The sequence below is a fragment of the Rhizobium sp. B21/90 genome, assembly GCF_019355815.1.
Classification (GTDB): domain Bacteria; phylum Pseudomonadota; class Alphaproteobacteria; order Rhizobiales; family Rhizobiaceae; genus Rhizobium; species Rhizobium rhododendri.
Genome location: NZ_CP072162.1, coordinates 2,316,632 through 2,541,808, shown reverse-complemented (window position 1 = coordinate 2,541,808; position 225,177 = coordinate 2,316,632). Strand labels below are relative to the sequence as shown.

230 protein-coding genes and 7 tRNA genes (1 of these 237 running past the window's edge) are annotated in these 225,177 nt (G+C 60.2%); 151 read left to right on the top strand and 86 right to left on the bottom strand.

The window, feature by feature from the left end:
- Nucleotides 1-207: 207 nt before the first annotated feature.
- Nucleotides 208-975, bottom strand: a complete 768-nt coding sequence (locus tag J5278_RS12165) for a DsbA family protein (protein WP_209183578.1) — start codon at nt 973-975, stop codon at nt 208-210.
- A gap of 209 nt (nt 976-1,184) precedes the next feature.
- Here J5278_RS12165 and J5278_RS12160 point away from each other — a divergent pair, with 209 nt between their 5' ends.
- Both J5278_RS12160 and J5278_RS12155 read left to right on the top strand, forming a co-directional pair.
- Entirely contained in the window at nt 1,185-2,342 is a 1,158-nt protein-coding gene (locus J5278_RS12160) for a pyridoxal phosphate-dependent aminotransferase (RefSeq protein WP_209183579.1), read from the top strand.
- Between the two features lie 487 nt (nt 2,343-2,829).
- A complete protein-coding gene (locus J5278_RS12155; RefSeq protein ID WP_209183580.1) occupies nt 2,830-3,603 on the top strand; it encodes a phosphotransferase enzyme family protein in 774 nt (257 codons plus the stop codon).
- A gap of 135 nt (nt 3,604-3,738) precedes the next feature.
- On the opposite strand, the gene J5278_RS12150 is transcribed toward J5278_RS12155, so the two are convergent.
- Entirely contained in the window at nt 3,739-6,702 is a 2,964-nt protein-coding gene (locus J5278_RS12150) for a ribonuclease E/G (protein WP_209187392.1), read from the bottom strand.
- Nucleotides 6,703-7,425: 723 nt separating this feature from the next.
- On the opposite strand from J5278_RS12150, the gene J5278_RS12145 reads away from it, so the two are divergent.
- Both J5278_RS12145 and J5278_RS12140 read left to right on the top strand, forming a co-directional pair.
- Nucleotides 7,426-8,622 (top strand): N-acetylmuramoyl-L-alanine amidase, encoded by a 1,197-nt coding sequence (locus J5278_RS12145; protein ID WP_247749071.1) that lies wholly within the window; start codon nt 7,426-7,428, stop codon nt 8,620-8,622.
- A 246-nt stretch (nt 8,623-8,868) separates the two neighbouring features.
- Nucleotides 8,869-11,337 carry a penicillin-binding protein 1A gene (locus J5278_RS12140; protein ID WP_142828924.1) on the top strand — a complete coding sequence of 823 codons (2,469 nt, stop codon included), beginning with the start codon at nt 8,869-8,871 and terminating at the stop codon, nt 11,335-11,337.
- Between the two features lie 58 nt (nt 11,338-11,395).
- Here the strand turns inward: J5278_RS12140 and J5278_RS12135 are convergent, their stop codons facing one another.
- The 3 genes from J5278_RS12135 to J5278_RS12125 all read right to left on the bottom strand — a co-directional run bounded on the left by J5278_RS12135 (nt 11,396) and on the right by J5278_RS12125 (nt 13,611).
- On the bottom strand, nt 11,396-11,968 hold the full coding sequence (locus J5278_RS12135; protein WP_209183582.1) for a pyridoxamine 5'-phosphate oxidase family protein: 573 nt from the start codon (nt 11,966-11,968) through the stop codon (nt 11,396-11,398).
- Nucleotides 11,969-12,063: 95 nt separating this feature from the next.
- Complete coding sequence (gene greA, locus J5278_RS12130; RefSeq protein ID WP_209187393.1) at nt 12,064-12,546, bottom strand: transcription elongation factor GreA; 483 nt, start codon at nt 12,544-12,546, stop codon at nt 12,064-12,066.
- Between the two features lie 108 nt (nt 12,547-12,654).
- Nucleotides 12,655-13,611 (bottom strand): MYG1 family protein, encoded by a 957-nt coding sequence (locus J5278_RS12125; RefSeq protein WP_209183584.1) that lies wholly within the window; start codon nt 13,609-13,611, stop codon nt 12,655-12,657.
- Nucleotides 13,612-13,797: 186 nt separating this feature from the next.
- Between J5278_RS12125 and J5278_RS12120 the strand changes: the two genes are divergently transcribed.
- The 7 genes from J5278_RS12120 (at nt 13,798) to J5278_RS12090 (ending at nt 18,886) form a co-directional block, all read left to right on the top strand.
- Nucleotides 13,798-14,148 (top strand): helix-turn-helix transcriptional regulator, encoded by a 351-nt coding sequence (locus J5278_RS12120; RefSeq protein WP_142828916.1) that lies wholly within the window; start codon nt 13,798-13,800, stop codon nt 14,146-14,148.
- 88 nt (nt 14,149-14,236) lie between these two features.
- Nucleotides 14,237-15,295: an ACR3 family arsenite efflux transporter gene (gene arsB, locus J5278_RS12115; protein ID WP_209184102.1), complete on the top strand. Its 1,059-nt coding sequence runs from the start codon at nt 14,237-14,239 to the stop codon at nt 15,293-15,295.
- Nucleotides 15,292-15,720, top strand: coding sequence for an arsenate reductase (glutaredoxin) (arsC, locus tag J5278_RS12110; RefSeq protein ID WP_142822248.1), 429 nt, complete (start codon nt 15,292-15,294; stop codon nt 15,718-15,720). Before arsB ends, arsC begins: the two co-directional genes overlap by 4 nt.
- A 31-nt stretch (nt 15,721-15,751) precedes the next feature.
- A complete protein-coding gene (gene arsH, locus J5278_RS12105; RefSeq protein WP_244615225.1) occupies nt 15,752-16,420 on the top strand; it encodes an arsenical resistance protein ArsH in 669 nt (222 codons plus the stop codon).
- Nucleotides 16,417-17,631 (top strand): arsenite efflux MFS transporter ArsK, encoded by a 1,215-nt coding sequence (gene arsK, locus J5278_RS12100; RefSeq protein ID WP_142822250.1) that lies wholly within the window; start codon nt 16,417-16,419, stop codon nt 17,629-17,631. The genes arsH and arsK overlap by 4 nt, the downstream gene beginning before the upstream one ends.
- Nucleotides 17,632-17,769: 138 nt before the next feature.
- Nucleotides 17,770-18,282 carry a hypothetical protein gene (locus J5278_RS12095; RefSeq protein WP_209183585.1) on the top strand — a complete coding sequence of 171 codons (513 nt, stop codon included), beginning with the start codon at nt 17,770-17,772 and terminating at the stop codon, nt 18,280-18,282.
- Nucleotides 18,283-18,367: 85 nt separating this feature from the next.
- A complete protein-coding gene (locus J5278_RS12090; protein ID WP_209183586.1) occupies nt 18,368-18,886 on the top strand; it encodes a hypothetical protein in 519 nt (172 codons plus the stop codon).
- 31 nt (nt 18,887-18,917) lie between these two features.
- Here J5278_RS12090 and J5278_RS12085 read toward each other — a convergent pair whose 3' ends face one another.
- On the bottom strand, nt 18,918-19,643 hold the full coding sequence (locus J5278_RS12085) for an SDR family oxidoreductase (RefSeq protein ID WP_209183587.1): 726 nt from the start codon (nt 19,641-19,643) through the stop codon (nt 18,918-18,920).
- Nucleotides 19,644-19,829: 186 nt separating this feature from the next.
- Here J5278_RS12085 and J5278_RS12080 point away from each other — a divergent pair, with 186 nt between their 5' ends.
- The 3 genes from J5278_RS12080 (at nt 19,830) to prfB (ending at nt 22,949) form a co-directional block, all read left to right on the top strand.
- Nucleotides 19,830-20,777 (top strand): LysR family transcriptional regulator, encoded by a 948-nt coding sequence (locus tag J5278_RS12080; RefSeq protein WP_209183588.1) that lies wholly within the window; start codon nt 19,830-19,832, stop codon nt 20,775-20,777.
- A gap of 124 nt (nt 20,778-20,901) precedes the next feature.
- Nucleotides 20,902-21,684, top strand: a complete 783-nt coding sequence (locus tag J5278_RS12075) for a TIM barrel protein (RefSeq protein ID WP_209183589.1) — start codon at nt 20,902-20,904, stop codon at nt 21,682-21,684.
- 133 nt (nt 21,685-21,817) lie between these two features.
- Nucleotides 21,818-22,949 (top strand): peptide chain release factor 2 gene (gene prfB, locus J5278_RS12070; RefSeq protein ID WP_209183590.1). Its coding sequence is split into 2 segments (ribosomal slippage): nt 21,818-21,886 and nt 21,888-22,949, totalling 1,131 coding nucleotides; the frame shifts between segments, so codons are not numbered across the junction.
- A gap of 78 nt (nt 22,950-23,027) precedes the next feature.
- Here the strand turns inward: prfB and J5278_RS12065 are convergent.
- Together J5278_RS12065 and J5278_RS12060 are read right to left on the bottom strand one after the other, a co-directional pair.
- On the bottom strand, nt 23,028-23,540 hold the full coding sequence (locus J5278_RS12065; protein WP_257623364.1) for a hypothetical protein: 513 nt from the start codon (nt 23,538-23,540) through the stop codon (nt 23,028-23,030).
- A 40-nt stretch (nt 23,541-23,580) separates the two neighbouring features.
- Entirely contained in the window at nt 23,581-24,354 is a 774-nt protein-coding gene (locus tag J5278_RS12060; RefSeq protein ID WP_142822257.1) for an NAD kinase, read from the bottom strand.
- A gap of 211 nt (nt 24,355-24,565) precedes the next feature.
- Between J5278_RS12060 and J5278_RS12055 the strand changes: the two genes are divergently transcribed.
- Complete coding sequence (locus tag J5278_RS12055) at nt 24,566-25,189, top strand: YigZ family protein (protein ID WP_209184104.1); 624 nt, start codon at nt 24,566-24,568, stop codon at nt 25,187-25,189.
- Between the two features lie 132 nt (nt 25,190-25,321).
- The gene (locus J5278_RS12050; RefSeq protein WP_257623363.1) at nt 25,322-26,371 is read left to right on the top strand and encodes a 3-deoxy-7-phosphoheptulonate synthase; all 1,050 of its coding nucleotides are present in this window, start codon (nt 25,322-25,324) and stop codon (nt 26,369-26,371) included.
- 53 nt (nt 26,372-26,424) lie between these two features.
- Here J5278_RS12050 and J5278_RS12045 read toward each other — a convergent pair whose 3' ends face one another.
- The 4 genes from J5278_RS12045 to J5278_RS12030 form a co-directional block, all read right to left on the bottom strand.
- Complete coding sequence (locus tag J5278_RS12045) at nt 26,425-26,592, bottom strand: hypothetical protein (protein WP_209183592.1); 168 nt, start codon at nt 26,590-26,592, stop codon at nt 26,425-26,427.
- 93 nt (nt 26,593-26,685) lie between these two features.
- A complete protein-coding gene (locus tag J5278_RS12040) occupies nt 26,686-26,898 on the bottom strand; it encodes a hypothetical protein (protein ID WP_209183593.1) in 213 nt (70 codons plus the stop codon).
- A gap of 234 nt (nt 26,899-27,132) precedes the next feature.
- On the bottom strand, nt 27,133-27,387 hold the full coding sequence (locus tag J5278_RS12035) for a hypothetical protein (protein WP_219258275.1): 255 nt from the start codon (nt 27,385-27,387) through the stop codon (nt 27,133-27,135).
- A 110-nt stretch (nt 27,388-27,497) separates the two neighbouring features.
- A complete protein-coding gene (locus J5278_RS12030) occupies nt 27,498-27,749 on the bottom strand; it encodes a hypothetical protein (protein WP_209183595.1) in 252 nt (83 codons plus the stop codon).
- A 170-nt stretch (nt 27,750-27,919) separates the two neighbouring features.
- Here J5278_RS12030 and J5278_RS12025 point away from each other — a divergent pair, with 170 nt between their 5' ends.
- On the top strand, nt 27,920-28,072 hold the full coding sequence (locus tag J5278_RS12025) for a hypothetical protein (RefSeq protein WP_209183596.1): 153 nt from the start codon (nt 27,920-27,922) through the stop codon (nt 28,070-28,072).
- Nucleotides 28,073-28,150: 78 nt separating this feature from the next.
- Here J5278_RS12025 and J5278_RS12020 read toward each other — a convergent pair.
- The 3 genes from J5278_RS12020 to J5278_RS12010 form a co-directional block, all read right to left on the bottom strand.
- Nucleotides 28,151-28,226, bottom strand: a tRNA-Thr gene (locus tag J5278_RS12020).
- 361 nt (nt 28,227-28,587) lie between these two features.
- Nucleotides 28,588-29,280: an AprI/Inh family metalloprotease inhibitor gene (locus J5278_RS12015; protein ID WP_209183597.1), complete on the bottom strand. Its 693-nt coding sequence runs from the start codon at nt 29,278-29,280 to the stop codon at nt 28,588-28,590.
- 38 nt (nt 29,281-29,318) lie between these two features.
- The gene (locus J5278_RS12010) at nt 29,319-30,227 is read right to left on the bottom strand and encodes an RNA methyltransferase (protein ID WP_209183598.1); all 909 of its coding nucleotides are present in this window, start codon (nt 30,225-30,227) and stop codon (nt 29,319-29,321) included.
- A 211-nt stretch (nt 30,228-30,438) separates the two neighbouring features.
- On the opposite strand from J5278_RS12010, the gene J5278_RS12005 reads away from it, so the two are divergent.
- The 3 genes from J5278_RS12005 to tuf (J5278_RS11995) all read left to right on the top strand — a co-directional run bounded on the left by J5278_RS12005 (nt 30,439) and on the right by tuf (J5278_RS11995) (nt 32,049).
- Nucleotides 30,439-30,523, top strand: a tRNA-Tyr gene (locus J5278_RS12005).
- A gap of 23 nt (nt 30,524-30,546) precedes the next feature.
- Nucleotides 30,547-30,620: transfer RNA gene (locus J5278_RS12000), tRNA-Gly, on the top strand.
- Between the two features lie 253 nt (nt 30,621-30,873).
- Nucleotides 30,874-32,049, top strand: a complete 1,176-nt coding sequence (gene tuf, locus J5278_RS11995) for an elongation factor Tu (protein ID WP_142822264.1) — start codon at nt 30,874-30,876, stop codon at nt 32,047-32,049.
- Nucleotides 32,050-32,148: 99 nt separating this feature from the next.
- Here the strand turns inward: tuf (J5278_RS11995) and J5278_RS11990 are convergent, their stop codons facing one another.
- Nucleotides 32,149-32,697 carry a histidine phosphatase family protein gene (locus J5278_RS11990; RefSeq protein WP_247749753.1) on the bottom strand — a complete coding sequence of 183 codons (549 nt, stop codon included), beginning with the start codon at nt 32,695-32,697 and terminating at the stop codon, nt 32,149-32,151.
- 432 nt (nt 32,698-33,129) lie between these two features.
- Here J5278_RS11990 and J5278_RS11985 point away from each other — a divergent pair.
- From J5278_RS11985 to J5278_RS11965, 5 genes are all read left to right on the top strand, one after another.
- A tRNA-Trp gene (locus tag J5278_RS11985) sits at nt 33,130-33,205 on the top strand.
- Nucleotides 33,206-33,520: 315 nt separating this feature from the next.
- On the top strand, nt 33,521-34,297 hold the full coding sequence (locus J5278_RS11980; RefSeq protein WP_247749754.1) for a 3'-5' exonuclease: 777 nt from the start codon (nt 33,521-33,523) through the stop codon (nt 34,295-34,297).
- 131 nt (nt 34,298-34,428) lie between these two features.
- Nucleotides 34,429-34,851 carry a hypothetical protein gene (locus tag J5278_RS11975; protein ID WP_209183060.1) on the top strand — a complete coding sequence of 141 codons (423 nt, stop codon included), beginning with the start codon at nt 34,429-34,431 and terminating at the stop codon, nt 34,849-34,851.
- Nucleotides 34,852-35,162: 311 nt separating this feature from the next.
- Complete coding sequence (locus J5278_RS11970; protein ID WP_111220660.1) at nt 35,163-35,372, top strand: cold-shock protein; 210 nt, start codon at nt 35,163-35,165, stop codon at nt 35,370-35,372.
- Nucleotides 35,373-35,494: 122 nt separating this feature from the next.
- Complete coding sequence (locus J5278_RS11965; RefSeq protein ID WP_111220661.1) at nt 35,495-35,719, top strand: hypothetical protein; 225 nt, start codon at nt 35,495-35,497, stop codon at nt 35,717-35,719.
- 292 nt (nt 35,720-36,011) lie between these two features.
- On the opposite strand, the gene J5278_RS11960 is transcribed toward J5278_RS11965, so the two are convergent.
- The 4 genes from J5278_RS11960 to J5278_RS11945 all read right to left on the bottom strand — a co-directional run bounded on the left by J5278_RS11960 (nt 36,012) and on the right by J5278_RS11945 (nt 40,014).
- A complete protein-coding gene (locus tag J5278_RS11960) occupies nt 36,012-36,347 on the bottom strand; it encodes a hypothetical protein (RefSeq protein WP_209183061.1) in 336 nt (111 codons plus the stop codon).
- A gap of 33 nt (nt 36,348-36,380) precedes the next feature.
- On the bottom strand, nt 36,381-36,899 hold the full coding sequence (locus tag J5278_RS11955; protein WP_209183062.1) for a YidB family protein: 519 nt from the start codon (nt 36,897-36,899) through the stop codon (nt 36,381-36,383).
- 187 nt (nt 36,900-37,086) lie between these two features.
- Nucleotides 37,087-38,571 carry an alpha-amylase gene (gene amyA / locus J5278_RS11950; RefSeq protein ID WP_209183063.1) on the bottom strand — a complete coding sequence of 495 codons (1,485 nt, stop codon included), beginning with the start codon at nt 38,569-38,571 and terminating at the stop codon, nt 37,087-37,089.
- Nucleotides 38,572-38,673: 102 nt separating this feature from the next.
- Nucleotides 38,674-40,014 (bottom strand): MFS transporter, encoded by a 1,341-nt coding sequence (locus J5278_RS11945; RefSeq protein WP_209183064.1) that lies wholly within the window; start codon nt 40,012-40,014, stop codon nt 38,674-38,676.
- A 491-nt stretch (nt 40,015-40,505) separates the two neighbouring features.
- Between J5278_RS11945 and secE the strand changes: the two genes are divergently transcribed.
- The 8 genes from secE to rpoC all read left to right on the top strand — a co-directional run bounded on the left by secE (nt 40,506) and on the right by rpoC (nt 52,652).
- On the top strand, nt 40,506-40,706 hold the full coding sequence (secE, locus tag J5278_RS11940; RefSeq protein ID WP_111220666.1) for a preprotein translocase subunit SecE: 201 nt from the start codon (nt 40,506-40,508) through the stop codon (nt 40,704-40,706).
- Between the two features lie 18 nt (nt 40,707-40,724).
- Nucleotides 40,725-41,255 carry a transcription termination/antitermination protein NusG gene (gene nusG, locus J5278_RS11935; RefSeq protein WP_142822272.1) on the top strand — a complete coding sequence of 177 codons (531 nt, stop codon included), beginning with the start codon at nt 40,725-40,727 and terminating at the stop codon, nt 41,253-41,255.
- Between the two features lie 177 nt (nt 41,256-41,432).
- Nucleotides 41,433-41,861 (top strand): 50S ribosomal protein L11, encoded by a 429-nt coding sequence (rplK, locus tag J5278_RS11930; RefSeq protein ID WP_111220668.1) that lies wholly within the window; start codon nt 41,433-41,435, stop codon nt 41,859-41,861.
- Between the two features lie 4 nt (nt 41,862-41,865).
- Nucleotides 41,866-42,561 carry a 50S ribosomal protein L1 gene (gene rplA / locus J5278_RS11925; protein WP_219258274.1) on the top strand — a complete coding sequence of 232 codons (696 nt, stop codon included), beginning with the start codon at nt 41,866-41,868 and terminating at the stop codon, nt 42,559-42,561.
- 335 nt (nt 42,562-42,896) lie between these two features.
- Complete coding sequence (gene rplJ, locus J5278_RS11920; protein WP_142822274.1) at nt 42,897-43,418, top strand: 50S ribosomal protein L10; 522 nt, start codon at nt 42,897-42,899, stop codon at nt 43,416-43,418.
- Nucleotides 43,419-43,476: 58 nt separating this feature from the next.
- Complete coding sequence (rplL, locus tag J5278_RS11915) at nt 43,477-43,854, top strand: 50S ribosomal protein L7/L12 (RefSeq protein WP_142822275.1); 378 nt, start codon at nt 43,477-43,479, stop codon at nt 43,852-43,854.
- A 260-nt stretch (nt 43,855-44,114) separates the two neighbouring features.
- Nucleotides 44,115-48,254, top strand: a complete 4,140-nt coding sequence (rpoB, locus tag J5278_RS11910; protein WP_142822276.1) for a DNA-directed RNA polymerase subunit beta — start codon at nt 44,115-44,117, stop codon at nt 48,252-48,254.
- 189 nt (nt 48,255-48,443) lie between these two features.
- Nucleotides 48,444-52,652 (top strand): DNA-directed RNA polymerase subunit beta', encoded by a 4,209-nt coding sequence (rpoC, locus tag J5278_RS11905; protein WP_142822277.1) that lies wholly within the window; start codon nt 48,444-48,446, stop codon nt 52,650-52,652.
- A gap of 276 nt (nt 52,653-52,928) precedes the next feature.
- Here rpoC and J5278_RS11900 read toward each other — a convergent pair whose 3' ends face one another.
- The 3 genes from J5278_RS11900 to J5278_RS11890 all read right to left on the bottom strand — a co-directional run bounded on the left by J5278_RS11900 (nt 52,929) and on the right by J5278_RS11890 (nt 54,507).
- Nucleotides 52,929-53,639 carry a phosphatase PAP2 family protein gene (locus J5278_RS11900; protein ID WP_209183065.1) on the bottom strand — a complete coding sequence of 237 codons (711 nt, stop codon included), beginning with the start codon at nt 53,637-53,639 and terminating at the stop codon, nt 52,929-52,931.
- Nucleotides 53,640-53,767: 128 nt separating this feature from the next.
- Nucleotides 53,768-54,208: an NUDIX domain-containing protein gene (locus J5278_RS11895; RefSeq protein WP_209183066.1), complete on the bottom strand. Its 441-nt coding sequence runs from the start codon at nt 54,206-54,208 to the stop codon at nt 53,768-53,770.
- 5 nt (nt 54,209-54,213) lie between these two features.
- Nucleotides 54,214-54,507 carry a transcriptional regulator gene (locus tag J5278_RS11890; protein WP_111220675.1) on the bottom strand — a complete coding sequence of 98 codons (294 nt, stop codon included), beginning with the start codon at nt 54,505-54,507 and terminating at the stop codon, nt 54,214-54,216.
- A gap of 506 nt (nt 54,508-55,013) precedes the next feature.
- On the opposite strand from J5278_RS11890, the gene rpsL reads away from it, so the two are divergent.
- The 31 genes from rpsL to rplQ all read left to right on the top strand — a co-directional run bounded on the left by rpsL (nt 55,014) and on the right by rplQ (nt 74,476).
- Nucleotides 55,014-55,385: a 30S ribosomal protein S12 gene (rpsL, locus tag J5278_RS11885; protein ID WP_003507760.1), complete on the top strand. Its 372-nt coding sequence runs from the start codon at nt 55,014-55,016 to the stop codon at nt 55,383-55,385.
- A gap of 78 nt (nt 55,386-55,463) precedes the next feature.
- Nucleotides 55,464-55,934: a 30S ribosomal protein S7 gene (gene rpsG / locus J5278_RS11880; RefSeq protein ID WP_111220676.1), complete on the top strand. Its 471-nt coding sequence runs from the start codon at nt 55,464-55,466 to the stop codon at nt 55,932-55,934.
- Between the two features lie 30 nt (nt 55,935-55,964).
- The gene (gene fusA / locus J5278_RS11875) at nt 55,965-58,064 is read left to right on the top strand and encodes an elongation factor G (protein WP_142822281.1); all 2,100 of its coding nucleotides are present in this window, start codon (nt 55,965-55,967) and stop codon (nt 58,062-58,064) included.
- 64 nt (nt 58,065-58,128) lie between these two features.
- Complete coding sequence (tuf, locus tag J5278_RS11870; protein WP_142822264.1) at nt 58,129-59,304, top strand: elongation factor Tu; 1,176 nt, start codon at nt 58,129-58,131, stop codon at nt 59,302-59,304.
- Between the two features lie 308 nt (nt 59,305-59,612).
- Complete coding sequence (rpsJ, locus tag J5278_RS11865) at nt 59,613-59,921, top strand: 30S ribosomal protein S10 (RefSeq protein WP_003547547.1); 309 nt, start codon at nt 59,613-59,615, stop codon at nt 59,919-59,921.
- A gap of 39 nt (nt 59,922-59,960) precedes the next feature.
- Complete coding sequence (gene rplC, locus J5278_RS11860) at nt 59,961-60,602, top strand: 50S ribosomal protein L3 (RefSeq protein ID WP_142822282.1); 642 nt, start codon at nt 59,961-59,963, stop codon at nt 60,600-60,602.
- Between the two features lie 13 nt (nt 60,603-60,615).
- Nucleotides 60,616-61,236, top strand: coding sequence for a 50S ribosomal protein L4 (rplD, locus tag J5278_RS11855; protein ID WP_142822283.1), 621 nt, complete (start codon nt 60,616-60,618; stop codon nt 61,234-61,236).
- On the top strand, nt 61,233-61,526 hold the full coding sequence (locus tag J5278_RS11850) for a 50S ribosomal protein L23 (RefSeq protein ID WP_111220680.1): 294 nt from the start codon (nt 61,233-61,235) through the stop codon (nt 61,524-61,526). Before rplD ends, J5278_RS11850 begins: the two co-directional genes overlap by 4 nt.
- Before the next feature lie 11 nt (nt 61,527-61,537).
- Nucleotides 61,538-62,374 (top strand): 50S ribosomal protein L2, encoded by an 837-nt coding sequence (gene rplB / locus J5278_RS11845; protein WP_142822284.1) that lies wholly within the window; start codon nt 61,538-61,540, stop codon nt 62,372-62,374.
- Nucleotides 62,375-62,389: 15 nt separating this feature from the next.
- Entirely contained in the window at nt 62,390-62,668 is a 279-nt protein-coding gene (gene rpsS / locus J5278_RS11840) for a 30S ribosomal protein S19 (protein ID WP_111220682.1), read from the top strand.
- A gap of 2 nt (nt 62,669-62,670) precedes the next feature.
- Nucleotides 62,671-63,063, top strand: a complete 393-nt coding sequence (gene rplV / locus J5278_RS11835) for a 50S ribosomal protein L22 (RefSeq protein WP_111220683.1) — start codon at nt 62,671-62,673, stop codon at nt 63,061-63,063.
- Nucleotides 63,063-63,779, top strand: coding sequence for a 30S ribosomal protein S3 (gene rpsC, locus J5278_RS11830; RefSeq protein ID WP_111220684.1), 717 nt, complete (start codon nt 63,063-63,065; stop codon nt 63,777-63,779). The genes rplV and rpsC overlap by 1 nt, the downstream gene beginning before the upstream one ends.
- Before the next feature lie 34 nt (nt 63,780-63,813).
- Complete coding sequence (rplP, locus tag J5278_RS11825) at nt 63,814-64,227, top strand: 50S ribosomal protein L16 (RefSeq protein ID WP_111158089.1); 414 nt, start codon at nt 63,814-63,816, stop codon at nt 64,225-64,227.
- 12 nt (nt 64,228-64,239) lie between these two features.
- A complete protein-coding gene (gene rpmC, locus J5278_RS11820) occupies nt 64,240-64,440 on the top strand; it encodes a 50S ribosomal protein L29 (RefSeq protein WP_111220685.1) in 201 nt (66 codons plus the stop codon).
- A 12-nt stretch (nt 64,441-64,452) separates the two neighbouring features.
- Nucleotides 64,453-64,692, top strand: coding sequence for a 30S ribosomal protein S17 (gene rpsQ, locus J5278_RS11815; RefSeq protein WP_142822285.1), 240 nt, complete (start codon nt 64,453-64,455; stop codon nt 64,690-64,692).
- A 265-nt stretch (nt 64,693-64,957) separates the two neighbouring features.
- Nucleotides 64,958-65,326, top strand: a complete 369-nt coding sequence (gene rplN / locus J5278_RS11810) for a 50S ribosomal protein L14 (RefSeq protein ID WP_111158087.1) — start codon at nt 64,958-64,960, stop codon at nt 65,324-65,326.
- Nucleotides 65,327-65,341: 15 nt separating this feature from the next.
- Nucleotides 65,342-65,650, top strand: coding sequence for a 50S ribosomal protein L24 (gene rplX / locus J5278_RS11805; protein ID WP_111220688.1), 309 nt, complete (start codon nt 65,342-65,344; stop codon nt 65,648-65,650).
- Entirely contained in the window at nt 65,643-66,200 is a 558-nt protein-coding gene (rplE, locus tag J5278_RS11800) for a 50S ribosomal protein L5 (protein WP_142822286.1), read from the top strand. The genes rplX and rplE overlap by 8 nt, the downstream gene beginning before the upstream one ends.
- A 33-nt stretch (nt 66,201-66,233) precedes the next feature.
- The gene (gene rpsN / locus J5278_RS11795; protein WP_111220690.1) at nt 66,234-66,539 is read left to right on the top strand and encodes a 30S ribosomal protein S14; all 306 of its coding nucleotides are present in this window, start codon (nt 66,234-66,236) and stop codon (nt 66,537-66,539) included.
- A gap of 12 nt (nt 66,540-66,551) precedes the next feature.
- Complete coding sequence (rpsH, locus tag J5278_RS11790; protein WP_003547562.1) at nt 66,552-66,950, top strand: 30S ribosomal protein S8; 399 nt, start codon at nt 66,552-66,554, stop codon at nt 66,948-66,950.
- A gap of 44 nt (nt 66,951-66,994) precedes the next feature.
- Nucleotides 66,995-67,528 carry a 50S ribosomal protein L6 gene (gene rplF, locus J5278_RS11785; RefSeq protein WP_111220691.1) on the top strand — a complete coding sequence of 178 codons (534 nt, stop codon included), beginning with the start codon at nt 66,995-66,997 and terminating at the stop codon, nt 67,526-67,528.
- Between the two features lie 12 nt (nt 67,529-67,540).
- Nucleotides 67,541-67,903, top strand: a complete 363-nt coding sequence (gene rplR, locus J5278_RS11780; RefSeq protein WP_142822287.1) for a 50S ribosomal protein L18 — start codon at nt 67,541-67,543, stop codon at nt 67,901-67,903.
- Nucleotides 67,904-68,046: 143 nt separating this feature from the next.
- Nucleotides 68,047-68,616 (top strand): 30S ribosomal protein S5, encoded by a 570-nt coding sequence (gene rpsE, locus J5278_RS11775; protein ID WP_111220693.1) that lies wholly within the window; start codon nt 68,047-68,049, stop codon nt 68,614-68,616.
- Between the two features lie 13 nt (nt 68,617-68,629).
- Nucleotides 68,630-68,839 (top strand): 50S ribosomal protein L30, encoded by a 210-nt coding sequence (gene rpmD / locus J5278_RS11770; RefSeq protein WP_142822288.1) that lies wholly within the window; start codon nt 68,630-68,632, stop codon nt 68,837-68,839.
- 15 nt (nt 68,840-68,854) lie between these two features.
- Entirely contained in the window at nt 68,855-69,337 is a 483-nt protein-coding gene (gene rplO, locus J5278_RS11765; RefSeq protein ID WP_209183599.1) for a 50S ribosomal protein L15, read from the top strand.
- 225 nt (nt 69,338-69,562) lie between these two features.
- Nucleotides 69,563-70,903 carry a preprotein translocase subunit SecY gene (gene secY / locus J5278_RS11760; protein WP_209183600.1) on the top strand — a complete coding sequence of 447 codons (1,341 nt, stop codon included), beginning with the start codon at nt 69,563-69,565 and terminating at the stop codon, nt 70,901-70,903.
- Nucleotides 70,900-71,550 carry an adenylate kinase gene (locus tag J5278_RS11755; protein WP_111220697.1) on the top strand — a complete coding sequence of 217 codons (651 nt, stop codon included), beginning with the start codon at nt 70,900-70,902 and terminating at the stop codon, nt 71,548-71,550. Before secY ends, J5278_RS11755 begins: the two co-directional genes overlap by 4 nt.
- A 319-nt stretch (nt 71,551-71,869) precedes the next feature.
- Nucleotides 71,870-72,238, top strand: coding sequence for a 30S ribosomal protein S13 (gene rpsM, locus J5278_RS11750; protein WP_142822290.1), 369 nt, complete (start codon nt 71,870-71,872; stop codon nt 72,236-72,238).
- Between the two features lie 132 nt (nt 72,239-72,370).
- Entirely contained in the window at nt 72,371-72,760 is a 390-nt protein-coding gene (gene rpsK, locus J5278_RS11745) for a 30S ribosomal protein S11 (protein WP_111220699.1), read from the top strand.
- A gap of 103 nt (nt 72,761-72,863) precedes the next feature.
- Nucleotides 72,864-73,874 carry a DNA-directed RNA polymerase subunit alpha gene (locus J5278_RS11740; protein ID WP_111220700.1) on the top strand — a complete coding sequence of 337 codons (1,011 nt, stop codon included), beginning with the start codon at nt 72,864-72,866 and terminating at the stop codon, nt 73,872-73,874.
- 173 nt (nt 73,875-74,047) lie between these two features.
- Nucleotides 74,048-74,476 (top strand): 50S ribosomal protein L17, encoded by a 429-nt coding sequence (gene rplQ / locus J5278_RS11735; RefSeq protein WP_111220701.1) that lies wholly within the window; start codon nt 74,048-74,050, stop codon nt 74,474-74,476.
- Nucleotides 74,477-74,563: 87 nt separating this feature from the next.
- Here the strand turns inward: rplQ and J5278_RS11730 are convergent, their stop codons facing one another.
- Nucleotides 74,564-75,406, bottom strand: a complete 843-nt coding sequence (locus J5278_RS11730; RefSeq protein WP_209184105.1) for a DUF817 domain-containing protein — start codon at nt 75,404-75,406, stop codon at nt 74,564-74,566.
- Nucleotides 75,407-75,631: 225 nt separating this feature from the next.
- On the opposite strand from J5278_RS11730, the gene J5278_RS11725 reads away from it, so the two are divergent.
- The gene (locus J5278_RS11725) at nt 75,632-76,006 is read left to right on the top strand and encodes a DUF2809 domain-containing protein (RefSeq protein WP_209183601.1); all 375 of its coding nucleotides are present in this window, start codon (nt 75,632-75,634) and stop codon (nt 76,004-76,006) included.
- Nucleotides 76,007-76,022: 16 nt separating this feature from the next.
- Here the strand turns inward: J5278_RS11725 and msrQ are convergent, their stop codons facing one another.
- Nucleotides 76,023-76,661 carry a protein-methionine-sulfoxide reductase heme-binding subunit MsrQ gene (msrQ, locus tag J5278_RS11720; protein WP_209183602.1) on the bottom strand — a complete coding sequence of 213 codons (639 nt, stop codon included), beginning with the start codon at nt 76,659-76,661 and terminating at the stop codon, nt 76,023-76,025.
- On the bottom strand, nt 76,661-77,608 hold the full coding sequence (gene msrP / locus J5278_RS11715; protein ID WP_209187444.1) for a protein-methionine-sulfoxide reductase catalytic subunit MsrP: 948 nt from the start codon (nt 77,606-77,608) through the stop codon (nt 76,661-76,663). The genes msrQ and msrP overlap by 1 nt, the downstream gene beginning before the upstream one ends.
- 382 nt (nt 77,609-77,990) lie before the next feature.
- Between msrP and ilvD the strand changes: the two genes are divergently transcribed.
- Nucleotides 77,991-79,829: a dihydroxy-acid dehydratase gene (gene ilvD / locus J5278_RS11710; protein WP_219258273.1), complete on the top strand. Its 1,839-nt coding sequence runs from the start codon at nt 77,991-77,993 to the stop codon at nt 79,827-79,829.
- A 118-nt stretch (nt 79,830-79,947) separates the two neighbouring features.
- Here ilvD and J5278_RS11705 read toward each other — a convergent pair whose 3' ends face one another.
- The gene (locus J5278_RS11705) at nt 79,948-80,337 is read right to left on the bottom strand and encodes a lysozyme inhibitor LprI family protein (RefSeq protein ID WP_209183605.1); all 390 of its coding nucleotides are present in this window, start codon (nt 80,335-80,337) and stop codon (nt 79,948-79,950) included.
- Nucleotides 80,338-80,569: 232 nt separating this feature from the next.
- On the opposite strand from J5278_RS11705, the gene J5278_RS11700 reads away from it, so the two are divergent.
- Entirely contained in the window at nt 80,570-81,973 is a 1,404-nt protein-coding gene (locus J5278_RS11700) for a DegQ family serine endoprotease (protein ID WP_209183606.1), read from the top strand.
- Nucleotides 81,970-83,286, top strand: coding sequence for a replication-associated recombination protein A (locus J5278_RS11695; protein ID WP_209183607.1), 1,317 nt, complete (start codon nt 81,970-81,972; stop codon nt 83,284-83,286). Before J5278_RS11700 ends, J5278_RS11695 begins: the two co-directional genes overlap by 4 nt.
- Before the next feature lie 15 nt (nt 83,287-83,301).
- Here J5278_RS11695 and J5278_RS11690 read toward each other — a convergent pair whose 3' ends face one another.
- From J5278_RS11690 to J5278_RS11640, 11 genes are all read right to left on the bottom strand, one after another.
- Entirely contained in the window at nt 83,302-83,619 is a 318-nt protein-coding gene (locus J5278_RS11690) for a DUF1883 domain-containing protein (protein WP_142823567.1), read from the bottom strand.
- Between the two features lie 93 nt (nt 83,620-83,712).
- Nucleotides 83,713-84,003, bottom strand: coding sequence for a hypothetical protein (locus tag J5278_RS11685; protein ID WP_209183608.1), 291 nt, complete (start codon nt 84,001-84,003; stop codon nt 83,713-83,715).
- A 127-nt stretch (nt 84,004-84,130) separates the two neighbouring features.
- Nucleotides 84,131-85,099 (bottom strand): 4-hydroxy-tetrahydrodipicolinate synthase, encoded by a 969-nt coding sequence (dapA, locus tag J5278_RS11680; protein WP_209183609.1) that lies wholly within the window; start codon nt 85,097-85,099, stop codon nt 84,131-84,133.
- Nucleotides 85,100-85,407: 308 nt separating this feature from the next.
- Nucleotides 85,408-86,424 (bottom strand): ketopantoate reductase family protein, encoded by a 1,017-nt coding sequence (locus tag J5278_RS11675; protein WP_209183610.1) that lies wholly within the window; start codon nt 86,422-86,424, stop codon nt 85,408-85,410.
- A gap of 109 nt (nt 86,425-86,533) precedes the next feature.
- A complete protein-coding gene (locus tag J5278_RS11670; protein WP_142823568.1) occupies nt 86,534-86,704 on the bottom strand; it encodes a DUF3309 family protein in 171 nt (56 codons plus the stop codon).
- A gap of 178 nt (nt 86,705-86,882) precedes the next feature.
- Nucleotides 86,883-87,128: a DUF982 domain-containing protein gene (locus J5278_RS11665; RefSeq protein WP_209183611.1), complete on the bottom strand. Its 246-nt coding sequence runs from the start codon at nt 87,126-87,128 to the stop codon at nt 86,883-86,885.
- A 204-nt stretch (nt 87,129-87,332) separates the two neighbouring features.
- Complete coding sequence (locus tag J5278_RS11660) at nt 87,333-88,352, bottom strand: DUF4105 domain-containing protein (RefSeq protein ID WP_247749087.1); 1,020 nt, start codon at nt 88,350-88,352, stop codon at nt 87,333-87,335.
- 153 nt (nt 88,353-88,505) lie between these two features.
- On the bottom strand, nt 88,506-89,165 hold the full coding sequence (locus tag J5278_RS11655; protein WP_209183613.1) for an alpha/beta family hydrolase: 660 nt from the start codon (nt 89,163-89,165) through the stop codon (nt 88,506-88,508).
- A 154-nt stretch (nt 89,166-89,319) separates the two neighbouring features.
- On the bottom strand, nt 89,320-89,826 hold the full coding sequence (locus J5278_RS11650; protein WP_111220714.1) for a DUF992 domain-containing protein: 507 nt from the start codon (nt 89,824-89,826) through the stop codon (nt 89,320-89,322).
- 89 nt (nt 89,827-89,915) lie between these two features.
- Nucleotides 89,916-90,311, bottom strand: coding sequence for a tautomerase family protein (locus J5278_RS11645; protein ID WP_209183615.1), 396 nt, complete (start codon nt 90,309-90,311; stop codon nt 89,916-89,918).
- A gap of 136 nt (nt 90,312-90,447) precedes the next feature.
- Nucleotides 90,448-90,897 (bottom strand): helix-turn-helix domain-containing protein, encoded by a 450-nt coding sequence (locus J5278_RS11640; RefSeq protein ID WP_209183616.1) that lies wholly within the window; start codon nt 90,895-90,897, stop codon nt 90,448-90,450.
- An 86-nt stretch (nt 90,898-90,983) separates the two neighbouring features.
- Here J5278_RS11640 and J5278_RS11635 point away from each other — a divergent pair, with 86 nt between their 5' ends.
- Entirely contained in the window at nt 90,984-91,796 is an 813-nt protein-coding gene (locus J5278_RS11635) for an oxidoreductase (RefSeq protein WP_209183617.1), read from the top strand.
- A 171-nt stretch (nt 91,797-91,967) separates the two neighbouring features.
- Here the strand turns inward: J5278_RS11635 and J5278_RS11630 are convergent, their stop codons facing one another.
- The 4 genes from J5278_RS11630 to J5278_RS11615 all read right to left on the bottom strand — a co-directional run bounded on the left by J5278_RS11630 (nt 91,968) and on the right by J5278_RS11615 (nt 98,886).
- Nucleotides 91,968-95,735 carry a vitamin B12-dependent ribonucleotide reductase gene (locus tag J5278_RS11630; protein ID WP_209183618.1) on the bottom strand — a complete coding sequence of 1,256 codons (3,768 nt, stop codon included), beginning with the start codon at nt 95,733-95,735 and terminating at the stop codon, nt 91,968-91,970.
- A gap of 755 nt (nt 95,736-96,490) precedes the next feature.
- Nucleotides 96,491-96,988, bottom strand: a complete 498-nt coding sequence (gene gpt / locus J5278_RS11625) for a xanthine phosphoribosyltransferase (RefSeq protein ID WP_142822306.1) — start codon at nt 96,986-96,988, stop codon at nt 96,491-96,493.
- A gap of 217 nt (nt 96,989-97,205) precedes the next feature.
- Entirely contained in the window at nt 97,206-98,045 is an 840-nt protein-coding gene (locus tag J5278_RS11620; protein WP_209183619.1) for a universal stress protein, read from the bottom strand.
- Nucleotides 98,046-98,115: 70 nt separating this feature from the next.
- Nucleotides 98,116-98,886: a competence/damage-inducible protein A gene (locus J5278_RS11615; RefSeq protein WP_209183620.1), complete on the bottom strand. Its 771-nt coding sequence runs from the start codon at nt 98,884-98,886 to the stop codon at nt 98,116-98,118.
- Nucleotides 98,887-99,178: 292 nt separating this feature from the next.
- Here J5278_RS11615 and wrbA point away from each other — a divergent pair, with 292 nt between their 5' ends.
- Nucleotides 99,179-99,775 (top strand): NAD(P)H:quinone oxidoreductase type IV, encoded by a 597-nt coding sequence (gene wrbA, locus J5278_RS11610; protein WP_111220820.1) that lies wholly within the window; start codon nt 99,179-99,181, stop codon nt 99,773-99,775.
- 81 nt (nt 99,776-99,856) lie between these two features.
- Here the strand turns inward: wrbA and J5278_RS11605 are convergent.
- Nucleotides 99,857-99,941, bottom strand: a tRNA-Leu gene (locus J5278_RS11605).
- Nucleotides 99,942-100,045: 104 nt separating this feature from the next.
- Nucleotides 100,046-100,411 carry a VanZ family protein gene (locus J5278_RS11600; RefSeq protein ID WP_224128470.1) on the bottom strand — a complete coding sequence of 122 codons (366 nt, stop codon included), beginning with the start codon at nt 100,409-100,411 and terminating at the stop codon, nt 100,046-100,048.
- Nucleotides 100,412-100,803: 392 nt separating this feature from the next.
- On the opposite strand from J5278_RS11600, the gene ilvA reads away from it, so the two are divergent.
- The 3 genes from ilvA (at nt 100,804) to J5278_RS11585 (ending at nt 103,980) form a co-directional block, all read left to right on the top strand.
- Entirely contained in the window at nt 100,804-102,018 is a 1,215-nt protein-coding gene (gene ilvA, locus J5278_RS11595; protein WP_374108582.1) for a threonine ammonia-lyase, read from the top strand.
- A gap of 41 nt (nt 102,019-102,059) precedes the next feature.
- Entirely contained in the window at nt 102,060-102,392 is a 333-nt protein-coding gene (locus tag J5278_RS11590; protein WP_209183622.1) for an HlyU family transcriptional regulator, read from the top strand.
- Nucleotides 102,393-102,711: 319 nt separating this feature from the next.
- Nucleotides 102,712-103,980 carry a diguanylate cyclase gene (locus J5278_RS11585; protein ID WP_209183623.1) on the top strand — a complete coding sequence of 423 codons (1,269 nt, stop codon included), beginning with the start codon at nt 102,712-102,714 and terminating at the stop codon, nt 103,978-103,980.
- A gap of 64 nt (nt 103,981-104,044) precedes the next feature.
- On the opposite strand, the gene J5278_RS11580 is transcribed toward J5278_RS11585, so the two are convergent.
- The 3 genes from J5278_RS11580 to J5278_RS11570 all read right to left on the bottom strand — a co-directional run bounded on the left by J5278_RS11580 (nt 104,045) and on the right by J5278_RS11570 (nt 107,036).
- Nucleotides 104,045-106,030, bottom strand: coding sequence for a bifunctional 2',3'-cyclic-nucleotide 2'-phosphodiesterase/3'-nucleotidase (locus J5278_RS11580; protein ID WP_209183624.1), 1,986 nt, complete (start codon nt 106,028-106,030; stop codon nt 104,045-104,047).
- Nucleotides 106,031-106,142: 112 nt separating this feature from the next.
- Entirely contained in the window at nt 106,143-106,493 is a 351-nt protein-coding gene (locus J5278_RS11575) for a PilZ domain-containing protein (RefSeq protein WP_111220727.1), read from the bottom strand.
- 81 nt (nt 106,494-106,574) lie between these two features.
- Nucleotides 106,575-107,036, bottom strand: coding sequence for an Lrp/AsnC family transcriptional regulator (locus tag J5278_RS11570; RefSeq protein WP_209183625.1), 462 nt, complete (start codon nt 107,034-107,036; stop codon nt 106,575-106,577).
- Between the two features lie 151 nt (nt 107,037-107,187).
- Between J5278_RS11570 and ald the strand changes: the two genes are divergently transcribed.
- The gene (ald, locus tag J5278_RS11565; RefSeq protein ID WP_209183626.1) at nt 107,188-108,306 is read left to right on the top strand and encodes an alanine dehydrogenase; all 1,119 of its coding nucleotides are present in this window, start codon (nt 107,188-107,190) and stop codon (nt 108,304-108,306) included.
- A gap of 15 nt (nt 108,307-108,321) precedes the next feature.
- Here the strand turns inward: ald and J5278_RS11560 are convergent, their stop codons facing one another.
- Nucleotides 108,322-108,831 (bottom strand): DUF1203 domain-containing protein, encoded by a 510-nt coding sequence (locus J5278_RS11560; protein ID WP_209183627.1) that lies wholly within the window; start codon nt 108,829-108,831, stop codon nt 108,322-108,324.
- A 113-nt stretch (nt 108,832-108,944) separates the two neighbouring features.
- Between J5278_RS11560 and J5278_RS11555 the strand changes: the two genes are divergently transcribed.
- On the top strand, nt 108,945-109,109 hold the full coding sequence (locus tag J5278_RS11555) for a hypothetical protein (protein ID WP_209183628.1): 165 nt from the start codon (nt 108,945-108,947) through the stop codon (nt 109,107-109,109).
- Between the two features lie 2 nt (nt 109,110-109,111).
- Here J5278_RS11555 and J5278_RS11550 read toward each other — a convergent pair whose 3' ends face one another.
- The 4 genes from J5278_RS11550 to J5278_RS11535 are packed head-to-tail and all read right to left on the bottom strand — an operon-like array spanning nt 109,112 to nt 112,334.
- On the bottom strand, nt 109,112-109,675 hold the full coding sequence (locus J5278_RS11550; RefSeq protein ID WP_209183629.1) for a GNAT family N-acetyltransferase: 564 nt from the start codon (nt 109,673-109,675) through the stop codon (nt 109,112-109,114).
- A gap of 2 nt (nt 109,676-109,677) precedes the next feature.
- Nucleotides 109,678-110,532 carry a 3-mercaptopyruvate sulfurtransferase gene (gene sseA, locus J5278_RS11545; RefSeq protein ID WP_209183630.1) on the bottom strand — a complete coding sequence of 285 codons (855 nt, stop codon included), beginning with the start codon at nt 110,530-110,532 and terminating at the stop codon, nt 109,678-109,680.
- A 17-nt stretch (nt 110,533-110,549) separates the two neighbouring features.
- Entirely contained in the window at nt 110,550-111,287 is a 738-nt protein-coding gene (locus J5278_RS11540; RefSeq protein WP_209184106.1) for an alanyl-tRNA editing protein, read from the bottom strand.
- A 6-nt stretch (nt 111,288-111,293) separates the two neighbouring features.
- Nucleotides 111,294-112,334, bottom strand: coding sequence for a cysteine synthase A (locus J5278_RS11535; protein ID WP_209183631.1), 1,041 nt, complete (start codon nt 112,332-112,334; stop codon nt 111,294-111,296).
- Between the two features lie 212 nt (nt 112,335-112,546).
- On the opposite strand from J5278_RS11535, the gene J5278_RS11530 reads away from it, so the two are divergent.
- Both J5278_RS11530 and J5278_RS11525 read left to right on the top strand, forming a co-directional pair.
- A complete protein-coding gene (locus tag J5278_RS11530) occupies nt 112,547-113,197 on the top strand; it encodes a ChrR family anti-sigma-E factor (protein WP_209183632.1) in 651 nt (216 codons plus the stop codon).
- A 100-nt stretch (nt 113,198-113,297) separates the two neighbouring features.
- On the top strand, nt 113,298-114,128 hold the full coding sequence (locus tag J5278_RS11525; RefSeq protein WP_209183633.1) for an SDR family NAD(P)-dependent oxidoreductase: 831 nt from the start codon (nt 113,298-113,300) through the stop codon (nt 114,126-114,128).
- On the opposite strand, the gene J5278_RS11520 is transcribed toward J5278_RS11525, so the two are convergent.
- The 5 genes from J5278_RS11520 to J5278_RS11500 form a co-directional block, all read right to left on the bottom strand.
- Nucleotides 114,064-115,500, bottom strand: a complete 1,437-nt coding sequence (locus J5278_RS11520) for an MFS transporter (protein WP_247749088.1) — start codon at nt 115,498-115,500, stop codon at nt 114,064-114,066. The genes J5278_RS11525 and J5278_RS11520 overlap by 65 nt on opposite strands.
- A complete protein-coding gene (locus J5278_RS11515; RefSeq protein WP_209183634.1) occupies nt 115,487-116,746 on the bottom strand; it encodes a cyclopropane-fatty-acyl-phospholipid synthase family protein in 1,260 nt (419 codons plus the stop codon). The genes J5278_RS11520 and J5278_RS11515 overlap by 14 nt, the downstream gene beginning before the upstream one ends.
- A gap of 95 nt (nt 116,747-116,841) precedes the next feature.
- The gene (locus J5278_RS11510) at nt 116,842-117,693 is read right to left on the bottom strand and encodes a DUF1365 domain-containing protein (RefSeq protein ID WP_209183635.1); all 852 of its coding nucleotides are present in this window, start codon (nt 117,691-117,693) and stop codon (nt 116,842-116,844) included.
- On the bottom strand, nt 117,690-119,045 hold the full coding sequence (locus tag J5278_RS11505) for an NAD(P)/FAD-dependent oxidoreductase (protein ID WP_209183636.1): 1,356 nt from the start codon (nt 119,043-119,045) through the stop codon (nt 117,690-117,692). Before J5278_RS11505 ends, J5278_RS11510 begins: the two co-directional genes overlap by 4 nt.
- The gene (locus J5278_RS11500; protein ID WP_209206570.1) at nt 119,042-120,499 is read right to left on the bottom strand and encodes a deoxyribodipyrimidine photo-lyase; all 1,458 of its coding nucleotides are present in this window, start codon (nt 120,497-120,499) and stop codon (nt 119,042-119,044) included. The genes J5278_RS11505 and J5278_RS11500 overlap by 4 nt, the downstream gene beginning before the upstream one ends.
- Nucleotides 120,500-120,719: 220 nt before the next feature.
- On the opposite strand from J5278_RS11500, the gene J5278_RS11495 reads away from it, so the two are divergent.
- On the top strand, nt 120,720-121,835 hold the full coding sequence (locus J5278_RS11495) for a sn-glycerol-3-phosphate import ATP-binding protein UgpC (RefSeq protein WP_142822476.1): 1,116 nt from the start codon (nt 120,720-120,722) through the stop codon (nt 121,833-121,835).
- A 133-nt stretch (nt 121,836-121,968) separates the two neighbouring features.
- Here the strand turns inward: J5278_RS11495 and J5278_RS11490 are convergent, their stop codons facing one another.
- The 3 genes from J5278_RS11490 to J5278_RS11480 form a co-directional block, all read right to left on the bottom strand.
- Nucleotides 121,969-122,883: an ABC transporter permease subunit gene (locus tag J5278_RS11490; RefSeq protein WP_209183638.1), complete on the bottom strand. Its 915-nt coding sequence runs from the start codon at nt 122,881-122,883 to the stop codon at nt 121,969-121,971.
- A gap of 7 nt (nt 122,884-122,890) precedes the next feature.
- Nucleotides 122,891-123,775, bottom strand: a complete 885-nt coding sequence (locus J5278_RS11485; protein WP_209183639.1) for a carbohydrate ABC transporter permease — start codon at nt 123,773-123,775, stop codon at nt 122,891-122,893.
- Between the two features lie 103 nt (nt 123,776-123,878).
- Complete coding sequence (locus J5278_RS11480) at nt 123,879-125,237, bottom strand: extracellular solute-binding protein (protein WP_209184108.1); 1,359 nt, start codon at nt 125,235-125,237, stop codon at nt 123,879-123,881.
- A 348-nt stretch (nt 125,238-125,585) separates the two neighbouring features.
- Between J5278_RS11480 and J5278_RS11475 the strand changes: the two genes are divergently transcribed.
- The 6 genes from J5278_RS11475 to J5278_RS11450 all read left to right on the top strand — a co-directional run bounded on the left by J5278_RS11475 (nt 125,586) and on the right by J5278_RS11450 (nt 129,470).
- Entirely contained in the window at nt 125,586-125,780 is a 195-nt protein-coding gene (locus J5278_RS11475; RefSeq protein WP_209183640.1) for a hypothetical protein, read from the top strand.
- Between the two features lie 134 nt (nt 125,781-125,914).
- Nucleotides 125,915-126,190: a hypothetical protein gene (locus J5278_RS11470; RefSeq protein WP_209187449.1), complete on the top strand. Its 276-nt coding sequence runs from the start codon at nt 125,915-125,917 to the stop codon at nt 126,188-126,190.
- 133 nt (nt 126,191-126,323) lie between these two features.
- Nucleotides 126,324-127,010, top strand: a complete 687-nt coding sequence (locus J5278_RS11465) for a thermonuclease family protein (RefSeq protein WP_209183642.1) — start codon at nt 126,324-126,326, stop codon at nt 127,008-127,010.
- A 188-nt stretch (nt 127,011-127,198) separates the two neighbouring features.
- Nucleotides 127,199-128,854, top strand: a complete 1,656-nt coding sequence (locus tag J5278_RS11460; protein WP_209183643.1) for a phosphoethanolamine transferase — start codon at nt 127,199-127,201, stop codon at nt 128,852-128,854.
- 182 nt (nt 128,855-129,036) lie between these two features.
- Nucleotides 129,037-129,342 (top strand): ETC complex I subunit, encoded by a 306-nt coding sequence (locus J5278_RS11455; protein WP_111215474.1) that lies wholly within the window; start codon nt 129,037-129,039, stop codon nt 129,340-129,342.
- Between the two features lie 51 nt (nt 129,343-129,393).
- Nucleotides 129,394-129,470 (top strand) — tRNA-Arg (locus J5278_RS11450).
- A gap of 22 nt (nt 129,471-129,492) precedes the next feature.
- Here the strand turns inward: J5278_RS11450 and J5278_RS11445 are convergent.
- The 3 genes from J5278_RS11445 to J5278_RS11435 form a co-directional block, all read right to left on the bottom strand.
- On the bottom strand, nt 129,493-129,942 hold the full coding sequence (locus tag J5278_RS11445; protein WP_209183644.1) for a PAS domain-containing protein: 450 nt from the start codon (nt 129,940-129,942) through the stop codon (nt 129,493-129,495).
- Between the two features lie 278 nt (nt 129,943-130,220).
- Nucleotides 130,221-131,108 carry a cation diffusion facilitator family transporter gene (locus J5278_RS11440; RefSeq protein ID WP_209184109.1) on the bottom strand — a complete coding sequence of 296 codons (888 nt, stop codon included), beginning with the start codon at nt 131,106-131,108 and terminating at the stop codon, nt 130,221-130,223.
- A gap of 351 nt (nt 131,109-131,459) precedes the next feature.
- The gene (locus J5278_RS11435; protein ID WP_209183645.1) at nt 131,460-132,134 is read right to left on the bottom strand and encodes a cysteine hydrolase family protein; all 675 of its coding nucleotides are present in this window, start codon (nt 132,132-132,134) and stop codon (nt 131,460-131,462) included.
- A 266-nt stretch (nt 132,135-132,400) separates the two neighbouring features.
- Between J5278_RS11435 and J5278_RS11430 the strand changes: the two genes are divergently transcribed.
- From J5278_RS11430 to J5278_RS11425, 3 genes are all read left to right on the top strand, one after another.
- On the top strand, nt 132,401-134,302 hold the full coding sequence (locus J5278_RS11430; RefSeq protein ID WP_209183646.1) for a potassium transporter Kup: 1,902 nt from the start codon (nt 132,401-132,403) through the stop codon (nt 134,300-134,302).
- Between the two features lie 127 nt (nt 134,303-134,429).
- Nucleotides 134,430-134,564, top strand: coding sequence for a hypothetical protein (locus J5278_RS30930; RefSeq protein ID WP_257623362.1), 135 nt, complete (start codon nt 134,430-134,432; stop codon nt 134,562-134,564).
- On the top strand, nt 134,531-136,561 hold the full coding sequence (locus J5278_RS11425) for a mechanosensitive ion channel family protein (protein WP_209229225.1): 2,031 nt from the start codon (nt 134,531-134,533) through the stop codon (nt 136,559-136,561). Before J5278_RS30930 ends, J5278_RS11425 begins: the two co-directional genes overlap by 34 nt.
- A 94-nt stretch (nt 136,562-136,655) precedes the next feature.
- Here J5278_RS11425 and J5278_RS11420 read toward each other — a convergent pair whose 3' ends face one another.
- The 4 genes from J5278_RS11420 to J5278_RS11405 form a co-directional block, all read right to left on the bottom strand.
- Complete coding sequence (locus J5278_RS11420; protein ID WP_142822501.1) at nt 136,656-137,429, bottom strand: amino acid ABC transporter ATP-binding protein; 774 nt, start codon at nt 137,427-137,429, stop codon at nt 136,656-136,658.
- Nucleotides 137,430-137,446: 17 nt separating this feature from the next.
- A complete protein-coding gene (locus tag J5278_RS11415; protein ID WP_142822503.1) occupies nt 137,447-138,601 on the bottom strand; it encodes an amino acid ABC transporter permease in 1,155 nt (384 codons plus the stop codon).
- Nucleotide 138,602: 1 nt separating this feature from the next.
- Entirely contained in the window at nt 138,603-139,796 is a 1,194-nt protein-coding gene (locus J5278_RS11410; protein WP_209183648.1) for an amino acid ABC transporter permease, read from the bottom strand.
- Between the two features lie 93 nt (nt 139,797-139,889).
- The gene (locus J5278_RS11405) at nt 139,890-140,918 is read right to left on the bottom strand and encodes an amino acid ABC transporter substrate-binding protein (RefSeq protein WP_142822506.1); all 1,029 of its coding nucleotides are present in this window, start codon (nt 140,916-140,918) and stop codon (nt 139,890-139,892) included.
- Between the two features lie 367 nt (nt 140,919-141,285).
- On the opposite strand from J5278_RS11405, the gene J5278_RS11400 reads away from it, so the two are divergent.
- Entirely contained in the window at nt 141,286-142,476 is a 1,191-nt protein-coding gene (locus J5278_RS11400) for a cystathionine beta-lyase (protein WP_209183649.1), read from the top strand.
- Here J5278_RS11400 and J5278_RS11395 read toward each other — a convergent pair whose 3' ends face one another.
- Nucleotides 142,477-143,637: an FAD-dependent monooxygenase gene (locus J5278_RS11395; RefSeq protein ID WP_209183650.1), complete on the bottom strand. Its 1,161-nt coding sequence runs from the start codon at nt 143,635-143,637 to the stop codon at nt 142,477-142,479.
- 22 nt (nt 143,638-143,659) lie between these two features.
- Nucleotides 143,660-143,905, bottom strand: a complete 246-nt coding sequence (locus J5278_RS11390) for a zinc-finger domain-containing protein (RefSeq protein ID WP_209183651.1) — start codon at nt 143,903-143,905, stop codon at nt 143,660-143,662.
- Nucleotides 143,906-144,081: 176 nt separating this feature from the next.
- On the opposite strand from J5278_RS11390, the gene J5278_RS11385 reads away from it, so the two are divergent.
- The 6 genes from J5278_RS11385 to clpA all read left to right on the top strand — a co-directional run bounded on the left by J5278_RS11385 (nt 144,082) and on the right by clpA (nt 149,841).
- Nucleotides 144,082-144,903, top strand: coding sequence for an alpha/beta fold hydrolase (locus tag J5278_RS11385; protein ID WP_209183652.1), 822 nt, complete (start codon nt 144,082-144,084; stop codon nt 144,901-144,903).
- Between the two features lie 103 nt (nt 144,904-145,006).
- Nucleotides 145,007-145,831 (top strand): serine O-acetyltransferase, encoded by an 825-nt coding sequence (gene cysE, locus J5278_RS11380; RefSeq protein WP_209183653.1) that lies wholly within the window; start codon nt 145,007-145,009, stop codon nt 145,829-145,831.
- 111 nt (nt 145,832-145,942) lie between these two features.
- Entirely contained in the window at nt 145,943-146,146 is a 204-nt protein-coding gene (locus J5278_RS11375) for a DUF3126 family protein (RefSeq protein WP_111215499.1), read from the top strand.
- Nucleotides 146,147-146,332: 186 nt separating this feature from the next.
- Nucleotides 146,333-146,692 (top strand): phasin family protein, encoded by a 360-nt coding sequence (locus tag J5278_RS11370; RefSeq protein WP_209183654.1) that lies wholly within the window; start codon nt 146,333-146,335, stop codon nt 146,690-146,692.
- A gap of 263 nt (nt 146,693-146,955) precedes the next feature.
- Nucleotides 146,956-147,309, top strand: coding sequence for an ATP-dependent Clp protease adapter ClpS (clpS, locus tag J5278_RS11365; protein ID WP_111215503.1), 354 nt, complete (start codon nt 146,956-146,958; stop codon nt 147,307-147,309).
- Nucleotides 147,310-147,318: 9 nt separating this feature from the next.
- Nucleotides 147,319-149,841, top strand: coding sequence for an ATP-dependent Clp protease ATP-binding subunit ClpA (clpA, locus tag J5278_RS11360; protein WP_209183655.1), 2,523 nt, complete (start codon nt 147,319-147,321; stop codon nt 149,839-149,841).
- A gap of 198 nt (nt 149,842-150,039) precedes the next feature.
- Here the strand turns inward: clpA and J5278_RS11355 are convergent, their stop codons facing one another.
- The 5 genes from J5278_RS11355 to J5278_RS11335 all read right to left on the bottom strand — a co-directional run bounded on the left by J5278_RS11355 (nt 150,040) and on the right by J5278_RS11335 (nt 153,510).
- Nucleotides 150,040-150,465: an HIT family protein gene (locus J5278_RS11355; protein WP_209183656.1), complete on the bottom strand. Its 426-nt coding sequence runs from the start codon at nt 150,463-150,465 to the stop codon at nt 150,040-150,042.
- Nucleotides 150,466-150,578: 113 nt separating this feature from the next.
- Entirely contained in the window at nt 150,579-151,109 is a 531-nt protein-coding gene (locus J5278_RS11350) for a hypothetical protein (protein ID WP_209183657.1), read from the bottom strand.
- 22 nt (nt 151,110-151,131) lie between these two features.
- Nucleotides 151,132-152,316, bottom strand: coding sequence for a GNAT family N-acetyltransferase (locus tag J5278_RS11345; protein WP_209183658.1), 1,185 nt, complete (start codon nt 152,314-152,316; stop codon nt 151,132-151,134).
- Nucleotides 152,306-153,043: a glycerophosphodiester phosphodiesterase gene (locus J5278_RS11340; protein ID WP_142822524.1), complete on the bottom strand. Its 738-nt coding sequence runs from the start codon at nt 153,041-153,043 to the stop codon at nt 152,306-152,308. Before J5278_RS11340 ends, J5278_RS11345 begins: the two co-directional genes overlap by 11 nt.
- Nucleotides 153,040-153,510 (bottom strand): RidA family protein, encoded by a 471-nt coding sequence (locus J5278_RS11335; protein WP_209183659.1) that lies wholly within the window; start codon nt 153,508-153,510, stop codon nt 153,040-153,042. Before J5278_RS11335 ends, J5278_RS11340 begins: the two co-directional genes overlap by 4 nt.
- 135 nt (nt 153,511-153,645) lie before the next feature.
- Here J5278_RS11335 and J5278_RS11330 point away from each other — a divergent pair, with 135 nt between their 5' ends.
- The 14 genes from J5278_RS11330 to lpxB all read left to right on the top strand — a co-directional run bounded on the left by J5278_RS11330 (nt 153,646) and on the right by lpxB (nt 167,855).
- The gene (locus tag J5278_RS11330; protein WP_142822527.1) at nt 153,646-154,476 is read left to right on the top strand and encodes a cell envelope integrity EipB family protein; all 831 of its coding nucleotides are present in this window, start codon (nt 153,646-153,648) and stop codon (nt 154,474-154,476) included.
- 203 nt (nt 154,477-154,679) lie between these two features.
- Nucleotides 154,680-155,459 carry a 30S ribosomal protein S2 gene (gene rpsB, locus J5278_RS11325; protein ID WP_142822528.1) on the top strand — a complete coding sequence of 260 codons (780 nt, stop codon included), beginning with the start codon at nt 154,680-154,682 and terminating at the stop codon, nt 155,457-155,459.
- Between the two features lie 269 nt (nt 155,460-155,728).
- On the top strand, nt 155,729-156,655 hold the full coding sequence (tsf, locus tag J5278_RS11320; RefSeq protein WP_209183660.1) for a translation elongation factor Ts: 927 nt from the start codon (nt 155,729-155,731) through the stop codon (nt 156,653-156,655).
- A gap of 98 nt (nt 156,656-156,753) precedes the next feature.
- Nucleotides 156,754-157,473, top strand: a complete 720-nt coding sequence (gene pyrH, locus J5278_RS11315) for a UMP kinase (protein WP_209183661.1) — start codon at nt 156,754-156,756, stop codon at nt 157,471-157,473.
- A gap of 51 nt (nt 157,474-157,524) precedes the next feature.
- On the top strand, nt 157,525-158,085 hold the full coding sequence (frr, locus tag J5278_RS11310) for a ribosome recycling factor (RefSeq protein WP_142822532.1): 561 nt from the start codon (nt 157,525-157,527) through the stop codon (nt 158,083-158,085).
- A 44-nt stretch (nt 158,086-158,129) separates the two neighbouring features.
- Complete coding sequence (locus tag J5278_RS11305) at nt 158,130-158,876, top strand: isoprenyl transferase (protein WP_111215521.1); 747 nt, start codon at nt 158,130-158,132, stop codon at nt 158,874-158,876.
- Nucleotides 158,877-159,710 carry a phosphatidate cytidylyltransferase gene (locus J5278_RS11300; RefSeq protein ID WP_209183662.1) on the top strand — a complete coding sequence of 278 codons (834 nt, stop codon included), beginning with the start codon at nt 158,877-158,879 and terminating at the stop codon, nt 159,708-159,710. It abuts the gene before it with no gap.
- Nucleotides 159,711-159,734: 24 nt separating this feature from the next.
- Nucleotides 159,735-160,868 (top strand): RIP metalloprotease RseP, encoded by a 1,134-nt coding sequence (gene rseP, locus J5278_RS11295; protein ID WP_202617104.1) that lies wholly within the window; start codon nt 159,735-159,737, stop codon nt 160,866-160,868.
- A 194-nt stretch (nt 160,869-161,062) separates the two neighbouring features.
- Nucleotides 161,063-163,402, top strand: a complete 2,340-nt coding sequence (gene bamA, locus J5278_RS11290) for an outer membrane protein assembly factor BamA (RefSeq protein WP_142822538.1) — start codon at nt 161,063-161,065, stop codon at nt 163,400-163,402.
- A gap of 52 nt (nt 163,403-163,454) precedes the next feature.
- Nucleotides 163,455-164,519, top strand: a complete 1,065-nt coding sequence (gene lpxD, locus J5278_RS11285; protein ID WP_209183663.1) for a UDP-3-O-(3-hydroxymyristoyl)glucosamine N-acyltransferase — start codon at nt 163,455-163,457, stop codon at nt 164,517-164,519.
- The gene (fabZ, locus tag J5278_RS11280; protein WP_209183664.1) at nt 164,512-164,979 is read left to right on the top strand and encodes a 3-hydroxyacyl-ACP dehydratase FabZ; all 468 of its coding nucleotides are present in this window, start codon (nt 164,512-164,514) and stop codon (nt 164,977-164,979) included. The genes lpxD and fabZ overlap by 8 nt, the downstream gene beginning before the upstream one ends.
- A complete protein-coding gene (lpxA, locus tag J5278_RS11275; protein WP_209183665.1) occupies nt 164,976-165,794 on the top strand; it encodes an acyl-ACP--UDP-N-acetylglucosamine O-acyltransferase in 819 nt (272 codons plus the stop codon). Before fabZ ends, lpxA begins: the two co-directional genes overlap by 4 nt.
- Nucleotide 165,795: 1 nt before the next feature.
- A complete protein-coding gene (locus J5278_RS11270; RefSeq protein WP_209183666.1) occupies nt 165,796-166,677 on the top strand; it encodes an LpxI family protein in 882 nt (293 codons plus the stop codon).
- On the top strand, nt 166,674-167,855 hold the full coding sequence (gene lpxB / locus J5278_RS11265) for a lipid-A-disaccharide synthase (RefSeq protein ID WP_219258272.1): 1,182 nt from the start codon (nt 166,674-166,676) through the stop codon (nt 167,853-167,855). The genes J5278_RS11270 and lpxB overlap by 4 nt, the downstream gene beginning before the upstream one ends.
- Before the next feature lie 28 nt (nt 167,856-167,883).
- On the opposite strand, the gene gltA is transcribed toward lpxB, so the two are convergent.
- Nucleotides 167,884-169,173 (bottom strand): citrate synthase, encoded by a 1,290-nt coding sequence (gene gltA / locus J5278_RS11260; protein ID WP_142822549.1) that lies wholly within the window; start codon nt 169,171-169,173, stop codon nt 167,884-167,886.
- Between the two features lie 301 nt (nt 169,174-169,474).
- On the opposite strand from gltA, the gene J5278_RS11255 reads away from it, so the two are divergent.
- The gene (locus J5278_RS11255) at nt 169,475-171,934 is read left to right on the top strand and encodes a ComEC/Rec2 family competence protein (protein ID WP_209183668.1); all 2,460 of its coding nucleotides are present in this window, start codon (nt 169,475-169,477) and stop codon (nt 171,932-171,934) included.
- Here the strand turns inward: J5278_RS11255 and lexA are convergent.
- Nucleotides 171,915-172,634, bottom strand: coding sequence for a transcriptional repressor LexA (gene lexA, locus J5278_RS11250; RefSeq protein WP_142822553.1), 720 nt, complete (start codon nt 172,632-172,634; stop codon nt 171,915-171,917). The genes J5278_RS11255 and lexA overlap by 20 nt on opposite strands.
- Before the next feature lie 165 nt (nt 172,635-172,799).
- On the opposite strand from lexA, the gene J5278_RS11245 reads away from it, so the two are divergent.
- From J5278_RS11245 to J5278_RS11175, 15 genes are all read left to right on the top strand, one after another.
- Nucleotides 172,800-173,684, top strand: coding sequence for a VOC family protein (locus J5278_RS11245; protein ID WP_209183669.1), 885 nt, complete (start codon nt 172,800-172,802; stop codon nt 173,682-173,684).
- Nucleotides 173,681-174,526 (top strand): 3-deoxy-8-phosphooctulonate synthase, encoded by an 846-nt coding sequence (gene kdsA / locus J5278_RS11240; RefSeq protein WP_209183670.1) that lies wholly within the window; start codon nt 173,681-173,683, stop codon nt 174,524-174,526. The genes J5278_RS11245 and kdsA overlap by 4 nt, the downstream gene beginning before the upstream one ends.
- Before the next feature lie 147 nt (nt 174,527-174,673).
- Entirely contained in the window at nt 174,674-175,948 is a 1,275-nt protein-coding gene (gene eno, locus J5278_RS11235) for a phosphopyruvate hydratase (protein ID WP_142822558.1), read from the top strand.
- Between the two features lie 135 nt (nt 175,949-176,083).
- Nucleotides 176,084-176,395 carry a septum formation initiator family protein gene (locus J5278_RS11230; protein WP_111215546.1) on the top strand — a complete coding sequence of 104 codons (312 nt, stop codon included), beginning with the start codon at nt 176,084-176,086 and terminating at the stop codon, nt 176,393-176,395.
- 157 nt (nt 176,396-176,552) lie between these two features.
- Entirely contained in the window at nt 176,553-177,593 is a 1,041-nt protein-coding gene (gene pdhA / locus J5278_RS11225; RefSeq protein WP_142822560.1) for a pyruvate dehydrogenase (acetyl-transferring) E1 component subunit alpha, read from the top strand.
- A gap of 15 nt (nt 177,594-177,608) precedes the next feature.
- Nucleotides 177,609-179,042: a pyruvate dehydrogenase complex E1 component subunit beta gene (locus J5278_RS11220; protein ID WP_209183671.1), complete on the top strand. Its 1,434-nt coding sequence runs from the start codon at nt 177,609-177,611 to the stop codon at nt 179,040-179,042.
- A gap of 15 nt (nt 179,043-179,057) precedes the next feature.
- Complete coding sequence (locus J5278_RS11215; protein WP_209183672.1) at nt 179,058-180,407, top strand: pyruvate dehydrogenase complex dihydrolipoamide acetyltransferase; 1,350 nt, start codon at nt 179,058-179,060, stop codon at nt 180,405-180,407.
- Nucleotides 180,408-180,527: 120 nt separating this feature from the next.
- Nucleotides 180,528-180,686 carry a hypothetical protein gene (locus tag J5278_RS11210; protein ID WP_209183673.1) on the top strand — a complete coding sequence of 53 codons (159 nt, stop codon included), beginning with the start codon at nt 180,528-180,530 and terminating at the stop codon, nt 180,684-180,686.
- 130 nt (nt 180,687-180,816) lie between these two features.
- Complete coding sequence (locus J5278_RS11205) at nt 180,817-181,455, top strand: SGNH/GDSL hydrolase family protein (protein ID WP_209184110.1); 639 nt, start codon at nt 180,817-180,819, stop codon at nt 181,453-181,455.
- Between the two features lie 68 nt (nt 181,456-181,523).
- Complete coding sequence (lpdA, locus tag J5278_RS11200; RefSeq protein ID WP_209183674.1) at nt 181,524-182,972, top strand: dihydrolipoyl dehydrogenase; 1,449 nt, start codon at nt 181,524-181,526, stop codon at nt 182,970-182,972.
- A gap of 52 nt (nt 182,973-183,024) precedes the next feature.
- Nucleotides 183,025-183,279, top strand: a complete 255-nt coding sequence (locus J5278_RS11195; protein ID WP_142822569.1) for a GlsB/YeaQ/YmgE family stress response membrane protein — start codon at nt 183,025-183,027, stop codon at nt 183,277-183,279.
- A 12-nt stretch (nt 183,280-183,291) separates the two neighbouring features.
- Nucleotides 183,292-183,540 (top strand): GlsB/YeaQ/YmgE family stress response membrane protein, encoded by a 249-nt coding sequence (locus J5278_RS11190; protein WP_111215561.1) that lies wholly within the window; start codon nt 183,292-183,294, stop codon nt 183,538-183,540.
- Nucleotides 183,541-183,570: 30 nt separating this feature from the next.
- Entirely contained in the window at nt 183,571-184,542 is a 972-nt protein-coding gene (gene lipA, locus J5278_RS11185) for a lipoyl synthase (protein ID WP_209183675.1), read from the top strand.
- Between the two features lie 167 nt (nt 184,543-184,709).
- On the top strand, nt 184,710-185,303 hold the full coding sequence (locus tag J5278_RS11180) for an AAA family ATPase (RefSeq protein ID WP_209183676.1): 594 nt from the start codon (nt 184,710-184,712) through the stop codon (nt 185,301-185,303).
- 9 nt (nt 185,304-185,312) lie between these two features.
- Complete coding sequence (locus J5278_RS11175; protein WP_142822573.1) at nt 185,313-185,759, top strand: type II toxin-antitoxin system RatA family toxin; 447 nt, start codon at nt 185,313-185,315, stop codon at nt 185,757-185,759.
- Here J5278_RS11175 and J5278_RS11170 read toward each other — a convergent pair.
- Nucleotides 185,750-186,250 (bottom strand): CinA family protein, encoded by a 501-nt coding sequence (locus J5278_RS11170; protein ID WP_209183677.1) that lies wholly within the window; start codon nt 186,248-186,250, stop codon nt 185,750-185,752. The two genes, J5278_RS11175 and J5278_RS11170, sit on opposite strands and share 10 nt — an antisense overlap.
- Nucleotides 186,247-187,455 (bottom strand): bifunctional 2-C-methyl-D-erythritol 4-phosphate cytidylyltransferase/2-C-methyl-D-erythritol 2,4-cyclodiphosphate synthase, encoded by a 1,209-nt coding sequence (locus J5278_RS11165; protein WP_209183678.1) that lies wholly within the window; start codon nt 187,453-187,455, stop codon nt 186,247-186,249. Before J5278_RS11165 ends, J5278_RS11170 begins: the two co-directional genes overlap by 4 nt.
- Before the next feature lie 249 nt (nt 187,456-187,704).
- Between J5278_RS11165 and dusB the strand changes: the two genes are divergently transcribed.
- From dusB to hflX, 7 genes are all read left to right on the top strand, one after another.
- Nucleotides 187,705-188,625, top strand: coding sequence for a tRNA dihydrouridine synthase DusB (gene dusB / locus J5278_RS11160; RefSeq protein ID WP_374108557.1), 921 nt, complete (start codon nt 187,705-187,707; stop codon nt 188,623-188,625).
- Complete coding sequence (locus J5278_RS11155) at nt 188,622-189,770, top strand: nitrogen regulation protein NR(II) (RefSeq protein WP_142822581.1); 1,149 nt, start codon at nt 188,622-188,624, stop codon at nt 189,768-189,770. Before dusB ends, J5278_RS11155 begins: the two co-directional genes overlap by 4 nt.
- Nucleotides 189,767-191,218 (top strand): nitrogen regulation protein NR(I), encoded by a 1,452-nt coding sequence (gene ntrC, locus J5278_RS11150; RefSeq protein ID WP_142822582.1) that lies wholly within the window; start codon nt 189,767-189,769, stop codon nt 191,216-191,218. Before J5278_RS11155 ends, ntrC begins: the two co-directional genes overlap by 4 nt.
- Before the next feature lie 273 nt (nt 191,219-191,491).
- Entirely contained in the window at nt 191,492-193,765 is a 2,274-nt protein-coding gene (locus J5278_RS11145) for a PAS domain-containing sensor histidine kinase (protein ID WP_209183680.1), read from the top strand.
- Nucleotides 193,755-195,119, top strand: coding sequence for a sigma-54 dependent transcriptional regulator (locus tag J5278_RS11140; RefSeq protein WP_111215576.1), 1,365 nt, complete (start codon nt 193,755-193,757; stop codon nt 195,117-195,119). The genes J5278_RS11145 and J5278_RS11140 overlap by 11 nt, the downstream gene beginning before the upstream one ends.
- Before the next feature lie 277 nt (nt 195,120-195,396).
- On the top strand, nt 195,397-195,639 hold the full coding sequence (gene hfq, locus J5278_RS11135) for an RNA chaperone Hfq (protein ID WP_003539403.1): 243 nt from the start codon (nt 195,397-195,399) through the stop codon (nt 195,637-195,639).
- A 16-nt stretch (nt 195,640-195,655) separates the two neighbouring features.
- Nucleotides 195,656-197,056 carry a GTPase HflX gene (hflX, locus tag J5278_RS11130; protein WP_209184111.1) on the top strand — a complete coding sequence of 467 codons (1,401 nt, stop codon included), beginning with the start codon at nt 195,656-195,658 and terminating at the stop codon, nt 197,054-197,056.
- An 18-nt stretch (nt 197,057-197,074) separates the two neighbouring features.
- Here hflX and mazG read toward each other — a convergent pair whose 3' ends face one another.
- Both mazG and J5278_RS11120 read right to left on the bottom strand, forming a co-directional pair.
- A complete protein-coding gene (gene mazG / locus J5278_RS11125) occupies nt 197,075-197,908 on the bottom strand; it encodes a nucleoside triphosphate pyrophosphohydrolase (protein WP_209183681.1) in 834 nt (277 codons plus the stop codon).
- 27 nt (nt 197,909-197,935) lie between these two features.
- Nucleotides 197,936-198,520 carry a deaminase gene (locus tag J5278_RS11120; RefSeq protein WP_209183682.1) on the bottom strand — a complete coding sequence of 195 codons (585 nt, stop codon included), beginning with the start codon at nt 198,518-198,520 and terminating at the stop codon, nt 197,936-197,938.
- A 254-nt stretch (nt 198,521-198,774) separates the two neighbouring features.
- Here J5278_RS11120 and cysG point away from each other — a divergent pair, with 254 nt between their 5' ends.
- The 5 genes from cysG to J5278_RS11095 all read left to right on the top strand — a co-directional run bounded on the left by cysG (nt 198,775) and on the right by J5278_RS11095 (nt 203,717).
- Nucleotides 198,775-200,211: a siroheme synthase CysG gene (gene cysG / locus J5278_RS11115; protein ID WP_209183683.1), complete on the top strand. Its 1,437-nt coding sequence runs from the start codon at nt 198,775-198,777 to the stop codon at nt 200,209-200,211.
- Nucleotide 200,212: 1 nt separating this feature from the next.
- The gene (locus tag J5278_RS11110; protein WP_142822590.1) at nt 200,213-200,527 is read left to right on the top strand and encodes a DUF2849 domain-containing protein; all 315 of its coding nucleotides are present in this window, start codon (nt 200,213-200,215) and stop codon (nt 200,525-200,527) included.
- A gap of 8 nt (nt 200,528-200,535) precedes the next feature.
- Nucleotides 200,536-202,206, top strand: coding sequence for a nitrite/sulfite reductase (locus J5278_RS11105; RefSeq protein WP_209183684.1), 1,671 nt, complete (start codon nt 200,536-200,538; stop codon nt 202,204-202,206).
- Nucleotides 202,207-202,215: 9 nt separating this feature from the next.
- On the top strand, nt 202,216-202,728 hold the full coding sequence (locus J5278_RS11100) for a DUF934 domain-containing protein (RefSeq protein WP_209183685.1): 513 nt from the start codon (nt 202,216-202,218) through the stop codon (nt 202,726-202,728).
- 176 nt (nt 202,729-202,904) lie between these two features.
- Nucleotides 202,905-203,717, top strand: a complete 813-nt coding sequence (locus tag J5278_RS11095) for a ferredoxin--NADP reductase (RefSeq protein ID WP_209183686.1) — start codon at nt 202,905-202,907, stop codon at nt 203,715-203,717.
- An 83-nt stretch (nt 203,718-203,800) separates the two neighbouring features.
- Here J5278_RS11095 and J5278_RS11090 read toward each other — a convergent pair whose 3' ends face one another.
- From J5278_RS11090 to J5278_RS11075, 4 genes are all read right to left on the bottom strand, one after another.
- Complete coding sequence (locus J5278_RS11090) at nt 203,801-204,007, bottom strand: hypothetical protein (RefSeq protein ID WP_209183687.1); 207 nt, start codon at nt 204,005-204,007, stop codon at nt 203,801-203,803.
- Between the two features lie 32 nt (nt 204,008-204,039).
- Nucleotides 204,040-204,294: a GlsB/YeaQ/YmgE family stress response membrane protein gene (locus tag J5278_RS11085; RefSeq protein WP_111215590.1), complete on the bottom strand. Its 255-nt coding sequence runs from the start codon at nt 204,292-204,294 to the stop codon at nt 204,040-204,042.
- A gap of 14 nt (nt 204,295-204,308) precedes the next feature.
- The gene (locus tag J5278_RS11080) at nt 204,309-204,518 is read right to left on the bottom strand and encodes a hypothetical protein (protein ID WP_209183688.1); all 210 of its coding nucleotides are present in this window, start codon (nt 204,516-204,518) and stop codon (nt 204,309-204,311) included.
- Between the two features lie 37 nt (nt 204,519-204,555).
- A tRNA-Lys gene (locus J5278_RS11075) sits at nt 204,556-204,631 on the bottom strand.
- Nucleotides 204,632-204,827: 196 nt separating this feature from the next.
- On the opposite strand from J5278_RS11075, the gene J5278_RS11070 reads away from it, so the two are divergent.
- Complete coding sequence (locus J5278_RS11070) at nt 204,828-205,580, top strand: cytochrome c biogenesis CcdA family protein (RefSeq protein WP_209183689.1); 753 nt, start codon at nt 204,828-204,830, stop codon at nt 205,578-205,580.
- A 45-nt stretch (nt 205,581-205,625) separates the two neighbouring features.
- A complete protein-coding gene (locus J5278_RS11065) occupies nt 205,626-206,588 on the top strand; it encodes an AEC family transporter (protein ID WP_209183690.1) in 963 nt (320 codons plus the stop codon).
- On the opposite strand, the gene J5278_RS11060 is transcribed toward J5278_RS11065, so the two are convergent.
- The gene (locus tag J5278_RS11060) at nt 206,556-207,767 is read right to left on the bottom strand and encodes a UbiH/UbiF family hydroxylase (protein WP_209183691.1); all 1,212 of its coding nucleotides are present in this window, start codon (nt 207,765-207,767) and stop codon (nt 206,556-206,558) included. The genes J5278_RS11065 and J5278_RS11060 overlap by 33 nt on opposite strands.
- 202 nt (nt 207,768-207,969) lie before the next feature.
- Between J5278_RS11060 and pcsA the strand changes: the two genes are divergently transcribed.
- The 13 genes from pcsA to J5278_RS10995 all read left to right on the top strand — a co-directional run bounded on the left by pcsA (nt 207,970) and on the right by J5278_RS10995 (nt 223,410).
- Nucleotides 207,970-208,695, top strand: coding sequence for a phosphatidylcholine synthase (gene pcsA / locus J5278_RS11055; RefSeq protein ID WP_209183692.1), 726 nt, complete (start codon nt 207,970-207,972; stop codon nt 208,693-208,695).
- Between the two features lie 190 nt (nt 208,696-208,885).
- Nucleotides 208,886-210,460 (top strand): ABC transporter ATP-binding protein, encoded by a 1,575-nt coding sequence (locus J5278_RS11050; RefSeq protein WP_209183693.1) that lies wholly within the window; start codon nt 208,886-208,888, stop codon nt 210,458-210,460.
- Complete coding sequence (locus J5278_RS11045; protein ID WP_209183694.1) at nt 210,450-211,544, top strand: ABC transporter permease; 1,095 nt, start codon at nt 210,450-210,452, stop codon at nt 211,542-211,544. The genes J5278_RS11050 and J5278_RS11045 overlap by 11 nt, the downstream gene beginning before the upstream one ends.
- Complete coding sequence (locus tag J5278_RS11040; protein WP_142822612.1) at nt 211,541-212,461, top strand: ABC transporter permease; 921 nt, start codon at nt 211,541-211,543, stop codon at nt 212,459-212,461. Before J5278_RS11045 ends, J5278_RS11040 begins: the two co-directional genes overlap by 4 nt.
- Nucleotides 212,462-212,513: 52 nt before the next feature.
- Nucleotides 212,514-213,587 carry a BMP family ABC transporter substrate-binding protein gene (locus tag J5278_RS11035; protein WP_209183695.1) on the top strand — a complete coding sequence of 358 codons (1,074 nt, stop codon included), beginning with the start codon at nt 212,514-212,516 and terminating at the stop codon, nt 213,585-213,587.
- Nucleotides 213,588-213,732: 145 nt separating this feature from the next.
- Nucleotides 213,733-214,695 (top strand): galactofuranose ABC transporter, galactofuranose-binding protein YtfQ, encoded by a 963-nt coding sequence (ytfQ, locus tag J5278_RS11030; RefSeq protein WP_142822615.1) that lies wholly within the window; start codon nt 213,733-213,735, stop codon nt 214,693-214,695.
- Nucleotides 214,696-214,815: 120 nt separating this feature from the next.
- Entirely contained in the window at nt 214,816-216,339 is a 1,524-nt protein-coding gene (ytfR, locus tag J5278_RS11025) for a galactofuranose ABC transporter, ATP-binding protein YtfR (protein ID WP_209183696.1), read from the top strand.
- The gene (locus tag J5278_RS11020; protein ID WP_209183697.1) at nt 216,336-217,379 is read left to right on the top strand and encodes an ABC transporter permease; all 1,044 of its coding nucleotides are present in this window, start codon (nt 216,336-216,338) and stop codon (nt 217,377-217,379) included. Before ytfR ends, J5278_RS11020 begins: the two co-directional genes overlap by 4 nt.
- Nucleotides 217,376-218,344, top strand: coding sequence for a galactofuranose ABC transporter, permease protein YjfF (gene yjfF, locus J5278_RS11015; RefSeq protein WP_209183698.1), 969 nt, complete (start codon nt 217,376-217,378; stop codon nt 218,342-218,344). Before J5278_RS11020 ends, yjfF begins: the two co-directional genes overlap by 4 nt.
- A gap of 12 nt (nt 218,345-218,356) precedes the next feature.
- Entirely contained in the window at nt 218,357-219,103 is a 747-nt protein-coding gene (locus tag J5278_RS11010; protein ID WP_209183699.1) for a FadR/GntR family transcriptional regulator, read from the top strand.
- A gap of 98 nt (nt 219,104-219,201) precedes the next feature.
- Nucleotides 219,202-220,563: a bifunctional UDP-N-acetylglucosamine diphosphorylase/glucosamine-1-phosphate N-acetyltransferase GlmU gene (gene glmU / locus J5278_RS11005; RefSeq protein WP_209183700.1), complete on the top strand. Its 1,362-nt coding sequence runs from the start codon at nt 219,202-219,204 to the stop codon at nt 220,561-220,563.
- Between the two features lie 108 nt (nt 220,564-220,671).
- Nucleotides 220,672-222,498, top strand: coding sequence for a glutamine--fructose-6-phosphate transaminase (isomerizing) (glmS, locus tag J5278_RS11000; protein WP_209183701.1), 1,827 nt, complete (start codon nt 220,672-220,674; stop codon nt 222,496-222,498).
- Nucleotides 222,499-222,663: 165 nt separating this feature from the next.
- Nucleotides 222,664-223,410: a DUF502 domain-containing protein gene (locus tag J5278_RS10995; protein WP_142822627.1), complete on the top strand. Its 747-nt coding sequence runs from the start codon at nt 222,664-222,666 to the stop codon at nt 223,408-223,410.
- Here J5278_RS10995 and recG read toward each other — a convergent pair.
- On the bottom strand, nt 223,366-225,177 hold the 3' portion of the coding sequence (gene recG, locus J5278_RS10990) for an ATP-dependent DNA helicase RecG (protein WP_209187504.1). Its footprint extends 291 nt past the window's final position; the window shows 1,812 of its 2,103 coding nt (coding positions 292-2,103); its start codon lies beyond the right edge, outside the window; it ends in the stop codon at nt 223,366-223,368. The genes J5278_RS10995 and recG overlap by 45 nt on opposite strands.

Genomic DNA, 225,177 nt, shown 5'->3' with positions numbered 1-225,177 from the left:
TGGGAGCGCCGGGCCGTTGAGGAGAAGAATGGTGTGCGTCATCATCGGTTCCGTCAAAGTCCAGGGCAACCTATAGACTCCCGAGCCTCCGGAGGAAAGCCCCCAAGGCACGGGACGCACGCGCTGCTGCGGCAGCCAGCCCTTGTCCACATCTAACAGGGGGCGATTGCGGCAATATGATGGGGGATGGGTACGTAGACCAGCCGATCAGCAGCTGGTCTTGCCGCAGGCCCGCACGCTGGCGACCTTTTCCTTCAGTGCATCGAGGCCGATGGCGCCGGAGACAGCCTCGTTGCCTATGACATAGGCCGGCGTGCCGGTAACGCCGAGGTCCGTCGCCAGCTGGTATGTGGCCTTGACGCTGTCGGTGTTCGGGTTGGCGGCCATCTCCTTGCGCAGCGCATCTTCCTTGATGCCCAGCGTGCCGGCGACCTCGATGGCGCTGTCCTCGGTGGCGCGACCTTCGCTGGAGAGCAGCGTATGGCTGAATTCGGCATATTTTGCCGGTGCTAGGCGACGGAAAGCATCGGAAACGCGCGAGGCTGCCACTGAATCCGGCCCGAGAATCGGGAATTCCTTGAGGACATAGCGGATATTCTTGTCGGCCTTCAGAAGCGCGTCGGTGTCGGCAAGCGCGTGGCGGCAATAGCCGCAATTATAGTCGAAGAACTCGACGATGGTGACATCGCCCTTATCATTGCCGATGTTGACATCGGACTTGCTGTTGAAGATTTCGTCCTTGTTGTCCGAAATCGCCTTGTTCGACTGGCTGAGGCGCTGCTCTTCCTGCTTCTTTTCGAGCGCCGCCTGCACATCCAGCATCACTTCGGGATGGCTGACGAGGTATTCCTTGATGAAGTCGCCCATCTCCTTCTTCTGCGCCTCGTCCATCGCCAGCGCTGGCTGGGAGAAGGCAAGCGACGAGAACAGGGCAACCGCCGAAAGGCTCATCAGGGTTTTCGAAAGCAGGGCCATAAAATCCTCGTCATCTGGTAACTGGGCAGGGTGTCCGGGTTCAGCTATCACCGCGTGGTTAACATCTGCCGACACAAAGCGGCAAGGTAAGGTGCTGCGGTAAAAGGTCAAACAGCTAATTTCATCAGTGCCGCACAATCGCGCCATTGTGAACACGCAAGCTTTGCGGCAATTGTCTGGCCACGCAAACAGTCGAGAAGGTGCCGAATTTGTTTTCCCTATCCAAGCGCAGCGACGTCGAGCCGTTTCACGCCATGGACGTCCTGGCCGAGGCGACGCGGCGTCGTCAGGCCGGCCATCCCGTCATTTCCATGGCTGTCGGCCAGCCATCGCACCCGACGCCAAAGGCAGCATTGGAGGCGGCCCGCAGCGCCCTGGAGCATGGCCGCATCGGTTACACCGATGCACTCGGCATGGCTGCCCTGAAGCAGGCGATATCCGGCCACTACAAGTCGCGCCACGGTCTTTCCATCGACCCCGCGCGCATCGCCATCACCACGGGCTCGTCGGCCGGCTTCAATCTGGCCTTCCTCGCGCTGTTCGACCCCGGCGATTGCGTGGCCATCGCACGCCCCGGCTATCCCGCCTACCGCAATATCCTGTCTGCCCTCGGGCTTCAGGTGATCGAGGTGCCGGTCAGCGCCGAGACAGCGTTCACGCTGACGCCCGAGAGCCTCGAGGCGGCGGCGGTCGAAAGCGGCAAGCGGCTGAAGGGCGTGCTGCTTGCCAGCCCCGCCAACCCGACAGGCACCGTCACCAGCCGGGAAGGGCTGGCGGTGCTCGCAGCCTATTGCGCTGACAACGCCATCGCCCTCATCTCGGACGAGATCTACCACGGCCTGACATTCGTCGGAGAAGAGACCAGCGCACTTGAAATCACCAATGACGCCATCGTCATCAACTCGTTCTCGAAATATTACTGCATGACCGGCTGGCGCATCGGCTGGATGGTGCTGCCGGAGCGCCTGGTGCGGCCGATCGAGCGTGTCGCCCAGAGCCTCTACATCTCGGCCCCGGAACTGTCGCAGATCGCCGCCACTGCCGCTCTCGGTGCCTCCGCCGAACTCGATGTCTACAAGGCAAGCTACGCCAGAAACCGCGACCTGCTCGCCCGCCGCCTGCCGGAGATCGGCTTTTCCATAGCCTCGCCCATGGACGGCGCCTTCTACGCCTATGTCGATGTCAGCCGCTTCACCAACGACAGCATGGGCTTTGCGCGCAAGATGCTCGCCGAGATCAACGTCGCCGCCACCCCCGGCCTGGATTTCGATCCGCTGGAAGGTTTCCGAGCGCTGCGGTTTTCCTATGCAGGCTCGAATGCCGAGATCGAGGAAGCCGTCGAGCGGCTCGCAGATTGGTTGAGATAGGCCTAGTTTTCAGAGGGTTGGCAGCATCCGCGGAATCAATCAAGCAAGCCGTTGATTCGAAGTATGAGGCAAGAACCATGTCAGCCCCGGCGTGATCTCCCCCTTGTGGGGGAGATGTCGGCTCGGCCGACAGAGGGGGTTGGATACCAACACCTCCAAATTTGCCGCGCCACCCCCCTCTGTCACCTCCGGTGACATCTCCCCCACAAGGGGGGAGATCCGGCTGCAGTGCCCCAGATCGATCCTGTGTATTCGCCATGCGCATTTGCTCAAGCGATGAAAACCATAGTGATAAAGTAAAAACAAACGGCTGGGGTCGCGCGGGCCAACACATGTGGCCAAGCTGCCGAACCGTGCGTTGAAAGGTGCTATTTATCTCGGAACTTGCGAGGCAGCTTTCTAATTTCCTGGGAGAAAGTTTGTCGGGCCTGCGTTACTCGTGTGTCAGCAAATGTCAGCATGAAAACTCACGGTGAAGGAGTGAAAGTTGGAGGCTTTAAACGGGGGCAGAGCCGGGAAGATATGGCTTGAGGGAAATACGGTCCTACGTCCGGCTGGACCATGGACCCCGACGGTTCACAGGTTCTTGCGGCATCTGCAATCGAAAGGCTTCTTGAGGGCACCAACGCCTATAGTAATCAACGACACTTACGAGGTCGTGAGCTACGTCGAGGGGCGCGTATGCGAGCATCTCGGTGATCCGGATGTCGGCTCAGAGCAGATGTTGGCCTCGGCAGGACAGCTTCTCCGGTACTTCCATTCCGCATCAGAGGGGTTCCTTGAAACTGATCGCGCGGTGCAGACGTGGTTTCTGCAGGCACAAGAGCCGGAGGAGATCGTGTGTCACGGTGACTTCGCGCCCTACAACGTGACAGCCATCGACGGAATTGCGACAGGAATCATAGATTTTGATACTGCACATCCGGGACCCGCTCTATGGGACTTGGCGTATGCAGTTTACCGGTGGGCGCCACTGTCCGATCCATCCAATCACGGCGTGGTATTTGAACTCGAAGAACAGTTTCAGCGAGCGACAATTTTCTGCGATGCTTATGGCGCGACACATGAACAAAGAGTTCAGCTTCCGGAAGTCATATGCAGACGCCTGACGGCGCTGGTAAACTTCATTCGTGCAAGCGCTGAGGCAGGCGACGGGACATTTGTGCAGAACGTTGAAGCCGGACATGCAGACTTATATCTGCGCGATATTGTTCACATCCAGAGGCGGGTGGATCAATTGATATTAGCCCTTACCCGTTAAGCGCGCTGGCAAGTTGGCGGAAGCAGAAGTACTGCGTCTGCAGCTAATTCGGTTCAAACCCCAACCAAACACACCATAAAAAAATCCGGCTGCATTGCTGCAGCCGGATTTTATTCATTGGCCTCCGAAAATCTTTCAGAAGAAGCCGCGGCGTTGCCACCAGCCGGCTTTTTTCGGCTTGCCGTCGCCGTCGGTTGCCTTGTCCGTGGCCTGGGTCGATTTGACCGCAGGCTCGGAGGAGGCGAGGTTGGACTGGCGGTTGGCGCGGGCCGGCTTCTCAGCTTCTGTCGCCGGGGATTCTGCAGGCTGGGCGTTGGAAGCTGTGGCAACCGGAGCCTCTGGCTCGATAGCCACAGGCTGAGACAGCACAGGTTCGGCGGCAACTGCAGGCTCGGCACCGGCTTCAGTTGCAGGTGCCTCGGCAGCTTCGGCCTTCGGTTTGCGACGGCTGCGGCCCTTCGGCTTGACCTGTTCCTCGGTCGCAACTTCGGCGTCGATCGCGGCAGGCTGCTCGAGAGCAGGGGCTTCGGTCGGCGCGCTGGTTGCGGCGGTCTCGTCGCCTTCGTCGGCAGACGTTGCTTCTTCGCTGTCCGTACCTTCGCCGTCGGCGATCAGGTTGCCGTTCTCGTCGCGATTGCGGCGACCGCCACGCTTGCCACGACGGCGACGCTTGCGCTTGCCCTGCTCGTCGCTCGACAGTGCCGAGACTTCGCCTTCACCCTCGACTGCGGCCTTGCCGTCTTCGCTGTCGTCCTCATCTTCGCCATCTGCGTCGTCGCTGTCGTCGCCGACAATGTCATTGCCGTCGGCATCCTGCATGACCTGGCCGTCGGCTCCGCCGTTCTTGCCCCGACGTCTGCGGCGACGCTTGCGCTTGCGGTTCGGGTCGCCCTCGGAGCGGGCCACGGCCTGTTCGACAGGAGCTGCCTTTTCCTCGATCTCTTCTTCTTCGTCCTCGTCGATCTCGACGGGAACGTCGTCGTCCTCGTCTTCCTCGATGGCAGCGAAGTTGAAAAGGGTTTCGATCTTTACCGGGTTTTCGACGGCTTCGCCGCGATCGATGGCAAAGTGCTGCGCACCGACGCTCGGGTCGCTGTCGATGATGATCGACACGCCGAAGCGGTTTTCATAATCGATGATCGTCGCCCGCTTGTGGTTGAGCAGGTAGAGCGCCGTTTCCGGCGTGCAGCGCACGGTGATGTCGTGCGTCGTGTTCTTCAGCAGGTATTCCTCGATGCCGCGCAGCACATGCAGGGCAACCGACGACTGCGAACGCACCAATCCGGTGCCGCCGCAATGCGAGCAGACCTGCGTGGTCGATTCCAGCACGGAAGCGCGGATACGCTGGCGCGACATTTCGAGAAGGCCGAAATGCGAGATGCGACCGACCTGGATGCGGGCGCGGTCGTCCTTCAGGCATTCCTTCAGCTTCTTCTCGACAGCGCGGTTGTTGCGCTTTTCTTCCATGTCGATGAAGTCGATGACGATCAGGCCGGCAAGGTCGCGCAGGCGCAGCTGGCGGGCGACTTCCTCGGCCGCTTCCAGGTTTGTCTGCAGCGCCGTTTCTTCGATCGAGTGCTCGCGGGTAGAGCGGCCCGAGTTTACGTCGATAGCGACCAGCGCTTCTGTCTGGTTGAGGATCAGGTAGCCGCCGGACTTCAGCGTCACCTGTGGCTGCAACATGCGGTCAAGCTGCGCCTCTATGCCGGAGCGCGAGAAGATCGGGTGGATATCGCGGTAAGGCTGAACCACCTTGGCGTGGCTCGGCATCAGCATCTTCATGAAGTCTTTGGCTTCACGATAGCCTTCTTCGCCGGCGACGATGACTTCCGAAATGTCCTTGTTGTAGAGATCGCGGATCGAGCGCTTGATCAACGAGCCTTCTTCATAGACTAGCGTCGGCGCAGTGGAGGCGAGGGTGAGCGTCCGGACGTTCTCCCAAAGGCGCATCAGGTATTCGAAGTCGCGCTTGACTTCGACCTTGGTACGGTTGGCACCAGCCGTGCGCAGGATGACGCCCATGCCCAAAGGCACTTCGAGCATCCGGGCGATTTCCTTCAAGCGCTTGCGATCCTGCGGGTTGGTGATCTTGCGCGAGATGCCGCCACCGCGCGCGGTGTTTGGCATGAGCACCGAATAACGGCCGGCGAGCGACAGATAGGTGGTGAGTGCTGCACCCTTGTTGCCACGTTCTTCCTTGGCCACCTGCACCAGCAGGATCTGCCGACGCTTGATGACTTCCTGGATGCGGTACTGCTTGCGCGGACGGCGCGCGGCACGCTCGGGAACCTCTTCCATGGCGTCTTCGGCGCCAACGGATTCGATGATCTCTTCTTCGTGGTCGTCATCGTCGTCGTCGTCGTTGTTACGACGGCTGGACGGACGAACGTCTTCCGAAACCTCGTCGGTTTCGACCATGGCAGCCATAGAGCCGGACGAACCTTCGTCGCTGCCGTCGGATGCCGGCGCTTCGACGTCGGATGGCGTCGCATCTTCGGCGACGACCTTCTTGGCGCGGCTGCGGCGTGGCTTTGCCACCTTCTTCACAGGCGTTTCGGCTTCAGCTTCTGCAGCTGGCGCTTCAGCGCTTGCAGGCTCGGCATCGGCAACCGGCTTGGCGGAAACCTCGACAGGTGCCGGCTCGGCAGCAGCGGCGCCGGCTTCTGCAGCGACGGGCTCCTGTGCAACCACGGCATCTTCGGCAACGGGAGCGACAGGCTCCGGCGCAGCGACGATGCCGACATCCGGCTGCTCCTGCTCGGCCAGATCGAAGGCGGTCTCGACGTGTTCGACGTCGTTGTCGCGGCGATGCTCTTCAGCCTCGGCGCGCAGCAGCGCCTGACGGTCGGCAAGCGGGATCTGGTAGTAATCGGGGTGGATTTCGGCAAAGGCCAGGAAGCCGTGCCGGTTACCGCCGTAATCGACGAATGCAGCCTGCAGGGACGGCTCGACGCGGGTGACTTTGGCCAGGTAGATGTTGCCGCGAATTTGCTTCTTGTGCTCTGACTCGAAGTCGAATTCTTCTATGCGGTTCCCTCGAACCACGACAACGCGCGTCTCTTCCTCGTGAGACGCGTCGATAAGCATTTTGTCTGCCATGAAAGCTGTGCTCCTCGGCGCAGCCCCTGGGGATATGACCGGACTGTCGTTAAGACAGGCTGGATGCACTCCGCCACTGCGGCGCCGGATAATGATAGTCGCGATGGGTCTCTGCGATTGCGCAACAGCCAGACAACAGCCGGGAGAACCCGGGGCCTGTACACTTTAGAAAAAAGCTGCTGCGACAACATCCGTAACCAAGCGAGATCGACAATGCCCTAAACCCAGTTGGGTCCGATGAATTTGCCCTTCTTGAAGGGCGTTTGGTGGCTTTTCCACCGATGAAATTCCTGCACGAAGCCGGAAATTCGGGATCCAGTATCAGGATGGAAGCACTCAGACGGCGGACGATGGCCGGTTGTGGCGCCATAGATTTGGGCGGCTGCCTTTGCGGCGACTCTATCCCGTCAACACTTCTACCCTATTGTTCGTTGTATGATCTAACCGTCACAATAGCAAGGACAAAGCCAAGTGTGCCATAATAATGATGGATTCCTCGGATGAACCCATAGCTGGCGATCATTGTACGATTCGGAGCCCGGTTTGACGCTGGACGAGAGCTGCAATCAGCTGTTTTCGGCGTCTTCTCCCGCGTGGTTCATAGTGCTGCCGGATGGGCGTGTCGATCGATTTAAGGAACTGAAGCATGGCGGGGTGTATCTGGTGAGCGCAAGGCAAGGCGGCAGAATTCTGGCGGCGCTCGGCGTCATGCTGCTAACGACGATGGCGACTGTTCACGCCGCTCCGGCTACTGTGCCATCAGCTGCATCGCCGGTCACCGCTGCCTCCGCCGATCCCATCCTCGCCTATGGTGCCCGCATTGCCGGCGACGACGCCCGCACACGCGTCGTCATCGAACTCGACCGCGAGCCGTCCGTCGCCGTGCATTACCTCGCCGATCCGCCACGTGTCGTTGTCGACCTGCCTGCCACCGCTTTCGGTTTTCCGGCCAAGGATCTCGATGCCCGCGGGCTTTTCAAGGATATTCGATACGGGACGATGGACAAGGACAGTGCCCGCATCGTTCTGACCGCCATCAAGCCGGTCAAGCTGGTGGTCGCGCGGGTGCAGTCGAACGAAACCGGCAGGGGATACCGTCTGGTGCTCGACGCTGAGATGGTACCGCCGGAACAGTACGCCGAACTCGTGCGCAAGCAGACATGGACCGACGAGGATACCGCCGCCGATGTCGGCCCGGTGGTCCCCGTCGAAAACGTCAAGCCGAACGATTTCCTGATTGCGGTGGATGCCGGCCACGGTGGCATCGATGCCGGCGCCATGGCGAGCGACGGCCTGACACCCGAAAAGCAGATCACGCTCGCCTTCGCCAAGGCGCTGACAGAAAAGTTGAACGCCCAACCCGGCATCAAGGCCTTCCTCACCCGTGACAGCGATTCCTATCTCTCGCTGTCGCAGCGCGTGACGATCGCCCGACAGAACCACGCCGCCCTGTTCATATCGCTGCACGCCGACACGTTGAAGCAGAAGGATATCCGTGGCTCGACGGTCTACACCATATCAGACAAGGCGTCGGATCGGCTGGCCGCAGACGTCGCGGACCGTGAAAATTCTTCCGACAAGCTGGCTGGCAGCGAGGTCAAGGCGCCGCCGCCGGGCGTGGCCGACATCCTGACTGACCTTACCCGACGCGAGACGCAGGCCTTCTCCGTATCGCTCGCGCAGGATGTCCTGAATTCCTTCAAGGGCCAGATCGCGATGATCAACAATCCCCACCGGTATGCCGGCTTCCAGGTGCTGACGGCGCCCGACGTGCCCTCCATCCTGGTCGAACTCGGCTTCCTGTCCAACAAGGAAGACGAAAAGCTGCTGCTCGACGAAGAGTGGAGGGGCAAGCTGGTGGACCGGCTGACCGAGGCAGTTCGGCAATACAGGGCAGTGACGGTCGCAAACGGCGGTTGACTGGGATATAGTGGCTTGTCTGCCACAGGCCGGCCAGAAGGTCCGCCGCCGACTGGAGAATGAGGCGACAGAGCCCTATTTCGCTCACATTGCCGCCGTCGAACGGAACTATGGTGGAGGAGGCGGAGCAAAGGGCTTTTGTCGCCTCTGATCTCTTGCTAATAGGCTTCGCGCGTGCAAGACGCCCGGGTATGCGGATATTTTGCCCGTGCGCCGAATTTTTCTACACACACTGGTAGCGACGATATGGTCAGACTTATTGGATATTTCTTTGGCTTGGCCTGCATCGTCTTCGTCGGCGCTGCTGCGGCTGCCGCCGTCTATCTGGGCGTCGTCTCCAAGGATCTGCCGAATTACGAAGTGCTGGCCAACTACGCGCCGCCGGTGACCACCCGCATCCATGCCGGCAACGGCGCGCTGATGGCCGAATATGCCCGCGAACGCCGGCTCTTCCTGCCCATTCAGGCTATTCCCGATCGCGTCAAAGCCGCCTTCCTCTCCGCGGAAGACAAGAATTTTTACAACCACGCTGGCGTCGACATCACCGGTCTCGGCCGCGCCGTACTCGTCAACCTGCAGAATTTCGGTTCCGGTCGTCGTCCGGTGGGCGCCTCGACGATCACCCAGCAGGTGGCCAAGAACTTCCTGCTGTCGGCCGACCAGACCTTCGACCGCAAGCTGAAGGAAGCGATCCTGTCCTTCCGTATCGAGCAGGCCTACAGCAAGGACAAGATCCTCGAACTCTATCTCAACGAGATCTACTTCGGCCTCAACGCCTATGGCATCGCCTCTGCGTCGCTGACCTATTTCGACAAGCCGGTAACGGACCTGACGATTGCCGAGACTGCCTATATGGCGTCGCTCCCGAAAGGTCCTGCCAACTACAATCCTTTCCGTCATGCCGACGCCGCCATCGCCCGCCGCAACTGGGTCATCGACCGCATGGTCGAGAATGGCTATGTCAGCCAGGCCGACGGCGAGGATGCCAAGAAGCAGCCGCTGGGCGTCGTGACCCGCAGATCCGGCGGCACGGTCGTCGCGGCCGACTTCTTCTCCGAAGAAGTGCGCCGGCAGATCATCGATAAGTATGGCGACAAGCAGCTCTATGAAGGCGGTCTTTCAGTCCGCACCTCGCTCGATCCGCAGTTGCAGATCGAGGCACGCAAGGCGCTGCAGGACGGTCTGGTCGGTTATGACGAGCGTCGCGGTTATCACGGTCCGCTGAAGCAGATCTCGACAGCGACAGACTGGGGCATCGAGCTCTCCAAAATCCCAGCCTTGTCGGATGTTCCCGAATGGAAGATTGCCGTCGTGTTGGCGGTCTCGAGCGATGGTGTCGATATCGGCCTGCAGCCGGACGTCGATCCATCCGGCAAGCTGTCGACAGAGCGCAAGCGCGCCTCGATTGCAGCCGCCGATATGCGCTGGGCTTATCGTTCCGCCGAAGCCAATGGCAAGACGGCGAAAACACCGGCCGGCGTCCTGTCGCCCGGCGACGTCATCTATGTCGAGAAGCTGGCTGATTCTGCCGGCTACCGCCTCCGTCAGCCGCCGAAGGTACAGGGCGGCCTGGTGGCGATGGACCCGCATACCGGTCGCGTTCTCGCTATGGTCGGCGGCTTCTCCTACGGTCAGTCGCAGTTCAACCGCGCCACCCAGGCCATGCGCCAGCCCGGCTCGTCCTTCAAGCCGTTCGTCTACGCTGCTGCCATGGACAACGGCTATACACCGGCCTCGGTCGCGCTCGACGATCCTATTGAAATCCAGCTGTCGAACGGTACGGTCTGGCGGCCGGAAAACTACGAAGGCGAGGGCGGCGGCGCCCACACGCTCCGCTTCGGCATCGAGCACTCGCGCAACCTGATGACAGTGCGGCTGGCAAACGACATGGGCATGAACCTCGTTGCCGAATATGCCGAACGGTTCGGCATCTACGACAAGATGGCGCCTGTGCTCGCCATGTCGCTCGGCGCTGGCGAAACGACTGTGCTGCGCATGGTCTCGGCCTATTCGGTCATTGCCAACGGCGGCAAGCAGATCAAGCCGACGCTGATCGACCGTATCCAGGATCGCTACGGCAAGACCATCTTCAAGCATGAGGAGCGCGTCTGCGACGGCTGCAATGCCACGGACTGGCAGAACCAGCAGGAGCCGACCGTTGTCGATAACCGCGAACAGGTTCTCGACCCGATGACCGCCTATCAGGTGACGTCGATGCTGCAGGGCGTCATCATCCGCGGCACCGCTGCCGGAAAGATCAAGCTCAACACCGAAGTTGCCGGGAAGACTGGGACGACCAACGACCAGAAGGATGCCTGGTTCGTCGGCTACACCCCGAACCTCGTGGCTGGTCTGTATGTCGGTTACGACACACCGACCGATCTCGGTCGCGGCGTGCAGGGCGCCTCTCTGGCGGCCCCGATCTTCAACGACTTCATGCAGGCTGCCACCAAGGGCGAGCCGCCGGAGAAATTCGTCGTGCCAACCGGCATGACCATGGCATCCGTCGATCGCAAGACCGGCATGGCCGCCCAGCCCGGCGATCCCGATTCGATCGTCGAGGCATTCAAGCCCGGCACCGGACCTGCGACCTCCTACACCGTGATCGGTGCCGGAAATGCCGGTGGCGAGGTGCAGCTGGCGCCGGAAGAGATCCTGAAGACATCACCGCAGGCCAACCAGGCCGTGACATCAGGCAGTGGCGGACTTTATTAGGCGGAAATTGCTGGATTAAGCGGAAATGGCTGGCGAGGCCGGCTCCGATATACCGCCACTACGACTTGGCGGCTGCCGGCGTCTCGAACAGACCGGTCGGAAAACCGTCGAGACTGACCTGGTTCTTTTCGCGCCAGTAGTCCTCGATCCCATCCACGCCTTTGGCCTTTGCCCAGGCGTCCATCTGGGTGCGCTCTTCCCGGTATTCAAACAGTGGAACGCCATAGCCGCAGGATGTCTGGACGATATCGAAATCGAGCCACACCATCTGGCGTGCCCCAAGCGGCGCCTTGTTTTCGTATTTTTCCTGCAGAAGCTCGGCAAATTTGTCGCTATCGCGGTGAATGACGCGTCCCTTGCCGTAGAGCCTGAGGATGAGCGGCGGTCCCTCGACGGAACAGAACATCATCGTCAGCCGGTCGTTTATCCTCAGGTGGGCGGCAGTCTCGTTGCCGCTGCCGCTGCGATCGAGATACATCGCAGCATTGTTGCCGAGAATGCGGAACAGGTCTGTGCTGCGCGGCGACATGTTGACGTGGCCCGTTGGAGCGGCCGTCGCCGTGAAAAACATGTGCTGCGCTTCAATGAAGCGATGGTGATGGGGTTCTAGCGTTTCGAAAAATTTGGCCATGCCGAACTTTAGAGTTCTAATTCCAGCATGCCAAGACGATGTTTTGCGAAGAATTCATGACCAGGGCCGGTTTGACGACCGAGGTCTGGCACAGTCTATGAAATCGCCTTGATCTCGAGTTCGCCATCTCCAATGACGACGACGTCGCCGACAGCCTTGCCGAGCAGAAGGCGCGCGACAGGAGAGACGAAGGATATCGATCCGGCCTTTGGGTCCGCCTCGTCCTCGCCAACGATTCGGTATGTCTGAACCCGGCCATCGTCACGGCTGAAAGTGACGGTATTGCCAAAACCGACGGTATCGGCGTTTTCGGGGGCAGGGATCACCTGTGCCGTCCGAAGCCTGGCCGCAAGATAGCGCGTATCGCGCAGCGGGTTCGCAGTCTGCCGACGCCGTTCGTTGACCTCGTCGATCTTGCTTGCCACCTCATAAGCGGTGCGCGCCTGCTGCATCTGCAGTTCGAGCGCCTTGAGGCCCGCTTCAGTCACAAGGTTCGGGTGTGTGGAAATCGGACGATCCGGCAAAAGGGTCTCGGACGCCGTCTCGAAACTCTCTTCCTTGGTGAAGGCAACGGCCAATCTCTAACTCCATTTCAGACTTTGCGAGCACAACGCTATACGCGGAAGACAACGACCTCCACGATACGCTGTTCCACGCAAAGGCGCCAATCTTCGTGCAAGGCGGCGTCAGGCGGTGGCGGGTTCCGTGTATATTGCCGGTTTCAGGCCGATGGCGATAGCCTCGTCGACGGCGAGTGCCGCCATGGCAAGGGCAGCCTCCCGCGTTCTCGCTGCTGCGATAAAGCGACCATTATGGCAGAAGCTGGCACCTTCGACACCGGACGCCGCCTCCAGTTCGCCATTGGTGAGTCCCGCCCATGCGGCGGGCAGGTCGGCTCTCAGTTCGAAACCTTCTGCAGCGCGGCGAATGCCGGTCACGCACCAGTCCTTGTCGCGCGGGTGAACCACGAACAGCAGCTGATCGGCCCCGGCCTTGACGATAGCCGGGCGGAACGGCATGCCCATGGGCAGTTCGAGAATACGTCCATCCCCGGCATTGACGATAGCCTTGTGGACCAATGCCTCCGCACGCAATTTTGCGGCGCTGCGGGCAATCCGTGCCTCGACGAAGCTGCGGGCGATTGCCAGAGCGGCGTGAAAACAACGATCGTCGGCTTCAGGGTCTGTCTCGTCGAACACCGGTTTCAACGTTTCCAGCAGCGCCGGCAGAGTCAGCCCGGCCAGCGGCCCCGTTGGACTAAGAGCGCCATTGTCCATGAGGTCGATCGGCAGGACGAAGCTGCTGTCGAAGGAAGCATGGATAGGGTCGATGTCCGCGTCTGCAATAGCCGACGCGGCGAGGTAGTCGCGACCGTAATGCTTCCAGACCAGCCCGAACGAGCTATACGGCTGCCCATCGTCGCGCAGGGGCGCGCCGCGCTGGTGGTGATCGAAGATCTGCTGGTCCGCGTCATAGCTGCCGCCGACATCGTAAATGATCCGATCCGGATTCGGCTTGATCCACTCTGGTGACCGGCTGCGGACGATTCGCGCGGCGGGGTACAATTTGGTGAGGATGACGCTCGACAGAAGCTCGTCGGCATGAAAGCCACCGGAATGGGTGACGAGAAAATCTGGATTCATGCCGTATGTGCCCCGTGCCTGGCGGAATGCCAGCCTGTTGAACGCACCAGATAACCAATGCCGCCGGCGATCTCAACCCCGTGAAATTGCGAATAGGGCGCGATCGGTTGCGAGGAACGGCATCGCCTCCGATCCCGGGGAGCGGCTTCGACTTGACGACATCGACATATCCGTTATTCTGGATATATGGAAAATGACAATGCGATTCTGGCTTTTGCAGCCTTGGCCCAGTCGACGCGGCTCGCGACATTCCGCCTGCTCGTAAGCCACGAGCCGCACGGAGTGCCTGCTGGCGAACTGGCGCGGATGCTGGACATCCCGCAGAACACCATGTCGGCGCATTTGGCGACGCTGTCTCGCGCAGGCCTGGTGAGGAGCGAGCGCCGCAGCCGATCGATCATTTACCGCGCGGATCTGGAAGGCTTCGAGCGCCTGACCCTTTTCATGATCAAGGACTGCTGCGGCGGAGATCCCGCCCTTTGCGCGCCCCTGGTGTCCAGACTGATTCCGCGCTGTGGACAGGAAAACCCGACATGAGCGACGTTATAGTGAAGCTGCTCGATGCAATAGAGTTTTCGCTGCCGGCTGCAAAACGATCCATTCCTTCCCGTGAAATCGCCCGATGATGTCAAATTTCGAGCGCTACCTCACTGTTTGGGTTTTCCTATGCATCATCGTTGGCATCGCCCTCGGCCATCTGATGCCCGGCATCTTCCATGCCGTCGGCGCGGCTGAGATTGCAAAGGTTAATATCCCCGTCGCCATCCTCATCTGGCTGATGATTATTCCCATGCTTCCCAAGATCGACTTCGGCTCGCTGTCCAAGGTCGGCAGGTACTGGCGTGGGATCGGGGTCACCCTGTTCATCAACTGGGCTGTGAAGCCGTTTTCGATGGCGCTGCTGGGATGGCTTTTCATCGGCTGGCTTTTCCGCCCGTTTTTGCCTGCAACCCAGATCGATTCCTACATCGCAGGCCTCATCATACTGGCGGCTGCCCCATGCACTGCAATGGTCTTCGTCTGGTCCAATCTGACCAAGGGCGAACCTCACTTCACGCTGTCTCAGGTCGCTCTCAACGATGCCATCATGATCGTCGCCTTCGCGCCTATCGTCGGACTGCTCCTCGGATTATCGGCGATTACGGTACCGTGGGACACGCTGATGATATCGGTGGCGCTCTATATCCTCATCCCTGTTGCAATCGCCCAGATACTGCGCCGCAGTTTCCTTTCCAGCGGCCGGACGGCTGTCTTTGAAACCTTGATGGCGAAGCTCCAGCCGCTGTCGCTGGTCGCTCTTCTGGCGACGCTCGTGTTGCTCTTCGGCTTTCAGGGCGAGCAGATCATCGCCCAGCCTACGATCATAGCCCTGCTGGCGGTGCCGATCCTGATCCAGGTCTATTTCAATTCCGGCCTGGCTTATATCCTGAACCGCATCTCGGGAGAGCAGCATTGCGTGGCCGGCCCGTCGGCGCTGATCGGCGCCAGCAATTTCTTCGAACTTGCGGTGGCCGCTGCGATCAGCCTGTTCGGGTTCCAGTCGGGCGCGGCGCTTGCCACCGTCGTCGGCGTGCTGATCGAAGTGCCCGTGATGTTGTCCGTCGTCTGGATCGTGAACCACTCGAAGGCCTGGTACGAGCGCGGCCCTTCGGTCTCCCGCAACACCTCCACAGAGGAGCCATGACCATGGATGTCACTATCTATCATAATCCTGCCTGCGGGACCTCCCGCAATACTCTGGCGCTGATCAGGAACGCGGGTATCGAACCGACGGTGATCGAGTACCTGCAGACGCCTCCCTCGCGGACTGAACTCGTGGGGCTGCTGACCGGCGCAGGCCTGTCGCCGCGCAACGCACTGAGGGAAAAGGGCACGCCTTACGATGAACGCGGCCTCGGCAATCTGTCGCTGACGGACGAGCAGATCATCGACGCCATGTTGCAGCACCCGATCCTGATCAACCGTCCATTCGTTGTCACGCCGCTCGGAACGCGCCTCTGCCGCCCCTCGGAAGCGGTGCTGGATATCCTTCCCCATAGGCAGGTCGGCGCCTTTTCGAAGGAAGATGGTCAGCAGGTCATAGACGAAAAGGGCAATCGTCTTGTCTGAATTGCCCGCCGCAGATCTGCGCCACATCCGGATGCCCGACCTCGATGCGCTGCGGACAGACATCTCGCATCACAAGCCCCGTATTCTGTTTCTCTATGGCTCGCTTCGTGAGGTTTCCTATAGTCGGCTCCTCGCGGACGAGGCCCGTCGCCTGCTCGAGCATTTCGATTGCGAAGTCCGTATGTTCGATCCGCGCGGTCTGCCGCTTCCCGATGCGGAGCCGGCCGACCACCCGAAGGTCGTAGAACTCCGCGAACTTTCCGAATGGTCCGAGGGCCAGGTCTGGGTAAGCCCGGAGCGCCACGGCGCGATGACCGGCATCATGAAGGCTCAGATCGACTGGATCCCGATGTCCATCGGTTCGGTTCGCCCGACGCAGGGCAAGACGCTCGCCGTCATGGAAGTCTCCGGTGGCAGCCAGTCGTTCAACGCTGTCAACCAGATGCGAATCCTCGGCAGGTGGATGCGGATGATCACCATTCCGAACCAGTCCTCCGTACCGCAAGCGTTCCAGCAGTTCGACGCCGATGGCAGGATGAAGCCGTCTCCGCTTTACGATCGCGTGGTCGATGTCTGCGAGGAACTGGTCAAATTCACGCTGCTGACACGCGACGCGTCTTCCTACCTGACGGACCGCTACAGCGAGAGGCGCGAGGATGCCGGTCGACTGGAGGCGCGGACCACGTTGAAGTCGATATGAAGCGCTTCGACCTGCCGGTGGCTGCCATTCTCGGCCTGGGGGTCACGCAGATTGTCGGCTACGGCACGCTCTATTACTCGTTCGGCATTCTGGCGCCTGACATGGCAAGGGATCTCGGCGCCTCGGTGGAATGGATGTTTGGTGCCCTGTCGGCAGCGCTGCTGATCGGCGGGTTCGTCGCACCCTGGCTCGGACGATGGATAGACCGCTTCGGAGCAGGCAGGATCATGGCGATCGGTTCGTTGATAGCAGCCCTGGCGCTCGCCGCCTGCGCTCTGGCTCCCAACCGTTTCGCCTTCGCGGTGATACTGGTGTTCATCGAGGCGGCCGCTAATTTCGTCCAGTACGGAGCGGCCTTCGCGCTGCTGGTGCAGATCAACCCCAAAGTTGCACAGCGGAGCATTACTACCCTGACGCTGATCGCCGGCTTTGCCTCGACGATCTTCTGGCCCATCACCACGGCCCTGCATGCCCATCTGCCGTGGCGGGAGGTCTACGTCGTCTTTTCGCTTCTCAATCTGGCCATCTGCCTGCCGATCCACGCATGGCTTGCACTGTCTACTGCCAAGGTGCGCCGAAACGGCGCCGCCACCGCGCCAGCCCCTGTCGAAGGCGCACTCGCCGAGGGGCAGAGACGCGTCGGTTTCGCGCTGATGGTCGTTGGCTTTGCATTTCTGTCGCTGGTGAGCTCGGCCATTCTTGTGCATATGGTGCCGCTCATGGCGTCGCTGGGGCTCGGAACCATGGCCGCTCTCGTCGGCACCGTGTTCGGTCCGGCGCAGGTCGCCAGCCGCGTGATCAACATGGTCTTCGGTCGCAACCTTCATCCTTTGCGACTGGCGGCGTTGTCCGGGCTTCTCGTCTCTGTCGCCATCGTGGTGCTCGATGCGACTGCGCCTTCGACATCAGGCGCAATCGCATTTGCTGTGCTGTTTGGTTTCGGCAATGGCATATTCAGCATCGCGGCTGGGACGCTGCCGCTGTACCTGTTTGGCAGCGAAGGTTATGGCAGGCTGCAGGGAAAACTTATGTCCGCACGGCTGATTGTCGGAGCGACGGCGCCGTTCGCCTTTGCCGTATCGCTGGCATCTGCAGGGGCGGCGATCTCGCTCGGTGTTGTCGCAGCCTTTGGTGCCATTGCCACCTTCAGCTTTCTCCGGATCGGCCGGATTGCCGCAACGCCACATCGCGTTTCCGGAAAAATCGGGTGATCGTGCGCGAGCAGGTCGAACCATGAGATCGCCAAAGAGCGCTCCGGATGCAGATACCTTTCGACGGGGAAAGCAAAGTCGGCTAGAGTTCGCGAAGCACGAACTGCGTGGCGGACGCAAACTTCACGGACTATTGCGATGACGGTGACTGGTATTCTTCTGATCGTGGTGATGCTGGTCGCCGCTGTTCTCGTGTGGCTGAAGCGCGGCAAGGGCGCACAGCGCTCTGCCGTGTTCGAAACCTCGGGCCTTTCCTATTTCAAGGTATTGCTCCGGCAGCGCGGCGTCGACTTATCGCGGATCCCGGATGCGGCGCTCGCCGACATCATTCGTGCCAAGATCGCCGCAGCCAAGACCCAGGCGACCGTCGCCGGCATGACCGACGCGACGCGGTCCCGCAAGAACTGGCGGATCAATCTGGTCAAGTCGCTGGAAGCGGAAGCCACCCTGATGGTCTCGCTGATGGCGTCGGGAGCCGAGGTCGATCCTACGTCCGATGCCGCGATTGCGCTGACACGGCACGGTGTATTCAAGCCAAGAAAGCCAACCGGCCTCACCGGCATGACGCCCGAGCAGTTCCTCGACGCCACGAGACGCGGTACGCTTTACTCGGAGCTGGGCGAGCGCCGCGCCAAGCGCGAGACATCCTGAGGCGCCTCATATCGTCGAGCGTCCGGTGTGACGTCTGCCGCTGCCGACGCATACATCTCAAAAAAATCGAAAGTTACTCACGACTATGACGGCTGCCTTTTTTGCGGACTATGCGAAGGACCTGAAAGTCCTGCTCGACGAGATCGACACCGCGCCGGAGAACTTCCGCTCGTTCGATCTGCATATCGATCTCGCTCACAGGGGCCTGTTGTTCGTCTACGAGACGCGCCGCAAAATGGGGCAGACCGACAGCATCTATTACGCCCGGATGGCGAAGACCGGTGCAAGCAAACAGATATCGCAAAAGACCGCTAACGACGCAGTCAGCGGCTTCTTTCGCCACGGACAATTCCTCGCTCTGACCGGAGAATTTGCCGGTGCCGATGGCGCCGAGGGCACGACTGTCGAGGGTGATCACCCCACCTGCGCCATCGCCTTCACCTATCGCCGTACCGGCATGGAAAAAGCCATGTCGATGCGTCTGATCTTCCTCGGTTTCTCCACCGACGACGGGGCGATGGCCTATGCGACGACGGTAGCGGATACGCCGACGCTCGCCGTCTCCCGCCCGTTCCGGTCTGCTCGCGTCTGGGAATGGAAGTAGGCGCCGTCGTCCGAAGCGCCTCCGATCTCTTTTACCAGGGCACAGTCTGCCCGTCGAAATAGAAGCCGGCATTAGGGCCGGTCGCATCCTGGCTTGCCAGCCAGACGATCCCGGCCGCAGCCTGCTCCACCGTGCGATAGCCGGAGTGCCCGTTGAAATCCGTCGCGGTGTAGCCGGGATCGACTGCGTTGACATGGATGCCGCTGGCCAAAAGTTCCTTAGCGAAGGCCACGGTGACCGCGTTGAGCGCCGACTTCGAGCTGTTGTAGCCCATCGGATTGACGGCATAAAAGGGATGGGCCGGATTGGAAACCCAGCCGATCGAGCCAAGACCGCTGCTGACCATGACGATGTTGGCGCCTCCCGCCGCTGTCAGCAAGGGTATGAAGGCTTGCGTCACCCTGATCGCACCGAACACATTGGTCTCGTAGACGTCGCGGATTGCAGCGAGGGGCTGTTGGCTCGGAGGCACCGGCGGGCCACCCGAAATGCCGGCATTGTTGATCAGCACGTCGAGCTTGCGATCGGCTGCAGAGACCGTGGCGACAGCGGCAGCCACGCTCTCGTCGCTGGTAACGTCGATGGAGAGCAGCCTGACGTCATGACCCTCCGCCTGCAATTGCCGGACAGCCATCCCGCCGCGCTCAGCGTCCCTGCTGCCAAGCCAGATCCGGTAGCCGAGACGGCCGAGTTGGCGTGCCGTCTCGAAGCCTATGCTCTTGTTGGCGCCGGTGATGAGAACTGTTTTTCCACTCATGGTTCGTTTCTCCTATAACCGAGGCCCGGCCTATCGCCTGGTTCGGCATTTCTAAATACTGCGCTGTCCCGAAGCAGCTTCGGCCACCGCAACGGCATCGAACTGCGGCTCGAAAGCCTTTGGCGAATTTATAGTTTCGTTCTGTGGTGTTTGATAATCCGCCCTAATCCGGATAAGCTGATCGCCATGGCGAACAGTAGCGAACAACTATTCCTTGACGATCTTTCCATCTTTCTCGCGGTTTGCGAGACCGGCGGTTTCCGGGCTGCGGCAAAGCGGCTGGCGATGTCGCCGTCAAGCGTCAGTGAGAAGATCGCCCAGCTCGAGGCTCGCTTGGGTGTGCCTCTGCTGATCCGCACAACCCGAAGCGTGATGCCGACAGAGGCCGGGCGCGGGCTTGCCGCACGGATCACGCCGCTTTTGAGCGAGACACGTGCAGCGCTCAACGATGCAGCCAGTACGCATGGGCAAGTGAGAGGGCTGCTCAGGCTGAATGTCACCGGCGCCGTCATGGTCGATATCCTGCCGCCGCTGATCGACCGGTTTCTCGATCTGAATCCGCATGTGAGGGTCGAGATGGTGGTGGAGGACAGGCTCGTTGACGCGACGGCAGCTGGCTGCGATGCCGGCATTCGCTATGGTGAGCATCTGGCGCAGGATATGATCGCGGTGCCGATTGGCCCGCGCATCCAACGGCTCGCAGCAGCAGCCTCGCCTGACTATCTCGAGGCACGCGGCAATCCCCGGCATCCCCGCGATCTGCTCGATCACGACTGCATCCGCCTCAGGTTTTCCAGCGGGGCGCTCGTCGAGTGGGAGTTCCAGAAGGGCGAGGAAACCGTCACCGTCGATCCGCCGGGTCGGTTGATCGTCGGGGTCGAGGCTGCCGCAACCGCGATCGACTGGGCCTGCCGTGGCCGTGGTTTTATTGCGACATTCGAGAATTTCATCGATCCCTACCTCAGGTCCGGCGCTCTGGTGCCGGTGCTGCCTGAATGGTGGATGCCGTTCGAGGGGCCATGGCTCTATTTTTCCAGCCGTTTCATGCCCGCTCCCTTGCGCGCCTTCGTCGATCTAGTCGCTGCGGAACGGGCATCGCCCAGTGTTGGAGGGTTGGTGCCTCCTGGAGCCTGAAACGCATAAGTCCCGATGACGCAAGCATAACCTCTGTATCGCACGCACAATCCGAGTTGCGGAGATCGCCTCTATCGGTTCTAGTGCGGCACCTAATCCGTTCACGCGTCACGAGGTCGTCGTCATGAAGTCTCCGTTCCAGCTTGCCGCCTGTGCCGAAATGCTCTGGCGCGACCGGCCGATCGAGTGGCGGGCGAGCCGGCTGAAGGAGCTCGGCTTTGGCGTCGGTCTCTGGAACTGGCCGGAGCACGATATTGGCAAGCTGGAGGCGACGGGCGCCACCTTTACCATCATGAATGGTTACCTCGAGGGACGCCTGACCGATGACGAAGGTGCCGCCCAACTGCTGAAGACGGCGCGAGTAGCGGCCAGGGTCGGCAAGCGGCTGGGCGTCCAGCGTCTTAATCTGCATGGAACGGGGCTGGGCGAGGGTGGCCTGCCGATCCGTCCTGTCGAGGTCGTCACCGGCGCCATGTGGCTGAAGGCCCGCGCCACGCTATGCCGTGTCGTCGAATTGGCTGAGGAGGAAGACGTCACCTTCAGCCTGGAAAACCTCAACCTGCTCGTCGATCACCCCGGGGTGCCCTTCGGCCGGGCAGAGGATACGTTGGCGCTTGTGGCCAGCGTCGACCATCCGCGCCTGACACTCAATCTCGACCTGTATCACGCCCAGATCGGTGAAGGTAACCTGATAGAACTTTGTCGCAAGTGCCTTCCATGGATAGGTGAAATACAGGTTGCCGATGTTCCCGGACGTCTGGAGCCTGGAACTGGCGAGGTCAACTGGAAGGGCGTCGCGCGGGCGCTGAAGGCGATGGGCTATACCGGGCCGGTCGCCATGGAAGCCTATGCATCCGGCGATCCCGAGGAAGCACTCGTGGCGTTTCGAGAGGCCTTCACCGTCTGAACCGGCGGTCTCGTACGCCGCTGTTCCAAGGCGCCTTGCCAGCCTTGTGCGGTAACCGCCGACTGCGGGCTTTACATCCGCGGCATGCCTAACTATGTCACGGGCAACATCAATCGAACCGAGAAGCGAGACCATGCGCGCCGAAATCGAGAATATTGTCGACGAAATCAAGCAGGCCATAAGCCTGCTGAGGAGGCATCTTTGACTGGGATCAGGCCGTAAGGCGACTGGACTGGTTGAATAACAAGGCAGAGGATCCAAACCTCTGGAACGATGCATCCGAGGCACAAAAGCTGATGCGCGAGCGTCAGAATCTCGAAGACAGCATCAATGGCGTCCGGCTGCTGGAACGTCAGGTCGATGACAACATCGAGATGATTGCGCTCGGCGATGAAGAGGGCGATGCCGATATCGTCAGGGAAGCCGAGGAAGGCCTGAAGGTCCTGCGCACCGAAGCGGCTCGCCGCCAGGTCGAGGCGATGCTGTCCGGCGAGGCCGACAGCAACGACACCTTCCTCGAAGTCCATTCGGGCGCCGGAGGTACCGAAAGCCAGGACTGGGCCAACATGCTCCTGCGCATGTACACCCGCTGGGCCGAACGTCAGCGCTTCAAGGTCGAATTGCTGGAAGTCCATGACGGTGAAGAAGCCGGCATCAAGTCGGCGACGCTGCTGATCAAGGGCCACAACGCCTATGGCTGGCTGAAGACCGAGTCGGGCGTCCATCGCCTGGTGCGCATTTCGCCCTACGACAGCAACGCCCGTCGGCACACCTCGTTTTCGTCGATCTGGGTCTATCCCGTCGTCGACGATTCGATCCAGATCGACATCAACGAAGGCGATTGCCGCATCGACACCTACCGCTCGTCCGGTGCCGGCGGTCAGCACGTCAACACGACGGATTCCGCCGTGCGCATCACGCACATCCCGTCCGGCATCGTGGTGCAGTGCCAGCAGGAGCGCTCGCAGCACAAGAACCGGGCGACAGCCTGGGAAATGTTGCGCGCACGCCTTTACGAAGCCGAGTTGAAGAAGCGCGAGGATGCCGCCAATGCTGAAGCGGCATCGAAATCGGATATCGGCTGGGGTCACCAGATCCGTTCCTACGTGCTGCAGCCCTACCAGCAGGTGAAAGACCTGCGCACCGGCGTTGTCAGTACCGCGCCGGACGACGTGCTCGACGGCGAGATCAGTCCGTTCATGGAAGCCGCTCTGGCGCACCGCATCAGCGGCGCAGCAGATGCCGCAGTGGACGATATTGACTGATCGTCGCTGCCGCTTCTGCCAAACAAAGACCCCCTCGCGGCTGCCTGCCTCGAGGGGGTCTTCTTTTATGGCCAGCGCTTACTCCGGCGCCTTCTCGACGACGATTTCCCCGAGTTCGTCGAGCATGACATTCCAGACATCCGCGTAGGCATCGGCATCAGCCTTGATATAGAGCGTGGCAAACAGGCCGGGTTCGCGGATGATGCCCCCGGAGTTTTCGGGCCGGATATCCGTAACGATGGCCTTCAGCGCGGTAATTTCCGGCAGTTCCGTCGTGGAGACGATCTGCGGCCCATCGTCGGTCGTGGCGACCTGCTGCAGGTAGACCTTCGATGTGCGATCTGCCTGGCGCACGGCATAGAGCTTGTAAAACCCGTGGCGCGATGGTGGCGTGATTGCGGTGGACGCATCGGTGCTTGGCAAAGTCGCGGCTGGTGCCGGCTGCACCGTGCTGGTATCCTGCCAAAAGCCTGTCGTCGTCGAGGCAATGATGCTGGCTGGCAGTACGCCGTCGTCGGCCCGCGCCTCGGAAGTCGAAACGACGCTTGCCAGCAGTGCGGCCAACAGTGGGGCGTGGAGTGCGTTTCTCAAGAGTTAGCTGCCATCAGATGTCGTCAGGGGAGTGGGCCGGTTAATCGGAAAATTGCTCGGCGAGGATACGGTCGGACCACGAGCGGTCGGGGTCGGAAAGGATGCGGGCGGTGGTGTCCTGGGTCTGGGCGATGCGGACGCTCAACACCGATTTGACCTCCGTGTTGTCGGCCACCGCATTGACGGGGCGCTTGACCGGCTCGAGGACGGTAATGTCCACCGTCACCTTGTTGGGCAGCAGCGCCCCGCGCCAGCGACGCGGACGGAAGGCGCTGACCGGCGTGATGGCGAGCAACGGCGCTTCCAGCGGCAGGATCGGGCCGTGGGCGGAGAGGTTGTAGGCGGTGGAGCCGGCCGGTGTGGTGACCATCAGGCCGTCGCAGATCAGTTCTTCCAGCCGCACATGGCCGTCGATCTCGACGCGCAGCTTGGCCGCCTGATAGGACTGACGGAACAGCGAGACCTCGTTGATAGCGAGCGCCACCGATTCGCTGCCGTCGGCATTGACTGTACGCATCTCCAGCGGATGGAAAGCATTCTCAACCGCTGCATCGATGCGTTCGTCGAGGTTCTCGACACGGTAGTCGTTCATCAGAAAGCCGACGGAGCCGCGGTTCATTCCGTAGACGCGTTTGCCGGAGTTCATTGTGTTGTGCAGCATCTGCAGCATGAAGCCATCGCCGCCGAGCGCTACCATGACATCGGCGTCCTCCTGGGGCGCCTGGCCATAGATGGCGATCAATTCTTCGCGCGCCGCCAGCGCCTCCGGTGAAGTCGAGGCCAGAAAGCAGAGGGACTGAAATGAGCGCGGCATGCAATATCCTTCGACAATCTCCGTCTACGTAAAGGATAACACCCCTGTGCGACAAGCCGTATTCGCCCACCGGCGATATCGCGGCATAGTCGAATAGCGGGCACGGCTCCGGATACAATCTTCCGGCGAGGCTGCTGGAACAGGCTCGCCATGTCGCAGCCAAGCCGTTACAGACGAACGGGCAATTGTCCTTTCAGAGACCAAAGTGCCGATGTTTTCCCTCAGGCAGCCGAGTTCGTACGAGCAATCCATCAAGAAGAGCCGGTTTCGCGCGCTCTCCGCCGCGATAGCCGATGAGGACGAGGCGAGGGCACAGCTGTCTGCTCTTGCCGATGCCGGCGCGAACCACAATTGCTGGGCCTGGCGCATCGGCCAGACCTATCGCTTCAATGACGATGGCGAGCCGGGCGGCACCGCCGGCAAGCCCATCCTGCAGGCGATAGACGGCCAGTCGTTCGACCGTGTGCTGGTCGTCGTCTCCCGCTGGTTCGGCGGCGTGCTGCTCGGAACAGGCGGGCTGATGCGCGCCTATGGCGGCACGGCCGCAGCCTGCCTCAGGGCCGCCGATCGGGTCGAGATGGTGCCAATGGTGGCTGCAACCGCATCTATCGGATTTTCCGATCTGGCTCTGGCCAAGGCGCGGCTTCTATCAATCGCCGGCCTCTCCGTCGTCGCCGAAATGTTTACTGAAGACGGTGCAGTGCTTTCCCTCAGTATTCCGGAAGGTCAGGCAGATCGGGCCGCAGCCCTCGTCGCCGACATTACGAACGGCCGCGTCCTGCTCGATTTCGGCTCTGCGGGCAATCCGGACGCTCTAGCGGGACCGGCGCCGTAGCCACGGATAGCTTGGCCATCGAGAACCTATCTGCGGCAACCGCGCCTGAACGCGCTGAAACGCATGGGCGGCGGCTTCCGTTTGCCGTCCTTATTGACTATCAGTCTGCCATCAATTGTGAGGAGTTCCCCCGTGCCGACCACTGACGATCTGCGCATTCTCGAGATCACCCCCCTGAGCCCGCCGTCCCGTGTCGTTGCGGACGTGCCATGTTCGCCTCATGCGGCCGAGACGGTCTCGGCTGCCCGCGCCGCCGTGCACCGTATCCTCACCGGCGAGGACGACCGGCTGGTGGTGGTCGTCGGCCCGTGTTCGATCCACGATCCCGTTGCCGCGCTTGATTATGCACGGCGCCTGGTCGAGGAGCGCAAGCGGCATCAGGGCGAACTCGAAATCGTCATGCGCGTCTATTTCGAAAAGCCGCGCACCACGGTAGGCTGGAAGGGCTTGATCAACGATCCCCGTCTCGACGGTAGCTTCAAGATCGAGGAGGGCCTGCGGCTTGCCCGCCAGCTGCTGGTGGATATCAACGACCTCGGCCTGCCCGCCGGCTGCGAGCTTCTCGATACCATCACGCCGCAATATATCGCCGACCTCGTCAGCTGGGGTGCTATTGGCGCGCGCACCACGGAGAGCCAGGTGCACCGCGAGCTCGCCTCCGGCATGTCCTGCCCGATCGGCTTCAAGAACGGCACCACCGGCGACATCAGGATTGCGCTGGACGCGGTGACCGCCGCCTCGCAGCCGCACCATTTTCCGGCCGTCACCAAGGATGGCCGCGCCGCCATCGCCTCGACATCCGGCAACGAGGATTGCCACCTTATCCTGCGCGGCGGCAAGGCGCCGAATTTCGACGCCGAAAGCGTTGCCGCAGCCGCAGCCGAATCGCTGAAGGCCGGCCTGCCGCCGCGCATCATGATTGATGCCAGCCACGCCAACAGCGGCAAGAACCCCGACAACCAGCCTCACGTCATCGACGCCATCGCCAGCCAGGTTGCAGCCGACGACCGGCGGATCATCGGCACGATGCTGGAAAGCAATCTCGTCGGCGGACGCCAGGAACTGGTGCCTGGAGGCAAGCTGACCTATGGCCAGAGCATCACCGACGGCTGCATAGACTGGGAAACTACTGTCTCGGTGCTGGACGTGCTGGCAAAATCGGTGATCGCCCGGCGGGGCTAGGGGCGCAGGGTTGACGCGCTTCATGAAAAAGGCGTTCAAGGCGAACGAATGCCTCAGCTAGAAGACTTTTTCCGGAAGGCTATTTCGTAGCCGCGCGTCGCGCCGGCATCGCTGGCGATCTTCTCAACCTTCCTGGCAGCGGCCTTCTCCTTGGCGGCTGCCTTTTCCATCATCTGGCCAAGGCCGGCCAGGGACTTCTTTTTCGGCGGTTCGTCGGTCATTTCCTACCTCGCTGTTGCACCCGATAGTGCTGCCAGTTCGGCAGGCGGCAGGCAATGGAAAAAAGCCATTACCGGAGCGCACAGTCGTGGGTGTCAATCCGGGAGCTTTTCCGGCTGATCGACTGCGGCATCGGCAGACGCTGCATTGTCGTTTGTCGAAACCGCACGTTCGAGCTCGGCCGCGCGCAGCCTGGCAGCACTCTGCAGAAGCTGCGCAAACGCTCCCGGTGGCACACCATCGGCCTTTAGGACCTGACCGATCAAAGGATCTGCCGCTGCTTCATGGATCGTCATATCTTCGCCCATAGTCGCGCTCCTGGTTAATATGAACTGAATCGTACCGTCCATCGGTGTCGAGATTGAGTCTGGAATTCGGGTCATCGATGCATTTAATTGAGATAACGTGCCTGGCTCAGCCAATTGAACCGCAAGTTTTTTCGAACGCCGAAGGTGCACCCAACGCCTTGGGGATGAGCCGGAACTGATCAAACACGAACGGTCGTCAACTATGATCGAAGGTCTTAGGCCAGACCCCGAACCTCACTGGCTGCTCTGCGCTTGTGCAGGTTGTGACACCGCACCGCTGGTGCCGGCACCGCCGTTGGGCGCGGGGTTGGTGTGGGAAACCTCCCGGGTCATCGCGAAGGCAGCCAGACCGACAACGAAGACCACTGCCACCGCCAGACCCCAGAATGACAGGCTTTTTCCACGTCCAGACATTGCCCGCTCCCGGCCCTGGTACGCCGTTTCGGGCACGGCAGCGGCATCGTTGTCGTTATCTACCGGCTTGGACATGACGATCGTTCCCCCAAATATTTGCCTGACAACCCGTCAAGCGCGCGCTTGTTCCGCGCAGCAGCGCCTTTGAGGAGGGATCCGTGGCCGATTGTTATTCCTGCTGGCCGTCAGGCGTTCAGGTCGAGCTGAACGGCAGCTTCCGCCACTGCCGACTTTGTCTTCTGCTTGCGCCCCAAACGCGATTTTGTCGACTTCGCAGATGTGTCGCCGCCAGCATCTTCCAGGTCAGGAATGAGCATTGCGTCGTCGGTTGGCACGAAAGCGCCGTTTCCGGCTTCGTCGGCGGCAAGGGCTGGCTTCAGCGCACGCGCCTGACGGTCTGGGGAAGGGGCGGCTGTCTGGGGGGCAAATCGAATCATCAACATGGTACTCCGCAATGTTCTCTTTATGTTCACATGCGGGAAAGCCCGAGTCAATGGACACACTCAAGATCGCGCCGATCGCGCCAAGATCGTGCCAAGATCGCGGTTGTCCGCCCGCGTCCGGCGCGATAGGTATCCACCCCCAAACTTAGGAGGGCCGTACCGGAATGGACGACAAAGTGGTAAAATTCAAACCGAAGCGCCCGGAAAAAGCGCCACGCAGACTGTCCCGCTGGCAGCGGAAGATCGTCATCACTGTCTTCATCTGCGCCGTTTTCGGCATCATCTATCTGAAGAACTGGCTGATGGGGCAGGCGTAAGGGCTGGGCAACCCCAAGACCCGACCACATGCTGTCGCACGCGGAGAAGTCGGATCTACGGAACATATCAAGAAAAAGTGGTGCCCCCGACAAGGTTCGAACTCGTGACCCCCTGATTACAAATCAGGTGCTCTACCAACTGAGCTACAAGGGCGGCAGAGGGGCAAATAGCAGATTCTCAGCGCCTGTAAAGTCAAAATCATTGCCGCCATTGATGTTTTCGCATCTGTCCCCAATCCCCCGCACTATTCACAGGGGATAGCGAACATGGACGCGGTGGATTACAGCGGAGCCAGTCTTGTCGAGGATGACAATGTCACGGTGATCAACAATCTCAAACATGGAGGGCATCCAGCTGACGAGCGAACCGGACGAGATCTAATACCTCCATGCAAAGATCAAACGGCTGGTGTTGCGCACCGAGTTTTTGAAGAAGGCCTAAGCGTCGCATTACTTTAATGGCCGGTCGCAGCGATGCGACCGTTTTCACCTCGCCTCAGCGAGTATCCCAGCGGTCAGGGCTGGCGTACGAGTTTCAGCGGCTTGCCACCATCCTCAAGCGATTTGTCGAAACTCCCGTCCGCCTTCATGTCGAAGGAGATCGACGTGCCGTCGTCGCTCATCAGTACCAGGCCGAAGCCCTCCAGCGCCCAGAGCGTCAGCTTCATATCCTTGAACTCTGCAGCGCAGTCACCGTTCGGTGACACCTTGGTTGTGCCGTCGCCGTCCTTGTCGCCCGTCAGCTTGAGCGCGCAGATAGGCTGTGTTCCCTCCGGTTTCTGGATAGCCCAGTTGCCGGCGATGCTTTCGATTGTCGGGACATGATCGATGGTACCCAGCGCGGGCAGCAGCCACATCGGTTCGCCGTCCTCGGTTTCCCAGGGTGATCCCTCGTCCTGGATGAAGTTGACCAGCGTCTTGTGGGCGGCATCGACGATCGACAGCGTGCCGTCCTCGGAAAGCGTCCATGCCGTCGCCTTGGAAAGTGCCGGTGCCGCCGTTGCGCAGGCTTCGGCGCCGGCAAGCGCGTAGCCGCCGGCAGCAGGCGTGGTAGCGAATGTCAGCAGGCATCCCTTGCTGCCGTTCTGCGGCGCTGCCAGCCAGTTGCCGGCCTGGGCCTTCAACTGGTCGGCATCCGCAGCCTCGACTGCGCTGGCAAATGTCAGCAGTGAAGCGGCACAGACCGCCAGGGCAAGGATAGGGCGCACGGCATTCTCCATCGGCTGCAGACCGTCGGGCCTGCCGATCAGGGTTTCAGGTAGGACCGCGCCGCATAGAGCGCGATGGCGGCGGCATTGGAGACGTTGAGCGACTTGATGGCGCCCGGCATGTCGAGGCGTGCGAGCACATTGACTGTCTCGCGCGTCTTCTGCCGCAGGCCCTTACCCTCGGCGCCCAACACCAGCGCAACCTTGTCGCCGGAGAACGTGCCCTCGAGCGGTGCCGGCCCGTCCGAATCAAGGCCTATCGTCGTGAAGCCGAGTTTGTGCAGTTCGCCAAGCGTGTCGGAAAGGTTCGTCACCTGGATATAGGGAATAAGCTCGAGCGCACCGGATGCGGATTTGGCAAGGACGCCCGATTCGGTCGGGCTGTGGCGCATTGTGGTGATGACGGCACCGGCGGCGAAGGCAACGGCGGAGCGCATGACGGCGCCGACATTGTGCGGATCGGTGACCTGATCCAGCACCAGCAGCAGCGGACTGTCTGTCAGCGCCGAGAGCTTACGCACAGGCAGCGGCCGGGTTTCCAGCATGACGCCCTGATGGATGGCATCCGGGCCGAGGATCTTGTCGAGGTCCTGCGGCGTGATCATCTCGACGGGGTAGGGCAACTGGTCGACGGGGCCGATATCGAGGCGCACCAGCGCGTTCTGGGTAACCGAAAGCTTCAGCAACTTGCGTTCGGGATTGTCGAGTGCAGCGCGCACGGTGTGCAGCCCGTAGAGCTGGACGAGATCGGGGGCGATCGGCGCAGGCTTCCAGTCGTCGCCGCCGGCGCGTTTGCGCTTCTGCGGCTGGGGCGTTGGAATTTCACCGCGTTCACGCTTGGCATCGCGATGGGCGCGGCGCAGCGTGGCGTAATGGGTATCCTTTTGCGAATGATCGCCGGACGTGGTTTCTGGGCCGGTAGGGCCGGGGGCTTTATCTTTGCTCATGCGGCTTTATACCCAGCGCTGCGATAAGCGCATAGTCCTTCTTTCATGTCTTGCTTTGATCGCGGGCCTTTCCGTTGGAGAGGAAATAATTTCGTCATTTTTGCACATTCCTCGTGTTGACAGACCGGAGCCGGGCGGTCATATACGCGGCGCAGTCACGGCGGCAACGTCGGGTCTGACAGACTTGGTCGCCAAGATCCGGATGGAATCTGGAGGGATGCCCGAGTGGTTAAAGGGGACGGACTGTAAATCCGTTGGCTCAGCCTACGTTGGTTCAAATCCAACTCCCTCCACCATTCCGTCATTGGATCTTGCACCCGCGGGTATAGCTCAGTGGTAGAGCAGCAGCCTTCCAAGCTGAATATGCGGGTTCGATTCCCGCTACCCGCTCCAGGGCCTTGGAAATCTAAATCACAATTCCCATCTAACGAGTTGAACCGACAAGCGCTTATCGCCCTGTCCGGAACATCCGCTGCATTCCGTCAAACGCACTGCTGTGTAGCTGGCGGCGCGCGACAATCGCCGGTCGCGGGCGAAAATCCGGCTGTGCAATTAAGTCTTGCGCTCCCGCATCGAAAGCCTTAAACGGCGGCACTAAACCGGTTCGCCGGGGTCACCAATCCTACGTTCATCAGGAAGCATTCAAATGGCAAAGAGTAAGTTTGAGCGCAACAAGCCGCACGTTAACATCGGCACGATTGGCCACGTTGACCACGGCAAGACGTCTCTGACGGCAGCGATCACCAAGTATTTCGGCGAATACAAGCGTTACGACCAGATCGACGCTGCCCCGGAAGAAAAGGCCCGCGGCATCACGATCTCGACGGCTCACGTCGAATACGAAACGCCTGCCCGTCACTATGCACACGTCGACTGCCCCGGCCACGCCGACTACGTCAAGAACATGATCACCGGTGCTGCCCAGATGGACGGCGCGATCCTGGTTTGCTCGGCTGCCGACGGCCCGATGCCCCAGACCCGCGAGCACATCCTGCTTGCCCGTCAGGTTGGCGTTCCCGCCATCGTCGTGTTCCTGAACAAGGTCGACCAGGTCGACGACGAAGAGCTGCTCGAACTCGTTGAGCTCGAAGTGCGCGAACTTCTGTCGTCCTATGACTTCCCGGGCGACGATATCCCGATCATCAAGGGTTCGGCTCTGGCCGCTCTCGAAGATTCGGACAAGAAGATCGGCGAAGACGCCATCCGCGCGCTGATGGAAGCCGTCGACTCCTACATCCCGACGCCTGAGCGTCCGATCAACCTGCCGTTCCTGCTGCCGATCGAAGACGTGTTCTCGATCTCCGGCCGTGGTACGGTTGTTACCGGTCGCGTCGAGCGCGGCATCGTCAAGGTCGGCGAAGAAGTCGAAATCGTTGGCATCCGTGCAACGACCAAGACGACGGTTACCGGCGTTGAAATGTTCCGCAAGCTGCTCGATCAGGGCCAGGCTGGCGACAACATCGGCGCGCTGATCCGCGGCGTCACCCGTGACGGCGTCGAGCGTGGCCAGATTCTCTGCAAGCCAGGTTCGGTCAAGCCACACAAGAAGTTCATGGCTGAAGCCTACATCCTGACGAAGGAAGAAGGCGGTCGTCATACTCCGTTCTTCACCAACTATCGTCCGCAGTTCTACTTCCGCACGACGGACGTGACCGGCATCGTCTCCCTGCCGGAAGGCACGGAAATGGTCATGCCTGGCGACAACGTCACCGTTGCTGTCGAACTGATCGTGCCGATCGCCATGGAAGAAAAGCTGCGCTTCGCTATCCGCGAAGGCGGCCGTACCGTCGGCGCCGGCATCGTAGCCTCGATCGTCGAGTAATAACGACCGGTCTATCGAATTGAACAAGGCCTCGCTGGCGACAGCGGGGCCTTTTCACGTCTGGAGTTTGCTGGACGTTCATGAGGAAGCCAGAGACGGTTACTGGCAGTCGATCCGGGTGACGATGCCGCCGTCCAGCGCGAATATCGCGTCCTGGGGCACATCCAGGCCCAGCGCATCCGCCTGCTCCAGGTCAGCGTAGATTCCCCGGATGACGCGTCCGGCGACGCCGTGCGAGACGATGATCTTGTTCGCGGCCGGGTGGCGTTTGACTTCCGCAAGCGCCTCCAGCAGGCGTTCCGCAAAGCCCGCGAAGCGCTCTCCGTCGGGCGAGTGGAAGAACCATTCGAAACGGCTGAGCCCGTCGAGGGCACCTGGCCATTCCATCTCGATTTCGTATGTTGTCAGTCCGTCCCAGCAGCCCATGCCGATTTCCATCAGGCGCGGATCGAATACGATCTCGTCACCAAAGCCGGCGGCGCCTGCGATGATGGCGGCCGTGTCTGCGGCGCGCCCGAGCGGGCTTGAGAAGATGGCCGTGCTGTCGGGATCGATAAGACCCCGAAGCGTCGCGCCGACACGCTCGGCCTGCTGTCTGCCGGCGCGGTGAGGCCGGAATCGACCTGGCCTGCCAGCGGCCTGCAGCATTGAATTCGGTCTGGCCGTGTCTGACGAGATAAATCATTAGAGGTTATTGGCGAGGTAGTCCGGCCGCTGTCAAGGGCGACATTGGAGCGAAGGCGCGAAGCTCATCATGCCGCTCAACAGCGCGAATGCGAATCGCATGCGCCGCCGACTTGTCCTGCCACGAAGCAGGGGGCTCAATCCTGATCGCACTCAGCTCTGTATGCGGCTGCTATCGCTTGCATCTCGTACCGCGCGTCTGAAAAATATCCGGCAAGTTTCTCGCTTCCACAGGAGGCGTAGCTGGCGTCGCTCCTTGACGTCCCACGGCAAGGCGTCGTGGTGACGGAAAAATCCAAAATCGGACTTGCCAATTTATGCCGCGCGCCGTAAAGGGAGCGCCATGCTTCCGAAGGGCATCCGGCGATATGCTGGCAGTGCCCGGAAAAAGCCTCTAGGGGTATAGCTCAGTTGGTAGAGCGGCGGTCTCCAAAACCGCAGGTCGTAGGTTCGAGCCCTGCTGCCCCTGCCATATTTTCCAAAATCATATCGACCCTTAATAGTGTCTGGCAAATTCCGGACCAGCATCGGCACATTACCCTGACATCTCGATCTCGACACTGCCGCCAGCATCCGGCGGCGCAAATATTCCGTGGGCATCTTGATCGCTATTCGATCGATCCACATCTGCTCGTCAGTATCCGCGTCAGGCATTGACCGCGACGGTCCACGCCCAATCTGCATTTCCATCGATGCGTAGGGGGTGAGGCTGTATTCTCATCTTGGAGCCAAGACCGCCGCTGTGGCGCATCCGTGTCATCAACTCATAACCGTCAGGAAAATTGGATTGAAAACGGACTATGCCTTGCCAACTGCCGGTTCCCGTATTCGGGTCATAGATCTCGAAACCGGCGGCAACGGCCCCAATGATGTCTGCGAGATCGGCTGGCAGGATGTAAGGCTCGGGGCGGATGGTCTCTGGCATGTTGGAGAAGAGCGCGGCGGCCTGATGGTCAATCCCGGCCGCCCGATCTCAGCCGCGACGATGGCAATCCATCATATCATCGACGAGGACGTCTCGGACGCGCCATTGTGGAGGGATGTCGCCGGGCGTGTGCTGAGGCCGGAGGGCGGCGTGCTGGCCTTGGCGGCCCACCGTGCGTCTTTCGAGCAGCGCTACTGCACACCGCGCCATAGCGGCGGCGCAGCATGGATATGCACCTGGAAATGCGCTCTCCGCGTCTGGCCCCACCTCGCGAGCTTCTCGAACCAGATGCTGCGCTACCAGAGGATGTCGGAGGGCCTTGTCCGCGAGCTCGGCCTGCCAGCCCATCGGGCGACACCCGATGCCTATGTTACCGCTCACCATTTGCGCGACCTGTTGAACGCAGCCCCGCTTGAGCAGCTTCTTGCCTGGAGCGTGGAGCCAGGGCTTTTGCCTCGGGTTCGCTCAGGACCCGACCGCGGCAAGGGCTGGGACCGTCTGAGCCCGGAAGCGCTGCGGGAATTTGCCAAAGACCGCGATGTCGATATCCGCTTCAGCGCCGAAACCGAATTGCGCCGCAGGGAAGGGACAGGTCCTCTGCCTATTGTTCCTCCAATAGGGCAGGGAAGGCTGTTTTGACGTACGGAGACGGTGATGATTCAAGGAGCGGAACCGCCGCAAATGGGCTGGACAAGCTTTCTTCGGGCGCATGCATCTTTTTCGCGGGAATTGCGTTGTTAGGCTTTAGATTAAACCGAAAGGCAACGACCATGGATCCGATTACCAAAACCGCCGGCGCCAAAGACAAGCTGGAGTCGCATTTGGCCGAGATGGAAGCCCGGGCGATGGATGGCGGCCCAGCGCTGCTCGATGCTCCCCGCATCGACCGCCAGGCTCGCCTGCAGGCGCTCAGGGACGAGGTTGCCGATCTGCAGGAGACGGTGGCCGGCATAAAGGCGAGGGTGGCCCGCACGCGGCAGCAAGCGGTATCCGTGGTCAAGTCGGGAGCGGAATGGGCGGATGCCAGCGCGCATGCTCAGCTCGGTTCCTACCCTTGGGCAAAGCTGGCTGGCGCCTCGGTCGCCACATTTGTCGGCACCAGGATTTTGCGCATGCTTCCCCTCGGCGGCATTCTCTCGATTGCAGCACCACTGATCATCTCCCAGATCAAGGCAAGGAACGCCAAGCGCTAAAATTAATTGCAGCGATTTCCCGCACTGCGATCCCGTTTGAAATCGTAGTGCGGGCGCGCCTCGGGCTAGGGGCTTTCACCTACAGTGGTCGCCCATGCAGACATAAAACGTTAATTATTACTCTTTGACGTTGACATCCCCGGTGGTTACGCCTATCTAGACTTCATCGATCTTTTGCTTGCTGAACTTTGGTTGCCGCGCGATTAGCACCGCGCCTGACGAACTTCCCTTTCAAAATACATCGTTATCACCGCCTGCAGTGCTTCTGGCATTGCGGTATTCTAAAAATGCTTTGAAAAGGGTTCATCATCATGACCACAGGCACAGTAAAATGGTTCAATTCCACTAAGGGCTTCGGCTTCATCCAGCCTGACAACGGCGGCGACGATGCTTTCGTCCATATCTCCGCTGTAGAGCGTGCTGGTATGCGCGAAATCGTTGAAGGCCAGAAGGTCAGCTACGACCTCGAGCGCGACAACAAGTCGGGCAAGATGTCTGCTTGCAACCTCCAGGCTGCATAATTTAAAGCTTTCTTCTTCGCCTTGACCACGGATGTACTGGCACTGCGACGAAAGAAATCTCTTTAAGGCCGGGTTTTCCCGGCCTTTTTCACGTTTTTCTAATATTGCGATAGGACCCCGTCATGGCAAATGAAACATCGAAATCCCGCGAAGAAGCCGAAATCGCGTTCGCAGGGACGCAGACCCATTTCTATGCGCGCGGCCAAGCCGCTGAAGAACTCGACGCCATGGTCGCCGACCGCGAATCCAAGACCGCGCGCTTGCGCGAAGCCCGTCTCGCCAAGGATCGCCGCGATATGATTGCCGCGACCGCAGCAAGGCTTCAGAAGCGCTCTGCGAAAGCCTGAGCTCCCCAGTATAGCAATCTGCCGTCAACGTTATCTAGAGGCTGCGAAACCGTCGCAGCCTTTTTGCGTGAGACGGAATGCGTTGCGAGCGCGGCAGTTTCGCTGTGACGATAGTTGCCGCGATCCCGTCAGCTGCAACACTCAATCGCTGACAAAAGCTTCACTCAGCATTTCATTGAAATCTGTTCTACCGCTCTGAAAATCGGTGTGATCACAAGCAAACGCCGATATCTGAATTGACAGATACCGGCGCCGATAAGGCTGACTGATTGTAGTCGGTCGGTGGCTCCGACTAGCGGGTGGCGCCCCAGATAAACGCCAATGCCGCGACGATCGAGACCGCCGTCAATGGATTGTCAGTGACTGTGGTCTTCACATCGTCAAGGATACGGTTGAAGCTGAAACCGGTTGCAACGCTGCTTGGTTCGTCCTTCCAGTCGCGGACCCTTTCGGCCTCGCGCGAATCCGCCCGTCCCTGAGGGATCCCGCTGATGGACTGCGAGACCGGGTCGGACGCCGGAAACGTGTCTTCAAGTCCCTGTTCGAGAGAATCCTTGCCGAGCACGCGCTGGACATTCTGCTCCTTGAGCAGGGACGCGACGGCTGGCGAGATAGGATCGTTCGGCATGATATTCCTCCTGGATTGTAAAAACTCCCGCACTTATTGCAGGAGCTGAGCAAAGCTCTTTTCGTCTGGTACCTTGCCGTCTGGCGTCAGGTCATTGACAGCCTTGGGGAGATCCTGTGACAGGCGGCTCAGCAGTTCCTGCTCGCTCAATCCCGTCTTTTCAGTCAGTTCCTTGATGACATCCGGTCCGAGCGCCTGCGACAGCTGCTGGTTATCGATCGGCGCGTTATCGCCGGGCGATACCCATGAGTTTGCAGCATCGCCGTGACCGTTCTGCTGGAATTGCTCCAGCAATCCGCCAAGCCCACCGCTGAGGATGCCGCCCGCAGATCCACCGCCGAGCAAGCCTCCAAGGCCGCCTTGCGTCAGACTGCCGAGCAAGCCACCGAGCCCGCCGGCCTGATCCTCGCTTTGTTGCGTGCCGGGCTGCTGGGGCGAGGGAGCCTGTCCGCTCTTGGTGAGGTTGCGCAGCACCTCCGCAATCTGGTCACGATGCTGATATCCTGCGACAGCGAGGACACCGAGGAGTGCTTTCATGGGGCCAAGGTTCATCATTCATCTCCCAATATTGATCGTAGTGAAGAATGCCGGCGACGTCGGATTGTTCCGCCTGCCAGCTGCGCCGTCGCCGCAATCTCTAGTGCGGCAACGGGCATCTCGGTTGTATCCCTGAGAGGAGCGGTCAGAACATTTCATTGCGCACGCCTTTACACGCAGTTCGCGTCCTGCCGTCGCTGCTCTAAAGCCTGTCCTCCCGGACCCAGACACTGACGTTTCCGCCGTGCGTCGGAAACTGGCCCTTTCCGTCCTCGCCGACTTCTATCCTGTCGTCTCGGTGGCCAAGGAAATCCACGAACACGCCGCCGGCATGACCGGTGCCGAGCTCCACAGTCTTTTCGCCGGCCTCGCCATTCGAGAGGACCACCACGCAGCCCGGCGCATCGGCGGTACCGTGGCGCACAAAGCCGATGCAGTTGGGATCGTCGAACAGGTCGGTCTGGCCACCGTTGGCAAAGCGCTTCCTGGCTTCCACCAGTCGCGGCAGGCATTCGATCGCCGGCATGTCGACAGACCGCTCATCGCCGTCCTTGTCATCCGTGTAGCTCGCGCCGTAGAGATCCGGATAGAAGACGCATGGTGTTCCCTGCTCACGAAGCAGGATGAGCGCGTAGGCGAGCGGCTTGAACCACGGCTCGACGGCCGCCTCGAGTGATTGCAGCGGCTGTGTATCGTGGTTGTCGACAAGAGTGACGGCGTGCTGGGGAAGGGCCGACACCAGCGATCCATCGAAGATCGTTCGCATGTCGAAATCGCCGCCCTGCTTCGACGCTTCGTGGAAGCGGTGGTGGAGTGCCACGTCGAACACCTGCAGTTGGTGATCGACTAGCTCGAGATAGCTCTTCAGGACTTCCATGTCCGGGTGCCAGTATTCGGCGACGACGAAGAGGTCGCGGCCGGCCGTCTCCCTCATGTGCCCGACCCAGTCCCGGAAGAACCAGGCCGGAATGTGCTTCGCCGCATCCAGGCGGAACCCGTCGAGCGGTAGCTGCTCGGAGACCCAGCGGCCCCAGTATTTCAGCTCCTCGTAGACGGCGTTGTTGCGAAATTCGACATTGGCACCCATCAGGTAGTCGAAGTTGCCATTTTCTTCGTCGACCTGATCGTTCCATTCGCCGTCGCCATAGTCGTTGACGAGCCGGAAGATGCCTTTTTCGTCGGGCTCCTCGATGACATCGACGCCGCTGAAGCACTTCATATCCCAGATGAACTTGGAGTGCTCTCCATTGCGGCCGGGGAAGGTGAACCGCGTGTAGGCCAGAGCCTGGAATGCCTCGTCGTCGATCTGCGTCCTGTCTTCCGCATTGACGCGGCGTACCTTGACGCTTTCCTTTTCGTCGGCGCCCATCTTGTGGTTCAGGACGACGTCGAGAATGACGCCGACACCTTTGGCTTTCAGGCTGGCAGCTGCATGTTCGAGGGCTGCCCGGTCACCGTATTTTGTGGCGACGGTGCCTTTTTGCTCGAACTCTCCGAGATCGAACAGATCGTAGGTATCGTACCCGACGGAATATCCGCCGGCGGAGCCCTTGTAGGCTGGCGGCAACCAGACGTCGGTAATGCCGATATTGGCAAGACTTTCGGCCTTTTCAGCCACCTCGTTCCAGAGCCGGCCTCCATCCGGATAATACCAGTGAAAGAACTGCATCAAGGTGCGACCGGCCATGTCTATTTATTCCTCATGAATCGACGTGCCCATAACGGTCGGTCTTCAGATCTGTTCCGCGTCCTGCCGATACAACACGCATGCCCCGTGCGGGATGCGCCCTCAGCGAGGAACCGTCTCGACATTCTTGCGATCACCGGTCAGTGACAGCGCCAACGCGGTGCAGACGGCACCCGACAGCAGGTAGGCGCCGATTGCCCATATGCCGACATGGGTCGCCAGCGCGAGCACGATCAGGGGCGCAAATGCAGCGCCCAGGAGCCAGGCTATATCGGAGGTGAATGCCGAGGCCGTGTAGCGAAACTGCGGTGCAAATCGGGTCGCAACGGCGCCAGACGATTGGCCGAAGGAAATGCCAAGCACGAAGAAACCGATGAGCAGGAAGACATTCTGGCCGGCCTGCCCGAGTGTCAGCAGGAAGGGTGCTGCAAAGGCAAATATCGCGATTAGCAGCGCTCCCAGCAGCAGCTCGCGCGGCCGGCCGATCCGGTCGGCCAGCAAGCCGGAGAGAATGATGCCGACGACGGCAAACACCGATGCGCCGACCTGCCAGAGCAGCATATCGGCAGCACCGCGCCTGTCGGTGGCCACGCTCCAGCTCAGCGGAAAGATGGTGACGAGGTAGATGGTCGCAAAAGCCGCGAGTGGCACGAAAGATCCGATCAGGATCTCGCGTCCTTGCGTGCGGATCGTCTCCAGAACCAGACGCGGCTGCAATTCGCGTTCCAGCAGCGCCTGCTCGAAGGCCGGCGTCGCAACTATGCGAAGACGCGCAAACAAGGCGACGACGTTGATGGCGAAGGCGACAAACAGCGGATAGCGCCATCCCCATGACAGGAAGTCATCGTCAGACAGGTTACCGACGAAATAGGCGAAGAGGACGGCGGCAAGAGCAAAGCCGATGGGCGCGCCGAGTTGCGGGATCATAGCGTACCATCCCCGCTGGTCTGCCGGTGCGTTCAATGCGGAGAGCGAAGCCAGGCCGTCCCATGCTCCGCCGAGTGCGATCCCCTGGATAATGCGGAACGCCGCAAGCATGACGATGACCGGCATGCCGATCTCATCGTAGCTTGGCAGGAAGGCAACAGCTGCCGTCGATCCGCCAAGCAGGAATAGAGCAATGGTGAGCTTGGTGCCGCGACCATAGTTCCTGTCCACCCACATGAAGATGAGCGATCCGAACGGGCGGGCGATGAAGGCGAGCGAAAAGACGGCGAACGAGCAGAGGATCCTGTTCGTCTCGCCGTCGATGAAGGGGAACATCAGGCGGGGAAATACCAGAACCGAGGCGATGCCGTAGACAAAGAAGTCGAAGAACTCCGACGTTCGCCCGATGATGACGCCGATGGAGACATTTGCCGGAGCGCTCGTCTCGCCGCGATGGAGGTCGCGGGCGTCTTCCTCCAATGTCGATGACTTGGGGTTGGCATGATCTTGGCTCATCGTCGTCCCTCGCTCTTGCAGTCCGATATCAAGCCGCAACGCAGGCGGGCAAAATTGGTTGCGCACCATATTGAACAATATCTCTGCTTTTCACGCCAGCGCATCATTCGGTTCTACGAATGGAAGGCATCGTCGAGTAGAGGGCTTACGTGGGCGATCTGCAACCCAGGCTCTATTTCAGAGGGAAAGCACTTGAATGTCCGCAAGGTGGCGTGCTAAAGCACCGCAGCCGAAGCCGGCAGAGAATTCTCGGGGGCAATTTTAGCCGCGCCGGGGAGATCCTGTTGTTTAGGCCTTATAGATGCCGATCTGACCAGCGCGAAGGTTTCGCTGCTTCTCGGGTCGGTTTGCTGCATCTGCGGCAAAATTCGTGAGCGACTGATTCATCTCTTGTTAAAAAGGGAATCGGTCGTTATGTAAGGGTTCAACAGACACGCGGTGCGTGGGGCTGACTCGTTCAGCTTTACGCGCCGTAATTGCGTGGGCAGTCAATGGCATCCAAATCGAATCCGCTCGTGTTTCTCCGGCAGGTCCGCTCGGAGACGGCGAAAGTTACGTGGCCTTCGCGTCGTGAAACGGTGATCTCCACCGTCATGGTGCTTGTCATGGTGGTATTCGCGGCAATGTTTTTCTTTGCTGCCGACCAGCTTATTGGCTGGATTCTTGGTTACGTGCTGCAGGCCGGCAATTAATATCGAGTGGAGATGAAGATGGCGGCACGTTGGTACATCGTCCACGCTTATTCTAATTTTGAAAAGAAGGTTGCCGAGGACATCGAGAACAAGGCGCGTCAGAAGGGTCTGTCGCACTTGTTCGAGAAGATCCTCGTGCCGACCGAAAAGGTGGTTGAAGTGCGCCGCGGCCGCAAGGTCGATGCAGAGCGCAAGTTCTTTCCGGGCTACGTCATGGTTCGAGCTAACCTGACCGACGAAGCCTATCACCTGATCAAGAATACGCCGAAGGTCACTGGCTTCCTCGGTTCCGACAACAAGCCGGTTCCGATCCCCGACAGCGAGGCTGATCGCATTCTCGGTCAGGTCCAGGAAGGTGTCGAGCGTCCAAAGGCCTCCATCTCGTTCGAGATCGGCGAGCAGGTTCGCGTCTCCGACGGTCCGTTCGCCTCTTTCAACGGCACGGTACAGGATGTCGACGAAGAGCGTTCGCGCCTCAAGGTGGAAGTCTCCATCTTCGGCCGCGCCACGCCGGTCGAACTCGAATACGCACAGGTCGAGAAGGTCTGAGTTTTCTTGAATTCACCATCCGTCATTTGCGTGACGGATGGTGTGCGGCGTTTGCCGCAAGCGCGTGGAAGGGCAGGGCTCTAGCCGAACCTGACGTCCGTACCACGCAACCGCAGCCGCCGGAGCGATCCGGCATCAACGGCCGGGCAACCGGCCAACAGTGAAAGGCAGAGAGATATGGCTAAGAAAGTTGCAGGCCAGCTCAAGCTTCAGGTCAAGGCAGGATCGGCTAACCCGTCCCCGCCAATCGGCCCGGCGCTTGGTCAGCGTGGCGTAAACATCATGGAATTCTGCAAGGCGTTCAATGCCGCCACGCAGGAAATGGAAAAGGGCATGCCGATCCCGGTCGTCATCACCTATTACCAGGACAAGTCCTTCACCTTCATCATGAAGCAGCCGCCAGTCAGCTACTTCCTGAAGAAGGAAGCAAAGATCACTTCGGGATCGAAGCTGCCAGGCAAGACCAAGGCAGGCGAAATCTCCCGTGACCAGGTTCGCAGCATCGCTACGGCGAAGATGAAGGACTTGAACGCCGCGGATATCGAAGGTGCAATGGCCATGATCGAGGGCTCCGCCCGCGCTATGGGCCTGGAAGTGGTAGGTTAAACCGATGGTTGCGAAGCGCATCAAGAAAATCCGCGTCGGCGTCGATCCGACCCAGCTCTACGCTCTCGACCTCGCCATCGGCATGGTCAAGGAACGGGCTATCGCCAAGTTCGACGAAACCGTCGAAGTCTCCATGAACCTCGGCGTCGACCCGCGTCACGCCGACCAGATGGTCCGTGGCGTCGTCAACCTGCCGAACGGCACCGGCCGTGACGTTCGCGTCGCCGTCTTCGCTCGTGGCGCAAAGGCTGACGAAGCCCGCGCTGCTGGCGCCGATGTCGTTGGCGCCGACGACCTGGTCGAAATCGTCCAGGGCGGCAAGATCGACTTCGACCGTTGCATCGCAACGCCTGACATGATGCCGCTGGTCGGTCGTCTCGGCAAGGTCCTCGGCCCACGCGGCATGATGCCTAACCCGAAGGTCGGCACCGTGACCATGGACGTCGCTGGCGCTGTCAAGGCATCCAAGGGTGGCGCAGTCGAGTTCCGCGTCGAGAAGGCTGGCATCGTCCACGCCGGCATCGGCAAGGCCTCGTTCGAGCCGAAGGCGCTGGAAGAAAACATCCGCGCATTCGCCGACGCCGTCATCAAGGCAAAGCCGGCTGGCGCCAAGGGCATTTATGTCAAGCGCGTCGCCATCTCTTCGACCATGGGCCCAGGCGTCCGTATCGAAGTTGCTTCGGTCACCGCACCGGTCTGATAATTCGGCCGGGCGCAAGTCCGGCCATCAACAATTCCCGACCTCTCCGGAGGTTGGGATTTCCGGAGAAATCCGGAATTCCTGTCCGAGATTGCAGGTGGTTATCCCTTAATCACTGATGCCTGCATGAGACGGGTAAGACCCGAATTTGGATGAAGTTTTTGACTTCGATGAACTCGGTTCGAGCCTTGGATGCCTTGTGTTCTGCGATCCCCCGGGGTCCAGGCGCGAGGGGACAGGATCCTCAAGCGTCGCTTGGGATCTCATCGATCCCTTGAGGCAAAAGGCAACCCGGCAGGGCCGTCCTACACGGACCTGTCAACTGGAGAAAAGCAGTGGAAAAAGCGGAAAAGCGCGAATTCGTCACGGAACTGAACGGGGTCTTCCAGGCCGCCGGCTCAGTCGTCGTGGCCCACTATGCTGGTGTCACAGTCGCACAGATGAACGACTTCCGTTCGAAGATGCGCGCTGCTGGCGGCACCGTCAAAGTCGCGAAGAACCGCCTGGCCAAGATTGCTCTTCAGGGCACTGAGTCGGAAGGGATGTCTGATCTCTTCAAGGGTCAAACGCTGATCGCTTACAGCGCAGACCCGATTACGGCTCCTAAGGTACTCGTGGATTTTGCCAAGACCAATGACAAGATCATTGTTCTCGGTGGTTCCATGGGATCGACCACACTCAACGCGGACGCTGTCCGGTCGCTTGCGACCCTGCCTTCGCTTGATGAACTGCGTTCGAAGCTGCTGGCCATGATCCAGACCCCAGCTACCCGTATCGCAGGCGTCGTTGCAGCACCGGCAGCTCAGCTTGCTCGCGTGTTTGCCGCCTATGCCAAGAAGGACGAAGAAGCCGCTTGAGGCGGTTTTTCGCTGTTACATTAAACCAGATCGAACCGAATAAAAAAGGAACTATACCATGGCTGATCTCGCAAAGATCGTAGACGACCTTTCTGCTCTGACCGTTCTCGAAGCCGCTGAACTGTCGAAGCTCCTCGAAGAAAAGTGGGGCGTTTCCGCTGCTGCTCCGGTTGCTGCTGCAGCCGCTGCTGGCGGTGGCGCTGCTGCTGTCGTCGAAGAAGAAAAGACTGAGTTCGACGTCGTCCTCACGGACGTTGGCGCGAACAAGATCAACGTCATCAAGGAAGTCCGCGCAATCACAGGTCTCGGCCTGAAGGAAGCTAAGGACCTCGTTGAAGCCGCTCCTAAGGCTGTCAAGGAAGGCGTCAACAAGGCTGAAGCCGCTGACATCAAGAAGAAGCTCGAAGACGCCGGCGCTAAGGTCGACGTTAAGTAATCTTCAAACTGCGTTTGGGGGGTGGCTTCGTGCCGCCTCCCATTTGCCGTTTTTTCTGAACGCCTTACCTAAGGGCCGCATCTTCGGCTTTTCGGTAATGAGTTCTTCAAGAGGATAGTCTCCAGGCGAATACGACACGGCATCCGCGCCTGCGCATTCGAATGTGAGACGAGATTGAACCACTCATTGATAGACGGGATCGCCTGGCCAGCGGTTCCCGTCAGTTGCAGGCCCGGATGCAAGATTTTGAAGGAGCGACGATGGCTCAGACCCTTTCGTTCAACGGTCGTAGGCGCGTACGCAGATTTTTTGGTAAGATTCCTGAAGTTGCAGAGATGCCGAACCTCATTGAGGTCCAGAAGGCATCCTACGACCAGTTTTTGCTTGTTGATGAGCCCAAGGGCGGTCGCCCCGACGAGGGCCTTCAGTCGGTTTTCAAGTCGGTGTTCCCGATCACCGATTTTTCCGGCACCTCGATGCTTGAATTCGTCTCGTACGAATTCGAACCGCCGAAGTTCGACGTCGACGAATGCCGTCAGCGCGACCTGACCTACGCAGCGCCGCTCAAGGTGACGCTGCGCCTCATCGTGTTCGATATTGACGAAGATACGGGCGCGAAGTCCATCAAGGACATCAAGGAACAGTCGGTCTACATGGGCGACATGCCCCTGATGACCAATAACGGCACCTTTGTCGTCAACGGCACCGAGCGCGTCATCGTCTCGCAGATGCACCGTTCGCCAGGCGTGTTCTTCGACCATGACAAGGGCAAGAGCCATTCGTCCGGCAAGTTGCTGTTTGCTGCCCGCGTCATCCCTTACCGTGGTTCCTGGCTCGACATCGAGTTCGACGCCAAGGACATCGTCTACGCCCGTATCGACCGTCGCCGCAAGATCCCGGTAACGTCGCTGCTGATGGCGCTCGGCATGGACGGCGAAGAAATCCTCGAGACCTTCTACACCAAGTCGACCTATGAGCGCTCCGGCGACGGCTGGCGCATTCCGTTCATCGCCGAGACGCTGAAAGGCGCCAAGACGATCACCGACATGATCGACGCCGACACCGGCGAAGTCGTCGTCGAAGGCGGAAAGAAGCTGACCCCGCGCCTGCTCAAGCAGTTGACCGAGAAGGGCCTCAAGGCCCTCAAGGCGACCGACGAAGAGCTGTACGGCAACTTCCTCGCCGAAGACATCGTAAACTTCGAGACCGGCGAGATCTATCTCGAAGCCGGCGACGAACTCGACGAAAAGACGCTGCCGATCATCCTCAAGGCCGGTTTCAACGAGATCCCTGTTCTCGGTATCGACCACATCAACATCGGCGCCTACATCCGCAACACGCTCTCGGTCGACAAGAACGAGAACCGTCAGGATGCACTGTTCGATATCTACCGCGTCATGCGTCCGGGCGAGCCGCCGACAATGGACTCGGCCGAAGCCATGTTCAACTCGCTGTTCTTCGACAGCGAGCGTTACGACCTGTCGGCTGTCGGCCGCGTCAAGATGAACATGCGTCTTGACCTCGAAGTCGAGGACACTGTCCGCACGCTGCGCAAGGAAGACATCCTCGCAGTCGTCAAGATGCTGGTCGAACTGCGCGACGGCAAGGGCGAAATCGACGACATCGACAACCTCGGTAACCGCCGTGTACGTTCGGTCGGCGAATTGATGGAAAATCAGTACCGCCTCGGCCTGCTTCGCATGGAGCGCGCTATCAAGGAACGCATGTCGTCGATCGAGATCGACACCGTCATGCCGCAGGACCTGATCAACGCCAAGCCAGCCGCTGCTGCCGTCCGCGAATTCTTCGGCTCCTCGCAGCTGTCGCAGTTCATGGACCAGGTGAACCCGCTCTCGGAAATCACCCACAAGCGCCGTCTCTCGGCTCTTGGACCGGGCGGTCTGACCCGCGAGCGCGCCGGCTTCGAAGTCCGCGACGTGCATCCGACCCACTACGGTCGTATTTGCCCGATCGAGACTCCGGAAGGCCCGAACATCGGTCTGATCAACTCGCTGGCCACCTTTGCCCGCGTCAACAAGTACGGCTTCATCGAAAGCCCTTACCGTAAGATCATCGACGGCAAGGTCACCTTCGAAGTGCTTTATCTCTCCGCCATGGAAGAGGCCAAGTACTACGTTGCCCAGGCCAACGCCGAAATGAACCCCGATGGCTCGTTTGCCGAAGAGTTCGTGGTTTGCCGTCATGCCGGCGAAGTCATGCTTGCTCCGCGCGACAACATCAACTTGATGGACGTCTCGCCGAAGCAGCTGGTTTCGGTCGCTGCCGCGCTGATCCCGTTCCTGGAAAACGACGACGCCAATCGCGCTCTGATGGGCTCGAACATGCAGCGTCAGGCCGTGCCTCTGCTGCGTGCCGAAGCTCCGTTCGTCGGCACCGGCATGGAGCCGATCGTTGCCCGTGACTCCGGCGCTGCCATCGGCGCCCGTCGTGGCGGCGTGGTCGACCAGGTGGATGCGACACGTATCGTTATCCGCGCTACGGAAGGCCTCGATGCTTCGAAGTCCGGCGTAGATATCTACCGCCTGATGAAGTTCCAGCGTTCGAACCAGAACACCTGCGTCAACCAGCGTCCGCTGGTCACCGTTGGTGACGTCGTCAACCGCGGCGACATCCTGGCCGACGGTCCTTCGACCGATCTCGGCGATCTGGCGCTCGGCCGGAACGTGCTCGTCGCGTTCATGCCATGGAACGGCTACAACTACGAAGACTCGATCCTGCTTTCCGAGCGTATCGTTGCTGACGACGTGTTCACCTCCATCCACATCGAAGAATTCGAAGTGATGGCGCGCGACACCAAGCTTGGTCCGGAAGAAATCACGCGCGACATTCCTAACGTATCGGAAGAAGCGCTGAAGAACCTCGACGAAGCCGGTATCGTCTACATCGGTGCCGAAGTGACGCCGGGCGACATTCTGGTCGGCAAGATCACACCGAAGGGCGAGAGCCCGATGACGCCGGAAGAAAAGCTTCTGCGCGCCATCTTCGGCGAGAAGGCCTCCGACGTTCGCGACACATCCATGCGGATGCCTCCGGGCACCTACGGTACCGTCGTTGAAGTTCGCGTTTTCAACCGCCACGGCGTTGAAAAGGATGAACGTGCGATGGCGATCGAGCGGGAAGAAATCGAACGTCTCGCCAAGGACCGCGACGACGAACAGGCGATCCTCGACCGTAACGTCTACGGCCGCCTGATAGAAAACCTGCGCGGTCAGGTATCGGTTGCCGGTCCAAAGGGCTTCAAGAAGGGCGTCGAGCTCTCCAACGCCGTCATCTCCGAATATCCCCGCTCGCAGTGGTGGATGTTTGCAGTCGAGGACGAGCGGATCCAGGGCGAAGTCGAAGCGCTCCGTGGCCAGTACGACGAATCCAAGTCGCGCCTTGAACAGCGCTTCATGGACAAGGTCGAAAAGGTCCAGCGCGGCGACGAAATGCCTCCGGGCGTCATGAAGATGGTCAAGGTCTTCGTCGCTGTTAAGCGCAAGATCCAGCCAGGCGACAAGATGGCTGGCCGTCACGGCAACAAGGGCGTTGTTTCGCGCATCCTGCCGGTTGAGGACATGCCTTTCCTCGAAGACGGTACGCATGTCGACATCGTGCTGAACCCGCTCGGCGTTCCGTCGCGCATGAACGTTGGCCAGATCCTCGAAACACATCTGGGTTGGGCCTGCGCCGGCATGGGTCGCCAGATCGGCGATCTTCTGGAAGCCTACAAGGCAGGTGGCGATATCGCGCCGCTGCGCAAGACGATCGACGACGTCGTCGGCTCTGGTCCGAAGGGCGATGAAGTCAGGGAGTACGACGACGAGTCCGTCGTTCGCCTGGCCGATCAGTGGAAGCGCGGCGTATCGATTGCAACGCCTGTATTCGACGGTGCCCATGAAGCCGACGTCAACGACATGCTGCGTCTTGCCGGTCTCAAGGAAAGCGGCCAGTCGACGCTCTACGACGGACGTACAGGTGAACAGTTCGACCGTCAGGTGACAGTCGGCTACATCTATATGTTGAAGCTGAACCACTTGGTCGACGACAAGATCCATGCCCGTTCGATCGGTCCTTACTCGCTCGTGACCCAGCAGCCGCTGGGTGGCAAGGCGCAGTTCGGCGGTCAGCGCTTCGGGGAAATGGAAGTCTGGGCACTGGAAGCATACGGTGCGGCATACACGCTGCAGGAAATGCTGACGGTGAAGTCGGACGACGTGGCCGGGCGTACCAAGGTTTACGAAGCGATCGTCCGTGGCGACGATACCTTCGAGGCCGGTATTCCGGAAAGCTTCAACGTTCTCGTCAAGGAAATGCGTTCGCTGGGTCTGAGCGTCGAGCTGGAGAATTCCAAGCTCGAGGATCTGCAGCCAGTGCAGTTGCCGGACGCGGCCGAATAACAATCGATAAGATGCGCGCTGCCTTAGGCAGCGCGCATCGTCCCTCCGCCATCACGTTTTCGTTTGGCCTGGCAGGGACGATTCCGCCGCAATCTGCGGTTATTGTCGTTTTAAGGCGTCAGTCCGGTTCCCGGGAATTTGCCGGTACTGATCGCATTTGGGGGCGTTTCGCCCAAGAAGGAGACAGGCATGAACCAAGAGGTCATGAATCTTTTCAATCCGCAGGTGCCTGCACAGAACTTCGATTCAATTCGAATTTCCATCGCATCGCCGGAGAAGATCCTCTCCTGGTCGTACGGTGAGATCAAGAAGCCAGAAACCATCAACTATCGTACGTTCAAGCCTGAACGCGATGGTCTTTTCTGCGCGCGGATCTTCGGACCGATCAAGGACTACGAATGCTTGTGCGGCAAGTACAAGCGCATGAAGTACAAGGGCATCATCTGCGAAAAGTGCGGCGTGGAAGTGACGCTGTCGCGCGTTCGGCGCGAGCGCATGGGCCATATCGAACTGGCAGCACCCGTTGCGCACATCTGGTTCCTGAAGTCGCTGCCTTCGCGCATCTCGACGTTGCTCGACATGACGTTGAAAGACGTTGAACGCGTCCTGTACTTCGAAAACTATATCGTCACCGAGCCAGGCCTGACTGCTCTGAAAGAGCATCACATGCTCTCGGAAGAAGAGTACATGCTTGCCGTTGACGAATACGGCGAAGACCAGTTCACTGCGATGATCGGCGCCGAAGCCATCTTCGAATTGCTGGCCTCCATGGATCTCGAAAAGATCGCCGGCGATCTGCGCCAGGATCTCGCCGACACCACGTCGGACCTGAAGCAGAAGAAGCTGATGAAGCGTCTCAAGATCGTTGAGAACTTCATGGAATCCGGCAATCGTCCGGAATGGATGATCATGAAGATCGTTCCAGTGATCCCGCCGGACCTGCGTCCGCTGGTACCGCTGGACGGCGGTCGCTTTGCGACCTCCGACCTGAACGATCTGTATCGCCGCGTCATCAACCGCAACAACCGCCTGAAGCGCCTGATCGAGCTTCGTGCGCCTGGCATCATCATCCGCAACGAAAAGCGCATGCTGCAGGAATCCGTCGATGCGCTGTTCGACAACGGCCGTCGCGGTCGCGTCATCACGGGTGCAAACAAGCGTCCGTTGAAGTCGCTCTCCGACATGCTGAAGGGCAAGCAGGGCCGCTTCCGCCAGAACCTGCTCGGCAAGCGCGTCGACTATTCCGGCCGTTCGGTTATCGTTACCGGTCCGGAATTGAAGCTGCACCAGTGCGGCCTGCCGAAGAAGATGGCGCTCGAACTGTTCAAGCCATTCATCTACGCCCGTCTCGACGCCAAGGGTTACTCCTCGACCGTCAAGCAGGCGAAGAAGCTGGTCGAGAAGGAAAAGCCGGAAGTCTGGGATATCCTCGACGAGGTCATCCGCGAGCATCCGGTTCTCTTGAACCGTGCGCCGACGCTTCACCGCCTTGGCATCCAGGCATTCGAACCCATGCTGGTCGAAGGCAAGGCCATCCAGCTGCATCCGCTCGTCTGCACGGCCTTCAATGCCGACTTCGACGGCGACCAGATGGCTGTCCACGTGCCGCTCTCGCTGGAAGCCCAGCTTGAAGCACGCGTCCTGATGATGTCGACCAACAACATCCTGCACCCTGCAAACGGCGCACCGATCATCGTGCCGTCGCAGGACATGGTTCTCGGCCTCTACTATCTGTCGATCATGAACCAGAACGAGCCGGGCGAAGGCATGGCCTTCTCGGATCTCGGCGAGCTGCATCACGCCCTTGAAAACAAGGTTGTGACGCTGCACTCCAAGGTGCGTGGCCGCTTCAAGTCGATCGACGAAGAGGGCAAGCCTTACTCGAAGATCTATGAAACGACGCCTGGCCGCATGCTCATCGGCGAACTTCTGCCGAAGGCATTCAAGGTTCCTTACGAAACCTGCAACCAGGAAATGACCAAGAAGAACATCTCCAAGATGATCGACACGGTCTATCGTCACTGCGGCCAGAAGGACACGGTCATTTTCTGCGACCGTATCATGCAGCTCGGCTTCGCTCACGCCTGCCGCGCCGGCATCTCGTTCGGCAAGGACGACATGGTCATTCCGGAAACCAAGGCCAAGATCGTCGGTGACACCGAAAGCCTGGTGAAGGAATACGAACAGCAGTACAATGACGGCCTGATCACTCAGGGCGAAAAGTACAACAAGGTCGTAGACGCATGGGGCAAGGCTACCGAAAAGGTCGCTGAAGACATGATGGCCCGGATCAAGGCCGTCGAGTTCGATGAGGCTACCGGTCGCCAGAAGCCGATGAACGCGATTTACATGATGTCCCACTCCGGTGCCCGCGGTTCTCCGAACCAGATGCGCCAGCTGGGCGGCATGCGCGGCCTGATGGCCAAGCCTTCGGGCGAAATCATCGAGACGCCGATCATCTCGAACTTCAAGGAAGGCCTGACCGTTAACGAGTACTTCAACTCGACCCACGGCGCCCGCAAGGGTCTTGCAGACACCGCCCTGAAGACAGCCAACTCCGGTTACCTGACGCGCCGTCTCGTTGACGTTGCGCAGGATTGCATCGTCACGCACGTCGATTGCGGTACAGAATCGGGCCTCACCATGACCGCCATCGTCGATGCCGGTCAGGTGGTTGCTTCCATCGGTGCCCGTATCCTCGGCCGCACGGCGCTGGACGATATCGATCACCCGGTCACGGGCGAGCGCATCGTCGATGCCGGCAAGATGATCCTCGAGCCAGATGTCATCGAGATCGAAAAGGCCGGCATCCAGTCGATCCGCATTCGTTCTGCCCTGACCTGCGAAATCCAGACGGGCGTTTGCGGCGTCTGCTACGGCCGAGATCTCGCCCGTGGTACGCCGGTCAACATCGGTGAAGCTGTTGGCGTTATCGCCGCGCAGTCGATCGGTGAACCTGGCACCCAGCTGACCATGCGTACCTTCCACTTGGGCGGCACGGCTACCGTGGTCGACCAGTCGTTCCTCGAAGCGTCGTACGAAGGTACGGCGCAGCTGAAGAACCGCAACATGCTGCGCAACTCGGACGGCGTTCTCGTCGCCATGGGCCGCAACATGACGATCCAGATCCTCGACGAACGCGGTGTCGAGCGCTCCTCGCAGCGCGTCGCCTACGGTTCCAAGATCTATGTGGATGACGGTGACAAGGTTCGTCGTGGACAGCGCCTTGCAGAGTGGGACCCCTACACACGTCCGATCATGACGGAACTGGCCGGTACGGTTCAGTTCGAAGACGTCGTCGACGGTCTGTCTGTTCTGGAAGCCACCGACGAAGCGACCGGTATCACCAAGCGTCAGGTCATCGACTGGCGTTCGACCCCACGTGGTTCGGACCTCAAGCCGGCGATCGTCATCAAGGACGCCAGCGGCAATGTTGCAAAACTGCCCCGCGGTACCGATGCCCGCTTCTTCCTCTCCGTCGATGCGATCCTTTCGGTCGAGCCCGGCCAGAAAGTATCTCAAGGGGACGTTCTTGCCCGCTCGCCGCTGGAAAGCGCCAAGACCAAGGACATCACCGGCGGTCTGCCACGCGTCGCCGAATTGTTCGAAGCCCGTCGTCCGAAGGACCACGCTGTCATCGCCGAAATCGATGGCACGATCCGTCTCGGCCGCGACTACAAGAACAAGCGTCGCGTTATCATCGAGCCTGCGGAAGACGGCGTCGAGCCAGTCGAATACCTGATCCCGAAGGGCAAGCCCTTCCATCTTCAGGACGGCGACTACATCGAAAAGGGTGATTACATCCTCGACGGTAACCCGGCACCGCACGACATCCTGGCGATCAAGGGCGTCGAGGCACTTGCCTCGTACCTGGTCAACGAAATCCAGGAAGTCTATCGTCTGCAGGGCGTTGTCATCAACGACAAGCACATCGAAGTGATTGTTCGTCAGATGCTACAGAAGGTGGAAATCACCGATGCGGGCGACAGCCACTATATCGTCGGCGACAACGTCGACCGTATCGAGCTGGAAGACAACAACGACCGCTTGATCGAGGAAGGCAAGAAGCCTGCTTACGGCGATCCGGTTCTGCTCGGCATCACCAAGGCGTCGCTGCAGACGCCGTCCTTCATCTCCGCCGCGTCCTTCCAGGAAACGACGAAGGTGCTGACGGAAGCTGCAATCGCCGGCAAGACCGATGGCCTGCAGGGCCTGAAGGAAAACGTCATCGTCGGCCGCCTCATCCCGGCCGGTACCGGTGGTACCATGACGCAGATCCGCCGCATCGCCACGGCGCGCGACGAACTGATCCTCGAAGAGCGCCGCAAGGGCTCCGGATCGGCTGTCGCCACGCCGATGCTGCAGAACCTCAATGAAAAGGCCCCAGCCGCCGAGTAATCGGCGACAAGGTCCAGAAACAAAAACGCCGCCCGGAGCGATCCGGGCGGTGTTTTGCGTTTTCGTGTTCGCTTGATGACGCGGCAGAGATTGGTAGCGTTGGGGTATCAGGCCAACTCCGCCGTCATCCTCGGGCTTGTCCCGAGGATCTGCAATGACTTGAAATCGCCGGTAGATTGGATCCTCGGGACAAGCCCGAGGATGACGGACGGTGTTGATGATAAAAGAAAGGGCTGCCGGTTTGCCGGCGGCCCAATCACATAAACTTCGGCTATCTCACATGCCGAGCGCGGTACGCAACTCGGCCTTGGCCGCTTCGAATTCCGTCTTGTAGTCGTCATGGGACATGATCGTCGATGCGATGACCGTGCCGGAGATGCGGCCGGCTTCGATATCGGTGGCGTAGTGGATACCGCCAACCATGCGGTTATGGCCATATTCCCAGGCGCGGGCCATCAGCGCGGCTTTCTTTTCCGGCAGCATGTTGGAAAGCACGATCCCCATCAGGGTTCCGACCGTCGTATGGCCGGATGGGTAGGAGCCGGACTTCGACAGCGGCACGACCGGGTGCACGAGATCGCTATAGAGATGCGGGCGAGGGCGGTTCCAGACCTTCTTGGCGGGATCGGTGACAGCGCCTTCGGTTTCGACGATGCGATCGAAGAAGGCCGTGAACTTCGGCAGGTTTTCCTTGGTGAACTTCGGGCTGTCGACGACATCGGCAAAGCGCCAGACATTTTCCTCCGCGTCGGCAACGGCGCGAGCCGACTGCTCCGGTGTGCGGGTAACCTGAAGGGTCAGGATCTCGCCGAGCTCGGCCTTCATCTGGGCAGAGTCATTAGCCGGTGGCGGTGGCAGCAGCACCAGGAGGTTGACCTCAGTGGCGTCGGTAAACGGCTTGGCCTTGGCATCCCCGGCAAACGAGGGCAGGGCGATACCGATAGTGAAGGCGAGGCTGATGGCGCAGATCTTGGCAAAGTGTTGCATGGTGGCTCCCCTGATGCAGTGACACACTGCGCAGGTATCAAGGGAGTGTTTTAGCTGTGTGACAGCTTTGTTGGGGATGGTGATGGCAAGCTATCTCGATTGCGCAAGCTCATCCCCGCCAATAAGCGTTAGGTAGTTAAGCTTGTAAGAAGCGGCAGCTTGGCTTCCATGCCATATCCAAGTTTTGCAACCGCTTCCGGGATGTCGAGCCATAGGAAGCGAAAGAGAATGGGAGGCCCGCCTCCGAATGGAGATTGCTCGTAGTGCGTCCAAGTTTCGGGAAGTTCGCCGCCAAGTTCAGCATGAAAGAAGTGCCTACGATGTATGACACATTGCCCATTTTTCCAAAACTTATAGTCGTCCATTCCTAGCAACTTGAACGGATCGGCAGCCCGCAGGCCGGTTTCCTCATAGAACTCGCGTGAGGCGGCAACATCAGCCTGTTCACCATATTCTATAGTGCCGCCGGGGACCTGCAGTTCTACTTCGGGGAAATCGGGTTCGTCAAATACGAGAACCTTGCTACCCCACGTGCCGTAAATCAAGACCTTCAGGGCATTTGGCTCCATTGCATTCACCTGAACCGGATAATCGCCACTTCGCCTTCAAGCGCGCCGTTGTAGGCCGATGCGTGGGGCTCCTCGGTGGGGACCTCCGTGAGCATGCCGATCTGATCGAGATCGGCTTCGATGAAGCCTTCTTCGGAAAGGGCGTTGAGCGCCTCGCGCACGGCGGTGTCGTCGTCTGCGGCCCGCAGCATGACATGCAGTTCGACACCTTCGCCGCCATCGGTCTCGTAGCCCTTGCCGATGATGATGAAAACCATCGGGCCATCATAGTTGTTGTCGTTGTCCGGATTGGTGATCATCGGGAAGTTCCTCAGGCGAGTCGATTCGATCTTGCGAATCTAGGGTTGCTGTAGCCCTGACGTGCACGGCTGGTTGTCGATTCCTTATAGGCTTTCGATGCCATGCCAAAGTCTATCTTGTCACGGGAACCGCATTTCCCCTATAATTGGCCTCTAAAGTGCTGCTTTCCAGGGGTTTGGTGAGCGGAGCGCCAAGATAATTTTGTGTCCGGCCTTGACGAAAGGCCTTGAAGCCAGTAGTACCCGCCCCATCAGAACAGATGTGAGGCATGGCTGTTCGGAGCGACACGCTCTGGAGATCACCTCAAACAAGGTTCTAAACGCACGTTGAATACAGGTTTTCCGCACGCATGACGCCATAAAATGGCGTCCTCTGCTTTGATGTGGTCCATCCGTGAAAGCGGGTCGGGCCACGCTTTGTGCATTACCGATACGTGTGGTGCTGCCGGAAACGGCGAATGTTATGCCCGCAAGGGTGTTGAGACAAGATTTTAAGGGATGGTTGAATGCCTACCGTAAACCAGCTGATCCGCAAGCCTCGCCAGGCACAGGTAAAGCGCAATAAGGTTCCTGCACTCCAGGAAAACCCGCAGAAGCGTGGCGTTTGCACACGCGTTTACACGACGACCCCGAAGAAGCCTAACTCGGCTCTGCGTAAGGTTGCCAAGATCCGCCTGACCAATGGCTTCGAAGTCATCGGCTACATTCCTGGTGAAGGCCATAACCTTCAGGAACACTCTGTCGTCATGATCCGTGGCGGCCGCGTAAAGGATTTGCCGGGCGTTCGTTACCACATCATCCGCGGCGTTCTCGATACCCAGGGTGTCAAGAACCGCAAGCAGCGCCGTTCCAAGTATGGCGCAAAGCGTCCGAAGTAATTTCGGGTTCAGAATTTAAGGTGCTGCGCGAGGTTCTCCGCGTGATAAGGCGCCGGCAACATTTGAAGAGACAAAACTATGTCAAGACGTCACAAGGCTGAAAAGCGCGAGATCAACCCCGACCCTAAGTTCGGCGATCTGATCGTTACGAAGTTCATGAATGCGATCATGCTGCACGGCAAGAAGTCGGTCGCTGAGACGATCGTTTACGGCGCGTTCGAAAACGTACAGGGCAAGTCCAAGCAGGACCCGCTCGTCGTGTTCCACTCTGCGCTCGACAACATCGCTCCGCACGTTGAAGTCCGTTCGCGCCGCGTCGGTGGTGCGACATACCAGGTTCCTGTTGACGTGCGCCCAGAGCGCCGCCAGGCACTTGCTATCCGGTGGCTGATCACTGCTGCCCGCAAGCGTAACGAAACCACCATGGTCGACCGTCTCTCGGGCGAACTGCTGGACGCCTCCAACAACCGTGGCAGCGCCGTCAAGAAGCGCGAAGACACGCACAAGATGGCTGATGCCAACCGTGCGTTCTCGCACTATCGCTGGTAACCCCGAACGGTATCCGAAAGGCAGTCCATTATGGCTCGCGAATATAAAATCGAAGACTACCGCAATTTCGGTATCATGGCGCATATCGACGCCGGCAAGACCACGACCACCGAGCGTATCCTCTATTACACCGGTAAGTCGCACAAGATCGGCGAAGTTCACGACGGCGCAGCCACGATGGACTGGATGGAGCAGGAGCAGGAGCGTGGCATCACGATCACCTCTGCTGCTACCACGACCTACTGGAAGGGTCGCGACGGCAAGACCCGCCGCTTCAACATCATCGACACCCCCGGCCACGTCGACTTCACGATTGAAGTCGAGCGTTCGCTGCGCGTACTCGACGGTGCGATTGCTCTTCTCGATGCCAACGCCGGTGTAGAGCCGCAGACGGAGACCGTCTGGCGTCAGGCTGAGAAGTACAATGTTCCGCGGATGATCTTCTGCAACAAGATGGACAAGACCGGCGCTGATTTCTATCGCTCGGTCGAGATGATCAAGACCCGCCTGGGCGCGATCGCCGTCGTCATGCAGCTGCCAATCGGCGCCGAAAGCGATTTCATCGGTGTTATCGACCTGGTCGAGATGAACGCCCTGATCTGGCGCGACGAGTCGCTCGGCGCCCAGTGGGATGTCACCGAGATTCCGGAAGACATGAAGGCCAAGGCGCAGGAATATCGCGAAAAGATGATCGAACAGGTCGTCGATATCGATGAAGCTGCTACGGAAGCCTATCTCGAAGGCATCATGCCTGACAACGAGAAGATCCGCGAACTCGTTCGTCGCGGCACCATCGACGTCAAGTTCCATCCGATGTTCTGCGGCACGGCCTTCAAGAACAAGGGCGTTCAGCCTTTGCTCGACGCCGTTGTCGACTACCTGCCTTCGCCGCTCGACATTCCGTCGATCGCCGGCATCGACGTGAAGACCGAAGCCGAAATCGCCCGTCATCCTTCGGATGAAGAGCCGCTTTCGATGCTCGCCTTCAAGATCATGAACGACCCCTTCGTCGGTTCGCTCACCTTCGCCCGTATCTACTCCGGCAAGCTCACTAAGGGCACCGCGGTCATGAACACGGTCAAGGAAAAGCGCGAGCGCATCGGCCGCATGCTGCAGATGCACTCGAATTCCCGTGAAGACATCGAAGAAGCTTTCGCTGGCGACATCGTTGCTCTCGCCGGCCTCAAGGAAACCACGACCGGCGACACGCTCTGCGATCCGCTGCACCAGGTTATCCTCGAGCGCATGGAATTCCCCGAGCCGGTCATCCAGATCGCCATCGAGCCGAAGACCAAGGGCGACCAGGAAAAGATGGGCCTCGCGCTCAACCGCCTGGCTGCTGAAGATCCTTCTTTCCGCGTCAAGACGGATGAGGAATCGGGCCAGACGATCATTGCCGGCATGGGCGAATTGCACCTCGACATCCTCGTCGACCGCATGCGCCGCGAATTCAAGGTAGAAGCCACCGTCGGCGCGCCGCAGGTTGCCTACCGCGAAACCATCACGAAGAAGCACGAAGAAGACTACACGCACAAAAAGCAGTCCGGTGGTACCGGTCAGTTCGCGCGCGTCAAGATCGTCTTCGAACCGAACCCTGATGGCGACGAATTCAAGTTCGAATCCAAGATCGTTGGTGGCTCTATTCCGAAGGAATACATCCCAGGCGTTCAGAAGGGCATCGAAAGCGTCATGTCGTCCGGTCCGCTGGCTGGCTTCCCGATGCTGGGCGTCAAGGCAACCCTCATCGACGGTGCCTTCCATGATGTCGACTCCTCGGTCCTCGCCTTCGAAATCGCCTCCCGCGCGTGCTTCCGTGAAGCTGCAAAGAAGGCCGGTGCTCAGCTTCTCGAGCCGATGATGAAGGTCGAAGTTGTTACGCCTGAAGATTATGTCGGCGACGTTATCGGCGACTTGAACTCGCGTCGTGGCCAGATCCAGGGCCAGGAAAGCCGCGGTATCGCCGTTGTCATCAACGCCAATGTGCCGCTCGCGAACATGTTCAAGTACGTCGACAACCTGCGCTCCATGTCCCAGGGCCGTGCACAGTACACGATGACATTCGACCATTATTCGCCGGTTCCGTCGAACGTAGCCACTGAAATCCAGGCAAAGTATTCCGGTCAGAAATAACCGGAATACCAATTGACCGAAACAAGAATAATCCCGGTACGGGAAGAGATAACGGAGAGCCGAAATGGCAAAGAGTAAGTTTGAGCGCAACAAGCCGCACGTTAACATCGGCACGATTGGCCACGTTGACCACGGCAAGACGTCTCTGACGGCAGCGATCACCAAGTATTTCGGCGAATACAAGCGTTACGACCAGATCGACGCTGCACCGGAAGAAAAGGCCCGCGGCATCACGATCTCGACGGCTCACGTCGAATACGAAACGCCTGCCCGTCACTATGCCCACGTCGACTGCCCCGGCCACGCCGACTACGTCAAGAACATGATCACCGGTGCTGCCCAGATGGACGGCGCGATCCTGGTCTGCTCTGCAGCCGACGGCCCGATGCCCCAGACCCGCGAGCACATCCTGCTTGCCCGTCAGGTTGGCGTTCCCGCCATCGTCGTGTTCCTGAACAAGGTCGACCAGGTCGACGACGAAGAGCTGCTCGAACTCGTTGAGCTCGAAGTGCGCGAACTTCTGTCGTCCTACGATTTCCCGGGCGACGATATCCCGATCATCAAGGGCTCGGCTCTGGCCGCTCTCGAAGATTCGGACAAGAAGATCGGCGAAGACGCCATCCGCGCTCTGATGGAAGCTGTCGACTCCTACATCCCGACGCCTGAGCGTCCGATCAACCTGCCGTTCCTGCTGCCGATCGAAGACGTGTTCTCGATCTCCGGCCGTGGTACGGTTGTTACCGGTCGCGTCGAGCGCGGCATCGTCAAGGTTGGTGAAGAAGTCGAAATCGTCGGCATCCGCGCAACGACCAAGACGACGGTTACCGGCGTTGAAATGTTCCGCAAGCTGCTCGATCAGGGCCAGGCTGGCGACAACATCGGCGCGCTGATCCGCGGCGTAACCCGTGACGGCGTCGAGCGTGGCCAGATTCTATGCAAGCCAGGTTCGGTCAAGCCACACAAGAAGTTCATGGCTGAAGCCTACATCCTGACGAAGGAAGAAGGTGGCCGCCATACCCCTTTCTTCACCAACTATCGTCCGCAGTTCTACTTCCGCACGACGGACGTGACGGGCATCGTTTCCCTGCCTGAAGGCACGGAAATGGTCATGCCTGGCGACAACGTCACTGTTGCTGTCGAACTGATCGTGCCGATCGCCATGGAAGAAAAGCTGCGCTTCGCTATCCGCGAAGGCGGCCGTACCGTCGGCGCCGGCATCGTAGCCTCGATCGTCGAATAATAACGGACGGCTGCCGCGCAAGCGGCAGCCGATACCGTGACAATAATATGAAGCAGGGGGCCTTGGCCGCTTGCTTATGACACGGAAATGTAGCAAATGGCGCGCAGGCGCGATTTGCGCGGCGCTTCGCATGTCGAAGCGGCTTTTAAATAGAACAATAAGGTGGGCTAGGTAGCCCAAAGGCTGGATAGGGATGCCAAATGCTGGTGTCCCTCTCGATCTTTGAAACCGGTGATCCGCCTTACGTCATAAGACAAACCGCATTCTCTCGGGGGCGCGGCGATAACAGACAACAAGGATAATGTCGAATGAACGGCCAGAATATCCGCATTCGCCTTAAGGCGTTCGATCATCGGATTCTCGACGCTTCTACGCGTGAGATCGTATCGACGGCTAAGCGCACCGGTGCAAGCGTCCGGGGCCCCGTTCCACTTCCGACCCGTATCGAGAAGTTTACGGTTAACCGCTCCCCGCACATCGACAAGAAGAGCCGCGAACAGTTCGAGATGCGCACGCATAAGCGCCTGCTCGACATCGTTGACCCGACCCCCCAGACAGTAGACGCGCTGATGAAGCTCGATCTCGCTGCTGGTGTCGATGTTGAGATCAAGCTCTGAGACTTACAGTCTTCGAGCTGAGTGAGAAGGATTGAACCGATGCGTTCAGGTGTGATTGCACAGAAGGTGGGAATGACGCGCGTCTATAATGACGCAGGCGAGCATGTCCCTGTTACGGTACTGCGTATGGAGAGCTGCCAGGTGGTGGCCCAGCGTACGGTCGAAAAGAATGGCTACGTCGCTGTCCAGGTTGGTTCTGGTGTGGCCAAGGTCAAGAATACCTCGAAGTCCCTGCGTGGCCACTTTGCCGCTGCAAACGTCGAGCCGAAGACCAAGCTGCAGGAATTCCGGGTTTCGGAAGACAACCTGCTCGAAATCGGCGCCGAAATCACGGCTTCCCATTTCGCCGCTGGTCAGCTGGTCGATGTTACCGGCACCACGGTCGGTAAGGGCTTTGCCGGCGCTATCAAGCGTCACGGCTTCGGCGGTCTGCGCGCCACCCACGGCGTGTCCGTATCGCACCGTTCGCACGGTTCGACCGGTTCGCGCCAGGATCCGGGCAAGGTATTCAAGAACAAAAAGATGGCTGGCCACATGGGCCAGACGCGCGTCACGACGCAGAACCTTGTAGTGGTTTCGACCGATGAAGATCGCGGTCTTATCCTTATCAAGGGTGCCGTCCCGGGCTCCAAGGGTGCCTGGATCATCGTTCGCGACGCCGTCAAGTCAGCCGCGAAGTAAGGGAGCCGAACCAATGGAATTTAACGTCAAGACCCTCGAGGGGAAAGACGCCGGGAAGGTCTCCCTTTCTGATGCGATTTTCGGCCTCCAGCCGCGCGAGGACATCCTCGCTCGCGTCATCCGCTGGCAGCTGGCAAAGAAGCGCGCTGGCACGCACAAGTCCAAGGGCCGTGCTGAAATCTGGCGCACCGGTGCCAAGATGTACAAGCAGAAGGGTACGGGCCGCGCTCGTCACCACTCCGCACGTGCGCCTCAGTTCCGTGGCGGTGGTAAGGCTCACGGTCCGGTTGTTCGCAGCCACGAACATGATCTGCCGAAGAAGGTTCGCGCCCTCGGCCTGCGTCATGCTCTGTCGACGAAGTTCAAGGCTGAAGACATCATCGTTATCGATGACTTCATCGCAACGGAAGCCAAGACGAAGGTCCTGGCAAATACGTTCAATGCAATGGGCCTGACCAACGCGTTGCTCATCGGCGGTGCCGAGCTCGACGCCAACTTCAAGCTTGCAGCCGCAAACATCCCGAACATCGACTTTCTGCCGATCCAGGGCATCAACGTTTACGACATTCTGCGTCGCGGTAAGCTCGTGCTTTCCAAGGCCGCTGTCGAGGCTCTAGAGGAGCGCTTCAAGTGACCGATATTCGCCATTACGACGTGATCGTCTCGCCGTCGATCACCGAAAAGTCCACCATGGTTTCCGAGTATAACCAGGTTGTCTTCAACGTTGCCCTGACGGCTACCAAGCCGCAGATTAAGGCAGCCGTAGAAGCCCTGTTCGGCGTCAAGGTGACTGCTGTTAACACTCTGCGCCGCCTCGGCAAGACCAAGCGTTTTCGCGGTTTTGTCGGCAAGCAGAAAGACGTGAAGAAGGCGATCGTGACGCTGGCCGAAGGCCAGACCATCGACGTCTCCACAGGTCTGTGAGGAATTAGAAAATGGCATTGAAATCATTCAATCCGACGACCCCGAGCCAGCGTCAGCTGGTAATCGTCGACCGCTCGGCCCTCTACAAGGGCAAGCCGGTCAAGGCGCTGACGGAAGGTCTGTCGAAGAAGGGCGGCCGTAACAACACCGGTCGTATCACCGTTCGATTCCAGGGCGGCGGTCACAAGCGGACCTACCGCCTCATCGACTTCAAGCGTCGCAAGTTCGACATCGAAGGCACGGTTGAACGGATCGAATACGACCCGAACCGCTCTGCCTTCATCGCCCTCATCAACTATGCCGATGGCGAGCAGCGCTACATCATCGCACCGCAGCGCCTGGCGCCCGGTGACAAGGTCATCGCTTCCGACAAGGTCGTGGACATCAAGCCTGGCAACGCCATGCCGCTGCAGTTCATCCCGGTCGGCTCGATCATCCACAACGTTGAGATGAAGCCGGGCAAGGGCGGCCAGATCGCTCGCTCCGCCGGTGCCTATGCGCAGCTGGTCGGCCGCGATGCAGGCCTCGCTATCCTTCGCCTCAACTCCGGCGAACAGCGCCTCGTACCGGGCACCTGCCTGGCTTCGATCGGTGCCGTTTCCAACCCGGACCACGGCAACACCAACGACGGCAAGGCCGGTCGTTCCGTTTGGCGCGGCAAGCGTCCGCATGTTCGCGGCGTCGTCATGAACCCGGTCGACCATCCGCACGGCGGTGGTGAAGGCCGGACCTCCGGTGGTCGCCATCCGGTGACACCTTGGGGCAAGCCGACGAAGGGTGCGCGTACGCGCTCCAACAAGTCGACCGATAAGATGATCATGCGCTCGCGCCATCAGCGCAAGAAGTAAGAGAGGAAGTCTCCAATGGCTCGTTCAGTATGGAAAGGTCCGTTTGTTGACGGCTATCTTCTCAAGAAGGCTGAGAAGGTTCGCGAAGGTGGACGCAACGAAGTGATCAAGATGTGGAGCCGTCGCTCCACCATCATGCCGCAGTTCGTCGGTCTGGTCTTTGGTGTCTACAACGGCAGCAAGCATATCCCGGTCAATGTCAACGAAGACATGGTCGGTCACAAGTTCGGTGAGTTCGCACCCACCCGTACCTATTACGGTCACGGCGCGGACAAGAAGGCGAAGAGGAAGTAACGATGGGCAAGGCAAAAACAGAACGCCGGCTCAAGGACAACGAAGCGCAGGCAGTCGCCCGCACGCTTCGTGTCAGCCCGCAGAAACTCAACCTCGTTGCTGCGCTTATCCGCGGCATGAAGGTCGAGCGCGCCTTGGCCGAGCTTGAATTCTCGCGCAAGCGGATCTCCGGAGCGGTCAAGAAGACCCTCGAATCGGCGATCGCGAACGCTGAAAACAATCACGATCTCGACGTCGACGCTCTCGTCGTCGCCGAGGCCTACGTCGGCAAGTCGATTGTCATGAAGCGCTTCCACGCTCGTGGTCGTGGTCGTGCATCGCGCGTCGAAAAGCCCTTCGCGCATTTGACGATCGTCGTTCGCGAAGTGCAGCCAGCACAAGAGGAGGCCGCATAATGGGTCAGAAGATCAATCCAATCGGTTTCCGCCTTGGCATTAACCGCACTTGGGACAGCCGTTGGTTTGCAGACAATGCCGAATACGGCCAGTTGCTGCATGAAGACATCAAGATGCGCAAATTCGTCATGACCGAGCTGAAGCAGGCCGGCATTTCGAAGGTGGTTATCGAGCGTCCGCACAAGAAGTGCCGCGTCACGATCCACTCGGCGCGTCCGGGCCTGATCATCGGCAAGAAGGGTGCAGACATCGACAAGCTTCGCAAGAAGCTGGCCGACATGACGAACTCCGAAACGCACCTGAACATCGTCGAAGTCCGCAAGCCGGAAATCGATGCTGTCCTGGTCGCCCAGGGCATCGCTCAGCAGCTGGAACGCCGTATCGCTTTCCGCCGCGCCATGAAGCGCGCCGTTCAGTCGGCAATGCGTCTCGGTGCCGAAGGCATCAAGATCACTTGCGCCGGCCGTCTCGGTGGTGCTGAAATCGCCCGTACGGAATGGTATCGCGAAGGTCGCGTGCCGTTGCACACGCTGCGCGCCGACATCGACTACGGTACGGCTGAAGCCACCACCGCTTTCGGTATCTGCGGCATCAAGGTCTGGATCTTCAAGGGCGAAATCCTTGAGCACGACCCGATGGCATCTGAACGCCGTCAGGCCGAAGGCGACAGCCAGGGCCCAGCCAGCAGAGAAAACCGTCGCCGCGATCACGCCTAAGGGCGCTCGAGGTAGTTAATTCGGAGAATAGATTATGTTGCAGCCAAAGCGTACGAAGTACCGCAAGCAATTCAAGGGCCGCATCAAGGGCGTAGCCAAGGGCGGTTCTGATCTCGCATTCGGTGAATTCGGCCTGAAGGCCCAGGAACCGAATCGTGTCAACGCTCGTGAGATCGAGGCGGCTCGCCGCGCGATCACGCGTTTCATGAAGCGTGCCGGCCGTGTATGGATCCGGGTTTTCCCGGACGTGCCGGTCACCAAGAAGCCGACCGAAGTCCGCATGGGTAAGGGCAAGGGCGGCGTCGAATACTGGGCATGCAAGGTCAAGCCCGGTCGTATGATGTTCGAGATCGACGGTGTCAGCGAAGAAATCGCCCGTGAGGCGCTTCGTCTGGGTTCTGCCAAGCTCTCGGTCAAGACGCGCTTCGTGCAGCGCATTGCAGAGTAAGGAAGAACAGCTATGAAAGCCGCAGATGTTCGCGCGTTCACCGCCGACCAACTCAAGGAAGAGCTAGCCAAGCTGAAGAAGGAGCAGTTCAACCTGCGCTTTCAGAAGGCCACTGGCCAGCTTGAAAAAGCCTCTCGTGTGAACGAGGTCCGCAAGGACATCGCCCGCGTGAAAACCATTGCCCGCCAGAAGGCGGCAGAAGCCAAGGCCTAAAGGAAAAATAAGATGCCGAAACGCATTCTGCAGGGCGTCGTGGTCAGCGACAAGAACGAAAAGACCGTCGTGGTTCGGGTCGAGCGCCGCTTTGCGCATCCGCTCCTCCAGAAGACGGTTCGTCGTTCTAAGAAGTACAAGGCCCACGACGAGAACAACGCATACAAGACCGGCGACATGGTTTCCATCGAGGAATGCGCGCCGATCTCCAAGGACAAGACCTGGACGGTCGTTTCCGGTCAGGTTAAGTAAGAATTTGCGGCGAGGCCTTGCGTCTTGCCGTAATTTCTATATGAAGCAGCGACGGAACGCCTGAGACTCGGGCGTTCTTTTGCTTTTAGCGCACGGAAGGTCCCATTGGGGAAACCACCCTGGCAAGATCGATCCCGCGCTGGCTGAAGCTACTGCCTTGTTTTCACTCTTCCTTTTTGGAGGGGCGCAAGCGGGTAAACAATTCCATAAGCCGGGATAGGGGGCTCCGCCCAACCATTCCGGTATAACAAGAAGGCGACCTGATATGATTCAGATGCAAACAAACCTCGACGTCGCGGATAATTCCGGCGCACGTCGTGTCATGTGCATCAAGGTGCTGGGCGGTTCGAAGCGCAAGTATGCCTCGATTGGCGACATTATCGTCGTCTCGATCAAGGAAGCTATTCCGCGCGGCCGCGTTAAGAAGGGTGACGTGATGAAGGCTGTGGTCGTTCGCACAGCTGCCTCGATCCGCCGTGCGGATGGAAGCGTCATTCGTTTCGATACCAATGCAGCAGTACTTATCGACAACAAGAAAGAGCCGATCGGCACACGTATCTTCGGACCGGTTCCGCGCGAACTTCGCGCTAAGAACCACATGAAGATCATCTCGCTCGCTCCTGAAGTTCTGTAAGGGGAGCGGTTAAAGATGCAAAAGATCCGCAAGGGCGACAAGGTCGTCATTCTGGCTGGTAAGGACAAGGGTCGTACCGGCGAAGTCATTCAAGTGATGCCGAAGGAAGACCGCGCAGTCGTTCGCGGCGTGAACATGGTCAAGCGCCATACACGCCAGTCGCAGTCGCAGGAAGCCGGCATCATCAACAAGGAAGCCTCGCTTCACCTGTCCAACATCGCGATTGTCGACAAGGACGGCAAGCCGACCCGCGTCGGTTTCCAGGTCGTTGATGGTAAGAAGGTCCGCGTGGCCAAGCGTTCGGGAGATGTGATCGATGGCTGAGGCTAAATACGAACCGCGCCTGAAGACGGAATACGTAACCCGTATCCGCGCAGCGCTGCAGGAACAGTTCTCCTACACCAACGAAATGATGATCCCCAAGCTGGACAAGATCGTCATCAACATGGGTGTGGGCGAGGCGACGGCTGACTCCAAGAAGCCGACGATTGCTGCTGCCGACCTGGCCGCAATCGCTGGCCAGAAGCCGGTCATCACTTTCGCGCGCAATTCCATCGCTGGCTTCAAGGTCCGCGAAAATATGCCAATCGGTGCCAAGGTCACGCTCCGTGGCGCCCGCATGTATGAGTTCGTGGATCGCCTGATCAACATCGCGCTCCCGCGCGTTCGCGACTTTCGCGGCCTGAACCCGAAGAGCTTTGACGGTCGTGGCAACTTCGCCATGGGCATCAAGGAACACATTGTGTTCCCAGAGATCAACTACGACAAGGTTGATCAGATGTGGGGCATGGACATCATCGTTTGCACGACGGCGACCAAGGACGACGAAGCGCGGGCTCTGCTCACAGAGTTCAACTTCCCGTTCCGCACGTAACCGTAACGACGAGCGTAGAAAAGGAAATCAAATATGGCGAAGACAAGCGCAGTTGAAAAGAACAAGCGCCGCCGCAATACGGTTGCTAACAGTGCCGCAAAGCGTGCCGCGCTGAAGGCAACCATCATGAACCAGTCCCTTCCGATCGAAGAGCGGTTCAAGGCTACCCTGAAGCTCGCATCGCTGCCGCGCGATGGATCCAAGACTCGCGTCCGTAACCGTTGCGAGATCACCGGTCGTCCGCGCGCCTACTACCGCAAGCTGCGCATGTCGCGTATCGCACTGCGTGAATTTGGCAATTTCGGCAAGGTGCCGGGCATTGTCAAGTCGAGCTGGTAAGGAGTAGCCCACATGACAATGACAGATCCATTGGGCGATATGCTCACACGCATCCGTAACGGTGCCTCGCGTCGCAAGTCGTCGGTTTCGACACCTGCTTCCAAGCTCCGTGCACGTGTTCTCGATGTCCTTCAGTCCGAAGGTTACATTCGTGGCTATTCCGTCGTCGATTTCGGCAACGGCAAGTCCGAGCTCAGCATCGAGCTGAAATATTATGAAGGCGCATCGGTCATCCGTGAGATCGGCCGTGTGTCTAAGCCGGGCCGCCGGGTTTATGTCTCGGTCAAGTCCATTCCGCAGGTCGCGAACGGTCTCGGCATCACTATCCTTTCTACTCCGAAGGGCGTGATGGCCGACCACCAGGCTCGTGAACAGAATGTTGGTGGCGAGGTTCTTTGCTCGGTCTTCTAAGGCTGGTCTAAAGAATTTCCCTCGAAACAGACAGGTTTGAAAAAATGTCTCGTATCGGCAAGAAGCCCGTTCAGGTGCCTGCAGGAATCACGGCCACGATTGATGGCCAAAAAGTGACTGCTAAGGGCCCCAAGGGTGAACTGTTTTTCGTCGCGAATGACGATATCGGTCTCAAGCTCGAAGATAATGCGATTGTTGTGACTCCGCTCAACGACAGCAAGAATGCTCGCTCAAAGTGGGGCATGTCCCGCACGATGGTCGAAAACATCCTGGTTGGCGTCAAGGACGGTTACGAGCGCAAGCTCGAAATCAACGGCGTTGGTTACCGCGCGGCCCTGCAGGGCAAGAACCTGCAGTTGGCGCTTGGTTTCTCCCACGACGTGATTTATGAACCGCCAGTCGGAATCACAATTGCTGTGCCGAAGCCGACGGAAATCGTCGTCACCGGTATCAACAAGCAGCAGGTCGGCCAGGTGGCCGCAGAAATCCGCGAATACCGTGGCCCCGAGCCTTACAAGGGCAAGGGCGTCAAGTATGCCGGTGAGCGGATCATCCGCAAAGAAGGCAAGAAGAAGTAAGGATCACGCGAAATGGCTAGCAGGAAAGAAGCACTTGCACGTCGTGCCAACCGCGTGCGTCGTCATCTTAAGTCGGTGGCTAACGGCCGTCCGCGCCTGTCGGTTCATCGCTCTTCGAAGAACATCTACGCCCAGGTCATCGACGATGTGGCCGGCAAGACGCTTGCGTCTGCCTCCACTCTCGACAAGGATCTGCGCGGTTCTCTGAAGACCGGTGCTGACACAGCAGCGGCAACGCTCGTCGGCAAGCTCGTTGCAGAGCGCGCCTCCAAGGCGGGCGTCAACGAGGTCGTGTTCGACCGCGGCGCCTTCATCTATCACGGTCGCATCAAGGCTCTGGCCGAAGCTGCCCGTGAAGGCGGTCTCACCTTCTAATATAAATTTCCGGCCGGTGGCGTAAAGCTCCCGGCCGGATTTCGGTCTTTTCAGACCATCACCGGACCACAGGGCAGCGAAAAGCCCGATGTGGTCTTGTTGCAGTTGCCGATTGCACCCGGAAAAGAAAAAGGAAAAGGACAATGGCACAAGAAAAAAGAGGTTCTCGCGACGATCGCCAGAACCGTGACGAGCGCGATAGCGAATTCGTCGACAAGCTGGTCGCGATCAATCGCGTTGCCAAGGTCGTCAAGGGCGGCCGTCGTTTCGGCTTTGCAGCTCTCGTCGTCGTCGGCGACCAGAAGGGCCGCGTTGGCTTCGGTCACGGCAAGGCGCGCGAAGTGCCTGAAGCTATCCGCAAGGCAACGGAAGCCGCCAAGCGCGAGCTGATCTTCGTTCCCCTGCGTGACGGCCGTACGCTGCATCACGACATCCACGGCCGTCATGGCGCCGGCAAGGTTCTGCTGCGCTCTGCCAAGGCTGGTACCGGCATCATCGCCGGTGGTCCGATGCGCGCCGTATTCGAAACGCTCGGCGTTCACGACGTCGTCGCCAAGTCGACCGGTTCGTCGAACCCATACAACATGGTTCGCGCAACGTTCGACGCTCTGAAGCAACAGATCCATCCGAAGGACATCGCAGCTCAGCGCGGCATCAAGTATGCCACTCTGCAGGCTCGTCGTATTGCCTCCGGTAATGCGTCTGAAGAATAAGGGAGTTTGACCTATGGCCAAAACGACCAAGAAGACCGAAGCAAAGACCGTAACGGTCGAGCAGATCGGTAGCCCTATTCGCCGTCCGGACGTTCAGGAAAAGACCCTGATCGGCCTCGGATTGAACAAGATGCACCGTCGCCGCACTCTGGAGGATACTCCTTCGGTTCGTGGAATGATCCGTGCTGTCCAGCATCTCGTTCGCGTCGTCGACGAGAAGTAAGCCGGAGGATTCGTTATGAAACTGAATGAAATCACCGACAACGAAGGTTCGACCCACTCCCGCAAGCGCCTCGGCCGCGGTATTGGTTCGGGCAAGGGCAAGACCGGTGGTCGCGGCGTCAAGGGGCAGAAGTCCCGTTCGGGCGTGGCGATCAACGGCTTCGAAGGCGGTCAGATGCCAATCTACCGTCGTCTGCCTAAGCGCGGCTTCAACAACATCTTCAAGTCCGACTACGTCGTCGTATCGGTTGCTCGCCTCCAGGCAGCAGTTGACGCCGGCAAGCTGGACGCGAAGACGACGATCGATGCTGTAGCTCTCAAGGCTGCCGGCGTTATCCGTCGTGTCAAGGACGGCGTCCGGATCCTGTCCGACGGCGAAATCTCGGCAAAGCTGACCCTCGAAGTCGCAGGCGCTTCCAAGTCTGCTGTCGAGAAGATCGAAAAGGCTGGCGGCTCCGTTAAGCTTTTAACTGCCGCACCTGTCGCAGCTTCGGAATAATACAGACGAATTAATCGCCCGGGGTGCTTCACACCGGGCGATTTTGCTCCCATATGTGAGCTTCGGATCCTGAGTCGTGCGTTCGCGCGGGGAGGGCGATGACGGGACCTTCGGCTGGCATGCGCTCTTGCATCGCAGTCCACCCAATGCTCGACTTTTTAAACAATTTGATTACACATTCCGGACTCGGCCGATTTAGCCGGAATTGGTAGTGCGGAGATTTGCATGGCGTCTGCAGCGGAACAATTGGCATCCAATCTCAACTTTTCAACCTTTGCCAAGGCAGAGGATCTGAAAAAGCGGCTTTGGTTCACGCTCGGTGCGTTGCTTGTCTATCGCCTCGGCACCCATATCCCCCTTCCAGGCCTTAATCCTGCTGCCTATGCCCAGGCTTTTCAGGGCCAGGCGGGCGGCATCCTCGGCCTTTTCAACATGTTTTCCGGTGGCGCTGTCCAGCGCATGGCGATCTTCGCTCTCGGCATCATGCCCTACATTTCCGCCTCGATTATCGTACAGCTGATGACTTCGGTCGTTCCCGCGCTCGAAAACCTGAAGAAGGAAGGCGAGCAGGGCCGCAAGATCATCAACCAGTATACGCGCTACGGCACGGTGCTGCTCGGCACGCTGCAGGCCTATGGCATCGCGGTGGGGCTTGAGAGCGGTAACGGACTTGTCGTCCAGCCCGGCGTCTTCTTTATCGTCTCCACGGTCATCACGCTGCTCGGCGGCACGATGTTTCTCATGTGGCTCGGTGAACAGATCACCTCGCGCGGTATCGGCAACGGCATTTCGCTGATCATCTTCGCTGGCATCGCAGCTGGCCTGCCATCGGCCCTGGCCGGCACGCTGGAACTCGGACGCACCGGCGCACTTTCGACCGCGCTCATCCTGCTCGTCCTCGTTGTCGCCGTTGCGGTCATCGCCCTCATCGTCTTTGTCGAGCGCGCCCAGCGGCGTCTGCTGATCCAGTATCCGAAACGCCAGGTCGGCAACCGCATGTTCCAGGGCGATACCTCGCACCTGCCGCTGAAGCTCAATACATCGGGCGTCATCCCGGCGATTTTTGCCTCGTCGCTATTGCTTCTGCCAGCGACGCTCGCGGGCTTTGCCAACACCGCCGGAATGCCTGCCTGGGCAACGTCGATCGTCGCAGCACTCGGCCACGGTCGTCCGCTCTACATGGTGCTCTATGCGCTGATGATCGCCTTCTTCGCGTTCTTCTATACGGCCATCGTCTTCAATCCGAAGGACACGGCCGATAATCTCAAGAAGCACGGCGGGTTCATTCCCGGCATCCGCCCGGGTGAGCGCACGGCTGAATACATTGACTATGTGTTGACCCGCATCACTGTGGTCGGCGCCATCTACCTCGTGGTTGTCTGCATTCTGCCGGAAATCCTCGTTTCGCAGACAGGCATTCCGCTCGCCCTCGGCGGCACTTCACTCTTGATCGTCGTCAGTGTGACGCTTGACACGGTAGCGCAGATCCAGGGTCACCTGATCGCGCAGCAGTATGAAGGTCTGATCAAGAAGTCGAAGTTGCGCGGAGGAAAGCGGGGGAGATGAGACTTATCCTTTTGGGACCACCGGGCGCCGGCAAGGGTACCCAGGCTCAGCGTATAGTCGAAAAGTACGGTATCCCGCAGCTCTCCACCGGCGACATGCTGCGTGCGGCAGTCTCTGCGGGCACTGAGGTCGGCAAGCGTGCCAAGGCTGTCATGGATGCCGGCAAGCTGGTGTCCGACGAGATCGTCAACGCGATCATTTCGGAGCGTATCGACGCCGAAGACTGTGCCAAGGGTTTCATCCTGGACGGCTTTCCGCGCACTCTGGTGCAGGCCGATGCCACCGAGAAGATGCTCGCTGCCAAGGGCATGCAGCTCTCGGGTGTCGTCGAGATCAAGGTCGATGACGTCGTGCTCGCGGACCGGGTTTCCGGACGCTATACCTGCGCCAACTGCGGTGCGGGTTATCACGATACCAACCTGAAGCCGAAGGTCGAGGGTGTCTGCGATCGATGCGGTTCGACGCACTTCAAGCGCCGCCCTGACGATACGCGCGAAACCGTGGTGACGCGCATGCAGGCCTACTACAAGGAAACGGCGCCTTTGATTGGCTACTACTATGCCAAGAAAATGCTTCATTCGGTTGACGGCATGGCGGATATCGATCATGTCACAGCAGAAGTCGAAAAGATTCTCTCCAGCCTTTGAGCTTCGGAGAGTTGTTGTCGGGCAATTGCACTGCCTGACGGCGATTTCGCAAAACAATTGCGGCGCGTGATTCGGTCGGACCGGTTGGTCGGGGCGGGGATAAGCCAAAATAAACTTAGCGGAACAGTTGCCTTTTGGCAGTGATTCCGCTAAACACCGCGCCAACTCGCGACATAGCTGCGATCGGCGCGGACTTCCCTCGGGAATTCCGGGTTCGGTCGTTTTGACATGTTATCGACCTCGAATTGAACAGGCGGCCTCTACGGTCGCGTAACAGAGACCTTTGCCTGATGGCAAACGGAACGCAAGGAGAATAGGCGTGGCACGTATCGCTGGCGTCAACATCCCGACGGCAAAGCGCGTAGTAATTGCGCTGACCTATATTCACGGGATTGGACAGAAATTTGCGCAGGAAATCGTTACCAAGGTTGGTATCCCGGCTGAGCGCCGCGTTCACCAGCTGACGGATGCCGAAGTCCTGCAGATCCGCGAAACCATCGACCGCGATTACCAGGTCGAAGGCGACCTGCGTCGCGAGACGTCGATGAATATCAAGCGTCTGATGGACCTCGGCTGCTACCGCGGCCTTCGTCATCGTCGCGGCCTGCCGGTTCGCGGTCAGCGCACGCACACCAATGCCCGCACCCGCAAGGGTCCGGCAAAGGCGATTGCTGGCAAGAAGAAGTAATCACCGGGAAACCGTGTGAGGGAGGCTGGCGGTTCCGCCGGCCTCTTTTGAGTTTGGCGAAGGGCCTCAGCGCCCTGCGCCGGTGTAGCCGCTGGCATTACGGCGGTGCAGAGATCCACGAAAGGGACTATTATGGGCAAGGAAGCCGTCCGCATTCGCCGTCGCGAACGCAAGAACATCTCGTCGGGCGTTGCGCACGTCAACTCGACGTTCAACAACACGATGATCACCATCACGGATGCGCAGGGCAATGCGATTGCCTGGTCGTCTGCTGGCGCCAAGGGCTTCAAGGGCTCGCGCAAGTCGACACCGTTCGCAGCGCAGATCGCCGCTGAAGATGCTGCCAAGAAGGCGCAGGAACATGGCATGAAGTCGCTTGAAGTCGAAGTTTGCGGTCCAGGTTCGGGTCGTGAGTCGGCTCTGCGCGCGCTCCAGGCTGCCGGTTTCATGATCACGTCGATCCGCGATGTGACGCCGATCCCGCACAACGGTTGCCGCCCACGCAAGAAGCGTCGCGTATAATCATCGCCAATCACACACCGGTGAGCGCCCAAAAGGCGATTGCCGGTGCTTCTCAAGCTCGGTTGCCACGATTGGATGGTGGTAACGAACGGAAGGCAGGAATATGATTCAGAAGAATTGGCAGGAACTGATCAAGCCGAACAAGGTCGAGTTTTCCTCGGGCGGCCGCACAAAGGTCAACCTTGTCGCTGAACCGCTTGAGCGTGGCTTTGGCCTGACGCTCGGCAACGCGCTCCGTCGCGTGCTTCTGTCCTCGCTGCGCGGCGCCGCCGTCACGGCAGTACAGATCGACGGCGTACTGCATGAGTTCTCATCGATCCCGGGCGTTCGCGAAGACGTTACGGATATCGTTCTGAACATCAAGGAAATCGCCATCAAGATGGACGGCGACGATGCCAAGCGCATGGTCGTTCGCAAGCAGGGTCCAGGCGTTGTCACCGCCGGCGACATCCAGACGGTCGGCGACATCGAGATCCTCAACCCGGATCACGTCATCTGCACGCTCGACGAAGGCGCTGAAATCCGCATGGAATTCACCGTCAACAACGGCAAGGGCTATGTTCCGGCAGAGCGCAATCGTGCGGAAGACGCACCGATTGGTCTCATCCCGGTAGACAGCCTCTACTCGCCGGTCAAGAAAGTGTCCTACAAGGTGGAAAACACCCGCGAAGGCCAGGTTCTCGATTACGACAAGTTGCTGATGGCCATCGAAACGGACGGCTCGATCTCCGGTGAAGATGCAGTCGCTTTCGCGGCCCGCATCCTGCAGGACCAGCTCGGCGTTTTCGTCAACTTCGACGAACCGCAGAAGGATGTCGAAGAAGAGACAGTCACCGAACTGGCCTTCAACCCGGCTCTCCTCAAGAAGGTGGACGAACTGGAACTGTCTGTCCGCTCGGCAAACTGCCTGAAGAACGACAACATCGTCTATATCGGCGACCTCATTCAGAAGACCGAAGCCGAAATGCTTCGCACTCCGAATTTCGGCCGCAAGTCGCTGAACGAAATCAAGGAAGTTCTCGCTTCCATGGGCCTGCATCTCGGCATGGAAGTGCCTGCGTGGCCCCCAGAGAACATCGAAGATCTCGCCAAGCGCTACGAAGATCAGTACTGAGCGGCGTGAGGCAACGTGTGTCGCGGATTTCCGCCGGCACGCCGATCGCAGAGAACAATAAGTAAAGGCAGGATGACTGCCTTTCCCCGTCAAACAGCAGGCATATCGCCTGCATGTGCCAGGAAACGGCAGGCCCAAAATCAAAGGGCACCTGCGATTTAAGGAGAATAGCAATGCGCCATGGTATGGTAGGCCGCAAGCTGAATAGAACTGCAAGTCACCGCAAGGCAATGTTTGCCAACATGGCGGCTTCGCTCATCCTGCATGAGCAGATCACCACGACCTTGCCGAAGGCAAAGGAAATCCGCCCGATCGTTGAAAAGCTGGTCACGCTCGGCAAGCGCGGCGACCTGCACGCTCGTCGTCAGGCTATTTCGCAGATCCGCGACGTCGCTGTCGTATCGAAGCTCTTCGATGCCATCGCTACCCGTTACGCCACCCGCAACGGCGGCTACCTTCGCATCATGAAGGCTGGCTTCCGCATGGGTGACAACGCCGCCATGGCCGTCGTCGAGTTCGTCGACCGCGACATCGCTGCCAAGGGCGCCGGCGACAAGGCTCGCGTTGCAGCCGAAGAAGCTGCCGAAGCTGCTGCCGCTTAAGCGGTAAAAGCCTCACCAATCAACAGGCCGGACGAGCAATCGTCCGGCTTTTTTGATTTCTTGCGGGTGTATGATGAGAAGGGAGGGCTATTCCGGTATGTGGATATCTTCCCTGATATGCCTGAGATAGACAACGATGGTGAACGTCATGATGACGACGAGCGACCATGAACTCCATATGCCAATGTTGACAGCGGACCACTCGCCGAGTTGGCTCGGATAACGCCATATCCCGAAGAAGGTGCTGAAATTTTCGAAAAGCCAGATGAAGAAGCCGATCAGGGCAAAAGCCAACAGCAGGGGCATCCGCCGGTCCCGATCATACGGGCGGAACGTGACTGAAGTCCGCGAATAAAGTCCAATCGTACACGCGGCAATGTACCAGCGATAGTCGGCGATGTAGTGGTGTGTGAAGAAGTTCAGGTAAATTGCCAGCGAGAGCACCGCTGCCATCCAGTATGGCGGATGATGCCTGACGCGTAGGGCGAGGAGGCGCCACGCCTGTATTACGTAACTGCCTACGGCAGCGTACATGAATCCGGAAAACAATGGCACGCCGAACAGCTTGCTATAGGCAAAGTCCGGATATGCCCATGAATGGATGCTGCTCGATGTTTTGAAGACCTCGAGAGCGAAACCGATAACGTGAAAGAAGCAGATCGCCTTCAACTCATCGATGCTTTCCAGTTTGGTAGCGACCATCCAGAACTGGATGGACAAGGCAACCAGCAGCAGCACGTCATATCGGGGAATATGAAAAATGCCGCCGCGCGGGACTGTGAAGATGGCGAGGAAAAAGAGGCCAGCAAAGAGACATGCACGTGCTTCCTTAATACCAAAATAGACGAGTTCTATGAGAAAGCGCTTGGTTCCCGTCAGATGCGGCGCTGCACGTATTTCGATTAGATGCCTGTCGATGGCCGGAAGCAGTCTTCGGAGGGGCAAGGCGTTTGAATTCCTGAAATTAACTCGATGGCTGTGAGCTGTTTCCGCAAATACGGTGACCGGCAGACCAGCATGCGGCTGGGCTGTCGGCTTGCCAAATCGAAATGTGAGCTATAGGTGCGACGAACCCATTAACATCGCGGTGGAGCGGCCGAAGTGCTCGCATTTTTTCGAGGTCGCTCACCAGGGAGCAGGGCAGCCCGTCTTGCAATGGCAATTGCCATCATTGCTGCAGGTCTGGCGTTGCGGCGATATGGCTATGGGCTTAACCTTCCGTTCGTGGTCGTGAAGTATGGCGGCTCGGCACTGTGGGGCGCGATGGTCTATTTCCTAATCGCAGTGCTTGCACCAAACTCGAGACGGGCAAGCATTGCCTGCGCGGCGATGGTGATCTCCGCCGCCGTCGAGTTGTTCAGACTCTACCATACGCCGCCTATTGATGCGTTCAGGTTGACTGCTGGCGGTGCCCTGCTTCTCGGACGCGTGTTTTCCCTAAGCAATATAATTGCCTACGGCATCGGCATCGTCGCCGCATCTGCGTTCGACAGATTTCTGGCAGCCCGCAGTCCTATCTTGCCAAAGTAGAGAAGCCTCTGCTGCCTCAGGCAGCCACCGCCCTTTGCCGCGTTCCGCGTCTTCGTTGCATCATGATTGGCCGGTAGGACCTGTAGAGGATCATTGCGATCAGGAGGCCGATATAGATGTACTGCTCGAGCGACAGCACCTTGGTGGATAGTGCGAAGTGGAGAGCGCCACAGACGGCGATGATGTAGACGAGCCGGTGCAGCCAGATCCAGTTCTTGCCCATCTGCCGTATCGAGTACCTGTTCGAGGTCACGGCCAGCGCGGTCAGCATCACCAGCCCTGCCATGCCGAACATGATGAAGGGTCGCTTCAGAATGTCGCCGACGATGGCATCGAGCATCAGCGCTTGGTCGAGGATGGTGTAGACCAGAAAATGCATCACGACATAATAGAAGCAGAGCAGCCCCAGGGCGCGGCGGTAGCGCAGCCAGTTCCAGCCGACGAGGTCGCGGAGCGGGGTAATCGCGAGCGTTAGGATCAGGAAGCGGATAGCCCAGAGGCCGAGGAAAAGCTCGAAGGTCTTGGTTGGATCGGCGCCAAGATTGCCGGTGGCGCCGAGGTAGAATGCGTAGGCGGCGGGAAGAAGTCCGACGACGTAAAGCAGCCAGACGGAGGCTGGCTGGAAGCGTTTCGGAAGCGCGAGCGACAGGGCCATTAGTAGTTCGCCTTCAGATCCATGCCGGTGTAGAGGCTCGCCACCTGGTCGGCATAGCCGTTGAAGGGCAGGGTGGGGTGGCGGCTGGAGGAGAAGAAGCCGCCTTCGCCAATCCTGCGCTCGGTCGCCTGGCTCCAGCGGGGGTGATCGACCGCCGGGTTGACGTTGGCATAAAAACCGTATTCGCCGGGGTTGGAGACCTGCCAGGTATTCATCGGCTGATTATCGGTGAGCGTGATACGGACGATCGACTTGATGCCCTTGAAGCCATATTTCCACGGAACCACCAGGCGTATCGGCGCACCGTTCTGGTTGGGCAGCGTCTCGCCATAGAGCCCGACGGCAAGCAGCGCCAGCGGGTTGCGCGCTTCGTCCAGCCGCAGTCCTTCGACATAGGGCCAGTTCAGGGACTGGAAGCTGCCGGATTGGCCGGGCATCTCGGACGGCCGGACGATGGTCTCGAAGGCGACATATTTCGCGCTGCCCAGCGGCTCCACCATGTCGAGCAGCTTGGATAGCTGGAAGCCGTCCCATGGGATGACCATGGACCATGCCTCGACGCAGCGCATCCGGTACACACGCTCTTCTGGAGGAAAGGCCTTGATCAGCGCGTCGATATCGAAGGTCTGCGGCTTGCCCACCATGCCATCGACGGTGATCGTCCACGGGCGCGGCTTGAATTTGCCGGAGTTGGCGGCGGGATCGGCCTTGTCCGTGCCGAATTCGTAGAAGTTGTTGTAGGTCGTGACATCCTTCTTCGGCGTCAGCTTTTCATCGACCTTGTAGTCGGTCTTCGACGCTGCCAGCGCTTCCGCCATGGCTGTTGTGCCACCGGCAATCGACAGGCCGGCGCCTGCTGCTGTCGCCAGGAAGGCGCGGCGGCCTAGATAAGTCTGGCGAGGCGTGATCTCGGAGGCGGCAATCTTGGGCGGTTGGTAGGTGGCCATGGGTAAAATCCTCGATGAGATGACGGTATCGATGGTGATACGCAGAAATACCGACGTAAGTTACAAATAGGCCCGCATTTTTTTGTGAAAAGAAGCCAATTTATTGTGTTCGGCCTAAATGTTGAGGTGTCATCGGCAAACGTCATGCATCTGTTCGATATTTTGGTCGCGGCCTCGTCCGGGAATGATCGGGATCGTCGATGGCGAGGATATTGCGCGGGGGCCATACCCTTGCAGCGTACCGGATTCGGCTTACCTGATAGTGACAGTCCGCACCGATTGATTTACGACAATTCTAAAAAGCAGGGGCTTGCCGGTCCGTCTGGCGGAATAGGTCTGCCGCAAGCAATGCCCGTAACTGCAGGACGTCGAGGATAACACCATGCCAGCCTACCGTTCGAGAACCACCACCCACGGCCGCAACATGGCCGGTGCCCGCGGCCTGTGGCGCGCAACAGGTATGAAGGATAGCGATTTCGGCAAGCCGATCATTGCCGTCGTCAACTCCTTCACGCAGTTCGTGCCCGGCCACGTGCACCTGAAGGATCTTGGCCAGCTGGTGGCGCGCGAGATCGAGGCGGCCGGCGGCGTCGCCAAGGAATTCAACACCATTGCCGTCGACGACGGCATCGCCATGGGCCATGACGGCATGCTTTATTCGCTGCCATCGCGTGAGCTGATCGCCGACAGCGTCGAATACATGGTCAACGCCCATTGCGCCGATGCCATGGTCTGCATTTCGAATTGCGACAAGATCACCCCGGGCATGCTGATGGCTTCGCTCCGCCTCAACATCCCGACCGTCTTCGTCTCCGGCGGCCCGATGGAAGCCGGCAAGGTCACCATGCACGGCAAGACCTTGTCGCTCGACCTCGTCGATGCGATGGTGGCTGCAGCCGACGACAAGATCAGCGACGAAGACGTCGCCGTCATCGAGCGCTCGGCCTGTCCGACCTGCGGCTCGTGCTCGGGCATGTTCACCGCCAACTCGATGAACTGCCTGACGGAAGCGCTCGGTCTCTCGTTGCCGGGCAATGGCTCGACGTTGGCCACCCATTCAGACCGCAAGGAGCTGTTTCTGGAAGCCGGCCGTCGTATCGTCGATCTCGCCAAGCGCTACTACGAGAAGGACGATGTCACGGCACTGCCGCGCACCATCGCCTCCAAGGGCGCCTTCGAGAACGCCATGGCGCTCGACATCGCCATGGGCGGATCTACCAACACGGTCCTTCACATCCTGGCCGCAGCCCACGAGGGCGAGGTCGACTTCACGATGGACGACATCGACCGCCTGTCTCGCAGGGTGCCTTGCCTGTCGAAGGTGGCACCGGCCAAATCCGACGTCCACATGGAAGATGTCCATCGTGCCGGCGGCATCATGGCAATCCTCGGCGAGCTGGAACGCGCCGGCCTGCTGAATTCCGACCTGCCGACCATCCACGCGCCGACGCTCGGCGATGCGATCGCACAATGGGATATCGCCGTCACCGCCAACCCGGCAGCACTGAAGCTGTTCAGTGCGGCTCCGGGTGGCGTGCCGACGCAGGTAGCCTTCAGCCAGAGTTCGCGCTGGGACGACCTCGACGTCGACCGTGAAAAGGGTGTCATCCGCAGCGCCGAGCATCCGTTCTCCAAGGATGGCGGACTGGCTGTTCTCAAGGGCAATCTCGCCGTAGACGGATGCATCGTCAAAACGGCAGGCGTCGATGAAAGCATTCTGAAGTTCTCCGGCCCGGCCCGCGTCTTCGAAAGCCAGGATTCGTCGGTCAAGGCGATCCTTGCCAACGAGGTCAAGGCCGGCGATGTCGTTGTCATCCGTTACGAAGGTCCGAAGGGCGGTCCTGGCATGCAAGAGATGCTCTACCCAACCAGCTATCTGAAGTCGAAAGGTCTGGGCAAAGCCTGCGCTCTCATCACCGATGGTCGTTTTTCGGGCGGCACGTCCGGCCTGTCTATCGGTCATGCGTCGCCGGAAGCTGCCAATGGCGGTACGATTGGCCTGGTGCGCGAAGGCGACATGATCGACATCGATATCCCGAACCGCTCCATCAGCCTGCGCGTCAGCGACGAGGAGCTCGCAGCCCGCCGCGCCCAGCAGGATGCACAGGGCTGGTTCCCGGTCGAGAAGCGCAAGCGCAACGTCACGACGGCGCTCAAGGCCTATGCCGCCTTTGCCACAAGCGCCGACAAGGGCGCGGTGCGCGATCTCAGCGGCCGTTAGATAAACAATTGGCCGCAGTTTTCACCGCGGCCGACATTCTTCTAGAGAAGCCCTTGCCATCGAAAACCTGGTAGGGGCTTTTTTATTCAAGGTGTTACCGCAGCAGTGACCGTGCCGGTCAGTTCGGACGGGCGAGGTTCTTGTAGGCGACATCCAGCTGCTTCAGGCGGTCCTCGTAAGAGGTCTTCAAGCATGCCGCATCTGCGCCGCAGGCCTGGCGCTTCTTCAGCCAGGCGCTCTGTTCGTCCTGCAGCGTGCCGCGCGATCCCATGGCGAGAAGGCCGGAGATCAGCTCGAAGGTCGTGGCCATCTTGACGTCGGCATCGTTCAGGCTGCGGGTGTCGCAGATCATTTTCTCGTCCGGCTGAAGCGTCTTGCCGTCGCAATCGAAGCTGGCGGCCTTTGCCGAGCCTAGCGGCGACAGGATCGGCAGCAAGCCGACAAGGGCTGCGCAAACTAGGTTGGCAGACCGGCGGCGGGTGGTGAATGTCAGAGGCGAATGATCCATCTTTTGATTCCGATTTCAGAAAGTTATGGCGCTTGGTTGATGATGCACTTCCGCTCGAGAATCAGCCAGATTTGCACACTGCTGTACTCCTAACCCATTCCGGACCGTTTTGTTCAAACCGCGTACGCGCAAAGCCTCCGGCTGGCTTGAAGTTCCATGATTGCGCCCTCTTTCCTTTCTAGCGTTCGCGGTTACAACGTTGCTTCCACAGACACTTTATAAAGGGTTCCCCATGCAAGGTTTGCTCAAACGCGCTGCGATCCCTATGCTCGCGCTCGTCGTCACGCTTCCCGCCCCGGTCTACGCCGAGACGGCCAAGGCCGTGCCGGAAAACAAGATGGAAATGCAGCTTTCCTTCTCGCCGCTGGTCAAGCAGACGGCTGGCTCGGTCGTCAATGTCTACGCGGAACGCGTCGTGCACCAGCAGTCTCCTTTCGCCGGGGATCCCTTCTTCCAGCAGTTCTTCGGCCAGCGCATGCCGAACCGCACGGAAAAGCAGACCTCGCTGGGCTCCGGCGTCATCGTCGAGGCGAACGGCACGATCATCACCAACAACCACGTGGTCGATGGCGCCGACGACATCAAGATAGCGCTTTCAGATGGCCGCGAATTCCCCTGCAAGGTGGTCCTAAAGGATGACCGGGTCGATCTCGCCGTGCTGAAGATCGACACGAAAGAGCAGTTGCCGATGCTGCCGATCGGCAATTCCGATACGCTCGAGGTCGGCGACCTCGTGCTTGCCATCGGCAACCCCTTCGGCGTGGGCCAGACGGTAACCAGCGGTATCGTTTCGGCGCTTGCCCGCAACCAGGTGAAGAACGAGGTCGGGTTTTTCATCCAGACTGACGCTGCGATCAACCCCGGCAATTCCGGTGGGGCGCTGATGAACATGAAAGGCGAACTCATCGGCCTCAACACGGCGATCTTCTCGCAGAGCGGCGGGTCGAACGGCATTGGCTTCGCCATTCCCGCCAATCTCGTGCGCGTCTTCCTCGCCGCCGCCGATCGCGGTGACAAGAGTTTCGAGCGTCCTTACATCGGTGCCACCTTTGAGCCGGTGACCTCAGAAGTTGCCGATGCGCTTGGCCTGAAGCGGGTTCGCGGAGCCCTGATCACCAAGGTCACCGACAACGGTCCCGCCGCCAAGGCCGGTCTCAAGGCTGGCGAAGTCGTCACCGCCCTCAACGGCGTATCCGTCGAGCATCCCGATGCTCTTGGCTACCGTCTGACAACCGCCGGCCTCGGCGCGACGGTATCGCTGACCGTGCTCGACAACGGCAATGAGCGGGAAGCGAAAATGACGCTGGCAAGCGCTCCCGAAACGCAGCCGCGCGAGGAGAAGCTGATTACCGGCAGCAATCCATTCTCCGGTGCGACAGTGGCCAACCTGTCGCCGCGCGTGGCGGATGAGTTGCACATGCCGACCGATACGGCCGCAGGCGTCGTTGTCGAAAAGCTGAAGGATGATTCCGCCGCTGCGCGTCTCGGCTTCCAGCCGAAGGACATCATTATCTCCGTCAATGGCACGCCCATTACCAATACCAAGAGCCTCGCAGCAATTGCTGCCAGCGAACCCGATATCTGGCGCGTGGAAATCGAGCGGGACGGTCAGCGCATCCGGCAATTCTTCCGATGAGCAACGACCTGTTTGCGCCGCAGATCCCGGCATCGGTCGCCAGCAAGCGACCGTTGGCGGACCGTCTGCGGCCGCAGACGCTGGCAGACGTCACGGGCCAGCAGCACCTCACTGGCGAGGACGGCGTGCTGCGGCGGATGATCGAGAGCGGTTCGCTCGGATCGATGATTTTCTGGGGCCCGCCCGGTACCGGCAAGACCACCGTGGCGCGGCTGCTGTCAGGCGAGGCAGGTCTCGCATTCGAGCAGATCTCGGCGATCTTCTCCGGCGTTGCAGACCTCAAGAAGATGTTCGAGACCGCCCGTATGCGGCGCATGGACGGCCGCCAGACATTGCTGTTCGTCGACGAAATTCACCGCTTCAATCGCGCCCAGCAGGACAGCTTTCTGCCCGTCATGGAGGACGGCACCGTCATTCTGGTCGGTGCGACGACAGAAAACCCGTCCTTCGAACTGAACGCCGCTCTGCTGTCTCGCGCCCGCGTGTTGACGTTCCGCGCCCATGACGAGGACAGTCTGCGTGAACTGCTGCAGCGTGCCGAGCGGGTGGAGGCAAAGCCGCTGCCGTTGACCGACGACGCTCGTGACAGTTTGCTCCGGATGGCAGATGGCGACGGTCGTGCGGTGCTGACGCTTGCCGAGGAGGTCTGGCGGGCGGCGCGGGCGGATGAGGTATTCGACACCGCGGCCCTGACAGAAATCGTCCAGCGGAGGGCGCCTGTCTACGACAAGGCGCAGGATGGGCACTACAATCTGATTTCAGCGCTGCACAAGTCGGTGCGTGGGTCGGACCCGGATGCGGCGCTCTATTACCTGGCACGGATGTTCGATGCCGGTGAGGATCCGCTCTATCTCGGACGACGCCTCGTGCGCATGGCGGTCGAGGATATCGGGCTTGCCGATCCGCAGGCTCTGGTCATCTGCAACGCAGCCAAGGACGCCTACGACTATCTGGGCTCGCCCGAGGGCGAACTGGCTTTCGCGCAGGCCTGCGTCTATCTGGCAACCGCACCGAAATCGAACGCGGTCTATACGGCTTTCAAGGCGGCGACGCGGGCAGCCAAGGAGAATGGTTCGCTGCTGCCGCCCAAGCATATCCTCAACGCCCCCACCAAGCTGATGCGCGGCGAGGGATATGGCGACGGCTATCGCTACGATCACGACGAGCCGGATGCTTTTTCAGGCCAGGATTACTTTCCCGAGAAACTCGGACGTCAGAAATTCTACGATCCACCCGAGCGGGGTTTTGAGCGCGATATCAAGAAGCGTCTGGAATGGTGGGCAAAGCTTCGCAAGGAGCGGGCCGGCGAGTGAACCGGGCGCCGTCCTCTACCCCGCTGCAGCCCTCTGAATGCGCGGCGCTAACGCCTTCTCGATGAGCTTGACGCTCGATTCGGCGAGGCCTTTGTGGCCCTCCATATCGACCACCAGATGCCAGTGGCCGGTCTCGGGAACGGTGAGGCGGATCGGTGACTTCTTGGCGACGCCACCGACGAACTGATGCTTGAGCGTCTCCTTGAAACGCTGGAAATTTCCACCCGTCATCAGCCTGACATTGGCGACCGCAGAGAGGGTGATTTCAATCGTTGTCTCTGCGCGCTGGTCGCCCAGATCGTAATGGGTGTAACGGAAGGCTGGCTTTGGCATCTCGGTCATCTCATGTCGCGTCCGACACCAAAATATCCACCAGGTGGTTAAGGAAGAATGGAGTCGGACGCGTTTCGGACCTATCAACGCAACTTAGTGGCTAGTGAAGGACTTGATTTCCAACCCGTCGAAGCCGAGCACGATATTTTCGGGCAACTGGCAGACTTCGGCAGGATTGCGGTCACATTCCTCGCGGGCAAAGTGAAGCGCTGCAGTCTCGTTGGCGAAGAGACCGCCGATACGTCCGAGGCGGTCCTGCACGATCCAGCCGCCGTGACCGTCGCGCCCGACCAGGAAGCGGGCAGCGGACGAAGCGGCAAGCGAGCCGGTCGAGCGATGTTGGAGCGGTTCGGCTTCGTCGCGTTGGGTATTGGAGCGGGGCATTGATATTCCTTTCAGGCAGTTTTGTCTGGCATCGGCCGGTATTCTACCGGCGCTGCGTCACGGTTATGAATGTATGCCGGCAGGCATAGGGTTTCCATTTCGGGCGACAGCTCGGAATATTAAAATCTCATATCCTCATGGACCGGCCCTGGAGGTCGGGGACGACAGTGCAGGGCTTGTGCTCCAGGCCATGGAGCAGGGTCAACGCGTCGCGGATGGCAGTCTCCGTCTCGGGCTCGACCGAGACCAGCGGCAAGCGTACCGCCGTGCTGACAGGCCTGCCGTCCAGCTGCATCGCCTGTTTGACCGTCGCGGGGATACTTTCGGCAGCAAGCGCCCGCCACAGCGGCAGCAAGCGCTGCTGCAGGCTGAGAGAGGCCGCGAGGTTACCGGCGGCGGCTTGGTGCTGGAGAGCCGCGCTCATCTGCGGCGCGACGTTGGCAGCGTCAGAAAAGCAACCGGCACCGCCTGTCATTGCAAACGCGAGGGCTACAGCGTCATTGCTGGTATAGAGACCTACACGTCGCGGCAGCAACTCCGTCCACGCGCCGAGGCGGCCGATGTCTCCGCCACCGTCGCAGATGCCTATGACGCTGCCGATTTCGCCGAGCCTTTCGATCGTAACCGGCGCGAGGTCGATCCCTGCATGGGCTGGCCTGTTATCGATGATCAAAGGCAGATCGATGGCGTCGGCAATGCTTTCGAAATGGGCAAGGATGCCCCGCTGCGTGGGCTTGGAATAATAGGGGACGGTTATCAGCGCGGCAGACGCACCGGCGTTGCGGGCCTGCCGGGTCGCGGCGATCGTCTTGGCGGTACAGTTGCTGCCTGTCGCTGCAATGACCGGCACCTTGGCCGCTGCCGTCTCCACGCAGATCGCAATAACGGTCTGCCGTTCGTGATCCGACAGCACGGGACCTTCTCCGGCGAGGCCACAAACAGCAAGACCGTCGATGCCGCTGGCGATCTGCCAGGACACATGGTCCATCAACGCGTTGCTGTCGATGGCATCATCGCGAAAGGGGGTGATGAGCGATGTGATCGCGCCACCGATGCTCCGCTTGCGGGCGGCGCTGTCGAGGTAAATCGTTCTCATGGGAATGGCTGCTCACAGATAGGAAAACAGGATAGCGATCTCGACGCTGCCGAGCACGATGCCGAAGACAAGCATGATCATTGCCGTGCGGCGCGCCCGCAGGCGACGGCGGTTGGTCTGGCTCATGAGCAGGCAAGCCGATCTGGTTCGGCAGGGTCAGGCCGCTTGGGCCAGGTGGCGTAGGGCATGGTTCACCTCTGCAATCGATGCAGTGATGGTAATGCCGGGCTTCATAGGAAAGCCATACGAGCCCGAGCGGCCGAGAATAAAGACTTCATAAAAATAGAGGTCGTGCGTGGCGACTGAGCTCAGACTAAAGCGCGGCGATTTTCGCGGTCGAGCTGTGTGACCAGAGCGAGGATCGCCTCGGATGTCGGCGTCGGCACGCCTGAAAGGCGACCGCACGATACGACCATGCCGACGAGCGGCGTGATCTCCAGCGGCTTGCCGGCCAGCAGGTCCTGCAGCATGGATGTGCGGACATCGCCGATCCTCTTCGACTGCTCGAGCCGTTGCTCGACCGACATCGTGAAACTCGCGCCGAGCGCTTCGCCCACCGCCTTGACCTCCGTCATCACCTGCGAAACCATGTTGGCGAGCGCCGGGTCGGCCATGATGTCCGACATCCTCGCCCTCGTCAGTGCGCTGATCGGGTTGAAGGCCGCATTGCCCATCAGCTTGCTCCAGATCTCGTTGCGGATCAGGGGCGTCGTGCTGACATTGAGGCCGCCGGATGTCAGGAGGTGGGTAATCGCCTCGAGGTCGGCGGTGTTTTCGCCTGAGGGTTCGCCAAGCACGAAGCGACCGTCGTTGCTCAGATGGATTTCTCCGCGCGCTGTGACTTCGGCGCCCTGGTAGGCAACGCAGCCAATCACCCGGTCGGGGCCAATCGAGCGCCACAGGACACCGCCGATGTCCAGTTCCTCGAACTGAGTCTCCGCATGCTTGCTCTGGGTGTCCCGATGAAAATACCACCAGGGTATCCCGTTCAGAACCATGACAACGCGGGTGGTGGCGTGCAGGAGGGAACTGATGCCAGTTGCTGCCGCGCCGAGTTGATGACCCTTCAGGCCGGTGATGATCAGATCCTGCGGGGGTAATGTGCTGGTATCGTCCGTGGCAGTCACGTGGACTGTCAGCGGTTCCGTTGCTCCCGCCGTCCAGAGCTTGAGCCCGTGCTGCCGGATGGCGTCGAGATGAGCGCCGCGCGCTACGACGGATACAGTGACGTCCGCAAGGGCTCCGCTGGCCAGCCGCGTAGCGATGGCGCCTCCGAGCGCGCCGGCGCCAAAAATGCAGATTGTCTTGATCGATGACGAGGGCATTGCAATCTCCGCGATCTCAGATGGACGTTTCGTATTGACAGCGCTCGCCGTGGCACCGATGCGCCAGACCCCGGACCTTTCGGCAAGGAGCCTGGCGCAACAATCAGGTTCAGACTGCGCCGCCGTGCAGGCCGCCAAGCAGCCACAAGACGATCAGGACGAGCAACACCAGGCCCAGCACGCCGCCGAGGCCACGTCCGCCGTAACGACCATGGGCATAATAACCGCCACCGCCACCCAACAACAAAACCAGAATTACGATGATCAGAATCGTTCCCACGGTGATCACTCCCTTGCTTAGCATCCCGACAAATCACAACAAAGCCAATGCTTTGAGAGGTCCGGTATGATCGGCCATATAGAACTGCAAAGCCGTTAGTCCATGGAGCCCTGCGACAATTCGACAATCTTGACATGCCGGCTTGGCCAGAGACGAACGTTGCTGTTGCATGGTTTGTCTACGGCTGGATGGCGATGCCGGCCTCGATAGCGGCCTCGATAAATGCCTTGCGGGCGTCCTCGTCGGTGCGTTTGCCTTGCCGCACCTCGGCGCATATCAGTAGCGCCCGGTCGAGCGCTGGACCGTCCTCCTGTGGCCAATCCTCGATCATTGCCCAGGATGCTGCCTGTGTTGTGGCGATAGTCACAAAGGTTTCCGGACCTTCGAGCGCCAGGGTAACCGGCTGTTTCCAGGGGGTGTCCATATTGCCGACCTTTTTTCATGATAGTTGCCGAAGGATCCCTCATAGGCGGTTTTGGGAGCCTATGCGAGCGCCTGATGGCAAATCTGAAGAATACAGCAGGTGCCGATGGTTAGTCGACTTTGCGGATTCAGACTGAGAGGCAGGTGATAGAGGACTTGAACGCGCTAATGAGGTCAGCGGTGTGCCACCAGGACCAATCCGGTCTCACGGGGTCTGGTCGGGTGACAACGGCGCAGGCACGCCCTCCCGGATGTGCGCGGAGAACCCGGGCGACAGTCCGTCGGCCTTGGCCTTTTCGTCAATATGAGACAATCGTTTCAGCTCTTCGAGCGGCAAACGCGTATCGAGCGCCTTCTGGTCGTAGGCATAATCCGGGACATAACCGTTGACGACAAGACGCCAGTCGAAGGGCAGGGCGTCGCCCACAGCCCGCACCATCTGGATGACTGCCGTGGTGCAGTTGGTCGTCAGCGAGTTGTAGAATTTCGGCTTTTCGGCAAGCGCGTTGGCGTCGGCCACATAGGCCAGCAGCAGTGCCCGTGCTCCGGCCGGGGAGATATTCATCCGATAGAGCTGCACATCCTCGCCGCGCACGTTCGAGCGCACGCCGACCACGTCGCGCTCGTCGGCGGCGATGATCACCAGCGGATTGCTCTTGAACAGGTCGGCGACGGGGGAGAAAGCTCCACCCTTTCGGCGCCTGACCTCGATCGACCAAGCCAGCTGCCGCCCATCGGCAAACCCGAAGCTGACAATCATGTGGGCCATCACCGGCCCCGACCAGTAGGACATGAACAGGTCGACCGTCCTGACCGTACCGAGATCGTAGCTTCTGCTCTCCCAGTGCGGGGTGAAATCCGTGTCGCTCCGCCAGTCGAACGCCCGCACGTCGCTGAGTGTTAGCTGGTTACCCTCGATCCTGCCCGTCACCTGACGCGCCACATCAGGCGCCCAGTCTACTGTGGACGGGGGCGTGATCGTTGTCCACCAGGCAATAACAAGCACGGAGGCTACCGCGAATGCCGAAAGACATGAGGCTCGTCTGCGGCCGAACAGGCCAACGACCGTAGCAAGCCCGCCCAAGGCAAAGATACCGGCACAGACGGCGCGCCATACCTCTGGCAAGGGCAGGCGATACCAGAGGGCCAGCGACGCCCATGCTGCGACGGCGACGACGAGCAGGATAAGCCCGAACAAAAGCAGGGCGCGGCCGATAGTCTTCAACGGTTTATTCCTCGCTACCGACGGGGTTTTCGCTGAGGAAAGTGGCGCCGATGTGGAGTTCGGCAACAGGGTGCGCAGGAAGATATCGCCGCCGGCCATATTAATCCGGCCACTTGGTTCCGACCGGGCGAATTCGATGGGCGCCGGAGGTCGCTATTGCAAGCTTGCTGCGGATTGCGCCCATTGCATCGCGGCATTGGCCATCGTCGCCATATGTTCTGCAGCGGAAGGGCCGGAAATCGTCTTGCGCGGCTTCAGGTCATGATCGCCGTCATCGAGCCAGAGTAACGCGATGCTGTCCGACAGGTCATAGTGCAAAACCTCGTCGCGGCTACCCAGAAGATCGCGCGTCCCCTGGCAGATCAGCGTCGGCGTACGCAACTGCCGCAGATGAGCCGTCCGCAGGTTTTCCGGCTTGCCCGGCGGGTGGAAGGGGTAGCCCAGGCAAAGGAGGCCGATGATTGCCTTGTCGTCATGGAGTTCGTCGGCGATCATGCTGGCGACCCGTCCACCCATCGATTTTCCGCCGATGATCAGCCGACCGTGAGCCCCGAGTGCCGTCACCGCCGCGCGATATTCCTCCATCAGCATCTCCGCCTTAGGCGGCGGCCTGCGCACGCCTGAAATGCGTCGTGCTGCCATGTAGGCGAACTCGAAGCGGGCGACCCGGAAGCCAGCTGTCGCCAACGCATCCGATGCCGCCGACATCGAGCCCGAATCCATCGGTCCGCTGGCACCGTGGGCGAGAAGTATGGTGTAGGGAGCGTCGGCAGCGCCGGATAACAGGAATTCCGGGATGAAAACTGACGTCATGAGGCACCTCGGCTGGTTACAGGGACGATATGCCTTACGGTAGACAGAAGTTTTATGTCCACCACCACGAAAAAAGGCCCTCGCTCGAACGAGCGAAGGCCTTCTTGAACCAACGGTTCGAAGCCGTGCCTCGGCTCCGGCCAGCGCGTTGATATTACTTGGCGAGACGCAGGTTGAGCTGTGCAACGCCGGCTGCAACGTTCAGGCCGGTGCTAGTTTCGCCGCTGAGTGGCTGCAGGCCGAAGTTCTTGGAAGAACCGCCGACCAAAGCGTTTGCGCCAAGACCGATGCCGACCGAGGCGCCGGCGGAAGCGCCGACATAGTTGCCTGCCAGCGCGCCTTCACCGGTGCGGGTCGGGTTGACGTTGTAGACGAGCCAGCTCAGGTAGGCCTTGCCGGTGACACCGATATCGATGCCGAGCTTGCCGATCGAGCCGACATAATGTTCGGCCTTGCCGTTGCGCTGCTTGAATTCGCAGCTGACAGCCTTGCTCGATCCGAGAATCATGCCGACGCCACCGGCGACCGTGCAGGAAAGCGTGCCAAGCCGCTCCTTCGGCTGGGTGGCGACAACGCCGGTGCCCTTGTGCCTTGGCGCAGCGTCCGCAACGGAGGCGAATGCAACGGCGGCAGTGGCGGCGATGATGACAAGATTTTTCATGGGTAGGTCCTCAGTGATTGATGCCCCAAGAACGCAGCAGATCGAAGAAGGTTCAATCGTTTGCGTGGCGAGATGCTGGCGTTGCCGATCTAGCCGGTCAGTTCGCCCGTCACGAACTGCGCCCGCCCCATGCCGAACGACCAGTCTTCGTCGCTGTTTTCGATGATTGAGATCATGACATCAGATGAGGCGATGCCACAGCTATCGTGAAGCGCCTTTGCCATAAGTTCGTAGAAATTGAGTTTTTCCTCCCGGCTTCGAGGACGCGTGACCACCTCGATCAGGATAAACTTCTCCGACCTTTGAATATCGAGCCCCGTATCGAGTGCCTTCAGATGCGATGGTTCGTATTCGTTCAACAATTGATAGCGATCCCGCTCCGGCACGTTGAACGCCGTTACCACCGTATGGTGGATCGTATCGAGAAGTTGGCTCGTCTCTGCGGGGGAACGGCCTCTGACGACGTTGATTTTAATGAGTGGCATCGTTTCAATCCATTTTCTGTAGCGGGTTGGCTGCCGCTATAGATGCGCTCGAGGTCAGAGACTTCCAGACCGCCTCTCATCCGATTTTGCCCCACTCGATATTTTGGATACGCGTCCAGCGAGAACGCGCCGGCCCTCATGAACCCGGAGCGCCCAGCCGCAGGGGGCGTGTTCCGAGCCTTGCGCCGGTGACGGCATCGATGGCGATTGGCTCGATTTCATGGCCTGACTCGACGTCGATGTAGCGTGCGAGTTCTCCGTCGCAATGTCGGTGTGCCCATGCGCCGATCATCATCAGGACGGGCAGGAAGTCGCGACCGGCTTCGGTGAGGACGTATTCCTCCCGGGGTGGGCGCTCGGAGTAGAGCCGTTTCTCAAGCAGCCCGTCTTCGGTCAGCGCCTTCAGGCGCTTGGTCAACATGGTCGGAACGATGCCGAGGCTTTTACGAAACTGGTCGAAACGCGTCAAACCGGCGTGGGCGTCCCGCAGGACGAGAATACTCCAGGCATCTCCGATTGCCTCAAGGCTTCGAGCGACCGGGCATTGCAGCGGTGTAGGACTTTGCAGCGGTGTAGGACTTTTCATTTCGTATCTTTTCGATAGTGACAGAGTATCAAAAAGATAGTAACATGCTTCCAGACCTTTATCCACTCCCTTGGAAAGCTGATGAGATGACAAACAGAAATAACAGCGTCGCGCTGGTGACAGGCGCTTCCTCAGGCATCGGTCTGGTGACGGCACAGGCGTTGGCAAAGGCCGGCTACCGGGTCTTCGGAACCAGCCGCAAGCCTGTCGCGAGCACTGCGGTCATCACCATGCTTGTCTGCGACGTCACGGATGAGGCGTCCGTGCAGGCCGCCATCGCTGCCGTTCTGGATCAGGCAGGCCGTATCGATCTGGTCGTCAACAATGCGGGCGTCGGTCTTCTCGGTGGCGCAGAAGAATCGTCCATTGCGCAGGCCCAGCGGCTGTTCGATGTGAATGTCTTCGGCGTCGCCCGTGTCGTCAACGCCGTGTTGCCAGTGATGCGCCAGCAGAAGAGCGGCCGGATCATCAACATGAGCTCGATCCTCGGCCTCATTCCATCGCCCTTCAATGCCTTTTACGCCTCGACCAAGCACGCGATCGAAGGCTATTCGGAATCGCTCGACCATGAAGTGCGCACATTTGGTATCCGCGTCGTCCTCGTCCAGCCCGGCGTGACGCGCACCTCGTTCGAGGAAAACCTGACGCGCGCCGACCGTCCGCTTTCAGCCTATGCCTCCGAGCGCGATCGAAGCGAAAAGCTCATGCGCAGATGGGTGGAAACCGGCGATGCACCTGAGGTGGTTGCAGACGTCGTCGTCAAGGCAGCCATGGCAGAAAGGCCGAAGCTGCGCTACTCCGCCGGCAAGCAGTCCACCCAGGCCCGCTCGCTCCGCCGTTTCATGCCCGAGCGCCTGGTCGACCGCATCCTGCGCAAAGTCAACGGACTGCCTGCTTGAGGGCAGGTCGGTACGGAATGGGGCGCATCGGCAGTGACGCCGACATGTATCAATAAGGCATCCTGCCAAAGGACGTTTTAGACCTCCAATTGAAAATGGGCGGCTGTTGCCAGCGCGCCCATTTTTATTGTCAGCTCGGTTTATTGCCGAGTGGGAAGACTACTCCTCCGATCAAGAGCAACCGCTGGTCGCGCCGCAGGTGTCGCACTTTTCGCAGGTGCCGTTGCGGACCATCGTGAAGTTCTGGCATTCGCCGCACATGCTGCCGGTGTAGCCCTGCATGATCGAGCGGGTGCGGCGTTCGGCTTCCAGCTTCTTGGCATCGGCCTTCGCGGTTGCCGCTGCATCGGCTGCTTCGTCCGAGAACAATGCAGTGTTTTCTTCCGCCATTTCTTCAGCCAGCTCCTTGGCGCGTTCGTCGTATTCGCGCTTGAAGGAGACGACTTCCGATGTCGAGATCGCGGCGATCGTTTCGAGCTTGCGCACCGCGCTGCCTGAGAATGCCGTGATCGTGGCGCCGCCGGACGATGCCTTGGCAGGGGCCGCGGTGGCAGCCCCCTTCGGCTCGTTGGTCTTGCCGACCAGCGTCGGCTTGTAACCACGCGTCAAACCCTTCGAGACGACATCGGCCTTGCCTTCCGAAACACCGCGACCGAGCGAGGTGTTGTTGAAGTCCGAAGTGTCGACATGGGCAAGGTCATGACGGCCGAGGTAGGAGACGGCAAGTTCGCGGAACACATAGTCGAGGATCGACGTGGCGTTCTTGATGGCGTCGTTGCCCTGGACGATGCCGGCCGGCTCGAACTTGGTGAAGGTGAAGGCGTCGACATACTCTTCCAGAGGTACGCCGTACTGCAGGCCGAGCGACACCGAGATGGCGAAGTTGTTGATCAGCGCGCGCAGTGCCGAGCCTTCCTTGTTCATGTCGAGGAAGATTTCGCCAAGGCGGCCGTCGTCGTATTCACCGGTGCGCAGGAACAGCGTATGACCGCCGATCTTGGCCTTCTGTGTGTAGCCCTTGCGGCGGCCGGGCAGCTTTTCCTGCTCGCGGCTGACGCGCTCGATCACCCGTTCGATGATCTTCTCCGTGATGGTGACGGCTTGGGCCGCCGCCGGCTGCTGCAGCAGTTCCTCCAGCGCATCTTCGTTGTCGTCGTCGTCGATCAGCGATGCATTCAGCGGCTGCGAAAGCTTGGAGCCGTCGCGATAGAGCGCGTTGGCCTTCAGGCCGAGCTTCCAGGACAGCATGTAGGCGTTCTTGCAATCCTCGACGGTCGCGTCGTTGGCCATGTTGATGGTCTTCGAGATGGCGCCCGAGATGAAGGGTTGTGCGGCCGCCATCATCCGGATGTGGCTGTCGACCGACAGGTAGCGCTTGCCGATCTTGCCGCAGGCATTGGCGCAATCGAACACGGCCAGGTGCTGGTCCTTGAGGAAGGGTGCGCCTTCCAGCGTCATCGCCCCGCAGATGTGGATGTTGGCAGCCTCGATCTCCTTCTTGGAGTAGCCGAGGTGGTCGAGCAGGTTGAAGCCCATGTCGGCCATCTGCGCGTCTGTGACGCCCAGCGTGTCGCGCATGAAGTCGGCACCCAGCGTCCACTGGTTGAACACGAACTTGATGTCGAACGCAGATTTCAGCGCGCCGTTGACGGCTTCGATCTTGTCGTCGGTAAAGCCCTTGGCGCGCAAGCTACCGGGGTTGACGGCCGGTGCCTGATTCAGGTTGCCATGGCCGACGGCATAGGCTTCCATCTCGGCCAGCTGGCTCTCGGAATAGCCGAGCGCCCGCAGCGCTTCCGGTACGGCACGGTTGATGATCTTGAAGTAGCCGCCACCGGCGAGCTTCTTGAATTTCACCAGCGCGAAGTCCGGCTCGATGCCGGTCGTATCGCAATCCATGACGAGGCCGATGGTGCCTGTCGGCGCGATGACGGTGGCCTGGGCGTTGCGGTAACCGTGCTGTTCGCCGAGCGCCAGTGCCTTGTCCCAGGCAGCCTTGGCATGGACGACCAGATCCTGATCAGGGTTTTCGGAGTGGATGAGGGCGACCGGGTTGATCGACAGCCCCTCATAGCCCGTTGTCTCGCCATAGGCAGCGCGGCGATGGTTGCGGATGACGCGCAGCATCGATTCGCGGTTCGGCTTGAACATCGGGAACGGCCCGAGCTCGGAAGCCATTTCCGCCGAGGTGGCATAGGAGACGCCGGTCATGATAGCCGTCAGCGAGCCGGCAATGGCACGCGCGTCGTCGCTGTCATAGGGAATGCCCGACGACATCAGCAGGCCGCCGATGTTGGCGTAGCCGAGACCGATAGTGCGGTACTGATAGGAGCGCTCGGCGATCTGGCGGGACGGGAACTGCGCCATCATTACCGAGATTTCGAGAACCACGGTCCACAGGCGGACAGCATGTTCGTAATCGGCGATGTTGATGCGCTTGGTGGTGGCATCCTTGAACTGCAGCAGGTTCAGCGAGGCGAGGTTGCAGGCGGTGTCGTCGAGGAACATGTATTCCGAGCACGGATTGGAGGCGCGGATCGGGCCTTCAGCCGGCGAGGTGTGCCAGTCGTTCATCGTCGTGTTGAAATGCAGGCCCGGATCGGCAGACGCCCAGGCGGCGTAGGAAATCGTTTCCCACAGGTCGCGGGCCTTCAGCGTCTTCATCACGCGGCCGTCCTTGCGGGCAGTCAGGTTCCAGTCGCCATCCTGTTCGACAGCGCGCAGGAAGTCGTCCTTGATGGAGACCGAGTTGTTGGAATTCTGGCCGGACACCGTGAGGTAGGCTTCCGAATCCCAGTCGGTGTCGTAGGTCTTGAACTTGAGGTCGGTATAGCCCTGGCGGGCAAACTGGATGACGCGCTGGACATAGTTTTCCGGCACCTGGTCCTGCTTGGCAGCACGGATCTGGCGCTTCAGCGCGACGTTCTTCATCGGGTCGAACGGGTCGTCCTTGCCGCCTTCGAGGCAGGCCTTCATGATCGCTGTCAGGTGACGGGCAACGACCTTGGAGCCGGTGACGAGGGCCGCAACCTTCTGCTCCTCCTTGACCTTCCAGTTGATGTATTCCTCGATATCCGGATGGTCGATGTCGACCACCACCATCTTGGCAGCCCGGCGCGTCGTGCCGCCAGACTTGATGGCGCCGGCAGCCCGGTCACCGATCTTGAGGAACGACATCAGGCCCGACGAACGTCCGCCGCCCGACAGCTTTTCGCCTTCGCCGCGCAGATAGGAGAAGTTGGAGCCGGTGCCGGAGCCGTACTTGAAGAGACGGGCTTCGCGAACCCAGAGGTCCATGATGCCGCCTTCGTTGACGAGATCGTCCTCGACCGACTGGATGAAGCAGGCATGCGGCTGCGGATGCTCATAGGCCGACTTCGACTTGGTGAGCTTGGCGGTGAAGGGGTCGACGTAATAGTGACCCTGGCCGGGGCCGTCGATGCCATAGGCCCAGTGCATGCCGGTGTTGAACCACTGTGGCGAATTCGGTGCGACGCGCTGAGTGGCGAGCATGTAGGCGAGCTCGTCGCGGAAGGCGAGCGCATCGTCTTCCGACGAGAAATAGCCGCCCTTCCAGCCCCAGTAGGTCCAGGTGCCGGCAAGGCGATCGAAGACCTGGCGGGCATCGATTTCGGAACCGGTCTGTTCGTCCTTCGGCAGACCCTTCAGAGCAGCCTCATCGGGAACAGAGCGCCAGAGAAAGGAAGGAACATCGTTTTCCTCGACCTTCTTCAGGCGCGTGGGCACGCCCGCCTTGCGGAAATACTTCTGTGCCAGGATATCGGCAGCGACCTGGCTGAACTGGGCAGGCACATCGATGTTCTCGAGGCGGAAGACGATCGACCCGTCCGGATTCTTGATCTCGCTGATTGCCTTGCGGAATTCGACCTCCGCGTAAGCACTCTGACCGGGCTTGGTGAAACGTCTTTCGATGCGCATCTGGGTCTACCTCTTTTGGGGTGCGCCCAACCTTGAAAGGGGGCGCGAATATGGTCTTCCGGCATCGCGTTTCATCGCGCCGCCAGTGTTCATCCCGTATCGTACAGGAGTCGTCATCCGGAGATGCGCTTCTGTATCTTGTGGAGATTGTGGCTGCAAACACTAAATATAGTATTAAACAGACAATTTATCCAGTCCCGTGTGTTGCCCGGCAGCGCTTTTCGCAATCATCGGAACTGCCCTCGAGAAGACGCCTGTCATGGGCGTCCAGCGCGATTTGAAACTCGATTTTTGAAAAGGAACCGGCCTCGTTACAATATCCGGTCCGTCACCGCCTTAACGTGGTCTCATTAAGTTTGAAACGTGCCGGATCGTCAAGGGCTGGTTTTTAATGTTCGGCTAACCACAATATCTTGTGGGTGAGCCTGTGGAAACTGGGGGAAACGAGAAAGCCCCGTAAAGTCAGACGCTTGCGCGGCGACCTTGCTATCCGGCTATCGATAACGGCTTGCGCCGCCTGCCATATGGGCCGAAAAAACGACAAGATTTCCATCGTTGCAGAAAGGTCACTCGGTAACGTGCCAAGGGCCGGTAACGGCAGCGATTCGCGTGCCAAAATGCCAACAATTGCCGAGGCTTGGAGGCATAGGGATAATCGGTCGTGTGAAGAGTGGGCGGCGGCAGGGCCACTCTGGGCATGCAGCCACCGGGCAGTCATTCCGGTGGCTTGATTCGTGGGAGACGGCCTTGCCAGATCAGCCGCGCGTGCCCTTGGCGATCGGCTCCTGGTAGCTGAACCCCATGTCCCAGGGAAAATAGATCCAGGTGTCCTGGCTGACCTCGGTGATGAAGGTGTCGATCACCGGAACGCCCTTGGGCTTGGCATAGACGCAGGCGAAATGCGCGTTCGGCAGCATGGCGCGGACCTCGGCGGCCGTCTTGCCGGTATCGGTCAGGTCGTCGACGACAAGCACGCCTTCGCCGCCTTTTTCCAGCAGCGCTGGCGTGATGCCCTTCAGCACGGCCATTTCACCCTGGGTGACGTAATCGTGGTACGAGGCGATGCAGACCGTCTCGATCAACCGGATGTTGAGTTCGCGTGAAATGATGGCCGCCGGCACGAGGCCGCCGCGCGTAATGCAGACGATAGCGTGGAACTCACGGTCGAGACCGGCAAGCCGCCAGGCGAGCGCCCTTGCATCGCGGTGAAACTGGTCCCAGGAAACGGGAAAGGCTTTATCGGGGAGGGACATGGATCTTGGCTCCGGCAGGCACGGGGATGACGACGCGCCGGGGATCACCGACGACCGCAGGCAGAGTTTCCGTCACCGCCGGGCTAGGCCCGGTCCCGAAACGCAATTCGCGCAGCGAAAGCGACTGCGCGAAAAAGGTCCCGGAGAGGATTTCTGCTTTTGGTCGTCGTTATTAGCGGGATTTGCCGCCAAAACGCAAGAGCAGGCGGTATCGGCCTCAGCGCGACAGCAGGGTCAGCGCCGTCATCGATTTCAGCATGGTCTTGGTCGTCCCGCCGAACAGCATCTCCCACAGCCGCGATTGGGTGTATGCGCCCATCACCAGCAGGTCGATGCTATCTTCCGCCAGCCGCTTCTCGATGATCTGCGAAGCAGACTTGTCGCCGCTTTCGGTGGTCGTCAGCGTCGCCTTTACGCCCCGCCGCACAAGCGCTGCCGAAATATCGGCGCCGGTTGCCGGCGCCTTGCTGCGGTTGTCGGCCGGATCGATGGAGAGGATCTCGACAGAGTCCGCAGCTTCCAGGAAGGGCATCGCATCGAAGGTGGCGCGGGCTGCTTCCTTCGAGCCGTTCCACGCGATCAGCACGCGCCTGATCGGGTTCGGAGCCTTGAGGATATAGGGTACCATCAGCACCGGGCGGCCGCTTTCGAACAGGAAGCTTTCCACATCTACATGTCCGTCGGAAGGATGGGCCGGGTCCGGCTGGACCGCGATGATCAGGTCGGCGCTGCGGGCCGTTTCGATGATGGGCTGTGAATCATAGCCTGCCGAACTGGCAAAGCTGCGCCATTCGAACGACCCGCCGCTGGCCGTTGCCTTGGCATGAAACAGCTGCTCGATAGTCACTGCCTCGGTACGGGCCATGTCCTGCAGCGCCTGTACTGCAATCGGGTCCGGGATCTCCATCGGCGCCACCATCGGTACCGGCGAAACGATCTCGGCGTGGAGGCCAATGACATGGCTGTTGTTGCCAGCCGCCAGCGAGAACGCAATATCGGAAGCGATGCCGGCATTTTGCGGCACGTCCAGAATAGTGACGATGGTTCTAAAGGCCATGGGATCTCCTTGGGTCATGAATGGACGTTGCCGTCATGTGGCGGTTTCCGCCGCATGACGAAATTGCGCCCTAAGCCTCTGCCGAATGGTTTTCCTCGACCTTTGCCTTGCGGATGGTCTCGATCATCTGTCTTACTTCTTCGGCAGCAGCCTGCATCGCCGCCTCGGTGCGCGCCCGCACAACGATCTCCGTCGAAAAACTCTGCCCGAGATAGCGGGGGTATGAGCCTATGCTGGTTTCCGGATGAGCCTTCTGGATAGCGCCGAGCGGTGTGCCGATATCGCCTTCTCCGAACGGGCAGGCAACTGCCGTCGACAGCATCGGCGTGCCCGTGCGCAGGGTCGGAATGACATTGTCCAGCATGGCCTGGAACACCTGCGGCACGCCGGCCATCACATGCACGTTGCCAATGGTAAAGCCGGGTGCGGTCGAGACCGGGTTGGCGATATGAGTTGCGCCGACGGGCATGCGCGCCATGCGCTGGCGGGCCTCGGTGAAAGGCATGTCACGGCGCTCGTACATGTCAGCCATCAACTTCATGGCTTCGGCATCATGCTCGCAGGGAACGCCAAAAGCCTTGGATATAGCATCGGCGGTGATGTCGTCGTGGGTCGGGCCGATGCCGCCGGAGGTGAAAACGTAGTCGTAGGTGCCGCGCAGCGCATTCAATGCCGCAACGATCGCGTCTTCCTCGTCGGAGACGATGCGAACCTCCTTGAGGTCGATGCCCGAGAGCAGCAGGATGTCGGCGAGGTGGCCGATATTCTTGTCTTTTGTCCGGCCGGACAAAAGCTCGTCGCCGATGGCGAGCATCGCGGCGGTGATGATCTGGTCTGTCATAGCAGTCTTTGCCTTCTCTCAACGGTTCCGGCGAAACTTACAGCAAAACGCGCCGTCGGGAAGACCCGGATTCGATCGCAAAAAATGAACGCCAAGGAAAATCGTTCAATATAAATGAACAGTCCGTATCTGGGACCCTATCTGGAACGGAGCCCGCCGTTGGGCTAACTGTCGATCATCAGCACAGGGATGCTGCGAGGCACGATATATGCTGTTGGAATTCATCAAACGCATTCTCTCCGGTTCGCCGTCTGCGGCGCCGTCAACACTCCCAGCAAAGGAAGAGAAGAAAATGGCCAAGGTCCTGGTTCTATATCATTCCACATATGGTCACATCGAAGCGATGGCTTACGCAGTCGCCGAAGGCGCAAAGTCGGCCGGTGCCGAAGTTGTCGTCAAGCGCGTGCCGGAGCTGGTGTCCGACGAAGTCGCCAAGGCATCGCACTACAAGATGGACCAGGCAGCGCCGATCGCCACCGCCGATGAACTTGCCGAATACGACGCAATCATCGTTGGCGCCGGCACCCGCTTCGGCACCGTCGCTTCGCAGATGCGCAACTTCTGGGATCAGACCGGCGGCCTGTGGTTTGGCGGCAAGCTGGTCGGCAAGGTCGGCTCGGCCTTCACGTCGTCCGCCAGCCAGCACGGCGGACAGGAGTCCACCATTCTCGGCTTCCTGCCGACCTTCCTGCATCACGGCATGGCTGTCGTCGGTCTTCCCTACAGCTTCGCCGGCCAGCTCGGCACCGAAGAAGTCAAGGGCGGCTCGCCTTACGGCGCAACGACGATCACCAACGGCGACGGCTCGCGCATGCCTTCTGAAATCGAACTCGAAGGTGCAAGGTTCCAGGGCGCCCACGTGGCAAAGATTGCCGCCAAGCTCGCCTGATTTTCGCTCGTGAATAACTGGAAAGCGCGGCCGTGAGGTCGCGCTTTTTGCATGAAATACAGATGCGTTAAGAAGATCAGATGGTGCGGACGACGGGGGTCGAACCCGTACAGCCAAGGCCGAGGGATTTTAAGTCCCTTGCGTCTACCAGTTTCGCCACGTCCGCCTGCCTTTCAAATCAACGAGTTTGACGATTCCGTCAACCCGGCGATCTCAGATATCGCTACGCAGGAGGAGCTACTGGCTCGTCTTCTGCTCCCGGACGGCTCATCAGCCGGCGACCAGAAGGTCCGGCGTCCATCGCGCCCGGATGCGGTTGAAGGCGTAGCCCATCGCCACGCCGGCAATCGCTCCACCACCCTTGACGATGGCGTCGTGCAACCGAGCATGGCGGGTTGGCGAAAACTCCTGCAGGAACTCGAAGCCGAGTGCGCCTGCGACCAGAAGAACTCCGATCGATTTCCAGTGGCGTGGGTAGGCCAGCACGAAAACAAGACCGGCAAGCGCATAGGCGCCGGCTCGGTCGATATTGACCGTCGTCAGCGTATGCGGCCTGAGGTCAATCGGCGAAACAGTGGAGAAGAGAATAAAGGCGAGCACGAACCATGCCGCGCCCTTCAGGAGGATTCGTGTCATCATACCGTCATAATAGGCAGGCTCACGGCGGAATAAAGGCTTGGCATCCACACGCCAAAAGGGGCGGTCTAAAAAAGACGAAGCCCGCCAACCCGGATACACCAGGCGCGTAGCGGGCCTCTAACCATCATCATGATGGCTTGCCGTATAGAGTGCACCGCGCGAGTAGATGTCAATCCAAAGAAATGAGGGGTTGAGCCTTGTCGTCTGCGACGATTCTTTCGCAAGAGACACTATGAAGCGGTTCATTACCGAAAAATCGGAGTTTGCCTAGCCTCAGACAAACAAGAGACTTTATCTCGACAGCCGGCCTGTGTCATAGCCAGACGCTTGAAACAACGAAGGACGTTCAGATTTTGAACACACGGGATGTCGACAGCGCACAGGAAGCCATGCGGGAGATTTTCCCCGCGACGCCGCTGCAATTCAACGAGCATCTCTCCGCCCGCTACGGTGCCGATATCTGGCTGAAGCGCGAAGACCTGACGCCGGTGCGATCCTACAAGATCCGCGGCGCGTTCAACTTCTTCCGCAAGCAGATGGCAGCCGGCGGTACCGGGAAAGTCTTCGTCTGCGCATCGGCCGGTAACCACGCGCAAGGGTTTGCCTTCGTGTGCCGCCATTTCGGCGTGCCCGGCGTGGTTTTCATGCCGGTGACAACGCCGCAGCAGAAGATCGAGAAGACCCGCATATTCGGCGGCGAATTCATCACCATCAAACTCTTCGGCGACTTCTTCGACCAGTGCTACCAGGCTGCCCGCGATTACGTCTCGGCCAATGACGGCTTCATGGTGCCGCCATTCGACCATGCTGATATCATCGAAGGTCAGGCGACGGTGGCGGCCGAAATCGCGGCGCAATTGCCGGAGGACGTGCTGCCGGATCTGGTCGTCATGCCGGTCGGCGGCGGCGGACTGGCTGCCGGTATTACCGGCTATTTCAGCGATGTCCTGCCACCGTCGGCGTTCCGCTTTGTAGAGCCGGCGGGCGCTCCCAGCCTGCGTCGCTCGATAGAGGCTGGAAGCCTGCTGACATTGCCGAAGGTCGATAATTTCGTCGACGGGGCGGCGGTTGCCCGCATTGGCGATCTGAATTTTGAAGCATTGCGAGCTTTCCCCGCCGATCAGGTGATGCTGATGCCGGAGAATGCCATCTGCGTGACGATCATCGATATGCTGAATGTCGAAGGCGTCGTGCTCGAACCGGCGGGCGCGCTGGCAATCACCGCACTCGAGGCGATGGATCGCGACGCCATCCGTGGCAAGACCATCGTTGCCGTCGTGTCCGGTGGCAACTTCGATTTCGAGCGGCTGCCCGACGTCAAGGAGCGCGCCATGCGCCATGCGGGCCTAAAGAAGTACTTCATTCTGCGGCTGGCCCAGCGGCCGGGCGCGCTGCGCGATTTTCTCAATCTCCTCGGCCCTGACGACGACATCGCCCGCTTCGAATACCTGAAGAAGAGCGCCCGTAATTTCGGCTCTATCCTGATCGGTATAGAGGTGAAGAATGCGGACAGTTTCGGGGTGCTGCGGCAGAATTTCGAGAATGCCGGACTTGGCTACGAAGACATCACCGACAATGAGATCCTTGCAAACCTGATCATATGACTATCTGCGCTTTCAGGCTGCGGTCAACCAAGAGGCAAACAATGGCGTCCTTCTTCTCATCCATCCTGTCGATGTTCACCGGTGCCGGCGGGCCCAAGGCCGACGCCACAAAGGCGGGGGCGCCAGCCGCCACGCAGACTTATCAGGACTGCCAGATTTTCGCAGTGCCCCAGCGGGAAGGTAGCCAGTTTCGTCTGGCCGGTCGCATCGAAAAGCAGGTGAACGGCGAAATCCTGGTGCGCAACTTCATCCGCGCGGACGTCTTCAGTTCGGTCGATGACGCGGTCGAGACCACCTTCCGCAAGGCACAGCAGATCATCGATCAGCATGGCCCATCATTGTTTGCCGATGGCGACCCAAACCGGCAAGTCTGAGTCGCTAGGCTATTTCACCAGTGGCGGATGTGAAGCTTGCTCGTACGCGATCTGCTAAAACAATATTTTACGTTATTGACAAGAAGGCGCGGGACCCGGCGCGAATCGGCTCCCTCAGCAGCATTTCTGCGAGTTTTGCACTTAAGCACCGCGTGTCGCTACTCTCTCTCCTTGCTTAGCACCGCGCAGCGTTAACATCGTTGCGTCAAAATACCGGATTCGACTGTAATAGACTTGGCGGAACCTCAGTCGTCCTATATTTCAAACTTAAACGGTCGTTGTGCAAAAGCACGTTTAAGAGGCGAAAGCGGACAATGCGATGAGGGAGCTTAACCTGGCTTTGTTCGTGCTCGAGGCCGTCGCCTATTTTACGATCATGGTGACGCTCCTGCATTTGCGGCACCGCATCGGGCTCGGCGTCTTCTTGACGGCGCTCGGCGTCATGCACTTCATGGAAACCTACCTGGCAGCCGTCTTCTATGTCGAACTGCCTTTCGGCGTTGTCTCTCCCGGCTCCTCGGTGTTTTTCGCCGGCAAGCTGATGATGATCCTGATGCTCTATATGCAGGAGGATGCGGCGATCGTTCGCCAGCCGATCTACGGGCTCTTCCTCGGCAATTTGCTCACGGTGACGATAGCCTGGGCGGTGCAATTTCAGATTCCCGCCGTACTATCGCCGGGCCGCGGCACGGATTTCGCTTTTCTTCGGGAGATGGGCTGGCTGATGATCTGGGGCACGGCGCTGCTCTACATCGACGCCATCGGCATCATCCTGCTCTATGAGAAGCTGGGCCGTTTCATACAGCGCTGGGTCGTGCTGCGCTTCATGATCGCGGGCTTCGTGCTGCTGACGTTCGACCAGATCGGCTTCTTTGCGGCCCTGCATTATTTTGCCGGCGTGCCGATGACTGCCTTCTGGAGCGGCTGGATCGGCAAGCTTCTCGCGGTCCTGATCTATTCGGGGCTTTTCGCGCTTTATCAGCGCGGCATACGACGACATCTGGCGACCACCGCGCATCGCTCGGTACTCGACGTGTTCCACGACCTGACGTTTCGCGAGCGCTACGACGATCTCGTCTCTCGCAGCGGCCGCGATCTGCTGACGGGTACGTTCGATCGCAACCGCATGGAGGTCGAAGGGCCGCAGATACTGCGCGATAGCCAGAAACGTAACGAAACCATGACGCTGCTGCTGATCGACGCCGACGAATTCAAGGCGGTCAACGACCAGTTCGGCCATCTCGAGGGCGATGGCGTTCTGAAGGCGGTCGCCGCCGCAATCTCGAACGCATTGCGCCCGACCGACCGGCTGTTCCGGTTCGGCGGCGAGGAATTCGTGGTGCTCTGCACGCGGACCAACCACGCCGAAGCACTGCTTCTGGCCGAGCATCTGCGATGGCAGGTGGCGGAAACCATCCGCAACCCAGGGGGCAAGCCCATCACCATCAGCATCGGCGTTGCAACGTCCGGGGACGATGCCGCAAGCTTCAACGGTCTGCTGGCAATCGCCGACGACCGGCTTTACATGGCCAAGAACGACGGCCGCAATCGGGTCGTCGGCCGCGCCGGCTGGAAGCCGCTGGGCTGACGCCGGCGTTGCGCTGGGTGTTCCGACGGGCACCATCGGTACCCGTCGCATAAGCTGGCCGCGATCAGAGAATCAAACGGAACGTATGGAAACCGTCGGCGCCGTCGCCGACATCCTCGACGTGGACGCTTTTGAGGTCGGCGATATAGGTCTTCGCCTTCGGCGCGCTGTCGAACACGACGGTGGTGCCCGGCATCGGCTTGAAGGTCCAGTTGCCATCGGCGCTCGGGTTGATGGTACCCTGATCGTGGATATAGCGGACGATGACGTCGCGATTTGTATCAGGAGCCTGATAGACCACCTTGTCCGTGGCAATATCCGGAAACTTGCCGCCGCCGCCAGCCCTGTAGTTGTTTGTGACCACCAGGAATTTCATCGCAGGATCAATCGGTTTTCCGTCGAACTGCAGGTTTTGGATGCGATTGGAATCGGCATTCACCAGCTTGCCGTCGTCATCGAACCGACGCTTCTGCGAAAGGTCGATCTGATAGGTGACGCCGTCTATGACGTCGAAATTGAACGACGGGAAGGACTGGTTCAGCAGCGGTGCATCTTTTGCGCCGGGTGTGATCTGGTTGAACATCGATGCCGACATCTCCAGCCAGTTCTTGACCTGCGCTCCGTTGATGACCACGGCCTGCACTGTGTTCGGATAGAGGTAGAGGTCGGCGACGTTCTTGATGGCGATCGGACCTGCGGCAACGTCGGTGTAGTAGTCCGGGCCGTTGCGGCCACCGCATTTGAACGGCGCCGCGGCAGAGAGAACAGGCAGATCCTTGTACTGCGTCTCCTTCAGCATGTCCTTGATGTACCAGCTTTGCGCCTTGGAGACGATCTGGACCGAGGGGTCGTCGGCCACCAGCGCGAAATAGGAATAGAGCGGTGCTGCCGTCTTGCCGACCGGCGTGCGGACATAGGCGAGGGTTGCCTCGTGCTCGGCTTTCGCTGCCTCGACCACTTCCTTCTTGTCGCCGACATCGGCGATAACCTTCTTCTTTTCGTCGCGGTGATAGATCGGCCGGGCTTCGCATGTGAAGTCGACGATCTTCCAGTCCTTGCCGTCCTTTTCCAGCAACAGGTCGATAAGGCCGAGGTGGGAACCCCAGAAGCCCCCCATGACTGCAGGCTTGCCTTGCAGCGTGCCCTTGACGGGGTCGGCGCCCTTGATCCCATCCCACGTTTTCGGGCCGGGGAAGACCAGATGCTGGTGGCCCGTGAAGACCGCATCGATGCCTTCGACTGCCGCGACATAGAGCGATGCATTTTCCATCCGGTCGGTTGGTGCAGCGCCATCGATGCCGGAATGCGACAGGGCGATGATGATATCGGCGCCCTGTTCCTTCATGACGGGTACCCATGCCCTCGCGGCCTCGACGATATCGCGGGTCTGCGCCTTGCCCTCGAGGTTCTTGATATCCCAGAGCATGATCTGTGGCGGCACGAAACCGATGAAGCCGATCTTGATCGGCGTCTCCTTGCCGGCGCCATCCTTGATGGTCTTGTCGAGGATCAGGTAGGGCTTGAAGAACAGGTCGTCCTTCTTCGGGTCGCTGGCCAGTTGCCCCCTGGTGAGGTTGGCGCAGACGAAGGGGAAGTTGGCGCCGCCCAGAACCTTGAACATGAAGTCGAGGCCGTAGTTGAATTCGTGGTTGCCGAGCGTGCCGACATCGTAATTGAGCGTGTTCATCGCCTTGATGACGGGGTGGACGTCGCCGTCCTTCATGCCGTGCTGATAGGCCATGTAGTCGCCCATCGGATTGCCCTGCAGAACGTCGCCATTATCCACGAGAATTGAATTGGTCGCTTCGGCGCGTATGGAATCGATGATCGTTGCCGTCCGCGTCAGCCCCATCGTCTCGTTCGGCTTGTCGGCGTAGTAGTCATAGGGGAAGACGTTGACGTGAATATCCGTGGTTTCCATCAGCCGCAGATGGGCCTGATTGCCGGCTGCGCGCGCCGAAAAGGGGTGCAGCATCACAAGTGCTGCAGACGCACCGAGACCGCCCAGCAACGAGCGGCGGGACATGGAAAAATCGAAACTCGCAGGCATGGCTTTCTCCTCAGCATTCATCGACGTCCCCCGACGCCGGGCGAGACTAGGATGATTTATCGAGGAGTGCACCCGTTAAGTGACAGGTAGATGGCACCAGTCCGGCAAGCGGTCAGCGTTTCAGAACCGGGGTGATATCCTTGTGGAAAAATCGGAAATAGGAGCTGACCTGCGCCGCCGCATTGGAACTGCGGTTGAATTCGACGCCAATGCGGCCATTGCGCATCCAGCGGACCGTCCCCTCGATGGTGCCGATTTCTTCGCAGTCGATGCGGACCTTGCTGCCGGCCGCTCCGAGGAAGGCGCCGCTCAGATCGAGAGCCAGGCCCGTGGGCGAAAGATCGACGATGCGTCCTTCGGTTTCACGATTGAGATATCTGACGCTGCCGACCAGGCGCGCATGGCGCCGAACCTGGCTGCGCACCTTCATACCGAGCATATTGGGTTCGTTCTGCATTGTCATCCTGCCTCCAGTTAAGGATTAGCCGACAGACGTTGATAATGAGTCTATGCCAAGCTTAAGTTTCGAAGCGTGGTAATCCGGTTAAAGACCGACATTCGGCCTGTCGATTACCTCTCGCAGTGCGAAGCTCGAATTGATCTTGACCACGTGCGGCAAGGCGGAAATCCAGTCGCGGTGGATGCGCTCGTAGTCCTCCAGATCGCGTGCTGCGACCCGCAGGATATAGTCGTACTCGCCCGACATCAGATAGCAAACAAGCACGTTGGGACAGAGTTTCACCGCCGTTTCGAACTCGGTCAGTGTTTTGGCGAACTGGCCGGACAACGAGATATGGACAACGGCGATCATCCGGTAGTCCAGCGCCTTGTGCGACAGGCGCGTGTGGTAGCCGCCGATGGTGCCGTTCTTTTCGAGAATATCGACGCGGCGCGAACAGGCTGATGGCGAAAGACCAGCCTTGACGGCAAGCTCGGCATTGGTGATCCGAGCATTCTGCTGCAGAGCTCTCAAAATGGCACGATCGATGGCATCGAGCTCGGACATTCGAATTTCCTTCGATATTTGACCATAAAACGCAATTATCGTCGAAAAGCGGCAGTTATGCAAACCGTCTTTGCAAGGACATTGCGTCGCCGAAATGGTTCACTCAAGCATCACGATCCGCAAAAGCGGACGGCTATTAAGAGGAACGAACATGCGCATCGGCTGCCCGAAGGAAATCAAGAACCACGAATACCGCGTAGGCCTGACGCCTGCCGCCGTGCGCGATTACGTCGCCCACGGCCACCAGGTCTGGATCGAGACCAAGGCGGGGGCCGGCATCGGTGCCGACGACCACGCCTATGCAGCGGCCGGTGCCAAGATTGTCGGCTCGGCCAAGGAAATTTTCGAGGGCTGCGACATGATCGTCAAGGTCAAGGAGCCGCAGCCGCAGGAATGGGCGCAGCTGCGCGAAGGCCAGATCCTCTATACCTATCTCCATCTTGCTCCGGATCCGGAGCAGACAAAGGGCCTGCTGGCTTCCGGCGTCACCGCCATTGCCTATGAGACTGTGACCGACGACCGTGGCGGCCTGCCATTGCTTGCACCGATGTCGGAAGTCGCCGGACGCCTGTCGATCCAGGCTGGAGCGACGGCATTGCAGAAGGCCAATGGCGGTCTCGGCGTCCTCCTCGGCGGCGTCCCGGGCGTGCTGCCGGGCAAGGTCACCGTTATCGGCGGCGGTGTCGTCGGGCTGCACGCTGCCCGCATGGCCGTCGGCCTAGGTGCAGACGTCACCATCCTCGATCGCTCCCTGCCGCGCCTGCGCCAGCTCGATGACCTCTTTGCCGGTCGCGTCCATACCCGCTATTCCAGCATCCAGGCGCTGGAGGACGAAGTCTTCTCCGCCGACCTGGTCATCGGTGCCGTGCTTATCCCTGGTGCTGCTGCGCCAAAACTCGTGACCCGGGACATGCTGACCGGCATGAAGAAGGGTGCCGTCATCGTCGATGTCGCCATCGACCAGGGCGGTTGCTTCGAGACCTCCCATGCAACGACGCATTCCGATCCGACCTACGTCGTCGAAGGCGTCGTGCATTATTGCGTCGCCAACATGCCCGGCGCCGTGCCCGTGACATCCGCCCATGCGCTGAACAACGCCACGCTTCACCATGGCCTAGCGCTTGCCGATCGTGGCCTCCGCGCCATCGCCGAAGATCGCCATCTGCGCAACGGTCTCAACGTCCACAAGGGCCGCATCGTCAATGCAGCGGTGGCCGAAGCACTCGGCTATGAAGCCGTTGCGCCGGACAGCATCCTGAACGTCGCCTGACCGCAGGGCTAACTGTCAGATGAAGGCGCCGGGCTCCCCGTGGACCGGCGCCTTTTGCTTGTCTATGCGGCACTGGTAGCAGTTGTTGCGCGCCGATCGGACGTGGACATAAGCTATTTCCGGCCGCTCCAGCAGTGTTTCGGCATAGGCGGGAATGTCGCCGGTGGCCGTGACGGCGCCGGTGCCGTAGACGATGCGATTGCTGTCGTTGTATCCCCGCACGATGAAGTCGCGGGTGCCGGACAGAACGGGCGGCAGGACCTCCTCTGCCGCATAGCGCTGGCAAGGTACCTTGTGCAGAAAGACCGGGCCGGTTTCGGCGTACGGCTGCAGCGCCGGAAAGGGCCGATAGGCAAAGACCAGCAATTCATCCCCGGCGTTGATATTGCGAAGGCAATGCCGGCAGGGATTGCCTGGGCCATCGGAGACCGTGGTTTCCGGCAGCCTCCCGTAGGCATCGGTGGCTCCGTTCCAGAGAGCTTCGGCATCGGTGTGGGGCATGGCGGCGAAACGAATGTTGGACATGACAGATCTCCCTTTGAGGTCGTCATGACATGCGGCTCCCATCAGCGCGAAACCACCCGTTTCTTGCCGTTCGTTTTCATAGCGCTATTTTTCGACTAAAAGGGAGTTTCAGCATGCCGAACATCGATCTCGACTATCTCGCCAGGCAGAATGACAAGATACTCGAAGAACTTAGCGCATTGCGGCGAGAGGTTGCCGACCTCAGGGCCACAGCCGGACAATCGCTCGAAATAGACCGGCGCACAGATCCGCGCCGGCCAAGCGGCCTGTCACGCTAGCCTCAGCCGCGCTTGATGATCTCGAGCAACTCGTCGTCCGTCAGCGGCGTGACGGTGCCCTGCGCCGTCGATACCGGTGAGAAACCGAACATCTGGTAAAGCTGCAGTGCGCGCGGATGGTCGAGATTGTTGGTGGTTACCACGATCTTCTGCGGGTTCGAAAGCCACAGGGCATAGAGAGCCTGCAGCAGAAACCACTTGCCGATGCCGAGCCCCAGCGCGTGCTCTATCAGCCCGAAGTGACTAAGCTCGATCGTGTCCTCGTCGACGCGAAAATGTTCGAAGAAGCCGGCCGGCGCGCCGTTGACGTAGAGGACGCTGACGTCGTTGCGCTCGTCGTGGAGCACGGTTGTCAGTTCCTCGTCGCTCATTCTCATCCGGTCCACCCACTGCCATCGGGCACCGACCTGCCGGTAGAGATAGCGGTAGAACGGCAGCGGGATCTTCGGCGCCCGCATGACGGCAGCCTGGATATTGATCGGGATCGCCAGGCTGGTCTTCGGCGGCGCAGTCATTTCCAGTCGGGTGATCTGGACCGGTATCTGTGCGAGGGATGTTTCAGTCATGTTCAAGCCTTGCCGGTGGCGATGGGTGTGTCCTGCCGGCTTCCCCATTCCGTCCAGGAGCCGTCATAGAGCCGGTTGTCGCTGTGATCGAGTGATTCCAGCGCCAGCGTGATGATTGCCGCAGTGATACCCGAACCGCAACTGGTGACGACCGGCTTGGAAAGATCGATGCCGGCAGCTTCGATGGTCTGCTTCAGTTCGGACAGCGTCTTCAGCTTGCCGCCGGTCGAAAAGGAGCCGGAAGGCAGGCTCCGGGCACCCGGCATGTGGCCGGAGCGCATGCCGGCGCGGGGTTCGGGTTCCTCGGCTGCGAACCGGCCGGCGCTGCGCGCATCGGCAATCTGCATGGCGCCGCTGGAGACGATATCGCGCATGTCCTCGAAGCCGACCACGCGCTTGTCGTCGAATACATGGATGAAGGTTGCGGGCTGCGGATCCGGCGCCGTCGTTTCCAGGGGACGGCCCTCGGCCTTCCAGCCATCGAGGCCGCCATCCAGAACTACGACGTTGCTAGCGCCCATGATGCGGAACAACCACCAGACGCGCGGTGCCGAAAAGATACCGGGACCGTCATAGACGACGATCCGGTCGGTTGCCGATATCCCGAGCTTGCCGACCTGTTCGGCGAAATAGTCCGGGGAGGGCACCATGTGCGGCAGGTCTGTGGAGTGATCGGCGATCTTGTCATGGTCGAAACGAACGGCGCCCGGAATATGGCCGGCGGCGTATTCGGCCTCCGCGTCCCGCTTCTGCGCCGGAAGATAGAACGCGGCGTCGACCACCTTCAGGTCCGGAGCGCCAAGCTGCTGTTGCAGCCAGTCGGCCGATACGACAAAACGGCTTTGGTCGACACTCATGCTGATCTCCATGCTGTTCAGGCTTCTTGCCCGGGCGTTCCGAAGCGGATGCGAAAGCGCCGGTTTTCCTTGCCCTTTTTTTCGATCTTGGCGATGAAGATCGCGCCGACCTCCTGCGTCTCCGACACATGTGTGCCGCCGCAGGGCTGGCTGTCAACGGACGAACTTTCGCCGATGCAGACGAGACTGACCCGGCCAAGTCCTATCGGAGGCCGAACGTTCTTGGACTTGACGATGCCCGGATTGGCTGCAAGCTCTTCGTCGGTAATCCATTGCAGGGTGATTGGGTGATTTTCGTTGACGAGCGTCATGAGCTTCGCCGTCACATCGTCCTTGTCGATGGCCTCGCTCATGTCGAAGTCGACGCGGCTCTCGTCTTCGCCGACGGCAGCGCCTGTGATCGGGTAGGGGCAGACGACGGACAGGAGATGGCAGGCGGTGTGCATCCGCATCAGCCGGTAGCGGCGCGGCCAGTCGATGTGCAGAACCACTGTCTCGCCGACGGAAGGCACGGCCTCGCCTTTGAGCGGTGTGTGCAGGATAATGTCCTTGGTCGCGCCATGGCGGGCCTGGCCAAGCATGATCCTTGAGCCGTCGCTGCGTTCCAGAAATCCGGTATCGCCGGGCTGACCGCCCGATGTTGCATAAAAGCAGGTCCGGTCGACCTCGATGCTGCCGTCCTCGTGCACTGCAGTCACCGTCGCCTCGACGGTCGACAGATAGAAATCGTCACGGAAGAGCGCCTCGACTGTCATCGGCAATCACGCGACCCGTTCATAGGGAACGGAAATCTGCGGGGACGCCGTCAGCCAATCCGGCACAGGCAGGCCCTTTGATTTCAGGAAGTCCGGGTTGAAGAGCTTGGACTGGTAGCGGTTGCCATAGTCGCAGAGGATGGTGACGATGGTGTGCCCGGGGCCGAGATCCTTCGCCATCCGCATCGCGCCGGCTATGTTGATCGCTGAGGAGCCGCCGAGGCATAGCCCCTCATGTGCTGCAAGGTCGAAGACAATCGGCAATGCGTCGGCATCAGAGATCCGGTAGGCAAAATCAGGCTTGAAGCCCTCGAGATTGGCTGTGATGCGCCCCTGGCCGATACCTTCGGTGATCGACGATCCCTCGGATTTCAGCGTACCATGGGCATAGAACTCATAGAGCGATGCACCTTCGGGATCGGCAAGCCCGATCTTGATGCCCTTGTTGAAGCCATGCAGCCCCATCGCCGTTCCGGCCAGCGTGCCGCCGGAACCGACCGCGCAGATGAAGCCGTCGACCTTGCCATGCGTATCATCCCAGATTTCGCGCGCCGTCGTCTCGATGTGCGCCTGGCGGTTGGCGAGGTTGTCGAACTGGTTCGCCCAGATGGCGCCGTTCGGCTCGGTCTTTGCCAGTTGTTCTGCGAGCCGGCCGGAAACTTTGACGTAATTATTGGGGTTTTTGTAAGGGGCGGCTGGCACCTCGACCAGTTCCGCACCGAGCAGCCTCAGCGCGTCCTTCTTCTCCTGGCTCTGCGTTTCCGGGATGACGATGACGGTGCGATAGCCCAGCGCCTTGGCGACGAGCGTGAGGCCGATGCCGGTGTTGCCGGCCGTGCCCTCGACGATGACGCCTCCAGGCCGCAGTAGTCCCTTTTTCTCGGCATCGCGGATGATGTAGAGCGCCGCACGATCCTTGACGGACTGGCCAGGGTTCAGGAATTCCGCCTTGCCATAGATCGTCGAGCCGGTCGCCTCTGAGGCGCCCTTCAGCTTGATAAGAGGTGTGTGGCCGATCGCTTCGAGGACGGAGGGGTAAACGCTCATGGGATCTGCCTTCTGTTTGATCCTATTGTAAGAACGGTCTTTTCTCTCCACAAGGCGGCATTGGCAAGAAATACCGTTCTCATAGGGCGGCCGGTGCGATAAAATTCATTGGCTCCAAGCAATAAGTCTGCCTTGGTGATCTGTCGATTGACTTTTGGCGTAAGCGTCAGCAGAAAAGTTCGAGCGGGTGAACGGTCTTGGTCGGAACGAATATGGTGGGCAATCAGATCGATACTTTCGACGCGCTTATGGCGCATTATGTTGCCGGCTCGCTTCCGGAACCTGCCCGCATTCTTGTTGCTGCCCATCTCGAGATGCAGCCCATCAATCGTTTAATCGTCCATGATCTGGAAGCACTTGCAGGCGAGGCTCTGGAACAAATGCCTGCCGCAGATCCCGGTGACAGGAACGCCCGGCTTGCTGCAATTTTCGCGTCGCCGGCCTCGTCGGAACCGGCGCCACGACCGGTCGAAAGATCAGGTGACGGCGGGTTGCCACAGACGCTGCGCGATTTCATCGGTTACGATCTTGCGGATATCCCGTGGCGCAGCAAGTTGCCGGGCTTCAAGAAATACGGCCTTGGCGAAATCGATGGCTGCAAGGTGAACCTGATGTGGATCCGAGCCGGCAGGAAGCTGCCGACCCACACCCATGAGGGCGCCGAGTTGACGCTGGTGCTGGAGGGTGCATTCTCGGATGCGCGCGGCCGCTACGGGCCGGGCGAGATATCGATCGCCGACGACAGCATCGTACACCGGCCGGTCGCCGAAAACGACCGGCCCTGCATTGCCTTTTCGGTGCTCGAGGCGCCGATAAAATTCAAGGGGCCGCTGACGCGTCTCGTTGGCGACCTGCTCGGCTGAAAGCAGCCACAATAGCGTGCTATCGGCAGCGACAAACTGCTGGACAGGAACTTTCTGACATCGCCTGGTGTTGAACCGGACCCGCCGAGGAGCAAACGAGATGCGTGACTATGTCGCCCGACCCGATCATGGGATCGTCTGGATTTCCGGAGCCAGCTCGGGCATTGGACGGGCGCTCGCGCTCAAGCTGGCGGGTGAGGGGTACCGGGTCGCCGTGACCGCCCGCAACCATGACAAGCTGCTCGAACTCCAGTTGGAGGCGGCAGGACTTGCCGGCAGCATCATCGTTCTCGATGGCGACGTTACCAGTGCCGAGGACATGGAACACACAGTCGCCGCCATAGAGTACCAGCACGGCACCCTGGCCATGGCGATCTTCAATGCCGGCGTCTATCTGCCCGTGGACGGTGCGCATCTGAAACACGAGGACTTCGAGCGAAGCTTCGCCGTTAATTTGTCCGGCGTGGTCAATTGTTTGATCCCCGCAGTCCGTCACATGAAGACGAAGGGGCAGGGCCAGATTGCTATCGTCTCCTCTGTGACCGGCTACGGAGGGCTGCCGACAAGTGCTGCCTATGGAGCCACCAAAGCGGCGCTCATCAACATGGCTGAAAGCCTGAAATTCGATCTCGATAAACTCGGCATCCGAATCCAGGTCATCAATCCGGGCTTCGTCGATACCGAAGCCACAAAGAACAACCAGTTCCCTATGCCGTCGCTGGTGACCGCCCAGGTCGCTGCGGATGAGATCGCCGCAGGCCTGAAGTCGCTCTCCTTCGAGATCAGCTTTCCGAAGAGTTTTACGCTAAGGCTGAAGCTGCTGAAATTCCTGCCCTACAATCTCTATTTCAAGGCCATCAACCGGTTTACCGGATGGCCCGAGCGGGCGGTGGAGTCTCCGCGCGATCCCTCTCCGCATCCAGCCGAGTAGCGGCTGGCCTGCTGCCATCGATACGGGAGCGCAATATCTTGTGCGCTGCCTCGTCGAGCGGAAAATTCCACATCAGCGCCACCGCGACGAGTTTCAGCACGATGGGTATCCACGCATAGGCGATGGCCAGCGTCCAGAGAGCCTGCGGCCGGTTGCCGGCACCGGCCGCTGCATCGAAGCCGAAGGCGGACAGCAGTGGAAAGATCAGCCCCACACCCGCCGCCAGCGACAGCTTGGTGGCCAGACCCCAGGCGGCAAAATAGAGGCCGCCGCGCTGCGAGCCGGATTGGGCAGTGTCGACATCGATGACATCGGCCTGGATCGCCGGCGGCAGCGACAGGTCGAAGCCCAGCATGAGGCCGGTGACGACGCAGATGGCTCCAAAACCATAGAGCGAACCGGAAGGCAGCAGCGGCGCTGCGACGAAGGCGGCACAGGCAACGATCATCGCAATGCACCAGGCGCGATGCTTGCCGAAGCGTCTGGCAGCCAGCGTCGCCAGCGGAACACCGGCGATGCCGAACAGGAAATAGATAAACAGCAGCGGCCCGCGCGATTGCGGCAGCCCAAGCCGGTCCGATACAAAATAGAGAAAGAGTGTCGCGGGGATCCCGTTGGCAAAGCCGTTGATGAAATAGGCGATCAGCAGGCGGACGAACGGCTTGTTTGCCGCCAGAAATCCGAGGCTCTGCCGAAGCGCCACCCTGGCAACGCTATGCTCGCGCGGTTCCGGCACGAAAATCACGGCCATCAGGCCCGAGACCGGCAAGCTGATCGCGACGATGATGCCGAGCACGGCCAGTCCGGAAATCGCAGCGCCGCGCTCCATGCCGATGGCGAATGGCACGACGATGGCAATCAGCACCCCGATCAGGGAGATGCCCTCGCGAAGGCTGGTGAGCGATGTGCGCCCACTGTAGTCGTCGATCAGCTCCGCGCCCCATGCCGAATAGGGCACCATCGCCATCGTATAGCCGAGAGACAGCACTACGCCCCAGACGCTAAGCCACAGAAGCGTCACACCCGGTGGCGGCGAATAGAGCATCAGCGCGGCAAGCGAGGCGATGGGTACCGAAAGCGAAAAAAGCAGGCGACGTCGGCCGAAGCGAGGTCGGAAGCGATCCGCGACCACGCCGACCAGCGGATCGGATACGGCATCGAATATCCTCACCAGCAGCAGCACGAAGCCGACGCCGGCAAGGGGGAGGCCTATGGTTTCGGTGTAGTAGGTTGGCACCACCGCATAGAGCGGCAGGCCGAGCGCTGCGAGTGGCGCTGCCGGCAGCGCGTATGCCAGAAGCCGCCACCAGCCGATCGGTCGCTCACCGCTCGACTGAGGTGAACGAAGTCCGTCCGCGTCACGCCCTGGCAAAAACCACCTGGCGCACGTCGATATTGCGCGAGAGGAAGCCCGCCTCGCAGTAGAACAGGTAGAAGTCCCAGAGCCGCTTGAAACGGTCATCGAACCCAAGCGGCTTCACCCGCTCCCAGGCGGCCCAGAAGCGGTCGCGCCATTCAGCCAGCGTCCGGGCGTAGTCGAGCCCGAAACCGAAATCCTTGACCATCGACAGGTCTACCTTCCGGCTCAGCGCCAGGAGATGTTCCGGCGTCGGGAGCATGCCGCCGGGAAAGACGTATTTCTGGATGAAGTCCGGATTGGCCTTGTACTTCGCAAAGGCCTCCGGCTTGATCGTGATGATCTGCAGGCCAGCCTGGCCACCTGGCTTCAGGCAGTCCTTCAGCTTGGTGAAATAGGTCGACCAGTATTTCTCGCCGACCGCCTCGAACATTTCGATCGAGATAATCTTGTCGTAGACACCGGTTTCGTCGCGATAGTCCTGGAAGCGGAAATCGACGCGGTCGCTGAGGCCAGCCTTGCGGATACGCTCTTCGGCGAAGACCAGCTGTTCGCGGCTGATGGTCAGGCCAGTAACGCGGCACCCCATTTCCCGCGCGGCGAATTCGGCAAACCCGCCCCAGCCGCAGCCGATCTCCAGCACATGGTCGCCCGGCTTGATGCCGGTGGCCTCTGCCAAGGCCCGGTATTTCGCATTCTGGGCCGACTGCAGGTCGTTGGCGCCGGTCGAATAGAGCGCGGAGGAATAGGTCATGCTCGGATCGAGCCACGCTTTGTAGAAGTCGTTGCCGAGATCGTAATGCGCCGAAATATTGCGCTTGGATCCGGCCTTGCTGTTGCCGCGCATCCAGTGGCGGATCTTTTCGACGACCTGCATGATGCCGCCGGTGCCGTTGGCATACTGGTCGGCTGCTTCGCCGTTGATCAGGAAAAGCTGCAGGAAGGACACGATGTCGGGGCTGTCCCAATCGCCGTCCATATAAGTCTCCGCGACGCCAATCGTGCCCGTAAGCAGCGCCCGGTAGGCAAGCTTCCAGTTGCGCAGCGTCACGGCAGCCTTGGGACCCTCCATCTTGCCGACAACGACCACCTTGCGGCCGTCCGGCATCTGGATGGCGAGCGAACCGGTCTGCATCTGCAGTAGCCCGCGAAGGGCAAGTCGCGCCTTAAACGGCAATCCCTTGGAGACGCGCGCGATGTTGTCGTGCGTCAGAATCTCGGCGCCCTCGGCGAATTTCGTCCAGTCCTGCCTGTCAGTCATCGATGCTCCGGTAGCAATTGGCTTGGCTCCTGCACCTATATGATGTGCGACCGGGACTTGCCAGTCCTTGGCATCTATTGTCGGGGAATCCCAAGTCATTCTGCGGCCTCCAGGGTTATGCGCTGCGGCTTGATGCTGACGGGAGGCGGAGCCTTTGGCTTGGGGATGTATTTAGCCCCCTTGAGCCATAGCTTCAGTGCCTCCCAGTGAATGCCGGCGACGATCTTCATGGTCAGGAACGGGATGCGGACGGTCAGCGCGAGAAGCGTCGCTGTTGCCATTGTCTGCCGACGTCCGGTGAATGTGGCCGCCAGCAACGGACCCTCGGCATCGGTTTCGAGGATACGCCAGCGAATTTCATCGCCCGGCGGGAGCATGCGGAAATGATAGCGCATCTCCATCGGGATGAAGGGCGAAACGTGAAAAATCTTGTCGCAGCTCTGGCGCAGTCCACTCTCGGTCATCTCGCCGTCGCTGACCGGGCACACATAGGTGTGCCGCTCGCCGAACGTGTTGCGGACCTCGTAGATGGCAGCCATCAGGCGCTCGTCGGCGTCGTAGGCGTAATAGACGGAAATTGGATTGAAGACGTAGCCAAGGATGCGCGGGTAGCAGACGAGCACGATGCGGGCGGCCCGTTCTGCAAGACCAGCGTCAGCCAGCAGTCCGTCGGCATAGGCGCGTAGCGTGGCACTGTCCCCGCAGTGGTCTTTCTCATGGAAAGCCACCAGGTTTCTCTTGTTCACGGAAAACAGCGCTGACAATCTGTCCGCCTCGATAAGGCGGTCGAGGTCGACGAACAGCGAGAACACCCGGTACTGGAAGCGGTGTCCGAACGGCTTCATGCGCTGGTGCATCACCTCGCCGGTATAGAGCGCAGCGGGCGCAAGAGGCACGGGACCGTTGCGCTCGAGGTTGACACCGCCCTTTTGCAAAGGCTTCCTCATACCAGGACTTCAAGTTCTTGCTTGGCACGGACGGCAGTCTGCCTCGGGGCGCGCCACGGGATGACGCCGCCGAGCGCCTCGGCTGCCGCGAGACCGGAGGTCAGGCCGTCTTCATGGAAGCCGTATCCAGTCCAAGCGCCGGCGAAATGGCTGTGGTTCCGCCCTTGGATGCTGGCAAGCCGCAGTTGTGCGTCCATGCTGCCGCCGTTGAATTGCGGGTGGTCGTAGGAATACTCGGCAAACACCTTCGACGGATCGAGTTCGCGGTCCGGGTTGAGGGTGACGAACAGCGGATGGTCGTCACGGATGCCTTGCAGCCGGTTCATCCAGTAGCTGACAGCGCAGCCATTTTCGCCTTCGCCTGCGCTGGAACGGAGATAGTTCCAGGATGCCCAGACCTTCCGACGCTTCGGCATCAGGGCGAGGTCGCGGTGGAGCACGACACGGTTAGGGCCGTAGGGGATAGCGCCGAGCAAGCGTCGTTCTTCGGGTGTTGCGTCCTTCAGCATCGCCAGGGTCTGGTTGCTGTGGGCGGCAAAAATCACCTTGTCGTAGATCGCCTCGCGACCATGCTCGTCGGTGATCAACACGTGATCGTCGCGGCGCTGGACGGCGCGGATGCCGCATGACAGCTTCAGTCGGTCGCCGAGCGGTGACAGAAGCTTTTCCAGATAGTTGCGGCTTCCCCCGGTGACCGTGCGCCACTGGTGCTGCTTGAGGTAGATCAGGCGGTGATTGTCGAAGAAATTGACGAAATGCTCGGCGGGGAAGTCGAGCATCTGCGCTGCCGGTGTCGACCAGATGGCGGCCGCCATGGGGATCAGGTAGTTGTTGGTGAAGCCCGGCGAAAAACCGCGCCAGTCGAGATAGTCGCCGATCGACCGTTCGGCCAGATGGCCGGCAGCGCGGTCCGTAAGGCAGGTCTTGTTGAAGCGCATGATCTCGCGCACCATCCACAGAAAGGAGGGACGCAGCAGGTTGCGTTTCTGGGCGAACAGCGTCCCCAGATTATCGCCACTCCATTCCATCCTGCCGCGGTCGAGCGACAGCGCAAAGCTCATGTTGCTGGCATGGGTTTTGACACCCAGTTCGGAAAATAACGCCGTCAGGTTCGGATAGTTCTGCTCGTTGTAGACGATGAACCCGGTGTCGACGGAAATCGGCGTGCCGTCATAGTCGATGTCGACCGTTGCTGTGTGCCCGCCCGCCCGATCCGCCTTCTCGTAGAGCGTGACATCGTGCACCGGGTGAAGCGCCCAGGCGGCGGAGGTGCCGGAAACGCCGGAGCCGATTACCGCGATTTTCATGCGGTGGGCGCCGTTGTGTCCGGGGTCTGCAAACAGGGCGTTCATGCGGCGTCCTTTACTGCACTATAGGCTTTCAGCGCCCGGTCACGGGCCTTTGCGTGGTCGACGATCGGGTTGGGGTAGGTCTTGCCGAGAGCGATGCCCGCCTTGTCGAGCACCGATGCCGGTGCCTCGAACGGCCGGTGAATGTACTTGTTGCCGAGTTCGGCCAGTTCCGGAACGAACTCGCGGACATACGTCCCATCGGGATCGAATTTCTCGCCCTGCAGAATGGGGTTGAAAATACGAAAGAACGGCGAGGCGTCAGCCCCGGACCCTGCGACCCACTGCCAGCTGGCAGCATTGCTGGCGGGATCGGCGTCGACGAGCGTGTCGCGGAACCACTCCTCGCCCTGACGCCAGTCGATCAGCAGGTCCTTGATCAGGAACGAGGCGACGATCATACGGACGCGATTGTGCATCCAGCCATGCTTCCACAACTGGCGCATGCCGGCGTCGACGATGGGATAACCCGTGCGCCCTTGCGTCCAGTCCTCGAACAGATCCGTTTCCGTCCTCCATTCGAAGGCGTCGAAACGCTTGTTCCAGTTGGCGGAGGGAAGGGCCGGGAAGTGGAACAGGAGATGATAGGAAAAGTCGCGCCAGGCCAGTTCCTTGCGGAAATGGATGACGTCGTCCTGCGGCGTGCTCTTCGGCAGGTTGCGCGTCGCATACCAGATGCGGGCCGGCGATATCTCGCCGAGTGCCAGATGCGGAGAAAGCATCGAGGTCGCGGGCTTGGCCGGGAAATCACGATCCGCTTTGTAACCGGTCAGCGCCTCGTCGACGAAGTCGTCGAGCCGCGCGCGCGCCGACGCCTCGCCTGGCACCCAGACGTCGGAGAACGAGAGCGCCCAGTTCGGCTTTGTCGGCAGCAGCTTCCAGTCCGACAATGGCTCGCTGTCCGGCCACGCTTCAGGGGCTGTGATTTTCTTCGGTGCATCCAGCGGCTCCGGCGGCTCGCCACGGCCCTCGAGCGCCCGCCAGAACGGCGTATAAACGCGGTAGGGTGTGCCTCCGCCGGTCATCAGCTTCGAAGGCTCATGCAGCAGCTGGCCGGCGAAGCTGGTGGCCTCGATGCCGCGCTCGTTAAGTTGCCGCTTGATCTCGGTATCGACGGCGATACCGGCAGGGTCGTAGCGGCGGTTCCAGACTACGCCGGTCGCGCCCGAGGTTTCGATAAGCCTGGAGAGCACGGAAAGCGCCTCGCCGCTTGCAAATATCAGGTCGCTGCCAAGGTTGCGGAGAGACGCCTGAAGCGCGGTCAGCGAGTGGTGGAGCCACCAGCGCTGTGCGGCGCCGAGCGGTCCCGTGCCTTCTTTATCGGGTTCGCGTATATAAAGGGGAATGATCGGCCGGCCTTTTTCGCGGGCGGCATGCAGCGCGAGGTTGTCGTCGAGCCGGAGGTCCTTTCGGAACCAAAGGATGGTGCATCCGCTCGCCTTCGTCACTGCTGTCATCCCCCTTTTTCCTTCTGATTGAAGTCTGTTACGCATCTACGTTGTTGTCGGATCAAAGGTTTCAAGGCTTGCGGCGAAAACCCGCGCAGCCCTGTCCTCGGCGCCGGATGCCGCCGTGAAAGCAAGCGAAATGCATTGACGCATCAGATTCTCCGAGGGCTGTCACCGTTCTGTTATGCAACGTGGTTAGCTCTCCGGCCATATCGGCAAGGAGTGTAGCATGGCAGAAATCCGCATCGAACAGGTCCGCAAGGCCTATGGCAGCAACAAGGTTGTTCACGGCGTGGATCTGAATTTTCGTTCCGGTGAGTTTGTCGTCATCCTCGGGCCGTCCGGTTGCGGCAAGTCGACCCTGCTCAGGATGATCGCAGGCCTTGAGGATATCACCAGCGGCGAGATCGTCATCGACGACGTCGTGGTCAATCAGCTGGAGCCCCGCGAGCGCGGCTGCGCCATGGTGTTCCAGAACTATGCGCTCTATCCGCACATGAATGTCGCAGCCAACATGGGCTACGCGCTCAAGGTTTCCGGCGTGCCGAAAGAGGAACGCGACCGCCGCATCAAGGAGACGGCGCGCATCGTCGGCCTCGAGGATTTTCTCGACCGCAAGCCGGGCGAACTATCCGGCGGCCAGCGCCAGCGCGTCGCCATGGGTCGCGCCATCATCCGCGAGCCGAAAGTCTTCCTGTTCGACGAACCGCTGTCCAACCTCGATGCCAAGCTGCGCGTCCAGATGCGCGTCGAGATCCGCCGCCTGCACAAGCGCCTGTCGGCCACCTCCGTGTTCGTCACCCATGACCAGGTCGAGGCGATGACGCTCGCCGACAAGCTGGTGGTGATGTACAAAGGCAAGGTCGAGCAGGTCGGCACGCCCCTGGAAGTCTATAACAAGCCGCGCACCCGTTTCGTCGGCTCCTTCATCGGTTCACCCGCGATGAACTTTCTCGAGGGCTCGTTCGCCGCAGACGGCACGCACTTCATCTTCGACGGCATTCCGATCCCGGTCGATCCGGCCATCGGCAGGGCCAATGCCGGGCGCGCTGCAGCACTCGGCATTCGTCCTGAGCACGCCTACATGGTTCCGGTGGGGACGCCAGGCAGCATCCCGGCGACTGTCGATTTCGTCGAGGAGCTCGGCGCCGGTCGCGTCATCCACTCCGACATCAACGGCTCGAACTTCGCGCTCAGCATTTCCGACCATATCACCAGCGAAACCGGCCAGGAGATTGCACTCCACCTGCCTGCCGAGCACATCCACCTGTTCTCCAACGAAACCGACCTGCGCCTCGACCTGCCGGAAACGGCACCGGTGCGGAAGCTGGAACTGGTCTCCTAAACAGTCCTCGAAATTCGATCCTCCCCCAATGCCGCCGGTTCCCCCCGGCGGCATTTTTGCGCCTGGCCCCATGGCCAAACGAAAATGGCGGGCCGAGGCCCGCCATGAGATGAATGCGAATGGTGGACCTCGGCTATTTTTCTGTCGAGACCAGCCCGCGCACGAACCAGCGCTGCATGAGCACCACAACGACCAGCGGCGGTAGCATGACGATCAGCGTGCCGGCCATGGCAATATGCCATTCCGGAATACCCCCGATATTGGGAATCAGCTGCTTCAACTCGGTGACCGCGGTCTGGTAGCCCGGATCCGTTGTGACCAGCAATGGCCACAGATACTGGTTCCATGCGTAGAGGAACATGATCGTGCCGAGCGCTGCCATGTTCGTGCGAGATAGCGGCAACAGGATATCGATGAAGAATCGCAACGGCCCCGCACCGTCCATACGGGCAGCCTCCGTCAGTTCGTCGGGCATCGTCAGGAAGAACTGGCGATAGAGGAACGTCCCAGTGGCCGTGGCGATTAATGGAAGGATAAGGCCCGGGTAGGTATTCAGAAGCCCGAAGTTCATCGACAGTTGCACGCCTGAAAAACGCTCTATCAGCCAGCTGATGCCGGTGACGTCTAGTATTGCCTGGTAAGGCGCCAGCACGTTGGCAGCGACCGCGTAGGTCGGCACGATGCGCACTTCGAGCGGCAGCATCAGGGTGATGAAGATCGCCCAGAAAATCAGGTTGCGACCGGGGTAGCGGAAGTAGACCAGCGAGAAGGCCGTCAGTGCCGAGATGATCACCTTGCCGGCCGCAACGCCAACGGCAAGGATCAGGCTGTTCAGGAGCTTCGGTCCGAGATTTGCTGTGACCCAGGCTGTTTTCAGATTGAGGAAGAGGTCAGAACCCGGGATCAGCGACATCGGCACCTGGTTGACGTCATGCAGATTGTGCGAAGCGGCAATGATGATGATCACGAAGGGAAGGGCGGCAATCAGAAAGCCGATGAAAAGGACCACATGGTTGAATATGTCCAGAAGGGGGGTACGTTCGACCATGATCGCCTCAACGGTAATGTACGCGCCGCTCGATGAAGCGGAACTGGAAAATGGTAAGCAGAACGATCAGGACCATCAGGATGATGCTCTGGGCAGCTGCACCGGAGAAGTCGAGGCCTTTGAAGCCGTCGGAGTAGATCTTGTAGACCATGAGATTTGTCGCATTGGCGGGTCCGCCGGATGTCATGATATCGACGATGCCGAATGAATCCTGGAAGCTCTCGGTAATATTGATGACCAGCAGGAAGAAGATCGTCGGCGTGATCAGCGGGAACTGTATGTCCTTGAACCTCCGCAGCACACTCGATCCGTCCATCGCCGCAGCTTCGATCAGCGAGCGCGGAATGCCCTGGAATGCGGCCAGGAAGAAGATGAAGTTATAGCCGATATATTTCCACGAAAATGCGATGATGACCGAAGCCATCGCATCGGCGCCGTTGAGGCCCGGGTCCCAGATCCCTGGCCACCATTGGTTGACGACGGCGACGATGCCGGCCTGTGGTGCCAGAATGAACCGGAAGCCGAGCGCAAGCGCCGGGGCTGCGATGCCATAGGGCCAGATCAGCACGACGCGATAGAAGTTCGAGCCTCGAAGCTGGCGATCGGTGAGCGCTGCCAGAAGCAGGCCGATCGACATCGCGGCTGTCGTGCTGATCGCCGCAAAGACCATGCTGCGGGTGACGGAGTTCCAGTAGTCGGCATTGCTGAGAAGCGCTTTGAAATTATCGAAGCCGACCCACGTATTGCCGCCGCCCCAGGGTTGCTGGAGGGTGAGGGACCAGAACACGGCCTGTCCGGCTGGCCAGTAGAAAAAGGTAAAGATCAGGAGGATCTGCGGCACGGCAAACATGATGCCGATGGTGTTTCTGTTGAATGTCGTGCGTTTTTCCATTGCTTCTTCCGGCAGGCGGCTATCGGACGAGGACGTCCGTTGCAAATGACGAGACGCCGCCCAACCGGTTTCGGATGGACGGCGCTGTTGCTTTCAGGGTCGATCAGGGAAGGGTCTTGCCCTTGTAGGTCTGTTCGAAGCGCTCGAGATTGGCGTTGCCGTTCTTCACAAGCGTATCGATACCCTCCTGGACGCCGATCTTGTTGGAAAAGATCGCCTGCATCTGGTTGCCGAATTCAGCGCGGATCTGCGTGAAGTTGCCGAGGCGGATGCCGCGGGTGATCGGTGTGGGCGTCGATGCCGTCAGGCTGGCGATAGCGACTTCGCGACCCTTGTAGGGAGCCTTTTCGTAGAAGCCGGTCGACTTCATGTAATCGAAGCCCGACTTGGTGACGGGGATATAGCCGGTGTTGGTCGACCAGAAGAGAGCGGTCTTCGGATCGTGGACGAAGTTGAGGAAGGCGGCAGCGGCCTTGTACTCATCCTTCGACTTGCCCTGCAGAACCCAGAGCGAAGCGCCGCCGACGAGCGAATTCTTGCGCTCGGTACCGGCGTAGACCGGAAGCTCGGCCACATCCCAGGCCATCCCGGCCTTCTGTGTCTTGCCGACCGTACCGTGGTCGCCGACAGAGGTCATGATCATCTGGCAATCGCCGGAAGCGAAGGCCTGGACCATGTCCTGGCCCTGTTCCTTGGCTTTGATCTTCACGAGGCCCTGATCGTACCAGCTCTTGAGGTCGGTCACGTACTTTACGAACTTCGTCTTGTTCACCATCAGACGGGCGTTGAGACCGTCATAACCGTTGTTTTCGGTGGCGATCGGCTGGTTGTGGATAGCAGAGAACTGCTCCATCAGCTGCCAGCTCTCGTTGTTCGAGATGTTGATAGCCATCGGGCATTCATAGCCTGCGGTCTTCAGCGCCTTCATGTCGTCGGCGGCTTCTTCCCAGGTCTTCGGCGCTTCCGTCTTGCCGATTTTGGCAAAGGAGTCCTTGTTCCAGTAGAGGAGGGCAGTCGAGGAGTTGAACGGGAAGGACAGCAACTCGCCCTTGGACGTCGCGTAGTAGTCGGCGATGCCCGGGAAATAGTCTTTCCAGTCGATCTTGTAGCCGTTTTCTTCCATCAGCTTGCCGGCCGGGTAATAGGCACCGGACAGCATCATCGTTGCCGTGCCGGCATCGTAAACCTGGACGATGGCTGGCTGCTTTCCGGCGCGGAAGGCAGCAATGGTGTTCTGCAGCGTGGCGTCGTAGTTGCCCTGGCTGGTGCAGGCGACTTCGTAGTCCTTCTGCGACTCGTTGAAGTTCTTGCACATCTGCTGGACGACGCGTTCTAAGTCGCCCGACAGGCCGAACCAGAAGTCGAACTTGACCGGCGCAGCGGCAGCCGGCAGAGCGAGCGACAGGCTGATCGCCGCAGCGCCAGCAGCCGTCAGGCAGCGCTTCACGCCCGGCAGACCCATATAATGATTGAGTTTGAACATAATCCCTATTTCCTTTTGATCGACAAGGCTGCAGGCCCCACGCAGCCCTTGGCAGCGGCTTTATAGACACGCTGTGTGACAGTTTATTGCGGGCAGATGTTGCGGCGCGAAATGGTTCTGGACAGGCTGTGACGCACCGTCGGAGAGATGATCGAAGGCGACCGGCAAGCACCGAAAATGACAAGACATGATCGGGTGCGCGGCCTCCGCTGCCAGCCACTGACCCTCAGCGCTCTGTCACGCACGTTTTCGTGATCCCTTGAATAAGAAGGAACCCTTTGTAACTCTTTGCCGTTATGGGGTTGTGAATTCCAAATGAGGTCCAAAATGCGCAATTTTATTCTTGCTTCCGCAGTTGCACTGGCTGCAACCCTTTCGGCGGGCGTAGCTGCTCGTGCTGACAACATGTCCATGCGTCACAACATGCACGGCATGCACCAGAAGCATTGCATGATGAAGACGGTAAAGCACCGCGACCGCCACGGTCACATGGTCGTCAAGAAGATGCGCGTTTGCCGCTAAACGGCCGGCCAGTCGTTTTGATGGAAACCCGGTTGACGAAGTCAGCCGGGTTTTTTTACGGGATGGGATGTGGTCCGTGACAGGATGCACGATCCGCATTAGGATAGCCCACTAGCATTTTAGGGAAAACCGACATGATGAATGTCCGCCAGATCGCCACCGCCGCAGTCTTTGGGGCGTCCACTTTATTCATGACCGTCTCGCCTGCGGCTTCCATGCCGCTTTCGCATGTCGCATCGGTGCAGACCGGCACCGCTGAGGTCATTGAGGTCAGGAACCGAAGTCATCATCATGATCACCACCGGCGCGACCACCGCTTCCACGGCCGTGACGATTACTATGACAATAACGACCAGAGCGGCGTCCTCTTCAAATCGTTCGTAACCGGGACATTGTTTCACGCCCGCTAGTCAAAAGCGTAGTGCTATTTGATAAGCCTAAGGGCCTAGATCTTCGATCTTGCCCCGCCTGTTTCCGTACCGACGCCAACCTTTCGGAAAGGGTTGGCTGGGATAATGCCGCTCGCTAGTGAAGGAGCGGACAATGGCACAAAGGCGCAGCACGCGAAAACCAGCCCGCAGGACGGCCAAAAAGAAAAGCGGCGGCGGCGGAAGCATTCTGCCATGGTTGGCCGTTGCGACAGTGCTGGCGATTGTCGGATACGATCACTGGCAGTCCATCAAGCCTGAATTGACGACCCTGGCAAAGGGCACCGTTGCTGCACCCGTGATAGCCGCCCTCCCGTCACCGGCTGCCAGGCCGCAGGCCCCGACTGTTCGTGCCGTGGACAACAGCCCGGTTCCGCCAGCGCCCATTCCCGTCGCCATGCCCGTTCCGACACCGAGCCCGCAGCCGGCCTCCGCCTTGACTGCGACATCCGTCTCGGAAAGCTTCGGTCTTTGCGGCCAGGGCACGCATATCAACTGCGTCTTCGACGGCAGCACGTTCTGGGTCCGCGGCACGAGGATCCGGATCGCCGATATCGACACACCGACGCTCGGCCCCTCGCGTTGCGTCGAGGAAGAGCGGCGCGCCAATATCGCCAAGCTGCGTCTTCTCTCCTTGCTCAACGCCGGCCCGTTTACGCTCCAGCCGGCATCGTCGACAACTGAGCCTGCGGGCACAACGCAGCGTCGCGTCCTGCGCGCCGGCCAGTCCTTCGGGGATACTTTGGTGCGCGAGGGCCTCGCCCACCGTCGGATGGACCGCCCTGTTTCCTTGTGCGCCTGACCTCCATCTGGTGGGCACACATTATCCACAGAGATCGCGCGGGCCCTCTATTCCTGTGCACGTCCTGCCTGTTCAGGTAGCTGTCAGGAAACTCACCTAAGTGCCGCCGCTTTTGTGGGGTCTAGGGCAGTACCGATTCCGGGCGGCTTGCAGAAGTCGTCCCTGTCTTTCCATCTGGAGAAGATTTATTGACCGATCATGCCGGCGGGGGCGGGCGCCATTCATTCCGTCCACGAATAGGCAGCGTCACGCTTTGCCTGTTGACGAGCCTCTACATCGTCCTTTTCACCAACTACACATTCTGGACGCGGGCTCACACCTACCTCTCGAGCGATCCTATCGCCTTCGTGGCTTTCGTCGTCGGCGTCTGCGCGCTGATATCGGCCGTGATGATCATTCCCTCGGCAAAGTACCTGATCAAGCCGGCGCTGGTCTTCTTCGTCCTGATAGCATCGGTATCGTCCTGGTTCACCGACCAGTTCGGAACGATCATTGATCGCGAGATGATCCGCAATGCGGCGGTGACGACCACAGCCGAGGCGGGGCACCTGATCACGGTAGGCTTTGCCACCCACGTGATCCTGACCGGCATCCTGCCGTCGCTTTTCATCATCTGGGTGCGGGTCCTTCATCGCCCGTTTCTCAGCAAGCTCGGCTATAATCTCGCAGTCATTGCCCCATGCCTTGCCATATTCGTGGTAGCCGGCCTTAGCTTTTCGCGCACCTACGCCGCCGTCGGCCGCAAGAACCCGGATCTCGTCCTGACGCTCAACCCCTTCGTGCCGATCGTCAGCGCCGTCAAATATCTAGTCGGCACGGAACGAGACCGTAACATTGTTGCCGCCCCCATCGGCACGGACGCGCACCGGACTGCGCCGGGCCAGAAGCCACGGGTCACGATCATCGTCGCCGGCGAGACGGCGAGGGCGCAGAATTTCTCGCTCGGAGGCTACGGACGCGATACCAATCCGGAATTGAAGAAGCAGGATATCGTCTATTTCCCCAACACGACGAGTTGCGGCACCGCGACGGCGACCTCGATCCCGTGCATGTTTTCCATCTACTCCCGCGCCGAGTACAGCCACCGCAAGGGACTGGAAACCCAGAACCTGCTGGATGTGCTTTCCTATGCCAAGGTCAACGTCACTTGGCTGGACAACGACACCGGCGCTTATGGCGTCGCTGACCGCGTGCCCTACACCTTCCTGCCGAAGGCGGCCGATCCGCGCTTCTGCAAGGACGGCGAATGCCTCGATGCCATCCTCCTCGACAAGCTCGACGACTACCTCGCCAACGCCAAGCAGGACAGCGTTCTGGTTCTCCACCAGCTGGGAAGCCATGGCCCGGCCTACTACCTGCGCTACCCTGAGAATTTCAGGCGCTTCACTCCGGATTGCCGCGCTGCCGAGTTCGGAAGCTGCAAGCCCGAAGAGATCGTCAACGCCTATGACAATTCCATCCTCTATACCGACCACATCGTCTCGGAGGTCATCAACAGGCTGAAGGCGCATCAAGGCAACGTGGCGGGCGCGATGATCTACATCTCCGACCATGGGGAATCACTTGGCGAAAACGGCCTCTATCTCCATGGCGCACCCTATGTCATCGCCCCGGCGGAGCAGACGCGTGTGCCATTTCTTGTCTGGCTGGCCGGCGACCTGCAGGCGTCTGCCGGCTTCGACATGGCCTGCCTTTCGGCCAGGGCAGGGGCGTCCTACTCCCACGACAACTTTTTTCACAGCGTGCTCGGCCTGATGGACATCGGCACCAAGGTCTATGACCCCGCCCTCGACATCTTCGCTAGCTGCCGGAAAAAGGTGGCTGGGGCTTCAAGTCCGGGATAGCGGCGGCGCAGCCACAAAGGGCCAGCGCGGGCGCGTCGCAGCCTTCGCCTTTTTGCTTGAAAACAGAGGGATTCGCGGTTAAGCAAAAGCCCAATGCTCCAGCCGCCGGCAGTGTTTGCGATTTCGTCTGCGGAACATGGACAGCAACGGCGGGAAATCCGCTCTTTCGGAGGCGAGCAGCGATGTCTGCAAAGATCTATCGTCCGGCGAAGACCGCCATGCAATCCGGCAAGGCCAAGACCCACAGCTGGGTCCTGGAGTTTGACCAGGAGAGCCCGCGAAAGATCGATCCGATCATGGGCTACACCTCGTCTGACGACATGCGCCAGCAACTGAAGCTTTCATTTGAAAGCCAGGAGCAGGCCGAGGCCTACGCAACCCGCAACGGCATCGAGTATCGGGTAATCCCGCCGAAGGAAACCGTCCGCCAGACCGTTTCCTACACCGACAACTTTCGCTTCAATCGCAACCAGCCCTGGACACACTGATCCATCAGGCTCCGTTCGCCACGCTGCCAACTCAATGCAGCAAAAACATCCGGCCCCTTAGCTCAGCTGGATAGAGCACCTGCCTTCTAAGCAGGTGGTCGCTGGTTCGAATCCAGCAGGGGTCACCACTTTTTTCAGAATATCAGAATCCTAATGCCGCGTGACAGCCGCCGTAATCGGAGCCGCCTCTGGCAACGTCAGGCTGGCGACGGCGAGTTGCAGCAGTTGGCTGACGGGGTGGTTGTTGGCGCTTTCAGCGGCGTTCCGGGCGGTCTGGCACAGCCGCAAAAGTGCGGTGGACGGACAGTCGGGTGTTGCATTGCTCACTGGGAATATCATGCCGGCGTATTGGGATGGGGTGCCCGCGGGATCGCGGAAGCATTGGCCGTATGCAATCACCCGCGTCGTTTTCCCGTCGCCGTCGATGACCCGGTAGGTTTGCTGATAGGGGCTGCCGCTGATGATTGCCTCGTGGATCGCTCTCGCGACGGCACCTCGATCCTCCACGTGCACCTTTTCGATGAACCGCTCTATCGGCAGGCCACGTCTGACGCGATCGGCTGGCAGGTCGAATAGTTGAGCGACGCTGGCGCTGGCCATGACTGTATTCGTCGCGAGGTTCCAGGAGTAAGTTCCCGCTTCGCGGGTAGTCGGTCCCCTGGATGGTTCGAAATACAGTCTGCTCATCATGCCCCCGATACTGCAGCTCCAAGAATCAATATCCTGGGTACAATTTATGGGCGAAGTTTCGCGATATACAAGACGTTCGAATATTCTAATTTAAATAATGTCAAATTTAGCATTTTGTAGGAGGGCATTCGAACGTCGTGGGCAGCGGTGGTCCGCCTTCGAACACTGGAATGCTAGGGCGCCAATCCTCAGATAACGATGACGCCTTTGTGCTTGGCCTTGTCTTCCGGCTCGACGTGGATGGTCGTGATGGCGCCCGACACGGCTTGCTTCAGGGCGGCCTCGATCCTGTCGCAAATCGTATGGGCGTCGCCGACGGTCATTGCGGTCGGGACGACAAGGTGGAAGTCGATGAATGTGACGCGGCCGGCATGCCGTGTCCGCAGAGCGTGCGCCTCGAGAGCATCGCTGGCATTGGCGGAAATCACCCCGCGGATCAGCGCAAGTTCTTCGGGCGGGGCGGCTTCGTCAAGCAGGCCGCTGGCGCTTTCGCGGATGACGCCCCATCCGCTCCACAGCACGTGCAGCGCCACCAGCGCGGCAATGATCGCATCGAGCTGGATGATGCCGGTGAAGATTACCAGCGCCACGCCGATGAGCACGCCGAGCGAGGTGACGACATCGGCCATCAGATGCTTGCCATCGGCGACCAGGGAGGCCGACCGGTGGAGCTTTCCCTGGTTTATGAGGACGGTGCTCCAGCCGATGTTGAGGATCGTGGCGGCGGTGCTGACGATCATGCCGGTCCAGGGTGCATCTATCGGCTTCGGGGCGATGAAGCCATGATAGGCTTCGTTGAGAATGGCAATGGCGGCGCCGACAATCATTGTGCCGACTACTACGGCAGAGAGATATTCAGCCTTGTGGTGACCGTAGGGATGCTGCTCGTCCGGCGGCACCGCGGCTGCCTTGATAGCGAAGATGACGGCCATCGCGGTGACGACGTTGATGATGCTCTCCAGCGCGTCGGAGAACAGCGCGACGCTGCCAGTGATCCAGAACGCAGCATATTTAATGGCCAGCACGACGATGCTGACAACGAAACTGCCGAGTGCGATTTTCAGTGACCGGTCCATCAATTCCTACTCCGCCGGCAGCGCAATCCGGTCGTTGAGGTGACCGGTGCCCTGACAAAAGACGGAAAGCTCTATGAAAAACAACGGAAGATGCACTGCGCGCTGATGCGCGAGCGTCATACTGTGTTCCTGAAAAGCAATCCCCTAAGCCGAGAGATAAGAAAAGCGCCATCGGCTGTCAAGCCGCTAAAATGGCTTTTATCTAGTAATAAGAATGACTTGCAGGTAGATTGTGCGAATGGGAATGAGTTGCATTAAGCATACGGCAACTCATGCCCCCTCTGGGGTGCGTGGCGTCATACTCTATCGAGGCTTTGTCGGGACGGGCGCTGCTTCCAGCGCCCTCCACATTCAGAACGAGATCATGTCGATCGTCGTCAATGTCGTCTTGGCGGCGACGCCCGGGGCGTGTGTCATGTGCCACGCGACATATTGCTCGGCGTAGAGTTCGGTCGACGACATAGCGTCGACAGGCAGGATGATGTTCATGCCGTGAAATGCAGCGTCGCTCGCGGTCGCAAGCACGGCTCCCTCGGATGCCGTACCGGTGACGATGACGCTCTTTATCCCCTTGGCTGCCAGGATCTTATCGAGGTCGGTATTGACGAACTTGTCCGGGCCGGATTTGACGATTGCCTCGCCATCCCGAGGCGCGAGAACGGTGGCAATGTCGGCTTTGGTGCCGGCGCCTGCGAGACTGTAGACCACAAGCATCCCCTTGGCGCGCGCCTCGGACAACAGCTTGGCAACTTTTGGAAGCGACTCCAGGCACCGGGGCTTGGTCTTGCTGTTGCATGGCCCCTTGGTCGGATCCTGCGCGCCATTGAAATCGAGAAGCAGCAACGCTGTCGTTGGCAGATCGACCTTGACCGGCTTGAGTTCGGGTGGAGCCGGTACCTTCACCTCTTTCCAGGTATCGATGATGGTCTGCGCCGACGCTGCACCGGATAGGGCGACGTTACAGGCCAGCGCCGCAGCGATCATGGCAAGGGTTGCGGTTTTACGTAATGTCTTCGATTTCGTCATTTACTTCTCCCGGAGCGGTTATCGCCGCTACTTTGACCAAGGATGAGGGGAATGTAACGAAAACTATACGTGAACGGGCTATCTGTGGACTTTATCGAGTGGCATAAGAGACCAGCTTGCTGCAAAGTTGAACGGTAATGTTAGGCTCGGGCGTTCGAAAGAATCGCCGGCAGTAAAACATCAGTTGTCTTCGGCACATTTGATCGCCATATGCGTTGCCTCACCATCAACTTCGATGAATAGGGCTCTGAAGGGCCGGAGATACGATGACAGCCGTGCCGCGCGATACTTCCGCACCTGCCAAGGGCCTGCCGAGCATCCTGTTTCCGATGATCGGTTCCATCGGTGTCGTCTATGGTGATATCGGCACCAGCCCGCTCTACGCCTTCCGTGAGGCACTGCGCCCCTTTGTCGACGACGGCGTGACACGCGGCGAGATCCTCGGCCTCGTGTCGCTGATGCTCTGGACGCTGACCGTCATCGTGACGTTCAAATATGTTCTTTTCTTGCTGCGCGCCGACAATGACGGCGAGGGCGGCACGCTCTCCCTGCTTGCTCTGCTCGCGAAGAAATCGAGCCGCTACAAGAATGGCCTGCTGTTTGCAGCGCTAATCGGCACCGCCCTGTTCATCGGCGACGCGATGATTACGCCAGCTCTGTCGGTGCTGTCTGCCGTCGAGGGGCTGAAGCTTGTGACGCCGGTTTTCTCGACCTATGTGGTACCGATCGCCGTCGTCATCATGATCTTGCTGTTTGCCATCCAGTCGCGCGGCACGGCCACAGTCTCGCGCTTTTTCGGTCCCATCACTCTTCTCTGGTTCCTGGTGATAGCCCTCGGTGGCCTGTCGCATATCATCGAGTCCCCCTCCATTCTGACCGCGCTCAACCCGATCCATGCCGTCCGCTTCATCGCCCATGCCGGGACGGTGGGGCTTGTCGTGCTCGGCGCCGTGTTCCTTACGGTGACGGGTGCTGAAGCGCTCTACGCCGATCTCGGACATTTCGGCCGCAAGCCGATCCAGGCTGCCTGGTTTTTCGTGGTCTTTCCGTCGCTGGCATTGAATTATCTCGGGCAGGGCGCATTGGTTCTGCATGACCGCGCTGCGGCCGCCAATCCGTTCTTCCTGATGTTTCCGGACTGGGCGCTGCTGCCGGTCGTCATCCTCGCCACCTGCGCAACAATCATTGCCAGCCAGGCTGTCATCACCGGCGCTTTCTCGCTAGCCCGCCAGGCAATCCACCTGGGCCTGCTTCCGCGCCTTGAAATCTGCTTTACATCGGAAACCAACACCGGGCAGATCTACCTGCCGACCGTCAACGCCATCCTGCTGATCGGCGTGCTCGGGTTGATCTTCCTGTTCAGGAGTTCGGATTCTCTCGCCACCGCCTACGGCATCTCGGTGACCGGCGCCATGGTGGTGACGACCATCCTCTCCATCCAGTTCGTGCGTCTTTTTTGGAAATGGTCGCTGGCAACGGCACTTGCCGTCCTGCTGCCGCTGCTGGCGCTCGAATGCATCTTCCTCGCCGCAAACCTGCTGAAGATCACCGAAGGCGGCTACATTCCCGTGCTGATCGCCGGTGCACTCATCGTGATGATGTGGACCTGGCGAAAGGGCACCGGCCTGTTGAAGCTGAAGGCCGCCCGCAACGACGTGCCGCTGATGCAATTCATCGGGTCTATCGAGCGCAAGAGCAACCACGCGCCCGTCTCCGTGCCCGGCACCGCCGTGTTTCTCACCAGCTTTCCGGATCTGACACCGAACGTGCTGCTCCATAACCTGAAGCACAACCACGCACTTCACAACCAGAACATCATCCTGACGATCAAGACCATCCCTCGACCGATGGTCCCGGAAGGCGAGCGCTACATCATTGAATCGCTGTCGAAGCGGTTCATGAAGATGGAATTGCGCTTCGGTTTCATGGAGACGCAGGATGTGTCGAAGGCCCTTAGCCTCTGTCGCAAGGATGGCTTCAAGTTCGACATCATGACGACCTCTTTCTACATTGGTCGCCGCAAGCTGGTGGGCAGCCCGACCTCCGGCATGCCGCTGTGGCAGGACCGGTTGTTCATTCGCATGGCGGGCCTCGCTATCGATCCTTCCGATCACTTTCACCTGCCCAATAACCGCGTGGTCGAGATCGGCGAGCAGGTCATCATCTAGGACCTGCCCGTCAGATAATGTGGCATATCGAGGAAGCAGAAATTGCTGCTTCTTTCGCTCCCGAAACGGTGACATGGTTGTATTGACACAATGCAACTTCGCTCGACCCCGGGAGGATCTTCTGCCCATGCCGTTTGCCAAAATGTTTTACCGTCTTTGGAAAATGGCAGTGGTGGTCGCCATGCTGTTGCTGGCGGGTACGCTGGCGCATGCCCAGCAGGCCGCCCCGTGGCTGCTGGCCAGCAGAAGATCGACCAGCTGATCAAGTTACTCGACGATCCCGAGGTTCGCGCTCTGCTCGCGCAGAGACCCTCCGCCACTGCGACTGCGATGATGCCCAACATGTCTGCCTCCGCACTGACGACGCTGCTCAACGGCGTCCAGGGCCACCTTCTCGCGGTCAGGGAGGCAATTCCGCTGGTTCCCGGCGAATTCTCCCGGGCCGGGACGACGATCATGGCGGGGATCGACAACCGGAGCGCAACGCACGTCTTTTTGCTGTTCCTGCTGCTGGTGGCGCTTGGACTTGCTGCCGAGTTCGGTTTCAGTCTTCTGGTCGGCCACCTCCACGCCGGACGTTCCGCCATCCCCGGAAATGCGACACCTGTACGGAGCATCCACACGCTCGGCCGCCACCTGTTTGGCGAACTGGCGCCTCTGGTGATCTTCGCCATCGCCAGCGTGGGCATGTTCCTGATGGTGACCTGGCCGCCACTGCTGCTGGACCTGATCGTGCCGACCCTGCTGGGATTGATCGCCGCCCGTCTGGTGATACGTCTCTGCCGAGTAGTGTTGGTGCCCTCAGCCGCGAAGTCCGAGACGCCACAGGCCCGCCTTATCCCGATGGACGACGCAGCGGCGCGGTTCTGGTTCTCGCGCGTCGTCGTGTTCACACTGACATTCTTCGTGGGGTGGGCGGCGGAAGGCATCATGGGCGCGCTCGGCTTTCTTCCACCGGTGCGGGCTGCCGTCGGATATGCTATTGGCGTCGGGCTGCTGGCCATTGCCATCGAGATCGTCTGGCGCCGGCCGCGACCGATCGATCGTCCGCGCCACCAAGGGATATTCCACTGGCTGGCGACATTCTGGCTTTGCGTCATCTGGGCGCTATGGGTGGCAGGGCTGGATGTGATGATGCTGCTCTGTACCTACGTTATCGTGATCCCTGCAGCGCTGCGGATATCGTCCGGGGTCGTTCGAAGCGCCTTTGCGGCGCAAGGAGGACCGGGAGGGGCGGATAGCCCCGTCTATCAGGTCTTGGTCGAGCGCGGCCTGCGGGCCACGATCATCGCAGTAGCCATTCTGTGGCTCACCATGATCGTCAGCCTGCAAACAAGCGCGATGGTGGAAAATGCGCAAGTCGCGGGCATCATTCGCGGCGCCCTGACGGGCATCGTCATCCTTTTGGCGGCCGATATCGTCTGGCAGATCGCCAAGGCGCTGATCAACCACCGTCTCGCCCTTGCGCGTGCCCACGAAGGCAATGACGCCGAAGTTGCCCGCAGTGGCCGGCTGCTAACGCTACTTCCCATCTTTCGAAACTTCCTCGCGATGCTCATCATCGCCATTTCCGCCATGATGGTTCTCTCGGCACTCGGCATCGAGGTCGGGCCGCTCATCGCTGGCGCCGGTATCTTCGGGGTTGCAATCGGCTTTGGATCGCAGACACTGGTGAAGGATATCATCAGCGGCATTTTCTACATGACGGACGACGCATTCCGGGTCGGAGAATACATCCAGAGCGGCACCTTCAAGGGTACAGTCGAATCATTCAGCCTGCGGTCGGTCAGGCTACGCCATCACCGCGGCCCGATCTTCACGGTGCCGTTCGGTGTGCTCGGGGCGGTCGAAAACATGTCGCGCGACTGGGTCATCGACAAATTCCTTATCTCGGTCAGCTACGAGACCGATGTCGTCTTGGTGAAAAAGCTGGTGAAAGGTATAGGCGCGGAACTGCTGGAAGATCCGGAACTGGGGCCGAAGATCATCGAAACCCTCAAGATGAAGGGTGTCGAGCAGTTCGGGGACTACGGTATTAACCTGAGCTTCGCGGTCATGGCAAAGCCCGGCGAGCAGTCGATGATCCGGCGTCGTGCATTGGCGCTGATCCGCGAGGCCTTTACTGCCAACGGCATCGAATTTGCCTCGCCGACAGTCCGTGTCGGCAATGACGAGCGAGCAGCTGAGGCGGTTGCCGCACTGACCTCGAACAACAATGCTCTCGCCCAGAAGAAGCTTGCGGGCGAGGCGGCGCAGTAGGCGGACGTGCGTCAAAACAGCATCCACCCGATATGAAAAAGGCCCGGCGTCGCACAGAACGACACCGGGCCTTTTAATTGGGACGTGTGGACGATCAGTGCAGGATCTGGCTGAGGAACAGCTTGGTGCGCTCATGCTGCGGATTGTCGAAGAATTCGGCGGGCGAGTTCTGCTCGACGATCTGTCCCTGGTCCATGAAGATGACCCGGTTCGCAACCTGGCGGGCAAAGCCCATTTCGTGGGTGACGCAAAGCATCGTCATGCCTTCTTCGGCAAGACCGACCATGGTGTCAAGCACCTCCTTGATCATTTCCGGATCGAGTGCCGACGTCGGTTCGTCGAACAGCATGATTTTCGGGTTCATGCAGAGCGAACGGGCGATGGCGACGCGTTGCTGCTGTCCACCCGAGAGCTGGCCCGGATACTTGTTGGCCTGGTCAGGGATCTTGACGCGGGTGAGGAAGTGCATCGCAACTTCCTCGGCCTGCTTCTTCGGCATCTTGCGCACCCAGATCGGCGCCAGCGTGCAGTTCTCGAGGATCGTCAGGTGCGGGAACAGGTTGAAGTGCTGGAACACCATGCCGACTTCGCGGCGCACTTCATCGATCTTCTTCAGGTCGTTGGTAAGCTCGACGCCATCGACCAGGATATTGCCCTTCTGGTGCTCTTCCAGCCGGTTGATGCAACGGATCATCGTCGACTTGCCGGAGCCAGACGGGCCGGCGATGACGATGCGTTCGCCTCGCATGACCTTCAGGTTGATATCGCGCAGCACGTGGAAATCGCCGTACCACTTGTTCATGTTGATGATTTCGACCGCGACGTCGGTCGTCGAGACTTCCAGTTTTTTCAATTGAGCTTCAGCCATGATCTATTCCCTCGATCTTATTTCCTGTGGCCAGTGTCTAGGTGGCGTTCCATGAAGTACGAATATCGCGACATGCCGAAGCAGAACAGCCAGAAAACGAAGCCGGCAAATATCAGCCCCGTCAGCGGTGTCACCGGTGTCAGCCATCGGGAGTCGCCGAAGCTGGCTTTGACGATGCCCAGAAGGTCGTACATGTTGATGATCGACACCAGCGAGGTGTCCTTGAACATCCCGATGAATGTGTTGACGATGCCCGGAACGACCAGCTTGATCGCCTGCGGCATGATGATGAAGGTCATCTTCTGGAAGTAGTTCAGGCCTAACGAGTCCGCACCTTCATACTGTCCTCTGGGGATAGCCTGCAGGCCCCCACGAATGACTTCCGCCATGTACGCCGAAGCAAAGATCGACACGCCGACGAGCGCCCGCAGGAATTTGTCGATATTCGTACCGGGAGTCAGGAACAGAGGCAGCAGCACGCTGGCCATGAACAGCACGGTAATCAGCGGTACGCCACGCACCAGTTCGATGAAGCCGATGCAGGCACCCCGAAGGATCGGCATGTCCGATCGCCGCCCGAGGGCAAGCACGATCCCGAAAGGCAGCGATACGACGATGCCGACGAAGGACAGGATCAGCGTCACCATCAGGCCGCCCCAGAGGGACGTCTCGACATGGGTCAGGCCGAACGAACCGCCGAGAAGCAGGATATACGCGAGGATCGGCAAGCCCACCAGCAGAAGAGCCGCATTCCAGCCCTTGCGCGGTGCAGACGGTATCAGGAATGGGACCAGCAGTGCCACGAACAGCACGGCGATCAGGATCGGCCGCCAAATCTGGTCACGGGGATAGGAGCCGACCATGAAGGCCGTGAACCAGTCGCCGACATAGGCCCAGCAGGCGCCGCTCCAGCCATCCGGCTGGATGCCGCCCTGGCTGACGGTGGCGCAAAATGTCCTGTCTTTACCGACCCACACGGCGTTGATGAACAGGAATTCCACGACCGAAAGCAGGAACCAGACGGCAATGACTGCGACCACGACGCTGAGGATGGCGTCCTTGGGCGTAGCGAAGAGATTGTGCTTGGCCCAGCCACGAACGGTCTTGTCACTCAGCGGTGCCGCTTCCGGGGCAATGAGTTTCTCTCGAAGAAAAGCGATCTGAACGGCCATCTTAGCGCTCCACCAATGCCATACGGGCGTTGAACCAGTTCATGAACAGCGACGTGATCAGGCTCAGCGAAACATAGATCGCCATCCAGATGCCGATGATCTCGATCGAGTGGCCGGACTGGTTGAGGATCGTCCCTCCCACGGCCACCAAGTCCGCATACCCGATGGCGACGGCCAGCGACGAGTTCTTCGTCAGGTTCAGGTATTGCGATGTCAGCGGTGGAATGATGATCCGCAATGCCTGTGGCAGGACGACAAGCCGCGTCGTCAGGCCGGGGCGGATCCCCAGCGCATGTGCTGCTTCCGATTGCCCCTTTGAAACGCCGCGGATGCCGGAGCGTACGATTTCGGCGATGAATGCGGCGGTGTAGAACGACAGGGCCATGTAGAGCGACAGGAATTCGGGTCCGACCACCGTGCCGCCGTTCATGTTGAACTTGCCGAGCACTGGGATATCGAACGTCACGGGGAAACCTGCGATGGCGAAGGCCAGTAGCGGAAGGCCGATGATCAAGGCGAGATTGACGAGAAGAACCGGCGGACGCTTCCCAGTTGCCAGCTGACGCTTGTTGGCCCAGCGGGTGTAGATGATGGCGCCGATAATGCCCACGGCACAGGCGACCGGGACAGTCCATATGCCGGCGCCGAAGATCGGCGCGGGCATGTATACGCCGCGATTGCTGACATAGACGGACAACGGCAGAGACATGGCCTTCTTGACATCCGGCAGCAGAGACAGCACGCCCTTGTACCAGAAGAAGATGACCAGAAGCGGCGGAATGTTGCGGAAGATCTCGACGTAGACCGTCGATAGTTTGGCGATCAGCCAGTTGTGCGACAGGCGACCCATGCCGACCAGCAATCCGATGATCGTTGCGGTCACGATCCCGCAGGCGGCCACGATGAGCGTGTTGATCAGGCCGAGGGTGAGGGCACGCAGATAGGTCGAGTCACTCGAATACTGGATCGGCGTCTGCGCGATATCGAAGCCGGCACGGCCGTTCAGGAAGGTGAGGCTCGCCCTCATGTTAGCTTTTTCAAGGTTCTGCGCGGCATTCGAGCTCGCGTACCAGACCAGCCAGACAATGAAGATTACGGTCAGCGCCTGGTAGATAAATTGGCGCAGTTTCGGGTTGTAAAGCAAAGAGTGCCACGAACGACGGCTGCCGTTCCCCTCTGCGGCTGCAACGGCCATGCATTATCCCCTTATATCCACTCGCCCTTTCTGGGCGTTATAGTTCAACTGCGGGAACCAAGCATGGGCTCCCGCAGCGTGGTCAGTCGGTTATTAGCGGATCGGCGGCGAGTACTGCAGGCCGCCCTTGTTCCAGAGAGCGTTGAGGCCACGCTTGATCTTCAGCGGGCTGCCTTCGCCGACGTTGCGCTCGAACACTTCGCCGTAGTTGCCGACGAGCTTGACGATGTTGTAGGCCCACTTCTCGTCAAGTCCGAGATCCTTGCCGATCGTCTCGTCCTTCTCCTGGCCGAGGAAACGCTTGATGTCCGGATTTTCGGACTTCGTCATTTCATCGACATTTGCCTGCGTGATGCCGAACTCTTCAGCCGAAACCATGGCGTAGTGGGCAAAGGAAACCACGTCGAACCACTTGGAGTCGTTCTGGCGAACGGCCGGGCCGAGCGGCTCCTTAGAGATGATTTCCGGAAGGACGATGTTGTCGTCGGGATTGGCGAGCGACAGGCGGATCGAGTACAGGCCCGACTGGTCGGTCGTGTAGACGTCGCAACGGCCGGACGAGTAGGCGGCGTCGACTTCTTCCTGCTTTTCGAACACGACAGGCTTGTATTCGAGCTTGTTGGCCTTGAAGTAGTCGGCGAGGTTGAGTTCGGTCGTCGTGCCGGACTGGACGCAGACGGCAGCGCCGGAAAGTTCCAGAGCAGATTTCACGCCGATTGCCTTGTGGACCATAAAGCCCTGGCCGTCATAGTAGTTGACCGCACGGAAATCGAAGCCGAGCTGGCTGTCACGGCTGGCGCTCCAGGTCGTGTTGCGGGCAAGAATGTCGATTTCGCCTGACTGAAGCGCCGGGAAACGATCCTTCGCCGAAAGCGGGGTGTACTTGACCTTGGAAACGTCGCCGAAGACGGCGGCTGCAACTGCCTTGCAGAGGTCGACGTCGAGACCGGACCATTTGCCAGACGAATCCTGCGCGCCGAAGCCAGCCAGGTTCGAGCCGTTGACACCGCACTGCACAAAGCCCTTCTTCTTGACATCGTCAAGCGTGCCAGCGTGCGAATAGGATGCACCAAGGACGAAGATCGCCGCGCCGACCGCACCTGTCAGAATCTTGCTGCTCATTGTTTTCCCAACCTTTGTTGTTCTCTTGTTATATTTGAACCTCTTCACGCGTTGGCACAACTTTTCGTTGGTGACGTTGGTTTGCCCCCCGGCGTGAGTGCCGACATCACAATCGCAAATTCGGTCACGGTCAACCCTCGGTCACGATAAACATGATTTCCGAAAGTGTTTTCTCGGTTTTTGACCGGACAATGAGCGCATGCATAATGAATGGGCTTGGGCTGCAAATTAAATAGTCAGGTCTTCGCTGCGATTACAAAGGGCAGGTTGCGTTGGCCTGCCGGACCGGCTTGCCCGCGAGGCTTGACGACACCGTGTTCGCCAGCCACAAGTCAAGCTTTCCGATAGGCCCGAGGCAGTTATTAAGATGATCGAAAACAAGAGTTTCCTGCAAAACGCCGGCATCAATACCCGCTTGTCGCATGCTGGGCCGAAGCCTTCCGACTACTATGGTTTCGTCAACCCGCCGGTTGTCCACGCATCGACCGTCCTGTTTCCCAACGCCCGTGCGATGGAGACCCGCGAGCAGAAGTATACCTATGGCACGCGCGGCACGCCGACGACGGATGCGCTCTGCGAGGCAATCAATGAGCTCGAGGGCTCTGCAGGGACCATTATCGTGCCCTCCGGTCTTGCTGCCATTACTGTGCCGTTTCTGGCGTTCCTTTCGGCCGGAGACCACGCCCTGATCGTCGATTCCGTCTATACCCCAACCCGCAACTTCTGCGAGACGATGCTGAAGCGCCTGGGCGTGGCGGTCGATTACTACGACCCGCTCGTCGGCGCCGGTATCGAGCAGTTGATCAAGCCGAATACCAGGCTGGTGCACACGGAAGCGCCGGGCTCAAACACCTTCGAGATGCAGGATATCTCGGCGATTGCAGCCGTTGCCCACAAGCATGGTTGCGTCGTGACGATGGACAATACCTGGGCCACGCCACTCTATTTCAAGCCCCTCGACCATGGCGTCGATATCTCGATCCACGCCGCGACCAAGTATCCCGCTGGGCATTCGGATGTGCTCATGGGCACCGTCTCGGCGAATGCAGCCCATTGGCAGCAGCTACACGACGCCCGGATCGCGCTTGGCATCTGCGGCGCCCCTGACGATGCCTACCAGGTGCTGCGCGGGCTTAGAACGATGGGCATCCGCCTCGAGCGGCACCAGCAGAGCGCGCTGGCGCTCGCAGAATGGCTGGAGAGCCGTGACGATGTCGCGCGCGTGCTGCATCCAGCGCTGCCGAGCTTTCCGGGCCACGATCTCTGGAAGCGCGACTTTACGGGTTCGAGCGGCATCTTCTCGATCGTGCTTGCCGTCGACACGCCGGACATGTTCCGGGCCAAGGCGCATGCCTTCCTCGACGCCCTGTCGATCTTCGGGCTCGGCTATTCCTGGGGCGGGTTCGAAAGCCTTGCCGTTCACGTCAATCTCAGTGACCGGCGGATCTGCAAGGCACCCAAGGAGGGTCCGGTGCTGCGTCTGCAGATCGGGCTCGAGGATGTTGCCGACGTCAAGGCCGACATCGAGAGAGGCCTTGCTGCGGCAGCGGCCGTCTGATCAGCCGATGGCGCGGTAGTCGAAGATCCAGTCGAGGTCCGCCGCAAGGGTTTGCGGCGGGCGCAGCGACAGTACAAGGTCACGTCCAAGCCGGATCGGTCCTCGCGCATGGTAGGCAAAGCGGTTGAAGGCGGCGCGTTTGCGCAGCCGGGCAATCCGCGGCTCGCGTCTGGCCTCGAAGGCGACCAGCGCTTCCGGCAACGGCTGACGGCTGACTGCACCGGCAAGCTCGAAGGCATCCTCGATCGCCATGGCAGCCCCCTGCGCTGCAAACGGCATCATTGCATGCGCGGCATCGCCGATCAGCACCGTGTCGAGGCCGTTGTGCCAGCGTCCCGCGCCAACCTCGTAGAGCGGCCAGACGGTGGGATCCGCCTGCCGATCGAGCAGATCAGACAGCTCGGTGTTCCAGCCGGAAAAATGCTGGCGCAGCAGCGTGCGCTGGGCAGCGCTTGCCGAATGGCTCCAGTCGTGGCCGACGCTGCCGCCGGCGCAGATCGCCACGAAGTTGAAGGCTGACGCCTCCTTCAGCGGATAGCAGACGAGATGTGCGGCGGGGCCCAGATAGGCGGTCACGCTGCTACGATCGAGAATCGCCGGCGCGTCGGCCTCGGGGACCATGAAGCGCCAGGCGATGTTGCCGGAAAACTTCGGGTTGCCGCTGCCAGCCACGCTGCTGCGCACCTTGGACCAGACACCATCGGCGCCAACGATCAGCTCCGGCTTCCGTCCGCCTGGCCACAGGGCATCCGGTGTTGAGGCATCGAAGCCTGCGCCGAAATGCAGACGACAGAGCGGACTGGCTTGCACGGCCCGCAACAGGACGCCTTGCAGGGTCGCGCGGTGCAGGGCGCCGTAGGGTGCATCCCAGCGGACGCGCGCAAAGGCACCGCTGGGCACGGCAGCGATCTGGCGTAGCGAGCGTCCGGAAACGAGGCGGATGGCCTCCGGCTCAAGCCACAAGTCGGCGAGCTCGTCGAGCAGGCCGAGTTCATCGAGGATCCGCGATGCGTTCGGCGATATCTGCAGGCCGGCGCCGACTTCTGTCAGCGTCTCGGCCCTTTCGAAAATTTCTGATTCGATCCCGTGCCGGGCAAAAGATAGGGCTGTGGTCAGCCCTGCGATACCGGCACCGATGATCGCGACAGTCTTCAAGAGCATTGGAGCGTCCGCTCCCGGCGGTTCAAGCGGCCCTGAACTCGAAGACACAGCCGGTCGGATTGGTCTGATCGGCTTTCAGCGAGGGGTTAAAGCGATAGAGGGTCGAGCAATAGGAGCAGACTTTTTCGTTATCGTCGCCCATGTCGATGAAGATATGCGGATGGTCGAAGGGGGAGGAAGCGCCGGTGCACATGAACTCCTTGACGCCGATCTCGATCACCCGATGGCCGCCGTCGTTCTGGAAATGCGGAATATTATGGCCGGCCATGCGGATCTCCAAAAGCTTCTGATAAGTGGCGCGACCTTATAATCGTTCGACCGGGTTGTGTAGTGCGAAACGCAAGGCGACGTGACAGATTTTGTGCCTCACCAGATTTTGTGCAGGGCAGGGTTCACCGGGCGGCGTCGATAATTTAGGAAGGGCGTCGACACAGGAACGATACGATGAACCTCAACGCCCCCGATTTCTCCACTTTCCGCCATGATGACCTGGAGTTGGCCTATTTTGACGAGGGTGACCGCCAGGCTCCCCCGGTCCTGCTGATACACGGCTTCGCTTCGACTGCCGCAGTCAACTGGGTTTATCCCGGCTGGCTAAAGACGCTGGGCGAGGCGGGCTACCGGGTCATTGCTCTCGACAATCGCGGCCATGGCGCCAGCGGCAAGCCACATGAGCCGGACGCCTATCGCCCTTGGGTGATGGCGGAAGATGCATCGGCACTTCTCGATCATCTCGACATCGCGCGTGCCCATGTGATGGGCTATTCGATGGGCGCCCGTATTTCCAGCTTCCTGGCGCTCGCCCGGCCTGAGAGGGTTCGCTCGCTGGTGCTCGGCGGCCTCGGGATCGGCATGACGGATGGCGTCGGCGACTGGGATCCGATTGCCCATGCGCTTCTGGCACCGTCGCTGGAGACCGTGGAGCATGCCCGAGGCCGCATGTTCCGCAGCTTTGCCGACCAGACGAAAAGCGACCGCGTTGCGCTGGCCGCATGCATTCGCGGTTCCCGAGATCTCATCAGCCGGGACGACATGGGAACGATTGCCGCACCGACCCTGATCGGTGTCGGCACCAAGGACGACATCGCCGGTTCGCCGCAGGAACTCGCAGCGCTGATGCAGCATGCGCAAGCCCTCGATATACCGGGTCGCGACCATATGCTTGCCGTCGGCGACCGCGTCTTCAAGGCGGCGGTCCTGGAATTCTACCAGCGCGTGGCGCTGGAAGATGGCGGCAGCCGGCCGGGTGGCGAGGTCTCGGCCTAGGTCCAGCAAATCCATTCCAAAGATAGAGCCTGCCTCACCCATTTATATTGCTCTGATCTTGCTCTATATAACGATCTTCCAATACGGAAAGAGGACGCGACCCATGGTAGCGACATCGGATATTCGCCATATCGACAGCGTCAAGACGGTCGACCCCATCTGGGACAGCATGCGTGACGAAGCGCGGGCTGCGGCTGAACGGGATCCTGTGCTGGCCGCTTTCCTCTATTCGACCGTGGTCAATCACCGGTCGCTCGAGGAATGCGTGATCTACCGGATCTGCGAGCGCCTCGATCATCCTGATATCCAGGCGATCCTCTTGCGCCAGACGTTCGACGAGATGCTGACGGATTGGCCGGAATGGGGAGCAATCCTGCGCGTTGATATCCAGGCGTTCTACGACCGCGATCCGGCCTGCCTCCGCTTCATGGAGCCGGTGCTCTATTTCAAGGGGTTCCAGGCGATCCAGACACATCGGCTCGCCCACTGGCTGCTCAATCGCGGCCGACGGGATTTTGCGCTCTACCTCCAGAGCCGTGCGTCGAGCGTTTTCCAGACCGACATCAATCCGGCCGCGCGTCTCGGCAAGGGCATCTTCCTCGACCATGCCACGGGCCTCGTCGTCGGCGAGACGGCGGTCATCGGCGATAACGTCTCCATCCTCCACGGCGTCACCCTTGGCGGCACGGGCAAGGAAGGCAGCGATCGTCACCCGAAGATCGGCAACGGCGTGCTCATCGGCGCCGGCGCGAAGATCCTCGGCAATATCGCCATCGGCCATTGCTCGCGGATCGCGGCAGGCTCCGTGGTGCTGAAGGCAGTACCGCCGAACACCACCGTCGCCGGTGTGCCGGCCAAGGTCGTTGGAACCGCCGGTTGCTCCGAGCCATCGCGCATTATGGACCAGATTATCGGCGCCGGAATCTGACCGAGCCGCCATGCTCGCGGCGGTAAGGCGGCTGAGGGCCGCCTTTGTCTTTACATCGCCGCTTTTCCCATGCAACAACCCGCCCCCAATCTACGGTTACGGAGATCAATCGTGAAGCCAGACGAAATCAAGAAGCTCGACGCCTATTTCAAACGCAGCCTCAACCCGCTGATGGCGGTCAAGGCGCGTCCTCGCAAGGACGATTCGGCCGAAGTCTACCTGGGCGATGAATTCCTGGGTCTCGTCTATGTCGACGACGAAGATGGCGATCGTTCCTACAATTTCTCGATGGCCATCCTCGAGGTCGATCTTTGATCTAAGATGCCAACCGGCCGCTTCGGCGGCTGGTACAGGACCCTGAGGGATCAAGTGGAGCGGGCGTCAGCGCCGCGATCATTGACCCGTCGTACAACTCAAGGTGATGCGCAAAATCGTCGAAACGGTTGACTATTTGTGCAGTGCACCTAAATTTTCTTCAATCGACTACGGTTGGAGGACCCTATGCTGAACGACAACCAGAACGCTGCGCCCGACACCGACGCCATCGACGAGGCGCTTAAGAACTACACCCAGGCCGCCTTGAGCGTGCAGGCCATTGCCGCAGAGGCGGCGGGCTATTCCAAGAAATCATTCGAGGACGCAGTGTCGCATGTTGGCACGCTGTCGAGTGTGACAAGCCTCGATGCTGCCTTGGAGCTTCAGAGCAATTTCGCGAAATCCTACTACGAGGGCTTTGTCGCCGAGGCGGCGAAGATCGGTGAGATGTACGCCGGTCTTGCCAAGTCGGTATACGACCCCGCCCGGAAAGCTGCTGCCAGATCAAGTGGTAACGCCGGGGATTCGGCCAATGGAGCCGCCTGATTGCGGCGACGTAAGACGGCCGCCAAGCCTATTCAGAAGACCGGTCGTGCAACGCGCGCCGGTCTCTTGCATTTTTGTTCGGGCGCCATCGCTGTTTTCGGGCGATTTTTAGGGTGTGGCCCTGTTTGAAGACGAATTGTGATTGCAGTGTTGAGTGGGGGGCTTAAAATCCCGCCAATATGAACTAAGTTAGGGTTTCGGATATTCGGCCGGTGATTTGCAATTGAACGATGCCCGCCGAGTGCTTTGAGGAATGAACGACTATGATCGCCAAGCCGATCCGGATGCAGAAGGATAGCGAAAGGAACGGGGGCAACGGTAATCGCGAGACCTCGGTCATTACGCGGACGAAAGCCAAGACGAAGAAGCCCAATCTATACCGCGTGCTGATACTGAATGACGACTACACACCAATGGAATTCGTGATCCACATTCTGGAGCGTTTCTTCCAGAAGGACCGCGAGGGAGCCACCCGTATTATGCTGCTCGTTCATAATCACGGTGTGGGCGAATGTGGAATATTTACATATGAAGTGGCGGAGACCAAGGTAAGCCAAGTGATGGACTTCGCTCGGCAGCACCAGCACCCGCTACAATGTGTTATGGAAAAGAAGTGAGGATCTGACGTGCCAACATTTTCGCCTAGTCTCGAGAAGGCACTGCATCAGGCACTGACATACGCGAACGAGCGGCATCATGAATATGCCACACTCGAACATCTGCTGTTGGCGTTGGTAGACGACGCAGATGCAGCGGCAGTCATGGGCGCCTGTAATGTCGACCTCGATTCGCTTCGCAAGACGCTGATCGAATATGTGGACAACGAACTATCGAACCTGATCACCGGATATGACGAGGACTCCAAGCCGACATCCGGCTTCCAGCGCGTCATCCAGCGGGCCGTGATCCATGTGCAGTCTTCGGGCCGCGAAGAAGTGACGGGCGCCAATGTTCTCGTCGCCATCTTCGCCGAGCGCGAAAGCCATGCCGCATACTTCCTGCAGGAGCAGGAGATGACCCGCTACGACGCGGTGAACTACATCTCGCACGGTATCGGCAAGCGCCCGGGCTCCTCCCAGGTCCGGTCTCCGCGCGGCGTCGACGATGGCGATGCCGAAAGCAAGCCGACATCGCGCGGCGAGCAGGAAGAAGGCGGACCCAAGAAGGCGCAGGACGCCCTCAAGGCCTATTGCGTCAACCTCAACGAGAAGGCCAAGACCGGCAAGATCGATCCGCTGATCGGCCGCCACTCCGAGGTCAACCGGACCATCCAGGTCCTGTGCCGCCGCTCCAAGAATAACCCGCTCTATGTGGGCGACCCTGGCGTCGGCAAGACCGCCATCGCCGAAGGTCTGGCCAAGCGCATCGTCGAGGGCAAGGTTCCCGAAGCGCTGCAGGATGCGACGATCTTCTCGCTCGACATGGGCACGCTGCTCGCCGGCACCCGCTATCGCGGTGACTTCGAAGAGCGCCTCAAGCAGGTCGTCAAGGAACTCGAGGAATATCCGGGCTCCGTGCTGTTCATCGACGAGATCCATACCGTCATCGGCGCCGGTGCCACGTCCGGCGGCGCGATGGATGCATCGAACCTGCTGAAGCCGGCCTTGTCTTCCGGTGCGATCCGTTGCATCGGCTCGACGACCTACAAGGAATACCGTCAGTTCTTCGAAAAGGACCGGGCACTCGTGCGCCGCTTCCAGAAGATCGACGTCGTCGAACCGTCGATCGAGGATGCCATCGAAATCATGAAGGGCCTGAAGCCCTATTTCGAAGAGTACCACCATCTGCGTTACTCCAACGAGGCGATCAAGTCGGCCGTCGAACTGTCGGCCCGCTACCTGTCCGACCGCAAGCTGCCGGACAAGGCGATCGACGTCATCGACGAAACGGGTGCAGCCCAGATGCTGCTGCCGCCGTCCAAGCGTCGCAAGCTGATCACCGAGAAAGAAATCGAAGCGACGATCGCGACGATGGCGCGCATTCCGCCGAAGTCGGTCTCCAAGGACGACGAGATGGTTCTCGCCAACCTGGAAAAGGAACTGCGCTCGGTCGTCTACGGTCAGGATCCGGCCATCGAGGCCCTGTCGACGGCAATCAAGCTCGCCCGTGCAGGTCTGCGGGAACCCGACAAGCCAATCGGCTCCTACGTCTTCTCGGGCCCGACAGGCGTCGGCAAGACCGAGGTCGCCAAGCAACTTGCCTCGTCGCTCGGCGTCGAACTGCTGCGCTTCGATATGTCGGAGTACATGGAGCGTCACACGGTCTCGCGGCTGCTCGGCGCACCTCCCGGCTATGTCGGCTTTGACCAGGGCGGTCTGTTGACCGATGGCGTCGACCAGCATCCGCATTGCGTCGTGCTGCTCGATGAAATCGAGAAGGCCCATCCGGACATCTTCAACATCCTGTTGCAGGTCATGGATCACGGCTCTCTGACGGACCACAACGGCAAGAAGATCGACTTCCGCAACGTCATCCTGATCATGACGACGAATGCGGGTGCGTCTGAAATGGCCAAGGCTGCCATGGGCTTCGGCTCGGCAAAGCGGACGGGCGAAGACGAGGAAGCGCTGAACAGGCTCTTCACGCCGGAATTCCGCAACCGCCTCGATGCGATCATTCCGTTCGCAGCGCTGCCGAACAAGGTCATCTACAAGGTGGTTCAGAAGTTCATCATGCAGCTGGAAGCCCAGCTGTCCGAACGCAACATCACCTTCGACCTGCACGACGATGCCACCAATTGGCTGGCTGAAAACGGCTATGATGAGAAAATGGGTGCCCGTCCGCTCGGACGCGTCATCCAGGAGAACATCAAGAAGCCATTGGCCAACGAGATCCTCTTCGGCAAGCTGAAGAAGGGTGGCGTGGTCAATGTCACGGTCGGCCCGAAGGAAGACGGCAAGCCAGGCATCCTGCTCGAATGCATCGCCGAGACGGCCCGTATCAAGCCGAAGCCTGAAGCCGAGGTCGTCGATCCTACGATCGAGGTCGAAGACGGCGATGTAGTGATTGCCGAAAACGTCGAGAATGCCGACATCGCAACCGGCCCCAAGCCTGCACCCAAAAAGGTGAAGGCCACAGTTGGCGGCGACGAAGACGCCAAACCGGCCCGCAAGAGCTCGACGGTGCCGAAGGTGCCACGCAAGAAGTAACGACTATCCAAGAAAATGCCGGGTCAAAAGCCCGGCATTTTTTATGGTGGGAGAGCGGTCGATGCATGCCCCTTGTTGAACTGCGACAGCAGAACATGCACAGGCGTCCACGCGTCAGCTACCTACGTGCCACTCGTCCTACCACATTGACACACCGACAGCCATTAACTCGCATTGATCAACGGTCCGCACCAATCGTCAGGACATCGCCTCAATTATCTTGCGCGCGTTTTCGGCCAGCACTGCGCCATCCTCCATCTTGCCGGAATGCGGCTTGAGTGCTGCTCCCTCGTGGCGCGGGACGATGTGGAAGTGGAGGTGAAAGACGGTCTGCCCGGCGGATGGCTCGTTGAACTGGAGGACGGAGACGCCGTCGGCGTCGAACGCCTGCCTGACGGCATTTGCGACCTTTTGAACCACCACAATCAGATGCGACAGCGCCTCGGGCGAGGCGTCGAGCAGGTTGCGGGACGGCTGCTTGGGGATAACCAGCGTGTGGCCGGGCGCCTGCGGCATGACATCCATCAGCGCCAGACTGAAATCGTCCTCGTACACCTTGTGACACGGGATCTCGCCACGCAGGATTTTTGCAAAGATGTTGCTGCTGTCGTAGATTGCGGCCATCGAAAGTTCCTCCTTGAATTCGGGGCGATCTTTGCTTCGCTATGCGCAACAGCCACGAAAATGTGTCCGGATTTTTATTTGGTGATCACAGTCAACGCAACCTTGTAGGGCGGTTAAATCAGTGAAATGTCCCTGAGAGTGGCGATCGCCGAGGACGTTTCCCATCTTGAAACAGTGGCTATCGTCGCTATTGCTGGATCGTTGGTCGGGGCTGTGCCAAGGCGTCGGGTGATCTCGTCCGTTAGCGCAGCGACGTCCGCCGACCCAACGTAGAGGCAGGCATGGCCTCCAGGCAAAAAAGATTTCAGCATCGCCGTGAACGACCCGTCACTGGCGAGAGCATCATAGGCATAGGCGATCATTTCGGAGCCCAGCGCGTCGCCGCCTTCCCAGCCCTGAATGATCTTGGTTCCGCCGCCAAGCGGCTCAAGCAGAGGTCGCAGTGTGTCGATGGTGCTGGCGGGGACGTGCTGCCAGCCGAGTTTTTCGGCCTTTCTTCCCGCATCGGTAGGAAGGGGCGCGGTGCAGAGGTCGAGCACATCGCTGGCGGCGGCTTTGATCGGTTCTTCCGCCAACGCCGGCAGTGCCAGAAGGAGGATCAGCGGCGGAACTGCGCGCCACCCAAGCGATCGTCTGCTGACCATGCTGATGCCTCCAAAGACCTAGCTAATCCTGCCGCTCGCCCTTTCGGAAGGGGCTGTGCTCGGCGAGGATCTCGCCCATTTGCTCCACTTCCTGCCGCTCGCGCTCGAGATAGTCGCCGACGGCCCGACGGAGGCCGGGATGGGCGATGAAATGTGCCGAGTGGGTGGTGACGGGCAGGTAGCCGCGCGCCAGCTTGTGCTCTCCCTGTGCTCCCGCTTCGACCCGCTGCAGCCCCTTGGCAAGCGCGAAATCGATGGCCTGGTGGTAGCAGACCTCGAAATGCAGGAAGGGGTGATCCTCGATGCAGCCCCAATGGCGGCCGTAGAGCGCATCGCCGCCGATGAAGTTGATGGCGCCGGCAACATAACGGCCGTCGCGCTTGGCCATGATCAGCAGGATGTCGTCGGCCATCCGTTCGCCGATCAGCGAGTAGAATTTGCGGGTGAGGTAGGGTCGGCCCCATTTGCGGCTGCCGGTGTCCATGTAGAAGGTAAAGAACTGATCCCAGATATCCTCTGTGAGGTCCTTGCCGGTCAGCCAGTCGATGGTGATGCCGCCTTCGAGCGCCGCCCGCCGTTCTTTCTTCAGCCCCTTGCGCTTGCGCGAGGCGAGCGTTTCGAGAAACGCATCGTGGTTTGCATAGCCATTGTTGATGAAGTGAAACTGCTGGTCGGTGCGGTGAAGGTAGCCATCCGTCTCGAACAGTTCCACCTCGGCTTTCGGCAGGAACGTGATGTGTGCCGACGAAATACCGATCTGCCGCGTGACTTCCTTGAGGCCTTCGGCCAATGCCGGCTGCAGCATGTCGCGATCATGGCCTTCGGCCACCAGCAGCCGTGGCCCGGTTGCCGGCGTAAAGGGCACCGCGCATTGCAGCTTGGGATAATATGAACCGCCGGCCCGCTCAAAAGCGTCGGCCCAACCCTGGTCGAAGACGTATTCGCCCTGGCTATGGTTTTTCAGATATCCGGCGACGGCGCCGAGCAAGGTGCCATCGGGTTTTTCCAGCAAAAGATGGTGCCCGAGCCAGCCCGTCCTCTCGGTCGCCGACCCGGATTCCTCCAGTGACGATAGATAGGCATGCGATACGAAGGGATTGTAGGGCAGGATGCTGCCGGACCGCGCGGCCCCGGCAAGCCGGGACCAACTCTCCGGAGAGATGGATTTGAACGACTGTTCGGCGCGAAAGATCAGTTCATCTGTCATGGATGAGGATAGGGCTTTCCCTGGGGTCGAAACCTTCGAATGTCATCTGGTCGGCGTTGGCGAGCGTCCGCTTGATTCCCGCCTCGTCGCGCACGGTCCAGGTGATGACCGGTATGCCGCGCTGGCGCTGCGCCGTCACGAAATCGTTTGGCAGGTCGCCGTGAAAATACGAGATGAAGTCTAGACCCAGTTGCATGGCTTCGTCATGGGCAAAAAACGTCTCAGGCTTGAAACCGTCGGCGGTGAGGCCAACCGGGTAGGGCGGCTTCAGCGCCTTCAGATCCTTGAGCAGCCAGTGATCGAAGCTCATCAGCGCGACATGGCCCTTGTAACCTTCGAGAACCTCGAGCACGGTCTCGGCGAAGCCTGCATCTTCGCCCGCCTTGCCTTTCAGTTCGAGTACCAGCGGCACCTTTCCGTCGCAGAGCTGCAGCAGCTGTTTGAGCGTTGGGATGCGGTCTTTGGTGCCTCCGACCGAAAGCAGGCCGAGTTCCTGCGAACTGCGGTCGCGCAGTGCGCCCGGCAGGTTGCAGAGCCGCTGCAGGTCGTCGTCGTGGAAGACCACCGGGACGCCGTCGGCGGCGTAGTGCAGGTCGCACTCGATCGCAAACCCGGCCTCGATAGCACGGGAGAATGCCGAAAGCGTATTCTCCCAGACAGTCTTGTTCATGTCGTGATAGCCGCGATGGGCAACCGGTTGCGCGGTGAGCCAGGCGATCTCGCTCATTCGCCGATTTCCATGATGGCATCGATCTCGACGGCGGCGTTGAACGGCAAGGCAGCCATGCCGACGGCTGCGCGGGCATGCTTGCCGGCATCGCCTAGGACGGTTGCCAGCAGGTTGGAGGCGCCATTGATGACCAGGTGCTGCTCGCCGAACTCAGGCACCGAGGCGACAAAGCCGTTGAGCTTGATCAGCCGCTTGATACGGCCGAGATCGCCGCCGAGGGCAGCACTCGCCTGCGACAGGATATTGATGGCGCAAAGCTCCGCCGCCCGCTGACCGGTGGCGACATCGACGTTTCGGCCGAGATGACCGGTGATGGCGACCTTGCCGTTTTCCATCGGCAACTGGCCCGATATCGTAAGCATGTTGCCGCTGATGACGTAGGGAACATAGTTGGCGGCTGGCGCTGCCGCCTGGGGCAGGGTGATGCCCAGCTGGCTCAGGCGGGCATTGATCTCGTCGGACATTTTCGTCTCCCGTTTGTTGTAACTTCGTCAAAAATCCGTCATCAAGGCTCAATCCGCGCAATGTGGGGGCGCTTGCCTTTGTTTAACCGAAAGCGTTCTTATAACATCGTGTGCGAGTCCAACAGGAGATAATGCATGTTCCGTTCGAGTCTTGCCGCGGTTCTCCTTGGCAGTACAGGCGCTCTTTGCCTGTCTTTTGCAACGGCGCAGGCAGCCGGTCCGAGCGGGCTGGTGGCCCATCGTGCGATCTACGATCTCGAACTCAAGGATGCCACGGATCGCTCCGGTATCGCCGGCATGTACGGTCGCATGGTCTATGAATTCACCGGTTCTGACTGCTCCGGCTTCACCACCAATTTCCGGTTCGTGACCCAGATCGATACCGGCGACGCGACCCGCATGAGCGACCAGCAGACGACGACCTTCGAGGACCTGACCAAGCGGATTTTCAAGTTCGAGACCAAGTCGTTTACCGACGACGCACTGGACAAGGATGTCCGTGGCGCTGCTGCCGACAGCGCCAAAGGCGTCAAGGTCGATCTGGCGCAGCCGTCTGCCAAGCAGATCGATCTGGCCGAGAGCCGCTTCCCGACCGAGCATATGCTGGACATCATCCACAACGCCAAGCTCGGCAAGACCTTCTTTGAGGCCCACGTGTTCGACGGGTCGGACGATGGCGATCGATCGCTGGCCGCAACCACCGTGGTCGGCAAGGCGGAAACGCCAAAGGCTGGCGATACCACGGACGCCGACAAGGCGGGTGCCTTTGCCAAGACGCCGTTCTGGCCTGTGACGGTCGCATACTTCAACGAGAAGGCCCATGGAGACGCCACGCCCGTCTACCGCATGTCATTCAAGCTCTACGAAAACGGCATCACCCGCGACCTGACGATGGACTATGGCGATTTCGTTTTGACGGGAAAGCTGACCAAGCTCGAAATGCTGGACGCCAAAGCCTGCAAGTAGGCCTTTGGCATGCGAGGTCCTGGGCTAGCGTAATTTTAACGACACTGCTTGCCTTTCTGCTCTGGGAAGAGTATGGGCAACTCATTCCACACGTGAGGCAAGGGATTGTCCGGGAGAAATCCGGACCGTTCCACCCGGTGGTATCTTCCTAGAAGATGCTGTTCGCCTTGCGGAGGTTCAACCGGATAAGGAGTAACCCAGGCATGGCATTGCCCGATTTTTCTATGCGCCAGCTTCTCGAAGCCGGCGTTCACTTCGGCCACCAGACACACCGCTGGAACCCGAAGATGAAGCCATATATCTTTGGCGACCGCAGCAACATCCACATCATCGACCTTCAGCAGACCGTTCCTTTGCTCAGCCGCGCCCTGCAGGTTGTCAGCGACACCGTTGCCCGTGGCGGCCGCGTCCTGTTCGTCGGCACCAAGCGCCAGGCGTCTGAAATCATCGCTGACAGCGCGAAGCGTTCTGCTCAGTATTACGTTAACTCGCGTTGGCTCGGCGGCATGATGACGAACTGGAAGACCATCTCCAATTCGATCCAGCGCCTTCGCAAGCTCGACGAAATCCTCAACGGCGACGCCCAGGGCTTCACCAAGAAGGAACGCCTCAACCTTGAGCGTGAACGCGAAAAGCTGGACAAGGCTCTCGGCGGTATCCGCGACATGGGCGGCACACCTGACCTGATGTTCATCATCGACACCAACAAGGAAAAGATTGCCATCGACGAAGCAAAGCGTCTCGGCATCCCGGTTGTTGCGATCATCGACTCGAACTGCGATCCGGATCAGATCGATTATCCGATCCCGGGCAACGACGACGCCTCGCGCGCCATCTCGCTCTATTGCGAACTGATCTCGCGCGCTGCCATCGACGGCATCGCCCGTCAGCAGGGCTCGTCCGGCCGCGATCTCGGCGCTGCTTTCGAAGCACCGCTCGAGCCGACCCTGGAAGAAGAAGTTGCTCCTGCTCCGCAGGCTTGATTGACCGAGCGGCAGGCGGATGAAAATCTGCCTGGCCGCGACTGAAATTCAGATAAGGCCGTTGGTGACTTGAGCAAGTTTCAGCGGCCTTACCTGTTTCAGGCGAAGGCATTCGGCGTAGATCCACCGATATGCTATCGTTTGAAAATCATTCCGTGTGGCGCGCTTTCATAACGCTGTCATGCATAGGGGTACATTTCGTCCCTCAAACCGGGTGCCGCGCCGGCTGATGCCGTCAGCGCACCATACCAACCGACAAGAGGCAAATAATGGCTGAAATCACGGCTGCACTGGTAAAGGAACTGCGCGAAAAGAGCGGCGCAGGCATGATGGACTGCAAGAAGGCACTCACCGAGACCGCCGGCGACATGGAAGCCGCGATCGACTGGCTGCGCGCCAAGGGCATCTCCAAGGCTGACAAGAAGTCTGGCCGCACGGCTGCCGAAGGCCTCATCGGCGTTGCCAGCGCCGGCACATCGGCCGTTGTCGTCGAAGTCAACTCCGAAACCGACTTCGTTGCTCGTAACGATGCCTTCCAGGGTATCGTCCGCAACATCGCCAAGGTTGCCCTGACGACCGACGGTTCGGTCGAAGCCGTTGCCGCTGCGACCTATCCGGATTCTGAGAAGTCCGTCGCCGACACCATCAAGGATGCTATCGGCACGATCGGCGAGAACATGAACCTGCGTCGCACGGTTCTGCTGTCGGTCAAGTCGGGCGTCGTCTCGACCTACATCCACAATGCAGTCTCCGACGGCCTCGGCAAGCTCGGCGTTCTCGTTGCGCTGGAATCGACCGGTGACAAGGATGCGCTGAATGCCATCGGTCGCCAGGTTGCCATGCACATCGCTGCCACGGCACCGCTCGCCCTGCGTCCTGAAGACGTCGATACTGCTGTTGCCGAACGCGAACGCAACGTGTTCATCGAACAGGCTCGCGAATCCGGCAAGCCGGAAGCCATCATCGAAAAGATGGTCGATGGCCGCATGCGCAAGTTCTTCGAGGAAGTCGCTCTTCTGTCGCAGGCTTTCGTCATCAACCCTGACCTGACGGTCGGCGCTGCCATCAAGGAAGCCGAAAAGGCAGTCGGCGCGCCGATCGAGATCACCGGCATGGCACGCCTGCTGCTCGGCGATGGCGTCGAGAAGGAAGAGACTGACTTCGCAGCTGAAGTCGCTGCCGTCGCCAAGGGCTGATCGTCGGTCTGCTTACTGCGGGAAAACCAGAGGGCATCGCGTGACAACGCGATGCCCTTCGTGTATCCGGCTTTTTACGATCAATCTTAGGAGCAACCATGTCCGAGCCGATTTACAAGCGCGTCTTGCTGAAGGCGTCTGGTGAAGCTCTGATGGGGACCCAGGGCTTTGGCATCGATGTCGAAGTTGCCGACCGGATTGCCTCAGACATTGCCGAAGCCCGCCACATGGGCGTCGAAGTCGGCGTGGTTGTAGGCGGCGGAAACATCTTTCGCGGCGTCGCGGTGGCCTCCAAAGGCGGCGACCGCGTCACCGGCGACCACATGGGTATGCTGGGAACCGTCATCAACGCGCTGGCGCTGGCGACTTCCTTGCGCAAGCTTGGAATCGACACGGTGGTGCTGTCGGCCATCGCCATGCCTGAAATCTGCGAGAGCTTTTCGCAGCGCGCCACGCTCTATCATCTGTCGCTCGGCCGCGTCGTGATTTTTGCTGGCGGCACCGGCAACCCGTTCTTCACCACCGATTCGGCTGCTGCCTTGCGCGCCGCGGAAATGGGCGCCCAGGCCATCTTCAAGGGCACGCAGGTCGACGGCATCTATTCGGCCGATCCGAAGAAGGTGCCGGACGCTACCCGTTTCGAACATCTGACCCACAGCCAGGTGCTGGAAAAGGGTCTGGCCGTGATGGATGTCGCCGCCGTCGCACTGGCGCGCGAGAATTCCATCCCGATCATCGTATTTTCTATCCATGAAAAGGGCGGTTTCGCCCAGATCCTGACCGGCGGCGGCTACAAGACCGTCGTATCCGACAACTGACAATCTCATGGCGTCGTGGATCGACGCCGCATTGACGACGGGAGTAAAGACATGAGTGGCAACACCGACCTCAACGAAATCAAGCGCCGCATGGACGGCGCGATTTCCGCCTTCAAGGGCGACATCGCCTCGCTGCGCACCGGCCGTGCGTCGGCAAACATCCTCGATCCGGTAACGGTCGATGCCTACGGTTCGCGCGTGCCGCTGAACCAGGTCGCCAACATCACCATTCCGGAACCCCGCATGCTCTCAGTCTCTGTCTGGGACAAGTCCATGGTGAGCGCCGTCGATCGCGCCATTCGCGAATCCAACCTCGGCCTGAACCCGATCATGGATGGCCAGAACCTGCGCATTCCGCTGCCGGAACTCAACGAGGAGCGTCGCCGCTCGCTGGTCAAGGTTGCCCACGAATATGCCGAGAAGGCCAAGGTTGCGATTCGCAACGTCCGCCGCGATGGCATGGATGGCCTGAAGAAGGCCGAAAAGGACGGGGCTCTCGGCCAGGACGAAACCCGCGCCAAATCGGACCGCGTGCAGAAGATGACGGATGACTCGATTTCCGACATCGACCGCTTGCTCATCGATAAGGAAAAGGAAATCATGCAGGTTTAGGTCTGCACGAACCAGCGTCCTGCCGTCGAACGAACTGGATACCCATGTCAGAGTCTAGCCTTATGATAGTCCCCGAGCACGTCGCCATCATCATGGACGGCAACGGCCGCTGGGCCAGTGCGCGCGGCCTGCCGCGCACCATGGGGCATCGCAAGGGCGTCGATGCAGTCCGCGAGACCGTTCGCGCTGCTGGCGATGTTGGTATCAAGTACCTGACGCTGTTCGCGTTTTCTTCGGAAAACTGGCGCCGTCCAGAGGCCGAAGTCACCGACCTGCTTGGGCTTCTGAAGGCATTCATCCGTCGCGACCTCAGCGAGTTGCACCGGCAGAATGTCCGCATCCGCGTCATCGGCGATCGCCAGAACCTGCGGGGCGACATCCTGCCGCTGTTGATCGAAGCCGAAGAGACAACCAAGAACAACACAGCGCTGACGCTGGTCATCGCCTTCAATTACGGCTCCCGCGACGAAATCGCCCGCGCCATTGTCAGTCTTGCCAAGGATGTCGAGGCGGGACGCTTGCGGCCGCAGGATATTACGCCGGCACTGATCGACGGGCGGCTGGATACGGCCGGAATTCCCGACCCGGACCTCATCATCCGCACCAGCGGCGAGGAGCGGCTCTCCAACTTCCTGCTCTGGCAGGCTGCCTATTCTGAGTTCATGTTTGTGCCGGACTACTGGCCGGATTTCAGCCGCGCCCTGTTCCTGTCCGCACTCGAGCGCTATGCCGCTCGTGATCGCCGCTTCGGGGCCCTGTCGGCCAAGCCGACCGCCGCCGTGGGTCTCTAAATGAGCCGCGAACTCAGGCTTCGAATTATATCGGGCGTCGTCATGGCAGTCGTGGTCCTGTTGGCCACCTGGCACGGCGGCTCGGTGTTCCGGCTGCTGGCATCGGTCATAGGGCTCCTCATCTACTACGAGTGGTCGACCATCACCGGCCTGCGGGATCGCGACTTTCCGGGAGCTGCCCTAGGCTGGCTCGCGGTCGTCGTCATTGTCATCGCCACGCTGGCGCGAGAATCGGTCTATGCGGTCGGCGCGCTGCTGCTTTTCACGGTCCTCGGCATGGGCCTCGTTGCGGCCCGAAAAAAAAGCTGGTGGTTGCCGGTCGGCATCGTCTACGCGGGCCTGACGGTCATCGCCATGTCGGAAATCCGCGACGACGACTTCCTCGGCTTCGTATTGATGCTGTTCATTTTTGCGACTGTCTGGGCAACCGACATCCTTGCCTACTTCGTCGGCCGCGCGCTGCGTGGGCCGAAGCTTGCGCCGCGCATTTCCCCCGGCAAGACGTGGTCCGGAGCCGCAGGCGGCACTCTTGCGGCTGTGATCATAGGCCCGGCAGTCGTCTGGTGCTTCTTCCCCGGCACAGGGCTCCGGGTGGTACTGGTGGCTCTCCTGCTGTCGGTCTGCAGCCAGGCTGGCGACCTCTTCGAGTCCTTCATCAAGCGTCGTTTCGGCGTCAAGGACTCCGGCCATCTCATTCCCGGACATGGTGGCGTGATGGATCGTGCCGACGGCCTCGTTTTCGCTTGTTTTGCAGGCTTCTTGTTGGCTATCGTGCTGTCGTTGATGGCGGGAGGCGAGATGTCGTCCTTGGGCGGCGTATTGCTGGGTGTCTGAAATCAAAACATACAGGATCCGTTCATGGGCAGCATAATGAGCATCGTCAGCTTCCTCGTAGGCTACATCCTGCCCTTCGTGCTGGTGCTATCGCTGCTGGTGTTCGTCCATGAGATGGGCCACTACCTTGTCGGCCGATGGTCCGGCATCCGCATCCTGGCATTCTCCGTCGGGTTCGGCCCGGAGATTGCGGGCTACACGGACAGCCACGGCACCCGCTGGAAACTCTCGGCAATCCCGCTCGGCGGCTATGTGAAATTCTTCGGTGACCAGGACGCCTCCAGCAAGCCGGACATCGATGCGGTCTACGCCATGAGCGAGGCCGAACGTGCCCAGTCATTCGTCGGTGCCGCGCTCTGGAAGCGTGCCGCCACGGTGGCAGCGGGTCCCATTGCCAATTTTATTCTGGCGATTGCCATCTTCTCCGTCCTGTTTGCCATATACGGCCGCCAGGTTGCCGACCCTGTGGTAGCGGAGGTCAAGCCGGATAGCGCGGCCGCCCAGGCGGGGATCGAACCAGGCGACCTCCTTGTGGCAATTGACGGCGACAAGGTGACGACATTCGACGACGTTCGCCGCTACGTCAGCATCCGCCCGGGCCGCAACATTGTCGTGACCGTCGAGCGGCGTGGCGAAAAACGCGATTTTCCGATGGTTCCGCTTTCGACCGTCATGACCGACCAGTTCGGCAACAAGATGGAAGTCGGCATCATCGGCATCGTCACCAACCAGGAGATGGGCCATTTCCGCAAGGAAAGCTTCACACCGCTCGGCGCAGTGGCCGAAGGTGTCAGGCAGACCGGGCACATCGTCACCGGAACGTTCGAATATATCGGCAATCTTCTTGGCGGCTACATGAAGGCGGATCAGCTCGGTGGCCCCATCCGTGTCGCCCAGGCCTCCGGCCAGATGGCGTCGCTGGGTATTGCAGCCGTGCTACAGTTGGCTGCCGTTCTGTCGGTTTCCATTGGGTTGTTGAACCTAATGCCTGTACCGGTACTTGATGGCGGCCACCTGATGTTCTATGCGATTGAGGCGGTAAGGGGAAAACCGCTTGGGGCCGGCGCGCAGGATGTCGCTTTCCGCATCGGTTTGTTCATGGTGTTGTCGTTGATGGTTTTCGCAACCTGGAACGATATAAGCGCCCTGATTGGATGAGGGCAGGACAGCGGAAATAATGCTTTATTTACGATGTTTCAAAGCTGTAGTGGCGAATGAGACACGTTTCCAAATGAAGTAAACAGAAATTAACCCGCGCGCTTGCTTGTAGGCTAAAAGCGGGTAAAACGACACACGTGGCCGGAATCGAGTTTGCTCGACATCAGGAACGACTGAGAAAAGGTAAGAAGTACATGAAGGCTGGTTCAAAGTTTTTGAACGCAGTATCGGCGGTTGCGCTGTCTGCTGGTATTGTTGCTTCGGGCGCAGGTGTCCTTACCCTTGCATCCGCCTCTGTCGCGGAAGCAGCTGTCATCCAGAAGGTCGACGTTCGCGGGGCATCCCGCTCTGGCGCGGACGCTGTTCGCGACAACATAACGATCAAGCCCGGTGTTAGTTTCACCAGTTCCGACGTCGATGACTCCGTAAAGCAGCTTTACGCAACGGGTTACTTCTCCGACGTCCACATCAATGTTTCCGGCGGCACGCTCGTCGTTTCCGTCAAGGAAAACCAGATCGTCAACGCGGTGGTTTTCAACGGCAATCGCAAGATCAAGGATGACAAGCTGCAGGGCGTCGTCAAGACGCATGCTTCGGGTCCTTTCGATCAGAACATCGTCAATGACGATATCAAGACCATCAAAGAAGCCTACGCAGTCATCGGCCGCAACGAAGTGACCGTGACGACGCAGGTCGTCAACGTTGCTCCCGGCCGCGTCAACATCGCTTTTGTGGTCAACGAAGGCGACCGTACGAAGATCGACAAGATCAACTTCACGGGTAACCAGGCCTATGGTGATGGTCGCCTTGCGTCAGTTATCGCGACGAAGAAGACCAACTTCTTGTCGTTCCTGACCCGCAAGGACGTCTACAGCGCCGACAAGCAGCATGCCGACGAAGACACGCTGCGCCAGTTCTATTACAATCACGGCTATGCCGACTTCCGCATCGTTTCCTCGGACGCGACGCTGGACGAGCAGACAAACGCCTACACCATGAACTTTGCCGTCGAGGAAGGTCCACGTTACACCTTCGGCGACATCTCAGTCGTGTCGACGGTCGACGGCGTGAATGCGGATGAACTCAAGGGCCTGATCTCCACCTCTACCGGCGAAGTCTACAACGCCAAGAACATCCAGAAGTCGATCGAGGCGATCTCCAAGCGCGTTGCTGCTGCTGGATATCCCTTTGCCCGTGTTACGCCGCGTGGTACGCGCAACTTCCAGAACAACACGATCGCTGTCGAATATCTGGTTGACCAGGGCGAACGCGCCTATGTCGAGCGCATCGAAATCCGCGGCAACACCCGCACCCGCGACTACGTCATCCGTCGCGAATTCGACCTGAACGAAGGCGATGCGTTCAATCAGGAAATGATCACCCGCGCCAAGCGTCGCCTCGATGCTCTCGGTTACTTCACGAGCGTCAACATCACGACGGCACCGGGCAGCGCGCCTGACCGCGTCGTTATCGTCGTCAACGTGATCGACCAGTCGACCGGTTCGTTCGGCGTCGGTGCAGGCTACTCTGTCGGCAACAACGGCGGGATCCTGCTCGAAGCCTCCGTCGAGGAAAAGAACTTCCTCGGTCGCGGCCAGTACATCCGCATCGCTGCGGGCGCCGGCACAGAAGGCTCGCGCACCTACAACATCTCGTTCACCGAGCCCTATTTCCTCGGCTACCGTCTGGCCGCTGGTTTCGACATCTTCAAGAACCAGACGTCGAGCGACGATTACTACGACTACAGCGAAGCCGGCTTCTCGCTCCGCGTGACCGCGCCGATCACCGAAGACCTGGCCACGACCCTTCGCTACAACTACAAGCACATCGATTACAAGGGTACCAACGACTGGGAAGATCACCTGTCGAACACCTACCAGAACCTCATCAACGACGGTCCGTGGACCCAGTCGTCGGTGTCGCAGACATTCACCTACAACACGCTCGACGATCAGAACCTTCCTCGCGACGGTATCATCGCCAAGCTGACGCATGAGTTTGCAGGCCTCGGCGGCGACTCGAACTTCTACAAGATCAGCGGCAAGGCGCGCTTCGTGAAGACGCTGAGCGACGAAGCCGACATCATCGGATCTCTGACGCTCGGTGCCGGCTACGTGCTGCCTACGAACGGCAAGCTGAACGTATTCGACCAGTTCCAAATCGGCGGTCGTGAAATTCGCGGCTTCGAGAACACGGGTATCGGCCCACGTACTTCGAATGGCGACAAGGACCCGTTGGGCGGCACGACATACTTCACGGCTTCTGCTGAAGCCAGCGTTCCAATGCCCGGCGTCCCACAGGACATCGGCCTGCGCGCTGCAGCCTTTGCCGACGCTGGTACCCTCACGGGTAACAAGGTCGATACCTCTGGCGATAGCGTCAACAGCGATAGCTCGATCCGTGCATCGCTCGGCCTCGGCATCATCTGGGCCTCGCCCTTCGGTGTGCTGCGCGTCGACTATGCGCAGCCTGTCATGAAGCAGAGTTACGACAAGGTTCAGCAGTTCCGGTTTGGCATTGCCAACCAGTTCTGATATCGGCAGGCCCAGACCCACGGGTTAGAATACCGTCCTGGAGCTGTTGTTTATGGAACATAACCGTTTTTTCCCGCCCCATGCTGGGGTCAGCCTTCGGGAGCTGGCCAATCATCTTGGGGCGGTTGTTGCCGATGAGAAGTTTTCAGACCGTGTCGTTCGTTCTGTAGCCCCCGTATACCGGGCAGCTGAAGGCGACGTTTGCTATATTCTTTCCCGCAAGAATATGGATGAATTGAAGACCTGCAAAGCCTCCGCCATCATCTGCGATGCGTCGATGCAGTCGATAATTCCGCCACACGTGCCGATCATACTATCCTCAAAGCCCCATGCTGCCTTCGCGATTGCCGGCGCCTTGCTGCATCCTGCCGCAATGCGCGCTGTAACCGTCGGAACAGCTAAGAGCGGCATATCACCTGCCGCGTTTGTCGACCCCACGGCACGGCTCGAGGCCGACGTGCTGGTCGAACCGATGGCGGTTATCGGGGCAGATGCCGAGATCGGCGCGGGGACGCAGATTGGCGCAGGTGCCATTATCGGCGCTGGCGTCAAGATTGGCCGGAATTGCTCGATCAGTGCTGGGGCCAGCGTTCTTTGTGCCTATGTCGGCAACAACGTCATCATTCATAACGGTGCGCGCATCGGGCAGGATGGTTTCGGCTATGCGCCAGGTCCGGCGGGCATGCTGAAGATCGTCCAGGTCGGACGCGTCATCATCCAGGATCACGTCGAGATCGGCGCCAACACGACGATCGACCGGGGCACGATGGACGACACCGTCATCGGCGAAGGAACGAAGATCGACAATCAGGCGCAGATCGGCCACAACGTCCGCATAGGGCGCCACACAGCGATTGTCAGCCAAGTCGGCATCGCAGGCAGCGCTCGCATCGGCGACGGCGTACAGATTGGCGGACAGGCCGGGGTTGCCGGTCACATCCATGTCGGAGACGGTGCGCAACTTGCTGCAGGTAGCGGCGTTATATTCGATCTGGCGCCTGGTGGTCGCTACGGCGGCGTTCCGGCGCGGCCGATCAAGGATTTTCTAAGGGAGATGGCGGAGACCATGGCTAAGATTGGAAGCCGCAAGAAGGCACGGGATGGCAAGGATGACTGATCACCCCGGGACCGAGCTCGGATCGGCCGATATCCTCGAGATCATGAAATTGTTGCCGCACCGCTATCCGTTTCTCCTCGTTGACAAGATCATCGAGATCGATGGCGACAACTCCGCAATTGGGATCAAGAACGTCACCGCCAACGAACCGCATTTCACTGGGCATTTTCCGGATCAGCCGATCATGCCTGGCGTCCTGCTGATCGAAGGCATGGCGCAGACAGCCGGCGCTATCTGCGCCCGTAAGGAAGGCCAGAGCGGTAGCCTCGTCTACTTCATGACCATCGATAATGCGCGCTTCCGCAAGCCGGTCGTGCCTGGCGACCGCGTTGAGTTTCACGTTGCGAAACAGCGCCAGCGTGGCAATATCTGGAAGTTTCATTGTGATGCAAAAGTTGACGGCACCAAGGTTGCTGAGGCCGATATCGGCGCGATGATCGTGCGCAAGGAAGAATCATGAGCGGCATAGCAAAGAGCGCCACTATCCACCCGATGGCCATCGTCGAAGATGGCGCCGTGCTGGGCGAGGGCGTCTCTATCGGGCCTTTCTGCTTCGTCGGACACAAGGTCGTGCTGGGTGACAATGTCCAGCTTTTGAACAATGCTGTTGTCACCGGCCGCACGACCCTCGGCAAAGGCTGCAAAATTTTTCCCATGGCGGTCGTCGGCGGTGATCCGCAGAGTGTCCATCACGGCGGCGAGGACACCAGCCTGACGGTTGGCGACAACTGCACGATCCGCGAGGGCGTGACGATGAATGCCGGCACCGCTGAATTTGGCGGCGAGACGATCGTCGGCAACAACAACCTGTTTCTCGCCAACTCGCACGTCGCCCATGATTGCCGGGTCGGCAACAACGTGATCATGTCCAACAACGTCATGCTTGCCGGCCATGTGGTGATCGGCGACCGCGCCATCCTGGGCGGAGGCTGTGCCGTGCACCAGTTTACCCGCATCGGCCGCCAGGCGTTCATCGGTGGTCTCTCGGCGGTCAATTACGATGTCATCCCCTACGGCATGCTGAACGGAAACCCGGGGATATTGGGCGGCCTTAACGTTGTCGGCATGACGCGTGCGGGTATCGAGCGGCCGATCATTCATATGGTCCGTCGCGCCTTCAAGGCGGTGTTCGAGGGCGAAGGTTCGATCCGCGAAAATGCGGCTGCAATCCGCACCGAGTTTGCCGACTGCGCCGAGGTGATGGAAATTCTCGACTTTATCGCCGCTGATAGCGATCGCGCCCTTTCGTCGCCGCATCGCGGCAACAAGAACTGACGTGAACGATAGCGGGAACGACGACAAGGGCCGCCTGGCGATCATCGCCGGCAGCGGCTTTCTGCCAGCCTACCTCGCCGAGGCCGCCCGACAGGCAGGCGAAAACCCGGTCATCGTCGTATTGAAGGACGAGGTTCTCCGCGACTGGAGCGACTACGACCACGCGCTGCTCGGCGTCGGTGACTTCAAGGGATTCGAGGCGCTTTTCGATCGTTACGATGTGCGCCGTATCGTGATGTCGGGCAGCGTTGCCCGACGCCCGGAATGGCGCGAGATACGGCCAACCTGGCAATCGTTGGTCAGAATGCCGGGCGTCGTCAAAACGCTGCTGTCCGGCGGCGACGATACCGTGCTGAAGATGGTGATCGGCCTGCTCGAGGTCAAAGGTCGCAAGGTCATCGGCGCGCACGACATCGCACCGGATCTGCTTGCGACAACCGGCACGCTCGGCAGCCACGCGCCGTCCGAGGATGACATGCGAGACATCAAACAAGCAGCCAGGGCCGCCGATGCACTCGGCATGCTGGACGTCGGACAGGGCGCCGTCAGCGTCGGCGGACGCATCGTCGCGCTCGAAGGCGTCGAGGGGACGGACCAGATGATCGAGCGCGTCGCAGGCCTTCGGGCAGCCGGCCGCATATCGCACCGGCGCCGGGGCGTGCTGGTGAAGCTCTGTAAGCCGCAGCAGGACCTGCGCGCCGATCTGCCCTCCATCGGCGTATCGACCATCCTCAACGCCAAGGCAGCTGGCCTCGGTGGCGTTGCTGTCGAGGCCGGGCGTGCGCTGATACTGGAGCGTAAGGCGACGATCGACGCTGCCAATGAGGCCGGCCTGTTTTTGTTCGGTATCGATCGCGGCCTGACTGCCGGAGGCATCCAGTGAACACTTCGCCCCTGAAGGTCGCCATCATTGCCGGGGAAGTCTCCGGCGATCTGCTGGGCGCCGATCTCGTTGCCGCCCTGCGCCTGCAGACGACGCGACAGCTCGAGCTCGTAGGCGTCGGTGGCGATGGACTGGAGGCGCAAGGACTAAAGTCGCTTTACGATTTCTCCGAACTGTCGCTGATGGGGTTCACCCAGGTGATCGCCAAGTTGCCGCGGCTGATTGCCCTTATCGGCGAAACGGCAAAGGCCGTCATCGCCGCAAGGCCGGATATCCTCGTCATCATCGACAGCCCGGATTTTACCCACCGGGTGGCCAAGCGGGTCCGCAAGGCGCTGCCCGACCTGCCGATCGTCCAATATGTTTGCCCGAGCGTCTGGGCCTGGAAAGAATATCGTGCCACAGCGATGCTCGCTTACGTCGATCACGTCCTGGCTGTCCTGCCGTTCGAGCCGGAAGTCATGAAACGTCTCGGCGGCCCGCCGACGACCTACGTCGGTCACCGCCTGGTGACAGATACCGGTCTGGTCTACGCGCGCCGGCAGCGCGCCGCCCGTCCGCCGCTCGACGCGAACGACACGCGGACCATAATATTATTACCCGGCTCAAGGTCTTCCGAAATAAATAACCTGATGCCGTTCTTTCGCCAGACTGTTGATGAACTTAGCCGGCGTAATAAAAGCATGCGATTCGTCATGCCGACAGTTGCCCGGCGCGAAGATTTGGTTCGTAAGCTGGTCGCCGACTGGGAGATCAAGCCCGAGATCGTCATCGGTACTGCCGCCAAGTGGCAGGCCTTCGCGTCAGCCGACGCAGCGATGGCAGCGTCGGGGACGGTGATTCTGGAACTCGGCTTGACCGGTGTGCCGGTCATTTCGACGTACAGCACGGATTTTATCGTCAAGCTGCTGCACAAGCGGATAAAGACCTGGACCGCTGCGCTGCCCAACCTGGTTGCCGATTATGTCATCGTGCCGGAGCAGATCAACGAGATGTTGCTGCCGGGCCTGTTGGCCCGCTGGCTCGAGCGCCTGTCGAGCGACACCCAGCAGCGGCGCGCGATGATCGAGGGTTTCGACCTCGTTTGGGACCGGATGCAGACGGAGACACCGCCCGGAGAAAAGGCAGCATCCATTGTGCTCGAACTTCTGGACAACAAAAAACCCGCCCATTCCTGAGCGGGTTTTTTTATAAAGTCTAAGGCGTTTAGCGGCCGTCGACCGGTGTGTAATCGCGCTTCGGTTCGCCGGTGTAGAGCTGGCGAGGACGGCCGATGCGCTGCTGCGGATCTTCGATCATCTCGTTCCACTGGGCAATCCAGCCGACGGTACGCGCGAGTGCGAACAGCACGGTGAACATTTCCGTGGGGAAACCGAGTGCCCGCAGGGTGATGCCCGAATAGAAGTCGACGTTGGGATACAGCTTCTTTTCGATGAAGTAAGGGTCGTTCAGAGCAATCTTTTCGAGCTCCAAAGCAACCTGCATTAGCGGATCGCCGGCATTGCCGGTTGCTTCCAGCACTTCGTACATCGTCTTCTGCATGATCTTGGCGCGCGGATCGTAGTTCTTGTAGACGCGGTGACCAAAACCCATGAGGCGGAAAGGATCGTTCTTGTCCTTGGCGCGGGCGATGTACTCAGGGATGCGATCGACGGTGCCGATTTCCTGCAGCATCATCAGTGCAGCTTCGTTGGCGCCGCCATGGGCCGGGCCCCAGAGGCAGGCGATGCCGGCCGCGATACAGGCAAATGGGTTTGCGCCCGAAGAGCCGGCAAGACGGACCGTCGATGTCGAGGCGTTCTGCTCGTGATCGGCGTGCAGGATGAAGATGCGGTCCATCGCACGGGCAAGAACCGGATTGACTTCGAATTCTTCGCAAGGAACCGCAAAACACATGCGCAAAAAATTCGACGCATAGTCGAGATCGTTCTTCGGATACACGAAAGGCTGGCCGATATGATACTTGTACGCCATCGCGGCAAGCGTCGGCATCTTTGCAATCATCCGGAGGCTCGCCACCATGCGCTGGTGCGGATCCGTGATATCGGTTGAATCATGATAGAAGGCCGACAGCGCACCAACGCAACCGCACATCACAGCCATGGGATGTGCATCGCGGCGGAAGCCTGTGAAGAAGCGCGTCATCTGTTCATGCACCATGGTGTGGTGAACGACGCGGTCGTCGAAATCCTTCTTCTGCGCAGCCGTCGGCAGTTCGCCGTAGAGAAGCAGGTAGCAGACTTCCAGGAAGTCACCCTTTTCGGCCAGCTGCTCGATAGGGTAGCCGCGATGCAGCAGAACGCCTTCGTCACCATCGATATAGGTGATCTTGGATTCGCACGATGCGGTCGAGGTGAAGCCGGGGTCGTAAGTGAAGGAAGCGGTATTCTTGTAGAGTGCGCCAATGTCGAGGACGCTCGGACCGATGGTACCGGCCTTCACCGGCAGATCGACAGTCTTATCACCCCAGGTCAGTTTCGCGCTTTGTTCCGTCATGAGAGCCTCCAAGATTTGGCGGGTTGGTGCCTTAAAAAAGCACCAAAGGGTTAAGCGTCTAAAGATTAGCTATATGATCCAGAGGCTAATGCCAAGTTACCCTGACCGGTATTTGTGCATCGCGGTATCAACTTTTGGGCAGCGCCTCCGCCATGACTGCGATGCCTTTAAAGCCCGATCTGCGGCATTCCAGAAGCGACGTTCCCGCGGGACGCATTTCAATCGATTTCAGTTGAATTGTTCGAGCAAAGGTTGCAAAAATACCCTGGGCTTGAAGATTGCGAGCGGGGCTGACTGGCGAATGGCAGAGTTGGACGCGCGCGAGAGGCAAGGTCATCGCCAGGTATTTCTCGGCCTCGCCGAGCGTTCGCGCGCTACTGTCAACGCCGTTGCCAAGCTTGGACGGATGCCTGCCCGCACGCAACACGCCGTGCCGTGGCCGAAGCGCGCTGCCCTTTCGCTCAACGGGTGGCGAATCGCAACCGCGGGGATGATTGCCGAAGAGGCCGCCCACGGTCGCGCAATGCTGTTTGCGCCCGTCTACATCGGCTGCGGAGCCATAATCTGGTTCGAGCTTCCGGGCAATCCGCCGGTGACGGGCATTGCGGCGGTCTTCCTGGTGCTCGCCGCCGTCTGCCTCCTGAAACACAATCTGAGCCCAACGTTGCGGCATCTGGCGTTCGCAGCGGCGCTGGGCCTGCTCGGCATGCTTCTCGCTGAATGGGAGACATGGCGAGCGTCGACGATCATGCTGGACTCGCCCGTGACTACCACCATCACCGGTCAGGTTCAGCGCCGCGAAGTGGACGACAAAGGGCGGTGGCGCTACGTGCTGGATCTGCTGGCGACAGACGCGCCTGTCGTTCGGCGGCCACCGGAGCAGATATCCCTTCTCGTGCGCGGCCAGGATGTACCGTTCGAACTCGGAGATGTGGTTGAGGGCAGGGCCCGGTTGAGCCCGCCAGCCGGCCCGGCGCTGCCCGGCCTCCACGATTTTGCCTTCACTGCCTATTTCGAAGGCACCGGTGCCAACGGTTTCTTCTACGGTACGCCGCAACTGATGATGGCCAGCGTCGATGACACCAGCGAGCGAACGACGCTCCAAAGGACCGACCGCTGGCTGACTGGGCTGCGCGGCCATATCGGCGACCGAATCCGCTCGATCCTGCCCGGCGACACCGGCGCCTTCGCGGCTTCGCTGGTCAACGACGAACGTCGGGCGATTTCGCCTGAAACGACGGATGCCCTAAGAGTGTCCGGCCTCGCTCATATCATTGCCATCTCGGGACTGAATATGGCTTTGTCGGCCGGTATCTTCTATGTCGGCCTCCGGCATGCACTGAGCCTGTTTCCCGGATTGGCGCAGGCTTTTCCGACCAAGAAAATTGCAGCCATCGGTGCGCTGATCACCGTCACCGCCTATTATTTCATTTCCGGCTTCGGTGTATCGGCCGAACGGGCCTTCATCATGATGGCGATCATGCTGGTCGCGGTGCTGTTCGACAGACCATCCTTCAGCCTGCGCAATGTCGCCCTTTCGGCTATCGCCATTCTAGTGCTCTCGCCGTCGCAGATCCTCGGCCCGAGTTTCCAGATGTCCTATGCGGCGACCATCGCCCTTGTATCCGGCTATTCGCTATGGAAGCGACGTCCGCCCCGCGAGCGGCGGTTTGCTGCTTTCCGGGCACCGATGCCGGTGCTGGCGGTCAGCCGCTTCTTCACCGGCATCGCCATGACGTCGTTCATCGGCGGCGCGTCGACGGCAATCTTCTCGATCGAACACTTTCACCGGCTGGCGACCTATGGCCTCGTTGCCAATCTCGCCGCCATGCCGGTGGTGTCATTCATCGTCATGCCGGTCGGCATGCTTGCCATGCTGATGATGCCCTTCGGCCTCGACGGCGTGTTCTGGCTTGTCACCGGTTGGGGACTTGATATCGTCATGGTCATCGCAAAGACGGTGGCTGCATGGGGCGGCAATGTGCCCTTCGCGCGCCTGCCTAGCGGACTTTTCCCGACCATCATTGCCGGCTTCATGCTGATGACGGTGCTGCGAACGCCCATGCGCCATGCCGGCGCGTTGCTGATTGCGGCCTCGGTGACTTTTGCCGCCTTCCAACCGTCTCTCCAGAAATCGGAACTGCTGATTTCGGAGGATGGCGAACTGGTCGCCATGTTCCGGCAGGGGAGACTCGAGCGCAATCGTGAGCGCCCCCCGGATTTCATCTATCAGCAATGGCAGCGAGCCCTGCCGGTGTCAGAGGATACGCCGCCGCAAATGCTGCCGCCGGACAACTCGACCCCGCCCCATTCCGTTCGTGGCCGCCCCTCGACCCGTATGGATGCGGAGCATCAGGCCACATTGCGATCAGCAATGGAAACTGCTCTGGACAATGCGGTCGACGGCGGGTTTGCCTGCCATGGTCGCGATTGGTGCGTTGCCATGCTCGAGACGGGCGCGATGCTGGTGACTATCTCCGATGCGGCTTATCTGGGGCCGGCCTGCGATACCGCCGACATTGTCATCACGCCGGTCAAACTTCGCCTTGATCTCTGTCGGTCCGGTGCAGTGCTCTACACCGGCGCATCGCTACGCAAAACAGGTTCCATCGAGGTCAACTTGATATCTCCTGAGCCAAAGTTCATCACCGCGTTCAGCGCCCTTGACCGTCCATGGGAGAGGCATCGAGCCTATGACTGGCGAAAGCCGGCCTTCACCGGTACCGATGCCACGTCACCGGTCAGTGATACCGGCGGATAAGTCCGACAAGTCGCCCCTGGATCTTTACCCTGTCCGGGCCGAAGATGCGGGTCTCGTAAGCCGGATTGGCTGCCTCGAGTGCAATGGAGGCACCCTTGCGCCTAAAGCGCTTGAGCGTTGCTTCCTCGTCATCGACGAGGGCGACAATAATGTCGCCGGGGCTCGCCGTACTGGCATTGCGGATGATGACCGTATCGCCGTCGAAGATGCCGGCCTCGATCATCGAATCGCCTCGCACTTCGAGCGCGTAATGCTCGCCGGCGCCGACCATATCGGCGGGGACCATGATGTCGTGGGTGTTGTTCTGGATCGCGGCGATGGGAACACCGGCGGCGATGCGGCCCATGACCGGCAGCGAGACGGAGCCGCTGCGGTCGTCGACTGCGGGCTTTGTCGGCGCTGCGGCGACCGCCGGCGTCTTGCCAAGGCTGCCTTCGATGACGCTCGGCGAAAAGCCGCGCCGTGGCTGCGCATTCGGGTTATAGGCCTCGGGAAGCTTGATGACCTCGATGGCACGCGCCCGGTTCGGCAGGCGGCGAATGAAGCCGCGTTCCTCCAGTGCCGTGATCAGCCTATGGATACCCGATTTCGACGCCAGATCCAGCGCGTCCTTCATTTCATCGAAAGAAGGCGGCACGCCGGACTCTTTCATTCGTTCGTGAATGAAGAGAAGCAGTTCCTGTTGCTTGCGCGTCAACATCGTTTTTCGTGCTCCAAGTGCGAAACAAAGCCAGAACGGACACTATATGTTCCATATGTGTTCCGCAAGTGACTAAATCTTTGTGAACGCCGTTGGAATAATCGCATTTTTGGAAGATCATGTCGCGCTGCCGTCGCTGACGGCTTCGCAGGGTGGAGACAAACCATGACAGCAGCCTATCCAATCGACCATCTGGTCCTGCCGACCTGCGATATAGCCTCTGCGCGCCAGCGGCTGAGCAAGCTTGGCTTCACTGTCGCTGCCGATGCACGGCATCCCTTTGGTACTGAAAATGCTTGCGTTTTCTTCGCCGACAAGACCTATCTCGAGCCACTCGGCATTGCCAGTCTCTCGGAGTGCGAGGCGTCGGCGCTGGCCGGCAATGTCTTCGTCGCGCGCGACCAGGCTTTCCGGTTTCGCGTCGGCGACGATGGTTTTTCCTCCATTGCCTTCGCAACCGGCAATGCTGAAAGCGACCAGCAGCGCTTTCGCGACCGCGGGGTCTCGGCCGGCAAGATCCTCGAGTTCGAAAGGCCGATGCGCATGCCGGACGGGTCCGAATCGATTGCCGGCTTTCGCCTTGCTTTCGCCGCAGATTTGCGTGCCCCGGATTTCTTCGTTTTCACCTGCGAGCGCATTAATGCGATGCCGACGGATCGCAGCGCGCTGGAGAGGCATCCGAACGGCGTTCTCGGCATTTCGCGCATTGTGCTGTCCTGCGCCAGCCCGGAGGCGTTTTCCGGGCTCATCAGCCAAGTTGGCAATGGTGCCGCAATCGCTCCGCATTCCTTTGGCATCACAGCATCGGCAGCCAATGTGGAAATCGACATCTTGAGCGGCGAGGGGATGGAGGCCTTCTATGAGGCGGCGCCATCCGGTGAAGATGCGGGCCTGCGGGGGCGGGCAATCGTCTTTGCGGTTCGCGATCTTTCCGTGACAGAAGCGCATTTGGCTGGTAACGGCGTGACCTACACACGCAAGAGCAACACTATTCTGGTGAAGGCCGCTCCCGGGCAGGGGGCATTGTTTGCCTTCGAGGAGACAGCATGAGCCATTCGACAAATTCGGACGTGGTCGCCGGCGAAGGCCCCGGCAAGGTCACTTTCTCCAACAGCAAGCGCCTCTCGCTGATTGCCGGTCCCTGCCAGATGGAGAGCCGCGATCATGCCTTCACGATAGCCGGCAAGCTCAAGGAACTCTGCGCCTCGCTTGGCATCGGGCTCGTCTACAAGTCGTCCTTCGACAAGGCCAACCGCACATCCCTGTCCGCCCAGCGTGGCCTTGGGCTGGAAGCGGCTCTGGAGATCTTCGGCGAGCTGAAGAAGGAATACGGTTTCCCGGTGCTCACCGACATCCACACGGAGGAGCAGTGCGCCCTTGTCGCCAAGACCGTGGATGTCCTGCAGATCCCGGCCTTCCTGTCACGCCAGACCGATCTTCTGGTCGCTGCCGCCAGGACCGGCCGCATCATCAACGTCAAGAAGGGTCAGTTCCTCGCCCCCTGGGACATGAAGAACGTGCTGGCCAAGCTTAACGACAGCGGTAACCCGAACATCCTGCTCTGTGAACGCGGCGCATCCTTCGGCTACAACACGCTGGTCTCCGACATGCGCTCGCTGCCGATCATGGCGGCGATGGGCGCTCCGGTGATCTTCGATGCTACCCACTCCGTGCAGCAGCCCGGCGGCCAGGGCGGGTCCTCCGGGGGCCAGCGCGAATTCGTGGAAACCCTTGCCCGCGCGGCCGTTGCCGTCGGCGTCGCCGGCGTGTTTATCGAAACCCACGAGGACCCCGACCATGCGCCGTCCGATGGCCCCAACATGGTGCATCTGAAAGATATGCCGAAGCTGCTCGAAAAGCTGCTGGCATTCGACGCCATCGCCAAGGCCTAGCATCTGCGGGAGCGTTCAACAGGCTGACATGATCTTGGTTTAGTCGGCTATGACGTTCCCTCATTCGAAGCGCGTGATGGCATTGTAATTGTCACGCCTTCGATTTAGAGATTTCAATCGATTATAACCAGCGAGCAGGAACCAGCCATGACCGCAATCACCGACATTATCGCCCGCGAGATTCTCGACAGCCGCGGCAACCCGACTGTCGAAGTCGACGTATATCTGGAAGACGGCAGCATGGGTCGCGCCGCAGTCCCGTCGGGCGCCTCGACAGGTGCCCACGAGGCAGTCGAATTGCGCGATGGTGGCTCGCGTTACCACGGCAAGGGCGTCGAAAAGGCTGTAGAAGCCGTCGATACCGAGATTTTTGAGGCCATCGGCGGTCTCGATGCTGAAAACCAGATCCAGATCGACAACCTGATGATCGAGCTGGATGGCACGGCCAACAAGTCCCGCCTCGGCGCCAACGCCATCCTCGGCGTATCGCTCGCCGTCGCCAAGGCCGCCGCCCAGAGCGCCGACCTGCCGCTCTATCGCTATGTCGGCGGCGCCTATGCCAGCCTTCTGCCTGTGCCGATGATGAACATCATCAACGGCGGTGCCCATGCCGACAACCCGATCGACTTCCAGGAATTCATGATTCTCCCCGTCGGTGCAGAAACCTTCTCCGATGCCGTCCGCATGGGCTCCGAAGTTTTTCACGTGCTGAAGAAGGAACTGTCGGCCCAGGGTCACAACACCAATGTCGGCGACGAAGGCGGTTTCGCACCGGGCCTGAAAAGCGCGCCGGAAGCCCTGGACTTCATCATGAAGTCGATCGAGAAGGCCGGCTATCGTCCCGGCGAAGACATCTACCTCGGCCTCGATTGTGCTGCGACAGAGTTCTTCAAGGACGGCAAGTACGTTCTCGAAGGCGAAGGTCGCACGCTGGAGCCGGGCGCCATGGCTGAATACCTTGCCGAACTCGCTGCCAAGTACCCGATCCTGTCGATCGAAGACGGCATGTCCGAAGACGATTGGGAAGGCTGGAAGACGCTGACAGAGCTGGCCGGCAAGACCACCCAGCTGGTCGGCGACGATCTGTTCGTTACCAATTCCTCGCGCCTTCGCGACGGTATCAAGATGGGCGTTGCCAACTCGATCCTCGTCAAGGTCAACCAGATCGGCACGCTGACCGAAACGCTCGACGCCGTCGAAACGGCCCACAAGGCCGGCTATACAGCCGTCATGTCGCACCGCTCTGGCGAAACCGAGGATTCGACGATTGCCGATCTCGCGGTCGCCACCAACTGCGGTCAGATCAAGACCGGCTCGCTGTCGCGCTCGGACCGTCTTGCCAAGTACAACCAGCTGATCCGCATCGAGGAAATGCTCGGTCCGCAGGCCCGCTACGCCGGCACGTCCATCCTGCGCGGCTGATACCAGACGCATTCGCTTTTCTACCAACCGCGCCTTCGGGCGCGGTTTTTTAGTCGATCTCGCAACACGGTCAACGGACGGTTAATCTCTGCCGTCTAGTGTCGCTCACACGGGTACAGCGTATGGGCAAACGGCATGTGGACAAAATATCATAAGAAGAAGCGGCTTGGTCACCTGGTGCTTCCAGCCATCACCGTCGCCTTCGTATCCTATTTCGGCTACCACTGCGTCCATGGCGATTACGGCCTGCGGGCGACCGAAGTATTCGAGCAACAGCGACTGGCCCGCTCCAAGGATCTGGCCGATCTCGTTGCCAAGCGACAGCACCTCGAAAAGGAGGTTGCCCTGCTCAGCGACGGATCGCTCGACAAGGACATGCTTGATGAAAAGGCCCGTTACCAGCTCGATTATTCCAAGGCCGACGAAATCGTCATCTTCAACAAATAGCGCGATTAACTGAATTTCAGTTAATCGGAGATTTTATTTATTTTTCAGTGACTTATATCGAATACTAGCCATGCGTTTATGGCATTGCTGCATCTGTTAATCTTCCCTATGTTACGCGTCACCATTGATCGATGCTTATCACACAGGGGAGGGTTGAATGGCGCCGAAAATCGCGTCCGTTTCCAACCGGAAAACGTCCAAGTCAGCACGTGTTGAAACCAACGGCGGTCCTATAGCCGATTTCGATCGCGACGAAGAGCTGAAAGCCTACCGCGAAATGCTGCTCATCCGGCGCTTCGAGGAAAAGGCCGGACAGTTGTACGGCATGGGGTTCATCGGCGGATTCTGTCACCTCTACATCGGCCAGGAAGCTGTCGTCGTCGGCATGCAGATGGCCCAGAAGGAAGGCGATCAGGTCATTACGGCCTATCGCGACCACGGCCACATGCTCGCTTGCGGCATGGAAGCGCGTGGTGTCATGGCCGAGCTGACTGGTCGCAGCAGCGGCTATTCGCACGGCAAGGGCGGCTCGATGCACATGTTCTCGAAAGAGAAGCATTTCTACGGCGGTCACGGTATCGTCGGTGCGCAGGTTTCGCTCGGCACCGGGCTCGCTTTCGCCAACAAATACCGTGGTAATGACAGCGTCTCGGTCGCCTATTTCGGCGACGGTGCGGCCAACCAGGGCCAGGTCTACGAGAGCTTCAACATGGCTGCTCTCTGGAAGCTGCCGATCGTCTATATCATCGAGAACAACCACTACGCCATGGGCACGTCCTCTGCCCGCGCGACGGCGCAGTCCAACTACTCGCTGCGCGGTTCGGGCTTCGGCATTCCCGGCATGCAGGTCGATGGCATGGATGTGCGCGCTGTCAAGGCGGCAGCCGACGAGGCGCTCCAGCATTGCCGTTCCGGCAAGGGCCCGATCATTCTCGAAATGCTGACCTACCGCTATCGCGGCCATTCGATGTCCGACCCGGCGAAGTATCGCTCCAAGGACGAAGTGCAGAAGATGCGCTCAGAACATGATCCGATCGAGCAGGTGCGCTTGCGCCTGGTCGGAAAAGGCTGGGCATCCGAAGACGATCTGAAGGCGATCGACAAGGATGTTCGCGATATCGTTGCCGACAGTGCCGATTTCGCCCAGTCCGAGCCGGAGCCGGATGCATCCGCGCTCTACACAGACATTCTGCTCTGATCGGGGAGGGAACACATGCCTATCGATATCCTGATGCCCGCCCTCTCTCCGACGATGGAAGAAGGCACACTGTCCAAATGGCTGAAGAAGGAAGGTGACAAGGTCACTTCCGGCGACGTCATTGCCGAAATCGAAACCGACAAGGCGACGATGGAAGTCGAAGCCGTCGACGAAGGCACGATCGGCAAGCTCCTGGTCGCCGAAGGCACCCAGGGCGTGAAGGTCAACGCCAAAATCGCGATCCTGCTTGCCGAGGGCGAAAGCGCCGACGCCATGAACGCTGGTGCGGACACCGAAAAGGCTGCAGCCCCCAAGGCCGATGCCGATACGCCGGCTGCGGCCAGCAACGACGCCGGCGGCAAGGCCCGCCAATCCGCCGATGAGCCGACGGCCCGCGCCGACAGCAAGGTGCCGGCCCAGCCAAAGGCTCATATCGCTGCCGATCCGGACATCCCGGCCGGCACCGAAATGGTCTCGACGACCGTACGCGACGCACTCCGCGACGCCATGGCCGAAGAAATGCGCGCTGACGATAACGTCTTTGTCATGGGCGAGGAAGTGGCCGAGTACCAGGGCGCGTACAAGGTGACGCAAGGGCTGCTGCAGGAATTCGGCGCCCGCCGCGTTATCGATACCCCGATCACCGAGCACGGCTTTGCCGGTATCGGCGTCGGTGCCGCCATGTCCGGTCTGAAGCCGATCGTCGAGTTCATGACGTTCAACTTCGCCATGCAGGCCATCGACCAGATCATCAACTCGGCTGCCAAGACGCTCTATATGTCCGGCGGCCAGATGGGTGCGCCGATCGTCTTCCGTGGCCCGAATGGTGCGGCTGCCCGCGTCGGTGCCCAGCATAGCCAGGATTATTCTGCCTGGTACAGCCAGATCCCTGGCCTCAAGGTCGTCATGCCGTACACGGCAGCCGACGCCAAGGGCCTGCTGAAGGCTGCGATTCGCGATCCGAACCCGGTGGTCTTCCTCGAGAACGAAATCCTCTATGGCCAGCATTTCGACGTGCCGAAGATGGATAACTTCGTTCTGCCGATCGGCAAGGCCCGTATCCACCGCACCGGCAAGGATGTGACGATCGTCTCGTTCGGCATCGGCATGACCTACGCGGTCAAGGCTGTCGCCGAACTCGAACAGCTCGGCATCGACGTCGAGCTGATCGATCTGCGCACGCTGCGTCCCATGGACCTGCCGACCGTCATCGAATCGGTGAAGAAGACCGGTCGCCTGGTCACCGTCGAGGAAGGCTATCCGCAGAACTCGGTCGGCACCGAAATCGCCACCCGCGTCATGCAGCAGGCTTTCGACTATCTCGATGCGCCGATCCTGACGATCGCCGGCAAGGACGTTCCGATGCCCTACGCCGCCAATCTCGAAAAGCTGGCCCTTCCGAACGTCGGCGAAGTCGTCGATGCGGTGAAAGCCGTCTGCTACAAATAAGGGGAAGGTCTTTCGATGCCTATCAACATCACCATGCCCGCCCTGTCGCCGACCATGGAAGAGGGTACGCTCTCCAAGTGGCTGGTCAAGGAAGGCGATCAGGTCAAGTCCGGCGACGTGCTGGCCGAGATTGAAACCGACAAGGCCACCATGGAAGTCGAGGCAATCGACGAGGGCACCGTTGCCAAGCTCGTCGTTGCCGCCGGTACCCAGGGCGTCAAGGTCAACGCGCTGATCGCCGTACTGGCCGCCGATGGCGAGGACGTCGGTGCTGCTGCGAGCGGTGCGGGGTCCGCAGCCCCGGCTGCAGCGTCCGCGCCGAAGTCGGAAGCTGCACCTGCCGCCAAGCCTGAGGAAGCCGTCAAGGCGGATGCGCCGGCCGTCGCGGCCGCAGCACCTGCTGCGCCGAAGGCCGCTCCTGCAGCTGCCAGCGGCGCCCGGACCTTCTCGTCGCCGCTTGCCCGTCGCCTGGCGAAGGAAGCCGGAATCGATGTGTCGGCAGTGGCCGGTTCCGGCCCGCATGGTCGCGTCGTCAAGAGCGATGTCGAAGCTGCGGTTGCCGGTGGTGGCGCCAAGGCGGCCTCCGCAACACCTGCATCGGCCCCAGCAGCAAGCACACCGAAGGGTGCGTCGGACGAAGCCGTCATGAAGCTGTTCGAAGCCGGCTCCTACGAGCTTGTGCCGCATGACAACATGCGCAAGATCATCGCCAAGCGTCTGGTTGAATCCAAGCAGACCATCCCGCATTTCTATGTCACGGTGGATTGCAATCTCGATGCCCTGATGGCGTTGCGCGCGCAGCTCAACGATGCCGCACCGCGCAAGGACAGCGCGCCGGCCTACAAGCTGTCGGTCAACGACATGATCATCAAGGCGATGGCACTTGCGCTCCGCGATGTCCCGGATGCCAACGTGTCGTGGACCGAGAACGCCATGGTCAAGCACAAGCACGTGGACGTCGGCGTCGCCGTCTCCATCCCGGGCGGCCTGATCACGCCGATCATCCGCAAGGCCGAGCTGAAGACGTTGTCTGCCATCTCCAACGAGATGAAGGACCTCGGCAAGCGGGCCAAGGAACGCAAGCTGAAGCCGGAAGAATTCCAGGGCGGCACGACGTCGGTCTCGAACATGGGCATGATGGGCGTCAAGGAATTTGCCGCCGTCATCAACCCGCCGCACTCGACCATCCTGGCCGTGGGCGCAGGCGAGCAGCGCGTCATCGTCAAGAAGGGCGAAATGGCGATCGCTACCGTGATGAGCGTCACGCTGTCGACCGATCATCGCAGCGTTGACGGTGCCCTCGGCGCCCAGCTTCTCGCCGCCTTCAAGGGCTACGTCGAGAACCCGATGGGCATGCTGGTTTAGCGAATTTCCGGCCGCAACATCGTTGCGGCCGTCTGCCGACCACGTCACAACAGGCCGTGACATTTGGCGCACTCATCTCCATATTTTGTCGAGGCGGCTTTGGCGCCAAGGAGACACGCGATGGCAGATGATCCGAAAGACATGGTTATGCCGATGCTGCGCGAGATCCGCGCTGAGATCCGAGATCAGTTTCAGGAAGTGAAAGAGCGGCTGGACAAGTTGGAGAGTGGACAAAAGACCGTTCGCCACGCTTTGAAGGCGGACACCATGATGTCGTGACTAGTCACTGGTGACTTTGAAGATCGGATATTCGAGCTCGAGCGCAAGGTCGAAGCTCTTACGAAGGGCAAGTGAAAATGGTTTTCGCATGGCCCGGACTGACATTGGGGAATGAAGCTCGATGAGCGCCATGAAAACTGTTCTTTGCTACGGCGACTCCCTGACCTGGGGCTACGATGCCGACACGCTCGGCCGTCATGAATTCGAAAACCGCTGGCCGAGCGTGCTGCAGGAAGCACTCGGCGGCAAGGTTCGCGTCATCGCGGAAGGTCTGAATGGCCGCACAACGGCCTTCGACGATCATTTGGCCGACGGCGATCGCAACGGAGCGCGAATCCTGCCGACCGTGCTCGAGACGCATGCGCCTATCGACCTCGTTGTTATCCTGCTCGGCACCAACGATATGAAGCCGGTGCTCGCCGGTTCGGCGTTTGCTGCCTGCCAGGGGATGGCGCGGCTCGTCGGGCTGATCCGGCACCATGACTGGGCGTTTGACTACGACGCCCCTGAAATACTGATCGTTGCGCCGCCGATCATCTGCGAAACGGCGAATGCCCCATTTGCCGCGATGTTTGCCGGCGGTGTGGAAGAATCGCCGAAGCTGGCGACGCTCTATCGCGACCTGGCGGACGAGATGGGCTGCGGCTTCTTCGACGGTGCCTCGGTTGCCGTCACGACACCGCTCGACGGTGTTCACCTCGACGTTGAAAATACCCGGGCACTCGGCCGCGGCCTTGAGCCGATGGTGCGGATGATGCTCGGGCTTTGATTGATCTCTGGCTGGCCCTGGTTTTCGTGCGGCCGGTAACGACAAGAAACGACAAGACAGGAATTAAAATGGCAGAGAACTACGACGTCATTATCATCGGCTCCGGCCCCGGCGGTTACGTGGCGGCGATACGCGCGGCCCAGCTCGGCCTCAAGACGGCGATCGTCGAGCGCGAGCATCTCGGCGGAATCTGCCTCAACTGGGGCTGTATCCCGACCAAGGCGCTGCTTCGCTCGGCCGAGGTGATGGACCACGCCAACCATTTCAAGGATTACGGCCTGGTGCTCGAAGGCACCGTCAAGCCGGACGTGACCGCAGTCGTCGCCCGTTCGCGCGGCGTTTCCGCGCGGCTGACCGGCGGCGTTGCCTTCCTCATGAAGAAGAACAAGATCGACGTCATCTGGGGTGAAGCGAAGATCACCAAGCCCGGCGAGATCGTCGTCACCAAGTCGAAGAAGCCTGCCGTGCAGCCGCAGAACCCGCTGCCGAAAAATATCAAGAGCGAAGACGGCACCTACAACGCCAAGCACATCATCGTCGCCACCGGCGCTCGTCCGCGTGCGTTGCCGGGCATCGAGCCGGACGGCAAGCTCATCTGGACCTATTTCGAGGCGATGAAGCCCCAGGCTCTGCCGAAGACGCTGCTCGTCATGGGCTCCGGCGCTATCGGCATCGAGTTCGCCAGCTTCTATCGTTCCATGGGCGTCGACGTCACCGTCGTCGAGGTCATGTCGTCGATCATGCCGGTCGAAGATGTCGAGATTTCCGCCATCGCCAAGAAGCAGCTCGAGAAGCGCGGCCTGAAGTTCATCCTCGACGCGAAGGTGACCAAGGTCGACAAAGCGGCAGACAGCATCACGGCCACCATCGAGACCAGGGATGGCAAGAGCCAGCAGATCACTGCCGACCGGATGATTTCGGCCGTCGGCGTCGTCGGCAATATCGACAATCTCGGCCTCGAAGCGCTCGGCGTGAAGACCGATCGCGGCTGTGTCGTCATCGACGGCTACGGCAAGACCAACGTCCCCGGCATCTATGCGATCGGCGATGTCGCGGGTCCTCCGATGCTTGCCCATAAGGCCGAGCATGAAGGCGTCGTCTGCGTCGAGAAGATCGCCGGACTGCCGAATGTCCACGCCACCGACAAGAGCAAGGTTCCCGGCTGCACCTACTGCAATCCGCAGGTGGCATCGGTCGGCCTTACAGAAGCCAAGGCCAAGGAACTCGGCCGCGACATCCGCGTCGGCCGCTTTCCTTTCGCTGCCAACGGCAAGGCCATTGCGCTCGGCGAAGACCAGGGGCTTTGCAAGGTCATCTTCGACAACAAGACGGGCGAATTGCTTGGGGCGCACATGGTCGGCGCCGAGGTCACCGAACTTATCCAGGGCTTCGTCATCGCAATGAACCTGGAGACGACGGAAGAAGAGCTCATGCACACCATCTTCCCGCATCCGACGGTATCGGAGACGATGAAGGAAGCATCGTTGGACGCCTACGGCCGCGCGCTGAACGCTTAATAGACCGCTAAGCCGCCCTCTATTGTAGCGGACCAATGCAAAGGAGATTATCATGTCAATTCTATCGCAGCCTTGGGTCGTATTCCTGCTGATCGGCCTCGTGGCCGGCTTCCTCGCCAGCCTCGTAGTCGGCGGCGGCGGTCTGCTCAGCTGCCTGCTGAGCGGCGTCATCGGTGCGTTCGTCGGTGGTTTTCTGTTTCACGCGCTGGGCATCTCGCTCGGCATCCAAAATCTGCTGGTTGTGCAGATCATTCATGCGACTGTCGGCGCCATCATTGTGGTGTTGCTGGCGCGAGCGATAGCCTGAGGCTAAGGGCAAATCATGGGCGTAGGTTGGATTGGCGCTATCATCATCGGCGGACTTGCCGGCTGGCTGGCCGGCAAGCTGATGGAAGCGCGTTATGGCATCCTCTTGAATATCGTGCTCGGCATCGTCGGATCGGTGGTGGCGAACGCCATCCTGACCCAGTTCCACATCGCCGTGGCAGACACACGCATGGGCTTTTTCATCACCGGTTTCCTCGGTGCCTGCATTCTGATATTTCTCGCCCGGCTCGTCCAGCGATAGGTTTGTCGCTATAGCGGCAGAAAGAACGTTATGGTCACGATTCTCGACACCATCAATCCATCGGCCTTGCGCATCCGCCACCCGGAGAAGGCCCACAAGCCCGATACCGAAGTGCTGCGCAAGCCGGACTGGATCCGCGTCAAGGCCCCGACCTCAAAGGGCTACGCGGAAACGCGCGCTATCGTCAAGGAACACAAGCTCGTCACCGTCTGCGAAGAGGCGGGCTGCCCCAACATTGGCGAGTGCTGGGACAAGAAGCACGCGACCTTCATGATCATGGGCGAGATTTGCACCCGCGCTTGTGCCTTCTGCAACGTCTCGACCGGCAAGCCGAATGCCCTCGACATGGCGGAGCCTGAAAACGTCGCCAAGGCCGTCAAGGAAATGGGCCTCAGCCACGTGGTCATCACGTCAGTCGACCGTGACGACCTCGCGGATGGCGGCGCCGAGCATTTCGAGAAGGTGATCTGGGCGATCCGCGCCTCGTCTCCGCTGACCACCATCGAGATCCTGACGCCTGACTTCCTGAAGAAGCCCGGTGCGTTGGAGCGGGTCGTCGCTGCCAAGCCCGACGTCTTCAACCACAACATGGAAACGGTGCCCGGCAATTACCTGACGGTCCGTCCTGGTGCACGCTATTTCCACTCCATCCGCCTGCTGCAGCGCGTCAAGGAGCTCGACCCGACGATGTTCACCAAGTCCGGCATCATGGTCGGCCTCGGCGAAGAGCGCAACGAAGTGCTGCAGTTGATGGACGACCTGCGCACTGCCGATGTCGACTTCCTGACCATCGGCCAGTATCTGCAGCCGACCCGCAAGCACCATGCCGTCATCAGCTTCGTCACGCCGGACGAGTTCAAGTCCTACGAGACAGTTGCCTACACCAAGGGCTTCCTGATGGTGGCGTCCAGCCCCCTGACACGATCCTCCCACCACGCCGGAGACGATTTCGCGCGACTTCGTGCGGCGCGCGAAAAAAAGGTCCTGATGGCGGCTGAGTAGGCGGCATTTCTGGAGTGAGCCTGTTCTTTCCGACCAACTGGGGTTCGGAATGGTGATCTCCCGCTGTCATCCGCCGGTCATCGAAGCGGTTTAGGGCGTCGTCCGCGAATAGCATCCCCGGTCTCTGAGGTTCGATGAGGGCAGGGCGATTAACGCGGAGGCAGGCGATGACTGCATTAACGAAGCCCGAGGCCCCGAACTACCTCACTGATATCACAGACGTGGCCGAGCGCATTGGAAAAGCCAGTCGCATCATGGTGATCGGTTGCTCCGGCGGCGGTAAATCGACCTTGTCGCAATATCTGGCCGTACGCTTCGGCCTCACCTATGTCTCGATCGATCGTGATATTCTCTGGCTCCCCGGCTGGGCTCAGCGCGACAAGCAGGAACAGCGGCGGCTGATGGCCGAAAAGGTGCAGGAGGACAGATGGGTCTTCGACGGTACCGGTCCCACCAGTTTTGACATCCGCCTGCCGCGCACCGATATCGTCATCTGGGTGCGCATGCCACGCCTTCTCTGCATCTGGGGGGTAACGTCGCGATGGCTGCGATGGCTTGGCCGGACGCGACCAGAGATGGCGCCTGGTTGTCCCGAGAAGCTCGATTGGGAGTTCCTGCGCTATGTCTGGACGTTCGACAATCGCTTTGCGCCCCTGGTGGTCGCTTCACTCGTCAAGAACGGACCCGATGTTCCCGTTTTCCAACTAAATTCGCGCCGCCAGATGCGCAGGCTTCTTGATCTTCTGGGTCCGCCCGCTTAATTGCCGCTCATGCCAAAGTTCGAAACCCACCGTCCCGTTCCCCATACGCCCGATCAGATGTTCGACCTCGTCGCCGATGTTGAGCGCTATCCGGAATTTCTGCCGCTCTGCAATGGCCTCGTGGTGCGCAGCCGCAAGGAGCGCGACGGCAAGACCTTGCTGGTTGCCGACATGACTGTGGGCTACAAGGCCATCCGCGAGACCTTCACCACACAGGTGCTGCTCAACCGGGCGGAGCACGCCATCGACGTCCAGTACATCGACGGTCCCTTCAAATATCTCGACAACCGCTGGCGCTTCCAGCCCGACGGAAACGGTGGCTGCACCATCGACTTCTTCATCGACTACGAATTCAAGAGCCGTATTCTCGGCGCGCTGATGGGGTCGATGTTCGACCGCGCCTTCCGCATGTTCACGGAGGCCTTCGAGACCCGGGCCGGCAAGATCTACGCCTGAGCCAGATCCAGCAGCATTTCCAGCGCAGTCGCCACCGTCGCAAGCCGTACGGCATCCCGACCGAGATCGCCATAGCGCATCTCACGATGAACGATCGCGCCGCTGCGGGCACGAGCGGCGAGGTGCACAAGCCCGATCGGCTTTTCGGCGGAGCCGCCGCCCGGACCGGCAATACCGGTGACGGCAACGGCAAGCGCTGCATGCGAGCGGAACAGGGCGCCCTGAACCATCTGTAGCGCGGTCTCTGCAGACACCGCGCCATAGGCCACAAGCGTCGCTTCCTGCACCCCGAGCATCTCCATCTTCGCGGTGTTGGTATATGTGACGAAGCCACGGTCTACCACTGCCGACGAACCGGCGACATCCGTGAGCGAGCCGGCAATCAGGCCGCCCGTACAGGATTCCGCAGTGGCCACCATGAAGCCACGCGACTTGCAAAGCGTGACAAGCCGGGCCGCGAGTGTTGCGACCGGATCGGTAAAGGTGCTCATGGCTTGTTGCTCCTGTAGACCACTGTCGCCGTTGCAATCGCCGCAATGCCCTCGCGGCGGCCGATAAAGCCGATTTCCTCGTTCGTGGTCGCCTTGACCGAGCAGCGGTCGAGACTGATGCCGAGGCATTCCGAGAGCTTCTGGCGCATTTCGAGCCGGTGCGGGCCGATCTTTGGCGCTTCGGCAATCAGCGTCACATCGGCGTTCATGATGGTCCCGCCCGCATCGCGGACGATCCTTGCCGCATGCTCGATGAAGATCCGCGACGCGGCTCCCCGCCACTGCGGGTCGCTTGGCGGGAAGTGATCGCCGATATCGCCGGCACCGCAGGTCGCTAGCAGGGCGTCTGTGAGGGCATGCAGCGCCACGTCGGCGTCCGAATGGCCTTTCAGCCGCTGGTCGTGGGGCAGGAATATGCCACAGAGAGTGACACCGTCGCCGGGCTCCAGTTGATGAACGTCGTAGCCGTTGCCGGTCCGCACGTCGGGAAGGTTTGCCGACATTCTCTCATCTGCCATGCTGATATCCCTTGCGATCGTCAGTTTGATGTTGTCCGGGCTGCCGGCCACGAGTTGGACCGGCAGGCCTGCCCATTCGGCAATCGATGCGTCGTCGGTGAAGTCCGATCTGCCGTCGAGAGCGGCCTTTTCATGGGCGGCAAGGATAGCGGTAAGCTCGAAGGCCTGCGGCGTCTGGGCAGCGTAGAGCCCGGCACGCGCAACGGTTTCAACCACCAGACCGACAGAGCCGAGCCGCTTCAGTGTATCGGCGACCTGTATCGCAGGCAGCACGGCCGAGGCGCCGTTTTCGAGCGCGGTCATGATCTCGTCGAGGAGGGTATGGTTAAAAAACGGGCGGACCGCATCGTGGATCAGCACATGGGTTACGTCGGCAGCCTTGAGCGACCTCAAACCCTCCAGCACGGATTGCTGGCGCGTCTCGCCGCCAAATACGGTTGAGACCGATGCCGCTTCGCTGATTCCCCCAAGCGCCTTCGCCAGCAGCCGTTCGTCATCGCGATGAATAACCACGACTATTTGCAAAGCCTGGCGCCACGTCATAAAGCCTTCAAGCGTATGGGCGATAATCGCCTTGCCGCCGATCGGACGATACTGCTTCGGCCCGTCTTCCGGTGAACCTGCCCGCTCGCCCCGCCCGGCCGCAACGACGATAATTCCGATCTTGATCGGTTGCTTTGCGTGCATTTGCGTCCTAAACCCCGGATTGTCAGTCAAGTTCTGAAAGCGGGTCTATCGTCTCCCCCCGGGCTTTTCCAGCATTTGCCCAAAAAATATCGAGCACCTCCGAAAGCGCTTGGCAAGCATCGTAATTGTGGCTAAAAATAGTGCAAATTCCTCGCGTGCCCGAAAGATAACCGATTGTCAGCCATCGACATTGCATCCCCTTTGTCCATCGGGCCTGTCCAGATTAGAAACCGGGTGGTGCTTGCGCCCATGTCCGGGGTCACGGATCTACCCTTTCGCCAACTGGCAATGCGCTTCGGTGCGGGCCTTGTCGTCACTGAAATGGTGGCGAGCCGCGAGCTCGTTCAGGACACGGCAGAATCCTGGTCGCGCCTCAGGCATGCAGGTCTAAAGCCCCATATGGTGCAACTGGCCGGTCGCGATGCCTACTGGCTGGCGGAGGCCGCAAAGATCGCTGCCGGAAACGGCGCAGATATCATCGACATCAACATGGGTTGCCCTGCCAAGAAGGTTATCGGCGGTTATGCAGGTTCGGCTTTGATGCGCGAGCCCGATCATGCTCTTGCGCTGATCGAGGCAACGGTCAACGCCGTCGACGTGCCGGTAACGCTGAAGATGCGCCTTGGATGGGACGAGAATTCCATCAATGCTCCCGATATCGCAAGGCGCGCCGAGCAGGCCGGCATCAAGCTCGTCACGATCCACGGTAGAACGCGCATGCAGTTCTATCAGGGACGCGCCGATTGGGATGCGATCCGCGCAGTGCGCGACGCTGTCTCCATTCCGCTGGTTGCAAACGGCGATGTCGAGACATCCGAGGACGTTGCCGAGATCCTCCGTCGCTCTGGCGCCGATGCCGTCATGGTGGGACGCGGATGCCAAGGGCGACCCTGGCACGCCGGTTTCCTTGCCGGCCATGCAGCCCCTTCGGCAAGCGAGATCGCCGACATCGCTGTAGACCATTATCACGCCATGCTCGAATTCCATGGTGCTCAGGTCGGCTTGCGTCATGCGCGCAAGCACCTGGGCTGGTATCTCGATCGCCATGCGCCGGCCTTCGACAAGTCGGCCATCATGACATCGACCGATGCAGGGCAGGTGGCATCGCTTTTACACGAGGCGCTGTCCGGTCAATCGGGCGGCTCCCAAATGACGCAGGAGGCAGCATGACTTCCGGGTCAAAACACGAGCCAGCCGGCCACACCGTTGCCATGGCGGTGCTCAACGCCATCCAGAACCCCGTCGTCATGGTTGACGAAGCCGGCCTGATGGTGTTTGCCAACTGGGAGGCCGAGGCATTCTTCGGCGCCAGTGCCTCGCATCTGGCGCGCTACAATATCTCGACCTTCATTCCTTTCGGCAGCCCGTTGATCGGACTGATCGACCAGGTGCGCGAACGCCGCGCGCCGGTCAGCGAATACCGCGTCGACCTGAGCTCGCCGCGCCTCGGCCAGGACAAGCTTGTCGACATCTACGTGGCGCCGGTGGTGAGCGAGCCCGGCTGCGTCGTGATTGTCTTCCAGGAACGCTCCATGGCCGACAAGATCGATCGTCAGCTGACGCACCGGGCTGCGGCCCGTTCCGTCACGGGTCTCGCCTCGATGCTCGCCCATGAAATCAAGAACCCGCTTTCCGGCATTCGCGGCGCCGCGCAGTTGCTCGAGCAATCGGCTGCGGATGACGACCGCGCCCTGACCCGGCTGATCTGCGACGAGACCGACCGGATCGTATCGCTCGTCGACCGCATGGAAGTGTTCTCCGACGAGCGACCGGTCGACCGGACGCCGGTCAATATCCACTCCGTGCTCGACCGGGTGAAGGCCGTCGCCAAGGCGGGCTTCGGGCGCAACATCAAGATCACCGAGAACTACGATCCGTCGTTGCCGGCCGTCTACGCCAACCGGGACCAGCTTGTGCAGGTCTTTCTCAACCTCATCAAGAACGCCGCTGAGGCCGTTGCCGACCGCCCCGATGGCGAGATCGTGCTGACCACCGCCTATCGACCGGGCATCCGGCTGTCGGTTGCCGGCTCGCGTGAAAAGATTTCGCTGCCACTGGAGTTCTGCGTCATCGACAATGGACCGGGCGTGCCGGCCGATCTGCTGCCGCACCTGTTCGATCCGTTCATCACCACCAAAACCAACGGCACCGGCCTCGGCCTTGCGCTGGTCGCCAAGATCATCGGCGATCACGGCGGCATCGTCGAATGCGACAGCCAGAACCACAAGACCACCTTCCGCGTTTTGATGCCGGCTTCCAAGGGTACCACTCCCGAAGACTCCCTTCCCGCGAACACCACAGGATCTTCCAGATGACTGCTACGATACTTGTCGCTGACGACGATGCGGCCATTCGCACAGTTCTCAACCAGGCCCTCAGCCGGGCAGGGTACGATGTGCGCATCACGTCCAATGCCGCCACGCTCTGGCGCTGGATTTCCGCCGGCGAGGGCGATCTTGTGGTCACCGACGTGGTGATGCCCGACGAGAACGCCTTCGACCTGCTGCCGCGCATTAAGAAGGCAAGGCCTGAGCTGCCTGTTCTGGTGATGAGCGCCCAGAATACGTTCATGACGGCGATCAAGGCCTCGGAGAAGGGGGCCTACGACTACCTGCCGAAGCCTTTCGACCTTACCGAACTGATCGCCATCATCGGCCGCGCGCTCGCCGAGCCGAAGCGTCGCCCGATGAAGATCGAGGACGACATGCAGGACGGAATGCCACTCGTCGGCCGTTCGGCGGCGATGCAGGAAATCTACCGGGTGCTCGCCCGCCTGATGCAGACCGACCTGACGCTGATGATCACCGGCGAATCGGGCACCGGCAAGGAACTCGTGGCCCGCGCGTTACACGACTACGGCAAGCGCCGAAACGGTCCCTTCGTCGCCATCAACATGGCGGCTATTCCGCGGGACCTGATCGAATCGGAACTGTTCGGCCATGAAAAGGGAGCCTTCACCGGCGCACAGAATCGCTCGACAGGTCGTTTCGAGCAGGCCGAAGGCGGCACGCTGTTCCTGGACGAAATCGGCGACATGCCGATGGATGCCCAGACCCGATTGCTGCGCGTTCTGCAGCAGGGCGAGTACACCACAGTCGGTGGTCGTACGCCGATCCGCACCGATGTTCGCATTGTCGCGGCCACCAACAAGGATCTGAAGCAGGCGATCAACCAGGGCGTTTTCCGCGAAGACCTGTATTACCGCCTCAACGTCGTGCCGCTGCGCCTGCCGCCGCTGCGCGACCGCGCCGAGGACATCCCCGATCTGGTCCGTCATTTCATCCAGCAGGCCGAAAAAGAAGGTCTCGGTACCAAGCGATTCGACACCGAAGCGCTGGAGCTGATGAAAGCCTATCCGTGGCCCGGCAACGTCCGCGAGCTGGAAAACCTCATACGACGCCTGATGGCGCTCTACCCGCAGGAAGTCATCACCCGCGAGATCATCGATTCGGAACTCCGCGCCGATGTCGCCGACAGCCCGATCGACAAGGGCCCGGTACGCACGGGAACGATGACCATCGCCCAGGCGGTGGAAGAAAACATGCGCGCCTATTTCACCAGCTTCGGCGATAACCTGCCACCGCCCGGCCTTTACGATCGCGTTCTCACGGAGCTCGAATATCCGCTGATTCTGGCCGCGCTGACGGCCACACGGGGTAACCAGATCAAGGCGGCCGATCTCCTTGGTCTCAACCGCAATACTTTGCGCAAGAAGATCCGGGAACTGGGCGTCTCCGTGTACCGCAGTTCGCGCACGGCTTGACAACCGCCTCGCAACCGTTGCATTTTCGCCACAATGCGTTGCTTAAAGGTCACGCAGCCGGTGGAGGATTTTCCGAGGCGGTCTTGCGACAATCGCAATGCATCGAAGCTGTCTGAAGGTTGATGCACTCACAGTGTGCCGACTCTTGGCGAACTCGACGTTGTGACGGGTGGGTTACCCTCCTGGTCGCAGATTGCCGAATGCTGTGTCCTGCAAACCCGGTTTATCCAGTGGGCCAAGCGCTTCCCAGCGCCGGTGCCGGGAGACGAATGTATGAACGAGGACGCTGTAGCGCCGTCTGCCAGCGGCCAGGCGATCGTCAAGGTCACCGACCGCCGTGCGAGCTTCGCCTTGCCCGGCCTGATACTGGCAGGCGGAGCCTTGCTCTGCGCCGGCGTGACGCTTTTCATATTGCTCGGCCTGACACCCGTTCCGCCCACCTCCCATGTCGTCGTCGCCTCCGTTATCGTCAATTCGCTTTTCGTCGCGGCGCTGATCATCCTGATCGGTCGCGAGGTCTTCCGGCTTTTCAAGGCGCGCAGCCGTGGTCGTGCCGCAGCCCGCCTGCATATCCGCATCGTCGTGCTATTCTCCATCGTCGCCATAACGCCCGCCATCCTCGTGGCGATATTTGCCAGCTTGACGCTGAATGTCGGCCTTGATCGTTGGTTCGCGTTACGAACCCAGCAGATCATCCGCTCGTCGCAGAACGTTGCGCAGGCTTATCTCATGGAAAATGCTAGCTACCTGCAGGGGCAGACCGCGTCGATGGGCAACGACCTCGAGCGCAACCACACGCTCTACAGCCTGGACAGGACGGGTTTTGCCGACCTGATGACCCGTCAGGCCAAAGGGCGCGGTCTCCTGGGCGCCTTCCTCGTCCGTGGCGACGGTTCGGCCATCGTCCAGGCAGACATCAAGACGGAGCGGCCGCTGCCGGCCATTCCCAAGGATGCGCTGGAAGCATCGGCCGGCGGACAGCCGACACTCATCCCCCCGGGTGTAACCAACCTCGTCGGTGCCATCATCAAACTGGACGAAATTCCGGGCGCGTTCCTCTACACCGTTCGCGCCGTCGATCCGCGCGTGATGAATGCCATGCGCATGGTCGAGGAAAATACGGCCGAATACAAAGGCATGGAAGAGGGCCGCATGTCCCTCCAGATTGCCTTTGCGGTCCTCTATATCGGCTTTGCCCTGATCGTCCTGCTGGCGGCAATCTGGACAGCAATCGCGGTCGCCGACCGTATCGTCCGGCCGATACGGCTGCTGATCAGCGCCGCCGACAACGTCGCCTCCGGCAACATGAACGTGCTCGTGCCGGTGCGCGCCGCCGATGGCGACGTCGGCAGCCTGTCGCGGACGTTCAACAAGATGATTTCCGAGATCCGCACCCAGCGTGACGAGATCCTCGAGGCAAAGGACGAGGTCGACGACCGTCGCCGCTTTATCGAGGCCGTGCTGTCGGGCGTTACCGCAGCCGTCATCGGCGTCGAGCACGATCGCCGCATTACCATCGTCAACCTTTCCGCAGAAGTGCTGCTGACGCTTTCGAGCAACGAACTGCTGGGCAAGAGCCTTGCCGAGATTGCCCCCGAGGTCGATCAGGTCGTGACGGAAGCGACCGCTCGCCATCGCAATGACTTCCGCAAGCAGATCAGCCTGGTGCGCGGTGGAACCGTCCGCACGTTGAGCGTCCAGGTGACGCGCGAGGAAACGCGCGACATGAAGGAGTCCTATGTCATCACGCTCGATGACATCACCGACCTCGTCATCGCCCAGCGATCGACGGCTTGGGCGGATGTCGCCCGCCGCATTGCCCACGAGATCAAGAACCCGCTGACGCCGATCCAGCTTTCCGCCGAGCGTATCCGCCGGCGCTACGGCAAGCAGATCGACGAGAACGACCGGGCGGTGTTCGACCAGTGCACAGATACGATCATTCGCCAGGTCGGCGACATCGGACGTATGGTCGACGAATTCTCCTCCTTTGCCCGCATGCCGAAGCCTACCATGGAGCCCACGGACCTGCGCAGCATCATCCGCGATGCAGCCTTCCTGCGGGAAATGGGCAACAACCATGTCAAGTTCAAACGCGAACTCGGCAGCGAGCCGCTGGTCGGCATGTTCGATACCCGGATGCTCGGACAGGCGTTCGGCAATATCATCAAGAATGCCGTCGAGGCGATCGATGCGGTTGGGGCCGGGGAAGAACGGGGCGAGCCGACCATCCTCGTCAGGGCGTCGCTGGATCGGGAGCGCGACCGCTTCACCGTCGATGTCATCGACAACGGCCGCGGCCTGCCGGTGGAAAACCGCCACAGCATCCTTGAGCCCTATATGACGATGCGGGAAAAGGGCACGGGCCTCGGCCTGGCAATCGTCAAGAAGATTATAGAAGACCATGGCGGGCAGCTCGAACTGCACGATGCTCCCGCCGAATTCGACCAGGGAAGGGGAGCCATGATCCGCGTGCATCTGCCACGCCGCGAACTGGCGACCATTGCTCCCGAGGCAAACGACAAGGAAGCAGCTTATGGCATCTGATATTCTGGTGGTGGACGACGAGGAAGACATTCGCGAGATTGTCTCCGGTATTCTCTCCGACGAGGGCCACGAGACCCGAACGGCGCATGACAGCGACAGTGCGCTTGCGACCATTGCCGAACGCGTGCCGCGGCTGATATTTCTCGATATCTGGATGCAGGGCAGCAAGCTCGACGGGCTGGCGCTGCTGGACGAGATCAAGATACGTCACCCGGATCTGCCGGTGGTGATGATCTCTGGTCACGGCAACGTCGAGACAGCCGTTTCCGCCATCAAGCGCGGTGCCTTCGACTTTATCGAGAAGCCCTTCAAGGCCGACCGTCTTATCCTGATCGCCGAGCGGGCGCTCGAAAACTCCAAGCTCAAGAAGGAAGTGGTCGACCTGAAGCGGCGCACAGGCGACACGATCGAGCTGATCGGTACTTCGGTCGCTGTGTCGCAGTTGCGCCAGACCATCGACAAGGTGGCGCCGACCAACAGCCGCGTCATGATCTTCGGCCCGTCCGGCTCCGGCAAGGAACTTGTCGCGCGCATGGTGCACAAGAAATCGACCCGTGCCAACGGCCCGTTCGTCGCCCTCAACGCGGCCAATATTACCCCGGACCGGATGGAAGTGGCGCTGTTCGGCACCGAAGGTTCGCCCGGGCAGGCGCGCAAGATCGGCGCCCTCGAGGAAGCCCATCGCGGCATGCTCTATCTGGACGAAGTCGGAGAAATGCCGCGCGAGACGCAGAACAAGATCCTCCGGGTTCTGGTCGATCAGCAGTTCGAGCGCGTCGGCGGCTCCAAGCGCGTCAAGGTCGATGTCCGTATCATTTCGTCGACGGCCTATAATCTCGAAAGCCGGATCGCCGAAAACCTGTTCCGCGAGGACCTCTATCACCGGCTGGCCGTGGTGCCCGTCCGCGTTCCGGCGCTTGCCGAGCGTCGCGAGGACATTCCGTTCCTGGTAGACCAGCTGATGCGGCAGATCTCCGAGCAGGCCGGCATCCGCCAGCGCCGCATCGGCGACGACGCCATGGCAGTGCTGCAGGCTCATGACTGGCCAGGCAATATTCGCCAGCTGCGCAACAACATCGAGCGGCTGATGATTCTCGCCCGCACCGACGGACCGGACACACCGATCACCGCCGAGATGCTGCCGACCGATCTGGGCGATATGCTGCCGAAGGTGTCGGCGCAGAACGACTATCACATCATGACGTTGCCACTGCGCGAGGCCCGCGAAATGTTCGAACGCGATTACCTGATCGCCCAGATCAACCGTTTTGGCGGCAACATCTCGCGGACTGCCGAGTTCGTCGGCATGGAGCGATCGGCGCTGCATCGCAAGCTGAAGTCGCTGGGCGTGTGAGTCGCCGGGCAGGCAGACGGTAGCCGGCTGGGCCACATGCTTCGAGGGAGAGATGTCTTTTTATCGGTCTCTGGCGGGATATATAAGCAATTGCCAGCGGTTAGGGAGGTGACATTGGCCGAAATTCCGGCATAGCCTTTTCGACATTGCGGAAAAGACTGCGATTTGATACCAAGATTTGCTGGAGGAGAGGCGAGGGTATCTCCTGCCGCATCCCATAGTCTATGATGATATTGCACCGGCCGAAATGGTCGGCAAGAAAGAAAGAAGCGGCGCCATGGCGGAACGTTCTCAGAATTTGCAGGACTTATTTCTCAATACGGTTCGCAAGCAAAAGATTTCACTGACGATTTTTTTGATTAACGGTGTAAAACTCACGGGCGTTGTTACGTCCTTCGACAATTTCTGCGTCCTGTTGCGTCGTGACGGCCATTCTCAGCTTGTCTACAAGCACGCTATCTCTACGATTATGCCAGGCCAGCCCATGCAGATGTTCGAAAGCGAAGAAGCCGCTTCCTGACTGCATCCCCGATAGGATTTCTGACATCACAACACGCGATACCAAAAATGACAGCATCATCCCGGAAGCGGAAAAGCACAGGGATGACATGCGGGCCGTCGTCATCGTTCCTGTTCTGAAGCAGGCGCGCGGCAGGGCTTCCAAACCCGATGGCACCGTTACCACGACACGGACGCCGGAAAGCCGGCTGGAGGAAGGCAGGGGTCTGGCCCATGCCATCGACCTCGAAGTCATGTACGGCGCCATCGTCCCCGTAAACGAACCCCGTCCCGGGACGTTGCTCGGCAGCGGCAAGATCGAGGAGATCGGCGCGCTGCTTGACGAGTTCAATGCGGGCCTGGTCATCGTCGACCATCCGCTGACGCCGGTGCAGCAGCGCAATCTCGAGAAGGAATGGGGCGCCAAGGTCATCGACCGGACGGGCCTGATCCTGGAAATCTTCGGCCGCCGCGCCTCCACCAAGGAAGGTACGCTGCAGGTCGATCTTGCCCATCTCAATTACCAGAAAGGCCGCCTGGTCCGCAGCTGGACCCACCTTGAACGGCAGCGCGGCGGCGCGGGCTTCATGGGCGGTCCGGGTGAAACCCAGATCGAGGCCGACCGTCGGCAGTTGCAGGACCGGATCATCAAGCTCGAGAAAGAACTCGAGCAGGTGGTGCGGACGCGCCAGCTGCACAGAGCAAAGCGCCGCAAGGTGCCGCATCCGATCGTGGCACTGGTTGGCTATACCAATGCCGGCAAGTCGACGCTGTTCAACCGCATCACCGGCGCCGGCGTGCTGGCTGAGGATATGCTGTTTGCGACGCTTGACCCGACTTTGCGCCGCATGAAGCTGCCGCAGGGCCGCACCGTCATCATGTCCGACACCGTCGGCTTCATCTCCGACCTGCCCACCCATCTCGTGGCAGCCTTCCGCGCCACGCTGGAAGAGGTGCTCGAGGCAGACCTGATCCTGCACGTGCGCGACATGGCGGATGAGGACAATGCTGCCCAGAGCGTCGACGTCATGCGCATCCTGGCCGACCTCGGCATCGACGAGGCCGAGGGCGAAAAGCGTATCATCGAGGTCTGGAACAAGATCGACCGGCTCGAGCCCGAAGCCCATGACGCGATGATGCAGAAGGCCTCGACGGCGAAAAACGTCATCGCCGTATCGGCAATCACCGGCGAGGGTGTGGACACGCTGATGGACGAAATCAGCGGCCGGCTCTCGGGCGTGCTGGTCGAGGCAACGATCACGCTGCCTCTCGACAAGCTGGCCCTTCTGCCCTGGCTCTACAGCCACGGCATCGTCGATGGTCGCGAAGATCACGAGGACGGCACGGTGTCGCTCGACGTCCGACTTTCGGAAGCCGAAACCGCCGAACTGGAACGGCGCATGGGCAACGGCCAGAAGGCGCAAAACGCCGACTGGTGAACTATTCGGGACGGCAGCTCAAGTCAGCTGCCGCTCGATTGCCTTCGCCGCTTCCCAGAGTTCTTCCATTCTCTCCAGTGTCGCTGCTTCCAGCGTTTCGCCTTCTGCCTGAAGCGTGCGCTCGATATGGCCGAAGCGGCGGCGGAATTTGGCGTTGGTGCCGCGCAGCGCCTGCTCCGGATCGGCATCGACATGCCGACCGACATTGACGACGGCAAAGATGAGATCGCCGAGCTCGTCGCGGACCTTGGCCCGGTCGCCCTCTCTTAGCGCCTCGCGCAATTCAGCAATTTCCTCCTCGATCTTGTCGAGGATAGGTTCTGCCGTGGACCAGTCGAAGCCGACCTTGGCGGAGCGCTCCTGCAGCTTGAGGGCTTCCGTCAGTGCCGGAAAGCTGCGCTGCACTGAACCGAGATAGCCGGCGTCCGGATCGGCCTTCGATCCGCGCTTGGCGCGCCGTTCTGCCCGGAGCCGCTTTTCCTCAGTCTTGATCTGATCCCACTGCAGCTTTACGGCGCCGGGCGTGGATGCGTCGGACACGGCAAAGACATGCGGATGGCGCCGCACCATCTTGGCCGTAATGGCCTCAACCACGTCGCCGAATGAAAACTCCCCGGCTTCTTCCGCCATGCGGGCGTGAAACACAACCTGCAGCAGGAGGTCGCCGAGCTCGTCACAGAGATCGTCCATGTCGTTGCGCTCGATAGCGTCCGAAACTTCGTAAGCCTCTTCGATTGTATATGGTTTGATGCTTTCGAACGTCTGGACGATATCCCAGGGGCAGCCGGTTTGCGGATCGCGCAGTGCTGCCATGATCTCGATCAGGCGCGAAATGTCCTTGGAAGCTTCCATCACGATTTCTCGGTCACTTTTCGATCGTCAGTTGAGGGGGATGGCGTTGTCGTCTTTCGTCGCCTGATAGCTGTCCGAAAGTTGATCGTAGACGGCTTTGATCCGCGCTGTCTGTGCCTCGAGCGCCGCCTTGACTGGCTCCGGTTCGATGGCGACGAGGTCGGCGATGGCAAAGGAATTCCAGAAGGCGTTCTGCTTGCGGTAACCGCCGGGCTCGAGACCGAAAACTTCGCTCAGGATCTTCAGGTCGTGGGGTATGGCGAAGGCATCGCGCGAGTCCTCGTGGCTGAAGAAATAGTAGAAATTGTCGAACCCCGCCCAGGTGATTGCCGACATGCACATGCTGCAGGGTTCGTGAGTCGACAGGAAGATCAGCTCCTTGGTATCGGGCGTTTCGCCCATCTCGTAGAACCGCTTCAGCGTGTGAACTTCTCCGTGCCAGAGCGGGTTTTCCATCTCGTTGTTGGTGGCGGCAACGACGAGCGAGAGGTCAGACTTGCGCAGGATGGCCGCGCCAAAGACCTTGTTGCCGTCGGCAACGCCTTTTTCCGTCAGGGGAAGGATGCTCTGCTCGATGACATCGAGGAGACGGGCGACGATATTGGATGGCACGCGGGGATCTCCTTGGACGAGGTTTCCTGACCTTAGCCGCACAAAACCCCCGGATGAAAGCGAAAATGGCGAATGGACATTCTTTGTCACAGAGAATAAAAATCGCCGATCTGGTCAAGACGGCCGGTGAGTTTTACTCCAAGGCGGTGATTGTCTGGTAAAAGAATACGCAGGGCTTCCGCTATTGGAATTTCTGTTTCTTCAATTTCCCGCTGACAAGAGCCATATTCGGGCACTCTCGAAGTGGATTGATAATGCTTTCCTGGAATAAGCAGCTTTCAGTGTTTCCGGCTTTCATGCGCGTGGAAGGACGGATTGCAGCCGTATTCGGCAACGGTGACGAGGCTTTCGCCAAGGCGAGGCTTCTATCGAACACCCGTGCCAAGATCGTCGCCTATGCCGACGATCCTGCAGATGACTACGCCGCCTTTCTCGAATCGAACGGCATCGAAACCCATCGGAAGCCCTTTGCGCCAGAATTGATGGAGGGGGCCGTGCTCGTCTTTGCGGCAACCGGCGACGGCGCACTCGACCGGCGCATCGCGGAAGCCGCGCGCGCGGCAAGAATTGTGGTCAACGCCGTCGACCAACCGGATCAATGCGACTTCTATACGCCTGCCATCGTCAATCGCGCTCCGCTTGCCGTTGCCATAGGCACGGAAGGGGCGGGTCCGGTGCTGGCGCAGATGGTCCGTGCCCAGGTCGATCAATTGCTCTCTCCATCTCTCGGCCGGCTCGCGCAACTGGCAATCAGCTATCGCAAGGCTGTGGAGGAACGCATACCGAAGGGTGTGGCACGCCGCATCTTCTGGAGGCGCTTCTTCTCAGGCGGCGTCGCCGATGCCATGGCCACCGGCGATGTCACGCAGGCACAGCATGTTGCAGACGGGCTGCTCGCACAATCCGGGCGCGCCGAGGGGCACGTCTGGCTGGTTGGCGCAGGACCCGGTGCCGAAGACTTGCTGACGCTGCGCGCCCAGCGGGTGATGATGGAAGCCGATGTGCTGGTCTATGATGCGCTTGTGCCGCAGGCGATCGTCGACATGGGCCGCCGCGATGCAGAGCGCCTGTCGGTGGGCAAGCGCAAGGGCTGCCATTCAAAGTCGCAAGCCGAAATCAACGACCTGCTGGTACAGCTCGGTCGCGATGGCAAGCGGGTCGTGCGCCTGAAATCGGGCGATCCGCTGATCTACGGGCGTGCTGCCGAGGAAATGGCCGCACTTCGGGCAGCTGGCATATCCTATGAAATTGTTCCCGGCATAACCTCTGCCCTGGCTGCGGCCGCGGATTTCCAGCTGCCGCTGACATTGCGCGGCGTCGCCTCGTCGCTGGTTTTCACGACAGGCCACGACCTTACCGGCGACGCCTTGCCGGATTGGGCAAGCCTGGCGATATCGGGCGCCACCATCGCCGTCTACATGGGACGTACTGTGGCCGCCTCGGTCGCCGGCCGGCTGATGGAGGCCGGACTTCCGGCGGAGACGACGGTCGCTGTCATCGAGAACGCCAGCCGTGCCGATCGCCGCCTGTTGCACGGCACGCTGAAGGATCTTCCGGATCTGGAGTTCCGCGATGAACTCACCGGTCCGGTCATGGTCATCATCGGCGAAGCCGTGGCGGGCGCCAATTTCGATCACTCCGAGCCGCTGGTGCACCAGCAGTCCGTGGCTCAAGAACGTGCAAGGAACTGAGATGGCAGACAAGGTCCTGACCGCTAACCGCCTGACGGACGGCATTTCCGTCTGGCTTGACGCCAACGGCCAGTGGGCCACGTCTTTGCAGGAAGCGCTTGTCGCGCGCCATGCCGAGGCTGTGGCTGCCCTCGAGGCGATTGGCAAACAGTCCTATGCGGATAACAAGGTCGTTGACGTCAATCTCATCGACGTTCAAGAAACGGACGGTGTCCTGTGGCCGTTGCGTCTTCGCGAGCGCATCCGCGCCGAGGGCCCGACCATGGAATACGCACCGGGCTATCCGGTCGCCGATCCCAAATTCATTGATGCCTGAGGAAGACGATGTATCGCTACGACGAATTTGACCATGCCTTTGTCGCCGAACGCGTCGCCCAGTTTCGCGATCAGGTCGAGCGCCGGCTCTCCGGCGAACTGTCCGAGGATGCCTTCAAGCCGCTGCGCCTGATGAACGGCGTATATCTGCAGCTCCACGCGTACATGCTGCGCATCGCCATTCCCTACGGCACGCTTAGCTCCAAGCAGATGCGTATGCTGGCGCATGTGGCGCGCACCTATGACCGCGGTTACGGCCACTTTACCACGCGCCAGAACCTGCAGTTCAACTGGCCGAAGCTTTCCGACATGCCGGCGGTTCTCGACGACCTGTCGAAGGTCGAGATGCATGCCATCCAGACATCTGGCAACTGTATTCGCAACGTCACCGCAGACCATTTTGCCGGTGCCGCGGCCGACGAAGTTGCCGATCCGCGCCCCTATGCCGAAATCCTGCGCCAGTGGTCTTCGGTTCATCCCGAATTCTCGCTGCTGCCCCGCAAGTTCAAGATTGCCGTCACCGGCGCCGAGCGCGACCGTGCCGCTATCCAGGTGCACGACATCGGCCTGCACCTGAAGAAGAACGAAAAGGGTGAGATCGGTTTTGCCGTCTATGTCGGCGGTGGCCAGGGCCGCACGCCGATGATCGCCAAGCTGATCCGCGAATTCCTGCCGGAAGAGGACCTGCTGTCCTACACGACGGCCATCATGCGCGTGTACAATCTGCACGGCCGCCGCGACAACAAGTACAAGGCGCGCATCAAGATCCTGGTGCACGAGACCGGTGCCGAGGAGCTCGCCCGCCAGGTGGAGGTCGAGTTCGCGCAGCTGAAGGACACGGAACTGAGACTTCCGGAGGCCGACGTCCAGGCAATAACATCCTATTTCGCACTGCCTGACATGCCGGAGCGTCCCGAAGGCTGGGAAAGCCTGGCGCGCTGGAAGAAGGCCGATCCAGATTTTGCCCGCTGGGTCCAGCAGAACGTCCAGCCGCACAAGAACCCCGACTATGGCATGGTGACGATCTCCCTGAAGCCGATCGGCGGCATACCGGGCGATGCGACCGATGCGCAGATGGAAATCGTCGCCGACATCGCCGAGGAATTCGCCTTCGACGAGATCCGCGTCAGCCATGAGCAGAACCTGATCCTGCCGCACGTGGCGCTGGCCGATCTGGAATCGGTCTATCGCCGACTGCAGGGCACCGGTCTCGAGACAGCGAATGCCGGTCTGATCACCGATATCATTGCCTGTCCCGGGCTGGACTATTGCGCGCTGGCAAATGCCCGCTCCATCCCGCTGGCGCAGGAGATTTCGACGCGCTTCGGCTCGTTCGAGCGTCAGGCGGAAATCGGTGAATTGAAGATCAAGATTTCCGGCTGCATCAACGCCTGCGGCCATCATCATGTCGGTCACATCGGACTGCTCGGCGTCGAGAAAAAGGGCGCGGAGCTTTACCAGATCACGCTCGGCGGCTCCGGCGACGAAAACACATCCATCGGAGAAATCATCGGTCGCGGTTTCGATCCGGACAAGGTGACCGACGCCATCGAGACGCTGGTCAACACCTATCTCGGCCTGAGGCTGGATCCATCCGAGATTTTCCTCGCCGCCTACAGGCGCGTCGGACCGCAGCCCTTCAAGGATGCGCTCTACGGCTCGGCAGCGGAAGCGGCATAGGGGATGACCATGACACGTATCTGGAGAGAGACCGGTTTTGTCGACACCGATCCTTGGGTCGCCGAAACCGAAGAAGTCCAAGCGACGGAAAGCCAGACCCGGCTGCTCGACATCGACACGTTGGTGGCACGGGCCGAGGAAAGCAATGACGTCGGTCTCGGTGTGCTGCTGAAGCCTGCCGACGACGTCATGCGGCTGGAGCCCTATCTCGATCGTCTGGCCATCGTCGCGGTATCGTTTCCGGCGTTCAACGATGGCCGTGGCTTCAGTCAGGCCTCGCTGCTTCGCCAGCGACTGGGCTACGCCGGCGAGGTTCGCGCCATGGGAGACGTGCTGATCGACCAGGTGCCGCTGATGCTGCGCTGCGGTTTCGACAGCTTTTCCGTGACCAATGCGACGGCCTTGAAGCGCCTCTCGGAAAACAGGCTGCCCGGGATCCAGTACCACTACCAGCCGACGGCCCAGCCGGCAGAGGCAGGGCAGGGTTACAGCTGGCGCCGGATCTCGCCGAAGACGGCCTGATATTGGTTGTCGCTTCACCGCATGGCGGTGTCCTGCAGGCTTGAAACTTGACAAGTAGGTGCATATTTCCGTTCCTCGCTGCATTGCGGAACGGCATGCCTTCAAATTGCGGGCATTGTGGAATATCAGCCTGCGATCGATAGAAGTCGCACACGCATTATGGGATCTGAAATCGCATGAACGCCCCCACGACGACAGATGATTTTGCATCGACCGTACCCGCCGGCGTTTTCGCCGAGACGGTTTTGAGTGTCACCCACTATACCGATCGCCTTTTCCGTTTCACCATGACGAGGCCGCAGGGTTTTCGTTTTCGCTCCGGCGAGTTCGCGATGATCGGTCTGATGGTCGACGGCAAGCCGATTTACCGGGCCTATTCGATCGCCAGCCCGGCCTGGGCCGACGAACTCGAATTCTTCTCCATCAAGGTACTGGACGGTCCCCTGACGTCGCACCTGCAGGGCATCAAGCCTGGCGATCAGGTGCTCATGCGCAAGAAGCCCACGGGTACGCTGGTGCTTGATGCGCTCACCCCCGGAAAACGCCTCTATATGTTTTCCACCGGTACCGGCATCGCGCCGTTCGCCAGCCTTATCCGCGATCCAGAGACCTACGAGAAGTTCGACGAAGTCATCCTGACGCACACCTGCCGCGAAATCTCCGAGCTGAAATATGGATTCGATCTCGTCCACGAGATTCAGCACGACGAGTTGCTGAGCGAGATCGTCGGGTCGAAGCTTCGCCACTACGCGACTGTTACACGCGAGGATTTCGAGTATCGCGGCCGGATCACGGATCTCATCTCCTCCGGCAAGCTGTTCACCGATCTTGGCGTCCCGTCCATCGATCCCGCAATCGACCGCGGAATGATTTGCGGGTCTTCAGAGATGCTGAAAGAGACGAAGGAAATCCTGGAGAAGGCCGGTCTCGACGAAGGCGCCAACAACAAGCCGGGCGAGTTCGTCATCGAACGGGCATTCGTCGGGTGATCGTGGTCTAACCGCACAGCAAAAGGGCCGTGCGACGAACACACGGCCCTTTCTAGGACGCAAAACGTTATACGTTCAATCCCTTAGCGATCTACCGTCGTATCGGTAGCCGGCGGCCGTCTCTTGGCCGCCATGAGCAGGTCCAGTTCTGTCGAAGAAGGACCGAACTTCGTGAAGAGGCGCTCAGCCTCTTCTGCTTCGAGACTGTACTTTTCCGCAAACTCGGCGACGCTGTAAGGACGACCCCGGCTGACTTTGCGATTGGTTGAAGCGATCGATATTTCCGTCATTTCGTTCTCCCCACAAAACGAAGTGCGTCAGGTTAGCGGCGAATAAGACGTCCGACGGCGATCAGGATGCAAGCGCCGATGAAGCCGGCGATCAAGTATGCAATCCAGCCCGTGCCGAGGCTGATGTGAAGTGCGCCGAGGATAAAGTTGGCGACGATAGCGCCGACGATACCGAGAATGATGTTCATGATGATGCCGGTATTGCTCTTCATGAACATTTCGGCCAGCCAGCCTGCGAGGCCACCGATAACAATTGCTGCGATCCAACCAATTTGTGCGTCTTGCATAATATTCTCTCCGGTTAAGTAAAATCCCACGTAAAATGCACTTCACGCAGATTTGTTCCACGAGCGGCGTGAATTAAATGCGCCGATTCAACTCGGTAGCCGAAGATATTTGCTGCAGCGCAAACGCCGATGCGGTCAACGCTTTGTTTGGTTGACTTGGCAATCGATATTGAGGTGATCAATTTGGATCGGGAGATCGCTTCTTCACCTGCCTCGGCGGTCAAGCGATTTGCTTTATCTCGGGTCGGACAATTGTTGAAGTGGTGGGCGGGATGGGACTCGAACCCATGACCATTCGATTAAAAGTCGAATGCTCTACCAGCTGAGCTACCCGCCCCACCGTTGGCCTTGGGTCTCTGAACCGACCCTGCCTGAAGTGCGCGGAACATAGGCAGACGTCCCGATGCGGTCAACCCGGAAAATCGTGCTTTTTCGTCGCACAAACCGGTTTTCTTCTGCCTTCCTCAAAAGGTGATTGGCTTTGGCGGAATGCCGGCGATAGGTAGGCGATCTCGCTGGATCTGGAGTGTTTCGTGTCGATTGCCGATATTTCGCTGCTCAGTGCTCTGCTGGCCGGTGCGTTGTCCTTCCTGTCGCCTTGCGTCCTGCCGCTGGTGCCGCCTTACCTCTGCTACATGGCGGGTATCTCGGTGGAGCAGTTTCGTGGCGGTAACGCAGTGGTCACGGATCGATCGCAGGTGCGCGGCGGCGTGCTGCTTTCGGCGCTGTTCTTCACGCTGGGTTTTTCCACCGTCTTCGTGGCGCTCGGGGCCGGGGCCTCGACTATCGGCCTTATGTTGCGCCAGCATCTCGATCTGCTGGCACAGGTCGGCGGCTTCATCATCATCGTCATGGGGCTGAATTTCCTCGGCATCTTGCGGTTCGGCCTGCTGTCGCGGGAGGCGCGGTTCCAGGGTGGCGGCAAGCCTGCGACCTGGACCGGCGCCTATATCATGGGTCTGGCCTTTGCCTTCGGCTGGACGCCGTGTATCGGCCCGGTGCTTGGCGCCATCCTCGGAGTTGCCGCCTCGCGTGAAACCGTCGGTGCCGGAGCAGGGCTGTTGGCCGTCTATTCGCTGGGCCTTGCCGTGCCGTTTTGGATTGCCGCCGGATTTTCGGGCGCCTTCATGGGCTTTCTGGCACGCTTCCGCCGCCATCTCGGTCTGGTCGAAAAGGTGATGGGGGCGTTCCTGGTGCTGACCGGGCTGGCCTTCATTTTCGGCTTCGTCAGTCAAGCCGCGATCTGGTTCCAGCAGACCTTTCCCATCCTCATGCAAATCGGGTAGCAAGGCGAACTAATATTCTCCTGCTTTTCGAATCGGAAATGCCTGATGGCTGACATTGTCGGTCTGCTCCTACCGTTTTTCGGCCTGATCCTGATCGGTGCCGTCGCGGCGCGCATCACGAAGCAACCGGCCGAGGCTCTTGGCTGGCTCAACACCTTTATCGTCTACGCCGCGCTGCCTGCGCTTTTCTTCAAATTGGTGTCGCAGACGCCGATCGAGCAATTGACGCGCCTCGGCTTCATCGGCACCGATCTGGCTGCGACCTATTCCATCTTTGTCCTGCTGCTGCTGGTCGGGCGGTTCGTGCGACGAAACTCGCTGCCGGAAAGTACGATGCAGGCCTTCGCCGGGGCCTATGGCAATATCGGCTATATGGGGCCGGCCCTGGCGCTGCTGGCGCTTGGCGAGAAGGCTGCAGTGCCAGTGGCATTGATCGTCTGCCTGGAGAATGCGTTGCATTTCATCGTTGCGCCGGCGCTGATGGCAATCGATGGAAATGACAAAAGGACGAAGTCGCGTCTTGCTTTCGACGTCGCGCGAAAGGTCTTGTTTCACCCCTTCATCCTGTCCACGGCGCTGGGATCTGTCGCCGCCGCAACCGCTGTGGATCAGCCATTGGCGTTCCGCCGGTTCGTCGACTATCTCGCGCAGGCTGCAGCGCCTTGCGCCCTGTTTGCGATGGGTGTCACCCTTGCGTTGCGGCCACTGCGACGTATTCCGGCAGAGATCGGCTACATCGTGCCAGCCAAGCTCATTCTTCACCCGCTTGTCGTCTACCTGGCACTGGAGGCCGTCGGCGGCATAGAGCCAATCTGGATCTATTCCGCCGTACTGCTCGCCGCGTTGCCGACTGCCACGAATGTCTTCGTAATGAGCCAGCAATACGGTGTCTGGCAGGAGCGTGCGTCGGCGACCATCCTTATCAGCACGGCGGCCTCGATCGTCACGGTGTCGGCGATCCTCTATTTGATCCGCTCAGGAAGCCTGCCGGCGCAGCTTTTCCATTAGGAACGTGGGGATAAAGCGCAAACCTTTACCGGGCTCGATGCCTTCGCGCATGACGATGTTGCGCAGTGGCGTCAGCGAGGCGAGCACGTGCAATCCGGCTGCGCGAAGCATTTGGACCGGCAGGAAATCCGACAGAAGAGAACGGTTGAGCAAATCGACGCTTGCTGTCCGGCTGAGGATATCGGCACGCCGCTTGCGGTCGAAGCGATCGCCTGAAAGCGGTGAAACTGCCTCCTGCGGATTATCGCAAAGAATGTCGGTGAGCGCCATGATATCGCGCAGGCTGAGGTTGAGGCCTTGCGCACCGATGGGCGGGAACACATGGGCGGCCTCGCCGATCAGCGCCGCGCGACCCTTGCCGAAATGCGCAGCGGTCATCCCGGAAAGTGGCCACACCTGCACGCCATCCGCGACCGTCACCTTGCCCAGCAGCGACTGCATCCGTTCCTCGACGAGGACGCTGAGATCTTCAGGCGTCCTGGCTGCATTGCGCGCAGCCTCGTCCGGCTTCTGGACCCAGACCAGGCTCGATCGGTTGCCGGGAAGGGGCACTTGCGTGAATGGCCCGCTCTCGGTGTGGAATTCGGTAGAGACGTTACGATGGGGAAGGGAATGCTCGAAATTCAGCACCATCGCGGACTGTGGGTAGGACCAGGTCTTTACCGAGATGTCGGCAGCGTCTCTCACCATCGAACTCCGACCATCGGCGCCGACGACGAAATCGGATCGCACGGTCTCACCGGTGTCGAGCGTCACGATGACACCCTCGTCGCGGATGTCGATGCCAGCAGCTGTCGCCTCTATCGACGTAATGTTGCGTTCCTCACTGACAGCTTTGGCAAGTGCGGCCAGCAGCACCGAGTTCGGCATGTTGTACCCAAATGCCTCGAGGCCGATCTCGGCTGAATGGAAGGCAACGGTGGGCGAGCGCAGGAGGCGGGTGGTGCCGTCGATGATCTGCATGGTCGTCAAGGCAGCGGTGGACGGTGCAATCTCCTGCCACACGCCAAGCCTCTCGAGAAAGCGAATCGACTGGTCCATCAAAGCCGTGGTGCGCCGGTCGGTTTTAGCCGGCGCCGGCGCGACGAAGGCAACTTGCCTGCCACCGCGGGCAAGCGCAATGGCGGCAATCATGCCAGCAGGGCCACCGCCGACAATCGTGATATCCATCTGCTCCATAGGTCCCGTCCTGTTGTTTCAGGCATCAGAGGTAGTCTCTCGCACCGGCGAAATCCATGGGATGAAATGGCGCAGGCAGCGAAAATCGGCGGGCACAACGGTTATAAATTGTGCTTTTGCGCTGGCAGCGTTGAACAAAGGATGCATATTGGGCAAAACATGCCTGCCGGGACGGGCTGATAGGGTGGCGATACGGGGACGCATGAAAATCTTTAAGTACAGGCGGGTGCCTTATGCGGAGATCCGTGCGTTCTCCGTCCACATCCTGACAGCCTCCGGCTCGTTCCAGGCGTTCCTCGGCGTCGTGGCGGCGGCCGAGCATCGTTTCGTGGTGATGTTCTGGTGGCTCGGGCTGGCACTGCTGGTGGACGGGATAGACGGTCCCATCGCCAGAAAGGTGCGCGTCAAGGAGGTCCTGCCGAACTGGTCGGGCGATACGCTCGACAACATCATCGACTATGTGACCTATGTCCTGCTGCCGGCCTTTGCGCTTTACGAGAGCGGCATGATCGGCGAGCCGCTTTCCTTTGCCGCCGCCGGCATGATCGTCGTCTCGAGCGCGATCTACTACGCCGACACCGGCATGAAGACGGAAGAGTATTTCTTCTCCGGCTTCCCCGTCGTCTGGAACATGGTGGTATTCACGCTTTTCGTCATCCAGCCCGGAGCGACGACCGCCATGGTCATCGTCAGTTTCTCGGTCGTGCTGACATTCCTGCCGATCAATTTTCTTCATCCGGTGCGCGTCAAGCGGCTGCGACCGCTCAATCTCTTCGTTTTCCTGCTGTGGTCGGCGCTCGGCATCTTTTCGTTGCTGAGGGACTTCGTGATGCCCCAGTGGGCCCTCGTCCTGTTCATCCTGAGCGGCATCTATCTCTATTGCATCGGTGCCGTTCTGCAGTTCTTCCCGTCACTCGGTCGTCGCTGACGGGAAGTTCATCCACAGGATGAGCTTCGACCCATTATTTGCTGTTGTGCAAAGCAACAAAGTCGGTATCAATATCAACCAGACGTCGCCGTAGCCCGTGCTTGCGGTTGCATGAGAACAGAGTGGAACGAGACTGCTGAGGCCTAGAAGATCCTGAGAGGACGAGGGCTGCAGGGAAAATGAGGAATCCGTGTCGTCATCCGATGCGTCGCCGAACGGCGCGTTACTGTCGGTCCGAAAGCTGACGAAACTGTTTGGCAGTTTCGCTGCCTGCAACGAAATAGATATCGACATCCAGCCTGGCGAAATTCACGCGCTGCTCGGTGAAAACGGCGCCGGCAAGTCGACTCTCGTCAAGATGCTGTTCGGCGTCCTGGAGCCTAGCGACGGCGATATCGTCTGGCAGGGCAACGCTGTGTCGATCCCTTCACCCGGCGACGCCCGCAGGCTCGGCATCGGCATGGTATTCCAGCATTTCTCACTGTTCGAGGCGCTGACGGTGGCCGAGAACATCGCGCTTTCGCTGGACGACAATATCCCGATTGCCAAGATCGCCGAGGAAGCCGCCGCCCTGTCAGAGGCGTACGGACTGCCGCTCGATCCCTATGCCCACGTTGCCGATCTCTCCGTTGGCGAACGCCAGAGGATCGAGATCGTCCGGGCACTGCTGCAGAATCCGAAACTGATCATTCTCGATGAACCGACCTCCGTGCTGACACCGCAGGAGGCCGATCGCCTGTTCGAAACGCTGTTCAAGCTGCGTGCGGAAGGTCGCTCGGTACTTTACATTAGTCATCGCCTCGAAGAAGTGCAGCGTATCTGCGACCGCGCCACCGTGCTGCGCCACGGGCGCGTCACCGGCGCCTGCGATCCGAAGCAGGAGACGACCGGCTCGCTGGCGCGCATGATGGTCGGCAGCGACGTTGCCAGCATCAAGCACGGCGATCGCGGCGAAAAGGGCGAGATCCAGCTCGAGATTGCCGGTCTTTCCGTGCCCGCGCGCACGCCGTTCGCCATTTCGCTGAGCCAGGTGTCGCTCCGCGTCCGCGCCGGCGAAATCCTTGCAATCGCCGGGGTTGCCGGCAACGGCCAGGGCGAACTTTTCGACGTCATCTCCGGCGAGTTCCCGGTGGTCTCCGACGACCTTATTTTCATCCGCGGCGAGCCGGTGGGGACAAGGGGCATAACCGCCCGCCGCCTGCTTGGCGCCGGTTTCGTGCCCGAGGAGCGCCACGGCCACGCTGCCGTCACGACCCTAAGCCTTTCCGACAATCTGGTGCTGGCCCGCAGCCAGTCCGACCGCAAGGCGTTTCTCGGCGGAGGCGCGTTGCAGATCATTCGCCGCGCTGCGGTGACGCTGGCGACAAAGCGGATTTCCGCGGCCATGGACGTGCGCAAAAGCGGTGAGGACCCGATGGCCGGCTCGCTCTCCGGCGGCAACTTGCAGAAATTCATCGTCGGCCGCGAACTCGACCGCCAGCCGGACGTGCTGGTTGTCAACCAGCCCACCTGGGGCGTCGACGCCGGCGCTGCGAGCCGTATCCGCCAGGCCCTGGTCGACCTTGCCAAGGCCGGTTCGGCAGTGCTGGTCATCAGCCAGGACCTCGACGAAATCTTCGAGGTTGCCACCGAGATTGCCGTCATATCGGACGGGCACCTGTCCCCGTCTTATCCGGCAGGCGAGATGACACGTGAAAAGATCGGACTGTTGATGGGTGGCACCCACGGCGTGTCGACAGAGGCGGAGCCGGCCCATGCGCATTGAACTCGAAAAGCGCGGCGAAGTCTCCAGGCTGTTCGGCCTGCTGTCGCCGCTTCTGGCCCTGCTGCTCACCCTGATTGCCGGGGGCATCATGTTCCTGCTCCTCGGCAAGGATCCGCTCGGTTCGCTCTATGCCTTGCTGGTGGAACCGCTGTTCGATCCCTGGTCGCTGAACGAGCTTGCCAAGAAGGCCGCACCGCTGATCCTGATCGCCGTTGGCCTGTCTGTCTGCTACCGCTCGAACAACTGGAACATTGGCGCGGAAGGCCAGTACAGCGTCGGTGCCATCGTTGGCTCGATGATCCCCGTCTATTTCTACGACTGGCAGTCGCCGCTGGTCCTGCCGCTGATGCTGGTCATGGGCGCGCTCGGCGGCGCCCTGTTTGCGACGATCCCGGCACTGCTGAAGACGCATTTCAACACCAACGAAATTCTCACCAGCCTGATGCTCACCTATATCGCCCAGCTGTTTCTCGACTGGCTGACGCGCGGTCCCTGGCGCAATCCCGATGGGCACGGCTTTTACGGGACGCGCGACTTCACGCCAGACCAGGTGCTGCCGCCGATCTGGGACGATATCGTCACGGCCCATTGGGGACTGATATTCGCCATCGTTGCGGCGGTGCTCATCTGGTTCATGATGCGCTTTACCCTGAAGGGCTTCGAGGTCGTGGTACTCGGCCAATCCGAACGGGCAGGGCGGTTTGCCGGCTTTTCGCCCCGTAAGATGGTTTGGTTCAGCTTCATCCTCTCGGGTGCGCTGGCGGGCCTTGCAGGGATCTCCGAAGTTTCAGGCTCCATCGGCCATCTGCAGCCCGATATCTCGCCCAGCTACGGCTTCACGGCCATCATCGTCGCCTTTCTCGGCAGGCTCAATCCGCTCGGCATCATTGCATCGGGCTTCGTCCTGGCGCTCACCTACATCGGCGGCGAGGCGGCACAGTTGTCGATCGGTGTTTCGGACAAGGTGACGCGCGTCTTCCAAGGCTTCCTGCTGTTCTTCGTGCTCTCCTGCGATACGCTGATCTACTACAAGGTGCGCATCGTCTGGTCGCGCATCCGGGCCCGGACAGGAGCCGCATCATGACCTTTTTCGAAGCCGTCCTGCTGACCATCATCACCGCATCGACTCCGCTCGTCATTGCCGCCATCGGCGAACTGGTGACGGAGCGGGCCGGCGTCCTCAATCTCGGCGTCGAGGGCATGGTGGTCATCGGCTCCGTCAGCGCCTTCGCCGCAGCACAACTGAGCGGCTCCGCCTATATCGGCCTGCTGGCAGGGATTGCCGGCGGCGCATTTTTCTCGCTACTGTTCAGCTTCCTGACCCTGACGCTGGTGGCAAACCAGGTGGCGACGGGGCTGGCGCTGACGATTATGGGGCTCGGCGCCTCCGGCATGATCGGCGAGTCCTATGTCAGCGTTCCCGGCATCCGGCTGCTTCCGATCGAGATCCCGCTGCTGTCGCAGATACCCTACATCGGCACCGTGCTGTTCAAGCAGGACATCGTCTTTTACGTATCCATCTTGCTCGTCATCGCCGTCAACTGGTTCCTGTTCCGCAGCCGGGCGGGGCTTAAACTCCGAGCCATCGGCGACAGCCACGGATCGGCCCATGCCCTCGGCATTCCTGTCATCAGGACGCGCTATCTGGCCGTGATGTTCGGCGGTGCCTGCGCCGGGCTGGCTGGCGCGCAGCTGTCGCTGATCTATACGCCGCAATGGACGGAGAACATGTCCGGCGGCCGTGGCTGGATCGCCCTGGCGCTCGTGGTGTTCTCGTCCTGGCGTCCGTGGCGCATATTGGCGGGCGGCTACCTGTTCGGGGCGGTGACGATCCTGCAGCTGCATGCACAGGCGTTCGGCATCGGCATTCCAGCCCAGTTTCTGTCGATGCTTCCCTATGCGGCGACAGTGATCGTGCTTATCATCATTTCTCAAAATCGGCGTATGACTCTCATCAATACGCCGGCATCGCTCGGCAAATCCTTCGTGCCGGACCGGTGATAAAATGCCAGAAGACGGGCTCTCGCCAACTTTACAAACAACAGGGGTTCTTATGAAAAAAATTGCAATTGCACTGGCAGCAACCGCCGCCGTGATCATCGGTTTCGGCTCGTCGGCCGAAGCGGCTGGCAAGACCAAGGTCTGCTTCGTCTATGTCGGTTCCCACACCGACGGCGGCTGGTCGCAGGCCCACGACATGGGCCGCCTTGCGGTCGAAAAGGAATTCGGCAGCAAAGTCGAAACCGCCTACCTCGAAAACGTTGCCGAAGGCCCGGACTCCGAGCGCGCCATCGAGCGCATGGCCCGTTCGAATTGCTCGATCGTCTTCACGACGTCGTTCGGTTTCATGGATTCGACGGTTGCAGTTGCCAAGAAGTTCCCGAAGGTCAAGTTTGAACACGCGACCGGATTCAAGACTGCCGACAACCTTGCCACCTACAATTCGCGCTTCTACGAAGGCCGCTACATTAACGGCCAGATCGCCGGCAAGATGTCGAAGAAGGGTATCGCCGGATACATCGCGACCTTCCCGGTTCCGGAAGTCGTCATGGGCATCAACGCCTTCGAGCAGGGCGCCAAGTCGGTCAACCCGAACTTCAAGATGAAGGTCATCTGGATCAACACCTGGTTCGACCCGGGCAAGGAAGCCGATGCGGCGAAGGCGCTGATCGACCAGGGCGTCGACGTGCTGACCCAGCATACCGATACCACGGCACCAATGCAGGTCGCCGAACAGCGCGGCGTCTATGCTTTCGGTCAGTCCTCGGACATGATCAAGGCCGGCCCCAAGGTACAGCTGACGGCGATCGAAGACACCTGGGGTCCGTACTACATCAAGCGCGTCAAGGCGCTGATGGACGGCACCTGGAAGTCCGAGCAGTCCTTCGACGGACTGAAGGCCGGCAACCTCACCATGGCGCCCTACACCAACATGCCGGATGACGTGAAGAAGATGGCCGAAGACACCGAAGCCAAGATCAAGTCCGGCGAGCTTGCACCGTTCACCGGCCCGATCAACAAGCAGGACGGTACGCCTTGGCTCAAGGCTGGCGAGAAGGCCGACGACGGCACACTGCTGGGCATGAACTTTTACGTCGAAGGCGTTGATGATAAACTGCCGAAGTGAACAGTATATTCCAATGAACTAACAGAAAGGGCGCCGATTTGGCGCCCTTTTTGCTGCAGTGCGTCACACTATCCGCATTTACAAAAGTATTACTATATGATTTTTTGACGTTGGCCGCGTGGAGGCGGCCCAATGGGAGGAAATCATGAGATTGAAGACCGCACTCGCGAGTGCAACGATTCTTGCTGCCTGCATGTTTAATTCGGCCTACGCCAAGCCATTGGTTGTGGGCTTCTCGCAGATCGGCTCCGAATCGGGCTGGCGCGCCGCCGAGACGACGCTGACGAAGAACGAAGCCAAGAAGCGCGGCATCGATCTGAAGTTCGCCGATGCGCAGCAGAAGCAGGAAAACCAGATCAAGGCCATCCGTTCCTTCATCGCCCAGGGCGTCGATGCCATCCTGATCGCACCGATCGTTGCAACAGGCTGGGACGCTGTCCTGAAGGAAGCCAAGGAAGCCAAGATCCCGGTCATCCTGCTCGACCGCGACATTGACGCACCGAAGGACCTTTACCTGACTGCCGTTACCTCCGACCAGGTCTACGAAGGCAAGGTTGCCGGCGACTGGCTGGTAAAGACGGTCGGCACGAAGAAGTGCGATATCGTCGAGCTTCAGGGCACCACAGGTTCATCGCCTGCCATCGCCCGCAAGAAGGGCTTCGAGCAAGCCATTGCCGGCCATGACAACCTCAAGATCGTTCGCAGCCAGACTGGCGACTTTACCCGTTCCAAGGGCAAGGAAGTCATGGAAAGCTTCCTGAAGGCCGAAAATGGCGGCAAGGACATCTGCGCCGTCTACGCACATAACGACGACATGGCTGTCGGCGCTATCCAGGCCATCAAGGAAGCCGGCCTGAAGCCAGGCAAGGACATCCTCACAGTTTCGATCGACTCGGTGCCGGATCTGTTCAAGGCAATGGCAGCCGGCGAAGCCAATGCCACGGTCGAGCTGACGCCGAACATGGCGGGACCAGCCTTCGACGCTCTCGAAGCCTACCTGAAGGACAAGAAAGAGCCTAAGAAGTGGATCCAGACGGACTCCAAGCTCTACACGCAGGCTGACGACCCGCAGAAGGTCTACGAAGCCAAAAAGGGCCTCGGCTACTGATTTGAACTATAGAACCGCACCGGCCCATCATGGGCCGGTGCGGAACAGCCTTGGCATCGTATCGGACATCATGTCCGCCGCCGTGGCCTGAACGCTCAATATCAGGAAACATATCCTTCCATGGCTCACGATTTCGAGAACATTCTCGCGGCCACCGATTTCTGCAAATATTTCCCTGGCTCAACCGCCCTCGATCACGTCAATTTCACATTACGACGCGGCGAAGTGCATGCGCTGCTTGGCGAAAACGGCGCAGGCAAATCGACGTTGATCAAATGCATGACCGGCGCTTACCGTCCCGATGCCGGCACCCTCGTTCTCGATGGCGCTGAAATTCAGCCGCACGACACGCTGTCGGCGCAAATGCTCGGGATCGGAACCGTTTATCAGGAAGTCAACCTGCTGCCCAACCTGAGCGTCGCCGAGAACCTGTTTTTAGGGCGTCAACCGCGCAAGTTCGGCATGGTCAGCACCCGCAAGATGAACGAGCAGGCCCGTACGCTGCTGGCGCAATACGGCATCGATCTCGATGTCGGCCGCCAGCTCGACCGCTTCTCCGTCGCCATCCAGCAGGTCATCGCCATCGCCCGTGCCGTCGATCTCTCCGGCAAGGTGCTGATCCTCGACGAGCCGACCGCCAGCCTCGACGCGCAGGAAGTCGCGATGCTTTTTGGCATCATCAAGAACCTGAGGGCTCGCGGCCTAGGCATTATATTCATTACGCATTTTCTCGAGCAGGTTTTCGAGATCAGCGACCGTATCACTGTTCTTCGCAACGGCAAGCTGGTCGGAACGCGCGACCGCGAGGGACTGGAGCGGCAGGCGCTGATCGAGATGATGCTTGGCCGTGAGCTGGCCGCAGCCGAGGCTACCGTCCGGGTGGATCAGGACGCTGCCGGGCCGGTCAAGTTCCAGTTCAGGAATTTCGGCAAGCGCGGCAAAATCATGCCGTTCGATCTCGATGTTCGCGCCGGCGAAGTGGTCGGCGTTGCCGGCCTGCTCGGCTCTGGCCGGACGGAGACGGCGGAGGTCATGTTCGGCGTCGTCCGAGCCGACAGCGGCGAGGCGAAGGCAGACGGCAAGCCCCTGGCACTGTCCACACCACGCGCTGCCATCAAGAGCGGCTTCGGCTTTTGCCCGGAAGACCGCAAGACCGACGGCATCATCGGCGACCTGTCGATCCGCGAAAATATCGTCGTGGCGCTGCAGGCACGCCGCGGCTGGGCGCGGCCGCTTGCACGGAGCGAACAGAACGCCATCGCCGACCGCTACATCAAGGCCCTCGATATCCGCACGACCGACCGCGAAAAACCGATCCGGCTTTTGTCCGGCGGCAACCAGCAGAAGGCCATCCTTGCCCGCTGGCTGGCGACCAACCCGAGCTTCCTCATACTCGACGAGCCGACGCGCGGCATCGATGTGGGCGCGCATGCCGAGATCATCCATCTCATCGAGGATCTCTGCGCCCAGGGCATGTCGCTGATCGTCATCTCGTCCGAACTCGACGAACTCGTCGCATATAGCTCGCGCGTCGTCGTCTTGCGCGACCGCGAACACATCGCCGAACTGACCGGCGCCGAAATTTCGGCCAACCGCATCGTCGAGGCAATTGCCGGCACATCCAGCAAAAAGGTGGATGCATGACTTCCGCATTCAAGCCACTGCTGATCAGGCTGGCTCCGCAGCTGATCGCACTCGCTCTCATTCTTCTTTTGAATTTCATCATGTTCCCGCAGTTCTTTCATCTGGAAATTCAGAATGAGAGACTTTACGGGAGCCTGATCGACGTCCTCAATCGCGGCGCGCCGGTGGCGCTGCTGGCAATTGGAATGACGCTGGTGATCGCCACCAAGGGAATCGATTTGTCGGTCGGTGCTGTCATCGCCATCTGCGGCGCTGTTGCGGCATCCTCGATCGTCTCGGGCAATTCGGTCGGCTACACCCTGGTGCTGGCGCTGGGTACAGGCCTGCTCTGCGGCGTCTGGAACGGCTTCCTCGTCGCAGTCCTCGACATACAGCCGATCATCGCTACCCTGGTGCTGATGGTGGCAGGTCGCGGCATCGCCCAGTTGGTGACCGAAGGCGTCATAATGACCTTCAACAATGACGGGCTGATCTTTTTTGGCAGCGGCTCGATTGCAGCCCTGCCGATGCCGGTCGTCATCTGGATCGTCGCCGGCATCGCCATCACGCTGTTGGTGCGACGGACCGCGCTCGGCATGCTGGTCGAAGCCATCGGCATCAACAGGCGGGCGAGCACGCTGTCGGGCATCCAGACACCGGTGCTGCTGATGGCTGTCTATGCACTGAGCGGCCTATGCGCCTCGGTCGCAGGCGTCGTCGTCGCTGCGGACATCAAAGGCGCCGATGCGAATAATGCGGGCCTCTGGCTGGAGCTCGATGCGATCCTTGCTGTGGTCGTCGGTGGAAACTCGCTGCTCGGCGGCCGGTTCAGTATCGTCGGCTCGTTGCTGGGCGCGATGATCATCCAGTCCGTCAATACCGGCATCCTGCTGTCGGGTTTTCCGCCGGAGTTCAATCTGGTGATCAAGGCGGTCATCGTGATCGTCATCCTCGTCATCCAGTCGCCAGCCCTGAAATCCGTCGGTATTTTCTTCAGCCGTCGCCCGGAGCGACAGGTCGAAATGCCCAAGCCCGATAGCCAGAGGGAGCCGGCCAAGTGAACTCCAAATACCTGCCCTTACTGGCCACCATCATCATCTTCATCCTCGCCTACGCGCTGTGCGCGGTCCAGTATCCGACCATCCTCTCGACCCGGGTCGTCGGCAACCTGTTCACCGACAACGCCTTCCTCGGTATCGCGGCCGTCGGCATGACCTTCGTCATTCTCTCCGGCGGCATCGATCTGTCGATCGGCTCGGTGATCGCCTTTACCGGCGTGTTTCTGGCGGTCGTGTTGCGCGATACGTCGATCCATCCGCTCGTCGCATTCGCAATTGTGCTCGTCATCACCAGCACCTTCGGCGCTGCGATGGGGGCGACCATCCACTATCTGCAAATGCCGCCCTTCATCGTCACGCTTGCCGGCATGTTTCTTGCCCGCGGCATCGCCTTCGTGGTTTCGATCGACAGCATTCCGATCAACAACGACTTCTACACCCAGCTCAGCGATTTCTATCTGCTTCTGCCCGGCGGCGGCAGGTTGACATGCATCGGTTTCATTATGCTCGTCGTCTTTGCCGTCGGCATGCTGCTTGCCCACCGCACGCGTTTCGGCGCAAACGTCTATGCGCTTGGCGGCGGAGTGCAGACGGCAGCGCTGATGGGCGTTCCGGTGGCACGCACGACCATCCTGATCTACGCGCTTTCCGGTTTCCTGGCAGGTCTCTCCGGGATAGTCTTCTCGCTCTACACCTCAGCCGGCTATTCTCTGGCAACGGTCGGGGTGGAGCTCGATGCTATTGCGGCCGTGGTGATCGGCGGCACGCTGCTCACGGGCGGCGCCGGCTTTGTCGGAGGCACGCTGATCGGCATCCTGATACAGGGCCTCATCCAGACCTACATCACCTTCGACGGTACGCTGTCGAGCTGGTGGACCAAGATCCTTATCGGCTTTCTGCTTTTTGCCTTCATCCTGCTGCAAAAGGGCCTGCTCCTGCTGTCACGCTATAACCGGCGTTTTGCTTGAGAGGATAACAAGTTGCGCAGCCGTTTGATCGACAGACAACAGCCGAACGGCAAATCGCGGAACAGCCATTCCCAGGTCGTCGACGATCTCGGCAAGGCCATCGTCAGCGGCTCCTTTGCCGTCGGCGAGATCCTGCCCGGCGATGGCGATCTGCTCCAGCGCTTCAAGGTATCGCGCACCGTGCTGCGAGAGAGCATGAAGACCCTGGCGGCCAAGGGGCTGGTCGTGCCGCGTGCCCGCGTGGGCACGAAGGTCACCGAAAAAATCCACTGGAACATGTTCGACAGCGAGGTGCTGACCTGGCATTTCGACAGCGGCGTCAATCGTGAATTTCTGTTGCATCTCTATGACATACGGCTTGCTTTTGAACCTTTTGCTGCAGGTCTGGTTGCCGAGCGCGCCATCGAGTCGGAGATCGAGGATCTGCGGCTGCTGGCAACCGAGATGGCGGCCACGAACCACACGAGAGACAGTCTCGCCGTCGCCGACCTCAAGTTCCACATGGCCATCGCCGATATCTCTCACAACCCCTTCATGCGGACGCTCGGAAGCCTGATCGAGGCGGCGCTGGTCGGAATGTTCCGCATGAGCACGCCGCCTTCGAGCGAGGGCTTCAGCAACATTTCAGTCACCCACATGCAGATCGTCGACGCCATCGGCGCCCGCGATGTGAAGGCTGCCCGCGCGGCTATGGAATATGTGATTCTCGATGGTCGCGGCCATGTGCTGGAGGCTTTCGAGGCACTGAGCAAACCATGATCGGCCATCGCTTTTTGCTCTTGGTGCCGCTCCGGTCTAGCTGCTATGAGACGCCCAAGCGGTGTTGACCGCACAAGATCCAGTCGCCGGAGCTCGCCATGGAACGCACTTGCCTTGCCGTCATTCTCGCTGCCGGCGACAGCACCCGTATGAAGTCGTCGATGTCGAAGGTGCTGCATCCCATCGCTGGTCGCCCGATGATCGCGCATGTGATGGAGGCCATCGCCAGAACCGATATTGCAGCGACAGCGCTGGTCGTAGGGCGTGATGCCGAGGCTGTCACCCGGGCAGCCCGGCGCGACGGCATGGAGATCCAGGCTTTCCTCCAGAAGGAGCGACGCGGAACCGGCCACGCCGTGTTGGCCGCGAAGGAGGCGATTGCATCCGGCTACGACGATATCCTGATTGCCTATGGCGACGTTCCGCTGATCACCGATGGACCGCTCCGGGCAGCGCGGGCAGGGCTTGCTGCCGGCAACGATGTCGTCGTGATCGGCTTTCACACGGACAAGCCGAGCGGTTACGGACGGCTTCTGGTCAGGGACGACGAACTGATCGCGATCCGCGAGGAGAAGGACGCAACCGATGAAGAGCGCGCCGTGACCTGGTGCAACAGCGGCTTGATGGCGATCAACGGTGCCAAGGCGCTGGACCTGTTGTCGCGTATCACCAACGAAAATGCCAAGGGCGAATATTATCTGACCGACCTCGTCGAGATCGCCCGCTCCGAGGGCGGCCGCGTGGTTGTTGTCGATGCGCCCGAGTCAGAGGTCATCGGTTGCAACAATCGCGCTGAACTGGCCGTCATCGAGCGCCTCTGGCAACAGCGACGCCGATACGAGGTCATGCTGTCGGGTGTGACGATGATCGCCCCGGAGACCGTTTATCTCTCCTACGACACTATCATCGGCCCCGATGCGCTGATCGAGCCGAATGTCGTTTTCGGCCCCGGCGCTGTGGTCGAGGGTGGCGCGGTGATCCACGCCTTTTCCCATGTCGAGGGTGCTCGCATCAGCGAGGGCGCGACTGTTGGCCCGTTTGCGCGCCTCCGTCCCGGCGCCGACCTGGCCACAGGCGCCAAGGTCGGCAATTTCGTCGAGATCAAGAACGCGAAGATCGGCGAGGGCGCCAAGGTCAGCCATCTCACCTATATCGGGGATGCCACCATCGGGGCCGACAGCAACATCGGCGCCGGCACCGTGACCTGCAATTACGATGGCATCAACAAGCACCACACGACCATCGGCGCCGGCAGCTTCATCGGCTCGAACTCGTCCCTCGTCGCCCCGGTCACCATCGGCGACGGCGCCTATGTGGCATCCGGCAGCGTGATCACTGCCGACGTGCCGGCCGACGCCCTGGCGCTTGGACGTGCGCGGCAGGAGATCAAGCCGGAACGTGCCCGGCTGATCCGCGAACGGGCGCGCGCGCTGAAGGCGGCAAGGTCGGCAAAATCCTGAAAATCGGCTGCGTAACGGTCGGAAATTCAATGTGACCGCTGGCCCGATTGAGTAACGCCGAAGAACCGCTAGAAGTCGTTGCATCGAAGAGTTGAGACGGAGAAGTTCATGTGCGGCATTGTCGGTATCGTAGGAGCCAAGCCTGTGGCCGGCCGTTTGGTCGATGCGCTGAAGCGTCTCGAATATCGCGGCTACGATTCGGCCGGCGTCGCCACCATCCATGACGATATTCTCGAGCGCCGCCGCGCCGAAGGAAAGCTGTTCAATCTCGAAAGCCTGCTCGACCGCGAGCCGCTGGACGGATCGATCGGCATTGCCCATACGCGGTGGGCGACCCACGGCGTTCCGAACGAAACCAATGCCCATCCGCATTTCGTCGATGGCGTCGCTGTTGTCCACAACGGCATCATCGAGAACTTTTCCGAGTTGCGCGAAGAGCTGAAAGGCGAGGGCGCAGTCTTTACCACCCAGACCGACACCGAGGTCGTTGCCCATCTGCTGGCAAAGTCGATCCGCGAGGGCCTTGAGCCGCAGGCAGCGATGCTCCGCATGCTCAACCGCGTCACCGGCGCATACGCGCTGGTGGTGATGTTCAAGGATCATCCCGATGTGCTGATGGCTGCCCGCTCGGGCCCGCCGCTGGCCATCGGCTACGGTCGTGGCGAGATGTTCCTCGGCTCGGACGCCATCGCGCTGTCGCCGTTCACCAACGATATCGCCTATCTCGTCGACGGCGACTTCGCCATCGTGACGCGCGAGGCTGCCGAGATATTCGATTTTGCCGGCAAGCCGGTCCAGCGTGCCCGGCAGATCTCTCAGGCAACTGCCTTCGTTGTCGACAAGGGAAATCACCGGCATTTCATGGAAAAGGAAATCTATGAACAGCCGGAAGTCATCTCCCATGCGCTAGGCCATTATGTCGACTTTGCCAGCAACCGCATCAATGCCAATGCGTCGGCGATCGATTTCAGCGGTGTGACCGGGCTTGCGGTATCTGCCTGCGGCACTGCATTTCTTGCGGGTCTGATCGGCAAATACTGGTTCGAGCGCTATGCGCGCCTGCCAGTCGAAATCGATGTCGCATCCGAGTTCCGATACCGCGAGATGCCAATTTTGCCAAGCCAGGCAGCGCTGTTCATCTCGCAGTCCGGGGAGACGGCAGATACGCTGGCGTCGCTCCGCTACTGCAAGGAAAACGGCCTGAAGATCGGCGCCATCGTCAACGTTCGCGAATCGACCATTGCCCGTGAATCCGATGCCGTCTTTCCGATCATGGCAGGCCCAGAGATCGGCGTCGCTTCGACGAAGGCCTTCACCTGCCAGCTGGCCGTCCTGGCAGCGCTCGCAATCGGAGCCGGTCGCGCGCGCGGGACTGTCAGCGCCGACGAGGAGGTGACCCTTGTCCGCCACCTGGCCGAGATGCCGCGTATCATGAGCCGGGTGCTTAACCTGATCCAGCCGCAGATGGAAAGCCTTGCCCGCGAGATCGCCAAGTTCAAGGACGTGCTCTATCTCGGTCGCGGCACCAGCTACCCGCTGGCGATGGAAGGCGCGCTGAAGCTGAAAGAAATTTCCTACATTCACGCCGAAGGCTATGCGGCAGGCGAGCTCAAGCACGGACCGATCGCATTGATCGACGAAAACATGCCGGTCATCGTCATCGCGCCCTATGACCGCTTCTTCGAGAAGACCATTTCGAACATGCAGGAGGTTGCGGCACGCGGCGGGCGCATCATCTTCATCACCGACGAGGCCGGTGCTGCCGCCTCCAACCTGCCGACCATGGCGACTATCGTGCTGCCGGTCGTCGACGAAATCATTGCGCCGATGATCTTCTCCATGCCGATCCAGCTGCTTGCCTACCACACGGCAGTCTTCATGGGCACCGACGTCGACCAGCCCCGCAATCTGGCGAAATCGGTCACGGTTGAGTGATTTGAGGCGCTACGCTGTCGATTGCTGCGTCCTGATGCATTAACGGGTTGGTGGCAAGCGTTGCTGCGGGTTGTGCGTCGCAGCAACTTCTGGCAATTTCAACTCTGTCGGCAATGGGGATTTTGCTGACGACGCGGCAGGCTGAACGGAGTTCAGAAACGACAAATGGCGGAAAATCCCGAAAAGACGACGACGAGACTGTCGGTCGCGGCACGCATCCGCAACAATTTTCTGACGGGGCTCATCATCTGCGCGCCGATCGCCATTACGCTGTGGCTGACCTGGTCCGTCGTCCACTGGGCTGACAGTTGGGTTGAACCCTACATTCCCGCCCGCTACGACCCCGAGAGCTACCTTAACTTCGCCGTGCCCGGAACCGGGCTTGTCATGGCGATGATCTTCATCACTATCATCGGCTTTCTCGGCAAGAACCTCATCGGCCAAAGCATCGTCCAGTTTGGTGAATCCTTGGTGCGTCGGGTGCCGCTGGTCCGCACCATCTACAAGAGCCTCAAGCAAATCTTCGAAACGGTGCTGAAGGAGAAGAGCAATTCTTTCAAGCAGGTGGGGCTGATCGAATATCCGAGCCCCGGCCTCTGGTCGCTTGTCTTCGTCGCAACCGATGCAAAGGGCGAGATCGCATCCAAGTTCAACGCCATGGGCGTGGATATGGTTAGTGTCTTCCTGCCGCCGACGCCAGTTCCGACCGCAGGCTTCCTGGTGTTCGTGCCGCGCGAAAAAATCGTCATTCTCGACATGAGCCCGGAAGACGGGGCGAGGCTGCTCATTTCGGGTGGACTGGTGACGCCGGATCACGTCGATGCTTTGCCCACCTCGGAACTCCACACGGCGTACAAGGCAAAGCGCCTAGCCCGCGCGGAGAAAGCGGATCGCCTCATCACGCCGGAATAGATATAGCAGCGTCCTGACGGCCTGGCCGCGATCACTGACGAGATCTGCGTCCCGTTCAATGAGATAGGCGGCGTCTTTCCGGGCAATTTCCAGAAGATCGGCATGGGCTTCGATGCTGGCGATGCGAAAGCCCGGGGTGCCCGACTGACGGGTGCCGAGAAGCTCGCCTTCGCCGCGCAATTTCAGGTCTTCCTCGGCGATGCGAAAACCGTCCTCGGTGTCGCGCATGATCGATAGCCGCGCATGGCCGGTTTCGCTGAGCGGTCCCTTGTAGAGAAGGATGCAGCTCGACGCCTCGTCACCGCGTCCGACACGACCGCGCAACTGGTGCAACTGCGCCAGCCCGAAGCGCTCGGCGCGCTCGATGACCATGATCGTCGCATCCGGTACGTCGACGCCGACTTCCACGACAGTGGTCGCCACCAGCAGCCTGGTTTCGCCGTTCTTGAAAGCCTGCATCGTGGCATCCTTTTCCGGCCCGCTCATCCGCCCGTGGATGAGCCCGACCTTGGGCCCGAAGAACTGGGCGAGCGTCTCGAAGCGCTCCTCGACGGACATCAGGTCGGATTGCTCGGACTCTTCCACCAGCGGGCAGATCCAGTAGGCCTTCTTGCCATCGGCAAGGGCGCTGCGCAGCCGCTGGACGATATCGCCGACGCGTTCCGTGGGAACGGTCACGGTATGGATCGGCTTGCGGCCGGCCGGCTTTTCCGTCAGCTTCGAGACATCCATGTCGCCGAACGCGGCCAGCACCAGCGTTCTGGGGATCGGCGTCGCCGTCATCACCAGCATATGCGGTGAGATCCCCTTGGCCGTCAGGCGCAGCCGCTGGTGGACGCCGAACCGGTGCTGCTCATCGACGACAGCCAGCATCAGGTTTGCATAGGAGACGCTGTCCTGAAACAGCGCATGGGTGCCGATGACGATCTGGGCCTGACCGGACGCAATGCGCTCAAGGATTCCGTCACGCTCCTTGCCCTTCGTGCGGCCTGTGAGGACTTCGATAGAAAGTCCTGCAACGGCAGCGAATTTTGAGATCGTGCTGTAGTGCTGGCGGGCGAGGATTTCCGTTGGCGCCATCAGCACCGCCTGTCCGCCGTTCTCGATCACGGCGGCAATCGCCATCAACGCTACCAGCGTCTTGCCGGCACCTACATCCCCCTGCAGCAGGCGCAGCATGCGCTCGCTGCCCGCCATGTCCTTCAGGACATCGGCGATTGCCGCCGTCTGGCTGCCGGTCAGCGAGAAAGGCAGCGCGCCAAGAATCCGGCTGCTGATCTTACCAGTCGCATGAACGGGCTGGCCCGGCACGCGACGCAGCCGCTGGCGGACAAGTGCCAGAGACAACTGGCCGGCCAGGAACTCGTCATAGGCAAGGCGACGGCGGGCAGGTGCCTGCGGGTCGATGTCTTTCGCATCGCGCGGATCGTGCAGCATTCGGAAGCTCGTCGCGAAATCGGAAAAGCCCTGCTTCGTCACCAACGCTGCGTCGTCCCATTCCGGCATATCCGGCATGCGCGTCAGCGCCGCCTCGATCGCCTTGCGGACGGTGCGCAACGTCAGGCCGGCGGTCAGCGGGTAGACGGGCTCCACCAGGGGCAGAGTCTCGCCTTCGCTTTCGCGGACGATGTAATCCGGATGCACCATTGACGGACGGCCGTTGAACCAGTCGACCTTGCCGCTGACGGTGACGGTCTCGCCGAGCGGTAGCTGCTTTTCCAGCCACTGTGCCTTGCCTCGGAAGAAGACGAGGCCGAGTTCGCCGGT

Excerpts from the sequence above, each read along its gene's own strand:
- J5278_RS11465 (WP_209183642.1), top strand. The coding sequence starts at position 126,324 with ATGGCACAAAGGCGCAGCACGCGAAAACCAGCCCGCAGGACGGCCAAA.
- J5278_RS11370 (WP_209183654.1), top strand. The coding sequence starts at position 146,333 with ATGCTGAACGACAACCAGAACGCTGCGCCCGACACCGACGCCATCGAC.
- J5278_RS11960 (WP_209183061.1), bottom strand. The coding sequence starts at position 36,347 with ATGCCGAACGATCCTATCTCGCCAGCCGTCGCGTCCCTGCTCAAGGAG.
- J5278_RS11965 (WP_111220661.1), top strand. The coding sequence starts at position 35,495 with ATGGCAAATGAAACATCGAAATCCCGCGAAGAAGCCGAAATCGCGTTC.
- J5278_RS11645 (WP_209183615.1), bottom strand. The coding sequence starts at position 90,311 with ATGCCACTCATTAAAATCAACGTCGTCAGAGGCCGTTCCCCCGCAGAG.
- J5278_RS11515 (WP_209183634.1), bottom strand. The coding sequence starts at position 116,746 with ATGACTGACAGGCAGGACTGGACGAAATTCGCCGAGGGCGCCGAGATT.
- rpsH (WP_003547562.1), top strand. The coding sequence starts at position 66,552 with ATGACAATGACAGATCCATTGGGCGATATGCTCACACGCATCCGTAAC.
- lexA (WP_142822553.1), bottom strand. The coding sequence starts at position 172,634 with ATGTTGACGCGCAAGCAACAGGAACTGCTTCTCTTCATTCACGAACGA.
- eno (WP_142822558.1), top strand. The coding sequence starts at position 174,674 with ATGACCGCAATCACCGACATTATCGCCCGCGAGATTCTCGACAGCCGC.
- J5278_RS11490 (WP_209183638.1), bottom strand. The coding sequence starts at position 122,883 with ATGGTCGAACGTACCCCCCTTCTGGACATATTCAACCATGTGGTCCTT.
- J5278_RS11615 (WP_209183620.1), bottom strand. The coding sequence starts at position 98,886 with ATGACAGACCAGATCATCACCGCCGCGATGCTCGCCATCGGCGACGAG.
- J5278_RS11480 (WP_209184108.1), bottom strand. The coding sequence starts at position 125,237 with ATGGGTCTGCCGGGCGTGAAGCGCTGCCTGACGGCTGCTGGCGCTGCG.
- J5278_RS11575 (WP_111220727.1), bottom strand. The coding sequence starts at position 106,493 with ATGACAATGCAGAACGAACCCAATATGCTCGGTATGAAGGTGCGCAGC.
- J5278_RS12095 (WP_209183585.1), top strand. The coding sequence starts at position 17,770 with ATGACGGTGACTGGTATTCTTCTGATCGTGGTGATGCTGGTCGCCGCT.
- J5278_RS11355 (WP_209183656.1), bottom strand. The coding sequence starts at position 150,465 with ATGGCCGCAATCTACGACAGCAGCAACATCTTTGCAAAAATCCTGCGT.
- J5278_RS11060 (WP_209183691.1), bottom strand. The coding sequence starts at position 207,767 with ATGGAGCAGATGGATATCACGATTGTCGGCGGTGGCCCTGCTGGCATG.
- glmU (WP_209183700.1), top strand. The coding sequence starts at position 219,202 with ATGGAACGCACTTGCCTTGCCGTCATTCTCGCTGCCGGCGACAGCACC.
- J5278_RS11035 (WP_209183695.1), top strand. The coding sequence starts at position 212,514 with ATGAAAAAAATTGCAATTGCACTGGCAGCAACCGCCGCCGTGATCATC.
- J5278_RS11305 (WP_111215521.1), top strand. The coding sequence starts at position 158,130 with ATGTCAGAGTCTAGCCTTATGATAGTCCCCGAGCACGTCGCCATCATC.
- ntrC (WP_142822582.1), top strand. The coding sequence starts at position 189,767 with ATGACTGCTACGATACTTGTCGCTGACGACGATGCGGCCATTCGCACA.
- J5278_RS12140 (WP_142828924.1), top strand. The coding sequence starts at position 8,869 with ATGGTCAGACTTATTGGATATTTCTTTGGCTTGGCCTGCATCGTCTTC.
- J5278_RS11990 (WP_247749753.1), bottom strand. The coding sequence starts at position 32,697 with ATGCTGCAGGCCGCTGGCAGGCCAGGTCGATTCCGGCCTCACCGCGCC.
- J5278_RS11085 (WP_111215590.1), bottom strand. The coding sequence starts at position 204,294 with ATGCAAGACGCACAAATTGGTTGGATCGCAGCAATTGTTATCGGTGGC.
- J5278_RS11155 (WP_142822581.1), top strand. The coding sequence starts at position 188,622 with ATGACTTCCGGGTCAAAACACGAGCCAGCCGGCCACACCGTTGCCATG.
- clpS (WP_111215503.1), top strand. The coding sequence starts at position 146,956 with ATGATCGCCAAGCCGATCCGGATGCAGAAGGATAGCGAAAGGAACGGG.
- J5278_RS11175 (WP_142822573.1), top strand. The coding sequence starts at position 185,313 with ATGCCAAAGTTCGAAACCCACCGTCCCGTTCCCCATACGCCCGATCAG.
- cysG (WP_209183683.1), top strand. The coding sequence starts at position 198,775 with ATGCTTTCCTGGAATAAGCAGCTTTCAGTGTTTCCGGCTTTCATGCGC.
- J5278_RS11705 (WP_209183605.1), bottom strand. The coding sequence starts at position 80,337 with ATGGATCATTCGCCTCTGACATTCACCACCCGCCGCCGGTCTGCCAAC.
- fabZ (WP_209183664.1), top strand. The coding sequence starts at position 164,512 with ATGACTGATCACCCCGGGACCGAGCTCGGATCGGCCGATATCCTCGAG.
- wrbA (WP_111220820.1), top strand. The coding sequence starts at position 99,179 with ATGGCCAAGGTCCTGGTTCTATATCATTCCACATATGGTCACATCGAA.
- rpsL (WP_003507760.1), top strand. The coding sequence starts at position 55,014 with ATGCCTACCGTAAACCAGCTGATCCGCAAGCCTCGCCAGGCACAGGTA.
- gpt (WP_142822306.1), bottom strand. The coding sequence starts at position 96,988 with ATGTCCCTCCCCGATAAAGCCTTTCCCGTTTCCTGGGACCAGTTTCAC.
- lpxD (WP_209183663.1), top strand. The coding sequence starts at position 163,455 with ATGGAACATAACCGTTTTTTCCCGCCCCATGCTGGGGTCAGCCTTCGG.
- J5278_RS11215 (WP_209183672.1), top strand. The coding sequence starts at position 179,058 with ATGCCTATCAACATCACCATGCCCGCCCTGTCGCCGACCATGGAAGAG.
- J5278_RS11555 (WP_209183628.1), top strand. The coding sequence starts at position 108,945 with ATGCCGAACATCGATCTCGACTATCTCGCCAGGCAGAATGACAAGATA.
- rpsK (WP_111220699.1), top strand. The coding sequence starts at position 72,371 with ATGGGCAAGGAAGCCGTCCGCATTCGCCGTCGCGAACGCAAGAACATC.
- rpsG (WP_111220676.1), top strand. The coding sequence starts at position 55,464 with ATGTCAAGACGTCACAAGGCTGAAAAGCGCGAGATCAACCCCGACCCT.
- J5278_RS10995 (WP_142822627.1), top strand. The coding sequence starts at position 222,664 with ATGGCGGAAAATCCCGAAAAGACGACGACGAGACTGTCGGTCGCGGCA.
- ytfQ (WP_142822615.1), top strand. The coding sequence starts at position 213,733 with ATGAGATTGAAGACCGCACTCGCGAGTGCAACGATTCTTGCTGCCTGC.
- J5278_RS11335 (WP_209183659.1), bottom strand. The coding sequence starts at position 153,510 with ATGTCCGACGAGATCAATGCCCGCCTGAGCCAGCTGGGCATCACCCTG.
- J5278_RS12085 (WP_209183587.1), bottom strand. The coding sequence starts at position 19,643 with ATGAGTGGAAAAACAGTTCTCATCACCGGCGCCAACAAGAGCATAGGC.
- amyA (WP_209183063.1), bottom strand. The coding sequence starts at position 38,571 with ATGGCCGGTCGCACCTTGATGCAGTTCTTTCACTGGTATTATCCGGAT.
- J5278_RS12145 (WP_247749071.1), top strand. The coding sequence starts at position 7,426 with ATGGCGACTGTTCACGCCGCTCCGGCTACTGTGCCATCAGCTGCATCG.
- J5278_RS12040 (WP_209183593.1), bottom strand. The coding sequence starts at position 26,898 with ATGGGCGAAGATATGACGATCCATGAAGCAGCGGCAGATCCTTTGATC.
- dapA (WP_209183609.1), bottom strand. The coding sequence starts at position 85,099 with ATGAGAACGATTTACCTCGACAGCGCCGCCCGCAAGCGGAGCATCGGT.
- J5278_RS30930 (WP_257623362.1), top strand. The coding sequence starts at position 134,430 with ATGCCGTTTGCCAAAATGTTTTACCGTCTTTGGAAAATGGCAGTGGTG.
- J5278_RS11195 (WP_142822569.1), top strand. The coding sequence starts at position 183,025 with ATGTCAATTCTATCGCAGCCTTGGGTCGTATTCCTGCTGATCGGCCTC.
- J5278_RS11350 (WP_209183657.1), bottom strand. The coding sequence starts at position 151,109 with ATGGTCAGCAGACGATCGCTTGGGTGGCGCGCAGTTCCGCCGCTGATC.
- J5278_RS11690 (WP_142823567.1), bottom strand. The coding sequence starts at position 83,619 with ATGCCAAAGCCAGCCTTCCGTTACACCCATTACGATCTGGGCGACCAG.
- rpsC (WP_111220684.1), top strand. The coding sequence starts at position 63,063 with ATGGGTCAGAAGATCAATCCAATCGGTTTCCGCCTTGGCATTAACCGC.
- rplK (WP_111220668.1), top strand. The coding sequence starts at position 41,433 with ATGGCTAAGAAAGTTGCAGGCCAGCTCAAGCTTCAGGTCAAGGCAGGA.
- rpsB (WP_142822528.1), top strand. The coding sequence starts at position 154,680 with ATGGCATTGCCCGATTTTTCTATGCGCCAGCTTCTCGAAGCCGGCGTT.
- J5278_RS11695 (WP_209183607.1), top strand. The coding sequence starts at position 81,970 with ATGAGCAACGACCTGTTTGCGCCGCAGATCCCGGCATCGGTCGCCAGC.
- kdsA (WP_209183670.1), top strand. The coding sequence starts at position 173,681 with ATGAGCCATTCGACAAATTCGGACGTGGTCGCCGGCGAAGGCCCCGGC.
- rplA (WP_219258274.1), top strand. The coding sequence starts at position 41,866 with ATGGTTGCGAAGCGCATCAAGAAAATCCGCGTCGGCGTCGATCCGACC.
- J5278_RS11020 (WP_209183697.1), top strand. The coding sequence starts at position 216,336 with ATGACTTCCGCATTCAAGCCACTGCTGATCAGGCTGGCTCCGCAGCTG.
- J5278_RS12120 (WP_142828916.1), top strand. The coding sequence starts at position 13,798 with ATGGAAAATGACAATGCGATTCTGGCTTTTGCAGCCTTGGCCCAGTCG.
- ilvD (WP_219258273.1), top strand. The coding sequence starts at position 77,991 with ATGCCAGCCTACCGTTCGAGAACCACCACCCACGGCCGCAACATGGCC.
- J5278_RS11230 (WP_111215546.1), top strand. The coding sequence starts at position 176,084 with ATGTGGACAAAATATCATAAGAAGAAGCGGCTTGGTCACCTGGTGCTT.
- rplB (WP_142822284.1), top strand. The coding sequence starts at position 61,538 with ATGGCATTGAAATCATTCAATCCGACGACCCCGAGCCAGCGTCAGCTG.
- J5278_RS11065 (WP_209183690.1), top strand. The coding sequence starts at position 205,626 with ATGGCTGACATTGTCGGTCTGCTCCTACCGTTTTTCGGCCTGATCCTG.
- frr (WP_142822532.1), top strand. The coding sequence starts at position 157,525 with ATGAGTGGCAACACCGACCTCAACGAAATCAAGCGCCGCATGGACGGC.
- J5278_RS11505 (WP_209183636.1), bottom strand. The coding sequence starts at position 119,045 with ATGAACGCCCTGTTTGCAGACCCCGGACACAACGGCGCCCACCGCATG.
- J5278_RS12045 (WP_209183592.1), bottom strand. The coding sequence starts at position 26,592 with ATGACCGACGAACCGCCGAAAAAGAAGTCCCTGGCCGGCCTTGGCCAG.
- arsH (WP_244615225.1), top strand. The coding sequence starts at position 15,752 with ATGCCCGACCTCGATGCGCTGCGGACAGACATCTCGCATCACAAGCCC.
- J5278_RS12150 (WP_209187392.1), bottom strand. The coding sequence starts at position 6,702 with ATGGCAGACAAAATGCTTATCGACGCGTCTCACGAGGAAGAGACGCGC.
- ald (WP_209183626.1), top strand. The coding sequence starts at position 107,188 with ATGCGCATCGGCTGCCCGAAGGAAATCAAGAACCACGAATACCGCGTA.
- rplC (WP_142822282.1), top strand. The coding sequence starts at position 59,961 with ATGCGTTCAGGTGTGATTGCACAGAAGGTGGGAATGACGCGCGTCTAT.
- J5278_RS12035 (WP_219258275.1), bottom strand. The coding sequence starts at position 27,387 with ATGTCCAAGCCGGTAGATAACGACAACGATGCCGCTGCCGTGCCCGAA.
- J5278_RS11090 (WP_209183687.1), bottom strand. The coding sequence starts at position 204,007 with ATGACGGAAATATCGATCGCTTCAACCAATCGCAAAGTCAGCCGGGGT.
- J5278_RS11665 (WP_209183611.1), bottom strand. The coding sequence starts at position 87,128 with ATGGACACCCCCTGGAAACAGCCGGTTACCCTGGCGCTCGAAGGTCCG.
- J5278_RS11440 (WP_209184109.1), bottom strand. The coding sequence starts at position 131,108 with ATGGACCGGTCACTGAAAATCGCACTCGGCAGTTTCGTTGTCAGCATC.
- J5278_RS11405 (WP_142822506.1), bottom strand. The coding sequence starts at position 140,918 with ATGAGCAGCAAGATTCTGACAGGTGCGGTCGGCGCGGCGATCTTCGTC.
- J5278_RS11300 (WP_209183662.1), top strand. The coding sequence starts at position 158,877 with ATGAGCCGCGAACTCAGGCTTCGAATTATATCGGGCGTCGTCATGGCA.
- J5278_RS11220 (WP_209183671.1), top strand. The coding sequence starts at position 177,609 with ATGCCTATCGATATCCTGATGCCCGCCCTCTCTCCGACGATGGAAGAA.
- J5278_RS11510 (WP_209183635.1), bottom strand. The coding sequence starts at position 117,693 with ATGAGGAAGCCTTTGCAAAAGGGCGGTGTCAACCTCGAGCGCAACGGT.
- J5278_RS11100 (WP_209183685.1), top strand. The coding sequence starts at position 202,216 with ATGACACGTATCTGGAGAGAGACCGGTTTTGTCGACACCGATCCTTGG.
- gltA (WP_142822549.1), bottom strand. The coding sequence starts at position 169,173 with ATGACGGAACAAAGCGCGAAACTGACCTGGGGTGATAAGACTGTCGAT.
- lpdA (WP_209183674.1), top strand. The coding sequence starts at position 181,524 with ATGGCAGAGAACTACGACGTCATTATCATCGGCTCCGGCCCCGGCGGT.
- tsf (WP_209183660.1), top strand. The coding sequence starts at position 155,729 with ATGGCTGAAATCACGGCTGCACTGGTAAAGGAACTGCGCGAAAAGAGC.
- J5278_RS11895 (WP_209183066.1), bottom strand. The coding sequence starts at position 54,208 with ATGGAGCCAAATGCCCTGAAGGTCTTGATTTACGGCACGTGGGGTAGC.
- J5278_RS12090 (WP_209183586.1), top strand. The coding sequence starts at position 18,368 with ATGACGGCTGCCTTTTTTGCGGACTATGCGAAGGACCTGAAAGTCCTG.
- arsB (WP_209184102.1), top strand. The coding sequence starts at position 14,237 with ATGTCAAATTTCGAGCGCTACCTCACTGTTTGGGTTTTCCTATGCATC.
- J5278_RS11675 (WP_209183610.1), bottom strand. The coding sequence starts at position 86,424 with ATGCCCTCGTCATCGATCAAGACAATCTGCATTTTTGGCGCCGGCGCG.
- J5278_RS11165 (WP_209183678.1), bottom strand. The coding sequence starts at position 187,455 with ATGCACGCAAAGCAACCGATCAAGATCGGAATTATCGTCGTTGCGGCC.
- J5278_RS11210 (WP_209183673.1), top strand. The coding sequence starts at position 180,528 with ATGGCAGATGATCCGAAAGACATGGTTATGCCGATGCTGCGCGAGATC.
- J5278_RS11390 (WP_209183651.1), bottom strand. The coding sequence starts at position 143,905 with ATGGCCGGCCATAATATTCCGCATTTCCAGAACGACGGCGGCCATCGG.
- J5278_RS11385 (WP_209183652.1), top strand. The coding sequence starts at position 144,082 with ATGAACCTCAACGCCCCCGATTTCTCCACTTTCCGCCATGATGACCTG.
- msrQ (WP_209183602.1), bottom strand. The coding sequence starts at position 76,661 with ATGGCCCTGTCGCTCGCGCTTCCGAAACGCTTCCAGCCAGCCTCCGTC.
- rpsS (WP_111220682.1), top strand. The coding sequence starts at position 62,390 with ATGGCTCGTTCAGTATGGAAAGGTCCGTTTGTTGACGGCTATCTTCTC.
- rplF (WP_111220691.1), top strand. The coding sequence starts at position 66,995 with ATGTCTCGTATCGGCAAGAAGCCCGTTCAGGTGCCTGCAGGAATCACG.
- J5278_RS11500 (WP_209206570.1), bottom strand. The coding sequence starts at position 120,499 with ATGACAGCAGTGACGAAGGCGAGCGGATGCACCATCCTTTGGTTCCGA.
- rplR (WP_142822287.1), top strand. The coding sequence starts at position 67,541 with ATGGCTAGCAGGAAAGAAGCACTTGCACGTCGTGCCAACCGCGTGCGT.
- J5278_RS11525 (WP_209183633.1), top strand. The coding sequence starts at position 113,298 with ATGCGTGACTATGTCGCCCGACCCGATCATGGGATCGTCTGGATTTCC.
- J5278_RS11105 (WP_209183684.1), top strand. The coding sequence starts at position 200,536 with ATGTATCGCTACGACGAATTTGACCATGCCTTTGTCGCCGAACGCGTC.
- hfq (WP_003539403.1), top strand. The coding sequence starts at position 195,397 with ATGGCGGAACGTTCTCAGAATTTGCAGGACTTATTTCTCAATACGGTT.
- J5278_RS12010 (WP_209183598.1), bottom strand. The coding sequence starts at position 30,227 with ATGAGCAAAGATAAAGCCCCCGGCCCTACCGGCCCAGAAACCACGTCC.
- J5278_RS11495 (WP_142822476.1), top strand. The coding sequence starts at position 120,720 with ATGGCAGAAATCCGCATCGAACAGGTCCGCAAGGCCTATGGCAGCAAC.
- rplP (WP_111158089.1), top strand. The coding sequence starts at position 63,814 with ATGTTGCAGCCAAAGCGTACGAAGTACCGCAAGCAATTCAAGGGCCGC.
- J5278_RS11040 (WP_142822612.1), top strand. The coding sequence starts at position 211,541 with ATGACCTTTTTCGAAGCCGTCCTGCTGACCATCATCACCGCATCGACT.
- dusB (WP_374108557.1), top strand. The coding sequence starts at position 187,705 with ATGTCCGGGGTCACGGATCTACCCTTTCGCCAACTGGCAATGCGCTTC.
- J5278_RS11890 (WP_111220675.1), bottom strand. The coding sequence starts at position 54,507 with ATGATCACCAATCCGGACAACGACAACAACTATGATGGCCCGATGGTT.
- pdhA (WP_142822560.1), top strand. The coding sequence starts at position 176,553 with ATGGCGCCGAAAATCGCGTCCGTTTCCAACCGGAAAACGTCCAAGTCA.
- J5278_RS11180 (WP_209183676.1), top strand. The coding sequence starts at position 184,710 with ATGACTGCATTAACGAAGCCCGAGGCCCCGAACTACCTCACTGATATC.
- ytfR (WP_209183696.1), top strand. The coding sequence starts at position 214,816 with ATGGCTCACGATTTCGAGAACATTCTCGCGGCCACCGATTTCTGCAAA.
- rpmD (WP_142822288.1), top strand. The coding sequence starts at position 68,630 with ATGGCCAAAACGACCAAGAAGACCGAAGCAAAGACCGTAACGGTCGAG.
- J5278_RS12125 (WP_209183584.1), bottom strand. The coding sequence starts at position 13,611 with ATGAATCCAGATTTTCTCGTCACCCATTCCGGTGGCTTTCATGCCGAC.
- J5278_RS12060 (WP_142822257.1), bottom strand. The coding sequence starts at position 24,354 with ATGCCGCGCTCATTTCAGTCCCTCTGCTTTCTGGCCTCGACTTCACCG.
- rplV (WP_111220683.1), top strand. The coding sequence starts at position 62,671 with ATGGGCAAGGCAAAAACAGAACGCCGGCTCAAGGACAACGAAGCGCAG.
- rplE (WP_142822286.1), top strand. The coding sequence starts at position 65,643 with ATGGCTGAGGCTAAATACGAACCGCGCCTGAAGACGGAATACGTAACC.
- arsC (WP_142822248.1), top strand. The coding sequence starts at position 15,292 with ATGACCATGGATGTCACTATCTATCATAATCCTGCCTGCGGGACCTCC.
- J5278_RS11635 (WP_209183617.1), top strand. The coding sequence starts at position 90,984 with ATGACAAACAGAAATAACAGCGTCGCGCTGGTGACAGGCGCTTCCTCA.
- J5278_RS11900 (WP_209183065.1), bottom strand. The coding sequence starts at position 53,639 with ATGCAACACTTTGCCAAGATCTGCGCCATCAGCCTCGCCTTCACTATC.
- J5278_RS11430 (WP_209183646.1), top strand. The coding sequence starts at position 132,401 with ATGACAGCCGTGCCGCGCGATACTTCCGCACCTGCCAAGGGCCTGCCG.
- J5278_RS11145 (WP_209183680.1), top strand. The coding sequence starts at position 191,492 with ATGAACGAGGACGCTGTAGCGCCGTCTGCCAGCGGCCAGGCGATCGTC.
- rpoB (WP_142822276.1), top strand. The coding sequence starts at position 44,115 with ATGGCTCAGACCCTTTCGTTCAACGGTCGTAGGCGCGTACGCAGATTT.
- J5278_RS11945 (WP_209183064.1), bottom strand. The coding sequence starts at position 40,014 with ATGAGCCAAGATCATGCCAACCCCAAGTCATCGACATTGGAGGAAGAC.
- J5278_RS12080 (WP_209183588.1), top strand. The coding sequence starts at position 19,830 with ATGGCGAACAGTAGCGAACAACTATTCCTTGACGATCTTTCCATCTTT.
- J5278_RS11420 (WP_142822501.1), bottom strand. The coding sequence starts at position 137,429 with ATGGCTGAAGCTCAATTGAAAAAACTGGAAGTCTCGACGACCGACGTC.
- glmS (WP_209183701.1), top strand. The coding sequence starts at position 220,672 with ATGTGCGGCATTGTCGGTATCGTAGGAGCCAAGCCTGTGGCCGGCCGT.
- J5278_RS11170 (WP_209183677.1), bottom strand. The coding sequence starts at position 186,250 with ATGAGCACCTTTACCGATCCGGTCGCAACACTCGCGGCCCGGCTTGTC.
- fusA (WP_142822281.1), top strand. The coding sequence starts at position 55,965 with ATGGCTCGCGAATATAAAATCGAAGACTACCGCAATTTCGGTATCATG.
- J5278_RS11395 (WP_209183650.1), bottom strand. The coding sequence starts at position 143,637 with ATGCTCTTGAAGACTGTCGCGATCATCGGTGCCGGTATCGCAGGGCTG.
- J5278_RS11415 (WP_142822503.1), bottom strand. The coding sequence starts at position 138,601 with ATGGCCGTTCAGATCGCTTTTCTTCGAGAGAAACTCATTGCCCCGGAA.
- rplX (WP_111220688.1), top strand. The coding sequence starts at position 65,342 with ATGCAAAAGATCCGCAAGGGCGACAAGGTCGTCATTCTGGCTGGTAAG.
- J5278_RS11535 (WP_209183631.1), bottom strand. The coding sequence starts at position 112,334 with ATGAGCGTTTACCCCTCCGTCCTCGAAGCGATCGGCCACACACCTCTT.
- J5278_RS11410 (WP_209183648.1), bottom strand. The coding sequence starts at position 139,796 with ATGGCCGTTGCAGCCGCAGAGGGGAACGGCAGCCGTCGTTCGTGGCAC.
- J5278_RS11650 (WP_111220714.1), bottom strand. The coding sequence starts at position 89,826 with ATGAAAAATCTTGTCATCATCGCCGCCACTGCCGCCGTTGCATTCGCC.
- rpmC (WP_111220685.1), top strand. The coding sequence starts at position 64,240 with ATGAAAGCCGCAGATGTTCGCGCGTTCACCGCCGACCAACTCAAGGAA.
- J5278_RS11700 (WP_209183606.1), top strand. The coding sequence starts at position 80,570 with ATGCAAGGTTTGCTCAAACGCGCTGCGATCCCTATGCTCGCGCTCGTC.
- J5278_RS11590 (WP_209183622.1), top strand. The coding sequence starts at position 102,060 with ATGGCGTCCTTCTTCTCATCCATCCTGTCGATGTTCACCGGTGCCGGC.
- J5278_RS11955 (WP_209183062.1), bottom strand. The coding sequence starts at position 36,899 with ATGAACCTTGGCCCCATGAAAGCACTCCTCGGTGTCCTCGCTGTCGCA.
- rplD (WP_142822283.1), top strand. The coding sequence starts at position 60,616 with ATGGAATTTAACGTCAAGACCCTCGAGGGGAAAGACGCCGGGAAGGTC.
- secY (WP_209183600.1), top strand. The coding sequence starts at position 69,563 with ATGGCGTCTGCAGCGGAACAATTGGCATCCAATCTCAACTTTTCAACC.
- rpoC (WP_142822277.1), top strand. The coding sequence starts at position 48,444 with ATGAACCAAGAGGTCATGAATCTTTTCAATCCGCAGGTGCCTGCACAG.
- J5278_RS12055 (WP_209184104.1), top strand. The coding sequence starts at position 24,566 with ATGTTTTCCCTCAGGCAGCCGAGTTCGTACGAGCAATCCATCAAGAAG.
- J5278_RS11455 (WP_111215474.1), top strand. The coding sequence starts at position 129,037 with ATGTCTGCAAAGATCTATCGTCCGGCGAAGACCGCCATGCAATCCGGC.
- arsK (WP_142822250.1), top strand. The coding sequence starts at position 16,417 with ATGAAGCGCTTCGACCTGCCGGTGGCTGCCATTCTCGGCCTGGGGGTC.
- sseA (WP_209183630.1), bottom strand. The coding sequence starts at position 110,532 with ATGAGTGTCGACCAAAGCCGTTTTGTCGTATCGGCCGACTGGCTGCAA.
- J5278_RS11540 (WP_209184106.1), bottom strand. The coding sequence starts at position 111,287 with ATGACAGTCGAGGCGCTCTTCCGTGACGATTTCTATCTGTCGACCGTC.
- bamA (WP_142822538.1), top strand. The coding sequence starts at position 161,063 with ATGAAGGCTGGTTCAAAGTTTTTGAACGCAGTATCGGCGGTTGCGCTG.
- J5278_RS12135 (WP_209183582.1), bottom strand. The coding sequence starts at position 11,968 with ATGGCCAAATTTTTCGAAACGCTAGAACCCCATCACCATCGCTTCATT.
- J5278_RS12025 (WP_209183596.1), top strand. The coding sequence starts at position 27,920 with ATGGACGACAAAGTGGTAAAATTCAAACCGAAGCGCCCGGAAAAAGCG.
- J5278_RS11345 (WP_209183658.1), bottom strand. The coding sequence starts at position 152,316 with ATGACAGATGAACTGATCTTTCGCGCCGAACAGTCGTTCAAATCCATC.
- J5278_RS12075 (WP_209183589.1), top strand. The coding sequence starts at position 20,902 with ATGAAGTCTCCGTTCCAGCTTGCCGCCTGTGCCGAAATGCTCTGGCGC.
- J5278_RS11580 (WP_209183624.1), bottom strand. The coding sequence starts at position 106,030 with ATGCCTGCGAGTTTCGATTTTTCCATGTCCCGCCGCTCGTTGCTGGGC.
- J5278_RS11755 (WP_111220697.1), top strand. The coding sequence starts at position 70,900 with ATGAGACTTATCCTTTTGGGACCACCGGGCGCCGGCAAGGGTACCCAG.
- J5278_RS11445 (WP_209183644.1), bottom strand. The coding sequence starts at position 129,942 with ATGGCCAGCGCCAGCGTCGCTCAACTATTCGACCTGCCAGCCGATCGC.
- rplO (WP_209183599.1), top strand. The coding sequence starts at position 68,855 with ATGAAACTGAATGAAATCACCGACAACGAAGGTTCGACCCACTCCCGC.
- tuf (WP_142822264.1), top strand. The coding sequence starts at position 30,874 with ATGGCAAAGAGTAAGTTTGAGCGCAACAAGCCGCACGTTAACATCGGC.
- J5278_RS11550 (WP_209183629.1), bottom strand. The coding sequence starts at position 109,675 with ATGACTGAAACATCCCTCGCACAGATACCGGTCCAGATCACCCGACTG.
- J5278_RS11255 (WP_209183668.1), top strand. The coding sequence starts at position 169,475 with ATGGCAGAGTTGGACGCGCGCGAGAGGCAAGGTCATCGCCAGGTATTT.
- rpsN (WP_111220690.1), top strand. The coding sequence starts at position 66,234 with ATGGCGAAGACAAGCGCAGTTGAAAAGAACAAGCGCCGCCGCAATACG.
- J5278_RS11435 (WP_209183645.1), bottom strand. The coding sequence starts at position 132,134 with ATGACGAAATCGAAGACATTACGTAAAACCGCAACCCTTGCCATGATC.
- J5278_RS11485 (WP_209183639.1), bottom strand. The coding sequence starts at position 123,775 with ATGGAAAAACGCACGACATTCAACAGAAACACCATCGGCATCATGTTT.
- J5278_RS11640 (WP_209183616.1), bottom strand. The coding sequence starts at position 90,897 with ATGAAAAGTCCTACACCGCTGCAAAGTCCTACACCGCTGCAATGCCCG.
- tuf (WP_142822264.1), top strand. The coding sequence starts at position 58,129 with ATGGCAAAGAGTAAGTTTGAGCGCAACAAGCCGCACGTTAACATCGGC.
- J5278_RS12030 (WP_209183595.1), bottom strand. The coding sequence starts at position 27,749 with ATGATTCGATTTGCCCCCCAGACAGCCGCCCCTTCCCCAGACCGTCAG.
- J5278_RS11570 (WP_209183625.1), bottom strand. The coding sequence starts at position 107,036 with ATGTCCGAGCTCGATGCCATCGATCGTGCCATTTTGAGAGCTCTGCAG.
- rpsE (WP_111220693.1), top strand. The coding sequence starts at position 68,047 with ATGGCACAAGAAAAAAGAGGTTCTCGCGACGATCGCCAGAACCGTGAC.
- J5278_RS11655 (WP_209183613.1), bottom strand. The coding sequence starts at position 89,165 with ATGACGTCAGTTTTCATCCCGGAATTCCTGTTATCCGGCGCTGCCGAC.
- pcsA (WP_209183692.1), top strand. The coding sequence starts at position 207,970 with ATGAAAATCTTTAAGTACAGGCGGGTGCCTTATGCGGAGATCCGTGCG.
- J5278_RS11470 (WP_209187449.1), top strand. The coding sequence starts at position 125,915 with ATGATGAATGTCCGCCAGATCGCCACCGCCGCAGTCTTTGGGGCGTCC.
- rplN (WP_111158087.1), top strand. The coding sequence starts at position 64,958 with ATGATTCAGATGCAAACAAACCTCGACGTCGCGGATAATTCCGGCGCA.
- J5278_RS11340 (WP_142822524.1), bottom strand. The coding sequence starts at position 153,043 with ATGAGCGAGATCGCCTGGCTCACCGCGCAACCGGTTGCCCATCGCGGC.
- J5278_RS11095 (WP_209183686.1), top strand. The coding sequence starts at position 202,905 with ATGAACGCCCCCACGACGACAGATGATTTTGCATCGACCGTACCCGCC.
- rplQ (WP_111220701.1), top strand. The coding sequence starts at position 74,048 with ATGCGCCATGGTATGGTAGGCCGCAAGCTGAATAGAACTGCAAGTCAC.
- J5278_RS11400 (WP_209183649.1), top strand. The coding sequence starts at position 141,286 with ATGATCGAAAACAAGAGTTTCCTGCAAAACGCCGGCATCAATACCCGC.
- J5278_RS11140 (WP_111215576.1), top strand. The coding sequence starts at position 193,755 with ATGGCATCTGATATTCTGGTGGTGGACGACGAGGAAGACATTCGCGAG.
- cysE (WP_209183653.1), top strand. The coding sequence starts at position 145,007 with ATGGTAGCGACATCGGATATTCGCCATATCGACAGCGTCAAGACGGTC.
- J5278_RS11530 (WP_209183632.1), top strand. The coding sequence starts at position 112,547 with ATGGTGGGCAATCAGATCGATACTTTCGACGCGCTTATGGCGCATTAT.
- J5278_RS11975 (WP_209183060.1), top strand. The coding sequence starts at position 34,429 with ATGGATCCGATTACCAAAACCGCCGGCGCCAAAGACAAGCTGGAGTCG.
- J5278_RS11585 (WP_209183623.1), top strand. The coding sequence starts at position 102,712 with ATGAGGGAGCTTAACCTGGCTTTGTTCGTGCTCGAGGCCGTCGCCTAT.
- J5278_RS11330 (WP_142822527.1), top strand. The coding sequence starts at position 153,646 with ATGTTCCGTTCGAGTCTTGCCGCGGTTCTCCTTGGCAGTACAGGCGCT.
- J5278_RS11045 (WP_209183694.1), top strand. The coding sequence starts at position 210,450 with ATGCGCATTGAACTCGAAAAGCGCGGCGAAGTCTCCAGGCTGTTCGGC.
- J5278_RS11600 (WP_224128470.1), bottom strand. The coding sequence starts at position 100,411 with ATGACACGAATCCTCCTGAAGGGCGCGGCATGGTTCGTGCTCGCCTTT.
- J5278_RS11970 (WP_111220660.1), top strand. The coding sequence starts at position 35,163 with ATGACCACAGGCACAGTAAAATGGTTCAATTCCACTAAGGGCTTCGGC.
- J5278_RS11245 (WP_209183669.1), top strand. The coding sequence starts at position 172,800 with ATGACAGCAGCCTATCCAATCGACCATCTGGTCCTGCCGACCTGCGAT.
- J5278_RS11475 (WP_209183640.1), top strand. The coding sequence starts at position 125,586 with ATGCGCAATTTTATTCTTGCTTCCGCAGTTGCACTGGCTGCAACCCTT.
- rseP (WP_202617104.1), top strand. The coding sequence starts at position 159,735 with ATGGGCAGCATAATGAGCATCGTCAGCTTCCTCGTAGGCTACATCCTG.
- J5278_RS11725 (WP_209183601.1), top strand. The coding sequence starts at position 75,632 with ATGGCAATTGCCATCATTGCTGCAGGTCTGGCGTTGCGGCGATATGGC.
- J5278_RS11560 (WP_209183627.1), bottom strand. The coding sequence starts at position 108,831 with ATGTCCAACATTCGTTTCGCCGCCATGCCCCACACCGATGCCGAAGCT.
- nusG (WP_142822272.1), top strand. The coding sequence starts at position 40,725 with ATGGCGGCACGTTGGTACATCGTCCACGCTTATTCTAATTTTGAAAAG.
- J5278_RS11630 (WP_209183618.1), bottom strand. The coding sequence starts at position 95,735 with ATGCGCATCGAAAGACGTTTCACCAAGCCCGGTCAGAGTGCTTACGCG.
- rpsJ (WP_003547547.1), top strand. The coding sequence starts at position 59,613 with ATGAACGGCCAGAATATCCGCATTCGCCTTAAGGCGTTCGATCATCGG.
- J5278_RS11740 (WP_111220700.1), top strand. The coding sequence starts at position 72,864 with ATGATTCAGAAGAATTGGCAGGAACTGATCAAGCCGAACAAGGTCGAG.
- ilvA (WP_374108582.1), top strand. The coding sequence starts at position 100,804 with ATGCGGGAGATTTTCCCCGCGACGCCGCTGCAATTCAACGAGCATCTC.
- rplL (WP_142822275.1), top strand. The coding sequence starts at position 43,477 with ATGGCTGATCTCGCAAAGATCGTAGACGACCTTTCTGCTCTGACCGTT.
- mazG (WP_209183681.1), bottom strand. The coding sequence starts at position 197,908 with ATGGAAGCTTCCAAGGACATTTCGCGCCTGATCGAGATCATGGCAGCA.
- J5278_RS11205 (WP_209184110.1), top strand. The coding sequence starts at position 180,817 with ATGAAAACTGTTCTTTGCTACGGCGACTCCCTGACCTGGGGCTACGAT.
- J5278_RS12165 (WP_209183578.1), bottom strand. The coding sequence starts at position 975 with ATGGCCCTGCTTTCGAAAACCCTGATGAGCCTTTCGGCGGTTGCCCTG.
- J5278_RS11620 (WP_209183619.1), bottom strand. The coding sequence starts at position 98,045 with ATGGCCTTTAGAACCATCGTCACTATTCTGGACGTGCCGCAAAATGCC.
- secE (WP_111220666.1), top strand. The coding sequence starts at position 40,506 with ATGGCATCCAAATCGAATCCGCTCGTGTTTCTCCGGCAGGTCCGCTCG.
- lipA (WP_209183675.1), top strand. The coding sequence starts at position 183,571 with ATGGTCACGATTCTCGACACCATCAATCCATCGGCCTTGCGCATCCGC.
- J5278_RS11685 (WP_209183608.1), bottom strand. The coding sequence starts at position 84,003 with ATGCCCCGCTCCAATACCCAACGCGACGAAGCCGAACCGCTCCAACAT.
- J5278_RS11110 (WP_142822590.1), top strand. The coding sequence starts at position 200,213 with ATGGCAGACAAGGTCCTGACCGCTAACCGCCTGACGGACGGCATTTCC.
- rpsQ (WP_142822285.1), top strand. The coding sequence starts at position 64,453 with ATGCCGAAACGCATTCTGCAGGGCGTCGTGGTCAGCGACAAGAACGAA.
- msrP (WP_209187444.1), bottom strand. The coding sequence starts at position 77,608 with ATGGCCACCTACCAACCGCCCAAGATTGCCGCCTCCGAGATCACGCCT.
- lpxA (WP_209183665.1), top strand. The coding sequence starts at position 164,976 with ATGAGCGGCATAGCAAAGAGCGCCACTATCCACCCGATGGCCATCGTC.
- pyrH (WP_209183661.1), top strand. The coding sequence starts at position 156,754 with ATGTCCGAGCCGATTTACAAGCGCGTCTTGCTGAAGGCGTCTGGTGAA.